Origin of the sequence: Schaalia sp. ORNL0103 (assembly GCF_019429565.1) — a bacterium.
Lineage (GTDB): Bacteria > Actinomycetota > Actinomycetes > Actinomycetales > Actinomycetaceae > Pauljensenia.
This window is the reverse complement of sequence record NZ_JAHXSA010000001.1, coordinates 1,321,364-1,551,446: the sequence shown is the minus strand read 5'-3', so window position 1 is coordinate 1,551,446 and position 230,083 is coordinate 1,321,364. Positions and strand designations below refer to the sequence as shown.

Annotated in this window: 205 protein-coding genes, 2 tRNA genes and 1 riboswitch (2 of these 208 cut by a window edge); of the genes, 153 read left to right on the top strand and 54 right to left on the bottom strand. The window is 65.2% G+C overall.

All coding sequences use genetic code 11. From position 1 onward, the window contains the following. A protein-coding gene (locus tag JJJ16_RS06785) for a molybdopterin-dependent oxidoreductase (protein WP_219751843.1) crosses the window boundary here: on the bottom strand, positions 1–815 show its 5' portion. The gene continues 751 nt to the left of window position 1, outside the view; only the first 815 of its 1,566 coding nucleotides appear in the window; the start codon lies at positions 813–815; the stop codon falls past the left edge of the window. 260 nt (positions 816–1,075) lie between these two features. Next, positions 1,076–2,818, bottom strand: coding sequence for a pyruvate dehydrogenase (locus JJJ16_RS06780; RefSeq protein WP_219751842.1), 1,743 nt, complete (start codon positions 2,816–2,818; stop codon positions 1,076–1,078). A 139-nt stretch (positions 2,819–2,957) separates the two neighbouring features. Between JJJ16_RS06780 and JJJ16_RS06775 the strand changes: the two genes are divergently transcribed. The 44 genes from JJJ16_RS06775 (at position 2,958) to glmM (ending at position 42,842) form a co-directional block, all read left to right on the top strand. Next, positions 2,958–3,034 (top strand) — tRNA-Ile (locus tag JJJ16_RS06775). Positions 3,035–4,523: 1,489 nt separating this feature from the next. Continuing rightward, complete coding sequence (rpoB, locus tag JJJ16_RS06770; RefSeq protein ID WP_219751841.1) at positions 4,524–8,000, top strand: DNA-directed RNA polymerase subunit beta; 3,477 nt, start codon at positions 4,524–4,526, stop codon at positions 7,998–8,000. A gap of 15 nt (positions 8,001–8,015) precedes the next feature. Further along, on the top strand, positions 8,016–11,918 hold the full coding sequence (locus JJJ16_RS06765; RefSeq protein WP_219751840.1) for a DNA-directed RNA polymerase subunit beta': 3,903 nt from the start codon (positions 8,016–8,018) through the stop codon (positions 11,916–11,918). A gap of 230 nt (positions 11,919–12,148) precedes the next feature. Beyond that, positions 12,149–13,576 (top strand): LPXTG cell wall anchor domain-containing protein, encoded by a 1,428-nt coding sequence (locus JJJ16_RS06760; RefSeq protein WP_219751839.1) that lies wholly within the window; start codon positions 12,149–12,151, stop codon positions 13,574–13,576. A 358-nt stretch (positions 13,577–13,934) separates the two neighbouring features. Further along, complete coding sequence (locus tag JJJ16_RS06755) at positions 13,935–16,886, top strand: glycoside hydrolase family 3 C-terminal domain-containing protein (RefSeq protein WP_219751838.1); 2,952 nt, start codon at positions 13,935–13,937, stop codon at positions 16,884–16,886. Positions 16,887–17,392: 506 nt separating this feature from the next. Next, positions 17,393–17,767 (top strand): 30S ribosomal protein S12, encoded by a 375-nt coding sequence (gene rpsL, locus JJJ16_RS06750; protein WP_003790639.1) that lies wholly within the window; start codon positions 17,393–17,395, stop codon positions 17,765–17,767. Next, complete coding sequence (gene rpsG, locus JJJ16_RS06745) at positions 17,767–18,237, top strand: 30S ribosomal protein S7 (protein WP_003790637.1); 471 nt, start codon at positions 17,767–17,769, stop codon at positions 18,235–18,237. The genes rpsL and rpsG overlap by 1 nt, the downstream gene beginning before the upstream one ends. Before the next feature lie 80 nt (positions 18,238–18,317). Next, positions 18,318–20,441, top strand: coding sequence for an elongation factor G (fusA, locus tag JJJ16_RS06740; protein WP_034463433.1), 2,124 nt, complete (start codon positions 18,318–18,320; stop codon positions 20,439–20,441). A 147-nt stretch (positions 20,442–20,588) separates the two neighbouring features. Next, positions 20,589–21,776, top strand: coding sequence for an elongation factor Tu (gene tuf / locus JJJ16_RS06735; protein ID WP_219751837.1), 1,188 nt, complete (start codon positions 20,589–20,591; stop codon positions 21,774–21,776). A gap of 607 nt (positions 21,777–22,383) precedes the next feature. Then, positions 22,384–22,692, top strand: coding sequence for a 30S ribosomal protein S10 (rpsJ, locus tag JJJ16_RS06730; RefSeq protein ID WP_003790631.1), 309 nt, complete (start codon positions 22,384–22,386; stop codon positions 22,690–22,692). An 11-nt stretch (positions 22,693–22,703) separates the two neighbouring features. Then, a complete protein-coding gene (gene rplC / locus JJJ16_RS06725; protein WP_219751836.1) occupies positions 22,704–23,369 on the top strand; it encodes a 50S ribosomal protein L3 in 666 nt (221 codons plus the stop codon). 2 nt (positions 23,370–23,371) lie between these two features. Further along, the gene (gene rplD / locus JJJ16_RS06720; RefSeq protein WP_034463473.1) at positions 23,372–24,016 is read left to right on the top strand and encodes a 50S ribosomal protein L4; all 645 of its coding nucleotides are present in this window, start codon (positions 23,372–23,374) and stop codon (positions 24,014–24,016) included. Next, a complete protein-coding gene (rplW, locus tag JJJ16_RS06715; protein WP_003790626.1) occupies positions 24,013–24,318 on the top strand; it encodes a 50S ribosomal protein L23 in 306 nt (101 codons plus the stop codon). Before rplD ends, rplW begins: the two co-directional genes overlap by 4 nt. A 22-nt stretch (positions 24,319–24,340) precedes the next feature. Beyond that, a complete protein-coding gene (gene rplB / locus JJJ16_RS06710; RefSeq protein ID WP_034463436.1) occupies positions 24,341–25,177 on the top strand; it encodes a 50S ribosomal protein L2 in 837 nt (278 codons plus the stop codon). 16 nt (positions 25,178–25,193) lie between these two features. Continuing rightward, positions 25,194–25,475: a 30S ribosomal protein S19 gene (gene rpsS / locus JJJ16_RS06705; protein ID WP_003790621.1), complete on the top strand. Its 282-nt coding sequence runs from the start codon at positions 25,194–25,196 to the stop codon at positions 25,473–25,475. A 29-nt stretch (positions 25,476–25,504) separates the two neighbouring features. Further along, positions 25,505–25,876: a 50S ribosomal protein L22 gene (gene rplV / locus JJJ16_RS06700; RefSeq protein ID WP_003790620.1), complete on the top strand. Its 372-nt coding sequence runs from the start codon at positions 25,505–25,507 to the stop codon at positions 25,874–25,876. A gap of 1 nt (position 25,877) precedes the next feature. Beyond that, on the top strand, positions 25,878–26,687 hold the full coding sequence (gene rpsC, locus JJJ16_RS06695; protein ID WP_034463439.1) for a 30S ribosomal protein S3: 810 nt from the start codon (positions 25,878–25,880) through the stop codon (positions 26,685–26,687). Positions 26,688–26,692: 5 nt separating this feature from the next. Beyond that, positions 26,693–27,112 carry a 50S ribosomal protein L16 gene (gene rplP, locus JJJ16_RS06690; protein WP_003790615.1) on the top strand — a complete coding sequence of 140 codons (420 nt, stop codon included), beginning with the start codon at positions 26,693–26,695 and terminating at the stop codon, positions 27,110–27,112. Next, positions 27,112–27,345 (top strand): 50S ribosomal protein L29, encoded by a 234-nt coding sequence (gene rpmC / locus JJJ16_RS06685; protein WP_003790613.1) that lies wholly within the window; start codon positions 27,112–27,114, stop codon positions 27,343–27,345. Before rplP ends, rpmC begins: the two co-directional genes overlap by 1 nt. A gap of 5 nt (positions 27,346–27,350) precedes the next feature. Further along, positions 27,351–27,617: a 30S ribosomal protein S17 gene (rpsQ, locus tag JJJ16_RS06680; protein ID WP_003790611.1), complete on the top strand. Its 267-nt coding sequence runs from the start codon at positions 27,351–27,353 to the stop codon at positions 27,615–27,617. 88 nt (positions 27,618–27,705) lie between these two features. Next, positions 27,706–28,074, top strand: a complete 369-nt coding sequence (rplN, locus tag JJJ16_RS06675; protein ID WP_003790609.1) for a 50S ribosomal protein L14 — start codon at positions 27,706–27,708, stop codon at positions 28,072–28,074. A 3-nt stretch (positions 28,075–28,077) separates the two neighbouring features. Further along, on the top strand, positions 28,078–28,509 hold the full coding sequence (gene rplX, locus JJJ16_RS06670) for a 50S ribosomal protein L24 (RefSeq protein WP_003790606.1): 432 nt from the start codon (positions 28,078–28,080) through the stop codon (positions 28,507–28,509). A 2-nt stretch (positions 28,510–28,511) separates the two neighbouring features. Beyond that, on the top strand, positions 28,512–29,057 hold the full coding sequence (rplE, locus tag JJJ16_RS06665) for a 50S ribosomal protein L5 (RefSeq protein WP_009058550.1): 546 nt from the start codon (positions 28,512–28,514) through the stop codon (positions 29,055–29,057). A 3-nt stretch (positions 29,058–29,060) separates the two neighbouring features. Next, positions 29,061–29,246: a type Z 30S ribosomal protein S14 gene (locus tag JJJ16_RS06660; protein WP_003790603.1), complete on the top strand. Its 186-nt coding sequence runs from the start codon at positions 29,061–29,063 to the stop codon at positions 29,244–29,246. A 62-nt stretch (positions 29,247–29,308) separates the two neighbouring features. Further along, positions 29,309–29,707, top strand: a complete 399-nt coding sequence (gene rpsH / locus JJJ16_RS06655) for a 30S ribosomal protein S8 (RefSeq protein ID WP_034463449.1) — start codon at positions 29,309–29,311, stop codon at positions 29,705–29,707. 15 nt (positions 29,708–29,722) lie between these two features. Next, positions 29,723–30,265 (top strand): 50S ribosomal protein L6, encoded by a 543-nt coding sequence (gene rplF, locus JJJ16_RS06650; protein ID WP_070834932.1) that lies wholly within the window; start codon positions 29,723–29,725, stop codon positions 30,263–30,265. Continuing rightward, on the top strand, positions 30,265–30,636 hold the full coding sequence (rplR, locus tag JJJ16_RS06645; RefSeq protein WP_016460323.1) for a 50S ribosomal protein L18: 372 nt from the start codon (positions 30,265–30,267) through the stop codon (positions 30,634–30,636). Before rplF ends, rplR begins: the two co-directional genes overlap by 1 nt. 28 nt (positions 30,637–30,664) lie before the next feature. Continuing rightward, positions 30,665–31,354, top strand: a complete 690-nt coding sequence (gene rpsE / locus JJJ16_RS06640) for a 30S ribosomal protein S5 (RefSeq protein WP_003790589.1) — start codon at positions 30,665–30,667, stop codon at positions 31,352–31,354. Beyond that, positions 31,354–31,539, top strand: a complete 186-nt coding sequence (gene rpmD, locus JJJ16_RS06635) for a 50S ribosomal protein L30 (RefSeq protein ID WP_016460322.1) — start codon at positions 31,354–31,356, stop codon at positions 31,537–31,539. The genes rpsE and rpmD overlap by 1 nt, the downstream gene beginning before the upstream one ends. A 2-nt stretch (positions 31,540–31,541) precedes the next feature. Then, positions 31,542–32,006, top strand: a complete 465-nt coding sequence (rplO, locus tag JJJ16_RS06630) for a 50S ribosomal protein L15 (protein WP_070834933.1) — start codon at positions 31,542–31,544, stop codon at positions 32,004–32,006. Positions 32,007–32,263: 257 nt separating this feature from the next. Then, positions 32,264–33,556: a preprotein translocase subunit SecY gene (gene secY, locus JJJ16_RS06625; protein WP_070834934.1), complete on the top strand. Its 1,293-nt coding sequence runs from the start codon at positions 32,264–32,266 to the stop codon at positions 33,554–33,556. Next, positions 33,553–34,131: an adenylate kinase gene (locus JJJ16_RS06620; protein ID WP_219751835.1), complete on the top strand. Its 579-nt coding sequence runs from the start codon at positions 33,553–33,555 to the stop codon at positions 34,129–34,131. Before secY ends, JJJ16_RS06620 begins: the two co-directional genes overlap by 4 nt. Positions 34,132–34,134: 3 nt before the next feature. Beyond that, positions 34,135–35,043, top strand: a complete 909-nt coding sequence (locus tag JJJ16_RS06615) for a type I methionyl aminopeptidase (protein WP_070834936.1) — start codon at positions 34,135–34,137, stop codon at positions 35,041–35,043. Positions 35,044–35,287: 244 nt separating this feature from the next. Beyond that, on the top strand, positions 35,288–35,509 hold the full coding sequence (gene infA, locus JJJ16_RS06610) for a translation initiation factor IF-1 (protein WP_003790580.1): 222 nt from the start codon (positions 35,288–35,290) through the stop codon (positions 35,507–35,509). A 40-nt stretch (positions 35,510–35,549) separates the two neighbouring features. Beyond that, positions 35,550–35,663: a 50S ribosomal protein L36 gene (rpmJ, locus tag JJJ16_RS06605; protein ID WP_003790577.1), complete on the top strand. Its 114-nt coding sequence runs from the start codon at positions 35,550–35,552 to the stop codon at positions 35,661–35,663. A gap of 148 nt (positions 35,664–35,811) precedes the next feature. Then, on the top strand, positions 35,812–36,186 hold the full coding sequence (rpsM, locus tag JJJ16_RS06600) for a 30S ribosomal protein S13 (protein WP_005872704.1): 375 nt from the start codon (positions 35,812–35,814) through the stop codon (positions 36,184–36,186). 61 nt (positions 36,187–36,247) lie between these two features. Next, positions 36,248–36,658 (top strand): 30S ribosomal protein S11, encoded by a 411-nt coding sequence (gene rpsK / locus JJJ16_RS06595; RefSeq protein WP_003790556.1) that lies wholly within the window; start codon positions 36,248–36,250, stop codon positions 36,656–36,658. Positions 36,659–36,782: 124 nt separating this feature from the next. Beyond that, positions 36,783–37,778, top strand: coding sequence for a DNA-directed RNA polymerase subunit alpha (locus JJJ16_RS06590; RefSeq protein WP_219751834.1), 996 nt, complete (start codon positions 36,783–36,785; stop codon positions 37,776–37,778). Between the two features lie 43 nt (positions 37,779–37,821). Next, positions 37,822–38,391, top strand: coding sequence for a 50S ribosomal protein L17 (gene rplQ, locus JJJ16_RS06585; protein WP_034466554.1), 570 nt, complete (start codon positions 37,822–37,824; stop codon positions 38,389–38,391). 85 nt (positions 38,392–38,476) lie between these two features. Next, positions 38,477–39,226: an ROK family protein gene (locus tag JJJ16_RS06580; RefSeq protein ID WP_219751833.1), complete on the top strand. Its 750-nt coding sequence runs from the start codon at positions 38,477–38,479 to the stop codon at positions 39,224–39,226. After that, positions 39,223–40,131, top strand: a complete 909-nt coding sequence (locus JJJ16_RS06575) for a tRNA pseudouridine synthase A (protein WP_219751832.1) — start codon at positions 39,223–39,225, stop codon at positions 40,129–40,131. The genes JJJ16_RS06580 and JJJ16_RS06575 overlap by 4 nt, the downstream gene beginning before the upstream one ends. Before the next feature lie 203 nt (positions 40,132–40,334). After that, complete coding sequence (gene rplM / locus JJJ16_RS06570; protein WP_009054754.1) at positions 40,335–40,778, top strand: 50S ribosomal protein L13; 444 nt, start codon at positions 40,335–40,337, stop codon at positions 40,776–40,778. Positions 40,779–40,816: 38 nt separating this feature from the next. Next, positions 40,817–41,308, top strand: a complete 492-nt coding sequence (gene rpsI / locus JJJ16_RS06565; RefSeq protein ID WP_016460311.1) for a 30S ribosomal protein S9 — start codon at positions 40,817–40,819, stop codon at positions 41,306–41,308. Positions 41,309–41,489: 181 nt separating this feature from the next. Beyond that, complete coding sequence (gene glmM, locus JJJ16_RS06560) at positions 41,490–42,842, top strand: phosphoglucosamine mutase (protein ID WP_048775966.1); 1,353 nt, start codon at positions 41,490–41,492, stop codon at positions 42,840–42,842. A 162-nt stretch (positions 42,843–43,004) separates the two neighbouring features. Here glmM and JJJ16_RS06555 read toward each other — a convergent pair whose 3' ends face one another. Then, complete coding sequence (locus tag JJJ16_RS06555) at positions 43,005–43,433, bottom strand: hypothetical protein (protein WP_219751831.1); 429 nt, start codon at positions 43,431–43,433, stop codon at positions 43,005–43,007. A gap of 156 nt (positions 43,434–43,589) precedes the next feature. Here JJJ16_RS06555 and JJJ16_RS06550 point away from each other — a divergent pair, with 156 nt between their 5' ends. Continuing rightward, positions 43,590–44,492: a DUF4862 family protein gene (locus JJJ16_RS06550; protein ID WP_219751830.1), complete on the top strand. Its 903-nt coding sequence runs from the start codon at positions 43,590–43,592 to the stop codon at positions 44,490–44,492. Positions 44,493–44,648: 156 nt separating this feature from the next. Here the strand turns inward: JJJ16_RS06550 and JJJ16_RS06545 are convergent, their stop codons facing one another. Together JJJ16_RS06545 and JJJ16_RS06540 are read right to left on the bottom strand one after the other, a co-directional pair. After that, positions 44,649–45,581, bottom strand: a complete 933-nt coding sequence (locus JJJ16_RS06545) for a hypothetical protein (RefSeq protein ID WP_219751829.1) — start codon at positions 45,579–45,581, stop codon at positions 44,649–44,651. A 131-nt stretch (positions 45,582–45,712) separates the two neighbouring features. Then, on the bottom strand, positions 45,713–46,795 hold the full coding sequence (locus JJJ16_RS06540; RefSeq protein ID WP_219751828.1) for a LacI family DNA-binding transcriptional regulator: 1,083 nt from the start codon (positions 46,793–46,795) through the stop codon (positions 45,713–45,715). 210 nt (positions 46,796–47,005) lie between these two features. Here JJJ16_RS06540 and JJJ16_RS06535 point away from each other — a divergent pair, with 210 nt between their 5' ends. The 5 genes from JJJ16_RS06535 (at position 47,006) to JJJ16_RS06515 (ending at position 57,159) form a co-directional block, all read left to right on the top strand. After that, the gene (locus JJJ16_RS06535; protein ID WP_225905015.1) at positions 47,006–49,732 is read left to right on the top strand and encodes a glycoside hydrolase family 2 TIM barrel-domain containing protein; all 2,727 of its coding nucleotides are present in this window, start codon (positions 47,006–47,008) and stop codon (positions 49,730–49,732) included. Positions 49,733–49,896: 164 nt separating this feature from the next. Beyond that, positions 49,897–51,309, top strand: coding sequence for an extracellular solute-binding protein (locus tag JJJ16_RS06530; RefSeq protein ID WP_048775956.1), 1,413 nt, complete (start codon positions 49,897–49,899; stop codon positions 51,307–51,309). Positions 51,310–51,415: 106 nt separating this feature from the next. Then, positions 51,416–52,327 carry a carbohydrate ABC transporter permease gene (locus JJJ16_RS06525; RefSeq protein WP_219751826.1) on the top strand — a complete coding sequence of 304 codons (912 nt, stop codon included), beginning with the start codon at positions 51,416–51,418 and terminating at the stop codon, positions 52,325–52,327. After that, complete coding sequence (locus JJJ16_RS06520) at positions 52,324–53,253, top strand: carbohydrate ABC transporter permease (RefSeq protein ID WP_219751825.1); 930 nt, start codon at positions 52,324–52,326, stop codon at positions 53,251–53,253. The genes JJJ16_RS06525 and JJJ16_RS06520 overlap by 4 nt, the downstream gene beginning before the upstream one ends. Before the next feature lie 159 nt (positions 53,254–53,412). Beyond that, positions 53,413–57,159: a cadherin-like beta sandwich domain-containing protein gene (locus tag JJJ16_RS06515; RefSeq protein ID WP_219751824.1), complete on the top strand. Its 3,747-nt coding sequence runs from the start codon at positions 53,413–53,415 to the stop codon at positions 57,157–57,159. Positions 57,160–57,240: 81 nt separating this feature from the next. Here the strand turns inward: JJJ16_RS06515 and coaA are convergent, their stop codons facing one another. Next, positions 57,241–58,281, bottom strand: a complete 1,041-nt coding sequence (gene coaA / locus JJJ16_RS06510; RefSeq protein WP_219751823.1) for a type I pantothenate kinase — start codon at positions 58,279–58,281, stop codon at positions 57,241–57,243. An 89-nt stretch (positions 58,282–58,370) separates the two neighbouring features. On the opposite strand from coaA, the gene glmS reads away from it, so the two are divergent. From glmS to tsaD, 12 genes are all read left to right on the top strand, one after another. Beyond that, positions 58,371–60,284 (top strand): glutamine--fructose-6-phosphate transaminase (isomerizing), encoded by a 1,914-nt coding sequence (glmS, locus tag JJJ16_RS06505; RefSeq protein ID WP_219751822.1) that lies wholly within the window; start codon positions 58,371–58,373, stop codon positions 60,282–60,284. A 317-nt stretch (positions 60,285–60,601) separates the two neighbouring features. Beyond that, the gene (locus tag JJJ16_RS06500; RefSeq protein ID WP_219751821.1) at positions 60,602–61,501 is read left to right on the top strand and encodes a GRP family sugar transporter; all 900 of its coding nucleotides are present in this window, start codon (positions 60,602–60,604) and stop codon (positions 61,499–61,501) included. Between the two features lie 69 nt (positions 61,502–61,570). Further along, a complete protein-coding gene (locus JJJ16_RS06495; protein WP_219751820.1) occupies positions 61,571–63,352 on the top strand; it encodes a bifunctional ADP-dependent NAD(P)H-hydrate dehydratase/NAD(P)H-hydrate epimerase in 1,782 nt (593 codons plus the stop codon). Between the two features lie 71 nt (positions 63,353–63,423). Then, complete coding sequence (gene alr / locus JJJ16_RS06490; RefSeq protein WP_219751819.1) at positions 63,424–64,692, top strand: alanine racemase; 1,269 nt, start codon at positions 63,424–63,426, stop codon at positions 64,690–64,692. Continuing rightward, complete coding sequence (gene tsaE, locus JJJ16_RS06485) at positions 64,689–65,261, top strand: tRNA (adenosine(37)-N6)-threonylcarbamoyltransferase complex ATPase subunit type 1 TsaE (protein WP_219751818.1); 573 nt, start codon at positions 64,689–64,691, stop codon at positions 65,259–65,261. Before alr ends, tsaE begins: the two co-directional genes overlap by 4 nt. 9 nt (positions 65,262–65,270) lie before the next feature. Continuing rightward, positions 65,271–65,966 carry a tRNA (adenosine(37)-N6)-threonylcarbamoyltransferase complex dimerization subunit type 1 TsaB gene (gene tsaB / locus JJJ16_RS06480; protein ID WP_219751817.1) on the top strand — a complete coding sequence of 232 codons (696 nt, stop codon included), beginning with the start codon at positions 65,271–65,273 and terminating at the stop codon, positions 65,964–65,966. Further along, positions 65,963–66,412 (top strand): ribosomal protein S18-alanine N-acetyltransferase, encoded by a 450-nt coding sequence (gene rimI, locus JJJ16_RS06475; RefSeq protein ID WP_219751816.1) that lies wholly within the window; start codon positions 65,963–65,965, stop codon positions 66,410–66,412. The genes tsaB and rimI overlap by 4 nt, the downstream gene beginning before the upstream one ends. Before the next feature lie 231 nt (positions 66,413–66,643). Then, complete coding sequence (locus JJJ16_RS06470; RefSeq protein ID WP_034466371.1) at positions 66,644–67,357, top strand: succinate dehydrogenase cytochrome b subunit; 714 nt, start codon at positions 66,644–66,646, stop codon at positions 67,355–67,357. A 16-nt stretch (positions 67,358–67,373) separates the two neighbouring features. Next, positions 67,374–69,353 (top strand): fumarate reductase/succinate dehydrogenase flavoprotein subunit, encoded by a 1,980-nt coding sequence (locus JJJ16_RS06465; RefSeq protein ID WP_219751815.1) that lies wholly within the window; start codon positions 67,374–67,376, stop codon positions 69,351–69,353. Continuing rightward, positions 69,350–70,093, top strand: coding sequence for a succinate dehydrogenase/fumarate reductase iron-sulfur subunit (locus JJJ16_RS06460; protein ID WP_009648120.1), 744 nt, complete (start codon positions 69,350–69,352; stop codon positions 70,091–70,093). The genes JJJ16_RS06465 and JJJ16_RS06460 overlap by 4 nt, the downstream gene beginning before the upstream one ends. 203 nt (positions 70,094–70,296) lie before the next feature. After that, on the top strand, positions 70,297–70,533 hold the full coding sequence (locus JJJ16_RS06455; protein WP_219751814.1) for a hypothetical protein: 237 nt from the start codon (positions 70,297–70,299) through the stop codon (positions 70,531–70,533). Positions 70,534–70,614: 81 nt separating this feature from the next. Next, complete coding sequence (tsaD, locus tag JJJ16_RS06450; RefSeq protein ID WP_219751813.1) at positions 70,615–71,670, top strand: tRNA (adenosine(37)-N6)-threonylcarbamoyltransferase complex transferase subunit TsaD; 1,056 nt, start codon at positions 70,615–70,617, stop codon at positions 71,668–71,670. Between the two features lie 15 nt (positions 71,671–71,685). On the opposite strand, the gene JJJ16_RS06445 is transcribed toward tsaD, so the two are convergent. From JJJ16_RS06445 to JJJ16_RS06430, 4 genes are all read right to left on the bottom strand, one after another. Further along, positions 71,686–73,260, bottom strand: coding sequence for an alpha/beta hydrolase (locus tag JJJ16_RS06445; protein ID WP_219751812.1), 1,575 nt, complete (start codon positions 73,258–73,260; stop codon positions 71,686–71,688). Further along, positions 73,257–75,920 (bottom strand): bifunctional lysylphosphatidylglycerol flippase/synthetase MprF, encoded by a 2,664-nt coding sequence (locus JJJ16_RS06440; RefSeq protein ID WP_219751811.1) that lies wholly within the window; start codon positions 75,918–75,920, stop codon positions 73,257–73,259. Before JJJ16_RS06440 ends, JJJ16_RS06445 begins: the two co-directional genes overlap by 4 nt. Before the next feature lie 145 nt (positions 75,921–76,065). Next, positions 76,066–77,235 (bottom strand): glutamate--cysteine ligase, encoded by a 1,170-nt coding sequence (locus tag JJJ16_RS06435; RefSeq protein WP_009053857.1) that lies wholly within the window; start codon positions 77,233–77,235, stop codon positions 76,066–76,068. Positions 77,236–77,300: 65 nt separating this feature from the next. Continuing rightward, positions 77,301–78,542 carry a THUMP-like domain-containing protein gene (locus JJJ16_RS06430; protein WP_219751810.1) on the bottom strand — a complete coding sequence of 414 codons (1,242 nt, stop codon included), beginning with the start codon at positions 78,540–78,542 and terminating at the stop codon, positions 77,301–77,303. A gap of 232 nt (positions 78,543–78,774) precedes the next feature. Here JJJ16_RS06430 and groES point away from each other — a divergent pair, with 232 nt between their 5' ends. Further along, on the top strand, positions 78,775–79,071 hold the full coding sequence (groES, locus tag JJJ16_RS06425) for a co-chaperone GroES (RefSeq protein ID WP_003790486.1): 297 nt from the start codon (positions 78,775–78,777) through the stop codon (positions 79,069–79,071). A gap of 109 nt (positions 79,072–79,180) precedes the next feature. Here the strand turns inward: groES and JJJ16_RS06420 are convergent, their stop codons facing one another. Both JJJ16_RS06420 and JJJ16_RS06415 read right to left on the bottom strand, forming a co-directional pair. After that, positions 79,181–79,993: a DsbA family protein gene (locus JJJ16_RS06420; RefSeq protein ID WP_219751809.1), complete on the bottom strand. Its 813-nt coding sequence runs from the start codon at positions 79,991–79,993 to the stop codon at positions 79,181–79,183. A gap of 90 nt (positions 79,994–80,083) precedes the next feature. Next, a complete protein-coding gene (locus JJJ16_RS06415; RefSeq protein ID WP_003790481.1) occupies positions 80,084–80,380 on the bottom strand; it encodes a WhiB family transcriptional regulator in 297 nt (98 codons plus the stop codon). A 292-nt stretch (positions 80,381–80,672) separates the two neighbouring features. On the opposite strand from JJJ16_RS06415, the gene JJJ16_RS06410 reads away from it, so the two are divergent. The 4 genes from JJJ16_RS06410 (at position 80,673) to JJJ16_RS06395 (ending at position 85,404) form a co-directional block, all read left to right on the top strand. Then, positions 80,673–81,593: a MerR family transcriptional regulator gene (locus JJJ16_RS06410; RefSeq protein WP_034466360.1), complete on the top strand. Its 921-nt coding sequence runs from the start codon at positions 80,673–80,675 to the stop codon at positions 81,591–81,593. 117 nt (positions 81,594–81,710) lie between these two features. Then, on the top strand, positions 81,711–82,985 hold the full coding sequence (locus JJJ16_RS06405; RefSeq protein WP_219751808.1) for an AGE family epimerase/isomerase: 1,275 nt from the start codon (positions 81,711–81,713) through the stop codon (positions 82,983–82,985). A 100-nt stretch (positions 82,986–83,085) separates the two neighbouring features. Further along, positions 83,086–84,609, top strand: a complete 1,524-nt coding sequence (gene guaB, locus JJJ16_RS06400; RefSeq protein ID WP_007587911.1) for an IMP dehydrogenase — start codon at positions 83,086–83,088, stop codon at positions 84,607–84,609. Between the two features lie 105 nt (positions 84,610–84,714). Next, complete coding sequence (locus JJJ16_RS06395) at positions 84,715–85,404, top strand: transaldolase family protein (RefSeq protein ID WP_003790462.1); 690 nt, start codon at positions 84,715–84,717, stop codon at positions 85,402–85,404. Between the two features lie 1,311 nt (positions 85,405–86,715). Here JJJ16_RS06395 and JJJ16_RS06390 read toward each other — a convergent pair. After that, positions 86,716–87,468, bottom strand: a complete 753-nt coding sequence (locus JJJ16_RS06390; protein WP_219751807.1) for an exonuclease domain-containing protein — start codon at positions 87,466–87,468, stop codon at positions 86,716–86,718. 80 nt (positions 87,469–87,548) lie between these two features. Between JJJ16_RS06390 and JJJ16_RS06385 the strand changes: the two genes are divergently transcribed. The 15 genes from JJJ16_RS06385 to JJJ16_RS06315 all read left to right on the top strand — a co-directional run bounded on the left by JJJ16_RS06385 (position 87,549) and on the right by JJJ16_RS06315 (position 106,011). Further along, positions 87,549–88,673 carry a GuaB3 family IMP dehydrogenase-related protein gene (locus JJJ16_RS06385; RefSeq protein WP_034465977.1) on the top strand — a complete coding sequence of 375 codons (1,125 nt, stop codon included), beginning with the start codon at positions 87,549–87,551 and terminating at the stop codon, positions 88,671–88,673. A gap of 256 nt (positions 88,674–88,929) precedes the next feature. Then, positions 88,930–91,134 carry an ExeM/NucH family extracellular endonuclease gene (locus JJJ16_RS06380; protein ID WP_219751806.1) on the top strand — a complete coding sequence of 735 codons (2,205 nt, stop codon included), beginning with the start codon at positions 88,930–88,932 and terminating at the stop codon, positions 91,132–91,134. 68 nt (positions 91,135–91,202) lie between these two features. Continuing rightward, a complete protein-coding gene (locus JJJ16_RS06375) occupies positions 91,203–93,506 on the top strand; it encodes a bifunctional metallophosphatase/5'-nucleotidase (RefSeq protein ID WP_219751805.1) in 2,304 nt (767 codons plus the stop codon). Between the two features lie 151 nt (positions 93,507–93,657). Then, positions 93,658–94,752: a BMP family lipoprotein gene (locus JJJ16_RS06370; protein WP_060565741.1), complete on the top strand. Its 1,095-nt coding sequence runs from the start codon at positions 93,658–93,660 to the stop codon at positions 94,750–94,752. Between the two features lie 92 nt (positions 94,753–94,844). Next, complete coding sequence (locus tag JJJ16_RS06365) at positions 94,845–96,410, top strand: ABC transporter ATP-binding protein (protein WP_219751804.1); 1,566 nt, start codon at positions 94,845–94,847, stop codon at positions 96,408–96,410. After that, a complete protein-coding gene (locus JJJ16_RS06360; protein ID WP_219751803.1) occupies positions 96,407–97,546 on the top strand; it encodes an ABC transporter permease in 1,140 nt (379 codons plus the stop codon). The genes JJJ16_RS06365 and JJJ16_RS06360 overlap by 4 nt, the downstream gene beginning before the upstream one ends. Next, the gene (locus JJJ16_RS06355) at positions 97,533–98,813 is read left to right on the top strand and encodes an ABC transporter permease (RefSeq protein WP_219751802.1); all 1,281 of its coding nucleotides are present in this window, start codon (positions 97,533–97,535) and stop codon (positions 98,811–98,813) included. Before JJJ16_RS06360 ends, JJJ16_RS06355 begins: the two co-directional genes overlap by 14 nt. An 8-nt stretch (positions 98,814–98,821) precedes the next feature. Next, entirely contained in the window at positions 98,822–99,277 is a 456-nt protein-coding gene (locus JJJ16_RS06350) for a cytidine deaminase (protein WP_219751801.1), read from the top strand. Then, positions 99,264–100,550 (top strand): thymidine phosphorylase, encoded by a 1,287-nt coding sequence (locus JJJ16_RS06345; RefSeq protein ID WP_219751800.1) that lies wholly within the window; start codon positions 99,264–99,266, stop codon positions 100,548–100,550. The genes JJJ16_RS06350 and JJJ16_RS06345 overlap by 14 nt, the downstream gene beginning before the upstream one ends. A gap of 36 nt (positions 100,551–100,586) precedes the next feature. Then, positions 100,587–101,570 (top strand): sugar-binding transcriptional regulator, encoded by a 984-nt coding sequence (locus JJJ16_RS06340; RefSeq protein ID WP_219751799.1) that lies wholly within the window; start codon positions 100,587–100,589, stop codon positions 101,568–101,570. Between the two features lie 111 nt (positions 101,571–101,681). Next, complete coding sequence (deoD, locus tag JJJ16_RS06335) at positions 101,682–102,389, top strand: purine-nucleoside phosphorylase (protein WP_007590289.1); 708 nt, start codon at positions 101,682–101,684, stop codon at positions 102,387–102,389. A gap of 20 nt (positions 102,390–102,409) precedes the next feature. After that, the gene (deoC, locus tag JJJ16_RS06330) at positions 102,410–103,063 is read left to right on the top strand and encodes a deoxyribose-phosphate aldolase (RefSeq protein WP_219751798.1); all 654 of its coding nucleotides are present in this window, start codon (positions 102,410–102,412) and stop codon (positions 103,061–103,063) included. A 4-nt stretch (positions 103,064–103,067) separates the two neighbouring features. Then, complete coding sequence (locus JJJ16_RS06325; RefSeq protein ID WP_219751797.1) at positions 103,068–104,741, top strand: phospho-sugar mutase; 1,674 nt, start codon at positions 103,068–103,070, stop codon at positions 104,739–104,741. A gap of 80 nt (positions 104,742–104,821) precedes the next feature. Next, positions 104,822–105,643 carry a class I SAM-dependent methyltransferase gene (locus tag JJJ16_RS06320; RefSeq protein ID WP_219751796.1) on the top strand — a complete coding sequence of 274 codons (822 nt, stop codon included), beginning with the start codon at positions 104,822–104,824 and terminating at the stop codon, positions 105,641–105,643. After that, positions 105,640–106,011 carry a cupin domain-containing protein gene (locus tag JJJ16_RS06315; protein WP_003790431.1) on the top strand — a complete coding sequence of 124 codons (372 nt, stop codon included), beginning with the start codon at positions 105,640–105,642 and terminating at the stop codon, positions 106,009–106,011. The genes JJJ16_RS06320 and JJJ16_RS06315 overlap by 4 nt, the downstream gene beginning before the upstream one ends. A gap of 109 nt (positions 106,012–106,120) precedes the next feature. Here the strand turns inward: JJJ16_RS06315 and JJJ16_RS06310 are convergent, their stop codons facing one another. From JJJ16_RS06310 to JJJ16_RS06300, 3 genes are all read right to left on the bottom strand, one after another. Next, entirely contained in the window at positions 106,121–106,477 is a 357-nt protein-coding gene (locus tag JJJ16_RS06310) for a permease (protein WP_219751795.1), read from the bottom strand. A 248-nt stretch (positions 106,478–106,725) separates the two neighbouring features. Beyond that, positions 106,726–108,807: an NAD(+) synthase gene (locus tag JJJ16_RS06305; RefSeq protein ID WP_219751794.1), complete on the bottom strand. Its 2,082-nt coding sequence runs from the start codon at positions 108,805–108,807 to the stop codon at positions 106,726–106,728. 20 nt (positions 108,808–108,827) lie between these two features. Then, positions 108,828–109,583, bottom strand: a complete 756-nt coding sequence (locus JJJ16_RS06300) for an NUDIX hydrolase (protein WP_219751793.1) — start codon at positions 109,581–109,583, stop codon at positions 108,828–108,830. A 104-nt stretch (positions 109,584–109,687) separates the two neighbouring features. On the opposite strand from JJJ16_RS06300, the gene JJJ16_RS06295 reads away from it, so the two are divergent. Further along, on the top strand, positions 109,688–110,698 hold the full coding sequence (locus tag JJJ16_RS06295; protein WP_219751792.1) for an SPFH domain-containing protein: 1,011 nt from the start codon (positions 109,688–109,690) through the stop codon (positions 110,696–110,698). 2 nt (positions 110,699–110,700) lie between these two features. After that, positions 110,701–111,606 (top strand): hypothetical protein, encoded by a 906-nt coding sequence (locus JJJ16_RS06290; protein ID WP_219751791.1) that lies wholly within the window; start codon positions 110,701–110,703, stop codon positions 111,604–111,606. 505 nt (positions 111,607–112,111) lie between these two features. Here the strand turns inward: JJJ16_RS06290 and JJJ16_RS06285 are convergent. The 3 genes from JJJ16_RS06285 to pta all read right to left on the bottom strand — a co-directional run bounded on the left by JJJ16_RS06285 (position 112,112) and on the right by pta (position 115,729). Continuing rightward, the gene (locus JJJ16_RS06285) at positions 112,112–112,867 is read right to left on the bottom strand and encodes an NAD-dependent protein deacylase (protein ID WP_219751790.1); all 756 of its coding nucleotides are present in this window, start codon (positions 112,865–112,867) and stop codon (positions 112,112–112,114) included. Between the two features lie 88 nt (positions 112,868–112,955). Then, a complete protein-coding gene (locus JJJ16_RS06280) occupies positions 112,956–114,155 on the bottom strand; it encodes an acetate/propionate family kinase (RefSeq protein ID WP_219751789.1) in 1,200 nt (399 codons plus the stop codon). A gap of 95 nt (positions 114,156–114,250) precedes the next feature. Further along, positions 114,251–115,729, bottom strand: coding sequence for a phosphate acetyltransferase (pta, locus tag JJJ16_RS06275; RefSeq protein WP_219751788.1), 1,479 nt, complete (start codon positions 115,727–115,729; stop codon positions 114,251–114,253). Positions 115,730–115,904: 175 nt separating this feature from the next. On the opposite strand from pta, the gene JJJ16_RS06270 reads away from it, so the two are divergent. The 4 genes from JJJ16_RS06270 (at position 115,905) to pgi (ending at position 121,953) form a co-directional block, all read left to right on the top strand. Beyond that, the gene (locus JJJ16_RS06270) at positions 115,905–116,195 is read left to right on the top strand and encodes a DUF3017 domain-containing protein (RefSeq protein ID WP_219751787.1); all 291 of its coding nucleotides are present in this window, start codon (positions 115,905–115,907) and stop codon (positions 116,193–116,195) included. A 168-nt stretch (positions 116,196–116,363) separates the two neighbouring features. Continuing rightward, positions 116,364–117,695: a dicarboxylate/amino acid:cation symporter gene (locus JJJ16_RS06265; protein WP_219751786.1), complete on the top strand. Its 1,332-nt coding sequence runs from the start codon at positions 116,364–116,366 to the stop codon at positions 117,693–117,695. A gap of 172 nt (positions 117,696–117,867) precedes the next feature. Beyond that, positions 117,868–120,123 (top strand): 6-phosphofructokinase, encoded by a 2,256-nt coding sequence (locus JJJ16_RS06260; protein ID WP_219751785.1) that lies wholly within the window; start codon positions 117,868–117,870, stop codon positions 120,121–120,123. 150 nt (positions 120,124–120,273) lie between these two features. Continuing rightward, positions 120,274–121,953: a glucose-6-phosphate isomerase gene (gene pgi, locus JJJ16_RS06255; protein WP_219751784.1), complete on the top strand. Its 1,680-nt coding sequence runs from the start codon at positions 120,274–120,276 to the stop codon at positions 121,951–121,953. 122 nt (positions 121,954–122,075) lie between these two features. On the opposite strand, the gene JJJ16_RS06250 is transcribed toward pgi, so the two are convergent. Then, positions 122,076–123,107 carry a cation diffusion facilitator family transporter gene (locus tag JJJ16_RS06250; RefSeq protein WP_219751783.1) on the bottom strand — a complete coding sequence of 344 codons (1,032 nt, stop codon included), beginning with the start codon at positions 123,105–123,107 and terminating at the stop codon, positions 122,076–122,078. A gap of 202 nt (positions 123,108–123,309) precedes the next feature. Here JJJ16_RS06250 and JJJ16_RS06245 point away from each other — a divergent pair, with 202 nt between their 5' ends. Then, the gene (locus JJJ16_RS06245) at positions 123,310–124,299 is read left to right on the top strand and encodes a malate dehydrogenase (protein WP_003795464.1); all 990 of its coding nucleotides are present in this window, start codon (positions 123,310–123,312) and stop codon (positions 124,297–124,299) included. 852 nt (positions 124,300–125,151) lie between these two features. Here the strand turns inward: JJJ16_RS06245 and JJJ16_RS06240 are convergent. Both JJJ16_RS06240 and JJJ16_RS06235 read right to left on the bottom strand, forming a co-directional pair. Next, complete coding sequence (locus JJJ16_RS06240; RefSeq protein WP_413243684.1) at positions 125,152–125,496, bottom strand: GNAT family N-acetyltransferase; 345 nt, start codon at positions 125,494–125,496, stop codon at positions 125,152–125,154. Positions 125,497–125,759: 263 nt separating this feature from the next. Beyond that, complete coding sequence (locus JJJ16_RS06235) at positions 125,760–127,301, bottom strand: hypothetical protein (protein ID WP_219751782.1); 1,542 nt, start codon at positions 127,299–127,301, stop codon at positions 125,760–125,762. Between the two features lie 497 nt (positions 127,302–127,798). Here JJJ16_RS06235 and purU point away from each other — a divergent pair, with 497 nt between their 5' ends. From purU to JJJ16_RS06200, 7 genes are all read left to right on the top strand, one after another. Then, the gene (gene purU / locus JJJ16_RS06230) at positions 127,799–128,653 is read left to right on the top strand and encodes a formyltetrahydrofolate deformylase (RefSeq protein WP_219751781.1); all 855 of its coding nucleotides are present in this window, start codon (positions 127,799–127,801) and stop codon (positions 128,651–128,653) included. A gap of 270 nt (positions 128,654–128,923) precedes the next feature. Continuing rightward, positions 128,924–129,418 carry an adenylyltransferase/cytidyltransferase family protein gene (locus JJJ16_RS06225; RefSeq protein ID WP_034463946.1) on the top strand — a complete coding sequence of 165 codons (495 nt, stop codon included), beginning with the start codon at positions 128,924–128,926 and terminating at the stop codon, positions 129,416–129,418. Further along, on the top strand, positions 129,415–130,209 hold the full coding sequence (locus JJJ16_RS06220) for a CDP-alcohol phosphatidyltransferase family protein (protein WP_219751780.1): 795 nt from the start codon (positions 129,415–129,417) through the stop codon (positions 130,207–130,209). Before JJJ16_RS06225 ends, JJJ16_RS06220 begins: the two co-directional genes overlap by 4 nt. Continuing rightward, on the top strand, positions 130,202–131,110 hold the full coding sequence (locus JJJ16_RS06215; protein ID WP_219751779.1) for a glycosyltransferase family 2 protein: 909 nt from the start codon (positions 130,202–130,204) through the stop codon (positions 131,108–131,110). Before JJJ16_RS06220 ends, JJJ16_RS06215 begins: the two co-directional genes overlap by 8 nt. Next, positions 131,107–132,486, top strand: a complete 1,380-nt coding sequence (locus tag JJJ16_RS06210; RefSeq protein WP_219751778.1) for a hypothetical protein — start codon at positions 131,107–131,109, stop codon at positions 132,484–132,486. The genes JJJ16_RS06215 and JJJ16_RS06210 overlap by 4 nt, the downstream gene beginning before the upstream one ends. After that, positions 132,483–133,826, top strand: coding sequence for a glycosyltransferase family 2 protein (locus JJJ16_RS06205; protein WP_219751777.1), 1,344 nt, complete (start codon positions 132,483–132,485; stop codon positions 133,824–133,826). Before JJJ16_RS06210 ends, JJJ16_RS06205 begins: the two co-directional genes overlap by 4 nt. Beyond that, positions 133,823–135,340, top strand: a complete 1,518-nt coding sequence (locus JJJ16_RS06200; RefSeq protein ID WP_219751776.1) for an O-antigen ligase family protein — start codon at positions 133,823–133,825, stop codon at positions 135,338–135,340. The genes JJJ16_RS06205 and JJJ16_RS06200 overlap by 4 nt, the downstream gene beginning before the upstream one ends. Here JJJ16_RS06200 and JJJ16_RS06195 read toward each other — a convergent pair. Further along, a complete protein-coding gene (locus JJJ16_RS06195; protein ID WP_219751775.1) occupies positions 135,261–135,914 on the bottom strand; it encodes a hypothetical protein in 654 nt (217 codons plus the stop codon). The two genes, JJJ16_RS06200 and JJJ16_RS06195, sit on opposite strands and share 80 nt — an antisense overlap. A gap of 59 nt (positions 135,915–135,973) precedes the next feature. On the opposite strand from JJJ16_RS06195, the gene JJJ16_RS06190 reads away from it, so the two are divergent. The 4 genes from JJJ16_RS06190 (at position 135,974) to JJJ16_RS06175 (ending at position 145,509) form a co-directional block, all read left to right on the top strand. Next, positions 135,974–137,461, top strand: coding sequence for a flippase (locus JJJ16_RS06190; RefSeq protein WP_219751774.1), 1,488 nt, complete (start codon positions 135,974–135,976; stop codon positions 137,459–137,461). Between the two features lie 116 nt (positions 137,462–137,577). Next, positions 137,578–141,033 (top strand): fibrinogen-like YCDxxxxGGGW domain-containing protein, encoded by a 3,456-nt coding sequence (locus JJJ16_RS06185; RefSeq protein WP_219751773.1) that lies wholly within the window; start codon positions 137,578–137,580, stop codon positions 141,031–141,033. Between the two features lie 226 nt (positions 141,034–141,259). Beyond that, complete coding sequence (locus JJJ16_RS06180; RefSeq protein ID WP_219751772.1) at positions 141,260–144,724, top strand: fibrinogen-like YCDxxxxGGGW domain-containing protein; 3,465 nt, start codon at positions 141,260–141,262, stop codon at positions 144,722–144,724. A 5-nt stretch (positions 144,725–144,729) separates the two neighbouring features. Further along, complete coding sequence (locus tag JJJ16_RS06175; protein ID WP_225905012.1) at positions 144,730–145,509, top strand: WecB/TagA/CpsF family glycosyltransferase; 780 nt, start codon at positions 144,730–144,732, stop codon at positions 145,507–145,509. Between the two features lie 618 nt (positions 145,510–146,127). Here JJJ16_RS06175 and JJJ16_RS06170 read toward each other — a convergent pair. After that, entirely contained in the window at positions 146,128–146,823 is a 696-nt protein-coding gene (locus tag JJJ16_RS06170; protein ID WP_219751770.1) for a sugar transferase, read from the bottom strand. A gap of 309 nt (positions 146,824–147,132) precedes the next feature. Beyond that, positions 147,133–147,217, top strand: a riboswitch (ZMP/ZTP riboswitch). Positions 147,218–147,256: 39 nt separating this feature from the next. On the opposite strand from JJJ16_RS06170, the gene glyA reads away from it, so the two are divergent. The 3 genes from glyA (at position 147,257) to JJJ16_RS06155 (ending at position 150,408) form a co-directional block, all read left to right on the top strand. Beyond that, a complete protein-coding gene (gene glyA / locus JJJ16_RS06165; RefSeq protein ID WP_007589995.1) occupies positions 147,257–148,540 on the top strand; it encodes a serine hydroxymethyltransferase in 1,284 nt (427 codons plus the stop codon). Positions 148,541–148,542: 2 nt separating this feature from the next. Further along, positions 148,543–149,451: a bifunctional methylenetetrahydrofolate dehydrogenase/methenyltetrahydrofolate cyclohydrolase gene (locus JJJ16_RS06160; RefSeq protein WP_219751769.1), complete on the top strand. Its 909-nt coding sequence runs from the start codon at positions 148,543–148,545 to the stop codon at positions 149,449–149,451. Between the two features lie 129 nt (positions 149,452–149,580). Further along, the gene (locus JJJ16_RS06155; protein WP_219751768.1) at positions 149,581–150,408 is read left to right on the top strand and encodes an exodeoxyribonuclease III; all 828 of its coding nucleotides are present in this window, start codon (positions 149,581–149,583) and stop codon (positions 150,406–150,408) included. A 733-nt stretch (positions 150,409–151,141) separates the two neighbouring features. On the opposite strand, the gene JJJ16_RS06150 is transcribed toward JJJ16_RS06155, so the two are convergent. Further along, entirely contained in the window at positions 151,142–151,690 is a 549-nt protein-coding gene (locus tag JJJ16_RS06150; RefSeq protein ID WP_219751767.1) for a 2'-5' RNA ligase family protein, read from the bottom strand. Positions 151,691–151,822: 132 nt separating this feature from the next. Here JJJ16_RS06150 and galK point away from each other — a divergent pair, with 132 nt between their 5' ends. The 12 genes from galK (at position 151,823) to JJJ16_RS06090 (ending at position 164,484) form a co-directional block, all read left to right on the top strand. Next, a complete protein-coding gene (gene galK, locus JJJ16_RS06145) occupies positions 151,823–153,070 on the top strand; it encodes a galactokinase (RefSeq protein ID WP_219751766.1) in 1,248 nt (415 codons plus the stop codon). A gap of 101 nt (positions 153,071–153,171) precedes the next feature. Beyond that, the gene (locus JJJ16_RS06140; RefSeq protein ID WP_219751765.1) at positions 153,172–154,035 is read left to right on the top strand and encodes an SGNH/GDSL hydrolase family protein; all 864 of its coding nucleotides are present in this window, start codon (positions 153,172–153,174) and stop codon (positions 154,033–154,035) included. Beyond that, positions 154,025–154,627 carry an aminoacyl-tRNA hydrolase gene (gene pth / locus JJJ16_RS06135; RefSeq protein ID WP_034497462.1) on the top strand — a complete coding sequence of 201 codons (603 nt, stop codon included), beginning with the start codon at positions 154,025–154,027 and terminating at the stop codon, positions 154,625–154,627. Before JJJ16_RS06140 ends, pth begins: the two co-directional genes overlap by 11 nt. A 53-nt stretch (positions 154,628–154,680) precedes the next feature. Beyond that, complete coding sequence (mfd, locus tag JJJ16_RS06130) at positions 154,681–158,265, top strand: transcription-repair coupling factor (RefSeq protein WP_219751764.1); 3,585 nt, start codon at positions 154,681–154,683, stop codon at positions 158,263–158,265. A 54-nt stretch (positions 158,266–158,319) separates the two neighbouring features. Further along, positions 158,320–158,922, top strand: coding sequence for a hypothetical protein (locus JJJ16_RS06125; RefSeq protein WP_219752010.1), 603 nt, complete (start codon positions 158,320–158,322; stop codon positions 158,920–158,922). A gap of 182 nt (positions 158,923–159,104) precedes the next feature. Further along, a complete protein-coding gene (eno, locus tag JJJ16_RS06120) occupies positions 159,105–160,382 on the top strand; it encodes a phosphopyruvate hydratase (protein WP_034463897.1) in 1,278 nt (425 codons plus the stop codon). 107 nt (positions 160,383–160,489) lie between these two features. After that, positions 160,490–161,251: an FtsB family cell division protein gene (locus tag JJJ16_RS06115; RefSeq protein WP_219751763.1), complete on the top strand. Its 762-nt coding sequence runs from the start codon at positions 160,490–160,492 to the stop codon at positions 161,249–161,251. After that, entirely contained in the window at positions 161,248–161,757 is a 510-nt protein-coding gene (locus tag JJJ16_RS06110; protein WP_060565693.1) for a DUF501 domain-containing protein, read from the top strand. Before JJJ16_RS06115 ends, JJJ16_RS06110 begins: the two co-directional genes overlap by 4 nt. A 61-nt stretch (positions 161,758–161,818) precedes the next feature. Further along, entirely contained in the window at positions 161,819–162,787 is a 969-nt protein-coding gene (locus JJJ16_RS06105) for a Ppx/GppA phosphatase family protein (RefSeq protein ID WP_219751762.1), read from the top strand. Positions 162,788–162,839: 52 nt separating this feature from the next. Continuing rightward, positions 162,840–162,913 (top strand) — tRNA-Leu (locus JJJ16_RS06100). Between the two features lie 155 nt (positions 162,914–163,068). Beyond that, on the top strand, positions 163,069–164,049 hold the full coding sequence (locus JJJ16_RS06095) for a Bax inhibitor-1/YccA family membrane protein (RefSeq protein ID WP_219751761.1): 981 nt from the start codon (positions 163,069–163,071) through the stop codon (positions 164,047–164,049). A 36-nt stretch (positions 164,050–164,085) separates the two neighbouring features. Further along, positions 164,086–164,484, top strand: a complete 399-nt coding sequence (locus tag JJJ16_RS06090; RefSeq protein ID WP_219751760.1) for an FKBP-type peptidyl-prolyl cis-trans isomerase — start codon at positions 164,086–164,088, stop codon at positions 164,482–164,484. 66 nt (positions 164,485–164,550) lie between these two features. Here the strand turns inward: JJJ16_RS06090 and msrA are convergent, their stop codons facing one another. Beyond that, complete coding sequence (msrA, locus tag JJJ16_RS06085) at positions 164,551–165,177, bottom strand: peptide-methionine (S)-S-oxide reductase MsrA (RefSeq protein WP_219751759.1); 627 nt, start codon at positions 165,175–165,177, stop codon at positions 164,551–164,553. Positions 165,178–165,276: 99 nt separating this feature from the next. Here msrA and JJJ16_RS06080 point away from each other — a divergent pair, with 99 nt between their 5' ends. Then, complete coding sequence (locus JJJ16_RS06080; protein WP_219751758.1) at positions 165,277–166,761, top strand: AI-2E family transporter; 1,485 nt, start codon at positions 165,277–165,279, stop codon at positions 166,759–166,761. Between the two features lie 54 nt (positions 166,762–166,815). Here JJJ16_RS06080 and JJJ16_RS06075 read toward each other — a convergent pair whose 3' ends face one another. From JJJ16_RS06075 to trhA, 3 genes are all read right to left on the bottom strand, one after another. Further along, a complete protein-coding gene (locus JJJ16_RS06075; RefSeq protein ID WP_219750917.1) occupies positions 166,816–167,928 on the bottom strand; it encodes an IS1249 family transposase in 1,113 nt (370 codons plus the stop codon). A gap of 272 nt (positions 167,929–168,200) precedes the next feature. Then, positions 168,201–168,680 carry a transcription elongation factor GreA gene (gene greA / locus JJJ16_RS06070; protein ID WP_009054526.1) on the bottom strand — a complete coding sequence of 160 codons (480 nt, stop codon included), beginning with the start codon at positions 168,678–168,680 and terminating at the stop codon, positions 168,201–168,203. A gap of 115 nt (positions 168,681–168,795) precedes the next feature. After that, positions 168,796–169,479, bottom strand: coding sequence for a PAQR family membrane homeostasis protein TrhA (gene trhA / locus JJJ16_RS06065; RefSeq protein WP_009054548.1), 684 nt, complete (start codon positions 169,477–169,479; stop codon positions 168,796–168,798). A 187-nt stretch (positions 169,480–169,666) separates the two neighbouring features. Between trhA and JJJ16_RS06060 the strand changes: the two genes are divergently transcribed. Beyond that, the gene (locus JJJ16_RS06060) at positions 169,667–170,428 is read left to right on the top strand and encodes an isoprenyl transferase (RefSeq protein ID WP_003790290.1); all 762 of its coding nucleotides are present in this window, start codon (positions 169,667–169,669) and stop codon (positions 170,426–170,428) included. Between the two features lie 79 nt (positions 170,429–170,507). Here JJJ16_RS06060 and JJJ16_RS06055 read toward each other — a convergent pair whose 3' ends face one another. Genes JJJ16_RS06055 through xseA form a run of 3 tightly spaced genes read right to left on the bottom strand, consistent with a single transcriptional unit; the run spans position 170,508 to position 173,105 of the window. After that, a complete protein-coding gene (locus JJJ16_RS06055; protein ID WP_219751757.1) occupies positions 170,508–171,443 on the bottom strand; it encodes a carbohydrate kinase family protein in 936 nt (311 codons plus the stop codon). Positions 171,444–171,488: 45 nt separating this feature from the next. After that, positions 171,489–171,719, bottom strand: a complete 231-nt coding sequence (locus tag JJJ16_RS06050; protein ID WP_034465426.1) for an exodeoxyribonuclease VII small subunit — start codon at positions 171,717–171,719, stop codon at positions 171,489–171,491. Positions 171,720–171,776: 57 nt separating this feature from the next. Further along, positions 171,777–173,105, bottom strand: a complete 1,329-nt coding sequence (gene xseA / locus JJJ16_RS06045) for an exodeoxyribonuclease VII large subunit (protein ID WP_219751756.1) — start codon at positions 173,103–173,105, stop codon at positions 171,777–171,779. A gap of 129 nt (positions 173,106–173,234) precedes the next feature. On the opposite strand from xseA, the gene JJJ16_RS06040 reads away from it, so the two are divergent. From JJJ16_RS06040 to JJJ16_RS06020, 5 genes are all read left to right on the top strand, one after another. Beyond that, on the top strand, positions 173,235–174,302 hold the full coding sequence (locus JJJ16_RS06040; protein ID WP_219751755.1) for a 4-hydroxy-3-methylbut-2-enyl diphosphate reductase: 1,068 nt from the start codon (positions 173,235–173,237) through the stop codon (positions 174,300–174,302). A gap of 37 nt (positions 174,303–174,339) precedes the next feature. Next, complete coding sequence (ychF, locus tag JJJ16_RS06035) at positions 174,340–175,422, top strand: redox-regulated ATPase YchF (RefSeq protein WP_219751754.1); 1,083 nt, start codon at positions 174,340–174,342, stop codon at positions 175,420–175,422. Between the two features lie 174 nt (positions 175,423–175,596). Beyond that, complete coding sequence (locus tag JJJ16_RS06030) at positions 175,597–176,271, top strand: hypothetical protein (protein ID WP_219751753.1); 675 nt, start codon at positions 175,597–175,599, stop codon at positions 176,269–176,271. Positions 176,272–176,382: 111 nt separating this feature from the next. Further along, positions 176,383–177,105 carry a hypothetical protein gene (locus JJJ16_RS06025; RefSeq protein ID WP_219751752.1) on the top strand — a complete coding sequence of 241 codons (723 nt, stop codon included), beginning with the start codon at positions 176,383–176,385 and terminating at the stop codon, positions 177,103–177,105. A gap of 137 nt (positions 177,106–177,242) precedes the next feature. Further along, on the top strand, positions 177,243–178,571 hold the full coding sequence (locus JJJ16_RS06020; RefSeq protein ID WP_219751751.1) for a HEPN domain-containing protein: 1,329 nt from the start codon (positions 177,243–177,245) through the stop codon (positions 178,569–178,571). On the opposite strand, the gene JJJ16_RS06015 is transcribed toward JJJ16_RS06020, so the two are convergent. Then, entirely contained in the window at positions 178,484–179,719 is a 1,236-nt protein-coding gene (locus JJJ16_RS06015) for an IS256 family transposase (protein ID WP_219751750.1), read from the bottom strand. The genes JJJ16_RS06020 and JJJ16_RS06015 overlap by 88 nt on opposite strands. 340 nt (positions 179,720–180,059) lie before the next feature. On the opposite strand from JJJ16_RS06015, the gene erm reads away from it, so the two are divergent. Next, positions 180,060–180,914, top strand: a complete 855-nt coding sequence (erm, locus tag JJJ16_RS06010; protein ID WP_016456425.1) for a 23S ribosomal RNA methyltransferase Erm — start codon at positions 180,060–180,062, stop codon at positions 180,912–180,914. Positions 180,915–180,984: 70 nt separating this feature from the next. On the opposite strand, the gene JJJ16_RS10260 is transcribed toward erm, so the two are convergent. From JJJ16_RS10260 to JJJ16_RS05985, 6 genes are all read right to left on the bottom strand, one after another. After that, positions 180,985–181,338, bottom strand: a complete 354-nt coding sequence (locus tag JJJ16_RS10260; RefSeq protein ID WP_016423158.1) for a type IIL restriction-modification enzyme MmeI — start codon at positions 181,336–181,338, stop codon at positions 180,985–180,987. Between the two features lie 534 nt (positions 181,339–181,872). Further along, positions 181,873–182,520 carry a hypothetical protein gene (locus JJJ16_RS06005; RefSeq protein WP_219751749.1) on the bottom strand — a complete coding sequence of 216 codons (648 nt, stop codon included), beginning with the start codon at positions 182,518–182,520 and terminating at the stop codon, positions 181,873–181,875. Between the two features lie 13 nt (positions 182,521–182,533). After that, positions 182,534–183,082 (bottom strand): DUF6286 domain-containing protein, encoded by a 549-nt coding sequence (locus tag JJJ16_RS06000; protein WP_219751748.1) that lies wholly within the window; start codon positions 183,080–183,082, stop codon positions 182,534–182,536. Next, positions 183,079–183,492, bottom strand: coding sequence for a hypothetical protein (locus JJJ16_RS05995; RefSeq protein ID WP_219751747.1), 414 nt, complete (start codon positions 183,490–183,492; stop codon positions 183,079–183,081). The genes JJJ16_RS06000 and JJJ16_RS05995 overlap by 4 nt, the downstream gene beginning before the upstream one ends. Before the next feature lie 5 nt (positions 183,493–183,497). Further along, positions 183,498–183,674, bottom strand: a complete 177-nt coding sequence (locus JJJ16_RS05990) for a hypothetical protein (protein WP_009057414.1) — start codon at positions 183,672–183,674, stop codon at positions 183,498–183,500. 32 nt (positions 183,675–183,706) lie between these two features. Next, positions 183,707–184,150 (bottom strand): Asp23/Gls24 family envelope stress response protein, encoded by a 444-nt coding sequence (locus tag JJJ16_RS05985; protein ID WP_219751746.1) that lies wholly within the window; start codon positions 184,148–184,150, stop codon positions 183,707–183,709. Positions 184,151–184,545: 395 nt separating this feature from the next. On the opposite strand from JJJ16_RS05985, the gene JJJ16_RS05980 reads away from it, so the two are divergent. The 8 genes from JJJ16_RS05980 to JJJ16_RS05945 all read left to right on the top strand — a co-directional run bounded on the left by JJJ16_RS05980 (position 184,546) and on the right by JJJ16_RS05945 (position 191,101). After that, positions 184,546–184,827 carry a type II toxin-antitoxin system RelE/ParE family toxin gene (locus JJJ16_RS05980; protein WP_219751745.1) on the top strand — a complete coding sequence of 94 codons (282 nt, stop codon included), beginning with the start codon at positions 184,546–184,548 and terminating at the stop codon, positions 184,825–184,827. Beyond that, positions 184,814–185,122, top strand: coding sequence for a HigA family addiction module antitoxin (locus JJJ16_RS05975; RefSeq protein WP_225905011.1), 309 nt, complete (start codon positions 184,814–184,816; stop codon positions 185,120–185,122). The genes JJJ16_RS05980 and JJJ16_RS05975 overlap by 14 nt, the downstream gene beginning before the upstream one ends. A 146-nt stretch (positions 185,123–185,268) precedes the next feature. Then, positions 185,269–185,463, top strand: coding sequence for a type II toxin-antitoxin system VapB family antitoxin (locus JJJ16_RS05970; RefSeq protein WP_219751744.1), 195 nt, complete (start codon positions 185,269–185,271; stop codon positions 185,461–185,463). Then, entirely contained in the window at positions 185,460–185,831 is a 372-nt protein-coding gene (locus JJJ16_RS05965) for a type II toxin-antitoxin system VapC family toxin (protein WP_219751743.1), read from the top strand. The genes JJJ16_RS05970 and JJJ16_RS05965 overlap by 4 nt, the downstream gene beginning before the upstream one ends. Positions 185,832–185,949: 118 nt before the next feature. Next, a complete protein-coding gene (locus JJJ16_RS05960) occupies positions 185,950–188,121 on the top strand; it encodes an AAA family ATPase (protein WP_219751742.1) in 2,172 nt (723 codons plus the stop codon). Continuing rightward, a complete protein-coding gene (gene mcrC, locus JJJ16_RS05955) occupies positions 188,118–189,161 on the top strand; it encodes a 5-methylcytosine-specific restriction endonuclease system specificity protein McrC (RefSeq protein WP_219751741.1) in 1,044 nt (347 codons plus the stop codon). Before JJJ16_RS05960 ends, mcrC begins: the two co-directional genes overlap by 4 nt. A 202-nt stretch (positions 189,162–189,363) precedes the next feature. Further along, on the top strand, positions 189,364–190,161 hold the full coding sequence (locus JJJ16_RS05950; protein WP_219751740.1) for a DUF6318 family protein: 798 nt from the start codon (positions 189,364–189,366) through the stop codon (positions 190,159–190,161). A 562-nt stretch (positions 190,162–190,723) separates the two neighbouring features. Further along, positions 190,724–191,101, top strand: a complete 378-nt coding sequence (locus tag JJJ16_RS05945) for a hypothetical protein (protein ID WP_225905010.1) — start codon at positions 190,724–190,726, stop codon at positions 191,099–191,101. A 66-nt stretch (positions 191,102–191,167) separates the two neighbouring features. Here the strand turns inward: JJJ16_RS05945 and JJJ16_RS05940 are convergent, their stop codons facing one another. Further along, a complete protein-coding gene (locus JJJ16_RS05940; RefSeq protein WP_225905009.1) occupies positions 191,168–192,133 on the bottom strand; it encodes an Abi family protein in 966 nt (321 codons plus the stop codon). 323 nt (positions 192,134–192,456) lie between these two features. On the opposite strand from JJJ16_RS05940, the gene JJJ16_RS05935 reads away from it, so the two are divergent. Together JJJ16_RS05935 and JJJ16_RS05930 are read left to right on the top strand one after the other, a co-directional pair. Further along, a complete protein-coding gene (locus tag JJJ16_RS05935) occupies positions 192,457–193,254 on the top strand; it encodes a DUF6318 family protein (protein WP_219751739.1) in 798 nt (265 codons plus the stop codon). Beyond that, entirely contained in the window at positions 193,247–194,170 is a 924-nt protein-coding gene (locus tag JJJ16_RS05930; RefSeq protein ID WP_318836529.1) for a hypothetical protein, read from the top strand. The genes JJJ16_RS05935 and JJJ16_RS05930 overlap by 8 nt, the downstream gene beginning before the upstream one ends. Before the next feature lie 20 nt (positions 194,171–194,190). Here the strand turns inward: JJJ16_RS05930 and JJJ16_RS05925 are convergent, their stop codons facing one another. Further along, positions 194,191–195,063: an EamA family transporter gene (locus JJJ16_RS05925; RefSeq protein WP_219751738.1), complete on the bottom strand. Its 873-nt coding sequence runs from the start codon at positions 195,061–195,063 to the stop codon at positions 194,191–194,193. A 146-nt stretch (positions 195,064–195,209) separates the two neighbouring features. Here JJJ16_RS05925 and JJJ16_RS05920 point away from each other — a divergent pair, with 146 nt between their 5' ends. From JJJ16_RS05920 to JJJ16_RS05910, 3 genes are all read left to right on the top strand, one after another. After that, positions 195,210–196,298, top strand: coding sequence for an EcsC family protein (locus tag JJJ16_RS05920; RefSeq protein ID WP_219751737.1), 1,089 nt, complete (start codon positions 195,210–195,212; stop codon positions 196,296–196,298). Positions 196,299–196,442: 144 nt separating this feature from the next. Beyond that, on the top strand, positions 196,443–197,435 hold the full coding sequence (locus tag JJJ16_RS05915) for a hypothetical protein (protein ID WP_219751736.1): 993 nt from the start codon (positions 196,443–196,445) through the stop codon (positions 197,433–197,435). A gap of 130 nt (positions 197,436–197,565) precedes the next feature. Next, entirely contained in the window at positions 197,566–199,059 is a 1,494-nt protein-coding gene (locus JJJ16_RS05910) for an alpha-amylase (protein ID WP_219751735.1), read from the top strand. A 90-nt stretch (positions 199,060–199,149) separates the two neighbouring features. Here the strand turns inward: JJJ16_RS05910 and JJJ16_RS05905 are convergent, their stop codons facing one another. Next, positions 199,150–199,968, bottom strand: coding sequence for a YbjN domain-containing protein (locus JJJ16_RS05905; protein WP_219751734.1), 819 nt, complete (start codon positions 199,966–199,968; stop codon positions 199,150–199,152). Between the two features lie 163 nt (positions 199,969–200,131). Here JJJ16_RS05905 and JJJ16_RS05900 point away from each other — a divergent pair, with 163 nt between their 5' ends. After that, complete coding sequence (locus tag JJJ16_RS05900) at positions 200,132–201,166, top strand: EcsC family protein (protein WP_219752005.1); 1,035 nt, start codon at positions 200,132–200,134, stop codon at positions 201,164–201,166. Between the two features lie 65 nt (positions 201,167–201,231). Then, on the top strand, positions 201,232–202,320 hold the full coding sequence (locus JJJ16_RS05895) for an EcsC family protein (protein ID WP_219751733.1): 1,089 nt from the start codon (positions 201,232–201,234) through the stop codon (positions 202,318–202,320). A gap of 18 nt (positions 202,321–202,338) precedes the next feature. Here JJJ16_RS05895 and JJJ16_RS05890 read toward each other — a convergent pair whose 3' ends face one another. Further along, entirely contained in the window at positions 202,339–205,245 is a 2,907-nt protein-coding gene (locus tag JJJ16_RS05890) for a hypothetical protein (protein WP_225905008.1), read from the bottom strand. A 280-nt stretch (positions 205,246–205,525) separates the two neighbouring features. Between JJJ16_RS05890 and JJJ16_RS05885 the strand changes: the two genes are divergently transcribed. Next, positions 205,526–206,113 (top strand): GNAT family N-acetyltransferase, encoded by a 588-nt coding sequence (locus JJJ16_RS05885; protein ID WP_219751732.1) that lies wholly within the window; start codon positions 205,526–205,528, stop codon positions 206,111–206,113. 147 nt (positions 206,114–206,260) lie between these two features. Then, on the top strand, positions 206,261–206,716 hold the full coding sequence (locus JJJ16_RS05880) for a MerR family transcriptional regulator (protein WP_219751731.1): 456 nt from the start codon (positions 206,261–206,263) through the stop codon (positions 206,714–206,716). Between the two features lie 100 nt (positions 206,717–206,816). Here the strand turns inward: JJJ16_RS05880 and JJJ16_RS05875 are convergent, their stop codons facing one another. Beyond that, positions 206,817–207,980, bottom strand: a complete 1,164-nt coding sequence (locus JJJ16_RS05875; protein WP_219751730.1) for a family 20 glycosylhydrolase — start codon at positions 207,978–207,980, stop codon at positions 206,817–206,819. A gap of 184 nt (positions 207,981–208,164) precedes the next feature. Here JJJ16_RS05875 and JJJ16_RS05870 point away from each other — a divergent pair, with 184 nt between their 5' ends. After that, positions 208,165–209,658, top strand: coding sequence for a glutamine synthetase family protein (locus JJJ16_RS05870; protein WP_219751729.1), 1,494 nt, complete (start codon positions 208,165–208,167; stop codon positions 209,656–209,658). Between the two features lie 60 nt (positions 209,659–209,718). Here JJJ16_RS05870 and JJJ16_RS05865 read toward each other — a convergent pair whose 3' ends face one another. Genes JJJ16_RS05865 through JJJ16_RS05855 form a run of 3 tightly spaced genes read right to left on the bottom strand, consistent with a single transcriptional unit; the run spans position 209,719 to position 212,086 of the window. Beyond that, positions 209,719–210,609, bottom strand: a complete 891-nt coding sequence (locus JJJ16_RS05865; protein ID WP_219751728.1) for a hypothetical protein — start codon at positions 210,607–210,609, stop codon at positions 209,719–209,721. Beyond that, positions 210,606–211,184, bottom strand: coding sequence for a 1-acyl-sn-glycerol-3-phosphate acyltransferase (locus JJJ16_RS05860; protein ID WP_219751727.1), 579 nt, complete (start codon positions 211,182–211,184; stop codon positions 210,606–210,608). Before JJJ16_RS05860 ends, JJJ16_RS05865 begins: the two co-directional genes overlap by 4 nt. Positions 211,185–211,231: 47 nt before the next feature. Beyond that, on the bottom strand, positions 211,232–212,086 hold the full coding sequence (locus JJJ16_RS05855; protein ID WP_219751726.1) for a D-hexose-6-phosphate mutarotase: 855 nt from the start codon (positions 212,084–212,086) through the stop codon (positions 211,232–211,234). Positions 212,087–212,323: 237 nt separating this feature from the next. Between JJJ16_RS05855 and typA the strand changes: the two genes are divergently transcribed. Continuing rightward, complete coding sequence (gene typA / locus JJJ16_RS05850; RefSeq protein ID WP_034465389.1) at positions 212,324–214,243, top strand: translational GTPase TypA; 1,920 nt, start codon at positions 212,324–212,326, stop codon at positions 214,241–214,243. 23 nt (positions 214,244–214,266) lie between these two features. Here the strand turns inward: typA and JJJ16_RS05845 are convergent, their stop codons facing one another. Next, a complete protein-coding gene (locus JJJ16_RS05845) occupies positions 214,267–214,593 on the bottom strand; it encodes a 2-hydroxymuconic semialdehyde dehydrogenase (protein ID WP_219751725.1) in 327 nt (108 codons plus the stop codon). A 52-nt stretch (positions 214,594–214,645) separates the two neighbouring features. Between JJJ16_RS05845 and fdxA the strand changes: the two genes are divergently transcribed. After that, positions 214,646–214,987, top strand: a complete 342-nt coding sequence (gene fdxA, locus JJJ16_RS05840; RefSeq protein ID WP_003790208.1) for a ferredoxin — start codon at positions 214,646–214,648, stop codon at positions 214,985–214,987. Positions 214,988–215,006: 19 nt separating this feature from the next. Beyond that, positions 215,007–216,152 (top strand): succinyldiaminopimelate transaminase, encoded by a 1,146-nt coding sequence (gene dapC, locus JJJ16_RS05835; protein ID WP_219751724.1) that lies wholly within the window; start codon positions 215,007–215,009, stop codon positions 216,150–216,152. 79 nt (positions 216,153–216,231) lie between these two features. Here dapC and dapD read toward each other — a convergent pair whose 3' ends face one another. Further along, entirely contained in the window at positions 216,232–217,188 is a 957-nt protein-coding gene (gene dapD / locus JJJ16_RS05830) for a 2,3,4,5-tetrahydropyridine-2,6-dicarboxylate N-succinyltransferase (protein WP_219751723.1), read from the bottom strand. Positions 217,189–217,232: 44 nt separating this feature from the next. Beyond that, positions 217,233–217,940 carry a Maf family protein gene (locus JJJ16_RS05825; protein ID WP_219751722.1) on the bottom strand — a complete coding sequence of 236 codons (708 nt, stop codon included), beginning with the start codon at positions 217,938–217,940 and terminating at the stop codon, positions 217,233–217,235. Between the two features lie 226 nt (positions 217,941–218,166). On the opposite strand from JJJ16_RS05825, the gene JJJ16_RS05820 reads away from it, so the two are divergent. From JJJ16_RS05820 to galE, 6 genes are all read left to right on the top strand, one after another. Then, positions 218,167–219,201 carry an adenylate/guanylate cyclase domain-containing protein gene (locus JJJ16_RS05820; RefSeq protein WP_219751721.1) on the top strand — a complete coding sequence of 345 codons (1,035 nt, stop codon included), beginning with the start codon at positions 218,167–218,169 and terminating at the stop codon, positions 219,199–219,201. A 93-nt stretch (positions 219,202–219,294) separates the two neighbouring features. Then, positions 219,295–219,972, top strand: coding sequence for a response regulator transcription factor (locus JJJ16_RS05815; protein WP_003794418.1), 678 nt, complete (start codon positions 219,295–219,297; stop codon positions 219,970–219,972). Positions 219,973–219,996: 24 nt separating this feature from the next. Continuing rightward, positions 219,997–221,325 (top strand): sensor histidine kinase, encoded by a 1,329-nt coding sequence (locus JJJ16_RS05810; RefSeq protein WP_219751720.1) that lies wholly within the window; start codon positions 219,997–219,999, stop codon positions 221,323–221,325. Positions 221,326–221,358: 33 nt separating this feature from the next. Then, positions 221,359–222,513 (top strand): 5-(carboxyamino)imidazole ribonucleotide synthase, encoded by a 1,155-nt coding sequence (locus tag JJJ16_RS05805; RefSeq protein WP_219752004.1) that lies wholly within the window; start codon positions 221,359–221,361, stop codon positions 222,511–222,513. 67 nt (positions 222,514–222,580) lie between these two features. Continuing rightward, positions 222,581–223,135: a 5-(carboxyamino)imidazole ribonucleotide mutase gene (purE, locus tag JJJ16_RS05800; RefSeq protein ID WP_034465368.1), complete on the top strand. Its 555-nt coding sequence runs from the start codon at positions 222,581–222,583 to the stop codon at positions 223,133–223,135. Between the two features lie 63 nt (positions 223,136–223,198). Next, a complete protein-coding gene (gene galE, locus JJJ16_RS05795; protein ID WP_070836394.1) occupies positions 223,199–224,194 on the top strand; it encodes a UDP-glucose 4-epimerase GalE in 996 nt (331 codons plus the stop codon). Between the two features lie 101 nt (positions 224,195–224,295). On the opposite strand, the gene JJJ16_RS05790 is transcribed toward galE, so the two are convergent. Genes JJJ16_RS05790 through JJJ16_RS05775 form a run of 4 tightly spaced genes read right to left on the bottom strand, consistent with a single transcriptional unit; the run spans position 224,296 to position 228,143 of the window. After that, positions 224,296–225,687, bottom strand: a complete 1,392-nt coding sequence (locus tag JJJ16_RS05790; RefSeq protein WP_219751719.1) for an LCP family protein — start codon at positions 225,685–225,687, stop codon at positions 224,296–224,298. Beyond that, entirely contained in the window at positions 225,684–227,006 is a 1,323-nt protein-coding gene (locus JJJ16_RS05785) for an LCP family protein (protein ID WP_219751718.1), read from the bottom strand. Before JJJ16_RS05785 ends, JJJ16_RS05790 begins: the two co-directional genes overlap by 4 nt. Beyond that, entirely contained in the window at positions 226,996–227,466 is a 471-nt protein-coding gene (locus JJJ16_RS05780) for a DUF2304 domain-containing protein (RefSeq protein WP_219751717.1), read from the bottom strand. Before JJJ16_RS05780 ends, JJJ16_RS05785 begins: the two co-directional genes overlap by 11 nt. After that, positions 227,463–228,143 (bottom strand): glycosyltransferase family 2 protein, encoded by a 681-nt coding sequence (locus tag JJJ16_RS05775; RefSeq protein WP_225905007.1) that lies wholly within the window; start codon positions 228,141–228,143, stop codon positions 227,463–227,465. The genes JJJ16_RS05780 and JJJ16_RS05775 overlap by 4 nt, the downstream gene beginning before the upstream one ends. Positions 228,144–228,255: 112 nt before the next feature. On the opposite strand from JJJ16_RS05775, the gene JJJ16_RS05770 reads away from it, so the two are divergent. The 3 genes in view from JJJ16_RS05770 to JJJ16_RS05760 are tightly spaced (at most 1 nt apart) and all read left to right on the top strand, a layout consistent with a single transcriptional unit that may run on beyond the window. Then, positions 228,256–228,921 carry an acyltransferase gene (locus JJJ16_RS05770; protein ID WP_219751715.1) on the top strand — a complete coding sequence of 222 codons (666 nt, stop codon included), beginning with the start codon at positions 228,256–228,258 and terminating at the stop codon, positions 228,919–228,921. Continuing rightward, positions 228,918–230,018, top strand: a complete 1,101-nt coding sequence (locus JJJ16_RS05765) for a DegT/DnrJ/EryC1/StrS family aminotransferase (RefSeq protein ID WP_219751714.1) — start codon at positions 228,918–228,920, stop codon at positions 230,016–230,018. Before JJJ16_RS05770 ends, JJJ16_RS05765 begins: the two co-directional genes overlap by 4 nt. Position 230,019: 1 nt before the next feature. Further along, positions 230,020–230,083: the start of a Gfo/Idh/MocA family protein gene (locus tag JJJ16_RS05760; RefSeq protein WP_219751713.1), read on the top strand. 920 nt of this gene lie beyond the right edge of the window; 64 of the gene's 984 nt are visible here — the first part of the coding sequence; the start codon lies at positions 230,020–230,022; its stop codon lies beyond the right edge, outside the window.

Below are 230,083 nucleotides of genomic sequence, written 5' to 3'. Positions count from 1 at the left end.
ACGATGCCGATGATCAGCATGGTGACGGCCTGAGCGAATTGTGCCGCCGTGATGTCGTTGTAGTTTTCGCCCAGCATCATGTGCGCGATGTTGTACCTCGGGTGGACGATGAAGACGAGCGCGACGTGCATGACAACGAAGAAGCAGTAGAAGGCCATGCCCAGGAAGTGAATGGAGCGAGCAGTCTGACGGTTGCGGAAGAGCTTGACATACCCGGGGAAGCGTCCCGCGAAGGTGGGGGACATGATGGGGCCGGTCGCGATCATGAGGGGCGCGACGATGAAGACGACCGTGAAGTACATGAGCTTCTGGAGGGCGTCATAGGGCTGGAAGTGCTCGATGGAGGGGATCTGGAGACCCATGTAGATCTTGGCGCTCTCCCAGGCCTCGGGGAAGATGGACCACGAGGTGGGGACGATGCGTCGCCACTGGCCTGTCCCGAAGAGGAGGGCGACGTACACGAAGCCGTTAATGAGCCAGATGGCTGTGACGAGCGCGTGCCACGCGCGGCCCAGGCCGATCTGTCCGCGTCCGGGCAGGGAGATCAGCGGGTGGAGGTTGCGCTGGTCGTCGCGCGCCGTGAACTCGCCGGGAACGGTCGACACCTTGTCCTTCGTGAACTTCAGCCACTCGGATCCGGGTGTGCAGTGATTGTTCCAGTACAGACGTGGGTGTGATGCGAGGACCTCCCAGCCGGAACGGATGAGGAAGCCCATCATGATGAAGTTGATGAAGTGGGTGATCCTCAGCCAAGCGGGAAAAGTGTCGAGGTCGACGGCACCGGCTGCGCTGGCCATTGCTGCGAGCGCGTGCATTGCGGTTCCTCCTGTGTGGCGTGAACGATAGAACGCCTCGCATATTAGAGGGGAAATGCGCGCATAAATAGCTGTCAAATCATATTTGAGCGCAGCGAGCCTCAAGTTGTCTACTTATCAAGCGATATTTGAGTTGGAAAAAGCCAGTCTTTTAGAAAAATGAATGTTGATAAAATACGGATTGAAGCCATGAAAAACGAGGCCGAGGCCAGGTCGTGCGTTGACCCAGCCCCGGCCTCGTCCCCGGAGATGTGAATGGCCTACAGGCGCGGGATGTTGCGCATGTTGGAGGTGGCCATCGAGAAAGCCTCGGCGATGCCGCGGTTGAGAACGATCTTGCTCATCGCGGTCGCGAAGCCGACGACCTGGCCGCCCGTGATGGCCGGCGGAAGCGACAGCGCGTTCGGATCCGTGATGACCTCAACGAGGGCGGGGCCGGGCGCGGCGAACGCCTCGCGGTACGCGTCCTCCAGGCGAGAAGCGTCCTCGACGCGCTCCGCGTGGAAGCCAATTGCGCGGGCGATCTCCGCGTAATTCGTGTCCGGGACATCTGTCTGGAAGTCAGGCAGGCCGTTGACCAGCATCTCCAGCTTCACCATGCCCAGCGTCGAATTGTTGAAGACGACCACCTTGACCGGCAGGTCGTACATCTTTGCGGTGATGAGCTCGCCGAGAAGCATCGAGAGCCCGCCGTCGCCCGACACTGACACGACCTGGCGATCCGGGTAGGCGACCTGAGCGCCCAGGGCCATCGGCAGGGCGTTCGCCATCGACCCGTGCAGCAGGGAGCCGATGAGGCGGCGGGTGCCGAGCGGATCAATGTAGCGGGCGGTCCACACGTTGCACATGCCCGTGTCCGCGGTGAAAATCGCGTCCTTCGCGGCCGTCTCGTTGAGGAGGTGGGCGGCGTACTCGGGGTGGATCGGGCGCATCTTCTCCACGTTGCGCGTGTAGGCGCCCACGGGGGCGTGCATGATCTCCGAGTGCTTCTTGATCTTGGACTTCAGGAAGGAATCGGAGCGGTTCGCGCGCAGGTGGGGGAGGAGTGCTTCGATGAAGGGCTTCACCTGCGCGTGGATCGCGAGGCCGACGTCCGTGCGGCGGCCCAGCTTCTCCGCGTGCGTGTCCACCTGGATGGTCGGTGTGGACGGCAGGAACTGGTCGTAGGGGAAATCGGTGCCCAGCAGGATCAGCACGTCGGCGTCGTTCATGCCCTCAGCTGCTGCGCCGTAGCCCAGCAGGCCCGTCATACCCACGTCGAAGGGGTTGTCGTACTGGATGAAGTGCTTGCCGCGCAGCGAGTGGCCGATCGGTGCCTTGAGAGCATCCGCCAGGGCGATGACCTCGTCATGGGCGCCCTCGACGCCGGCGCCGGCGAAAATGGCGACCTTGTCGGCCTTGTTGAGGAGGGCTGCGGCCTCTTCAATGTCGGCGGCATTGGGAGCCAGTGTCGCGGGGCGCGCGGGCGCGTAGGTGGGAACGTGCTCAACGGCCTTGAGGTCGGAGACGTCGCCGGGCAGGGTGATGACCGAGACGCCGCCCAAGCCGACCGCGTGGCGGATCGCCGAGTTCACGGTGCGCGGCGACTGTGCTGCGGAGGAGATGAGCTCGTTGTAGACCGAGCACTCCTCGAAAATTCGGTCCGGGTGGGTCTCCTGGAAGTACGTCGTGCCGATCTGCACGCTCGGGATGTGCGAGGCGATGGCGAGGACGGGCGCACCCGTGCGGTTCGCGTCGTACAGGCCGTTGATGAGGTGCAGGTTGCCCGGGCCGCACGAGCCCGCACACACGGCGAGCTTGCCTGTCAGCTGAGCTTCGGCCGACGCTGCGAACGCCGCCGCTTCCTCGTGGCGCACGTGGATCCAGTCGATACCACCCTTCTTTGAGCCACCGGTCTTGCGCACGGCGTCAACGATGGGGTTGAGCGAGTCACCGACAATGCCGTAGATCCGGTGGACACCAGCGTCAACGAGCTGAGCCACGATCTGTTCTGCGACGTTCATGCCATCTCCTTATTTTTCGGCTGTGAACTGGTACAACAACCATACGAATGACTAATGTCCCATGTCGCTGCAGCGTGATTGACGGATCACAGTGAGGTGTCAGTGGAAGAGGTCCGCGTTCCTCCGATAGGATGGCACCGCCCCAATAGCTCAGTCGGTCAGAGCAGCGGACTCATAATCCGTGGGTCGTCGGTTCAAGCCCGACTTGGGGCACCACCACTACGCGGGCTCGATGCGCGTGGCTGGGCTAAGTTGTCGAAGCCTGATGCTGATGTTCTCTGGAGGTATAGAGAAAGCCCATCGAACGGACGGAGGTATCTCTTATCCGTAGTCTTTCCCGTGATCGTTCCGCAAGCTATGAGTGCCCACTTGCTTGGCTCAATTTTTGCTAGATGGACACGCGGCCGCAGTGACGCGTAGTGCTCAGCTCCAATCATGATTGAGACTTTTGTGGGGCCGCCGTTTGGTCGGCATAGTCGAACGAAATATGTGTTTGGTGCTGTTCCTTGGCTGATGCTGTGCAGCTGGCCGAAAGCTATGATCGCATGGCTGTTATAAGGTGCGTAGAGCAGTCGCTCAGCTGGGTAAATGAACTGCCGTGCTGGCCCCTTTTTGCCTTCCAGCGACACAGTATCTGTGTCGCTGATGATGTCTCGAGCGTAGTCCAACGCCGCCTTGCGAATTCCGCACTGAAGTGTCATGGGACGCACGTACTCTCTCGGTGCGGAGGCGCGGTGGTGGCCGATGCGGCTCGTGAGCATGTGGGGTGCGTTGTTTGTGGCCCGTGCAGCGGAAGCCTCCGGATGTCGGAGTTCAATCTGAACGCGCCGTTCGGGTCCACGTGGTGCTTCTTTCCCCTTGATGCCTCTCCTGTCTGTGGTTTTATCTGCTGGATTAACGCGAGTGGAACTCTCCGTGCAACCGGCGATGTGGTCCTTCACTCGCCCTACGCGGAAATATGGATGTTTGTGGTCAGAGTCCAACGCTGCCGGTGTGACCGCCGCTAAACATGGTGATCCATCAGGGCTCAGCCCTGGGCACAACAACTTGTTGGGTTGCGCTTGGGGAGGCATATGTTTGACATCGAATGCGCTGACATAGGTGTTATCAAGCGGGTTTCTCGCGATTAACATGCTCCTACTCTCCAATCGGGAACCTCTAGGTGGGTGTCTCTGGGGTATGTAGTCCCAGAAGGATCGTTACAGTCCCCATGCTCATTTGCGTCCGTCGTGTGCTAAGTGCCGTGTGTGATTGTGAAAGTGAGTGCCGCTGTACCTTGCGATCAGTGCCTATCGCTGCTGCGCTTGTCGAGTGCGTGATGGTGGAAGTTATGGCCTTGATATCGATGTTGGGACTGTGAGGAGTAAAATCGGATTGTGCGCGTGTGAGTACATGAGTGGGTGTTCAGTGAATACATGCCTGTGTAAAAGAACTGGTTACAAGTGGTGTCGCCACCCAAGCCTGGGTATTGCCAGCGTCGCGCCTGACGAACAAGCTGGCCACGGCCTCGTTCCCGTGAAACCCTGCACATATCACACGCTGCCTTGACTCGCGATGCGACTCACGGTAGCCTGGGTATTTGCGCCTTATCATGCCCGAGGTGACCCGTATCCAGCCGTCGTAACAGGCGCTTGACGGACCAGGACGCGTCAGATAATGGGTGATAAGGCAGCGTGCGCACCGTTAATGCAGGGAAGGATCCCCTTTGGCTGCCAACAGCACCGCCAAACAGCCCAAGCACCGCATCTCGTTCGCCAAGCTTCGTGAACCCCTCCAGGCCCCCAATCTGCTGGGCCTGCAGGTCGAAAGCTTCGACTGGCTGCTGGGCAACGACGCGTGGAAGGCCCGCGTCGAAGCCGCTCAGGCATCTGGCCAAGGCGACGTCCCCGACGTCTCCGGCCTCGAAGAAATCTTCCATGAGATTTCCCCCATTGAGGACGTTGCAGGCACCATGAGCCTGTCGTTCCACGACCACCGCCTCGAATCCCCCAAGTACTCCATGGAGGAAGCCAAGGCGAAGGACTACACGTACTCCGCACCGATGTACGTGACCGCCGAGTTCATGAACTATGAGACCGGCGAAATCAAGTCCCAGACCGTGTTCATGGGCGACTTCCCGCTCATGACCCCCCGCGGTACCTTCATCATCAACGGCACCGAGCGTGTCGTCGTCTCCCAGCTCGTGCGTTCCCCCGGCGTGTACTTCGAGAAGCTCTCGGACCGCTCGTCGGACAAGGAGACCTTCGGCGCGAAGGTCATCCCCTCCCGTGGCGCATGGCTCGAGTTCGAGATCGACAAGCGCGACGCCGTCGGCGTGCGCATCGACCGCAAGCGTAAGCAGTCGGTGACCCACTTCCTCAAGGCCGTCGGCATGACCGAATCCGAGATTCGCGAAACCTTCGCCGCCTACCCCGTCCTCCTCGAGACCCTCGAGAAGGACACGGTCGCCACGCAGGAAGAGGCCCTGCTCGACATCTACCGCAAGCTGCGCCCCGGCGAGCCCGCGAACGTCGACGCCGCCCAGACGCTGCTCAACAACTTCTACTTCGACTCTCGTCGCTACGACCTCGCCAAGGTCGGCCGCTACAAGATCAACAAGAAGCTGGCCATCGAAGCCGACCCCAAGGCCTCGACCCTGTCCCTCGAGGACATCGTCGCGACCGTCAAGTACCTCCTCGCCCTGCACCAGGGCGACAAGACCTTCGCCGGCACCCGCAATGGCGAGGCCGTCGAGGTCCGCGTTGAGGTCGACGACATCGACAACTTCGCCAACCGTCGCATCCGCGCCGTCGGCGAGCTCATCCAGGGCCAGGTCCGCACCGGCCTCGCCCGCATGGAGCGCACCGTGCGCGAGCGCATGACCACCCAGGAGACGGACTCGATCACGCCCCAGACGCTGATCAACATCCGCCCCGTCGTGGCCGCGATCAAGGAGTTCTTCGGAACCTCCCAGCTCTCGCAGTTCATGGACCAGAACAACCCCCTCGCCGGCCTGACCCACAAGCGCCGTCTGTCGGCCCTGGGCCCCGGCGGTCTGTCGCGTGACCGCGCGGGCATGGAAGTTCGAGACGTCCACCCCTCGCACTACGGTCGTATGTGCCCGATCGAGTCCCCTGAAGGTCCGAACATCGGCCTCATCGGCTCGCTCGCGACCTTCGCGCGCATCAACCCCTTCGGCTTCATTGAGACGCCCTACCGCGTCGTCAAGGACGGCAAGGTCACCGACGAAATCCGCTACCTCACCGCGGACGACGAGAAGGGCCACTACATCGCCCAGGCCTCGTCGCCCCTCGAGGCCGACGGTTCCTTCGCCGAGCACGACGTCCTGTGCCGTGTTGCCGGCGACGACCCGACCCTGATCGCCCGCGATCGCGTGGACTACATGGACGTCTCCGCACGTCAGATGGTGTCCGTCGCCGCGGCGTTCATTCCCTTCCTCGAGCACGACGACGCTAACCGAGCCCTCATGGGCGCGAACATGCAGCGTCAGGCCGTGCCGCTGCTCACCACGGAAGCCCCGCTGGTCGGCACCGGCATGGAGATGCGCGCCGCGCACGACTCCGGCGAAATGATCCTCGCCGCGCACTCCGGCGTCGTCTCCGAGGTCTCCGCGGACCTGATCGTCGTCTCCACGGACGAGGGCGGCCGCGACTCCTACCGCCTCGAGAAGTTCGAGCGCTCCAACCCCGGTAACTGCACCAACCAGCGCGTTATCGTGGACGAGGGCGACCGCGTCGAGGTCGGCGACGTCCTGGCTGACGGCCCCGCCACCTCCAACGGTGAGGTCGCGCTCGGCAAGAACCTTCTCGTCGCCTACATGTCCTGGGAAGGCCTCAACTACGAGGACGCCATCATCCTGAGCCGTCGCGTCGTGGAAGAAGACATCCTCACCTCGATCCACATCGAGGAGTACGAGGTCGACGCCCGCGAGACCAAGCTCGGTGAAGAAGAGATCACCCGCGATATCCCCAACGTCTCCGAGGAATCCCTCGCTGACCTGGACGAGCGCGGCATCATCCGCATCGGCGCCGAGGTCACCGCCGGCGACATCCTCGTCGGTAAGGTCACCCCGAAGGGCGAGACCGAGCTGACCTCCGAGGAGCGCCTGCTGCGCGCCATCTTCGGTGAGAAGGCCCGCGAGGTGCGCGACACCTCCCTGCGCGTCCCCCACGGCGAAGAGGGCATCGTCATCGGCGTCCGCGAATTCAACGACGACGAAGACGACCTCAACCCCGGCGTCCGCCAGACCGTGCGCGTCTACGTCGCCCAGCGACGCAAGATCACGATCGGCGACAAGATGGCCGGCCGCCACGGTAACAAGGGCGTCGTGTCCAAGATCCTCCCGGTCGAGGACATGCCCTTCCTCGCCGACGGCACGCCCGTCGACATCATCCTCAACCCGCTGGGTGTCCCTGGCCGAATGAACGTCGGTCAGGTTCTCGAGTACCACCTCGGTTGGCTCGCCCACCAGGGCTGGGATGCCTCGGCCGCTGTCGAGGCCGGCGAAGAGTGGGCGGCACACCTGCCCACCGACGGCATCAAGACCGAGCCCGGCACGCCCGTTGCTACCCCCGTGTTCGACGGCCTCGAGGCCGACGAGCTCGCGGGTCTGCTGCGCAACGTGAACCCGAACCGCGACGGCGACGTCCTCACCAACTATGAGGGCAAGGCACGCCTGTTCGACGGCCGCTCCGGCGAGCCGTTCCCGTACCCGATCTCGGTGGGCTACACCTACATGCTCAAGCTCCACCACCTGGTCGACGACAAGATCCACGCCCGCTCCACGGGCCCGTACTCGATGATCACGCAGCAGCCGTTGGGCGGTAAGGCCCAGTTCGGCGGCCAGCGCTTCGGCGAGATGGAGGTGTGGGCCCTGGAAGCTTACGGCGCCGCCTACGCCCTCCAGGAGCTGCTGACCATCAAGTCGGACGACACCACCGGCCGCGTCAAGGTGTACGAGGCCATCGTTAAGGGCGAGGATATCCCCGAGCCCGGCATCCCCGAGTCCTTCCGAGTCCTCATCCAGGAAATGCGCTCGCTGTGCCTGAACGTCGAAGCTCTCGACGCGGCCGGCAACGTCATTGACCTGCGTGAGCAGGACGAAGACTTCAATGCGCGTGAGGATCTGGGCATCACTCTTGAAGCCCGTCCGAACGCTGCGGCGACCATCGATGCGATCTGATAGGGAGAGATAACTTTGCTGGACGCCAAAACGTTCGACAGCCTGAAGATCACCCTGGCCACCGGCGACGACATCGCCGTCTGGAGCCACGGTGAGGTTAAGAAGCCGGAGACCATCAACTACCGTACGCTCAAGCCCGAGCGCGACGGCCTGTTCGGTGAGCAGATCTTCGGCCCCACCCGCGACTGGGAGTGCGCGTGTGGCAAGTACAAGCGCGTGCGCTACAAGGGCATCGTGTGCGAAAAGTGCGGTGTCGAGGTCACTCGCTCGCGCGTTCGTCGTGAGCGCATGGGTCACATCGACCTGGCTGCCCCCGTCACGCACATCTGGTACTTCAAGGGTGTTCCCTCGCGCCTGGGCTACGTGCTCAACCTCGCGCCCAAGGACCTCGAGAAGGTCATCTACTTCGCTGCCTACATGATCACCGAGGTCGACGAAAAGGGTCGCCACGAGGATCTGGCTGAACTGCGCGCCGAACTTGAGGTGCAGAAGAAGCAGATGGAGAACAACCGCGACGCGACGATCAACGACTTCGCGGAGCAGCTCGAGTCCGACATGGCCGCCCTGGAGAAGGACGGCGCCTCGCAGGCCGAGCGCGAGCGCGCTCGCAAGCAGGGCGAACGCGAGATGGCCAAGATTCGCCGCCGCTTCGACGGCGACATCGAAGGCCTCGAGGCCGTGTGGGAGCGCTTCAAGGACCTCAAGGTCGGCGACCTTGAGGGCGACGAGCGCCTCTACCGTGCGATGGTGGCCCGCTATGGCACCTACTTCAAGGGTGACATGGGCGCTGCCGCCATCCAGAAGCGCCTGGAGACCTTCGACCTGGAGGCCGAGGTCGCCGCGCTGCGTCAGACCATCGCCTCTGACTCCGGCCCGCGCAAGGCTCGCGCCATCAAGCGCCTGAAGGTCATCAACGCATTCGTCGCGACCGGTAACTCGCCGGCCTCGATGGTCCTCACCAAGATCCCCGTGATCCCGCCGGACCTGCGCCCGATGGTTCAGCTGGACGGTGGCCGCTTCGCGACCTCCGACCTCAACGACCTGTACCGTCGCGTCATCAACCGCAACACCCGACTCAAGCGTCTGCTCGAGCTGGGCGCCCCCGAGATCATCGTCAACAACGAGAAGCGCATGCTTCAGGAGTCCGTTGACGCCCTCTTCGACAACGGCCGCCGTGGCCGCCCCGTCGCGGGCCCGGGCAACCGTCCGCTGAAGTCGATCTCGGACATGCTCAAGGGTAAGCAGGGTCGTTTCCGTCAGAACCTGCTCGGTAAGCGCGTCGACTACTCGGGTCGTTCCGTTATCGTCGTCGGCCCGCAGCTGCAGCTCCACCAGTGTGGTCTGCCCAAGCAGATGGCCCTGGAGCTGTTCAAGCCCTTCGTCATGAAGCGCCTGGTTGAGAAGAACTACGCGCAGAACGTCAAGGCCGCTAAGCGCAAGGTTGAGCGTCAGCGCCCCGAGGTTTGGGACGTCCTCGACGACGTCATCCGCGAGCACCCCGTGCTGCTGAACCGTGCACCTACGCTGCACCGCCTCGGCATCCAGGCGTTCGAGCCCCAGCTGATTGAGGGTAAGGCTATCCAGCTGCACCCCCTCGCCTGTGGCGCCTTCAACGCCGACTTCGACGGCGACCAGATGGCTGTCCACCTGCCGCTGGGCGCTGAGGCGCAGGCCGAGGCCCGCATCCTCATGCTGTCGACGAACAACATCCTCAAGCCCTCCGACGGCCGCCCCGTGGCCATGCCGTCGCAGGACATGATCATCGGTCTGTTCCACCTGACCTCGACGCCCGACCCGTCGGTGCCCGTCGAAAAGGACGAAGACGGAAACCCCGTGATTCCGTACTTCTCCAGCCAGGCGGAAGCCCAGATGGCGTACGACGCCGGCAACCTGCACCTGAACGCGACCGCGCGCATCCGCTTCGCCGACGGCACCGTGCCGCCCGAGGGCTGGGAAGCCCCCGAGGGCTGGGAGCCCGGCGACGAGCTGATCCTCGAGACCAGCCTCGGCCGCGCGATCTTCAACGAGCAGCTGCCCACCGACTACCCGTTCGTCAACGAGGTCGTCGGCAAGAAGCAGCTCGGCAACATCGTGAACACGCTGACCCAGCGTTACCCGAACGTGCTCGTGGCGGACTGCCTCGACGCGCTCAAGTCGGCCGGCTTCCACTGGTCGACCTGGTCGGGCATCACGATCGCGTTCTCCGACATTCAGGCCTCGCCGCGTAAGCGCGAGATCCTGGCCCGCTACGAGGCCAAGGCCGCCGAGATCGTCGAGCAGTTCGAGACGGGTATCATCCTCGAGGAGACCCGTTACGAGGAGCTCGTGAAGCTGTGGTTGCAGTGCACCGAAGAGGTCGCCGACGACATGCGCGCGAACTTCGACGAGCGCAACACCGTGTACCGCATGGTGAACTCCGGCGCCCGTGGTAACTGGTCGCAGGTTCAGCAGATCGCCGGTATGCGTGGCCTCGTGTCCGACCCGAAGCAGAAGCTGATCGAGCAGCCCATTAAGGCGAACTACCGCGAGGGCCTGACGGTTCTCGAGTACTTCATCGCCACGCACGGCGCCCGTAAGGGCCTGGTCGATACGGCTCTGCGTACCGCCGAGTCGGGCTACCTGACCCGTCGTCTGGTCGACGTCTCGCAGGACGTTATCGTCCGCGAGGCCGACTGTGGCACCCGCGCCGGCCTGAAGATCGACATCGCTCACAAGAACGAGTTCGGTGAGTGGGAGGCGTCCGAGACCATCGAGACGACCGCCTACGCCCGTAACCTCGCCCGTGACGCGGTGAACGAGGCCGGAGAGGTCGTCATGCCGGCGGGCACCGACCTGGGTGACGACCAGCTCGCCGAGCTCGTCGCAGCCGGCGTCGAGCAGATCGTCTGCCGTTCCGTCCTCACCTGTGAGTCGCAGGTCGGCACCTGTGCGGCCTGCTACGGTCGCTCGCTGGCCACCGGCAAGCAGGTCGACATCGGCGAGGCCGTTGGCATTATCGCCGCCCAGTCGATTGGCGAGCCCGGCACGCAGCTGACGATGCGTACGTTCCACACCGGTGGCGCCGCCTCCGCTGCGGATATTACGCAGGGTCTGCCCCGTGTCCAGGAACTCTTCGAGGCCCGCAGCCCGAAGGTCGAGGCGAAGATGAATGAGGCCGCCGGCCGCGTCCACATCGACGACGAAGACCCGAGCGCTCGTAAGGTCGTCATCACCCGTGACGACGGCAAGGAAGACCTGGTCATCGAGGTCTCGCGTCGCCAGAAGCTCCTCGTCTCCGAGGGCCAGCACGTCGAGGCCGGCACCCCGCTGACCGAGGGCCAGCTGGATCCCAAGGAAATCCTGCGCATCATGGGCCGCAACGTGTCCCAGAAGATGCTCGTGGACGAGGTCCAGAAGGTGTACCGCGACCAGGGCGTGGGCATTCACGCCAAGCACATCGAGGTCATCGTCCGTCAGATGCTGCGCCGCGTCACCATCCTGGAGCCCGGCGACACGACGTTCATGCCCGGCGAGCTCGTCGACCGCATGGCGTACCTGACGCAGAACCGTCGCGTCGCAGCCGAGGGCGGCCAGCCCGCCTCCGGTCGCCAGATGCTGATGGGCATCACGAAGGCGTCGCTGGCCACGGATTCGTGGCTGAGCGCCGCGTCCTTCCAGGAGACCACCAAGGTCCTGACCGAGGCCGCCATGAACGGCAAGTCGGACTCCCTGGTGGGCCTCAAGGAGAACGTCATCCTCGGTAAGCTCATCCCGGCTGGTACCGGCCTGTCGCGCTACAACGACGTCATCGTCGAGCCGACGGCTGAGGCCATGGCGAACTCGAACTACTCCGAGGCCGACTTCGGTGACGGCTCCGTGTCCGAGGACTTCCTCGACGCGCTGGGCGCCATCGACTTTGGCATGAACTTCCGCGAGTAATCCGGTTCGTGACTGCTTGGGGCCCCGGCCTCGTCCGTAAGAACGTGACGAGGCCGGGGCCCCTTGTCGTGTCTGCTCGCTTGCCCTGAGCGTGCCGGGGATGTCTCACGGCGACGCGGATTGAGTGCCAGCTGCGACGGTCAAACATGAAAGTTCAACCAGTTGGAAAGCTGTCGTACGGATGCTAGATTGGTTGCACAATATCCATCAACGCTTAAGGATGTCTCCTCATGCGCCTGTCCAAGAAACTGGCCATTGCTGCGCTTGGCTCCGCGACCCTCGTTCTCAACCCGTTGGCGGCCCTTGCGGCTGGTCCCACGATTGAGGATACGGACGGACCGCTCGTTCGGATTGCTATCTCCGACACGCTCAACTGCTCGATCAACTATCAGGGCGATAGGCACAACGAGTTCTACAATGATCGATCCGCTCAGAATCCAGCCGACTGTGGAACCTTCCTCGCTGTGGGATCCGAGCTCTTCGGTCCGGGGGAGCTGAATTCGCGAGCTGCGACGAAGATGGGGACGATCGCCTGGACGCCGGTCTCGCAATCCAAGTCAGGAACGGGCACTCAAGCCGATCCGTGGGTCCTCACGACTGTTGTTCGCGGCGGTGGATTCGAGATCACGCAGACGGATACCTACACAACGGGCAATGAGTTCTACGCGACGACCTCGTCGGTGAAGAACATCTCTGATGCTGCTCGGGACTTTACTCTTTACCACGCGGCAGATTGCTACCTCCAGGACGACGATTACGGCTTCGGCGAGTACGACGCGAACACGGGGACGGTCATCTGCCGAGCGAAGGATTCGGAAACCGGCACGCATACGGATCGTGGTCGAGTCGAGCAGTTCGTCCCGACGACCGCCGGTTCGAGCTACTACTACGGTGCCTTCTACGAGGTCTGGGGTAAGCTCAAGGATCGTGCACCGCTGCCCAACATGCTTGAGGGAGCAGATTCCAACCGGGATAACGGCATGGCGCTGAGCTGGACTCGTACCCTCGAGCCGAATACGACCGCCGACTACTCTCTCATCACCTCCTTCTCGCCGAAGGGCCAGGTCGCGCTGTCCTCCGCGACATGCGCCGTCGCCCAGCCGGGCGCCGACTCCACCGCCACGCGCACCATCGGAGTGACGATCACGAACCCGAACCGTGATGTCAAGTCGGTTCAGACGGTCATCGCGACCCTGTCGGACGACGCCACCTACGTTCCCCAGTCGGCCAGCGGCGCCCCTGAGCCGACGGTCGAGGGCAAGGTGCTTACCTTCAAGGATCTCGAGCTTCCCGCCAACGGTTCGGTGAAGTTCTCGTTCCTTATCACCGGCAGCGCTGAGGTTACTCCGCTCGTGAAGATCTCGGGGACGACGACGAGTGGCGCAGCCATCGCCGAGTCCGATACCTCGGCGTCTTCGACGTGCGATTTCCCCGAGCTTCCGACTCCCGAGCAGCCCCAGCCGACTGTCGAGCAGCCGCAGCCCACCGCTGAGCAGCCGCAGCCGACTGTCGAGCAGTCCCAGCCTGCGGGCGGTACGAGCACTGAAGGCAACAAGCTGGCCAGTACCGGCGCGAACACCGGCGTTGCCATCGCGCTCGTTGGCCTGCTCGGCGTCGCCGGCGTCGGCCTCGTGGTGGCGAGGCGCCGCGCACGCTGATCGGAGATCCGGTCGACAACGTCATTGGGCCCGGTCCCCGCGAGGGGGCCGGGCCCTCGTGCATCCCCTGTGTTCGCCTTCGTCGGTGGTGGGGCAGGCGGGCAGAGTCCCTTCCCGCGTAGGCGGTGATGTCCGCGGGGCGCCAGCGAGCCCATCCTGACAGATTGTGCGCGCAATCCGACAGAACACACGAGGTCCCACATAAGGCGACTGACCGTGCAGTTGAATAGGTGGTAGCGGCTCCCAACCGCCCTCTGGTCTGCGGCGACCTGCGTCGATGGAGACATACACAGGGAAGGCAAGGGAGCTGGTCTGGCTCTGGGATGCAGGGTTTCGGAACTGAAAGAGGACATTAACAATGCTTTCCATCAACTGGTCTGATGTGTGGAAGATGGTTGAGTCGATCAAGGTTCCCTTGATCGTCATTGGCGTGGCGCTGGCGCTCGCCATCATCGTCTCCCTCGCTGTTTTTAAGATGGGCAAGCCTGCCCGCAAGCTGACGCGCTCGACGGCCTGGGTCGCGGCGTTCGTCGTCGTCGTCGTGGCGGTCGTGTCGATGATGTACGGCGGCTTGAAGACGGTGCTCGACCTGGCGGCCGGCACCGGTGCCCTCACGGACGCGTCGAAGGCCCAGGTGGAGGATCTGGGCAACGACATTTCTGATGAGGGCATGGTCCTCCTGAAGAACCAGGGCGGTGCCCTGCCTCTCGCAAAGGGCTCCGCGATCAACGTGTGGGGTTGGGGCTCGACGAACCCGATCTACGGCGGCACCGGCTCCGGCTCGCTGTCGAAGGACAACCCGACGACGACCCTGCTTGATGGCCTGCACAACGCTGGCTTCATGACGAATGATGAGCTGACGAACCTGTACACCGCCTACCGCGCTGAGCGCCCCGAGGTCGGCATGTTCAAGGCCGACTGGTCGCTGCCCGAGCCCACGCAGGACAAGTACTCTGACGACCTGCTCTCCAACGCCACCGCCTTCGGTGACACCGCGGTCGTGACGATCGCCCGCTCGGGCGGCGAGGGCTTCGACCTGCCCCGCGACGTTAACAAGGAGATGGCTGACAACCCGTACTTCAGCTACACGAACAACTCCGAGGACTACACGGACTTCGAGGATGGCCAGGGCTACCTCGAGCTGACGCGTCCCGAAAAGGACATGATCGAGCTGGCGAAGAAGACCTCGACGAAGACGATCGTCGTTGTCAACGCCGCCAACGTCTTCCAGCTCGGTGACCTTCAGGACGACCCGGAGATCGACGCGATCGTGTGGGCGATCCCCGGAGGCCAGGTTGGCTTCAACGCGCTGGGACGCATCCTGGATGGCGAGGTCAACCCCTCGGCGAAGACCCCCGACACCTTCCCGCGTGACATCAAGGAGGGCCCCGCTGCGAACAACTTCGGCGACTTCCAGTACACGAACATGACGGAGTTCGCCCAGGACGACCCCTTCAACAAGGGCACCCAGACACAGCCGTCCTTCGTCAACTACAACGACTCGATCTACGTTGGCTACCGCTGGTACGAGACGGCTGCCGCTGAGGGTGTCATCGACTACAGCAACGAGGTCGTCTACCCGTTCGGATTCGGCCTGTCCTACACGACGTTCTCCCAGTCGATGAGCGACATCTCGGTCGACGAGGCCACGGGAACCATGTCCGCGGACGTGACCGTCACGAACACCGGCCAGGTCGCCGGTAAGGACATCGTCCAGATCTATGACAACCCGCCCTACACGGACGGTGGCATCGAAAAGGCTTCCGCGAACCTGCTGTCGTTCGAGAAGACGAAGCTGCTGGAGCCCGGTGAGTCCCAGACGCTGACGGTCAGCTGGAACCGCGATTCGCTCGCCTCCTACGACTCGGTGAATGCGAAGGCCTACGTGCTTGAGGCCGGCGACTACAAGATCTCCGCGCGCTCCAATTCGCACGACCTCATCGACGAGAAGACGTACACGGTCGATGCGACGCAGACCTTCAACACCGCCGACAACACGCACGACGGTGACAAGGTTGTGGCCACCAACCAGTTCGACGACGCGAAGGGTGACGTCACCTACCTGTCGCGCGCGGGCCGCTTCGCCAACCTCGCGGAGGCAACCGCGGCTCCCACGAACTTCGAGATGAGCGAGGCCAACAAGGCGAAGTTCCTCGCGACGTCGAACTACGACGCAGCAACCGCCGACGCTGACAGCAGCGCGACGATGCCGACCACGGGTGCGAAGAACGGCCTCGTCCTGGGTGACCTCGCGGGCCTCGATTACGACGACCCGAAGTGGGATCAGCTCCTCGACCAGCTCACCGTCAAGGAAATGAACACCCTCATCTCCAAGGGTGGCTACGGCTCCCCGGCGATCTCCTCGATCGGCAAGCTGCGCGTCTCCGACGTGGACGGCCCCGCCTCGCTGAACAACAACTTCACGGGTGTCGGCTCGATCGGCCTGCCCTCCGCGGTGTCCGTGGCGGCCACCTTCAACAAGGAGCTCGCGCGTTCCTTCGGTGATGCGATTGGCACGATGGCGCACGACATGCAGGTCTCGGGCTGGTACGCGCCGGCAACGAACACGCACCGCTACGCCTACGCGGGACGTAACTTCGAGTACTTCTCGGAGGACCCGGTCCTGGCCGGCTCGCAGGTTGCCGAGGAGATCAAGGGCGCCCAGGCAAAGGGCGTGTACGCCTTCCTCAAGCACTTCGCCCTCAACGACCAGGAAACCAACCGCACGCACATGCTGGCGACCTGGACGAACGAGCAGGCGATGCGTGAAATCTACCTGCGTTCCTTCGAGATCGGCGTCAAGGACGGCGGCGCACACGCGATCATGAGCGCGTTCAACTACATCGGCCCCGAGTACGCGGGTGCCAACTCGGCACTGCTCAATAACGTCCTGCGCGACGAGTGGGGCTTCCGCGGCATGGTCCTCACCGACTACTTCGCGGGCTACGGATACCAGAACGCCGACCAGATCACGCGTAACGGCGGTGATCTGATGCTCGCGACACTCGATATGCCGATCGCGACGGTGAACGTGCAGGACGCGGCGGGCGTCAGCTCTCTGCGTCGCGCCTCGCACAACATCCTCTACACGGTCGCAAACTCGTGGATGTACGAGAACGGCCAGCCCGAGGTGACCCGGAACGCGTGGGAGTACATCACCTGGGTGGCGGCAGCGGCAGCGATCCTCGCCCTGCTCGGCCTTGAGGTGGTGGCGATCCGCCGCTATCGCACTCGCAAGGCCGAGGCCGTGATCACCGTCGAGCCCAACGCTTCGATCGACGAGGCCGGGGCTGACAAGGCGGAGGAGTGACCGATCCGGGAACAACCGGACGGAGCATAATCCCCGGGTGACATTGAGTGCCGTTCACCCGTGGGGGAGGGGCCCGCAGGCAAGCGCCTGCGGGCCCCTCTGCGTGCCTATTCGTGGGCGCGATGTGGCCACAGTGAGCACTCCGGCATAGCTCGCAAGAGTGCCTGCGCCTTCCCGCAAACGTCAGGTGATCCCCGTTGTCTGCCCCGGCCTCGTCGATGAGGGGGGAACCACAATGCACCCCCTTTGACGAACGGCGACGTTTCCCACTATCCTTGAGGGTGGTTCCCGCTTCTGTGGAACCTCTGTGCCCGGGAAACCGGGAGCGGGCTCCGTCCGTCGGAGCTCCGGGCGTCATTCTCTGACCCACGTGGTTATCATGGCGCGCCGGCCCCCAGGCGGACACGTGTGCCCACACGGGGGTGACAGCAGTCGCGGAAGACTGACAATCAGGGCCGCCCCTTAGAACAAGGGGAGGCCGCCGACGGAAAGAAACTGGAGACCCAGTGCCTACCATTCAGCAGCTCGTCCGCAAGGGACGTGTCTCGAAGCGCGCGAAGGTGAAGACCCCCGCGCTGAAGGGCTCCCCCCAGCGTCGCGGCGTGTGCACCCGTGTGTACACCACCACGCCGAAGAAGCCGAACTCGGCTCTGCGAAAGGTCGCTCGTGTGCGCCTTTCGTCCGGCATCGAAGTCACCGCCTACATTCCCGGTGAGGGCCACAACCTGCAGGAGCACTCGATCGTGCTCGTGCGCGGTGGTCGTGTGAAGGACCTGCCCGGCGTGCGTTACCGCATCGTCCGCGGCTCGCTCGACACCCAGGGTGTCCGCGGCCGTCAGCAGGCTCGTTCCCGTTACGGCGCGAAGAAGGAGAAGAAGTAATGCCTCGTAAGGGCCCCGCTCCCCGTCGCCCCCTCGTCGATGACCCGGTTTACGGCTCCAAGGTCGTGACCCAGCTGGTCAACCGCGTTCTCCTCGACGGCAAGAAGACCGTCGCCGAGCGCATCGTCTACGGCGCACTTGAAACCGTTCGCGAGCGCACCGAGCAGGAGCCCGTCTCCGTGCTCAAGCGCGCTCTCGAGAACATTCGTCCGGCCCTCGAGGTCCGCTCCCGCCGTGTCGGTGGCGCGACCTACCAGGTCCCCGTCGAGGTTCGCCCCGCGCGCGCCACGACGCTGGCCCTGCGCTGGCTGGTTGACTTCTCGCGTCAGCGTCGCGAGAAGACCATGACCGAGCGTCTCGCCAACGAGATCCTCGACGCCTCCAACGGCCTCGGCGCCGCTGTGAAGCGCCGTGAGGACATGCACAAGATGGCTGAGTCCAACCGCGCCTTCGCGCACTACCGCTGGTGATTTAAAGACGAGGCCTGGGCAACCGGGCCTCGTCTCACGCAGCAAGAACACCCATTACTTCGAACGAAGGAACCACACTCGTGGCACTAGAGGTGCTGACGGACCTCAACAAGGTCCGCAACATTGGCATCATGGCTCACATCGATGCCGGCAAGACGACCGTGACCGAACGAATCCTGTTCTACACGGGCATCAACTACAAGATCGGCGAGACGCACGACGGCGCCTCGACGACCGACTGGATGGAACAGGAAAAGGAACGCGGCATCACGATTACGTCCGCCGCCGTTACCTCTTTCTGGAACGGTAACCAGATCAACATCATTGACACCCCCGGTCACGTTGACTTCACCGTTGAGGTTGAGCGCTCGCTGCGCGTCCTCGACGGCGCTGTTGCCGTGTTCGACGGCAAGGAGGGCGTTGAGCCCCAGTCCGAGACCGTGTGGCGTCAGGCCGACAAGTACGACGTCCCCCGTATCTGCTTCATCAACAAGATGGACAAGATGGGCGCCGACTTCTACTTCTCGGTTGGTACCATCCGCGACCGCCTGCACGCGACCCCGATCGTCATGCAGCTCCCGATGGGCGCCGAGAACGACTTCGTCGGCAACATCGACCTGCTGACCATGGAGGCCCTGACCTACCCGGCCAAGGACGACAAGGGCAACGACACGCTCGGCTCCGTCGTCGAGCGCGGCCCGATCCCCGCCGAGTACCAGGAAAAGGCTGAAGAGTACCGCGAGGCGCTCGTTGAGGCCGCCGCCGAGGGCTCTGACGAGCTGACCGAGGCCTACCTGGAGAACGGCGAGCTGACGCTTGAGCAGATCAAGGAAGGCATCCGCCTTCTGACCATCTCCTCGCGCGCGTTCCCCGTGTACTGCGGTACCGCTCTGCGCAACATGGGCGTGCAGCCCGTCCTCGACGCCGTCGTGGACTTCCTGCCCTCCCCGCTCGACATCGGCGACGTTCGCGGCTTCCTCCCCGGCTCTGAGACCGAGGAAGAGACCGAGGTTCGTAAGCCCGACGAGAACGAGCCCTTCTCCGCTCTGGCGTTCAAGATCGCCGCTCACCCCTTCTACGGCAAGCTCACCTTCATCCGCGTGTACTCCGGTAAGGTCGAGTCCGGCGCCCAGGTCCTCAACTCGACCAAGGGCAAGAAGGAGCGCATCGGCAAGATCTTCCAGATGCACTCGAACAAGGAGAACCCCGTCGACGTGGCGCACGCTGGCCACATCTACGCGGTGATCGGCCTCAAGGACACCACGACCGGCGACACCCTGTCCGCGATGGACAAGCCGATCGTCCTCGAGTCGATGACGTTCCCCGCCCCCGTTATCCAGGTCGCCGTCGAGCCCAAGTCGAAGGCCGACCAGGAGAAGATGGGCGTCGCCATCCAGAAGCTGGCGGAAGAGGACCCGACGTTCACCGTCGAGCTCGACGCTGAGACCGGCCAGACCATCATCGGTGGTATGGGTGAGCTCCACCTCGACATCATCGTCGACCGTATGCGTCGCGAGTTCAAGGTCGAGGCCAACGTGGGTAACCCGATGGTTGCCTACCGTGAGACCATCCGCAAGACGGTCGAGAAGTACGAATACACGCACAAGAAGCAGACCGGTGGTTCCGGTCAGTTCGCGCGTGTCATCATCGCCCTGGAGCCCCTCCCGGCCGACTCCGAGGAAGAGTACATGTTCGAGGACAAGGTCACCGGTGGCCGCGTTCCTCGCGAGTACATCCCGTCGGTCGACGCGGGCATCAAGGACGCCATGCAGTCCGGCGTTCTCGCCGGCTACCCGATGGTCGACATCAAGGCCACGCTGCTCGACGGCGCCTACCACGAGGTTGACTCCTCCGAAATGGCGTTCAAGGTTGCTGGCTCGATGGCGCTGAAGGAAGCTGCCAAGAAGGCTAACCCCGTCCTCCTCGAGCCGATCATGGCCGTTGAGGTTCGTACTCCCGAGGAGTACATGGGCGATGTCATCGGCGACCTCAACTCTCGCCGTGGCCAGATCTCGTCGATGGACGAGCAGCACGGCGTGCGCGTCGTCAAGGCTCAGGTCCCGCTGTCCGAGATGTTCGGATACGTTGGCGACCTGCGCTCCAAGACGCAGGGCCGCGCTGTCTACTCCATGGAGTTCGACAGCTACGCCGAGGTTCCGCGCGCCGTCGCGGACGAGATCGTCGGCAAGTCTCGGGGCAACTGAGTCCCACCGGGGGCTCGTGGGGCAGGGTGACCTGCCCTGCGAGCCGCCTCACACACAAGTAAACCCAGTAGGTCTCAAGCCCCAGGGGTGTTAAAGTGGCACCTAGCCGTAGGCTGAGAATATCTACCCGAGTCCAGGAGGACACAAGTGGCGAAGGCCAAGTTTGAGCGCACCAAGCCGCACGTCAACATCGGCACGATTGGTCACGTTGACCACGGCAAGACGACGCTGACGGCAGCTATCACCAAGGTGCTGCACGACAAGTACCCCGAACTCAACGAGTTCACCCCCTTCGATCAGGTCGACAACGCTCCCGAGGAGCGCGATCGTGGTATTACGATCAACGTCTCCCACGTCGAGTACCAGACCGAGGCGCGTCACTACGCGCACGTTGACGCCCCCGGCCACGCCGACTACGTCAAGAACATGATCACCGGCGCGGCCCAGATGGACGGCGCGATCCTCGTGGTCGCAGCCACCGACGGCCCCATGGCCCAGACCCGTGAGCACGTTCTGCTCGCCCGTCAGGTCGGCGTCCCCACCATCCTCATCGCCCTCAACAAGGCCGACATGGTCGACGACGAGGAGATGCTGGAGCTGGTTGAGGAAGAGTGCCGCGACCTGCTCGAGTCCCAGGACTTCGATCGCGACGCCCCGATCATCCAGGTTTCCGCTCTGAAGGCCCTCGAGGGCGACCCGGAGTGGGTTGCCAAGGTCGAGGAGCTCATGGACGCGGTGGATTCCTACATCCCCACCCCCGAGCGCGACATGGACAAGCCCTTCCTCATGCCGATCGAGGACGTCTTCACGATCACCGGTCGTGGCACGGTCGTCACCGGTCGTGTTGAGCGTGGCAAGCTGCCCATCAACTCCGAGGTCGAGATCCTCGGTATCCGTGAGCCCCAGAAGACCACGGTTACCGGCATCGAGATGTTCCACAAGTCGATGGACGAGGCCTGGGCAGGCGAGAACTGTGGTCTGCTCCTCCGCGGCACCAAGCGCGACGAGGTCGAGCGTGGCCAGGTTGTGGCCGTTCCCGGCTCCATCACGCCTCACACCGACTTCGAGGGCCAGGTCTACATCCTCAAGAAGGAAGAGGGCGGCCGTCACAACCCGTTCTTCTCGAACTACCGTCCGCAGTTCTACTTCCGTACCACGGACGTGACCGGTGTCATCACCCTCCCCGAGGGCACCGACATGGTCATGCCTGGCGACACCACCGAGATCTCCGTCCAGCTGATCCAGCCGATCGCTATGGAGCCCGGCCTCGGCTTCGCCATCCGTGAGGGTGGCCGCACCGTTGGTTCCGGTCGTGTCACCAAGATCATCAAGTGAATCGACCTCTGAGACTTTCTCAGATTTGATTCGCTGCTGATCCAGCGGCATTGAAGGCCCCGCCTCTTCCGAGAGGCGGGGCCTTTCGCTATTCGGCTCGTCAGTGAATGGTTGTGCTCGTGGAGGCGCTGTGTGCATGTGAATGCTCTGTGCTGCGTATTTTGTGACATCGGTGGCTTAAGGGGTGTATGGGCATAATGTGCTTCGGCGCTACGTGGTGTATTCGTGTGGCTGCCCCGCCCTCGTTCGTGGAAATGTGACCGATCCCCGGTTGCGACACGCCCGAGTGCGGGGTACGGTAGTTTCTTGGTGACGGTCCGGGCTGTTATGCGCAGCTTGGGCCGCTATCCACGCCAATCTGTCGGTGGTTTCACATGCGAGAACCCCCTTCCGGGTTTGTGCTCGCGGGTGGAACTCTGACAGAATGGCACGGTTGCCTCAGCATCTCTGGGGTGGTCCATGCGTGCCATCACGTATGGATCGGGCAATATGCCCAAGATCTTTGGACAAGACGTCGGTCCAGCGCGAGCAATCGCGCGCACAACGGCTGCGACACGCCCGAGTGCGGGGACCGGCGGCGAATCTGTACGAGAAGAGGTAAGACGGCATGGCGGGACAGAAGATCCGCATCCGGCTCAAGTCGTATGACCACGAGGTCATCGACAGCTCCGCGCGCAAGATCGTGGACACCGTACAGCGTGCTGGCGCCACGGTCGTGGGCCCGGTGCCGCTGCCGACCGAGAAGAACGTTTTCGTCGTTATTCGGTCGCCCCACAAGTACAAGGACAGCCGCGAGCACTTTGAAATGCGCACGCACAAGCGGCTCATCGACATCATCGATCCGACCCCCAAGGCCGTCGACTCGCTCATGCGCCTCGACCTGCCTGCGGACGTCAACATCGAGATCAAGCTCTGAGGACATCTGCAATGACTAACAAGAAGCAGCACGCTGGCGCGCCCATCAAGGCGCTGCTCGGCCGCAAGCTCGGCATGACCCAGGTGTGGGATGCCGACGGCCACCTCGTGCCCCTGACTGTCGTGCAGGTCGGCACCAACGTCGTGACCCAGGTTCGTACCGAAGAGGTCGACGGCTACTCCGCTATTCAGCTTGGCTTCGGTGAGATTGACTCCCGTAAGGTCACCAAGCCCCTCCAGGGCCACTTCGAGAAGGCCGGGGTTGCCCCCCGTCGCCACCTCGTTGAGGTTCGCACGTCCGAGCACGACTCTTACGAGGTCGGCAAGGAACTCGACGCCACCACCTTCGAGGCTGGCGAAGGCGTCGACGTCTCCGGCACCACCAAGGGCAAGGGTTTTGCCGGCGTTATGAAGCGTCACGGCTTCGCTGGCGTTTCCGCCTCCCACGGTGCGCACCGCAACCACCGCAAGCCCGGCTCGATCGGCGCCTGCGCAACCCCCGGTCGCATCTTCAAGGGCCTGCGCATGGCCGGCCGCATGGGTGGCAACCGTCGTACTGTCCAGAACCTGACGATCCAGGCCGTGGACGCCGAGAAGGGCCTGCTGCTCATCAGCGGCGCCATCCCGGGTCCGAAGAACGGCGTGGTCCTGGTTCGCTCCTCCGTGAAGGGTGCGTGATCATGGCTGACGATCGTAACGTTGACGTCATCGACATCAAGGGCAAGAAGGCGGGCTCCGTCGTTCTCCCCGGTTCGATTTTTGACGTCCCCACCAACATTCCGCTGATGCACCAGGTTGTCGTCGCTCAGCTTGCGGCCGCTCGTCAGGGCACGCACGCGACGAAGACCCGCGGTGAGGTCGCTGGCGGCGGCAAGAAGCCGTTCCGTCAGAAGGGCACCGGTAACGCCCGTCAGGGCTCCATCCGTGCGCCTCACTTCACCGGCGGTGGCATCGTCCACGGCCCTCAGCCGCGTGACTACGACCAGCGCACCCCCAAGAAGATGAAGCAGGGCGCTCTGCGTTCCGCTCTCTCCGACCGTGCGCGCGCCGACCGCATCCACGTTGTCACCGCCCTGTTCGAAGGCGACAAGCCCTCGACCAAGGCTGCTCTCGCCGCTCTGAGCGCGATCGTCGAGGACCGTCAGGCTCTCGTCGTCCTCGAGCGTGGCAACGAACTGACCGCGCTGTCCCTGCGCAACGTTCCCGAGGTTCACGTCCTGTGGGCCGACCAGCTGAACACGTACGACGTCCTGGACGCCGATGACATCGTCTTCACGCAGGCCGCCCTTGAGTCCTTCCTCGGTACCAAGGAGGAGACCAAGTGAGCACGATTGAAGCGGGTAAGAACCCCCGCGACATCATCCTGAAGCCGGTCACCACCGAGAAGTCGCTCGCCCTCATGGACCTGGGCAAGTACACCTTCGAGGTTGACCCCCGCGCGAACAAGACCGAGATCAAGATTGCCCTCGAGCGTATCTTCGGCGTCAAGATCGGTTCCATCGCCACCCAGAACCGCAAGGGCAAGACCTACCGCACCCGCAACGGGATCGGTAAGCGCAAGGACGTCAAGCGTGCCATCGTCACCGTGCGTGAGGGCACCATCGACATCTTCGGCGATCAGGCCTGAGGACCGAAGGGACATTTGAACAATGGGAATTCGCAAGTACAAGCCCACGACTCCGGGCCGTCGCTTCTCGTCCGTCTCTGACTTTGTCGAGATCACCCGCGACACCCCCGAGAAGTCGCTGCTGCGCCCGCTGCACAAGACCGGTGGCCGTAACAACAACGGCCGCGTGACCTCCCGCCACCGCGGCGGCGGCCACAAGCGTCAGTACCGCGTGATCGACTTCCGTCGTCACGACAAGGACGGCGTCCCGGCGACGGTCGCTCACATCGAGTACGACCCCAACCGCACCGCTCGCATCGCTCTCCTGCACTACGCGGATGGCGAGAAGCGCTACATCCTCGCTCCGACCGGCCTCAAGCAGGGCGATCACATCGAGGCTGGCGTTGGCGCTGACATCAAGCCCGGCAACTCGCTGCAGCTGCGCAACATCCCCCTGGGTACCGTTGTGCACGCCGTTGAGCTCTACCCGGGTGGCGGCGCCAAGATCGCCCGCTCCGCTGGCACCTCCGTGCAGCTCGTCGCTAAGGAAGGCCGCTTCGCCCAGCTGCGTATGCCCTCCGGCGAGATCCGCAACGTCGAGGCCACCTGCCGCGCCACCATCGGCGAGGTCGGCAACGCTGAGCAGTCGAACATCAACTGGGGCAAGGCCGGCCGTATGCGCTGGAAGGGCAAGCGCCCGCACGTCCGTGGTGTCGTTATGAACCCGGTTGATCACCCGCACGGCGGTGGTGAAGGCCGCACGTCCGGTGGTCGTCACCCCGTGTCGCCTTGGGGCAAGCCCGAGGGCCGTACGCGTCGTCCGAAGAAGGCGTCCGATCGCATGATCGTCCGCCGTCGCAAGACCGGCAAGAACCGCTGAGTAGGAGTCGATTGAAATGCCGCGTAGTTTGAAGAAGGGCCCGTTCGTCGACGACCACCTGCTCAAGAAGGTCGACGCCGCGAACGAATCCGGCTCTAAGAACGTCATCAAGACCTGGTCGCGTCGCTCGGTCATCACCCCGGACTTCCTGGGTCTGACCATTGCCGTCCACGACGGCCGTAAGCATGTGCCCGTTTTCGTCACCGAGTCGATGGTGGGCCACAAGCTCGGCGAGTTCGCTCCCACGCGTACTTTCCGCAGCCACGACAAGGACGATCGTAAGGGACGTCGGCGCTGAGCCGGCCCCACGGAAGAAGAGGCAGATACATGGAAGCCAAGGCGCAGGCGCGATTCATCCGCGTCACGCCCCAGAAGTCCCGCCGTGTTGTGAACGAGGTTCGCGGCAAGCGTGTTCTGGAGGCCGCCGACATTCTGCGGTTCGCCCCGCAGGCCGTCGCCACCGATGTCCGCAAGGTGCTCCTGAGCGCCGTCGCCAACTCGAAGGTCAAGGCTGAGAACGCCGGAGAGACCTTCAACGAGGCCGACCTGCTCGTCCTGGAGGCATACGTGGACGAGGGTCCGACCATGAAGCGCATTCGTCCCCGTGCACAGGGGCGCGCCGGTCGTATCCTGAAGCGCACCTCCCACATCACCATCGTGGTGGGTACCAAGGAAGACAAGAAGAAGGGAGACCGCTGATATGGGTCAGAAGGTCAACCCCCGCGGGTTCCGTCTGGGAATCACCACTGACCACCGGTCTCGCTGGTTCTCCGACTCCACCACCAAGGGACAGCGCTACGCGGATTACGTGGCCGAAGACGTCGCGATCCGCAAGTTCCTGACCGACAACCTCGAGCGCGCCGGCATCGCCGAGGTGAGCATCGAGCGCACGCGTGACCGCGTTCGCGTCGACCTGCACACCGCTCGCCCGGGCATCGTCATCGGTCGCCGTGGTGCAGAGGCCGACCGCCTGCGCGTTCAGCTCGAGAAGCTGACGGGCAAGCAGGTCCAGCTGAACATCCTTGAGGTCAAGAACCCCGACCTCGAAGCGCAGCTCGTTGCGCAGGGCATTGCCGAGCAGCTCGCTGCTCGCGTGTCCTTCCGTCGTGCGATGCGTAAGGGCATCCAGTCCGCGCAGCGCGCTGGCGCCAAGGGCATTCGTGTCCAGGTGTCCGGCCGTCTGGGTGGCGCTGAAATGTCCCGCTCCGAGTTCTACCGTGAGGGCCGCGTGCCGCTGCACACCCTCCGCGCGAACATCGACTACGGATTCCACGAGGCCCGTACGACCTTCGGTCGCATCGGTGTCAAGGTGTGGATCTACAAGGGCGACATCACCGAGCGCGAGTTCGCTCGCCAGCAGGCCGAGCAGGCCCAGCGTGGCGGCCGTCGCGATGGCCGCCGTGGCCCCCGCCGCGGTGGACGCCCCAACCAGGAGACCGCTGCGCAGCAGGCTCCCCGTGAGGCTTCGGCCTCCGAGGCCGCTGCGCCCACGACCGGATCGGAGGCCTGAGCCCAATGCTCATTCCCCGTCGGACTAAGTACCGCAAGCAGCACCGTCCTCACCGCACTGGCTTTGCCTCCGGTGGCACCGAACTGGCCTTCGGCGACTACGGCATCCAGGCTCTCGAGGCTGCGTACATCACCAACCGTCAGATTGAGGCGGCACGTATTGCCGTGACGCGTCACATCAAGCGTGGCGGTAAGGTCTGGATCAACATCTTCCCGGACCGTCCCCTGACGAAGAAGCCCGCCGAAACCCGAATGGGTTCCGGTAAGGGTGCTCCGGAATGGTGGGTTGCCCCCGTCAAGCCCGGACGTGTCATGTTCGAGCTGGCAGGCGTCCCGGAGGAGCTCGCTCGCGAGGCCCTCAGCCGTGCCCAGCACAAGCTTCCTATCAAGACCCGTTTCGTGGTCCGAGAGGGTGGTGACATCTGATGGCAGATAAGGGTCTGACCACCGAGCAGCTCGACGCAATGGACAACTCCCAGCTGTCCAAGGAGCTGGAGAAGGCTAAGGCTGAGCTGTTCAACCTGCGTTTTGCGCAGGCCGTTGGCAACCTCGAGGATCACGGTCGCATGAAGACCGTGCGCCGCGACATTGCCCGGATCTACACCATCGCGCGTGAGCGGGAGCTTGGCTACCGCACCGCCCCGAGCACTGAGGAGTGAGCCTGATGGCAGAAACCACCGCTCGTAACGAGCGTAAGGTCCGTCGCGGCTACGTCGTCAGCGACAAGATGGACAAGACCGTTGTCGTCCAGATCGAGGACCGCGTCAAGCACGCCCTCTACGGCAAGGTCATGCGCAAGAACAAGAAGGTCAAGGTTCACGACGAGCACAACGAGTGCGGCGTCGGCGATCTCGTCCTCATCATGGAGACCCGCCCGCTGTCGGCCACCAAGCGCTGGCGCGTTGTGGAGATCCTCGAAAAGGCGAAGTGACCTTCGCTCACAGACCGAAATCCGTTCGGCAAGGCTCGACCGGTACAATCCGGAAGAGAACCGGCACGACGACAGGAGTCAATAGAAAATGATTCAGCAGGAGTCGCGACTGAAGGTCGCCGACAACACAGGGGCCAAGGAGATCCTGACCATCCGTGTTCTCGGTGGCTCGGGTCGGCGCTACGCGGGTATCGGCGACACGATTGTCGCCACCGTGAAGGACGCCATTCCCGGCGGCAACGTCAAGAAGGGCGAAGTCGTCAAGGCAGTGATCGTTCGCACGCGTAAGGAAACCCGCCGCCCCGACGGTTCCTACATTCGTTTCGACGAGAATGCGGCCGTCATCATCAACAACAATGGCGAGCCGCGTGGCACGCGTATCTTCGGCCCCGTGGGCCGCGAGCTGCGTGACAAGAAGTTCATGCGCATCGTCTCCCTCGCTCCGGAGGTGATCTGATCCATGGCAGCCAAGATTCGTAAGAATGACCTCGTCGAGGTCGTTCGCGGACGCACGTCCGACGAGAAGGCGCTGGCTGAGCGCAACGCCCGCCGTGCGGAAGAGGGCCTCGAGCCCCTGACCCCCGGCGACAAGGGCAAGCAGGGCCGCGTCATCCAGGTGTTCCCGGCTGAGGGCAAGGTCCTCGTCGAGGGCATCAACCTGAAGACGCGCCACGTGCGCCAGGGCCAGCAGGGCAGCGCCGGCGGCATCGAGACCATCGAGGCCCCCATCTCGCTGTCCAAGGTCGCACTGGTCGACCCCGAGACCAAGAAGCGCGTTCGCGCCGGTTTCCGCGAGGACACCGTCGAGCGCGGCGGCCGCACCCGCACCGTCCGAGTCCGCGTGGCTCGTGGTGGCGCGAAGCGCGGCGTTGAGCAGGGCAAGGAGATCTGAGCATGGCCCCGCGTCTGAAGGAAAAGTACGTCTCCGAGATCCGTGAAGCGCTCCGTGCTGAGTTCAAGCACGAGAACGTCATGCAGGTCGGCGGACTGACGAAGATCGTTGTCAACATGGGTGTCGGCGAGGCCGCTCGCGACTCGAAGGCACTCGAGGGCGCGATCCGCGACCTCACCGCGATCACCGGCCAGAAGCCCGTGACCACCCGCGCCAAGAAGTCCATCGCGCAGTTCAAGCTGCGTGAGGGCCAGGCGATCGGTGCGCACGTCACGCTTCGCGGCGACCGCATGTGGGAGTTCCTGGACCGCCTCCTCTCGACGGCGCTTCCCCGTATCCGTGACTTCCGCGGACTGTCTTCCAAGCAGTTCGACGGTCACGGCAACTACACCTTCGGTCTCACGGAACAGTCGATGTTCCACGAGATCGATCAGGACTCGATCGACCGAGTGCGCGGCATGGACATCACGGTTGTCACCTCGGCCACCACCGACGAAGAGGGTCGCGCCCTTCTCCGTCACCTCGGCTTCCCGTTCAAGGAGGACTGACCCATGGCCAAGACATCCCTGAAGGTCAAGGCTGCCCGCAAGCCGAAGTTCGGCGTGCGTGCCTACACCCGGTGCAACCGTTGCGGTCGTCCGCACTCGGTGTACCGCAAGTTCGGACTGTGCCGCGTGTGCCTGCGCGAGCTCGCCCACCGTGGCGAACTCCCCGGTGTCACCAAGAGCAGCTGGTAAAACGAACGTCGCAGGTCCCGGGTAACCGGAGAAACCGCGACGAGGAAGGGGAATAAACCCCCATGACAATGACAGACCCGATTGCAGATATGCTGACGCGTCTGCGCAACGCGACTCGTGCGCACCACGATGCGGTCTCCATGCCGTACTCGAAGCTCAAGAACGCGATTGCGAACATCCTGGTCGAGGAAGGCTACATTGCCTCGACCTCCGTCGAGGATGCCCGCGTGGGCAAGACCCTGACGATCAACCTGAAGTACGGCTCGCACCGCGAGGCCGCGATCCAGGGGCTCAAGCGCGTGTCCAAGCCCGGTCTGCGCGTGTACGCCAAGTCCACCAACCTGCCCAAGGTCCGCGGCGGCCTCGGCGTGGCGATCCTGTCCACGTCCTCTGGCCTGCTCACCGACCGTCAGGCAGCCGAGAAGGGTGTGGGTGGGGAAGTCCTCGCCTACATCTGGTGATGAGGAGGCTGAACAATGTCGCGAATTGGTAAGAACCCCATCGCAATCCCCGCTGGTGTTGACGTCACGATCGACGGCCAGAACGTGTCGGTGAAGGGCCCCAAGGGCACCCTCTCCCACGTCGTTGCCGAGCCGATCACCGCCAAGATCGAAGACGGCCAGGTTATCGTCGAGCGTCCGAACGACGAGCGCACCTCGCGTTCGCTCCACGGACTGTCCCGCACCCTGATCGCTAACATGATCGTCGGCGTGACCGAGGGCTACAAGAAGGATCTCGAAATCACGGGTACCGGTTACCGCGTGGTCGCCAAGGGCAAGGACCTTGAGTTCTCTCTGGGCTTCTCCCACACGATCACCGTCACCCCGCCCGAGGGCATCGAGTTCACGATTGCGCCGAAGTCCCAGACGCTGTTCACGGTGTCCGGAATCGACAAGCAGCTCGTCGGTGAGACCGCTGCTCGCATCCGCAAGCTGAAGAAGCCGGAGCCCTACAAGGGCAAGGGCATCCACTACGTGGGCGAGACCATCCGTCGCAAGGTCGGAAAGGCTGGTAAGTGATGGCTTACTCGATCAAGGGCAAGGGCAAGTTCGTCGCTCGCAAGCGCCGTCACCTCCGCCTCCGCAAGAAGATCAACGGCACGCCCGAGCGTCCCCGTCTGGTCGTCACCCGTTCGAACCGCCACATGGTGGCTCAGGTCATCGACGATACGGTTGGTCACACCCTGGTGTCGGCCTCCGACATCGAGACCGAGCTCGCTGGTTCCGAGGGCACGAAGACCGACAAGGCTCGCAAGGTCGGCGCACTGATCGCCGAGCGTGCGAAGGCTGCCGGTATCTCCGCTGTCGTCTTCGACCGCGGTGGTAACAAGTACGCAGGTCGCGTTGCGGCCGTTGCCGAGGCCGCCCGTGAGGGCGGACTCGAGCTGTGAACGAGCCGAAAGAAAGAGAGATCATCTGATGGCTGCACAGCAGCGAGACAGGAACGGTTCGGGCGCGGGCGAGAACAACGATCGCCGTGAGCGCCGCTCCGGCCGCGGCAACGATCGCGATAACCGCCGGAACAACGAAAACAAGAACGAGTACATCGAGCGCGTCGTGACGATCAACCGCGTCTCCAAGGTTGTGAAGGGTGGACGTCGTTTCTCCTTCACCGCCCTGGTTGTCGTGGGTGACGGCGAAGGCACGGTGGGCGTCGGCTACGGAAAGGCCAAGGAAGTTCCTCAGGCCATTTCCAAGGGCGTCGAGGAGGCGAAGAAGAACTTCTTCCGCGTCCCGATGATCCGCCGTACGATTACGCACGTGGTGCAGGGCCGCGACACCGCCGGTGTCGTCCTCCTGCGTCCGGCTGCCCCCGGTACCGGTGTTATCGCCGGCGGCCCGGTGCGCGCCGTCCTGGAGGCCGCAGGCGTCCACGACGTGCTCACCAAGTCGCTGGGCTCGTCCAACGCGATCAACATCGTCCACGCGACGGTTGACGCACTCAAGCAGCTCGAGCAGCCCGAGGCTGTTGCCGCACGTCGCGGCCTGCCCCTCGAGCGCGTTGCTCCCGCGTCCATGCTGCGCGCTCGCGCAGAGGGCGAGGCGGAGAAACGCGCGGCTGCCGAGGCCGCCGAGGCCGACAAGGCCGCTGCAGGGGAGGCTAAGTGATGGCGAAGAACATCAAGATCACGCAGGTCAAGTCCTCTGCTCACGCGAAGCAGAACATGAAGGACACGCTGCGCACCCTCGGGCTGCGCAAGATCGGCCAGAGTGTCGTGCGTGAGCAGACGGATGCCGTTCTGGGCGCCGTTCGCACCGTGCGTCACCTGGTGACCGCTGAGGAGGTCGACTGACAATGGCGGACTCCACGAACAAGACGCAGATCGTTAAGCTGCACCACCTGCGTCCTGCCCCGGGAGCCAAGACCGCGAAGACCCGCGTGGGCCGCGGTGAAGGTTCGAAGGGTAAGACCGCTGGCCGTGGCACCAAGGGCACCAAGGCCCGTTACCAGGTTGCTGCCGGCTTCGAGGGTGGCCAGATGCCGATCCACATGCGTCTGCCGAAGCTTCGCGGCTTCAAGAACCCCTTCCGCGTTGAGTACCAGGTCGTGAACGTTGGCAAGCTCGGGGAGCTCTTCCCCGAGGGCGGCAAGGTCACGGTCGAGGATCTCGTCGCCAAGCACGCCGTTCGCGATTCCGCGCCCGTTAAGGTGCTCGGTACCGGCGAACTGAGTGTCAAGCTCGAGGTTGAGGTCGACTCCTGGTCGTCCTCGGCCGAGGCGAAGATCACGGCTGCCGGCGGGTCCATTTCGGCTCGCTGACGCTGAACGGGGGTGGTCCCGCTTGGGACCACCCCCGTTACGTGTCTGTGTTTTCGCGGGTGGGAAGCTGTCAAAGTGTTTTTCGCCTCCGAAAGCGACCAGCCCCAGCGCATGGGGCTCTCGCGCGCCGCGTCTCGTTAAATACGCGGCAATGCGCTTTTTTAATGATTGGATATCGCCAACCACTACCCGTGTCGGGTAAGCTGGATCAGTCTAGGGGCTTTGCCCCGCATGCCCATCACCCGTAGGAGGAAGCCTTGCTCGGTGCATTCGCCCAGGCGTTCCGTACCCCCGACTTGCGTCGGAAGCTGCTGTTTACCCTGTTCATCATGGCCGCGTTCCGGCTGGGCTCGTTCATTCCGACGCCCGGTGTGGACTCTCAGGCCGTGCATCGCTGTATGGCGCAGGAGTCGCAGGCGTCGCTGCTCGACCTCGTCAACCTGTTCTCGGGTGGAGCGCTTCTGCAGCTGTCGATCTTCGCCCTGGGCATCATGCCCTACATCACCGCGTCGATCATCATTCAGCTGTTGAGGGTCGTTATTCCTCGCTTCGATGACCTCCATAAGGAAGGCCAGACTGGCCAGGCGAAGCTGACGCAGTACACGCGTTACCTCACGATCTTCCTGGGCATCCTCCAGGCGACCACGACGATCTCGCTGGCCCGTAGCGGTCAGCTGTTCCAGTCGTGCAACCAGGACATCATTAAGGATCGTTCTGTTCTGACGTTCATCATGATGATCGTCGTCATGATGGCCGGCACCGGCGTCATCATGTGGCTCGGCGAGCTCATCACTGAGCGCGGCATCGGTAACGGCATGTCGCTGCTGATCTTCACGTCTATCGCCGCCCGTCTGCCCGAGCAGCTCCTGGCGATCGGCCAGGCTGGCAAGTGGGGTTCGGTCGCCGCTATCGTCGCCCTGCTTCTCCTCGTCGCGATCGCTGTCGTTTACGTCGAGCAGGCCCAGCGCCGCATTCCCGTCCAGTACGCCAAGCGCATGATCGGCCGTCGTCAGTACGGCGGCACCACGACGTACATCCCACTGAAGATCAACATGTCGGGCGTTATCCCTGTCATCTTCGCTTCCTCGATCCTTGCTCTGCCTCCGATGGCGGCGCAGTTCGGCAAGCCCGATGCTCAGTGGGTCCAGTGGATCTCCGCGCACTTCACGCAGGGCAGCTCGTTCTACCTGACGATCTACGCCCTCATGACTCTGTTCTTCACCTTCTTCTACACCGCTATCACGTTCAACCCAGATGAGGTCGCGGACAACATGAAGAAGTACGGAGGCTTCATCCCGGGTTACCGTGCGGGTCGTCCCACGGCTGAGTACCTGCGCTACGTGATCAACCGAATCACGTCGGCTGGCGCCCTCTACCTGGTGATCATTGCCCTCCTGCCGTCTCTTGCCATCATCCCGCTGAAGCTGTCGAGCTCGCAGATGCCCTTCGGTGGTACCACGCTGCTCATCATCATCGGCGTCGGCCTGCAGACGGTGAAGGAAATCAACACGCAGCTGCAGCAGCATCACTATGAAGGATTCCTGAAATGACAGTCGTCATCCTCCTCGGCCCTCCCGGAGCCGGCAAGGGCACCCAGGCCTCGCGCATCGCTGAGCGCCTCGGCATCCCTGCTATTTCGACGGGCGACATCTTCCGCGCCAACATGGCGGAAGGCACGGAGATTGGCAAGCAGGCACAGGCATACATGGACCGTGGCGAGTTCGTTCCGGACTCGGTCACGAACACCATGGTGAAGGCGCGCCTCGCGGCCCCCGACGCTGCCAACGGCTTCCTCCTTGACGGCTACCCGCGTTCCGTCGAGCAGGCTCACGTCCTGCGTGACATGCTCCTCGACCTGGGCAAGTCCATCGATGTCGTCCTGGAGATCCAGGTGGACGAGGACGAGGTCGTGGATCGCATGCTCAAGCGCGCTCAGGAACAGCATCGTACGGATGACACCGAGCCCGTCATGCGTCACCGGCTGGAGGTCTATCGCCAGCAGACGCTGCCCGTCGCCACCTACTACGTCGACCAGGACCTCCTTGAGGTCGTCGATGGCAGTGGCACGATCGACGAGGTCACGGCTCGCATCTTCGCGATCCTTGACTCGGTGGCAAAGAACTAAGCGATGCCACGCATTGAACTGAAGTCCGCGCAGGAGCTTCGATGGATGCGCGAGGCCGGTCTGGTCGTAGCGTCCATCCACGAGGCCCTGCGCGGTGCCATTCGCCCCGGTGTGACGACGCGTGAGCTGGACGAAGTCAGTGCCCAGGCGATCGCCGACGGGGGAGCGACCTCCAACTTCAAGGGCTACTACGGCTATCCGGCGACGGTGTGTATTTCGGTGAACGACGTGATCGTTCACGGTATCCCCGGCGACTATGAGCTGGCTCCCGGCGACCTCGTGTCTTTTGACTGCGGCGCGTACGTGGAGCGCGGAGGGCGCCAGTGGCACGGAGATGCCGCTTTCAGCGTCATTGTCGGCGAGAACTTCGTGTCGGACGCTGACTTCGCGGCGGGGGAGCGGGCTACCGGTGGAATCGCCGGAGTGGACGAGAACCTGCTGCGTGAGCGTCGCCAGCTCGACGCGGTCACGCGCGAGTCTCTGTGGGCCGCCCTTGCGGGATTGGCGACGGGGAAGCGTATTAGCGCGGTCGGCAACGCGGTCGAGACAGTCGTCGCGGAGAACGCTCTCATCAACGGCTGGGAAGCCGGCATTATCGAAGAGTTCGTTGGCCACGGTATCGGCACGAAGATGCACATGCCTCCGGACGTCCTCAACTACAACGTCCGCGGTATTCAGGCTCGGCTTAAGCCGGGCATGGTTCTGGCGGTCGAGCCGATGCTCACCCGCGGCGACATCGCCTCGCAGACGGATGATGACGAGTGGACGGTGCGCACGGTCGATGGTCGCGATGCCGCTCACTGGGAGCACTCGATCGCGATCACCGAGGATGGCGTCTCCGTCCTGACGGCGCGCGATGGGGGAGAGGCCGGACTGGTGCCCTATGGCGTCACCCCGGTGTCGCTCGACTGACACGACGTTTGGCTGCGGGCCCGGTACCTCACGCAGGTGCCGGGCCTGAGTCGTTCGTCGACGATTCGATGAAATGTGACGCATTAAACGTGAGCGAACCGACAGGGACCCTGACTACCGCCGATGGGTGTGAATGCCGTAAAGTAGTTCCTTGGGCGTATCTGCATCCGGCATTCGTCGGTGCACTATGCCTAGCGGCATCCGCCGCAACCTATCCGAGACATGTAGAGGATAAACGGAGGATATGGCGAAGAAAGACGGCGTCATTGAGATGGAAGGCACGGTCGTTGAGGCCCTGCCTAACGCGATGTTCCGTGTGGAACTGAAGAATGGCCACGTGGTTCTCGGCCACATTGCGGGAAAGATGCGTCAGCACTACATCCGCATCCTGCCCGAGGATCGAGTTGTCGTCGAGCTGAGCCCCTACGACCTCTCCCGAGGCCGTATCGTCTACCGCTACAAGTGACCCGACACAAACTGCCCAACGGGCAGTGGAGGTAACAACCATGAAGGTCAAGCCGAGTGTCAAGAAGATCTGTGACAAGTGCAAGGTGATTCGTCGCCACGGCAACGTCATGGTCATCTGCGACAACCCCAGGCACAAGCAGCGCCAGGGCTGAGACCCGCTGCGACCCGCGGGGCACCAAGCCCCACAGCATCACTCTAAGCATCCACTCGTGGGTGACCCTCGGTTCGGAGGCCGAGGCCGGGCTGCTCGCCCGGACTGAGCGATGACGACCTCCGATGAACAACTGGAGCAACATCACCATGGCACGTATTGCCGGCGTCGACCTCCCCCGCGAGAAGCGGCTCGAGATCGCGCTCACATACATCTACGGAGTCGGCCGCACCCGCGCGGCAGAGACCCTCGCCGCCACCGGCGTCAGCCCGGACACTCGCGTGAAGGACGCGACGGAAGAGGAACTCGTCAAGCTTCGTGACTACATTGAGGCAAACTTCAAGGTTGAGGGTGACCTCCGCCGTGAGGTTCAGGCCGACATTCGTCGCAAGATCGAAATCGGTTCGTACCAGGGCCTTCGCCACCGTCGTGGCCTGCCGGTCCACGGTCAGCGCACCAAGACCAACGCGCGTACCCGCAAGGGCCCCAAGCGCACCGTTGCAGGCAAGAAGAAGGCCAAGTAAGGCCTAGGAGAGCGCATCCCCTCGGGATAGCTTTCCGCGACAAGAAGGAACTGAACCAGAAATGGCAGCAGCAAAGACCTCGCGCTCGGGCGGTGCCCGTAAGCCGCGTCGCAAGATTTCGAAGAACGTCACCAACGGCCACGCCTACATCAAGTCGACGTTCAACAACACCATCGTTTCCCTCACGGACCCCACGGGCGCGGTTGTCGCCTGGGCGTCCTCCGGCCAGGTTGGCTTCAAGGGTTCGCGTAAGTCCACCCCCTTCGCCGCGCAGCTCGCGGCCGAGGCTGCGGCTCGTCGCGCCCAGGAGCACGGCATGAAGAAGGTTGACGTTTTCGTGAAGGGTCCCGGCTCCGGCCGTGAGACCGCGATCCGTTCCCTCCAGGCCGCCGGCCTCGAGATCGGTTCGATCCAGGACGTCACGCCTCAGGCCTTCAACGGCACCCGCCCGCCGAAGCGCCGCCGCGGCTGACTTGTGGACGGGAGGGCTTTGCCCTCCCCACGTCTGAACCTTCGGGTTCTTACTCCCTTAGCCTGCTTCAGCAGGTTCCCATATCCGGTGTCATATAGCGGGCACCGGCCAGAAAGGAATAGACGTGCTCATTGCAGAGCGACCCATCCTGACCGAAGAAAAGGTCAGCGACCTGCGCTCCCGTTTCACCCTGGAGCCCCTCGAGCCCGGGTTCGGCTACACGCTGGGTAACTCCCTGCGTCGTACCCTCCTGTCCTCGATCCCGGGTGCAGCGGTGACGTCCATCCGTATTGATGGCGTCCCCCACGAGTTCCGCACGATCGAAGGTGTGAAGGAAGATGTCGCTGAGATCATCCTGAACATCAAGCAGATCGTCCTGTCCAGCGAGAACGACGAGCCTGTCGTCATGTACCTGCGGAAGGCTGGCCCCGGCGAGGTTCTCGCCGGCGACATCACGCCTCCCGCCGGCGTGGAGATCCACAACCCCGAACTGCACCTTGCCACCCTCAACGAGAAGGGCAAGCTGGAGATCGAGCTGACCGTCGAGCGTGGCCGCGGCTACGTGTCGGCTGCTCAGAACAAGGATCCGCAGGCCGAGATCTCTCGCATTCCGATTGATTCGATCTACTCGCCCGTCGTCAAGGTGACCTACAAGGTCGAGGCGACGCGTGTTGAGCAGCGCACCGACTTCGATCGCCTCGTCATCGACGTGGAGACCAAGCCGGCGATCACCCCGCGCGATGCCCTGGCCTCGGCCGGCAAGACGCTGGTGGAGCTGTTCGGCCTCATGCGTGAACTGAACGAGGAAGCGGAAGGCATCGAGGTGGGTCCGTCCACCACCGACGCCACCCTCGCAGCCGATCTGGCTCTCCCGATCGAGAACCTGAACCTGCAGTCGCGTTCCTACAACGCGCTGCGTCGCCGCGGCATCCTGACCGTCGGCGAGCTGGTTGCTCACTCGGAGGCCGACCTGCTCGACATCCGCAACTTCGGCACCAAGTCGATCGAAGAGATCAAGGAGTCCCTGGCGGCCCTTGGTATGACGCTGAAGGACTCGGTCATGCCGAGCTTCGGTGACTCGGAGTCCGCCGCGATCTTTTCGGACGACCAGTCCATCTGACCCCGTGCGTCCGATGGACGCATTGAATCCGTAGGAGAAACTCATGCCCACCCCCAAGAAGGGTGCTCGTCTGGGCGGTAGCCCGGCACACCAGAAGCTGATCCTGTCGAACCTGGCAGCTCAGCTCATCGAACACCGTGCGATCACGACGACCGAGGCCAAGGCTAAGGCCCTGCGCCCCTACGTCGAGAAGCTCATCACCAAGGCCAAGCGTGGCGACCAGCACGCCCGCCGCACGGTCATGAAGAAGATCCCCAACAAGGGCATCGTCGCGATCCTCTTCGAGGAGCTCGTTCCCGCGATGGATTCCGAGCGCGCTGGCGGCTACACCCGCCTCATCCGCGTCGGCAACCGCAAGGGTGACAACGCTCCCCTGATGCGCATTGAGCTCGTCATGGAGAAGGTCGAGAAGAAGGCCGTCGTGAAGGCTGCCGAGAAGACCGCCGCCAAGGCCGTCGCCGAAGAGGCCGAGAAGGCCGCCGAGGCCGCCGCCGAGCGCGCCGAAGAGGCTCGCGAGGAAGGCGATCTCGCCATGGCCAACGAGGCCGAGGAAGTTGCCGCCGAGGCCGGCAAGGCTGCTGACGCCGCCGAGCAGGTCGCCGACGAGAAGTGACCGTGAGTCGCTGATCAACTCGAGCATTGGGCCGGACATTCCGCAAGGAGTGTCCGGCCCTTGCCGTATCCGGTAGCCTGAAGCCATGACTCGTGAGATGACGTTGGCGATTGACTGCGGCGGCGGTGGCATTAAGGGTTCCGTCGTGGATGAGCGCGGCACGATGATGGCCCCGCCGCGCAGGGTGCCCACTCCTTACCCGCTGCCTCCCGAGCTTCTCGTGGAAACCGTTATTGGCCTCGCGCGTGAGCTTCCCGCTGCGACGCGAGTGACGATGGGTATGCCGGGCATGATCCGCCACGGAGTTGTCATCGCGACCCCTCACTACATCACCCGCGATGGGCCGCGCTCGCGCGTGCTGCCCGAGCTGGTCGAGCGGTGGGACCACTTTGATATGGGCCGCGCGATCGAAGGGGCCCTCGGCCTGCCCACCAAGGTCCTGAACGACGCCGAGGTCGCTGGCGCTGGCGCGATCACGGGACGCGGCCTCGAAATGATCATCACCCTGGGAACGGGCCTCGGTAACGCGGTGTTTGACGGCGGCCAGCTTGCGCCCCACGTCGAGGTCTCTCAGGGGCCGGTTCGCTGGGGCCTGACCTATGACGACTACATCGGCGAGCACGAGCGCCTGCGCCTGGGTGACGTGCACTGGTCGCGCCGTGTCCGTCGCGTGGTGGATGGCCTGCGCCCCATGTACATGTGGGACCGCCTCTACTTGGGCGGCGGCAACTCCAAGCGCATCACGGCCTCGAACCTGCGCCTCATGGGCGATGACGTCATCGTCGTGCCCAACGACGCGGGCATCATCGGTGGCGTTCGGGCGTGGGAGCTGTGAGCGCGCGGCGCTTGCGCCTCGACCTGGGCTACGACGGCACCGACTTTCGTGGCTGGGCCGCTCAGCCCGGACTGCGTACCGTCCAGGGTGAGGTCGAGGCGGCGCTGGCCATGGCCTCGCGCGAAGACGTCGTGACGACGGTCGCCGGCCGTACCGACGCGGGGGTTCATGCGCGTCACCAGGTCTGTCACGCGGACATTTCCGAGGCCGCCTGGGCACGGCTGTCGCCCAGGGGAGGGGAGTCCGACGAGCAGGCCGTGGCCTCGGCGATTGTCCGCCGACTCAACAAGATCCTCTCTGGCCGCTACGGCGAGCGTGCTCGTGGCCGCGACCTTGCTGCCGCGCGCGGCACCTGCGACGTGCGCATCTACTCGGCCGCAGTGGTCGACCCTAGTTTCGACGCGCGATTTTCCGCCCTCGGCCGCTCCTACGCCTACCGGGTATCCGACCGTCCTGAGCCTCTCGGGCGCTGGGATCGCCTCTGGGTCGAAGAACCCCTCGATGAGGCTGCCATGAACGAGGCCGGGGCCGCCCTCCTTGGGGAACACGACTTCCTCGCGTTCTGCCGGCCGCGCGAGGGAGCCACGACGATCCGGACCCTGCGTATTCTGCGCGCCGAGCGTGACGCTGAGGGGGCCCTCGTCTTCCGAGTCGAGGCGGATGCGTTCTGCCACTCGATGGTCCGCTCCCTGGTGGGGGCGCTGCTCCTGGTGGGCTCGGGCGCGCGCGACGTCGACTACCCGGCACAGATCCTGCGGGCCCGGTCCCGCTCCGAGGCTGCGCCGATCGCCCCCGCACACGGGCTTACCCTGGAGGGCGTGGAGTATCCCGATCCCTCGCAGTGGGGCGCGCGGGCCGAGCAGGCCCGGGCCAGGCGCGACACGTGCTGCGGCGACGACGGCTGAGGAATGTGACACAGTATTCGCCGCGCTTTGACCACCGGGCTGAGCACAGATAATATGGCTAGTGCTGTGCGTCAGCAGAGTACCTAGTGTCTCCCACTCGCTAGGAGCGCTCGCCGACGCCTCGCGCGAACCGTTTCATCGCGGATGCCCCCGGAAAAACCGGCGCGGCGTCCCATGACCAACAAGAATTGAAGGTTACGCCCGTGCGCACCTATTCACCCAAGCCTGGGGACGCGGACAAGAAGTGGTACGTCATTGACGCCACCGACGTCGTCCTCGGTCGCCTGGCAGCCCAGACCGCTGCCCTCCTCCGTGGGAAGCACAAGCCGACGTTCGCCCCTCACATGGACATGGGCGACTACGTCATCATCATCAACGCGGACAAGGTCGCTCTGACCGGCAAGAAGCTCGACCAGAAGATGGCCTACCGTCACTCCGGTCGTCCCGGTGGCCTGACCGCGACCGCTTACCGCGACCTTCTCGCTGCGACGCCTGAGCGCGCCGTCGAGAAGGCCGTTAAGGGCATGCTTCCTCACAACTCCCTCGGCCGCGCGCAGTTCAAGAAGCTGCACGTTTACGCTGGCCCGGAGCACCCCCACGCCGGCCAGTCGCCGGTTCCCTACGAACTGACCCAGGTGGCTCAGTGACCTTTGGTCGCTGAACGCCTTTGACCCTGAGGAGAACCGTGGCTGAGACCATCGTTTCCGCTGAGCTGGACGAGGAAGTCGTCCCCAGCTCCTACACGTCCGAGACCGAGTCGGCTCCCGCCGGCGCCGGTCAGTCCATCACCGCGCCCGGCGCGGGCCTGGGCCGCCGCAAGGAGGCCGTCGCCCGCGTTCGCCTGGTCCCCGGCTCCGGCAAGTGGACCATCAACGGTCGCACCCTTGAGGACTACTTCCCCAACAAGCTGCACCAGCAGCTGGTGAAGTCCCCCTTCGTGCTGCTCGACATTGACGGCCGCTTCGACGTCATCGCCCGCATCAACGGCGGCGGCATTTCCGGCCAGGCCGGCGCCCTGCGCCTCGGCGTGTCGCGTGCCCTCAACGAGATCGACCGCGACGCGAACCGTCCGGCCCTCAAGAAGGCTGGCTTCCTGACCCGCGATGCCCGCGCCACCGAGCGTAAGAAGGCAGGCCTCAAGAAGGCCCGCAAGGCTTCGCAGTTCTCGAAGCGCTGATTTCATTCAGCACATTTTCTGTTGGCCGCGCCCCGCATCTGCGGGGCGCGGCCTTTTTGTTCCTGTCAACACCGCCCGCGATGTGAGCGCCGACACTGTCCGGGCCACGGCCTCGTGAAAATGAGTGGGCGCGAACGCGGTACCCTTAGACCAGTCGTATGACCCACTGAACGGAGACAATATGCCTAGGATGTTCGGCACCGATGGCGTGCGAGGACTGGCGAACGTTGACATCACCGCGGATCTCGCGCTCCAGCTCGGCGAGGCGGCCGCCCGCCAGTTCGGCGGTTCCCGACGTGCGGACGGTTCGAAGCCCCGCGCGATCATCGGACGCGATACGCGTATTTCGGGCGAGTTCCTCGATCACGCCCTCGCAGCGGGCCTTGCCAGCGCCGGCATGGACGTGACCCGCATCGGCGTCGTCACCACGCCCACTGTCGCGCATCTGACGGCTACCGAGGACACCGTTGACCTCGGCGTCATGATTTCCGCCTCCCACAATCCGATGCCCGATAACGGCATTAAGTTCTTCGCGCACGGCGGCTACAAGCTTGCCGATGCCGTGGAGGACCAGATCGAGGCCCTCTTGAACACCGAGTGGGATCGCCCCACCGGCGAGGCAGTCGGCGAGATCAACGCTGATCACGCGTGGGCGAAGGACTCCTACATTGCGCACCTCGTCGAGGCGATCGGCACCGATCTGCGCGGCATGAAGATCGCGATCGACTGCGCGAACGGCGCGGCCTCGGAGCTTGGCCCGGCCGTCTTCCGCGAGCTCGGCGCCGACATCACCGTCATCAACGCGTCTCCCGACGGCCGCAACATCAACCTGCACGCGGGTTCCACGCACCCCGAGTCCCTGCAGGCCGCCGTTGTCGAGGCCGGCTGCGACTTCGGCGTCGCCTACGACGGAGACGCGGACCGCTGCCTCGCCGTCGACCACGAGGGCAACCTCATCGACGGTGACAAGATCATGGGTGCGCTGGCCGTCAACGCCAAGGCGCGCGGCGCCCTCGCCAAGGACACGCTCGTCGTCACTGTCATGAGCAACCTGGGCCTGCTGATCGCCATGCGCGAGGCCGGCATCAACACCGTGCAGACCGGCGTGGGCGACCGCTACGTGCTCGAGGAGATGCTGGCATCCGGCTACTGCCTCGGCGGCGAGCAGTCCGGCCACATCATCGCCCGCGATCACGCGACCACCGGTGACGGCATTCTGTCCTCGCTCCTGGTCTCGCGCATGGTGAAGGAATCCGGCCGTTCGCTGGCCGATCTGACCTCCTTCATCCAGCGCCTGCCGCAGACCCTCATCAACGTGGGCGGCGTGGACCGCGCTGCCGCATCGACGAATGAGGTCGTCGCCGAGGCCGTGGCTGCCGCCGAGGCCCGCCTGGGTGATACCGGCCGCGTGCTCCTGCGTCCCTCGGGCACCGAGCCGCTCGTGCGCGTCATGGTCGAGGCCGCCACGCAGGAAGAAGCCGACTCAGTCGCTGCTTCCCTGGCGGACGTCGTCAAGGAGAACCTGGCGCTGTGAGCATCTGAGAGACATACGCAGAGGGCGGGCACCGGCTGGTGCCCGCCCTCTGCGTATGCGTGGTCAACGGACGAGGCCGCCTGCCGGGGCCTAGTGGTGGGAGGATGAGCCTTTTCTGTCTGGTGTTCTGGTGACTAATGCTAGGGGAGTAGGCTGCAAGAACTACTTGTCTCCGAGCCAGCTGCTTCGTTTGAGTAGGCCAGCGGAGTCAATGTCGCAGGTGTAGGCGCGTGTTTTCATTTCTCCGTCTTGCTGCCAGTAAATGTTTCCCTGGAGATTGCGTCCGCCATCATCATTTTGAGTGTCGAAGGTTTCCTCACCCCACCAGAGGAACTCGCCTCCGTGCTCGAGGGCGAGACGCGCAATCTTCACAGCGCATTCACCGTTTTTTGGCGCATGCTTGCGTGTTGCGATGTCCGTTGGAACGGTTCCTGGAGCTGCCTGTTGTGCGGATTTGTCGTTGGTGGGGCTCGAGGAACGTAGAGAATGTGTTGAGCAGCTATAAATGCCAAAAGCGGTTGCAATGATGATGATGCAGCCAAGGAGAGCGGAGCCGTGCTGGCTACTTTTTTGGTGTGTTTCTTCGGACATGATTCACCTGCGATCTGCGCCATCGGTTTTTCGACAATCACATTATGCATCGATTACTGAGCTGTGTGTCTCGGCTTCGCTGCGCACATGCACGAAATAGGAGTATGTTCGTTCTGGTGATCCGTGCGACAATTTCATCGTAGAAGGGCAACTATTATGGCACTCCCATTCATCCTTGGCGCGTACGCGTCGCATCCGGCACCGGAGCTGGAAGCTGACTACTACCGACTCCTCGCGGATCAGCCGTGGGTGAGCGGCGTTGAGATCCCCTACCCGGGGCAGCTCGCCACCCAGGGTGAGGTCCTGGCCAGCCACCTGGCCGCCCACTGGGACTTCAACACGATCACAGCGATCCCCGGCACCATGCAGAACGTATGGAAGAACGAGAACTTCGGCCTGGCCTCGCCCGACGAGGCCGGACGCGCCGCCGCTCTCGACTTCACCCGCGCGCTGCGCGACGACCTCGCCGCCCTGTGTGAGCGAGCTGGGCGCCAGCTGGTCGCCCGCGTGCAGCTGCACTCGGCTCCCACGCGCCTGGCGCAGGTGGACGCCTTCAAGCGTTCGCTCGCCGAGGTGGCCGCCTGGGACTGGTGCGGGGCGACGCTCGTCATCGAGCACTGCGACAAGTACATCCCCGAGCAGAACCCCGAAAAGGGCTTCCTCTCCCTCGAATCCGAGATCGACATCGTCTCCGAGGCCGGCATCGGTATTCACCTCAACTGGGGCCGCTCCGCCGTGGAAGGCCGCAGCGCGGACACCGCCTACGAGCACGTGCTCGAGGCCGGCAAGCGCGGCGTCCTGGACGGCATCATCTTCTCGGGCGCAGGCCCGGAGGAAACCCAGTACGGCTACTCCTGGATCGACGGTCACCTGCCCGCGCAGGCGGACGAGCCGACCTCGCTCATGAACGAGGCTGAGATCGCTCGCTGTGCCAAGGCTGCTATCGCCGGCGGTGCCAACTACCTCGGTGCCAAGGTGTGCGTGCCCAAGGACGCGTCCCTCGAGCAGCGCCTGGCCATGCTGACCAACATCTACCGGGCCTGCGACCTTGGCGAGTAATAGCGCCGCCGGGCGTCGCTCCCGCATTTTGTGAGCGCGTGGGAGGCACCCGGCGCGAGGCGCAAGTGTGAGGGAGGGGCGGATGCCAGCTGGCATCCGCCCCTCCCTGCGTCGTGTCGAGGATCCTCCGATGTGTCCCTCGTGTCGGTCGGGCGACTAGGGCAACGCGAATCGCGCCCGGAAAGCGGGGGAGGGGGAGAGGTACTGCTCGATGCAGGTACGGCGTGTTTCTGCGTCGATGTGTGGATTCGTGAAGAACTCCTCGAGGGCCGGATCGTCGTCCTGTGTGATCGTCTCGTATGTTCCTTCCGGCGAATAGTAGAAGATGTTGCGGCTCAGAACGGCGTCCGGGTCCTGCATGATCGTAGCGATGACGGGGAGTCGGCTAAAGTCTGCGAGGGTTGCGAGCTGTTCCGAGATGTTCGCGGGGTCGGCGGGGGCGTAACAGATCATGTGGTTCGCCGGGACCATAAAGAACAGGCCGTGCGGCGCATCAATGAGGAAACGCGACATGAGCTCGCGCATGTTCGCGACCTTCGCCGTGACGAACGCGGACTGAGCCGACAGGCAGGTGAACGGCCCGTACTGCCCGATGTGCTCGATGGGGACGTTGTCGGTATTCATTTGCGCGTAGTCGAAGAGCTCGTCGACGCTCATCGAGCACTGAGCCAGCTGCTCATCGATCAGCCTGAACTGGGGGGTCTCGCAGTCGAGACTGAGTGTCAGCGCGAGTCCGTCGGGGAATTTGCGAGCGTAAGAAAGGTGAGGGTGTGCGGCAGCGTCCCCAGCGCAGAACAGGGTGCGTATGAGTCGACGCAGCTCGTCGGGATTGTTCAGGATGGTTTCCCCGATGCGTGTCCGCTCGATAAGGTAGGGGACCCACGGATCCATCAGATCGCGGTGCGCATCCGGTTCCGCAGATATCAGGTTGGTCATGAGTGCGTGAATGCTGCACTTCACGGAATCATTCAGTAAGAGGAATATCGTGCCCTCGGTTCGGTTGAAGCCAATCTGAACCGTGAGGCCGGCATCTTCCAGCTTGCCCGTTAGATAGGGCAGGGACTTATTGAAGACATATTCGGGATCCATGGGGCCACTGTAGCGGCAGTCCCGGTGTCCGCGTGTGGGGAATCCGGTGCAAGAGACACGCAGTTCCCGGAGCGAAGTCTGGGCGGGGGAATAAGCTCGCGACTGCCGACGCGGCGGGGAAGTACGCCGCCCTAAGCGCGCCTGGCGACCGACGAGCGCCACACCGGGCGCGTCGGGATCGTCGCGATCGGGGTACCGTCCGGGGCCTCCTTGTCGATGGATGCGCTGGGGTGAACATCGGTCATGGGGGATCGGCCCTCGATCACGTTGATGATCGAGGAGACGGCGGCCTCGGTCATTTCCTTGAGGGGCCATTCGACCGTCGTGAGGCCGAGCGAGGAGGCGCTGCGGTGGTCCTGATTGCCGAAGCCGAGGATCGACAGGTCGCGGGGTACTGACAGATCCAGGTCTGCGGCGGCCTGGAAGACGCCGGGGGCCTGCGAGTCGTCGGCCAGGGCGATCAGCGAGATTGACGGGTCTTCGTCGAGGAGGCGCAGTGCGGCCTGGTAGGCCGTGGTGGGCTCCCAGTCGGGCAGTGAGTAGAGGGTGAACTTCGTGCCGAACGCGCTCGCGATTGGGTTCTGGCGCGCGTGGTTCGTGTTCGGGCCAGCCAGGAATACGGCGCGCCCCTGACCCGTGCCGGTCGACGGATCCACGAGCGCGCAGTCTGAGAGAACGTCGCGTACGCCGGCACCCTCGTCGATGCGGATCAGGGAGGATTCTGATCCGGTGGGGTTGGCCTCGATCATCGACATGGCGACGACGGGGATGCCGAGATTGGCGAGCAGGCGCGAGGTGAAGGCCTCGGCCGACGTGGTCTCGCGGATGATGCCGGCCAGCTGCGTGTCGCCCAGGACCCCGCGGATGACCTCGGCGTCTGAGGCTCCGTCGCCGGACTGGAAGAGTGGGAGGAGCAGGTAGCCGTGGCGCTGAATGTCGATCATCGCGGTCGTGAGGACCGTGTGGACGACGGGCACGAAGGGGTCGTCCGGCAGTTCGGCCATGAGGAGAGCAATGAGGTGGGACTTGCCGCGGCGCAGCGACCGGGCAGCCGCGTTGGGGATGTAGTTGAGTTCGCGTGCGGCCTGCTTGACGCGATCGATGGTGGCGGGCGCGATCTTCACGTCCCGGCCTCGTCCGTTGAGGACGAGCGAGACAGTTGACGGTGCGACGCCTGCCGCGCGGGCGACGTCGGCCCGGGTTGCGCGCTCCATGCAAGGCTCCCAATCCTCGGTTGCGTTTCGTTGAAACACAACAACTATAACGTGTTAGTCTTATCTCTGACGATCGGAGTTTCGATGACGACATCCGAAAGGCACAGAGACGTGATATCGATACTACCTTCCTATGCTCCCGGCGCGGGCGCGCTTGTGCCTCCGCGCGCGCACCTCGCTGACGACTGTGGGGTTCTCAGCCTCGATGGCATGTGGAGCTTCGCCTATCACGGCACCGACCCCGCGCCCTTCGTCAACGTTGAGCAGCCCTGGGATGAACCCGCTCCCGCCGGCGACGCGTCCGAGATCGACGTGCCCAGCCACTGGGTCCTGCGCGGCGATGGCGCCTGGGGTCGCCCCGCCTACACCAACGTCGACTTCCCCTTCCCGGTCGACCCGCCGTTCCCGCCCGACGACAACCCCGTCGGCGACTACCGCCGCACCTTCGAACTCCCCGCCGACTGGCAGGGTGGCCACATTCGCCTGCGTTTTGACGGCGTTGAAAGTCAAGCCACCGTGTGGGTGAACGGCGCGTGGATCGGCATGGCTCGCGGTTCGCGCCTCGCCCACGAGTTCGACGTGACCGAGGCCGTGCACCCCGGCGTCAATACGATCACCGTGCGCGTGCACCAGTTCAGCCCCGGCTCCTACCTCGAGGATCAAGATCAGTGGTGGCTGCCCGGCATCTTCCGCTCGGTGAGCCTGCGTCGCCTCGCTCCCGGAGCCATCGAAGACCTGTGGATCGACACCGACTACGAGGCCGGGGTGGGTTATGTGACCATCGAAGCCCGGGTGCTCGGCGCCCAGGAGGCGCATCTGTCCGGGCACCTCAGCATCGACGGCCTCTGGTCGTTCGCCTGCTCGCTCGAACGCGGCCAGGACGGCCGCTACCGCAGCGGGCGCATCGAAGTGGGCAGCGTGCGCCCGTGGAGCGCGCAGGACCCAGCCCTCTATGAAGCGCGCGTCAGCGTCCAGGGCTCGGAAGGCCTCGACGCGGGGGAGCGGTGCCTGCGCATCGGCTTCCGTCGCGTGTCCATCGAGGACGGCGTCCTCATGGCCAACGGCGAGCCCCTGACCCTCAACGGGGTTAACCGTCACGAGGTGCGCGCCGCCGAGGGGCGCGTGTTTGACGAGGCCTGGGCGCGCGAGGACCTCGCCCTCATGAAGTCCATGGGAATCAACGCGATCCGTACCTCCCACTACCCGCCCCACCCCCGCCTGCTCGACCTGGCCGACGAGATCGGCCTGTGGGTCATGCTCGAAGGCGACATCGAAACGCATGGGTTCGAGGGCGCGGGGGAGTGGATCAACAATCCCTCCGACGACCCGCGCTGGGCCGATGCCTACATGGATCGCACGGTCCGCGCCTTCGAGCGCGACAAGAACCATCCCTCGATCATGAGCTGGAGCCTTGGCAACGAGTCCGGCACCGGCGCGAACCTGGTCGACTGTGCGCGCTGGGTCCACGAGCGCACGGGTTCCCGGGCGATCGTTCACTACGAGGGCGACCACGGCCTCGAATACACGGACATCTACTCGCGCATGTACCCGACCCTGGAGGAGGTTGCCGCCGTCCTCGACGAGAGCGATCCTCACGCCGAGGTCGCCGTCCCCACGCACGTCGCCGCGCGGGTTGACGACGCCGCGCGCGAGCGCATTCGCCGCGCCCCCTACATCATGTGCGAATACCTGCACGCGATGGGAACAGGCCCCGGAAACGCCGCCGCCTACGCCGCGCAGATGGGCCACCCCCGCCATGCCGGCGGCTTCGTGTGGGAATGGCGCGACCACGCCCTGTGGCGCACACTCCCGGACGGGCGTCGCGCGCTGTCCTACGGCGGTGACTTCGGCGAGGAAGTCCACGATGGTAGCTTCGTGTGTGACGGCCTGATCGATGCCCTCTCGCGCCCCTACGCCGGCACCTGGTCGTGGGTTCAGGCGATGGCCCCGGATGCTCCGGCCCTCGCGAAGGCTATCGAGTCCTCGCGCGGACATGGCCCAGATGAGGCCCGACTGCGCGCGCTCCTCGGCGCCCCCGTCTCGGCCGTCCGCTCGGACGATGACGTGGTAGCCCCGTACGCGCTTGATGCGCGCGGGCGCCTCGCGCGGATCGGCACCATGCCCGTGAGCGTCGACCTCAGCGTCTTCAGAGCCCCCACCGACAACGACCGCGGGCGCGGCCCCGTCGACTACTGGGGGATTGACGAGGCCGACCTCGGGCCCCTCGGGGTCGGGCGCGGCGAGCATGGAACTTCGCACGCAGCCCGCTGGGAGCAGGCTCGCCTGCACCTGCTGCGCCGACGCCTCGTATCCATCGAGGAGGAAGGCGCCTGCCAGCGCGTCGTCGAGCGCTGGGCCCCGCCTGTCGTACAGTTTGGCGTCACCCTCACCTGGGAATATCGTCCCGTGCTGCTGGGGGAGACCCCGGCACTGTCGGTGTCTGCCCGCGTCGCGCCCTACGGAGCCTGGCCCGAGCGCGTCCCGCGCCTCGGCGTGCGCATCGAGATGCCCGGATCGAACTGGGAAGCCTCGTGGCTCGGCGACACCCTCATCGGATACTCCGACATGCGGGTGAGCGGCGCTCGCGGATATGGGTACGCCCCCGTGCGCGAGCTCTGGGATGTCAGCGTGCGCCCCCAGGAAGGCGGGCAGCGCCTCGACCTCGAAGCCCTCCGTCTGCACGGCGAGGCGGGCGACCTCCTCGTCGTGCCGACCTCGTCCCTGGGCTGGAGCGCCTCGCCGTGGAGTGAGCGTGAATTGGCCGCGGCCTCACACTGGGAGGACCTGCCTGACAGTGAGCGTACGTTCCTGTGGCTGGACGCATTCCAGGACGGCATCGGGACGCGTTCGTGCGGGCCTGACTCTCGGCCCGAGTTCGCCGGTTGTATGCGCGATACGGACCTGACATTCGTAATTGCCCAGGTTGGGGGTGATTAAGCTCCAACCTGTTATGTTGCGGCTTGATAACGATGCGCAAAGTTGTTGGCAAATGATGCGCGAAGCGTCACAGGCCGCTATGATTCAGACATCAACTAACACGAGATAGTTAGTGACTCGATCCCATCGATCGACCAACAAGAACGGACCAATGGAGGTTTCGCATGTTGAAGAAGAAGATGGCTGCAGGCGTTGTCGCCCTCGCCATGTTCAGCACCCTCGGCCTGGCTGCCTGCAACCCTGGTGGCTCTAGCTCCGACAGCTCGAGCGGCGGTTCGACCGCGGCCGGTTCCATCCCCGAGCCCGATGTCGCGTGCGACATCCCTGCGGGCAACCTTGACGACTCGAAGATCGACACCTCGAAGGTCGAAGGCGAGATCACGTTCCAGACCCAGGGTCTGCAGAACGACTTCGGCGACTTCTTCAAGGCCAAGATCAAGGAATTCGAGGATGCCAACCCCGGCGTCAAGATCAACTGGACCGACCAGGGCGGCGGCGCCGAGTTCGACCAGACCGTGACCGCTCAGGCCTCGAACTGCAAGATGGCGGACGTTATCAACGTTCCCTCTTCCACCATCCTCGCCCTGTCCAAGTCCAACCTCCTCATGGACTACGACGTCAAGGCCCCCGGCATCGGTGACAAGTTCGTGAAGTCCATCTGGGACTCCACCGCCCTCGGCGCGAACGACCACCACACGGCTCTGCCCTGGTACTTCGGCCCCTACATCACCACCTACAACAAGGAGGTCTTCAAGCGCGCTGGTCTCGACGAGAACATGCCGCCCAAGACCATGGATGAGCTGTTCGAGGATGCCGCCAAGGTCGGTGCCGACGGACAGGGAGACTACGGCATCTACGGCTCGCCCGAGTGGTACATGATCGCTCAGCTGCACGGCATGGGCGTCAACCTGCTCAACGCCGACAAGACCGCCTTCGACTTCGCCGACAACGAGGCTGCGATCAACTACGTCACCAAGCTCTCCGAGCTCTACGCCTCCGGCGCCATCCCGAAGGACTCCCTGACCGGCGAGCCCGACCCGGGCAAGGCCTACACCGACGGCAACCTCGCCTTCGGTACGCCCAACGCCTCGTTCCTCAAGTCCGTCAAGAAGAACAACGAGACGGTCTACCAGAACACCGGCGTCGGCCCGTTCCCGACCAACCCCGGCATCAAGCCCGTCTTCGAAGGCCAGTACATCGGCGTCTCGGTCACCACGCAGAACGCCCCCCTGGCCATGAAGTTCGCCGAGTGGATCACCAACGCTGAGAACGAGTACGCCTGGACGCACGACGGCGGCGCCATCATCTTCCCGGCTGCCACCGACGCCCTCGACAAGCTCGTCGCCAACCCGCCGGAGATCGCCGACGACCCGGTCTTCAAGGCCGCCTACGAGGAGGCCGCTAAGGCCGCCAAGGACGCCGAGGCCTACACCGACGTCTTCTACGCGACCGGCGCCGTGAAGGACGCCCTCATTGAGAACGTCAACAAGGCCATCCGCGGTGAGGTCGATCCCAAGACCGCCCTCAAGACCGCTCAGGATCAGATGAACGAGAAGCTCAAGGCTCTCGGAGACTGATTGACCGCTCGGGGGCCGAGGCCTGGCCTCGGCCCCCGACGCATTCCTCGCCCAGCGTCGGGCCGCCGGCTCACGACCCCGCGCACCCCTGAAAAAGGACTTTGGTATGCCGATACGTAAGAGCGCACAGGCGCGCTCCCTCAATGGCGCCGCCCGATTCCGCCCGGGCTGGGTTCCCTGGCTGTGGGTGACCCTCCCGGTCCTCGCGGTCATCTCCTTCTACATCTACCCCTTCATCACGACCGTCTATGTGTCGTTCACGAAGACCAAGCCGATGGGACGCATCGGTCGCTTCGTTGGCATCGACAACTACACCGCGGTGCTGTCGGATCCCGAGTTCTGGCAGTCGCTGACGAACTCCCTCATCTACGCGGTCTGCGTCGTCCCGCTCATGGTGCTCCTGCCGCTGCTGCTGGCCCTCCTCGTCAAGTCGCACGTGCCCGGCATTGGCTTCTTCCGCGCCCTCTACTACCTGCCGGCCATCTCCTCGCTGGTCGTCATCTCGCTCGCGTGGCGCTACCTTCTCGACCAGCGCGGACCCATCAACAACATGCTGGCGTCCTGGGGCCTGGACCCCGTGCCGTTCCTGTCGAATCAGTGGCTAATCCTCTTCTGCGCCATGATCATCACCCTGTGGCAGGGCCTGCCCTACTACATGATCCTGTACTTGTCGGCCCTCGCGAACGTCGACAAGTCGCTGTACGAGGCCGCCGAACTAGACGGCGCCGGACCGATCCGTCGCTTCCTGACCGTCACCGTTCCGGGCGTCAAGGTCATGATGTTCCTCGTCGCCACCCTGACGACGATTGGCTGCCTCAAGATCTTCACCGAGGTCTACCTGCTGGGTGGCTCCGCCTCGCCCACGAAGACCCTCACGATGTACATCCGAGACCGAATCGTCGACCCGACCTTCGGATCTCTGGGACAGGGCGATGCCGCCTCGGTCTGCCTGTTCCTCATCACCTTCGGCTTCATCATTGCTTCGCAGAGCCTGCAGAGGAAGGCTGAAGACTCATGAGTACCGCAACTTCGAGCGCCGCGACCTTTGGTGAGCGCTTCGCCCAGTGGCGCAAGGAGCGCCGACTCGAGCGCCAGGGGCGCAACGTTGCCTCGCGTCAGATGCGCGGCGGCGCCCTCATCGCCCGCTACGCTCTCCTCGTCGTCGTCGCCCTCATCCTGGTCGGCCCCCTCGTGCTGCCCCTTATGGCGGCCTTCAAGGCCCCCGGTGAATCCGTCTTCGGTCAGGGCGCGACCATGCTGCCACAGCAGTGGTCGCTGGACTCCTTCTACGTCCTCTTCGAGCGGACCAACATCCTGCTGTCCATCAAGAACTCCGCGATTCTTGCGGCCCTGACTGTCACCTCGAACGTCGTCCTGTCGTGCATCGGCGGGTACATGCTGTCGAGGCGCGGGTGGACCGGGCGCAACATCATGTACTTCGTGGTCCTGTCCGCCATGATCTTCCCCTTCGAGTCGATCATGCTCTCGCTGTTCAAGATGATGGTGCAGCTGGACCTGTACAACACGCTCCCCGGCGTGTGGATGGTGGCCATGATCGGCCCGTTCCAGATCCTCATGATGCGCGCCGCGTTCATGGGCATCCCCGACGAGATCGAGGACGCTGCCCTGATCGACGGCGCGGGCGAACTGCGTCGCTTCTGGTCGATCTTCCTGCCCCAGGTGCGCGGTACCCTGACGGTCGTCGGCCTCACGTCCTTTATCGGGGCCTGGTCCGACTTCATCTTCCCGCTGCTCATGCTGCCGGACCCGAATAAGCAGACGCTGATGCTGACGCTGACGGCCATCCAGAACTCGCCCCAGGGCGTCACCTACCAGCTCGTGCTGGCCGGCGCCGTCGTGGCGATGATCCCCGTCGTGCTGGTCTTCGCCTTCAGCCAGAAGTTCTTCTTCCGCGGCATCGAAGACGGCGGTCTGAAGTTCTGATCCTCATCCCCGCGGGTGCCCCTCGCGCCCGCGGGGATCTTCTCTACCTAAAAGGAGGTTTTTTCACAAATAACTAACACGTGTTAGGTATTGTGGATTTGTGGCCGTCTAACGGCCGATCCCAGCCACCACCCCCATACTGACGAAGGAGTTAAACTCATGGGGACTAGACCCATCATCGGTGCACTCGGAGCCCCGATTCTTGCGGCCACCATGCTTGGCCTCGCACCCGCCGCGGCCGTCGCCGCCGCCGAAACCCCGTATCACCCGACCGTCCTGTGGGCGACCTCCGAAGAGAAGGTCGGTGAAAGCGCCCCCAACGGCACGATCGCAGCCCTCGTCGACGACGACACGACCCGTACCGACGCGACCAAGACCTTCTGGACCACCAAGTGGAAGGGCGGCCTCGACGAATACCCGCACGCCCTCGCCGTCGAGAACCCTACGCCCGGCACCAAGGTCTGCGGCCTCGGCCTGACCCCGCGCCCCACCTACGATTCGACCCTGGGCAACGACCAGTTCCCCGGCGAATACCGCGTGTTTGCCTTCGACGAGGATCCCGGTAACCCCGCCGCCGAAGCCTCCTTCGCCGACTGGAAGACCAACGTCGCCGCGGGAAAGTGGGAAGGCGGCACCGAGGTCAAGCACGGAAGCGACCTTCAGTTCGGAAACAAGGAACAGTACGTCACCTTCCCGGCGACCACGAAGCGCGTCTTCGCTCTGACCGGCCTGCGCTCCCTCGCCCCCGGCAAGAAGGACATGGCGCTGTCCGACATCAAGCTCCTGCCCTGCGATGCCGACGGTAACGCCATCACCTCCTACGGCAATGAGGACACCGGCGGCAACCACGAAGCAACCCGCCCCGTCGTGCCCCACCCCGATGCCCCCGAGCAGGGATCGGGCGCGTCCGACCTCGTCGTTGACTTCGTCATCGACCAGCTGCCCTACGGCGAGCCCGGCAAGCCCGTTGACTTTGCCCCCGGCACGCACACCTACACGGCCACCGGCTACTACCACGCGAAGACCGTCTCGGCCCGTATCCGCGCGGTCGACGGTGCCACCGTCACCATCAACGGCGCGACCCCGGATGCCGATGGGCGCGTGTCCAACCTCGACCTCACCACCGGCCTGAACGTCATCACCGCCACCGTGACCAAGGACGGCAAGGAGGCGACCTACGTCGTCAACATCACCAAGGTGGACACCGACTTCCGCGGCAACGTGATGATCCCCGCGACCGCTCAGGCGAACGGCGGCACCGAGGCCGACAACGCGGCCCTGACCGACCTCGACCCGACAACGACGTGGACCTCCGATCCGCTCGTTCGTGCGAATGAATGGTCGAGCAGCGTCACCGGCATCGAGCTGCACCTGGGCGAGGCTCGCTACGTGCACCGCGTCAACGGCTGGGGCACCCCGACCCTGCCCGCCGGCGTCCAGGGATGGCACGGTGGTAACTCCGTGGCCATCGCCGTTCAGGAGGCCGACGGCGGCGAATGGAAGACCATCGTCACCCACGGCTCGCTCACGCGCGACGCGCGCGGCCTGTGGTACTGGGACTTCAACGCCTATCACCTCGCCAAGAACATCCGCATCTGGATGAACGACGAGACCGAGCCCCAGACCCCGCAGAACATCGCCACCGCGGTGACCTTCAACGACGTCGAGGTGTGGGGCCTGCCCGCCGGCAAGACCCCCGTCGCTCCCGCTGTCGACAACTCCATGTACGAGCGCTACTCCGGCTTCAACCCCGGTGACGGCAAGTGGGGCGTCAACCGCGCCCAGGCCCTCGCGCTGCAGTACGGCGTCATGATGCCCGCGTGGGTTCCCTCTGAGGGCTACGGCCGCGGCGGCTTCGACGCCAACGAGCGCGACCTCACGGGCGGCGCATTCCCCATGTTCTACGACCTGCCCATGTTCAACACCCCCATGATGGAGTCCCTGGGCAAGGGCGCGCCGTGGGCTCTCGCCAAGGCCCCCAACGGCAAGAACAGCATGTGCAACGCGGGTGATCCGCATGACTTCATGAATGAGTACATGAAGCCCTACGCGTCCACGCTGGTCGACATTCAGTACGGCGATGAGGGCGGATTCAACCGCGTCGAGTCGGAGTGCTTCAAGAACTGGTTCTCCTGGTCCAAGCAGAACATCCCCGGCGCCGTCGTCCACGCCAACTCCTGGGACGACCCCTCCTGGTACCGCGACACCAACCTGAGCTACTACGTCGAGAACGCCAAGCCCGACCTGCTCAGCTGGGACAAGTACTACTGGGGCGCCAACGGTGGCCCGGCTCCGAGCCGAGTCGTCATGGACCTGCTCAACACCAACACCTGGAAGAAGCAGCGCGAATACGGCCTCAAGGGCCTCACCGGTGACGGCTCCAGCCCGATCCTGTACGGCCAGTACCTGGACTACAACTGGGACGCCAACGTGTCCGCCTCCGAAAAGTCGATCGTGCCCTCCCTGGGCCTGGCGACCGGCCAGAAGTGGTTCGGCCTGTTCCGCATGGAGTACAACGGCTACGACCGCTCCTCGATCATCGACCACGACGGTGCGCCCACGCGTTCGTTCTACGAGTTCTCCAACATCTTCGGCAACGTCACCTACATCGGTAACTACACGAAGGCCATGAACTCCACGTTCGTCGCCTACAAGCCCGGCCAGTACGCGGCTCGCGGCGAGGCTCCCTCGCTGAGTGGCTACAAGTACGGTGACTTCGCCTCCGGCGACGAGGCCAAGGCCGCCAACGAGGCCGTCGGCCTGGTTGACATGTCCGTGACCAACGTCGGCTCCGTCAACGACGGCCTGCCCGGCGACGTCGTCGTCGGCTACTTCGAGCAGCTGAAGGGCTTGGAGACCGCCAAGTCCGCCGAGATCTTCGGCGACTCCACGACGGCCCCCAAGGGCTTCATGGTCGTCAACGCGCTGACCGGCCAGACGCACTACCCGTCCTACCTCCTCGACCCGCGTACCGACAACGGCTCGCTGGCCGAGACCGCTCAGGACATCACCCTGACCGTCAAGAAGCCGAGCGCGAACGCGCACCTGATGCTCGTCAACCCGGCCGACAAGACGACGCAGGAAGTCGAACTCGGCGAGGGCGAGACCTCGCAGGTCGTGCTCCACGCTGTTGGTGGCGGCGATTCGCGCTTCCTGTACTGGGTGACGATCGAGGATCCGACCCCCACCCCGGATCCGCAGCCGACGCCCGATCCGCAGCCCACCCCGGACCCGCAGCCCACCGTGGACCCGACCCCGGCTCCCGAGCCGACCGTCGATCCCACCCCGGCTCCCGAGCCGACCGTGGACCCGACCCCGGCTCCGACCCCGGATCCCGCGCCCCAGCCTCGTACCGGCCAGTGGAAGTCCGGCTACTTCGGCTGGTGGTACAGCTACTCTGACGGCACCTACGCGGCCAACGAGACCCTCGTCATCGACGGGCAGACCTACCGCTTCGACGCGAGCGGCTACCTGAAGATGGGCTGGGTCTACGACGGTGGACACTGGTACTTCCACGGTTCCAGCGGCGCCCAGCAGTACGGCTGGATCATGGACCGTGGCTCCTGGTACTACCTCGATCCCACGACCGGGCAGATGGCGACCGGCTGGGCCCAGATCGATGGAACCTGGTTCTACCTGTCCTCCTCCGGCGTCATGCGCACCGGTTGGGTCAAGGATGGCGGCGCCTGGTACTACCTGTCGCCCTCCGGCTCCATGGTCACCGGCTGGCAGCTCCTCGGCGGCACGTGGTACCACCTGGGCGCCAACGGTGCGATGACCACCGGCTGGTACCAGGAAGGACCCGTCTGGTTCTACCTGCGCTCTAACGGCTCCATGGCCACCGGTTGGGAACTCATCGGTTGGTCCTGGTACCACTTCGCGCCCTCGGGCGCGTGGATCGGCTAACCGTTAGCTCCACGTGAGACGAGGCCGTGGCCGGATTTTCCGGCTGCGGCCTCGTTCGCGTGCGCTACGAGCGGGGCGGGGTTAGTCCTTGCGGATTGACAGGGACTCGACGCGGTGGTCGGGGCCCTTCGTGAAGATGAGGGTCGCGCGCTTGCGGGTGGGTCGGATGTTCTCGCGCAGGTTCGGCAGGTTGATCGCGTTCCAGACGACGTGGGCGGTCGATGCGGCCTCGTCGTCGGTGAGGGATGCGTAGGTCTTGAAGTAGGAGTCTTCGCGGGAGAACGCGGTCGCGCGCAGCTTGAGGAAGCGGTCGACGTACCACTGCTCGATGAGCTTTTCGTCGGCGTCGACGTAGATGGAAAAGTCGAAGTAGTCCGAGACGGCCACCGAGATGGAACCGGGTGCCGAGCGCGGTGGCTGGAGCACGTTGAGGCCCTCGACGATGAGGATGTCGGGGCGATCCACGTCGATGTAGGCGTCGGGCACGATGTCGTAGGTGACGTGCGAGTACACGGGGGCCTTCGCGTGGGGGTTGCCGGCCTTCACCGAGGCCAGGAACGAGATGAGGGCCGAGCGGTCGTAGGACTCCGGGAATCCCTTGCGGGCGATGAGGGAGCGTTCGTGCAGGATCCGGTTCGGGTAGAGGAAGCCGTCGGTCGTCACCAGGTCCACGCGCGGGGTGGAATCCCAACGGGAGAGCAGCAGCTGGAGGAGGCGCGCGACCGTCGACTTGCCGACGGCGACCGAGCCGGCGATGCCGATGACGAAGGGAGTCGAGTGTCCTTCGGGCTCTCCGAGGAAGGCGTGCCGTTCGGCGGCGGTGCGGCGGCGCCCGTCGATGTAGAGCTGCAGCAGCGCGCTCAGAGGGCGGTAAATCGCGTCGACCTCGGTCATGTCGATGGGGTCGCCCAAAGAGGCGATGCGGTCGATGTCCTCCTGCGTGAGGGGCAGGGGAGTGCGATCGGCGAGGCGGTCCCACTCGCGGCGGTCGAAGCGCACGTAGGGGTTGGGGGCGTTGCGCACGGCGGCCTCGTTCTGCTCGTCAGACGAGGCACTCGACGAGGCCGGGGATGGGATGGGCGAGGGGCTCTCGGTGATGCTCACGCTCCCATTGTGCACCACTTGTTTGTGGTCATGCGCACTTAGTTCACCACGTGAAGCGACACACGTTATTGACCGCAAGAGGGGTTTGGTGTGTTGGAATGGGGGACATGTGCGGAATTGTTGGACATATTGCATGCAAGGCGTCCCAGCGTAGTCGCGAGGTTGTCCTCGGCGGCCTGGCGCGCCTCGAATATCGCGGGTACGACTCGGCGGGTATTGCCCTGGCGTCCCCGGATCGCCTCGACGTGCGTCGCGCGCTCGGCAAGCTTGTCAACCTCTCCGAAGAGCTCGACGCGCAGCCTCCGGCCGACGCGTTTGCGGGCATCGGACACACCCGCTGGGCGACCCACGGTCGCCCGACGGTCGCGAACGCCCACCCCCATACCAGCCCGGACGGGCGCTTCGCCCTCGTCCACAACGGCATCATCGAAAACGCGGACGCCCTGCGCGCCGCCCTCATCGCCGACGGCGAGACCTTCGCCTCCGAGACCGACACCGAGGTGGTCGTCCACCTGCTGGCACGCGCCTACGACCAGGCCGAGGCGGCCTCGTACCAGGGGGCGGTCGCCGGACTGACCGGCGCCGACGAGGAGGTGGCGCGCCGACTGGTCGTCGCCATGCGCGCCGTCACCGCCCAGCTCCACGGCACCTTCACCCTGCTGGTGCTGAGCACCCAGTCCCCGAACGTCATCGTCGCGGCCCGCCGCTCCTCCCCGCTGGTCATCGGCCTGGGGGATGGGGAGAACTTCCTGGGCTCCGACGTCCTGGCCTTCGTCGAGCACACCAACCGCGCCGTCGAGGTCGACCAGGATGAGGTCGTGGTCGTCTCGGCGACCGGCGTGACCGTCATTGACCCCGCGGGTAACCCCGTCGAGCGCGAGGCGTACGAGGTCGACTTCTCCTCCGACCGCGCCACGAAGAACGGCTGGCCGACCTTCATGGAGAAGGAGATCCACGAGCAGCCGGACGCCGTGGGCGCCACCCTGGCCGACCGCATCGACTCCCACGGCCGCCTGGCCCTGGACGAGGTGCGCATCCCCGAACACGTCCTGCGCTCCGTCGACAAGGTCATCATGATCGGCTGCGGCACCGCCTCCTATGCCGGACAGGTCGCCCGCTACGCGATCGAGCACTGGTGCCGCATCCCCGTCGAGGTCGAGCTCTCCAGCGAGTTCCGCTACCGCGACCCGGTTGTCGGCGAGAAGACCCTGGTCGTCGCCATCTCCCAGAGCGGCGAGACCATGGACACGATCCAGGCGATCCGTCACGCCCGCGAGCAGGGCGCGAAGGTCGTCGCTATCGTCAACACGCCGGGCTCGACGATCTCGCGCGAGTCCGACGCGGTGATCCTCACGCACGCCGGCCCTGAGATTGCGGTCGCCTCCACGAAGGCGTTCACCGCGCAGGTCACCGCCTGCTACATCCTGGGCCTGTACCTGGCGCAGGTGCGCGGCAACAAGTACGCCGACGAGATCGCCGACTACATGGACAAGCTCGCGACCATCCCTGCCGCGATCTCCCGCGTCCTGGAAAACGGCGAGAGCGTGCGCCAGTTCGCCCGCACGATGCAGGATGCGACCTCGGTCATCTACCTGGGCCGCCACGTCGGCTTCCCCGTCGCCCTCGAGGGTGCGCTCAAGCTCAAGGAAATCTGCTACATCCACGCCGAGGGCTTCGCCGCCGGCGAGCTCAAGCACGGCCCGATCGCGCTCGTGGACGAGGGCCAGCCGGTCATCGTCATCGTGCCGACCCCGCGCCGCCCCGAGCTGCACGGCAAGGTGCTGGCCAACATCGCCGAGGTCCGCGCCCGCGGTGCCCGCACGATCATCATCGCCGAGGAGGGGGACTCCTCCGTGGACGAGTTCGCCGAGGTCGTCTTCCGCGTGCCCGCCGTGCCGACCCTGTACGCGCCGCTCCTGACCGTCGTGCCGCTGCAGATCTTCGCCTGCGAGCTCGCCGCCGTGAAGGGCCTCGACGTCGACCAGCCGCGTAACCTCGCCAAGTCCGTGACGGTGGAGTGATCCACCGGCGCGGGGCTGGTGCCCCGTGAGCGTTAACGGGCCTCGTTCCTCATTCGGGACGAGGCCCGTGCCGCGTTCGTGACGCTCTGTCAGATGGAAACCTGTCCAGGTGTGCTGCGCCATTGAATGGTCCGCGCAGCGTGAATGCGTTCATGAAAACGCTGTGAAACACTAGCCAAAACGGTGATCGAGCGTGCGAGGGTGGGGGAGGGGGCTAGTAGCGTGGAAGAGGTGGCGCCGAGCGCGCCGCACCCAACAACGCAAGTAAGCATCGGCCTCGTGACACGACGGCCGCGACCACCCCAGGAGGTGCGCACATGACCCTGTCCATGATCCTTATCGGAATCCTGCCCTCTGTCTTCTTCGGCGTCGCCACGACGCTGATGGGAAAGACCGGCGGATCAGACCGCCAGCGAGTCATGGGTGCCGTCCTCGGCGGCCTGCTCATGGCCGCCGTCGCCACACCTTTCATGCACCCCGCGTGGACGCCGCTGAACCTGGGCGTCTCCTTCCTGACCGGCCTGCTCCTCGGCGTCGGCGTGTGCGATCAGCTGCGCTCCTACTCGGTCCTGGGCATGAGCCGCACGATGCCCCTGTCCACCGGCGGCCAGCTGGTCCTCATGTCTCTGGCGGGCATCGCGATCTTCGGCGAGTGGCTCCACGGCGGCGCGCTGCCCTACGGCCTCGCCGCCATCGCCGTCCTCATCGTCGGCATCTGGTTCCTGTCGCGCTCCGAGTCCGGCTCCGACGCTGCTTCCCTCGACTGGAAGCGCGGCGCCTTCCTGCTGACGACCTCGACGCTGGGCCTCGTCGCCTTCCCGCTCATCATCAAGTTCTTTGAGATTCAGCCCGCCGAGTTCCTCCTGCCCCAGGCGGTCGGCTACACCGTCTACTGCGCGATCTTCTTCGCGATCCAGGGCCGTGGCGGTGTGGCCCCCGAGGACTCGCTGCGTCACCGCCGCATGTTCCCCTCGATTTTCAATGGCGTCCTGTGGGGGACCGCCATCCTGCTGCTCCAGCTCAACTCCAACAAGCTGGGTGCGGGCACGGGTTTCACCCTCTCGCAGCTGGGAATTCTGATTTCCACGCCGCTGGGCATTCTGTGGCTTCACGAGACGCGCTCGCGCAAGGAGCTGCGCTGGACCATCATTGGCGTCGCCCTCGTCATCGTGGGCGCGGTCCTGGCGGGCGTCGCCAAGACCCTCGATGTTGCCTAAGTGACGTGACGGCATCGTCCTCGCCCAAGCGGCCACCCCGGGCGTGCGCGGTGTGAAAGAATATGGCCCATGTTCACGATTGATGGAGCTGCCCTGTCCTTCGCCGACGCGCGGGAACTGGAGAAAAAGTGCGTTGACCAGGCGGTTTCCGAGGGTGATCCGGACCGCTACATGCTCGACGTCGCGGGCGAGGTCGCGGCCGCGGTCGTGCGCTGCGCGGACCTACCCGTGAGCTGGAACGCCGAGGACAGTGAACCGGGCGTGGATGCTGAGGAATGCGGCGCTGATGAAGGGGTCGACTGGATCGCCAGCCGTGTCACCGCCTTCGTTGGAGGCGGAGACAACGGCGGGGACGCCCTCTACGCCTGCGCGATCCTCGCGCGCGGAGGAATCGGAGCGACCGCCTACCTCCTGAAGAAGCGCTGCCACCGCCGCGCCCTCGCCGCTGCCCAGGAAGCGGGCGTGCGCATCATCGACCTCGACGGCCAGTCGCTGCACTCCATCGAAAACACGCCCGCGTGGTCCGAAGTGTTCCTCGCGCACGCCTGGATCGATGGCATCGTGGGAACCGGTGCCCACGGCCCGCTCACGGGCGCGCTCGCGGAATCCGTGGAGCTCCTCAATGGGCTCTCCGCCATCAAGCCGCGCCCCGTCATCGCGATCGACGTCCCCTCTGGCCTGACCGACGACGACGGCGCGATCACGGGCCCGATCCTGCGCGCCACCCACACGCTCGCGGTCGGCACCTACAAGCGTGCGCAGGTCCTGCCTCCCGCCGTCGAGTTCACCGGGGACATCAGCCTCGTGACGATGGACTGGGACAGCGCTGGCGTCGGCAGGAGAGAGGGTGCTAACGGCGCGATCGGCGCGGATGATCTCTACGTCGTCGACGAGGCCTTCTCCGCCCGCGAGGTCGTCCCCGTCCCCGCTTTCTCCGACGACAAGTACGCGCGCGGCGTCGTCGGCCTCGTCGCCGGATCCGATACCTACCCGGGAGCTGGCCTCCTCGCCGCGCGCGGCGCACTGGCCGCGGGCGTGGGCATGGTTCGCCTGAACTCCACCAGGCGCGTCCAGGACCTTGTGCTCGCCGACCAGCCCGGCATCGTCACCGTCGGCGGGCGCATCCAGTCCGCCCTCATCGGCCCCGGCCTCGACGAGGATCGGCGCGAGGATGCGCTCGAACTCGCGCAATTCTGCGGGCAATCGGGCATGCCCCTCGTCATCGACGCGTGGGCCCTCGACCTCGTCCCCGAACTGGCGAGTTCCATCAAGCCCGACGCCACCGTCCTCACCCCGCACTACGGCGAGGCCGCGCGCCTCCTGGGACGCCTCGGCACTCCGGTGACGCGGGCCGAGGTTGCTGCCTCTCCTCTGCGCTACGCCCGCGCGCTCCACGAGGCGACCGGCTGTCACGTGATTCTCAAAGGGCCCGTCACGATCGTGTACTCCTTCGAATACGTGGACACGGAGGTGCAGGAAGCTTTCCAGCGCGCCCTCAACGCCGCGGAGGCGTGGCCCGACGTGGATGCGCTGCCGCAGGGCCGTCTCGTGCGCTCCTACACCCCGACTGTCGGCCAGGTGACGACCTCCTGGGCGGGCGTCGCCGGCAACGGGGATGTGCTCGCCGGATTCCTCGCAGGCGTCCTCGCGCGCCCGGTAGAGGCCGGAGACGCCGTGGCGGGCCCCGATGGGCAGCCCCAGCGTGTCACCCCGGGACGCCTGGCAGCGGCGGTGTGCGTTCACGGGCGCGCTGCTCAGGTCGCCGCCGAGGCCGCCGGTGGATTCGCGCCCATCCAGGCCTCCGACATTGCGGCCGCGATCGGTAAGGTCCTGTCTCAACCCACGGCGTGACGTTTGCCTGCCTCTCCCGTGCCGCCGACGAACGCAGGGGCGGGCGGCGCGCACCGTGAGATACTAGAGGCGTGATTTCCACAGACGAACGAGTCGAAGGACGGGATTACCCGTCATCCGCGGCCGTCGACCTTGCCGCGATCCGTCACAACCTGGGCGTCCTGCGCGCAGCCGCCCCCGGCGCGCTCCAGCTCGCGACCGTCAAGGCGAACGCCTACGGGCACGGCCTCCTCCCGGTCGCCCGTGCTGCTCTGGACGGTGGCGCCGACTGGCTGGGTGTCGCCCAGCTGGCCGAGGCCTTCACGCTGCGCCGCGGCCTCGACGAGGCCGGGGTCGCCCGAGCCGACGCGCCCATTCTTGCGTGGATCTCCACCTCCTCCTCCGACTTCGCGGCCGCGATCGAGGCCGACATCGACCTGTCCGTGTCGTGGACGTGGGTGCTCGCCGACATCTGCGCCGCCGCCCGAGAGGCCGGCCGGCCCGCGCGCGTCCACGTCAAGATCGACACCGGCATGTCCCGCGCGGGCTCCACGCTCGCCGACCTGCCCGCCCTGGCCTCGGCCCTGCGCATGGCCGCCGACGACGGCCTCGTCGATGTCGTGGGTGCCTGGAGCCACATGTCCCGCGCCGACGACCTCAGCGAGGCGGGAAACGCCTCGACCGCGAGCCACGTGCGTATTTTCGAGGAGGGCCTGGCGATCCTCGCCGACGCGGGCGTCACGCCGCGTATCCGACACCTGTCCGCCACGTCGGGCATCCTGTGGCACCCCGAGGCTCACTACGACATGGTGCGCGCCGGCATCGGCCTGTACGGGCTGAGCCCCGACCCCGCGGTGGCCGCGTCCGAGGAGCTTGGCCTCATCCCGGCCCTCGAGCTGCGCGCGCCCCTCACCTCCGTCAAGGTCATCGAAGAGGGGACCCCGGCCTCGTACGGTGGAACCTGGGTCGCGCCCACGCGCCGCTGGATCGGCCTCGTCCCCCTCGGCTACGGCGACGGCATCCTGCGCGCTGTTTCGAACAAGGCGCGCGTCGTCGTCCACACCGCCTCCGGCCCCTTCAACGCGCCCATCGTCGGACGCGTGTGCATGGACCAGTTTATGGTCGACCTCGGGCCAGCCGAGGGAAGCCCCGGAACGCCGACGGCGCGCAGCGGGCAAGCCCCCGCCGCCCCCGGCGACATCGCCACCCTCTTCGGCTCAGGCGCCGGCGGCGAGGCCTTGGCCGACGACTGGGCTCAGGCAGCCGGTACCATCAACTACGAAATCGTCACCCACCTCGGCGCACACATCCCCCGCATCTACCGGGATGGCGTCGCCGCGACCTTCGGGAGCAACTCATGACCCAGCCCATCGCCTCCTACGAGGTGTCGACGCGTGACGCCGACCAGACGCGCGCGTTCGGTGAAGACCTTGGCCGCATCCTCGCGGCCGGAGACCTCCTCATGCTCTCCGGGGGCCTCGGCGCGGGCAAGACCACCCTCACCCAGGGCATCGGCGTCGGCATGGGCGTGCGCGGACGCGTCGCATCCCCGACGTTCATCGTTGCCCGCGTGCACCCCTCTCTGAGCGGCGGCCCCGACCTCATCCACGCGGACGCCTACCGCATCACCGACCTGAACGACCTCGAGACCCTCGACCTCGACTCCTCCCTCGATGAGGCCGTCACCGTCGTCGAATGGGGCGAAGGCAAGACCGAGGCCATGAGCGACGAACGTCTCTCCATCGAGGTGCGCCGAGCCTCGGGCGGCGAGGCAGCCCACGACGGGGACATCATCGACCTGGAGAACATGGACGATGGCACGCGCGTCATTGTCCTGCACGCCCACGGGCACCGCTGGGATGGGGTCCTTGACGGCGTCGTCGCCGCCCACGGCGGGACCCGCATCGACGAGGCTGACACCGACGAGTAGGATCACACCGTGCGAGAGATAGCCCTAGACACCCAAGCGGCCACCACCGTCGCCATCATCGATGACGGCCGCGTCATCGGCCGCGCCCAGAACGATTCTGGACGTCACCACGCCGAATCCATCACCCCGCTCGTGCGCGAGGCGCTCGCGGCAGCAGGTCTGCCCGCGCAGCTCGCCGACGCCGGCATTGATCGAGTCCTCGTGGGCACCGGCCCCGCCCCCTTCACCGGGCTGCGCGCAGGCCTCGTCTCCGCCCGCGTCCTCGCCTCGGTCGCCGGCGTGCCCGCCTACGGCGTGTCAGCCCTCGACGTCATCGCCCGTCAGGGCCTCGACCGTCTGCCTCCCGACACCCGCGTCTACGCGATCGCCGACGCGCGTCGCCGCGAACTCTACTGGGGTTCGTACGTGTCCGCCGGGCCCGACGACGTCACCCTCGAGGGGCGCCTCGAGGTGGGGGATGTTTCTACACTGCTGGGTGCCATGCGGACCGCCCCCGGCCTCGTCGTCGCGGGAGCGCCGATCCCCGCGCACAGTGCCGACGCGCTCGCGCACGTTGACCTCGGACCCCAGGTGAGCCTCGATCCCGCCGTCATGAGCCGCATCGTCGCCACGCGCCTGTCGCGCGGCGAAGACGATCGCCTCCGCACCGATCCCCTGTACCTGCGCCGCCCCGACATTCAGGGCCAGCCCACCGCGCGCCTGTGAACGCCACGCTGCGCGTCGCGGACCCGGGAGACCTCGAACTCTTCGCCGCCCTCGAGGCCGAGGTGTTCGCCGAGGACCCCTGGACCCCCTACATGATCGCTGAGGAGCTTTCCTCCCCGGCCTCGCGCTATTGGATCGCCACGGATGAGTCCGGCGATGTCGTCGGATACGGCGGAGTCAAGGTCGGTGGAGACCAGGCCGACGTCATGACCATCGGCGTGCGCGCTCACGCGCGGGGGCGAGGCATCGGCGCGGCCATCCTGGAGGCCCTCCTGGACTGGTCACGCGAGGCCGGAGCGCGCGAGATCTTCCTTGACGTGCGCCCCTCCAACAAGGGAGCGATTGGCCTGTACGAGTCCCGAGGTTTCGTTGAAATCGGGCGCCGTCCGCGCTACTTCCGCAACCCCGTCGAAGAGGCCGTCGAGATGAGGGCGCCCCTGATCTGAGACGATGCGACGACCGCCACCAAATAGGTATGGTCGGTGTATCAAAATTCGTGTCTTTTTACCCCCGTCTGCGGGGTCAATGGTCCTACGTGTTTTCCTTGCGATAGCGGCTCAAGCTGCCCGAGATAACCGCGGAAAATGGCCGAAAATGACACCGTGTCGAGATCCTTCGCGGGCGGCCTCGTGCCATGGTCCTACGAAGCGGACGAAAAGCGTCGATATGCTCATGTCATGGCCACTCAAAATGTCGCAACGAAGAAGCGCCGCGCGTGGACCACCAGCGTCTTTATTAAGCAGCTGATGGCCGTCTCGGGCTTCGTTTTCGTTTTCTTCTTGCTGTTCCACTCCTACGGCAACCTCAAGATGTTCCTGGGCGCGGAGGTCTACAACGACTACGCGCACTGGCTGCATGAAGAGGCTTTCGTGCCGATCTTCCCGCACGGCGGATTCATCTGGGTCTTCCGCGCCGCCATGGTGCTGATGCTCATCATCCACCTGTGGGCCGCCGCCTACACCTGGAAGCGTTCGCGTCGCGCTCGCTCCACCCGCTACGTCGTCAAGAAGTCCGTCTCGGACTCCTACGCGGCTCGCACCATGCGTATGAGCGGTGTTCTCATCCTGCTGATCCTGATCTTCCACATCGCTCACTTCACCACCGTGAGCCTGCCCGCGAAGGTCGCGAACTTCGGCGCTGACGTCACCACGCCCTACGCCCGTATGGTTGCTTCCTTCCAGTCGCCGGTCCTGGTGATCCTCTACGCCGTGTTCGTCGGCTGCGCCTGCATCCACGTCTCCCACGGCTTCTGGTCCATGTTCCAGTCGCTCGGTTGGGTGCGTAACGCGACCCGCAAGCCGCTGGTTCTCCTCTCGGGCCTGGTCGGTCTGGTCATCTTCGTGATGTTCATGGCCCCGCCCGTCGCCATCGTCACCGGCTTGATCCACTGAGGAAGGGCACGCAATCATGACCGATACACTCATCCACGGCCTCTACCGTGAAGGCGAGAAGATCGCCGACACGAAGGCCCCCCACGACGTCCCGATCGCGCAGCGCTGGGAGCAGCGTAAGTTCAGCGCCGCGCTGGTCAACCCCGCCAACCGCCGTAAGCTGCGCGTCATCATCGTCGGCTCCGGCCTCGCGGGCGGCGCTGCCGCCGCCTCGCTCGGCGAAATGGGCTACAACGTCGACTGCTTCTTCTACCAGGACTCCGCCCGCCGCGCGCACTCCATCGCCGCGCAGGGTGGTATCAACGCCGCGAAGAACTACCGCAACGACAACGACTCCGTCTACCGTCTCTTCTACGACACGGTCAAGGGCGGCGACTACCGCGCTCGCGAGGACAACGTCTACCGCCTCGCCGAGGTCAGCGCCAACATCATCGACCAGTGCGTCGCGCAGGGCGTCCCCTTCGCCCGCGAGTACGGCGGCCTCCTCGACAACCGCTCCTTCGGTGGCGTGCAGGTGTCCCGTACGTTCTACGCGCGTGGCCAGACGGGTCAGCAGCTGCTGATCGGCGCCTACCAGGCGCTCGAGCGTCAGGTCGCGGCTGGCACCGTCAAGGAATACGCCCGCCACGAGATGGTCGAGCTCATCGTCGACGAGGGCAAGGCCCGCGGAATCGTCGCCCGCGACATGTCCACCGGCAAGCTCGAGACCTTCATCGCCGACGCGGTCGTCCTCGCCACCGGCGGCTACGGCAACGTGTTCTTCCTGTCCACCAACGCGATGGGCTGCAACGCGACCGCCATCTGGCGTGCGTACCGCAAGGGCGCCTACTTCGGCAACCCCTGCTTCACGCAGATCCACCCCACGTGCATCCCCCAGCACGGCGACCAGCAGTCGAAGCTGACCCTCATGTCGGAGTCGCTGCGTAACGACGGCCGCATCTGGGTTCCCAAGCGCGCTGAGGACTGCGAGAAGGACCCGCGCGAGATCCCCGAAGAGGATCGCGACTACTACCTGGAGCGCATCTACCCCTCGTTCGGTAACCTCGTGCCCCGCGACATCGCGTCGCGCCAGGCCAAGAACATGTGCGACGAGGGCCGCGGCGTCGGCCCGAAGATCGATGGTGTCGCCCGCGGCGTGTACCTCGACTTCTCCGAAGCGATCAACCGTATGGGCCTGGCCGCTGTGTCCGCCAAGTACGGCAACCTCTTCGACATGTACGAGCGCATCACGGGCGATAACCCCTACGAGGTGCCGATGCGCATCTACCCGGCCGTCCACTACACCATGGGTGGCCTGTGGGTTGACTACGACCTTGAGTCGAACCTGCCCGGTCTGTACGTGGCCGGCGAGGCGAACTTCTCCGATCACGGCGCTAACCGCCTGGGTGCCTCGGCGCTCATGCAGGGCCTGTCGGACGGCTACTTCGTCCTGCCCAACACGATCAACGACTACCTGGCGCACTGCTTCCACCTGCCCAAGCTGGACGAGAACTCGCCTTCGGTGAAGGAAGCTCTCGAGTCGGCTCAGGGCCGTATCGACACCCTCATGTCGATCAACGGCACCCGCTCCGTGGACTCGTTCCACAAGGAGCTGGGCAAGATCATGTGGGAGTACTGCGGCATGGAGCGTACCGAGGAAGGCCTCAAGAAGGCCATCGGTATGATCCGCGAGCTGCGCGCCGACTACTGGAAGAACGTTCGCGTTCCCGGCAAGTCGATCGGTGAACTCAACCAGTCCCTCGAGAAGGCCGGCCGCGTCGCCGACTTCATGGAGCTGGGCGAGCTCATGTGCATCGACGCGCTGCACCGCGAAGAGTCGTGTGGCGGCCACTTCCGCGCGGAGTCCCAGACTCCCGAGGGCGAGGCCCTGCGTCACGACGACAAGTTCCTGTACGTGGCGGCTTGGGAATACGCTGGCGAAGGCGAGCCCCCGATCCTCCACAAGGAAGACCTGATTTACAACGACATCGAGCTGAAGCAGCGGAGCTACAAGTGAACCTGACACTGAGGATCTGGCGCCAAAACGGTCCCGAAGACAAGGGCGCAATTCATGAATACCAGGTGAAGGGAATCTCGGAAGAGTCCTCGTTCCTGGAGATGCTCGACGTCCTGAACGAAGAGCTCTTCGCACGCGGCGAGGAACCCATCGCCTTCGACTCCGACTGCCGCGAGGGCATCTGCGGTCAGTGTGGCATCGTCATCAACGGTATCGCTCACGGCCCGGAGGTCACCACGACCTGCCAGCTGCACATGCGTTCCTTCAACGATGGTGACGTCATCACGATCGAGCCGTGGCGCGCATCGGGCTTCCCGATCATCAAGGACCTCGTGGTCAACCGCAGCGCCCTGGATCGCATCATCCAGGCCGGTGGCTACATTTCCGTGAACACGGGTGCAGCCCCCGACGCGCACGCGACCCCGGTCCCGAAGCAGGACGCGGATCGCGCGTTCGAGGCCGCCGCGTGCATCGGCTGTGGTGCGTGCGTGGCTGCCTGCCCGAACGCCTCCGCGATGCTCTTCACTTCGGCGAAGGTCACGCACCTCGGCCTGCTCCCGCAGGGCAAGCCCGAGAACTACAAGCGTGTCGTTAACATGCTCAACCAGATGGACGAGGAGGGCTTCGGCTCCTGCTCGAACATTGGCGAGTGTGCTGCGGTCTGCCCCAAGCAGATCCCGCTCGACGTGATCGCAAACCTCAACCGCCAGCTCGGCAAGGCTGCCTTCAAGGGCGTCTGATTCGGCTGGAATGGCCTCGCGGAGGGCCCGGCGCGCACGCGCCGGGCCCTCCCGTGTTTGTGAGGAGCAGAAGCGGCGGCACAGTGACTTGACGCAGTGTGATGACGAGGCTCGACCGCTGCCATAGCCGCACGCAAAATGCTTATGACGCCGCGGTAGTCGGCGTATCATGGAGACATCATCGGCTCAGAGAGGAGCACGCCATGCAATTTGATGAAACCGGCCCGAACACGCATACGCGCCGCTACTGGGTCAGCGCGACCGTCGGCATCACGGCGATGATCGCCTTCGCGATTCTGTCGATCCTCTTGCTCCTGGGCATGCTCTTTGGCTCACCCCAGATCAAGCCGATCGCCGACTCGCTGTTCCCCTGGAGCCTGCTGGTCTTCGCGGTTGCGGGCGTCTCGATGTTCATCGCGAACGCCCGTTCTCACGATTAGATCGACGCTGACTCCGCACGCGCCGGACCCGCTCGCTTCGTGCGTGCGGCGGTGCCCGCATGCGCGGATTAAACTGGGGGCGTGAGTGAACCCCTGGTCCTTGGAATTGAGTCAACGTGTGACGAGACCGGCGTCGGCCTCGTGCGCGGTACGCAGCTGCTGGTCGACCGCACGGCCACGTCAATGGATGAGTACGCCCGCTACGGCGGCATCATCCCCGAGATCGCGTCGCGCGCGCACCTCGAGTCCTTCCTGCCCACGCTGGATGCTGCGCTCGACGAGGCAGGAGTGACCCTGGCGGATGTGGACGCGATCGCGGTAGCGGCCGGACCGGGTCTCGTCGGTTCGCTGACCGTCGGTATCTGCGCGGCGAAGGCGCTGGCCTCGTCGCTGGGCAAGCCCCTGTACGGCGTCAACCACGTCATCGGCCACCTGGCCGTCGATAAGCTCGCTGAGGGGCCGCTGCCCGAGCACTTCATCGGACTCGTCGTCTCCGGTGGCCACTCCAACATCCTCGAGATCCGCAATATCGCGACGGACGTCGTCGAGCTGGGCGGAACCCTGGACGACGCTGCGGGCGAGGCCTTCGACAAGGTCGGGCGCCTCCTCGATCTGCCGTACCCGGGCGGCCCGCACGTGGACCGCCTGTCCCAGCAGGGGGACCGCGAGGCGATCCGTTTCCCGCGCGGCCTGGCTGCCGGCAAGGACAAGGAGCGCCATAAGTACGACTTCTCCTTCTCGGGTCTGAAGACCGCCGTCGCCCGATACATCGAGGGCGCGACCGCGCGCGGCGAGGTCGTTAGCAAGGAAAAGGTGTGCGCGGCTTTCTCCGAGGCCGTCAACGATTCCCTGACCGCGAAGGCCGTGCGCGCCGCGCTGGACACCGGCTGCGACACGATTGTCGTGGGCGGTGGTTTCTCCGCGAACTCCCGACTGCGAGCTCTGCTGACGGAGCGGGCCGAGGCGGCCGGCGTTCAGGTTCGCATGCCCCCTCTGCGCTTCTGTACGGATAACGGCGCGCAGATCGCGGCGATTGGCTCCGAGCTGGTCGCGGCGGGTCTGCCGCCGTCGGATTGGGACTTCTCCCCGGATTCGGGCATGGAGCTGACGACGACGTACCTGGCGCCGCGCGCCTGAGAGCGGCCCGCGGGCCTAGCGCAGGCCGTCCATGAAGCTCTGCGCGATTGAGCTCCACGAGGTGTAGAAGCCGCCCACCATGTTGGCGGCGATGCCGATGAGGAGCGCGGCGGCTACCGTGGCCGCTCCGAGCGACGTCAGCCGTGCCAGGTAGCCGAGTGCCCGGAGCGCGGGGCGCGGCACAGAGGAGAACAGGCCCGAGCGCTGCGCGCGGTGACGCGCCCGGTGTTGATGATCGGCATGGTCGTCGGTGTCGCCCTCGTGACGGCGCAGCTGCCAGCGCGGCGCGATAGTCCACGCGACCACGAGTGAGACGAGCGTGCCGGCGATCAGGAGGCCCAGCGTCAGGTACCCGTTCGGGGCGGTCGGTCGGACCTCGTGCGTCACGGTCGTCACGGGGACGATGGACGCGCTGGCCTCGGAGGACTGTGCGGTCGCCGCCGTCGAAGCGGAGCCGACGGCCCGGGAGACCCGGTCGGAGGACCCCCACCACGCCAGCATCGTCGGAATGTGGTCGCGCCACAGCGGGCCCGCGTGCCCGCCCGTCGGAGGAACGTCCGTGGTGACGCTGTCGGGTTCCTTGACGGCTGACGCCATCTTGAGCGCCGTGTACGCGCCGCCTACCGCGTCGTCGCCGGCGGCCATCGCGTAGATGCGCATCCCGTCGGGGGTGCGATTCGCGAGCATGATCGACAGCGTGTTGTCGGCCAGGTACTGGTCGCCCTGGTTGGTCATCTGTCCCTCGATCTGCGTGTCATAGCCGGACAGAGAGGCGGCGGCGCCGTAGGTCTCGGGCGTGCGCAGGGCCGTCCAGATCGCGCAGTAGGCGCCGGCGGAGAATCCGCCGATCATCCAGGCGTCGCGATTGGACGTCGTATTGGGGAAGTTGTGTCGGATCATCTCGGGGACGTCGTGGGACACCCACGTGTAGACGGCGGGGCGCCCCTCGATATCGGCACAGTCGTGGGCCTCCTCGTCGACGTTGAGGGAGGGGCCGACGATGATCGTCGGCGGGATGATCCCCGCGTCGATGGCGTTGTTCAGGGCTTCCTGTACCTGCGCGCCCTGCATGGTGCCGTCGGGGCCGCCAGGGTAGCCGTGGAGCAGCTCGATGACCGCGTAGGTCTTGCCGTCGGTGGGGGAGTAGTCGCGCGGGGTGATAACGAAGACGGGCTGTGTGATCCCGCTTGACGGGCCGGTCCAGGTGGTCTGGAGCATGCCGTCCTCGGTCTTCGTGAAGGTCGCGTCGAGTTCGGAAGTAGCAGCGGACTGCGCGTTGACGTCGGCCTCGCCGCCAGATTGCGCGGTTGTTCCAACGGCGGTCGACAGGGCGAGTTTCGCTAGACCCCCGCTGGTTTCCACGAGGCCTAGCGAGCGATTGAAGACGAGCGCACCCGCGGACGCGATAAGGATCGTGGGCACGAGGAGGATGACCGCGCGTCCCAGCCACCGCCTCGTGCGTCCCGGGCAGCGCGGGGGAGCCGAACGCGCGAGCAGAGACGCCCCTGCCAGCAGAGAGAGGATCGCCAGGACGGCGACCACCACGAGGGTCTTGAGCGAGGTGAGGGGGATGCTTCCCAGGGCGCTCATCGGCGCTCCTTTCCGCCGCCATCGGATGAGGCTGTGGCAGCGAGCGCATCCGCGTCGGGGCCGCTCTCCCGGGAAGCCGCTCGCGTCGAGCGCAGGTCGCCGACGCCCTTCGCGGCGAGCTTGGCGAGGCCCCCGGCGACCGAGGCGACGAGCGTGAGGGTCTGCGCGGGGGATACGTGGGGCACGTACGCGTGCGAGATGGCCAGCCCGACTGTTGCGAGGGATGACGGATCCGGCACCGCCAGGTACAGGGACTGCGTGCGGGGCTTGAACTTGCGCTTGAACGCGTGCAGCGAGGTGAAGCCGTAGAGCGGCTCCATGATGGCGGCCAGCGCGTCGGTGAGGGGGCCAAAGGCCGAGGTGTCATCGGCCGAGCGAGACAGGGGAGCGCCCGACAGTGACAGGATCTCTAGCCCCTCTTCCTGCGCCGCCAGGGCGGCCTTGCCGATGAGGAACTCGATCGCGGGACGCCACCCGGTCGTACGCCGACGCATGACGTCCAAGGTCAGGCCGACGACTGTTCCGTCGCGGTAGATCGGCAACCACGAGGTCACGGCGTGGATCGTCGACTCCTCATCGATGGCGACTAGGATGCGCGTCTCAGGGACTGCAAGCTCTCGAACACTGCCGAGCGTAAAGCTCATCTCGGGCAGGGCCTTGTCGGCGCTCCAGGAATCGGAGATGACGGTGATCTGATCGCGCCAGCCCGCCGGGCACTCCTCCCAGGTAGTCCACACGGCCTCAACCCCCTCGCGGGACGCGTGGTTCATGGCGGTGCGCACGTCCTGGTAGGCCTTGCCCTTGAAAGCGAGGCCGGGCAGGTCCAGCAGCGACTCCTCGGCGACCTGCATGATCGTCCAGCCCTCCTCCCGCGCGGCCTGCGCGAGTTCCTCGTGGACCGAGTAAAGCGCGGGGGTCAGGCCCGAGTCGGACGCGAAGGCTGAGAACAGCGCGATCGCCTCGGAGGCCTTGCCCGGCTCGTACGCCAGGTCGGTGACCGTCAGCGCGACGCCGCCCGATCCGCGGTAGGCGACCCCAGCCTCGCCGGAAGGAGACACCCACACCTGGTTGCCCTCCCAGGTCTGCATCCATCCGAGGGTGCTTGCTCCGTGTGCGCGCAGGAGCGGCGTGAGGCTTTCGAGCGGCGAGGACAGCGGGATACGAGGCCGAGCGAGCAGCGCGCTCAGGATGATGGCGAGGGTGCCGCCCCAGGCGACGAGGGGCACCCACAGGACGGGCGCCTCGGCAAAGAGAGTCATCGGAACCAGGGACGGTTCGAAGATCGAAGCCGTCGCCGTGGGGAGCAACGCGAGGGTGTAGTCGTGGAGGATCTGTAGGGGGCTCGCATAGTCGGTGACGGTCAGGTCCTCGCCGGAGTTGAGGGCCTCGAGGGGGACGAAGGAGTCGCTCGTGAGGAACCCAAGGACGAGGACCGCGCCCGCGCAGCCGACCATGAGGAGCAGCCAGCGCCGCACCAGGGTCGAGGTCGTGGAGGGCTCCGCGTGAATCGTGAAGGAGCGGCGCACCCACCACGTGATGACGCACAGGGCGGCGTTGAGGATCACCGGAACGAGGAGGAGCGAGGCCGTGGTGACGAGCTCGGGCCTGGCCATCCCGTTCTCGTCGGTGCCCTGGGTGAGAGCAACACCCGTCGCCGCGACCGTCGACAGGCCGAGGACCAGCTGGAGGATGAGGGTGCCGAAGTAGGCGGCGCGCCTGCCCTTGCGCAACCCGTAGGCGAAGATCAGCTGGAGCGTGATGGGGGCCAGGCACAGGAGCGTCGTGATGACACCAGTGCGCCCCTCGAGCCACCACGCGGGGCCCAGTGACCAGCGCATCTGAGCGAGCGGTCCCTCGGGGGCCGAAGAAACAACGGTCAGCGCTGCAGCGCAGGCCCAGCACAGGGCGGCGACGGAGGCGAGCTGACGTCCGATCGTGATGTCGTTTCCGGAATCGCCGCGTGCCCCGCGAACACCAGCCAGGCGCGCGGCGACCATGCCCGCGAGGAGTGCCCACACGCGCGCATACGAGATCGCGGATCCCAGGATCGCGGCCGACAGGATGAGGATCCCGATGAGCAGGAAACGAGCGCGCCAGCGCCAGTGAGAGGCCAGCGACTGCGCTGCGGCGCCCACGATGGCGACGAGGATAAGGCTCGTGCCCCACAGGCTCCCCGCATCGATCGTCTGCCCCCACGTGGAGAACACCCTGGTGAGCAGGGGGAGCGTCAGCCACGTGGCAGCGACGCCGACGACCTGGCCAGCAGCAGCTGCGGCCACCCATGCGCGTGTGCCCAGGTGTCGCTCCGCAGCACCGCCCGCAATGATCATCGTGACGATGCCGAGCACGGCGGTGGCGATGAAGTTACCGGGCACCGCGCCGACGGAGGAGAGAACCGACCACCAATGGGGGCTGGACGGGTCGGCCTCGAGGGCCGTGAATTGATCGCGCCACACCCAGTAGGTCGCCGACACGATCGTCAGGGCGACCGTAAGGACGGCGGTGGCCGGGCAGCGTGACAGCCAGCGGACGGTGAGGCGGGCCAGCGAGGAAAGCAACAGCCACACAGTCTGCAGGGTTGCGCCGACGGGGGAAGCGATCTTGATCAACGCGGATGGCGCGCCCTCGGGTTCCGGTGTCTGTGTTGCTTCCTGCATCACGGGCGAGTGTCCTCTCAGCGTCAGTTTCGAACCACAACAAGGATACGGCGGTGTCCTGAGAGCCACCTGAATGCTGTCTGTGAGTGTGTGGTGGTGACGACAGTACCCCGCGCCGGTGAAGACGCGGGGCACTGCTGTGACGGAGTCAGACGTTCAGGGTCGCGAATTCGGCGAGAGCCAAGGGGCGCCCCGCGCTCATCTCCGCGCGCATGAGGTCCACGACCGCGTCGAGGCCCTGGCCGGGTCGCGCGGCTGCCGCGACGGCCCGCTGGCGCTCGTAGGAGGCGCCGATCGTCAGGATCGTCTCCAGGCCTGCGAACTCGCGCGCGCAGTTCAGGTCGGCAGCCACGGGGGCCAGCTCTTCCTTCAGTCGCGCGATGCCGTCGCGCGCGCTCTCGGTGGCGCCGTCACGCGACACGATCAGCGTCGCGTCCATGCCGTAGCGCGCCGAGCGCCACTTGTTTTCGGCGACGAACCAATCCGGCAGGGAGGGAAGGGGCTCGCCCGCGTCGTACAGGCGCGAGAAGTGCTCGACGAGGACGTGGGTGAAGGCCGCGAAGGTGGCGACCTCGGTCGCGTTCGTCGCAGCGTCGTACACGCGGTTCTCGATCGTGCCGAAGGCCGGCGAGGGGCGGATGTCCCAGCGGACCTCGTCGAAGCCCTCGATGACGCCCGTGCGGATCATGTCGTCCGTGTAGGCCTCGAGATCCTCCCACGTTGCGAACTGACGCGGGATGCCGGCGGTGGGCAGCTGCTGGAACACCATCGCGCGGTTGGACGCGTAGCCAGTGTCCTCGCCCGCCCAGAAGGGGGACGACGCGGAGATGGCCTGCAGGTGTCCCAGGTGGGCGGTGAGGGCAGCCTGGATCGGGAGGATCTTCGCGCGATCCTCGACGCCGACGTGCACGTGGACGCCGTACAGGAGCATCTGGTGTCCCCAGTAGGCGGTGCGCTCCACCAGCTGCGCGTAGCGCTCCGAGTCGGTGACGCGCTGGCGGCCCGGGCGTGCGAAGGGGTGTGTGCCGGCGGTGGCCAGGTCGATGCGCAGGTCCGAGGCCAGGGGGGTCAGGTAGTCGACGCAGTCCATCAGGTCGGCCATGCACTCGGCGACGGTTGAACGCGGCTTGGAGACGACCTCGATCGTGTTGAGCAGCATCTCGCGGTGGACGCCCGGGTAGAGCTTGCCGTCAGTCGTCGCGCGGTCGATGATCGCGTCCGCGCTCTGACGCAGGTCGTGGGAGTCGCGGTCGACGAGCTGGAGCTCCCACTCGACACCGATCGTGGAACGCTGGGAGGAACCGAAGGGCAAAGACATGTCAATCCTTTCGCTTGCTTCCTCCATTGTGGCAGGGCAGCGAGCGGTGTCGGCGGAGAGCTTTCTTACAGGTTTTTAGCCAACCGTCGGCAGATGATCGCGCGGTGGCGCCCGTCCACGCGCGTCGCGATGACGGTCAGCTGCTCGTCGCCTCCGCCCAGTTTCAATGATTTACGCAGGTCGTCGGGGTTGATGTCGGCGCCGCGCTTCTTGATTTCGACGCTGCCCGCGCCGCGCGTGCGCAGCTCGGCGGAAATCGCCTTTGCCCGCAGGTTGGTCACTGCGAGGACCTCGAAGCGGTCGTAGAAGGGGGAATCGGGCAGGTCGTCCCCGGTCAGGTAGGCGATCTTGTCGGACACGATGCCCGCGCCGACCTCGTCCGCGAGGCGCGCCAGGAGGCCCGAGCGTATGACCGCGCTGTCGGGCTCGGCGACCATCGTGCCCAGGGGCGCGACCTCCACGCGGGCTGCGGGGGCGTTGGGTGCATACCCCTCGGGTGTGGAGAGCGAATGGGCGGCCCCGGCCTCGTCCAAGAGGAGGCAGGAGCGCCCACGGCCCTCGGGGGACAGTGCGGGGGACCAGAGCGAGGCCTCGACGAGGTCGCCGCCCACGCTCACCCACTGCGCGTGCCAGGAGGAGGGGATGTGTTCGTACGCGATGCCCGGCGCCACCTTGATGCCGACTCGTTCGATCGTGGAGGCCCAGCCGAGGGCGAGCGAGAGGGGAGGGGACCACTGCTCCGGGTCTGTGATGCGTGCCGACCCGCGCGAGGCGCCCGTGCGGCGGGCCGGGTCGGCGAAGATCGCGTCGACGCCCTCGGCGGCCAGCTCGTCCATGTCGAGGTCGGTGACGTCCCCCAGGCGCACCTCGGCCCCTTCGAAGGCTCGCAGGTTCGCGGCCACGGCCCCGGCGGTGTCGGGGTCGATGTCAACAGCCAGCACGTTCATGCCCAGGCCGGCGATCGCCATGGCATCCGACCCGATGCCACAGCCAAGATCCGCAACGCGCGTCGCGCCGCAATCCCTGAATCGCTGAGCGTGGCGGGCTGCCACGACGAGGCGCGTCGCCTGCTCAAGGCCGTCGCGGGTGAACACCATGTGGGAGGCAAACGGACCAAATTTTGAGCGCGCAGCCTGGCGCAGGGCCAGCTGGGTGAGGACTGCAACCACGAGGTCCGCGTCGAGGCCGGAGGCGCGCAGGGCGGATCCGAGCTCGGGCAGCGGGATGGGGGTGGTGGCCTGCTTCGCTTGCAGGGACTCCAGCAGCTCCCAGCCGGGGGAGGACAGAATGGGGGTCAGGGCGCTCACCCGCTCATTGTCCCATCTCTTCAGGGGCGAGGCCGTGCGGGGCCTGCGGTTGGGGCGGGGGCGGCGTCTCGCCCAGGGTGAACGCGCCTGGCACTCAGCTTGCCCGAGTGCCAGGACCGCGCCTACACTCGTGGAGGAAGCGCGGGAACAGCCGCGACCGGTCCTGCACCTGACCCCCGCGACGGCAGGGAAAGGACGAGCACCTTCGTGACAAAGAAGAAAGGGAGCGACAATGTCGATCTCCATCAAGCCCCTCGAGGACCGCATCGTCATCCGCCAGGTTGAGGCCGAACAGACCACCGCCTCCGGCCTGGTCATTCCGGACACCGCCAAGGAGAAGCCGCAGGAAGGCGAAGTTATCGCCGTGGGCCCCGGCCGCGTGGACGACAACGGTAACCGTATCCCCGTCGACGTCAAGGTCGGCGACGTTGTCATCTACTCGCGCTACGGCGGCACCGAGGTCAAGTACGACGGCCAGGAGTTCCAGATCCTGTCCTCGCGTGACGTGCTGGCGGTTGTGGAGCGCTGAGCGCTTCGCACACTGAACGCTACAGGGGCGGCCCGGAAGGAATCCTTCCGGGCCGCCCCTTTTGTTCATCTCTCCCGCGCCGAGCATCCTTGCGGCGCGGGTTCTCGCGTCAGGACGCGGACTGCGCTGCCTGGTCGAGGATGGTGTTGCGGATGTAGGCGGCGTCGCGGTAGCCGCTGACGAACGCCTTGTTGATGAACATGGCGGGCGTGCCGGTGATGCCGGACTGGTGAGCCCGCTCCTTGGCCGCCTTGACCGTGGTAGCGGTGTGGTCGGAGAGCATCGTCTCGCGGAACTTGTCCAGGTCGGGCACACCCGCCTTGGCCGCAAAGTCAACGAGTGCCTGCTCGGAGTACTGGGGGTGACCGGTCGGGTCGGCCGCCGCGTACACCACGTCGTGGAACTCCCAGAACTTACCCTGCTCGCCCGCAGCGATGCCCGCCTGGGCTGCCAGGGGAGAGGTCTCGGTGATCTGGGCCAGGTCGTACCACTCCACGCGCAGGGTGCCATCCTCGATGAGGTCGGCCAGCGCGGGGTCGACGTCCTGGGCGTACTTCGTGCAGTAGGGGCACGCAAAGTCAGAGAAAAGAACCATCGTCACGGGAGCGTTCACGTCGCCCTTCGCCTGCGGGTCGTCAGCCTGGTGGCGCATGAAAGACTCCATGATCTCCAGGTTCTTCGGATTCGTCTGGCTGGGGGCTGCCGTCTCCGTGTTCTGCGGCATTTGTTCGGCTGCGGTCGGCGTGGCCGCCGGGGTTGCCTGGCTCGCCGGAGAGGTGGAGGAGAGCTGAACACCCATCCACACGCACGCGCCCGCGAGGATCGCGGTGATCGGTGCGGTGACGAAGAACAGGGTCTTGTACAGGTTGGTGGAGGTGTCCTCGGCCTTTTTCTGCGAGGCCTTGGTGTCGTTGCTGGTCATGCGAGCTCCCGGAGAGGATGGGCGTTGTGGCGGGCAGTAAAAAGGTGCGGCATCGCGGTGGCGATGCCGCACCGGAAAAATGGATGCGCGTTAGGAGACGCGGCGACCGCGTCCAGAGGAGCGGATCTCTTCGCGTCGTTCTTCTTCAGTCATTCCACCCCAGATGCCGTAAGGCTCCTGAGCGGCCAGAGCGTAAGACCGGCACTGCTCGATAACCGGGCAGGTCGCGCAGATCGCCTTAGCGTTTGCTGCACGGCGTCGGCGCGTGGAGCCGCGCTCACCCTCGGGGTGGAAGAACAGCTCGGTGTCCAGGTCTCGGCACGCCGCTTCGTACTGCCATTCCCACGCGTCGATCATGGGTCCGGGCAGACGGGAGACGTCAGTCATTGGGTGCCTCCTTCATGTCTGTCGTGCCGACATTTTCGGCACACGATGTCGGCAAGAATAGACACTTGTGCGGTAGTTATTCAAGGATCTTTCTCGAATTATGAGCCAGTTCTCAGATCGAGCGTGCCCGTACTGTGAAAACGTGGAGAAACGTATGGTGTGCAGAGTGAACAGATTGTGAATAACTTTTTGAACAACTTGGGTGTGGGGGTCATGTCCCTTCCTGTGGCGTGTGCGCTGCGAACACGCAAGAATCAGAGCAGGGCACGGACAAGGACCGGAGGAAGCGGATATGCCACGAGCCATACTGGCGCAGTCGGCGCACGCCGACCGCTCCCGCACCATGTCCTCGGTGTCCGATGAGCTGGGAGTATCCCCCTCCACCCTGCGCACCTGGGAACGACGCTACGGCCTCGGCCCCGCGCAGCGCGAAGCCGGTGAACGACGTCGCTACCAGCCCGAGGACGTTGACCGTCTGCGCGCCATGATCCACCACGTGCGCGCCGGTATGTCCGCCGCCGAGGCCGCCAAGCGGGCCCTCGCAGAAAGCACGCTCCTGCCCCGTCGAGGCCCGGCGAACGCCGCCCAGCTGCGCTCCGTCGCCCTCTCCGACGACTACCAACGCCTCGAAGAAGTGATCGAGGCGGCCGTCACTAGCCACGGCCTCGTCCATACGTGGTCGCGATTCGTCGAACCGACCCTCAAATCCCTGCGCTCCGCTCCGGGCGGTGAGCCCATCGGCAGCGCGCCCGCCCTCATGCTGGTCAACGCCTTCCAGCGCGTGTGCCGCTCCGTCTATCAGTCCCGCCCCGCCCGCTCCCTCGTCGGAGGGGACCGCGTCGCACTCATCTCCGACTCGCTCCACGAGACCGCCGCCCAGGTCATCGGCGTTGCCCTGGCCTGGTACGGCTGCGACGTGCGCATGCTCTCCAGCGAAAACTACGGCGGCGTCAGCACCACCGAACGCTTCCGCGAGTACGTGCGCGCCGGCGTGCCCGCCCTCACCGTCGTCCTCGGATGCGGTCACGAGTGCGCGCAGACCGTCGAAGCCCTCGTCGCCCGCTACGGGGTTCCCACGATCATGGTGGGCACCGACGCCCCCGAGATCCTCTCTCCCCAGGTGCAGCGAGTGCGCACCATCAGCGCCTGCGTCGAGGAGGCCCTCGCCCTCCTCGCGCCCCAGGCCGACCTGGAGCTCGTCGGCCGCTCCTGACGCCTTCGACGGCTCGCGCGCAATTGCGCCCTCAACTGCGCGCACGCGGCCCCCACCTCCGCCCGCGGTGCCTGGACAGGTGATACCGTGAAGGCACGTACCGGCAGGAGAACAGTCATGAACGCCCCCTGGAACAACGAAGATCTGCGCCGCGCTTTTGACGCTGATTTTGACGCGCTCGTCGCCTTCGCTTCCCGGTCGAAGGCGCGGGTCGGTTTCGCCTTCCTGCGCGCCGACGGTCAGGTCGACCTCGGGCGTCCCCTCGACGCGCGCATCAGCGCGCGCATGACCCACGTCTTTGCTCTCGCGCAGATGCGAGGCATTGAGGGTGCCGCGCACCTCGTCAACCACGGCCTGGCCGCCCTCGCAGGCCCCCTGCGTGCGCCGAACGGCTCCTGGTACGCCGAGGTCGTGCCCACGTCAGAGAACAGCGCCACTCCCGTTCCCCGTGCGGTTTTGTCCCAGCGCGCACAGTCCGCGATGATCGGTGCGGCTGCCGCTGCCGCCATGGCCGGGCACGAGGAGGCACGTGACCTGCTCGCCGACCTCGACGCGGACCAGGATCAGCGCTGGTGGGACCCGTGCGCCGGAGCCGTGCGCGAAGAGATTGATGCCGCGACGGGCCGTCGGTCGCCCCTGCGTCGCCTCTCCACCAACCTTGATACCGCGCAGGCCTACCTGGCCGCCTGGGAAGCGACGGGGGAGCGCGTCTGGTTCGACCGTGCCCGCTCGATCCTGCGTCTCGTCGGAGAGATCGCCGCGCGCTGCGCCTTCGCCCTGCCCGACCTCTACGACGAGGAATGGCGCCCCCTGCCCGCCTCCTCCGATCAGGCTCCCGTCGAGCTCATCCGACCCGGAGATACGCTCCCCGGCCTCGGCTTCAAGGCCGCCCGCCTCATCGGGCAGACCTACGCGATTCTCACCCACATGGGTGAAAAACCCGGCCCCTGGATGATCGACACTGCGACCGCGCTCTACGACCGCGCCCTCGCCGACGGTTGGACGGACGAGGGCGTGGGCGGCATCGTCTACACCCTCGACCCCGCCGGTGTCGTCGCCGCCCCCCAACGCATGCACTGGGTCGTGTGCGAGGCCGCCAGCGCCGCCCGCGTCCTCGCCGAGGTCGTGGACCCCTCGCGCGCCGAGGACCTCGCCGTCGATTACGCCCGCGCCATCGCCTGGGCCGACTCCCATGCGCGCGCCGGCATGGGCCGCTGGATCCACGAGGTCGCCCCTGACGGCTCCGTCTCCATGCTCGTGTGGGAGGGACGCCCCGACGCCCTCACCGCCGCCCGCATGCTGGCACGAGGCACCGCCCCGATCCATCTCACAGTCACCGGCGCGACCGCAGCCCGCTACGCCTCCCAGGCCAGCCAGAGCGCGTCCTCCTGACGGCCCTTGAGGGACCCCGGCCTCGTCCCCCGATGCCCGGCTTCGGGGCATGCGTGGAAGCGACTACGCGAAAGCGCCACCGACCGCCTACAATTGGCCCATGGGAGAACTCGCTACACATGATCCTTTCGGCCTGACCGGCCTCACCTACGACGACGTCCTGCTCCTACCCGAGCTCACGGACGTCGTTCCTTCATCCGTTGACACGAGCAGTCGCCTGACGAAGAACATTTCGCTGCGCATCCCGCTCCTGTCCGCCGCCATGGACACCGTCACCGAGGCGCGCATGGCCATCGCCATGGCCCGCCAGGGCGGTATCGGCATCCTTCACCGCAACCTCTCCATCGAGGAACAGGCCGCGCAGGTCCGTCAGGTTAAGCGCTCCGAATCCGGCATGGTCGAGGACCCGGTGACCGTCGGCCCCGACGCCACCATCGACGAACTCGACAGCCTGTGCGGCCACTACCGTGTCTCCGGCCTGCCCGTCGTGAACGAGGACGGCACCCTCCTGGGCATCATCACGAACCGCGACCTGCGCTTCGTCCCCCAGGACGAGTGGGCCACCCTGCGCGTGCGCGACTGCATGACCCCGCGCGACCAGCTGGTCGTCGGCCAGGTCGGCATCTCCCGCGAACACGCCAAGCACCTGCTGGCCGAGCATCGCGTCGAAAAGCTGCCCATCGTCGACGACAACGACCACCTGACCGGCCTCATCACCGTCAAGGACTTCGTCAAGACCGAGCAGTACCCCAACGCCACCAAGGACTCGCGCGGCCGCCTCGTCGTCGGCGCGGCCGTCGGCTACTGGGGCGACACCTGGGAGCGCGCCACCGCCCTGGCCGAGGCCGGTGTGGACGTCCTCGTCGTCGATACCGCGAACGGTGGCGCCCAGCTCGCCCTCGACATGATCCGCCGCATCAAGGCCGACCCGACGTTTGAGGGCATTGACATCATCGGCGGTAACGTCGCCACGACCGAGGGCGCGCAGGCGCTCATCGACGCGGGCGTCGACGCCGTCAAGGTCGGCGTGGGCCCCGGCTCGATCTGCACGACCCGCGTCGTCGCCGGCGTCGGCGTCCCCCAGATCACCGCGATCCACCTGGCCGCCAAGGCCTGCGGCCCCGCTGGAGTCCCGCTCATCGCGGACGGCGGCCTGCAGTACTCGGGCGACATCGGCAAGGCCCTCGTGGCCGGCGCCGACACCGTCATGCTCGGCTCCCTGCTGGCCGGCTGCGAGGAGTCCCCGGGCGAGGTCGTCTTCACCAACGGTAAGCAGTTCAAGCGCTACCGCGGCATGGGCTCGCTCGGCGCGATGAGCTCGCGCGGGCGCAAGTCCTACTCCAAGGACCGCTACTTCCAGGCCGACGTCACCTCCGACGACAAGATCGTCCCCGAGGGCATCGAGGGCCAGGTGCCCTACACCGGCTCCCTCGCTCAGGTCATCTACCAGCTCGTCGGCGGCCTGCACCAGACCATGTTCTACCTGGGTGCCTCCACGATCTCCCAGGTCAAGGCCAACGGTCGCTTCGTGCGCATCACCAGCGCGGGCCTGCGTGAGTCGCACCCGCACGACGTCCAGATGACGACGGAAGCGCCGAACTACCACTCCTCTTCGGCGAGGTAATCGCAGACAGAGCGTTCGTTGTGGGCGGGAGCAGTCGGTGGGCTGCTCCCGCCCGCGCTATCCTAGGGGTGCGAAAACTCACAACAGCGCAAAGGAGCTGCTCACATGCTCATCCTCATCGATCACGCGAACGTCGATTCCATCGCCAAGACCCTGGAATACTTGCCCATCGACGGCGTGACGACCAACCCGACGATCTTGTACCGCGAGGGCAAGGAGCCTCTCGAGGTTCTCCATGCCATCAAGCAGCTCCTGCCTGACGGCGCTCAGCTGCACGTCCAGATCGTCTCCCAGCGCGCCGACGATATGGTCGCCGAGGCCCGCGCCCTGCGCGGCGAAATCGGTGGCAACCTCTTCATCAAGCTTCCCGTCACACGCGAGGGCTTCGCAGCCATCCCGCGCATCGTGCGTGAAGGCATGCAGGTGACCGCGACCGGTATTCACTCCTCCATGCAGGGCTTCATGGCCGCCAAGGCCGGTGCCCGCTACGTCGCCCCCTACGTCAACCGCATGGACAACTACGGTATCGACGGCGTTCGCGTCGCCTCGGAAATCCACCGCACCCTGCGCTCCTACGACCTGAAGGCCGACGTCCTAGCCGCGTCCTTCAAGAACTCCGAGCAGGTCCTCGAGCTGGTCCGCCAGGGCGTGGGCGCCATTACCGCGGCCCCTGACGTGCTGGCCGCGCTCATCAAGAACCCCGCGACCGACGCCGCCATCGCTGACCAGAACCGCGACTTCGGCTTCCTCGTGGGCGAGCGCCGCACGTGGCTGGACCTCATCAAGGAAAAGTGAGGCTTGTGTAGAGGCCCGGAGGCGGTGACTCGCCTCCGGGCCTCTCGCATACCCGCGTTGCTGCTGGGCCACCGGTGTTCCTGGTGGCTGCGCCACCGGTGTTCCGGGCGCCGTCGGGCCCGCCCGCCCGCTCGCCGTCCGCGCCGCGAGCTTCGCTCGGTGCGTTGGCTCGAAGCCCGGCCAGGCCCTGCGGCCCCGCCGGCGCCCTCCACACTGGTGGCGCGTGGTGCGTGTGGTGTGTGTTGCCCGGCCAGGCCCCGCGGCCCCGCCGGCGCCCTCCACACTGGTGGCGCGTGGTGCGTGTGGTGTGTGTTGCCCGGCCAGGCCCCGCGGCCCCGCCGGCGCCCTCCACACTGGTGGCGCGTAGCGAGTGTGCCCGGCCAGGCCCCGCGGCCGCTGGCGTGCCCTCTGCCTGGGCTTATCCGGATAGGTTGTGCGCACGCGGATAGGTTATGCGCATCCGGATAGGTTATTAAGCTATCCGGATGCTCGTTACCTATCCGGATGTTGCTTACCTATCCGTATGTGAGCTGGCGTCCGACGACCTTGGCCTATCCATTCGAGCGAGCCCGCATTTAGGCTTGTTGCTAAGTGGTGTTACACCACTTAGGTGGGTATTACACCAGTTCGGAGGTGGTGCATTGCTCCCTAACTGGTGTAATGCTCCCCAACTGGTGCATGACATCCAGGTTTGAGGCACAACCAATCGCGACAACGCTCGTCGCTAAGGGTGTAGCTGTGTTGTCGCTCCCGTCTTCTTCGGTTGCTCGGAGAGCACCGCTCGAGCCGTTCGAGAGCTGCCGGAACTGGATAGGAAACAACCTTCTGGATAGGTTATTGCGTTCTGGATAGGTTAATAACCTATCCAGAACTGTTTTTCCTATCCAAAACAGCGTTTCCTATCCAGAATTCCAACGCGTGCGCGAAGGCCGTCTGGATGAGCAGGTTCCCGCTAGCTATGCCGTCGGCGCCCTCCACGCCTCCTCACCAATTTCGCACGTAATTCCCCTACGGCTACCTCAAACCTTGAAATGGCATCGTTGGAATTGCAACGTTTTGAGCGGTGCTCGAAAAATGACCGTGGGAAATTATGTGCGACTTTTATCCGGCAGGGCGCGGCGATTCCGCTGTGGCCACGTTCTGGTCCTGCCGTGGCCCGTCGCCCGGGGCGGCGCCCCAGGAATCCACCGGAATCCCGACACTGCCTCGTTCAGGTGTCTCCACACAGCTCATTCGGGCCCGCTGTGCGCGGAAAGTACCTAGGGCACAACGGAAACGGGGGCCGGCCGCCGACCCCCGCCCGAAGCGTTCTTACTCCTGGTCGTCGCCGCGGCCTCGCGGCGTGATCTGGGGCCACTCGCGATCGATGTTCGCGTCCTTGCCCTGCTTGCGCAGGTACTTCTCGAAGTCCTCAGCCCAATCCTGGTGAGCCTGGAGCTGGTAGTCCATGAGCTCCAGGGCACTCATGGACGCCAGCTGCGGGTACTTGTCTACTATGCCGGCGAGCACGTCGAGCGTCATGGCCACGTCGACCTCGGCCGTGTGAGCGTCGGGGGAAGCGACCGCCCCGTACACGGGCGCCATCTCCGTCAGCGTCTTCTTGCCCTTGCGGAAGCGGTCGAGCTTACGATCCAAGACCAGCGGGTCGACGACCAGCATGGGCGCGCCCTCCAGGCGCTCTTCGAAGGAGCCCAGGCGGTGGCGGCGCAGCTCCTGGTTGACCAGCGTGATGTCGTAGGTGGCATTGAAGGCGACGACCGGGTAGCCGCGCAGCCAGTGCTCGACGATGGAGCCGGCTAGCTCGTGCAGAACCTCCTCGATGGGGCGGCCGTCGCGTCGCGCCTGCTCGGTCGTGATGCCGTGGACGGCCGTGGCCTGCTCGGGGATCTCGACGCCCGGGTCGGTCAGCCACGTGGCCACCTGGTCGGGGGCGCTGACACCGCTGCGGTAGGACGCGCCGTCGATGCGCAGCACCAGCGCGGCGGTGACGAGGCGGTCCTTGAGCGCGCGCACGCCCGTCGTCTCGGTGTCAAAACCCATCCACGGGTCGTCGATCCAGCTCATGATTGCTCCTAGCCTTGCCGGTGACTCCAGTGTGGCAGAGGGTGGGCACATCTGCGTCCCGTAGGCAGTAGAATCGGGTCATGAGCGACGAAGTGGAAATCGGTCGTGGCAAGCGCGGACGCCGCGCCTACACGCTGGACGATATCGCCCTTGTGCCCTCGCGGCGCACCCGTGACCCCGAGGATGTCAACGTCGGCTGGCAGATCGACGCCTACCACGTCGATATCCCCCTGATGGCGGCCCCGATGGACTCGGTGATGAGCCCGGAGACCGCGATCGCTTTCGGTCGCCTCGGTGGCATCGGCGTGCTCGACCTGGACGGCCTGTGGACCCGCTACGAGGACCCCACCCCGATCCTCGACCACATCGCTCACCTGGGTGAGGAGGAGTCGATCGCGACCCTCCAGCGCGTCTACTCCGAACCGATCAAGCCCTCGCTGATCACCGCGCGCCTCAAGCAGCTGCGCGAGGCCGGCGTGGTTGTCGCCGGCAAGCTCTCGCCCCAGCGCGTGCAGAAGTACTGGCGCGCGGTCGTGGACGCGGGCGTCGACCTGTTCATCATTCGCGGCTCGACGGTGTCCGCCGAGCACGTGTCTTCGCGTCGCGAGCCCCTCAACCTCAAGCGCTTCATCTACGAGCTGGACGTCCCCGTCATCGTGGGCGGCGTCTGCACGGACACGGCGGCCCTGCACCTGATGCGCACGGGCGCGGCGGGCGTCCTCGTCGGCTTCGGTGGGGGAGCGGCCCACTCGACGCGCCAGTCCCTGGGCGTGCATGCGCCGATGGCGACCGCGATTGCGGATGTGGCCGCGGCCCGACGCGACTACATGGATGAGTCCGGCGGCCGCTACGTGCACGTCATCGCCGACGGCGGTATTGGCCGCAGCGGCGACCTGTCGCGCGCGATCGCGTGCGGCGCGGACGCTGTCATGCTCGGCGCCGCGATCGCCCGCGCGGAGGAGGCTCCGGGACGCGGCTGGCACTGGGGGTCGGAGGCGACCCACCCGGACATGCCCCGCGGCCAGCGCGTCCACGTGGGCACGACGGGCACGCTCGAGCAGATCCTCTACGGCCCCTCGACGCGCGCGGACGGCTCCCTGAACTTCGTGGGTGCCCTCAAACGGACCATGGCCTCGACGGGATACTCGGAGGTCAAGGACCTGCAGCGCGCCCAGGTGGTCGTCTCCCCGTACTCGGCGTCCTGAGCTTCGCTCACCCAGTTTGACGAGGCTGGGGAACGCAGCGGGGTCGGGCTGAGTTTGACGAGGCCGGGGTGCCCGCGCGCTCGCGGGTGCACGCCCGCCCGCTTGCGCCTTGTTTTTTCGGGAATATTCTCAATAGCTTCCGCACGTTTGTGCGTGAGGTTACACTTGTCATAACTCGTGTTGCCGTTGGTAAAGATGCCTGCGGCGCGGGGCTCACCGGCCCCTCACGGTGAGGTGAGGTTGAGAGGACATCCCGATGAAGTGCGGGACACGATCACTAGCTGTACTCGGCGCGCTCGCGCTGTCCGCGATGGGGCTTGTGCCTGCCGCTTGGGCAGCCGATGCGGGCCAATCGGGTGAGGCCAGCCCCGGCCTCGTCGATACTCCGATCCCCGACATCCAGGCCGTGGGAGAGGGGGATGATTCCATGATGGTGGGGACCACCGTGACGACTCTCGGGGTCGTGACGGCCGCGTACCCGGCCGCCGAGTCCGGGCTGGGCGCTACCCTGGACGGCTACACGATCCAGACCCCCGGATCGGGCGGCGCGTGGGAGCCGGGGCGCACACGCTCCGACGGCCTCTTCGTCTACGCGGGCAAGAAAGGCGAGATCCCGGCCCCGGGTACCTGCGTGCGCGTGACCGGCACGGTCGGTGAGTTCCCCGCGACGAGCGCGAAGGACAACCCCCAGAGCCTCACCCAGCTGGCCGCAACCTCCGTGACCACAGTCGAGGGGTGTCAGGCGCCGATGCCCATCCCGGCAACCCGCGTCCCCACGCCGGCCGAGGCCGAGGCCCTCGAGTCCATGCTCCTCGCCCCCCAGGGCACGTGGACCATCACCGACAACTACCAGACAAACCAGTACGGCACCCTGACCCTCACCCCGGGTGAGAGCCCGCTGCGCTCGGCCACGGACGTGGTGGCTCCCGGGCAGGCCGCCCGCGAGTACGAGGCTGCCAACGCGGCCCGCGCGATCGCCCTCGATGACGGTACCAATACGAACCTGCAAAAGGGGACCGCCACCGAGGCCGCCTACGCCTACCTGGCGAACGGCTCGCCCGCGCGCGTCGGCTACCACGTGGCCTTCACTAAGCCCGTGATCCTCGAGCCCCGGCACGGGTCCTTCGTCTTCCAGCCGACCTCCATGGTCGCCGGGCACCCCGACCGCTCTCCCGTGACCATCACCGGGGAGCGCCCGAGCGCGCCCACGGTCGGTGGTGACACCCGCGTGGCGACGTTCAACGTCCTCAACTACTTCTCCGACCTGGGCGTCGACGAGGCCGGATGCACGGGCTACCCGGACCGTACGGGCGCATTCGTGACCGCGAAGAAGTGCAAGGTGCGCGGTGCATTCTCGCGCGAGGCCTTCGCCAATCAGGAGGCCAAGATCGTCTCCGCGATCAACGCCCTCGGGGCCGATGTGGTTGCCCTCGAGGAGATCGAAAATCCCGTTGCCGTGGGGGTTGGGACAGACCGCGACGCGTCCCTCGCGCGCCTCGTCGAGGCCCTCAACAAGGACGCGGGAGCGGGAACGTGGGCGTACGTGCCATCACCCGTTGCCGTGCCCGAGGCCGAGGACGTCATCCGCGTCGCCTTCATCTACAAGCCCGCGACCATCGCCCCGGTCGGCCCCTCGCTGATCCACGACGACCCGGCGTTCACGGGCCTGGCGCGCCAGCCCCTCGCTCAAGAGTTCGCACGGGTCACGGGGGAGAGGTCCGCGCCCGCCTCCTTCGTCGTCATCGCCAATCACTTCAAGTCGAAGGGATCCGTGCCCGAGGGCGCTCCTGCCGGCAATGTTGATAGCGGGGACGGTCAGGGCAATGCGAACGCGATCCGAGTCGCCCAGGCGGGCGCCCTGGCCTCCTTCGCCGCCCGCTTTGCGGACAAGCCGACCCTGCTCGTGGGCGACTTCAACTCCTACTCGCAGGAGGACCCGATCAAGGCCCTCGAGGCCGCGGGCTGGGAGCGTGTCTCCGGCGCGGGCGAGGCCTCCTACGTCTACGCGGGACGTTCCGGATCCCTCGATCACGTCTTCGCCAACGCGGCCGCGAAGCCGCTGCTCGCAGGCGTCACCAGCTGGGCCGTCAACGCTCAGGAGTCCATCGCCTTCGAATACTCGAGGGCCGGTATGAACGCCCACCTGGCCGTCGAGGCCGACAACCCCTACCGCTCCTCGGACCACAATCCGGAGCTGATTGGACTCACCCTGATCGGTGGGGACGCCCCGGCCCCGACGCCGTCCGCCGAGCCGTCTTCCGCCCCCAGCGCGGCCCCCGCGCCGGCTCCCTCGAGGGCGGCCACGGCCTCGTCCCGAAAGACGCCCACGCGCGCTGCCACGGTGACCGGCCTGGCGCGCACCGGTGCGGACGCCGGCCCAGCAATCGGCATCGGCATCCTCCTCGCCGCAGCGGGCGGCGGGCTCATCCTCCTCTCGCGCCGACTTCGCCGCCGCGGCTGACACCACGAACTCCACACTCACCACGCAGGAAGCGGCACCGAAGCCGCCCCGATGAAAGGAACACACCCATGCGCAGACCATGGACTCGACTCGCGCTCGCCTCGGCGGCCGCACTCTCCCTGGCCTCCCTGCCCGCCGCCGCGCTCGCGGCCCCACAGGATGAAGCCTCACAGAACGAGGCTTCGCCGATCACCCTGGATCTCTACACCCTCACGGACGTGCACGGACACATCCAGCAGGTCGCCAAGAAGGGCGTCGTGCGCGAGGCCGGGTTGCCCGCGATGAACTGCTACCTGAAGAAGGCGCGCGCGACGAACCCCAACTCCTCGTTCACCCTGCTGGGAGACAACATCGGCGCGTCCCCCTACATTTCTGGGGCGCTCAAGGACAACCCGACCATCGCGGCCCTTAACACGATGGATCCGCTGGCCTCCACGATCGGCAACCACGAGCTGGACATGGGGCAGGCCGTCTTCAAGCAGCGCGTCGACGGATCCAACCCGAGCGAGTTCGTGCAGGCGACCTTCCCCTATCTGGGCGCCAACATCGAGGGCATGGGCACCTACGGGGACGGCACCCCCTACCTGGGGGACTACAAGGTGTGGACGTCGCCCTCGGGCATGAAGGTCGCCTTCATCGGCGCCATCGCGCAGGACGTGCCCTACAAGCTCAGCCCCGGAACGACGGCGGGCCTGACCTTCACGGACCCGATCGCGCGCATCAACTCCCTGGCCGCCGAGCTGAAGACTAGCGGCACGGCCGACGTCGTCATCGCCATGCTGGACGACGACGTGAAGAACAACTACACGAAGGTCGGCAAGGACGTCGACGGCCTCATGGGCGGGGACACGCACGTCCCCTACGAGTTCGACCACGTCAACTCGGTGGAGTCCTTTGAGTCCGCGAACCCGCGCCTGGCGGGTATCGCGTCGGGTTCCTACACGGACAACCTGGGCCTCATCCGACTGACGATCGACCCCGCGACGCGTCAGGTGACCAGCGCCGACTCAATCCTCATCCCGGCCGCCGAGGTCGCCCAGTGCGGCGCGGATCCCGACACCCAGGCGATTGTCGATAAGGCCGAGGCCGACTCGAAGGAAGCCGGCAAGCGCGTCGTTGCGACCGGGTACACGGAGCCTTTCAGGCGCGGCGTTTTCACGACCCCCGAGGGGGCGACGGATCCGGGCTCGAACCGAGGTATCGAGTCCTCCCTGGGTGACCTGGTGGCCGACTCGCTGCGCGAAACCATCCTCACCCCGAATGGGAAGAGCGTCGATATCGGCATGATTAACGCGGGCGGCCTGCGCGCCGACCTGGTGCCGAACGAGGACGGCACGATCACCTACGCGCAGACCTACGAGGTCGAGCCCTTCTCCAACGAGCTGGGGTACGTGACCCTCAAGGGATCGGATGTCAAGGATGCGCTCGAGCAGCAGTGGAAGACGGACCTGAACTCGCAGAACTCTCGGCCCATGCTCAAGCTCGGCCTTTCCTCGAACGTGCGCTACACCTACGATCCTGCGAAGCCCTACGGGGAGCGCATCACGTCGGTGACGATCAACGGTGAGCCGCTGAAGGCCGACGCGACGTACACGGTCGGATCCGTGACCTTCCTGCTCGCAGGTGGTGACTCCTTCGAGGCCCTGACCCGCGGCGGAGCGGCCACGACGAACGGCAACCTGGACCGCGATTCCTTCAACGCCTACCTGGGCGCGCACTCGGGTGCGGCCGCCCGCTCGATCCAGGCCACGGGCGGCCTGGCGCCGCGCGAGGCCAAGTCCTCCATCGGCCTGACCCTGCCCACCGAGGCGGTGGCTGACGGCTCGACGGTGACGATCCCGCTGCGTGGCCTGTCCTTCTCCGAGGGGCCCTCCATCACCTCGAAGGTGCGCGTGAGCGCCGGGGGAGCGCAGGCCGTGGCCGAGGTCGACAACTCCCTCGTGGATGCGCACGCCTCTGACGCTGCCTCGGTGATCACGACGGATGGCGCGGGTCAGGCGAGCGTGGACGTGACGGTAGTTGGTGCCTGTGAAGGCAAGGCAGCCGGCGAGGTCGTGAACGTTCCCGTCACGGTTGCCACCGACTTCGCGACGGTCGTCGAGGCCGGGGATGGCCTGACGATCCCCGTGACCTGCGCGGGAACGGCGGCGCCCGACCCGAGTCCGTCGGCTGACGCTGCGGGTGACACACAATCCGGCAACCAGGCGGCAGCTCAGACTCCCCGTAAGAACACGAAGGCACCCAAGGGTTCCCTGGCTCGTACGGGCGTGGACTTCGGTGGCCTGGCCGGGGCGATGTTTGTCGGAGCGATCGGCGTTGCCGGGGTATTCGCTCGGCGCCGCTTCAATCGTTACCAAAGCGAAAACAAGTAGCCCTTGACAGGGTGAGGGCGGCGCGGGAGACTCGGATCAGACGTAAAAGTCGATCATGACAAATGTTCGCGCAGCGGCTGCGTGGACATGATCCGCGGCCCGCGCCGCCACCGGTTCAGGGAAGAATCCACATCAACGGAGGAAAACACTCATGAAGCACCTCACGAAGCTCCTCGCCGCGGCGGGAGTTGCAACGCTCGCCTTGGCCGGCTGTGGCGGCGGCGGAGGAACCGCCACCAGCCAGTCCGGTGGGGCGAAGGACGCCACCTCGTTCAAGGCCTGCGCGGTCTCTGACGCCGGCGGCTGGGACGACAAGTCCTTTAACGAGTCCGCGTACGACGGCCTCAAGGCCTCCCAGACGAGCCTTGGAATCCAGATCAACACGGCCGAGTCCAACTCGGACGCGGACTTCAACCCCAACGTTGAGTCCATGGTCTCCGACGGCTGCAACCTGATCATCGGCGTCGGCTTCAACCTGGAGAAGGCCGTCCACACCTCCGCCGATGAGAACAAGGACGTGCACTACGCCCTCATCGACTCCAGCTTCAACGACGGCAACAACAACACGGTGACGTTGGACAACGCGCGTCCGCTGCTGTTCAACACCGCTGAGGCCGCCTACCTGGCCGGCTACGTGGCCGCGGGCATGACCAAGACCGGCAAGGTCGCAACCTTCGGCGGTATCCAGATCCCTTCGGTGACGGTGTTCATGGATGGCTTCGCTGACGGCGTCGCGGCCTACAACAAGGCCAAGGGCACGAACGTGCAGCTGCTCGGTTGGGACAAGGCTTCGCAGAACGGCTCCTTCACGCAGTCCTTCGACGATCAGACGCTCGGCAAGGAGCAGGCCCAGCAGTTCATCTCGCAGGGCGCGGACATCATCATGCCCGTCGCTGGCCCGGTCGGCCTGGGCGCTGCGGCGGCCGCCAAGGCGGATGGCAACACCTGGATCATCGGCGTTGACTCCGACTGGTACGAGGCCAACCCCGACTACTCCTCGATCGTGCTGACCTCGGTCATGAAGGAGATCGGCGCCTCTGTCGAGCAGGCGATCCAGGACTCGGTGAACGGCAAGTTCAGCTCGACCCCGTACGTGGGCACGCTGGCCAACGGCGGCGTCTCGATCGCCCCGTTCCACGATTTCGACGACAAGGTGTCCGCCGAGCTCAAGGCGGACCTGACCAAGCTCACGGACGACATCAAGTCCGGCAAGCTCGTCATCGAATCGCAGAACGCCCCGAAGTGATGAGATACGTGTGGGGCTGGTGGCGGTGACGCTGCCAGCCCCACACGGGCATCGGGGCGGGGTGCGCCCACCTGCTGGGGAAGGTCGAAGGTATGAAATTAGAGTTGCGGGGGATCACGAAGAGGTTTGGTCCCCTCATCGCCAACGACTCGATTGACTTAACGATCGAGGAAGGGCACATTCACGCCCTGCTGGGAGAGAATGGCGCGGGCAAGTCCACGCTCATGAACGTCCTGTACGGGATGCATGCGCCTGACGAGGGGCAGATCCTCATTGACGGCGCGCCCGTGACGTTCAAGGGCCCCGGCGACGCGGTCGCGGCGGGCATCGGCATGGTGCACCAGCACTTCATGCTCATCCCCGTCTTCACGGTCGCCGAGTCGATCGCGCTGGGCTTCGAGCCGACCGGTCCTGCCGGAATCATCAGTCGTGAGCGTGCCCGCCAGACGGTGCGTGAGGTCTCGGCGCGTTTCGGCTTCGACCTGGACCCCGACGCCCTCATTGAGGATCTGCCGGTGGGTGCCCAACAGCGCGTGGAGATCGTCAAGGCCCTGTCGCGCCAGGCGAAGGTCCTCATTCTCGATGAGCCGACCGCGGTGCTCACCCCGCAGGAAACGGATGAGCTGATGACGATCATGCGTCAGCTCGCCGATGCCGGGACCTCGATCGTGTTTATCACCCACAAGCTGCGCGAGGTGCGTGCGGTGGCCGACGAGATCACGGTCATTCGCCGCGGTCGGGTCGTGGGGCACGCATCTCCGAGCGATTCCGAGGCCTCGTTGGCCACGCAGATGGTCGGGCGCGAGGTGCTGATGCGTGTGGAGAAGGAGCCCGCGCGCCCCGCGGGCGGTGGACTGTCCTTCGAGGACGTGTCCCTGCTGGGTGCGGGCGGAGTGCCGCTGCTCGACCACGTGTCTTTCGAAGTGCCCCGAGGCGAGATCCTCGCGGTCGCAGGCGTGCAGGGCAACGGGCAGACGGAACTGGCCGAAGTGATCCTGGGTCTGCTTACTCCCGACAGTGGTGTGATCCGACTTGAGGACGCGGACATTACCCGCGCGAAGCCTCGCGAATCCCTGGACGCGGGAGTCGGTTTTATCCCCGAGGACCGTTCGACTGACGGCATCATCGCCTCGTTTTCGATCGCGGACAACCTGGTGCTCGACCAGTTCCGCTCCTCCTCCTTCTCAGCCGCGGGCTCCCTCAAGCACGGTGCGATCGCGCGCAACGCCCGTGAGAAGGAAAAGGAATACGACATTCGCCTGACGTCGATCGAGGACCCGGTCTCCTCCCTGTCGGGCGGCAATCAGCAGAAGGTGGTCGTCGCCCGCGAGATGTCGCGCGACCTGACGCTGCTGGTCGCCAATCAGCCAACGCGTGGCGTCGACGTCGGCTCGATCGAGTTCATTCACCGCAGGATCGTGGACGTGCGGGACCAGGGCTGCGCGGTCCTGCTCATCTCCTCGGAGCTCGACGAGGTCGTGTCACTGGCCGACCGCATCGCCGTGATGTACCGCGGCCGCATCGTTGGCATCGTCCCGGCGGACACGGGCCGCGACGTCCTCGGCCTCATGATGGCTGGCGTCCCCCTGGACGAGGCCATGGCGGCTTCCTCGGGAACCTCTAGGGACGCCGAGGCATCTCGAAAGGAGGAGCAATGAGCACGCGTACGAGTAACGGGCCGGGGATCGTGACCCGGGTCTTTGGCTCCCAGTGGTTTGTGTCGGTGCTGGCGGTCCTCATCGCCTTCGCGATCGGCGCGATCCTCATCGCGCTGTCGGGTGCATCCGTTCTGGATGCCTACTATGCGATGTTCCGCGGCTCCATCGTGGACCCGAACGCGGCGAACGCTGTTCGCACGTTCAAGCCGCTGACGGACTCTCTCTTCTATTCGATCCCGCTGATTATTTCGGGCCTGGGCCTGGCGCTCGGCTTCCGCGCCGGCCTGTTCAACATTGGTGGCAAGGGGCAGATCATCGTCGGAGCGCTCGCGGCCGTGTGGGTGGGCTTCGCGGTGAGCCTGCCGCCGGTTGTGCACACGCTGGTGGCCCTGCTCGTCGCGGTGATTGCGGGCGGCCTCTACGGCGGCATCGCGGGCGTGCTGAAGGCGAAGACGGGCGCGAACGAGGTGATCGTGACGATCATGCTCAACTCGATTGCGACGCTGGGCTTGGGATACGTCTTGGCACAGAAGGCATGGCAGGTGCCTGGAACGAATCAGCCGGTGACTCCCAAGGTCGCGGACAGTGCGGCGTTCGCGCGGCTGCTTCCCGCCCCCTTCAAGCTGCACGTCGGTTTCCTGGTTGCCCTGGTCGCCCTCGTCGCCTTCTGGTGGCTGATCGAGCGATCCACGCTGGGATTCCAGATCCGCGCGGTCGGTGCCAACGCGGCCGCCGCCCGCACGGCCGGCATCTCGGTCGAGCGCATCACGGCGATCACGATGGTTCTCTCGGGCGCGTTCCTCGGCCTGGCCGGGGCGAACGAGGCGTTGGGGACCATCGGGTACGTCTCGCGTGACGTGGCCGGTTCGATCGGCTTCGACGCGATCACGGTGGCCCTTCTGGGCCGTAACAAGACGTGGGGAACGTTTGGCGCTGGGCTTCTTTTTGGAGCCTTCAAGGCGGGCGGTTACACGATGCAGGCCAAGGGCGTGCCGATCGACATGATCCTCATCCTGCAGTCGGTCATCGTTCTGCTGATCGCAGCGCCTGCGCTTGTGCGCTGGCTGTTCCGTCTGCCCGATGTCCGCGCGCTCGCGGCTAACACGCGAAAGGGGAACGCCGATGAGCACAAGTGAGTCCGGCGTGGTCGCTCAGGTCGAGGCCAAGCGCTCCTGGAAACTCCCCGGCATCTACGCGGCTGCCTGCGTGCTGCTCGTGGTCTTCGCGGCCGCCGCGCGCGGGGACATGACGCTGCGCCTGAACGACAAGTCGCAGTCCTACTCGATTCCCGACATCGTCACCGCGGGCGCGCCCGTCGTGTGGGTGCTCGCCGCGGTATCGATCGCGATTACCGCGTGGACGGTCGCGGCGACCCTGCGGCGCATCACCCAGCCCGCGTGGGCGCGCGTCGGTGGGATGGCCGTCGTCGGGCTGTCCACGATCCTGGGCTTCCTGTTCTACGCGGGCTCCGGGTCGTCGGGCGTCGTTACCCTGACCTCGACCCTGGTGTCCACCGTGGCGATTTCGACGCCGCTGATTTTCGGCTCCCTCTCGGGTGTTATCTCGGAGCGCGTGGGCGTCGTCAACATCGCGATCGAGGGCGATCTCCTGGTCGGTGCGTTCGCGGGCGTCATGGCAGCCTCGTACTTCCAGACGCCTTACGCGGGCCTCGTTGCGGCTCCCCTCGCGGGTGCCCTCCTGGGGTCCCTCCTGGCCCTCTTCTCCGTGAAGTACGGGGTGGATCAGATCATCGTCGGCGTCGTCCTGAACGTCCTGGCCCTGGGCCTGACGACGTTCTTCTACGGCACGATCATGAAGGATGCTCCCGGAAGTCTGAACACCAACCAGTTCTCGCTGTCCGATATCAAGATTCCCGTCCTGTCGGAGATCCCGGTCGTCGGTCCGGTTCTGTTCAACCAGTCGATCCTCGTGTACTTGATGTACGCGGCCGTCATCGCCCTGGCCTTCTTCCTGTTCCGCTCCCGGTGGGGCCTGCGGCTGAGGGCCTGCGGTGAACACCCGCGCGCCGCCGACACGGTGGGCATCAACGTGGGACGCACGCGCACCCTCAACACGATCCTGGGGTCGTCCTTCGCTGGCCTGGGCGGCGCGTTCTTCACGATTGGTTCCGGCCTGGCCTTCACGGACAATATTTCCGCGGGCAACGGCTACATCGCCCTGGCCGCCATGATCCTGGGCAAGTGGAACCCTCTGGGAGCTATGGGCGCGGCCGTCATGTTCGGCTTCGCGCAGGCCCTGGCGCGCATGCTGCCCAACATTGAGCCCGCGATCCCCGCCGACCTCGTCTCGATGATCCCCTACGTGGTCACGATCGTGGCCGTCGCTGGATTCGTCGGCAAGTCGCGCGCACCGGCTGCTGAAAACATCCCTTACGTGAAGTGAGAACCCGCATGGATCCAACAGAAATTGACTGGGACGCCCTGCTGGCCGAGGCCATCGACGCGATGAAGCACGCGTACTGCCCCTACTCGAACTTCCCCGTGGGGGCCGCGGGACTGACGGCAGACGGCTGGCTCGTCAGCGGCTGCAACGTCGAAAACGCCGGATACGGCGTCACTCTGTGCGCCGAGTGCGGCATGGTCTCCGAACTCATCCGTTCCGGCGGAGGCACCCTCGTCGCGGTCGTCGCCGTCAACGGTAACGAGGAGCCGGTGGCCCCGTGCGGGCGCTGCCGCCAGCTTATCTACGAGCACGGTGGCCCCTCCTGCCTGGTCCTCATGCCTGACGGCGTCGCGCCCATGACCGAGGTGCTGCCCGGCGCGTTCGGACCCCACGACCTGTCGAGCGTCGCCCAGGCGGCCCCGGCCTCGTCGGAAGAGAAAGAAGGACACGATGGCTCTCTTTGATGCCGTTGACATCATCCGCGTTAAGCGCGATGGGGGAGTGCTGACCCCCGACCAGATCGACTGGACGATCGACGCCTACACGAAGGGCGTCATCAAGGATGAGCAGATGGCCGCCCTGGCCATGGCGATTTTCCTGCGCGGCATGGACCGGGGCGAGATCGCCCGCTGGATGGACGCGATGATCCGCTCGGGCGCGCGCATGGACTTCTCCGGCATCGGCAAGCCGACCGCCGACAAGCACTCCACGGGCGGTGTGGGAGACAAGATCACGCTGCCCCTGGCCCCGCTGGTCGCGTGCTTCGGTGTCGCGGTCCCGCAGCTGTCGGGCCGAGGCCTGGGGCACACGGGCGGCACCCTCGACAAGCTCGAGGCGATCCCCGGGTGGCGCGCGCAGCTGAGCAACGACGAGATCATGGCCCAGCTGGGGCAGGGTTGCGGCGCGGTCATCTGCGCGGCGGGCTCGGGCCTGGCACCCGCGGACAAGAAGCTCTACGCCCTGCGCGACATCACCTCGACCGTCGAGTCGATCGCGCTGATCGCCAGCTCCATCATGAGCAAGAAGATCGCCGAGGGCACGGGAGCCCTCGTCCTGGACGTCAAGGTCGGGTCGGGTGCCTTCATGAAAGACCTGGATGCTGCGCGCGAGCTCGCCCGCACGATGGTCGACCTTGGACGCGACGCGGGGGTCGCCACGCGCGCCCTCCTCACAGACATGTCCGTGCCGCTGGGGCGCAAGATCGGCAACGCCCTCGAGGTGGAGGAATCCGTCGAGGTCCTCGCGGGCGGAGGCCCCTCCGACGTTGTTGAGCTGACGTGCGAGCTCGCGCGCAACATGCTCGACCTCGCCGGGGTGCGCGATGCCGACGTGGAGGCCGCCCTGGCGGACGGGCGCGCGATGGACCGCTGGCGCGCGATGATCCGCGAGCAGGGCGGAGACCCGGATGCGTCGCTGCCGCGCGCCGCGCACACCCACCAGGTCCTTGCCGAGGCTGGGGGAACCGTCGTGGGCATGGACGCCCTGTCCGTGGGCGTGGCCTCGTGGAGGCTGGGCGCTGGCCGCGCCGTCAAGGAGGATCCCGTGCAGGCGGGCGCCGGCATCGAGATCCACGCCAAGCCGGGCGAGCGCGTTGCGGCGGGCCAACCCCTGCTCACGCTCCACACCGACGACGAGTGGCGCATCGAGCGAGCCCTGGAGTCCCTCTCCGGCGCCATCGAGATCGCCGACGGGGTCACCCCCGAGCCGCGCAGCGTCGTCCTGGAGACGGTGTCCTAACGGCGGAGCGGTGCGAGCGAACGGGGAGGAGGAATCGTGGAAAGGCGCGACGAACAGTCGATCGAGGCGGTCAAGCTCTACTACCAGCAGGGCCTCAGCCAGGCCGAGGTCGCCACCCGCATGGGCCTGTCGCGCCCCACGGTCGCCAAGCTCCTCGCGCACGGCCGCGAGCGCGGCTTCGTGACCATCGAGATCCACGATCCGCGCGAGGATGCTTCGGAGATCGCCCTGCGGCTGGAGAGGCGCTTCGGCCTGGCCTGTGCGCGCGTCGCCCACGGCCCCGATATGACCGAGGGCGAGGCCATCGAGCAGGTCGGCCGCGTCGGTGCCGATGTCGTCACCCAGCTCGTGCGCGACGGCATGAGCGTGGGGATTTCTTGGGGGCGCACGATGAGTGCGCTCGCGGCTCACCTGCCCCGTGCACCTCGCGTGGGTGTGCGCGTCGTCCAGCTCAAGGGTGGGGCGTCCTTTTCCGAGAGGGCGACGCATGATTTTGAGATCATGCGTTCCTTCTGCGAGGCCTTCGGTGCGGAGCCGCGCTACCTGCCGCTACCCGTCATTTTCCAGGACACGGCGATGCTCTCGATCGTGCGTCGCGACCGGGCGATCGAGCGGATCTTGGAGGAGGGGCGCGGCGTGGACGTGGCGGTGTTCACCGTTGGTTCCCTGGGGCGCGAGGCCCTCTCGCTCAACCTCGGCCAGCTCGAGGACGACGAGGTGGAGGCGCTCCTGCGCGACGCGGTCGGGGACGCATGCTCGCGATTTTTCACGCGCGAGGGCGGCGTCGCCCTGGCGTCGGTCGACCGCAGGACGGTTGGCATCACGCTCGACGAGCTGCGCTCTCGCCCCGTGCGGGTGCTCGTTGCTGGCGGGCGTGTGAAAGCGGAGGCGCTGGACACGGCGCTTCACATGGGGTTGGCCACGCACCTGGTGGTCGACCAGGACCTGGCTCTCGCGCTGCTTGAACGGCCACGTGGGGCAACCCCGCGCGGGGTGCGTGATCGCGCCCCAAGTGGATGAGAACATTTGTCAAACCATTCGTTGACACATTTCAATTGCACGGCATAGCCTTGCGACAAGGGTAAAGAAGCCTCGACGGAGCCCCGGCTCCTCGACACCACAGGAGGACACATGCGCTCGACACCGCACATCAACCCCACCGCTCCCATCGCGCCGACGATCCTCCTGCCCGGAGACCCGCTGCGCGCGAAGTTCATCGCCGAGACCTACCTGGAGGACGCGCAGCAGTTCAACGCCGTGCGCAACATGCTGGGCTACACCGGCACCTACCGTGGCACACCGGTCTCCGTCATGGGCTCGGGCATGGGCATCCCCTCGATCTCGCTGTACGCCCACGAGCTGATCCACGAGTTCGGCTGCACGCGCCTCGTGCGCGTGGGAACGTGCGGTGCCCTGCAGCCGGGCGTCAACCTGTACGACGTCGTGGTCGCTCAGGCTGCGTGCTCGAACTCGGCGTTCCTCGATCAGTATCAGATCCCCGGCTCCTACGCCCCGATCGGCTCCTTCCGACTCATCGACGACGTGGTGCGCCGCGCCCGTGAGGCCGATGTGCCGATCCACGTGGGCAACATCCTCTCCTCCGACACGTTCTACAACGCGAATCCGACCTTCAACGAGGCCTGGCAGCGCATGGGCGTGCTCGCGGTCGAGATGGAGTCCGCCGGCCTGTACGCCACCGCCGCCCACGCGGGCGTCGAGGCCGTGGGTATCTTCACCGTCTCGGACTCCCTGGTGACGGGCGAGGCCACCGACGCCCAGGCGCGTCAGACGTCCTTTACCACCATGATGGAGCTGGCCCTGCCCCTGGCCCAGCTGTGATGCGACAAGAAAGTAGTTCCATGAACAAGCGTGACGTGGCCGCGATGATCGACCACACGATCCTCAAGCCCGAGGCCACCCAGGCGGACGTTGCCCGCATCGTCGAGGAGGGCGCCGCCGCCGGCACCTTCTCGGTGTGCGTGTCCCCCTCGATGCTGCCCCTGGACGTTCCCGAGGGATTGAAGGTCGCCTGCGTGGTTGGCTTCCCCTCGGGCGCGGTCAAGCCCCAGGTCAAGGCCTTCGAGGCCGCCCAAGCCGTCGCCGACGGCGCGGACGAGATCGACATGGTCATCAACATCGAGCTGGTGAAGGACGCGCGCCTCCGCGAGCTCGAGGAGGAGATCGCGGCCGTGCGCCGCGCCGTCCCCGCCCCGCGCATCCTCAAAGTCATCATCGAGTCCGCCGCGCTGACGGACGACGAGATCGTCGCCGCCTGCACGGCCTCAATGGCGGCGGGTGCGGACTTTGTCAAGACCTCGACGGGCTTCCACCCCGCGGGTGGCGCCTCGACCCACGCGGTTGCGCTCATGCGCGCCACGGTCGGTGACGCCCTGGGAGTCAAGGCCTCGGGCGGCATCCGCGACGCCGAGACCGCCCTGGCCATGATCGAGGCCGGAGCCTCCCGCCTGGGAGTGTCCGCAACGAATGCCATCCTGGCAGGACTGGAGGACTGAGACGATGGAGCTGCTCGAGCGCGCCCGCCAGTGGGCGAGCCACGACCCGGATCCCGCCACGGCCTCGGCTCTGAGCGCCGACATCGAGGCCGCAGAGCGCGGCGACGAGGAGGCAGCGGCCCGCGTGGGTGCGGCCATGAACGGCCCCCTCCAGTTCGGTACCGCCGGCCTGCGAGGCGTCGTCGGTCCGGGCGAGTCCCGCATGAACCTCGCGGTCGTCATCCGCGCGACCGCGGGCCTGTGCGAGGTCGTCAAGCGCCACGCAACCGGCACCCCCACGCTGGTGGTCGGCTGCGACGCCCGCTACGGGTCCTCCGAATTCGCCACGGCCGCCTGCCGCGTGGCCTCCGCCGCCGGCGTGCGCGTCCTCGCGCTGCCCCAGGCCAACCCGACCCCGCTCACCTCCTTCTCGATGCTGCACTTCGACGCGGACGCGGGCGTCATGGTGACCGCCTCCCACAACCCCGCCCCGGACAACGGCTACAAGGTCTACCTGGGTGGCACCGTCGCGCAGGGCGACGGGCGCGGTGTCCAGATCGTCCCGCCCTTCGACGCGGAGATCGCGGCGGCCATCGAGGCCGCGCCGCCCGCGGACGAGGTCCCGATGAACGACGACCTTATCGAGGCCGTGGATCCGCGCGAGGAGTACGTGGCCTGCGCGTCCGCCCTGGCCTCGGGCGAGGCACCGGCGCGCGAGGACCTGCGCATCGTCTTGACCGCCATGCATGGCGTGGGCGCCGCGATCACCTCGCGCGTCCTGGCCGAGGCCGGTTTCTCCAACGTTTCCCTCGTGGCGGCGCAGGCAGATCCCGATCCGGACTTCCCGACCGTGCCCTTCCCCAACCCCGAAGAGGCCGGCGCCCTCGACATGGCGATGGAGCAGGCGCGCGAGGAGGGGGCCGACCTCATCATCGCGGTCGACCCCGACGCGGACCGCTGCGCGCTCGCGGTGCCCGACCCCACCTCGGAGACCGGTTGGAGTCCACTGAGCGGCGACCAGATCGGCTCCCTGCTGGGTGAGTTCCTGGCCTCGCGCGGCATGAAGGGCTCGCTCGCGAACTCGATCGTGTCTTCGCGTCTGCTCTCGCGTATTGCCAGTGCCCACGGCCTGGAGCACCACACGACGCTCACCGGTTTCAAGTGGATCGCCCGGGCACCGGGCCTCGGCTTTGGCTACGAGGAGGCCATCGGCTTTTGCCCCGATCCGGGCAACGTGCGCGACAAAGATGGCATCGCGACCTCGGTTGTCGCCGCCTCCCTGGTGGCCGCCCTCAAGGCGCAGGGGCGCAGCGTGTGGGACGAGCTGGAGCGTCTGGCGCGACTGCACGGCCTGCACGTGAGCTCGCCGCTGACCTTCCGCGTCGAGCAGATCGAGCAGATCGCCAGCGGCATGGCGCGCCTGCGTGCCCAGCCGCCGAGCGTCCTGGCCGGCTCTCCCGTCGTCGAGGTCTCGGACCTGTCGCAGGGGTACCGTGGCCTGCCACCCACGGATGGCGTCCTCGTGCTCACCGAGGCGGGGGATCGCGTTATCGCGCGCCCCTCGGGCACCGAGCCAAAGCTCAAGTGCTACCTCGAGGTGATCCTGCCGGTCGCCGAGGGGGAGCCGCTGCCCTGGGAGCAGGCGCGTGAGCGTCTCGACGCAATTAAGGGAGCTTTCGCCGAGATTATCGGCCTGTAGAGGCGAATCGGGACCCCGTCGGCGTATTTTCTGTGGGTATATCCCTGCGTGAAGAAATAGATAACGCTATACTTGCGTATATGGCAACTCACAGTGAATCGCTGGCGGAGGCCCTTCCCTTCGCTGACCGGCCCGTCGAGAAGGCACCCGGCCACTGGGTCCTCGCACGCGCCGGAAAGACGGTGCTGCGCCCCGGCGGCCTCGCCCTCAGTACGTGGGCGCTCAAGCGCGGCGTGTTGCCCGGCTCGGACGTCGTCGAGTTCGCGCCCGGCCTGGGCGTCACGGCCTCGGCGATTATTGAGGTTGGCCCCGCCTCCTACGTCGGCGTGGAGCGCGATCCAAACGCCTCTGCGCGCGTGGACGCCATCGCCTCGGGCGTGGGGCGCTGCGTGAACGCCGACGCGGCCGAAACCGGCCTGCCGGATGAGAGCGCAGACGTTGTCATCGGCGAGGCCATGCTCTCCATGCAGGGCAAAAAAGCCAAGCGCGCCATCATGAGCGAGGCCGCGCGCATCCTGCGCCCCGGCGGCCGCTACGTCATCCACGAGCTGGCGATGCGCCCCGACACGATCGCGGAAGAGCCTGCCACCGAGATTCGCCGTGCCCTCGCACGCGCCATCAACGTCAATGCTCGTCCCCTCACGGTCGCCGACTGGAGGCGAGCTCTCGAGGAGGTCGGCCTCGTCGTGGAAGAAACCCGCACGGCCCCCATGGCCCTCCTCAAGCCCGGGAGAATGATCGCCGACGAGGGCGTGCGCGGCGCACTGCGCATCATGCGCAACGTCGCGCGAGACAAAGACCTGCGTGAACGCGTCACCACCATGGCGCGCACGTTTAAGAAATATGATCGACACCTGTGCGGCGTCGCCATCGTCGCGCGCAAACCCAAGGAGAGCCAATGAGCCTGTCGCCCGAATCGAACACTGAGGTCCCCACGCCCATCATGACGGACCTGCAGGACATCGCCTCGATGATCCAGATCAACGAGGAAGCCACGGTCTCGCGCACCGTCATGCACGCAGAGGGCGTGCGCCTGGTCCTCTTCAGCTTCGACAAGGACGAGATCCTCAGCGAGCACACCGCCGCGATGCCCGTCATCCTCCACACCCTTGAGGGTGCCCTCGAAATCGAGGCCGACGGTCGCACCGTCGTCCTGAAGCCCGGCGACGTCATCCACTTCGGCACGCGCCTGCCGCACGCCGTGCGTGCGCTCGAGCCCTCGAAGCTGGCCCTGTACATGCTGGATCGCCGCGAGCGCCCCAAGGCCTGAGGCTCCGACACTGTGCGGCGGGCCCCGTCCTCGTGAGGTGATGCACGAGGCCGGGGCCCGTTTGTCGTATCCGCGCGGGGTGGGCGGGGTGGCGGCGCCCCGCGGAGGGTTACTTCAGTGACGCCTTGCCGGCGCCCTTCGCGACCAGCCAGAGGCCGGCCTCGACAATGAGCCCTGAGACGATGAAGACGATGGGTACGGAGATGCGTGCGTCCATGAGGGTCGTGGCAGCCAGGGCGATGCCGTGGGCGGTGCCCAGGACGCCGCCGCCGAAGAGGATGGGCCAGGCGGCGCGGTGCGCGCGCTCCCATTCCTGCGAGCCGGGCTCGACGCCCTGAAGGCGCAGCCCCAGGGGAGGACGGCACACGCCGGCGCGCGCGGTCAGGCCCGACGCGAACAGATAAAGGCCACCCGCGATGAGAGCGACGGCGAGAATCAGGAAGGCGGCGATCAGTCCGACGTGCACGGGAACCCCTCGAAAAATAAGCGTTTCACGGCCGTTTCACGAAGGGCCGCGCGCCCATTCTACCCGGCCCCGGCCTCGTCGCCGCGAAGGCAGAGGCGGTGTGAAAACCTGCATAGTTCCGAGGGCGAGGTGCGGGGTGTATGGCCTGATGAGGCCCGGAAGTGAGTATGGTGAGTAAGCCGAGGGGCGGTGCTCGCGTGAGCACCGCCCCTCAGAGGACAGCTCGGTTTCCCGAGCGAAATGTCAGGTCAGTCGACCAGGCCCTTCACGGCCTCGTCGAGTTCGGCGACCCAATCCGCGCCCGACACGTCCGAGGGCATGCGCCAGTCCCCGCGCGGGGACAGGGAGCCGCCGGCCATGACCTTGGGGCCGTTGGGCAGGGCGCTGCGCTTGAACTGCTGGCTGAAGAAACGCCACAGGAACAGGCGCTCCCACTTGACGATCTCCTCGAGCGAGTACGCGACCTTGTCCTCCTCGGGGAAGCCGACCGGCCAGGAGCCGACCGAGGCATCCGACCAGGCCTTCTCCGCCAGGAACGCGATCTTCGAGGGGCGCGCGCCGCGACGCAGCACGTGATACAGCGTGAAATCCTGCAGGTTGTAGGGGCCGATCTTGTCCTGCGTGGACTGCATCTTCTCGCCAGGCTTGGCGGGAACCAACTCGGGAGAGATCTCCGTGTGGAGGATCGACAGGAGCACCTCGCCGACGCGGTCGTCGAACTGCTTGGAGGCCACGACCCAGCGGATCAGGTGCTGCATGAGGGTCTTCGGCACGCCCGTGTTGACCGCGTAGTGGCTCATCTGGTCGCCCACGCCGTACGTGCACCAGCCCAGCGCCAGCTCGGACAGGTCGCCCGTGCCCAGCACGATGCCTCCCAGGTGGTTGGCCAGACGGAACAGGTAGTCGGTGCGCAGGCCCGCCTGGACGTTCTCGAAGGTCACGTCGTAGGTGGCCTCGCCGTCGCCATAGGGGTGGCCGATGTCCTCCAACATCTGCGTGGCCGCGGGGCGGATGTCGATCTCCTGGAAGGACGTGCCCAGGTACTGGCACAGCAGGGTCGCGTTCTTCTTCGTGCGCTCGGAGGTGGCAAAGCCAGGCAGCGTGTAGCACAGGATGTCCGTGCGCGGACGGCCCAGCAGGTCCATCGCGTGCGCGGCGACGACCAGAGCGTGCGTCGAATCCAGGCCGCCCGAGACGCCGATGACGATCTTCGGGTTGCCGATCGCGCGCAGGCGCTGGACTAGGCCCGCGACCTGAATGTTGTAGGCCTCGTAGCAGTCCTGCTCCAGGCGTGTTGGATCGTTGGGGACGAAGGGGAAGCGGTTGACTGCTCGCTCCAGGCCCAGGTCGGTGCGCGGCGGATCGAGCGTGAACTCGACCTCCTGCGGGGCCATGCGCTCGTCGCCCGCGAAGTAACGCTGGGCGTTGTCCGTGAATGAGTTCTGGCGCTTGCGCTCGGTGCGCAGGCGCTCCAGGTCCACGTCGGCGATCGTGATGTGCGCGCCCTCCTGGAAGCGCTCGCCGATGGCCAGGCGGTCCCCGGCCTCGTAAATCATGGCCTCGCCGTCCCAGGCGAGGTCCGTGCTGGACTCGCCCATGCCGGCCGCCGTGTACACGTAGGCGGCCGAGCAGCGTGAGGAGATCGAGCGCACCATGAGCTCGCGATCCGCGCCGCGGCCGACGGTAATCGGGGAGGCGGACAGGTTCGCCAGGACGGTCGCGCCCGCGAGCGCCAGCTCCGTGGACGGGGTGACGGGCACCCACATGTCTTCGCAGATCTCGATGCCGATCGTCAGGCCGGGCACGTCGTCGGCGGACAGGAGGACCTGGCCGAAGGGAACCCACACGGGGCCGCCGCTGAATTCCTCGACGCCGCCCCACGGCACCTCGATGCGCTCGCAGGCGCGCGGGGGCATGGTGACGAAGTGGCGCTTCTCGTAGAACTCGCGGTAGTTGGGCAGGTGGGACTTGGGGACGATCGCCAGCACGCGGCCGCGGTGGATGGCGACGGCGCAGTTGTACAGGGCGTTGTCCTTGCGCAGGGGCGCACCCACGACGAGGAGGGGCAGCAGGTCGGCGCTGGCCTCGACGATCTGGGCGAGGGCCTTCTCGACGTTATCGAGCAGCACGTCCTGCAGGAAAAGGTCGTCGATGGCGTAGCCGGAGACGCACAGTTCGGGGAATACGCCCATCGCGACGCCGCGCGTATCGAGCTCGCGGGCTGCGTCGATGATCTCGTGCGCGTTCTCGAATGGGCGGGCGGGGTGCACGGGCAGGGTCACGGCGGCAACGCGCGCAAAACCCTGATCGTAGAGGGAATGGAAGTTCATGGTTCTCCTTCGGTACTGGGCTATTCTTGCGCACTCGGCGCGCTCGCGCTCTTCATTGACGAGGCTGGGGCTGGGGCGGGTGGGCGGCGCAGGGGTGGGTCGAGGACGAAGGCCGTGTCGTCGACGCCTGGAACAAGGCGGTAGAGGGCGGCTGGGCGCCCAGCGCCCTCGCGCACCGTGCCGCCGGTTGGTTCGATGAATGACGCGGTTTTTGTTGCTTTGCGATGAAAATTGCGCGGGTCGAGTGCTGATCCCCAGATGGCTTCGTACGTGGTGCGCAGCTGTGTGATCGTGAACTCGGGGCCGCAGAAGGATGTGGCCAGGGGTGAGTATTCGATCTTGGAGCGGGCGCGCTCCACGCCGTCCGCGAGGATTCTCGCGTGGTCGAATGCGAGGGGTGAGGAGGGCGCGAGGAGGGCGTCGACGGGGTGCCACAGGGCTCCCGCGGCGTCGCCTCCTGCTTGGGTCGGTGAGAACGAGGGTGCGAGGAGGAGGTAGGCGACGGAGAGGATGGGGCCGCGAGGGTCGCGGCCCTCCGGCCCGTAGGAGAAGAGCTGTTCGAGGTGTCCTGGCGGAGTGATGCCGGTTTCCTCCTCGAGTTCGCGCGCTGCGGCCTCCTCAGTCTGTTCGCCCTCGCGCAGGAAGCCGCCGGGGAGTGCCAGGTGGTCCTTGAAAGGCTCGATGCCGCGCCGCACGACGAGGGCGTGGAGCGTGTGGTCGATGACCGTCAGGGCGACGATGTCGACCGCGACGGGAATGGTCAGGGGTGAGGTCATGGTGCAAGCCTAGCCTATTTGTGTCGAGTTGACATTAAATGCGATATGGGGTTATCGTCAGTCTGACACAAACAAGTGGTTCGCCACCCAACCAAGGAGTCATCATGGGAACTCTCCACCACCACCCCTTCCTCATCCGCTACCAGGGCGGCGCCGGCGATCACGTCGTCCAGATCCGCGCCGGGCGCACGATCCGATCCGGCGTCGGCCAGTCCTTCTGGCTGCGAGCCGGCCGCTGCGCGCTCGCGGAGGTGCCCACCGCCAACCGTGCCCACAGCTTCCTCGTGCAGGCGACCACCGCCGACCAGCAGAACATCAACGCGCAGGTTGCCATCACCTACCACATCGAAGACGCAGAAGCCGCCGCCGCGCACTACGACTTCGGCCTGTACCCGCGCGAAGCGGGAGCCGACGCCCAGGGGCTGTGGCAGATCGACGAGACCGTCACCCGCATCGCCTTCTCCGCCCTGGCCTCGGCAATTGGCGAGATGACCCTCTCCGACGCCATTTCCGGATCCCTCGAACGGGTCGGACACGTGCTGACCCAGGCCTTCGCGGACGATCATCAGCTGCGCGCCACCGGCGTTGCCGTCGTCGACGCGCGCCTGCTGAGCCTGCGCCCGGACGAAGGGGTCGAATCCTCCCTGCGCGCCCCTCTCCTCGAGCAACTCCAGGCTGAGGCCGACCGCGCCCTCTACGAGCGCCGGGCGCTCGCGGTCGAACGCGAGTCCCAGATCTCCGCAAACGAGATGCAATCCAAGCTTGACCTGGCCCGCAAGCGTGCCGACCTCGTCGACCAGGAAGGCCATAACGCCAGGCGTGAAGCCGAAGAGAAGGCCGCCGCCGACGCGATTGAAGTTGAGGCGGAAGCGCGTCGTATCACTGAGAAAGCTAAGGCGTACGAGGTCGACTGGAACACCGCTGGCCGCGCCCGCATCGCCAACGACGCCGCCTACATCCAGGCACTCGCGCAGGCCGGGCCCGAGGTGGCGCGGGCCCTCGCGCTGAAGGAGATGGCGAAGAATATGCCGTCCTTCGGGAACATCACCATCACCGCCGACGTGCTCAGCGATCTTGTCGCGGCCTTCACCGGCTCCGCAAAGGCGGGACAGTAGTCATGCGCCGCCGCGCCGTCATCGTCCGACGCCCCACCGAGTTCGACGAGCTCATGGACCGCTACTCCACGCGTGGACAGGTCGAATTCGTCCTGCGCAGCCGCGGGCGCACCCTCGAGTCTGTCGAGCGTGCGCACGAGTCTCACGTGGCTGCCCTGGCTCGCGTGCGTGCGGGCATCCCGGACGGGTGGGCGAGCGCCGACGTCGAGCGCGATTCCCTGTCGCGCTTCCTCTTCGCCCCCGAGGACGTCATCGTCGTCGTGGGCCCAGACGGACTGGTCGCCAACGTCGCCAAGTACGCGGGCGACCAGGCCGTGGTCGGCGTCAACTCCGTCCCTCAGTCGAACGCCGGCGTGCTCGTCCGATGCACTCCCGACCAGGGGATCGCGGCCCTCGGGCGCATCGAGGCGGGCGGCGACCTGCGGGTGGACCAGCTGACGATGGTGCGAGCGACCGCCGACGACTCGCGCACGCTCACCGCCCTCAACGAGGTATTCGTTGGGCACCCGAGCCATCAGAGCGCCCGCTACGAGCTGGCCCTCGGAACCCGTGTGGAGCGACAGTCCTCCTCGGGCGTCGTTGTCTCCACCGGGACCGGGGCGACCGGGTGGGGAGCATCCCTCAAGCGCGGCCGGCACATGGGGGACCTGCCCGCGCCGACCTCGCGCTCGCTTGCGTGGTTCGTGCGCGAGGCATGGCCCTCACCCTTCACCGGTGTCGAATACACCGAGGGGATCCTGGACGAGGACGAAGACCTCGGTCTCGTCGTCGCCTCCGAATCCCTCGTGCTGTTCGGCGATGGCATGGAATCCGACCGCCTGACCCTCACGTGGGGCCAAAGCGTGCGGATTTCGCGCGCCCCGCGCGCTCTGTCCCTCGTCGACCCCGCTGGGCTGGGGGAGGGCTGAGGCCCTGAGTGTGCGTGCGGCGTTCTGGATAGGTTACGGAGTTCTGGATAGGTTACGGAGTTCTGGATAGGTTACGGAGTTCTGGATAGGTTACTAAGCTATCCAGAAGAGTTTTTCCTATCCAGAACAACGTTTCCTATCCAGTTCCGTACGTGTGTGCTGCAGTGGCGCAGGGGAACGCCCACAGTGCTCTCTGTTTCTTGTCGAAACAGTTGGGGTGCGCCCGATTGCTCTACGGCTACGTGCTACTCGTGCACACACCTCGTTCACTCTGTTGGGGGATGTTCGAGAGCATGTTGAGGGGCCTCTGATGACATCGTGCAGGGCAGTGGTGCAGTGCAAGGCGCGCATACGCGGATAGGTTACGAACATGCGGATAGGTTAAGAACATGCGGATAGGAAAATAAGCTATCCGTACGCGCACAACCTATCCGCATGTGGGCAGGGGAGGGGCGCCTGTGCGTTGGGGCCGTGGCCTGTGAGTGAATCTCGTGCGCCGCAAGCCCTACGCGGGAATGATGCCCCGCGCGCGCAGCTCGTCCATGACGCGGTCGAGGGTCGCGCCCACCGGCTCGCGAACGATCAGGTCGGCGTGCCCGTCAGCCGAGGTTGGGGTGGCGTTCATGAGCACCAGGTGGTCCCCGGAGAAGTAGTTGATGAGGCCCGCCGCCGGGTAGACCACGAGGGACGTGCCCGCCACGATCAGCACGGACGCTCGCGCGATGGCGGACACGGCGGCCTCGATGACGCCCTGGTCGAGGGCCTCGCCGTACATGACGATGTCTGGGCGCATCTGCCCTCCGCACGACGGGCACGCGGGCACGGGATCCCTGTCAACCGTGACGGCATCCCCTAATGACGCGACTGCCCCGCAGCTCGTGCACACGAGCCGCTCCCAGTTCCCGTGCAGCTCCCACACGGTGCGCGACCCGGCCCGCTGGTGCAGGCCGTCGATGTTCTGCGTGATAACCGCGTCCAGGCGACCCTCGGCCTCAAGAGACGCCAGTGCCCTGTGCGCGCCGTTGGGCTCCACCGGACGGTAGATCTCGTGGAACCACTCCCAGTAGGCCTGCGGATGCCTCTCAAAGAAGTCGATGCTCAGCACCGTCTCCAGGGGAATCTCGCGCTCTTGAAAGTAGAAGCCGTTGGCCCCGCGAAAGTCCGGAATGCCAGACTCGGTGGACACGCCCGCGCCGCCGAAAAACACGGTGGATGGTGATGCGGCGATCCAATCCGCCAGGGTAGAAACATCGCTGTTCATGAGGCCCTCCTCGAGGTGGCTACATTCCCAGGATACGCCCGAGGCCGGGGCCCCACGCGGGAACCCCGGCCTCGAACAAACCTGAGAATCAGGCGAAGGTCAGCGCCTGGCGGGCGATCGCCAGCTCCTCATTGGTCGGGTAGACGACGAGGGTCACGGCCGAGTCGGGAGTGGAGACGACGCGCGGCTCCTTGATGCGGCCCTTGTTGGCCTCGACGTCGATCTTGACGCCGAAGGGGGCGAGGGCCTCGGCCAGCTCGCGGCGCACGTCGTCGTCGTTCTCGCCGATGCCGGCGGTGAAGGTGATGACGTCCAGGCCGCCCAGCTCAGCGGCGTAGGAACCCACGTACTTCAGCAGGCGGTTGATGTACACGTCCATGGCGGTACGGGCGCGCTTGGAGGCCTCGGGGTCGGAGGTGTTGTTGATGACCTCCCACACGGAGCGCATGTCGGACTCACCCGTCATGCCCTTCATGCCGGACTTCTTGTTGAAGAGAGTGTCGACCTCGTCGACGGTCATGCCGGCGACGCGCTGCAGGTGGAACACGACGGCCGGGTCGATGTCGCCGGTGCGGGTGCCCATCATGAGGCCCTCGAGGGGGGTCAGGCCCATGGAGGTGTCGATCGGCTTGCCGTTCTTGACGGCGGAGGCGGACGCGCCGTTGCCCAGGTGCAGGACGATCTGCTTGAGGTCGTCGCGGCCCAGCATCTTGGAGATTTCCTGGGAGACGAATTGGTGGGAGGTGCCGTGGGCGCCGTAGCGGCGCACCGAGTACTTCTCGGCGGTTTCGGTTTCGAGGGCGTACAGGGCGGCCTTGTCGGGCAGCTGCTGGAAGAACGCGGTGTCGAAGACGGCGACGTGGGGGACGTCGGGCATGAGCTCGCGCGCCACGTCGATGCCCTTGAGGTGGGCGGGGTTGTGCAGCGGAGCCAGCGGGCACAGCTCTTCGATCAGGTTGCGGACCTCGTCGGTGATGAGGGCCGGGCCGTCGAAGTAGCGGCCGCCCTGAACGACGCGGTGGCCGACGGCGAGGATGTGGGCCTCGGCCAGGGACGGGCCCTCCGTGTCGAAGAGGCGCAGGACCTCACGCATGCCGACGGTGTGGTCGGGAACCGGGAGCTCTTCCTGGGTGACGGCGTCGCCATGCTCATGCTTGATGAGACCGGTGGTGTCGCCGATGCGCTCGACGATGCCCTTGGCGATGGCGTCGCCGGTTTCGGGGTCGACGAGCTGGTACTTGATGGAGGAGGAGCCGGAGTTAATGACGAGGACGGAGGACGAGGACACGCGTTCGCCTTTCGTGTTGTGGGGTTGGGGTAAAAGAACGAGGCCGGGGCCCGTTTACGTTCAATGGTAACCGGACCCCGGGACCTCGGTCCCGTTCAGCCCTGGGCCTGGACGGCGGTCAGGGCGACGGTGTTGACGATGTCTTCGACGAGGGCGCCGCGCGACAGGTCGTTGACGGGCTTGTTGAGGCCCTGCAGGATGGGGCCGACGGCGAGCGCGCCGGAGGAGCGCTGGACCGCCTTGTAGCCGATGTTTCCGGCTTCCAGCTCGGGGAAGATGAAGACGGTGGCCTTGCCGGCGACCTCGGATCCGGGCAGCTTGGTGGCGGCGACGGCCTCATCGACGGCTGCGTCGAACTGAATGGGGCCTTCGATGGCCAGCTCGGGGGCCTTCTCGCGGGCGAGGCGGGTGGCCTCGACGACGACGTCAACGTCCGGGCCGGACCCGGAGGTGCCGGTGGAGTAGGAGAGCATGGCGACGCGCGGGGTGACGCCGAACTGGGCGGCGGTGCGCGCGGAGGTCACGGCGATGTCAGCCAGCTGCTCGGCGGTGGGGTTGGGGTTGACGGCGCAGTCGCCGAACGCCCACACGCGGTCCTTCATCGCCATGAGGAAGATGGAGGAGACAACGGAGACGCCGGGGGCGGTCTTGATGATCTGGAAGGAAGGAACGATCGTGTGCGCGGTCGTGTGGGCAGCGCCCGAGACCATGCCGTCGGCGTCGCCCATGTGGACCATCATGGTGCCGAAGTAGGACACGTCGGTGACCTTCTCGCGGGCCTGCTCGAGGGTGACGCCCTTCTTGGCGCGCAGGCGCGCGAACTCCTCGGCGTAGCGCTCGAGGTAAGCGGGATCGTTCACGGAGACGACCTGGGCGGCGCTCAGGTCGAGGCCGAGCTCACCGGCGCGCTTGGCGACGTAGTCGGCGTCGCCCACGAAGGTGATGTCGGCGATGCCGGCGGCGAGGACCTGGGCGGCGGCCTGCAGGACGCGGTCGTCGTCGGGCTCGGGCAGGACGATGCGCTTGCGCTGGGCGCGGGCGCGCTCGATGAGGTCGGCCTGGAAGGCGAGCGGGGTGACGGCGGTGGGGGCCTCGGTGCCGCGCAGGGTGGCGGCGGCCTCCTCGCCCAGCGGCAGCGTGAGGACGGGCACGTCGGCCTCGAGCGCGGGGGCACCACCGGTCAGGACGACGGCGACGACGGAGGCGGCAGCGGCCTCGGCGCGCAGGCGGGCGGCGGCGATTTCCTCGGACAGGAGCTCGGCGCTGGCGCCCTCGGCGTCGAAGGCGAGCACGACGCCGGCGCGGGTGGAGGCGGCAAGATTCAGGTTCCAGGCCACGTGGTCGAAGGCGCGGTTCGAGGCCTCACGGGCGGGGGCGATGAGCGCGTCGTCACCGGCGGCGCGGACGGCTTCGACCGCGGCAGGCAGAGCGGAGGCGGGACGGAGGGCGGCGTCGGTAGCCGTCGTGCCGGCCAGGGCGTCGACGGTGGCGACGCCGAGAACGCGGGCCAGCTCGTCAGTAGCGAGGGCGGCAGCCTCCGACGAACCGGGGGCGACGACAATAAAGCGGGACACTCGAATGCTCCTTTGATGCGAGAAATATGTTGCGGGTCTCAGGGACCTTTGGACCAATACTAAACCCGCGTGACCCTTATTCCTATTCTTTTGAAAAGACGAGGCCGTGGTTGGCTTGGTGGGACGCAGGTGAGCGCGCGCATGATCACGAGCGCTCGTGCGATAGGGTAGGGGCGTGAATAACGAGGAAAAGAACGCGCGCGCACGAGTGGGTGCGTGGCTTGGCGCTGCCCTGAGTGCGCTCGGCGTTCTTGGCGTCATCGCGCTGGCCGTGAGCGATCATCGCCATCGCGCGGTCCTGCTCATGGTCGCTGTCCTCGTTGGCATGGGTGCTCTGCGTCTGTGGACGCCGGGACGGCCCTGGTTCGCGTCGCGAGCCCGTCTGATGGATGTCGCGGTGTACGTGATTCTCGCCGCGATTATTTGGTGGTTTGCCCCGTACGTGTCCACCCTGGCGGTGCGCTAAAAACACTGGGAACAGTGGTGTTACGAGCGGTGGTCGGCTCGGGTGAGCGCGACATTTCTTCCGTGATTTTTGCCGCATCTATCCCGAATCCTGGTTACCGCTTCAAGAATTCGTAAAGCTCGGGCATTCTATGAGCGACCCATCATCCCTAGTTTCAAGGTGAAAGACATGCGCGCGTTCCTGCGTAAATCCGGAATCCTCGTGTGGGTGATCGCTGCGATCATCCTCGCGACCGTCCTCGGATCCGTCCGTATTGGCGGCGACCACCTGGTTCCTGTTGAGATCGGCCGTATTTTCGCGACCTTCTCGGCGATCTTCAGCCAGTTCCTGTCCTTCTCTATCCCGCTGATTATCATCGGCCTCGTGACCCCCGCTATCGCGGACCTGGGCCGAGGCGCGGGCAAGTGGCTGGGCATCACGACGGCGATCGCCTACGCGTCGACGCTGTTCTCGGGCTTCCTCACCTACCTGGTGTGCGCCACGCTCTTCCCGCGCATCCTCGCCTCGACCCAGCTGGCGGATGTGGCCGAGCCGGGCAGCGCCCTGGAGTCCTACTTCACGATCGAGATGCCCGCGCCGCTGCAGGTGATGACGGCGCTGCTCCTGTCCTTCGTGGTGGGCCTGGGCCTGTCGATGGTCCCGCGCGGCGTGCTGCGTAAGGGCTTCATCGAGTTCCGCGCCATCATTACCCGCCTCATCGAGACGATCATCATTCCGCTGCTGCCGCTGCACATCTTCGGCATCTTCCTGAACCTGACCTACACGGGCGAGGCTGCGTCGGTCATCCGCACGCTGGTGCGCGTGGTCGTCGTGGTTCTGGTCCTCGAGGTCATCATCCTGCTGACCCAGTTCTGCTTCGCGGGCATCGTTGCGCGTCGTAACCCCTTCAAGGCCCTCCTCACGATGATGCCGGCCTACCTGACGGCTCTGGGCACCTCCTCGTCCGCGGCCACCATCCCGGTGACCCTGCGTCAGACGAAGAAGAATGGCGTGTCCGACGCGGTCGCATCCTTCACGATTCCGCTGTGCGCGACGATCCACCTGGCTGGCTCGACCTCAAAGATCTTCTCTTTCGCGTTCGCCATCGTCCTGACCCAGGGTCTGACGGTGAGCTCCCTGCAGTGGGTCGGCTTCATCTTCATGCTGGGCATCACCATGGTCGCCGCCCCCGGCGTCCCCGGCGGCGCCATCATGGCGGCCACCGGCCTGCTGAGCTCCATGCTGGGCTTCAACGACGCCCAGGTCGCGCTCATGATCGCCACCTACATCGCCCTGGACTCCTTCGGCACCGCCACCAACGTGACGGGCGACGGCGCGATCGCACTCATCGTGGACCGCATGGCCCACGGCTCGATCGGCAACGAGGGCGACCCGGAGAACGCTCGCGAGCTGGCGTTTGACGGCATGGCCTACCTGGACCGCGTCTCCGTCGAGGGCGTTGTCAGCCCTGAGGAGCTGGCCGACTCCGCCGCCCGCAATGGTAGCGAAACTGTCGCCTAGTCTCCAGTGACTGCGTGAGCGCGCGCCCGCCGTTGTCGGCGGGCGCGCGCTTGTCGTTTCCTCGGTAAATGGGAGTTAGGCCCTAGTAGCGGAGGCGCAGGTCACGTAGAATAGGGAACGATAGGCACACTGGGCCTCGTGGCCCGCTCCGTCAACGAAAGATGGCAGAAAAATGAGCACAGTTCGTATCGGTGTCCTCACGTCGGGCGGTGACGCCCAGGGAATGAACGCGGCTGTTCGAGCCGTCGTGCGTACGGCGCTGGCGCGCGGCGCGCAGCCCTACGCGATCTACGAAGGCTGGCAGGGTGCCTGCGCGGGTGGCGATTCCATTAAGAAGATGGAGTGGTCGGACGTGTCCTCGATCCTGGCCGAAGGCGGCACGGTGATCGGCACGGCTCGCAGCGCCGACTTCCGCACGTACGAGGGCCGCCACCGCGCGGCCGCGAACCTGCTCGAGCACGGCATCGATCATCTCGTCGTGATCGGTGGCGACGGCTCCCTGTCGGGTACGAACGAGTTCCGCGGCGAGTGGGCTCAGCACGTCGCCGAGCTGGCCGCCGAGGGCGTGATTTCGCCCGAGACCGCCGCCGAGCACCCGGCTCTCATCATCGTCGGCCTCGTCGGCTCGATCGACAACGACTTGGTGGGCACGGACATGACGATCGGCGCCGATACTGCGCTGCATCGCATCCTGGATGCCATCGACCAGCTGACCAGTACGGCGGCCTCGCACCAGCGCACGTTCGTCGTCGAGGTCATGGGCCGCCACTGCGGTTACCTGCCCCTCATGGCGGCTGTCGCGGGCGGTGCCGACTACGTGTTCACGCCCGAGGACCCGGCGGGCCCGGGCTGGCAGGACGAGCTGGCTGAGCACCTGCGCCTCGGCCGCGAGGCTGGTCGCCGCGAGTCCATCGTCCTGGTGGCTGAGGGTGCCCACGACCGCGACGGCAACGAGCTGTCGACCCAGCTGATTGCCGACACGATCCAGGAGCGCACGGGCGAGGATGCGCGCGTGACGATCCTCGGTCACGTGCAGCGCGGCGGCACTCCGTCGGCCTACGACCGTTGGATGTCCACGCTGCTGGGCTACGCGGCCGTCCAGGAGATCTTGGCGTCCTCGGCCGAGGATGAGCCCGTCATTCTGGGCGTGCGTCGCAACCGCATCACCCGCATCCCCCTCATGAAGGCCGTGCATGACACGCGCGCGGTCAAGGACCTCATCGCGGCCGGCGACTACGCGGCGGCCCAGGCCTCGCGCGGCTCGTCCTTCTCGTCGATGGTGGGCATCAACCAGATTCTCTCCACGCCCCCGCAGCTCACCCCCGAGCCGACCGGCGAGATCAAGCGCGTTGCGATCCTGCACGCGGGCGGTCTGGCCCCCGGCATGAACACGGCGGCCCGCGTGGCCGTGCGCCTGGGTATCGCGCGCGGCTGGACGATGCTCGGCGTCGACGGCTCGTGGAGCGGCCTGGCAGATGACCGCGTGCGTGAACTGAGCTGGTCCGACGTGGAAGGCTGGGCCTTCAAGGGTGGCGCAGAACTCGGGACGAAGCGCGACATTCCGCCGGTCGAGCAGTTCTACGCGCTGGGTCGCGCCATCGAGCGCAACGAGATCGACGCCCTCCTCATTATCGGCGGCATGAACGCCTACCTGGGCGTCCACGCGATCACCTCGGAGAAGGACCGCTACCCGGCGTTCCAGATCCCGATGCTGCTCATCCCCGCCTCGATCGACAACAACCTGCCGGGCTGCGAGCTCGCGATCGGCACGGACACGGCGATCAACAACGCGACGTGGGCGATCGACCGCATCAAGGAGAGCGCGGCGGCCTCCAAGCGCTGCTTCATTGCCGAGACGATGGGTCGCCGCTGCGGCTACCTGACTCTCATGAGCGCCCTGTCGAGCGGCGCGGAGTACATGTACATCAACGAGGAGTCCCCCTCGCTCGAGCAGATCGCCGCGGACGCCGATCGGATGGTCGCCTCCTTCAAGTCCGGCCGACGCCTGTTCCTCACGCTGCTCAACGAGTCGGCGTCCCAGTACTACGACCGCGAGTTCCTGGCCGACGTGTTCAACGCCGAGTCCGAGGGGATCTACGACGTGCGGCACCAGGCCCTCGGCCACATGCAGCAGGGCGGCTCGCCCTCGCCGTATGACCGCCTGCTCGCCACGCGCCTCGTGGCGCGCGCCTTCGAGCAGCTCCTCGACCAGTTCGATCGCGGCGACCGCGGCGCCTACTACATCGGCCAGGTCGGCAACGCCGTCGAGGCGCGCCCGGTCAAGAACATGTTCGACGACCTCGACATCGAGAATCGTCGTCCCTTCGTCCAGTGGTGGCGTGACCTCGTTCCCGTCCAGCGCATCGTGTCGCTGCAGAACCCGGGCATCGAGGCGACTCCGATCCCCATCGACGATCCGGTCGCCTGACCGGGGTCTCCCGACGCCGTACGAGGCCGTGGTTCCGTGAGCGCTTGCGGGCCACGGCCTCGTCGTTTCAGAAGCGAGAAACGAGGGTGACCGGGGGAGCAGACCCCGCTAAACTAAAGTGCGAACCAATCTCTACTGTCAGGAGACCCCATGAGTGATATCCCCGTGATCGACCCGACGATGACCCCCGCGTGGGACACGCTCGACCAGCTGGCCGACAACTTCGATCCCGACCTGCGCAAGCTGTTCGCGGACGACCCCAACCGCACCCAGACTTTCACCTTCGATGCTGCCGACCTGCACGTCGACCTGTCGAAGAACCTCGTGTGCCCCACGCTGGTGGGCCACCTCCTCGCCCTCGCTGAGCAGACCGGTGTCCTGGAGCTGCGTGACCGCATGTACGCGGGCGAGCACATCAACGTCACCGAGGACCGCGCCGTCCTGCACACCGCGCTGCGCCGTCCCGCGACCGACACTCTGACGGTCGACGGCCAGGACGCGATCGCCGACGTGCACGAGGTCCTCGAGAAGGTCTACGCCTTCGCCCGCCGCGTCCGCTCCGGCGAGTGGGTCGGCATCACCGGCAAGCCCGTCAAGACCGTCGTCAACGTCGGCATCGGCGGCTCCGACCTGGGCCCCGTCATGGCGTACGAGGCCCTCAAGCCCTACGTGCAGGAGGGCCTGGAGTGCCGCTTCATCTCCAACATCGACCCGACCGACGCGGGCGAGACCACGAAGGACCTGGACCCCGAGACGACCCTCGTGATCGTCGCCTCCAAGACCTTCACGACGCTCGAGACCATCACGAACGCCAAGGTCGTGCGCGCCTGGCTGCTCGACGGCCTGCGTGAGCGCGGCATCGTCACCGACGAGGCCTCCGAGAAGGAAGCAATCGCCAAGCACTTCGTCGCCGTGTCCACCGCCCTGGACAAGGTCGCCGAGTTCGGCATCGACCCGGCCAACGCCTTCGGCTTCTGGAGCTGGGTGGGCGGCCGCTACTCCGTGGATTCCGCCGTGGGTACCTCCCTGGCCGTCGCGATTGGCCCCGAGGGCTTCGCCGACTTCCTCGCCGGCTTCCACGCGATGGACCGCCACTTCGCCGAGGCCGCGCCCGAGAAGAACGTGCCCCTGCTGATGGGCCTGCTCAACGTGTGGTACTCGAACTTCCTGGGCGCCGACACGCACGCCGTCCTGCCCTACTCCCAGTACCTGCACCGCTTCCCCGCGTACCTGCAGCAGCTGACCATGGAGTCCAACGGCAAGTCCGTGCGCCGCGACGGCAGCCCCGTCACCTACGAGACCGGCGAGGTCTTCTGGGGCGAGCCCGGCACCAACGGCCAGCACGCCTTCTACCAGCTGATCCACCAGGGCACCCGCATGGTCCCCGCCGACTTCATTGCCTTCGCGAACCCGACGTGGGCGCTGGGCGATGGCGACGCCGACATGCACGAGCTGTTCCTGTCGAACTTCTTCGCCCAGACGAAGGCCCTCGCCTTCGGCAAGACCAGCGAGGAGGTACGCGCCGAGGGCACGCCCGAGGCCATCGTCTCCGCCCGCGTGTTCACCGGCAACCGTCCCACGACCTCGATCATGGCGCCGTCCCTGACCCCCTCGGTCCTGGGCCAGCTGATCGCCCTGTACGAGCACATCACCTTCGTCGAGGGTGCCGTGTGGGGTATTGACTCCTTCGATCAATGGGGCGTCGAGCTGGGTAAGGTCCTGGCCAAGCAGATCCTCCCCGCCATCGAGGGCTCGTCCGAGGCCCTGGAGGCGCAGGATCAGTCCACCCGCGCTCTCATCGAGTACTACCGTGCGAATCGCACGAAGTAATCGCTTCTGAGCTCGTTGGGGGTCGCGCCGTCAGGCGTGGCCCCCGACGTGTATATGGGGGAGGCGGTGGGAGCGTGAAGCTCCCGCCGCCTCGCTGTTTGTGTACGAGGACGAGGCGTCGCTTAGTGCTCGATGTGCTCGTGGCTCGCGTGCTCGGGGCATTCGAGCTGGAACGTGGAGTGCGCGATGGGGAAGTGGTGGCACGCGCATTCGCCCAGCTCGTGGATGATGCGGTCGCGCGAAGGCCCGTCGGCCTCGTGCGTGACGGTGACGTGCGCGGTGACGGTCACGAGGTGCGAGGACACGGCGGCCACGTGCAGGTCGTGCACGTCGAGCACACCGTCGATGCCCATCATGTGCGCGCGCAGCTCGCTCACGTCCACGCTGGCGGGTGCCTCCTCCATGAGGATCGCGACAGAGCGGCGCAGGAGGGTGAGCGCTCGCGGCGCCATGAGGACGGCGATCAGGAGTGAGGCGATCGCGTCGGCGCGGGTCCACCCGAAGGCCCACTCGGCGCCGGCGGCGACAATGACCGCGAGAGAGCCGAGCGCGTCGTTCGCGACCTCCAGGAACGCGGCACGCATGTTGAGGTTCGCCTCGCGCCCGCCTGCGAGGATTACCAACGAGACGACGTTTGCTACCAGGCCGATGATGCCGACGAGGAGCATGGGGCCGGCCTCGACCTCGGGCGGGGAGGCCAGGCGCCACGCGCCCTCCCACGCGACCATGACGCAGATGACGAGGAGCATGCCGGCCTGCAGGGCGGCGGCCAAGACCTCGGAGCGTGCCCACCCCCACGTGCGCTTCTCGTCGCGGGGGCGGCGCATGAGGCGCGTGGCGATCAGCGCGATAACGAGGCCGGAGGCATCCACGACCATGTGCCCCGCGTCCGCCGCAAGCGACAGGGAACCGGACCAGAAGGCGCCGAGCAGCTCGGCCACGACGACCGCACCCGTGACTGCGAGCGCCCACCCCAGGCGCTTGGTTGAGGCCCCCGCGTGGGAGTGATCGTGCGAGTGCACGCCGTGCCCGCCGCCAGGGGTGTGCGCGTGGTCGTGGGAGTGAGCCACGGCCTCGTCGACGTGGGACGAGGCGGGGGCCGATTCTCGCGCGGAACCGGCGCTGGGGGAGGGGCTGGGACGGTTGTCGGACATGCCCCTACTGTACCTGCTGAAGGGGCCTGCGGTGGAGACCTCCGACCGGTCGATATGTCGCAGATCACTGCTTGGGTGGGTTCTCTTGGGACTGGGTGCCCGGGTCTGAGTGTGACGGACGACGTATCCTAGAAGACAGAGCGCGGGGAACACCGCGACTGAAGGGCACACGCCCACAGGAACTGTAAAGGAGCGCCACATCATGGCAGAACCTCGTATCGTCACCGTCACTGGCGCAGCCGGCAACATCGGCTACGCCCTCCTGTTCCGCATTGCTTCCGGCCAGCTGTTCGGCCCGGACGTGCCCGTCAAGCTGCACCTGCTGGAGATCCCGCAGGCCGTGAAGGCTGCCGAGGGCACCGCGATGGAACTCGACGACTGTGCGTTCCCGACCCTGGCCGGCGTTGAGATCTTCGACGACGTGAACCGTGCGTTCCAGGGCACCAACGTTGCGTACCTGGTGGGCGCCATGCCGCGCCGCGCCGGCATGGAGCGCGCCGACCTGCTCGAGGCCAACGCGGGCATCTTCGGCCCCCAGGGCAAGGCCATCAACGACGGCGCCGCTGACGACGTGCGCGTCCTCGTCGTGGGCAACCCCGCGAACACCAACGCCACCATCGCCCAGAACGCTGCGCCGGACGTCCCGGCGTCGCGCTTCACCGCGATGATGCGCCTCGACCACAACCGTGCGGTCGCTCAGCTCGCCCACAAGACTGGCGCCGCGAACGCCGACATCAAGGACGTCGTCGTGTGGGGTAACCACTCGGCCGACCAGTACCCGGACGTCTCCTTCGCGAAGGTTGCCGGCAAGCCCGCGACCGAGCTCGTGGACGAAGAGTGGCTGTCCAGCTACTACCGTCCGACCGTCGCCAAGCGTGGCGCCGCCATCATCGAGGCGCGTGGCGCCTCCTCGGCCGCCTCCGCTGCGAACGCCGCGATCGACCACATGTACTCGTGGATCCACGGCACCCCCGAGGGTGAGTGGGTCACCGCCGGTGTCATGTCCGACGGCACGCACTACGGCGTCCCCGCCGGCCTGAACTTTGGCTTCCCCGTCACCTCCGATGGTGGCGAGTGGCAGGTCGTCGACGGCCTCGAGATCTCCGACGCGACCCGCGCCGGAATCGACCACAACATCAAGGCCCTCCAGGAAGAGTACGACGCCGTCAAGGCGCTCGGCTTCATCAAGTGAGGCTACCGCCCTCGTGGCGGTTGGTGGGAAGGGCGCGCGCCCGGCTGATTGGCCGGGCGCGCGCCCGCATGTGTGCGGGGTTGTGGCGGTGGGTGTTGTGCGCGTGTTGTGGGGTCGGGCAGTGTTGTTGCGGGTTTTGTCTGTGAATGTGGCGCGTCGTGGTGCTTTGGTGATGCGCGGCAGACCCACATCATTGAGCAATTCACTAGGTGCGGCAGCAATGCACTAGATAGCGAGGCATTGCACTAGATAGCGTGGCAATGCACTGCTTACTACCCAGTGCAATGCTGCGCTAAGTGGTGCAACGCTACTGAGCAACAAGCCTATGCGCGGGAAGATCTGCTCCATAGCTGCTCCAACAAGATGTCAGCCGAGCCGTGCCGGACAGCCCTGCACTAGTTAGGGGGCATTACACCATCTCCGAGCTGGTGTAATGCCCCCTAAGTGGTGTAACACCACTTAGAAACAAGCGTCATTGCGGCCTGTTGCCTACTACGCGTCGGTGAGGACCATGTGAGCGGCCACAGGTCAGTGAAATGGGGCGTCGTGCCGGATCTGTTGGTGGGGGCCGAGCTGCCCCTGACGTGTATCCGCGCTGTCGCTTGTTGTCGATGGGGGCGTGCACCCGATCAGTGGGCATTGCACCCGTTCTGATCGGGTGCAATGCCCACTGATCGGGTGTAGTGCTCCATAACGGGTGTAGCTCCACAAAAGTCGCATGCAATTCCCACGACAGCATTTCAGAATTTGAAACCTAGCCGTTGGAATCATACGGTTTTTGAGGTGTCGTCAATCTGTGTCGGCGGGGAATTGCATGCGAAAGTGTGGGACTCATCTGCGGCTGGCTGGGCGTTACGACCGTGAGGTGCTGTCGTCTAGTGGCTCTTTGATCCAGTCATAGGCGATGCGCTCCGTGCCGTTGGCAACCGTGATGGTGCCGCACTCGTGGAATCCGAAGGACTCAAGCGCGTGCCGCATAGGGCCGTTGTCTTCGTGAGTGTCGCAGCGCAGGTAGTCCACGTGCTCGGCCGCGAACGTGAAGATCGCCCGAGCAACGCCGTGCCCGCGCACCGCCGCCACACGGTGAATCACGTAGTAGTCGGCATTGGAATGCCAAGCACCGTCGATCTCTGCGTAGGTTTCGTCCGGGCCCGGAGCAACGGAAAAGACTGCGAGTGGCCCGGCTTCAGTGGTCACGAGAAAGCAGTGTCCGTGCGCGATGTCTTCCTCAGCATCAATCCGGCCCGGGTACCCTTCAGGCCACTGTGTAGCATTCCCATTCGTCTGCATGAACGCGCGGGCGTGCTCACACGCCCTGGTGATGCACTCGCGGTCTTCAAAGGAGGTGATTTGAATCTGCGTATTAATTGGCTGCAATGAGTAGTGCCGGGTGGTGAATTCTTGTGAAGCGGATGTGTGGTCTGTTAGTGCTGCGTATTGTGGCTTGTTATGTAATTTGGTTATTCGTATTTGATGGATAGTTCAACACGCTCTCCATTGTCCGTAGTGTTGTCTTCGAATGTGATAAGGGGGTTGTCGAAGCAATGGTACATTTCGTGAAAGGCTTGGATGTCATGAGCGAGGATCATGTTGTTGGGTTCGACGGTGCTGAAATTGCAGGAGTAGAAGCTGATCCCTGCTGTTTGATCATAGGGATAAGCTGGAAAGGCGTCTTCCCAGTCAACTACTGTAGAGCGGCCTTCGGATATCTTGGAGAGGTATACGCCAACTTCTTTTTGGTTTATACTGAAAGCGGATCCGAGTTGATAGTCAATGTCGTGAATATGAGTTGTCTCAAAAAATTTACAATGTGAAAAATGAATGATTGCGTTGAAGTTGCGTCCGCAGATGCTAATGCTCTGGAAGGAGGAGTTTGTAAATTCGATATCTTCTGATGACTGATGACCAAAACTTCCATTTGTTTGAATGTGGAGTCCCTTTGGGAATTTGCAGTTGTCTGTAAATCGCATTATATTCGTAGCGTTGAAATCATCCTTCGGTGTGGTGAGGGTGAGTAGGATTGGATTTGTTTGGTGTGTATTCAGTACTGTTGTTTCAAATTTTCCATCTCTTATTTCCAATGGGAATTGATCAATGTATAGCTCGCTACCTGTTATCTGTACTGAACTTTCAAATGTGGAGTGTGGCCACTTCAGGTTAAATAGCCTTGATTCTCTAATGGTGAATGATTCGAGGAATCTTGAGTGTGATATGTCGAAGTTTTGCTTAACTTCAAGATTGGTAAGCGTGATTGGGAAGTGAAAGATGGTGTGCGATAGGTCGATATCATATGCTCGCCAGTCAGCTTGCGGGGAGTGTAGTTCACGGTTATAAATGCGTTTGACTAGCTGATTAAATATATTCTCTTGTATGGAAGCGTGTTCCTCAAGGCTGCCCTCGGTTTCGTGTGCGAGTCCCTCGTGGCGGACTTGGAGGCATAGCGTGTCGATGATGTGGCGCTGTAGCTGTTGTTTTTCAGTCTCGTTTAGTAGGGTGCTATGGGCTGCTGAATCTGCCAGTTCTGCTAGCAGTGCAACTGCGCTGAGCCGTAGGCCAGGATTCTCCGATCCGAGGAGCTGGTAAATATGTTCGCGGCGCTTCCAGTAGTCTTCGCGTTCTGCTGTTGCTTGTGCTTGCTTTGCTGTTGCTTGTGCTTGCTTTGCGTTGACCACGTTGTCGTGGCTTCGCTGCTGCCAAGCTGAGAATGCGAAGCCTGCCCCCGCGATTGTTGCGCAGAGCTTCATTGCTTCGGCCGTGGGCCAGTGAGATTCTCCGCGCCAATTTACTGCGAACGCTAGAGCGATCAAGAAGCCTGCCGCTGCGATCCATACCGGGGTCGTCCAATGCATGAGGCATTTCGGTAAGGTTTTGAGGCGTGCGGGTTCGTGTTCGTCCTCGTCGCGGCGCTTCCAGAACTTCAGTTTCTCGACGAAGTTCCTTTGCGTCGAGGTGTTCTTCTCTGCCTCGTTAGCGCTCTTGTGCTCATCGTCGGCGGGGACCATGCTGGCTCCTTTGCTCCGGGTTCACTGCCTCGCATCGTAGCAGCCTGTCCAGATTATTGATCCCGCGATGAATGCTAAGGCAACGTGGCTGTCAAACGAACGCGCACGCGGGTTCCTGGCGTCGCAGTTCAACACCGTGGAGTGTGGCCGCAGGGTCCGATGGGTGGCGCCGTGGGCCCGCTAGGTGGAGCGTTAACCCGCTTGGTGGCAATGCTGGCGGCGCGCCCAGGCTGCCACCTATGGGGTTAACGTGCGCATTATGGGGTTAATGCCGCCATCCATCGGGCCGAGATACCCATACGAGCCGATGCGCGTGGGCTGCGAGCGTGAAACGCGTGTGAAACCGTGGCGGTGCCTGTCCAGGCGACAACCCCGACCGCAACAACGCAACAACGCAACCCCGCCCAGCAACGACCCCACCCCGCAACCCCGTGGCATCTCCCGCAAACCCTGCCCCTGCCTCGTTCGTGGGTATGAACCTCGTTAGACTGGAACGCATGACTGAAAACGCGCAGCTTGTTGTGACCCTGTCCTGCCCGGACCGCCCCGGGATCGTGCACGCCGTGACCGGCGTGATCGGCGAGTCCGGCGGCAACGTCATCCAGTCTCAGCAGTTCGGCGACTCCGATACGGGTACCTTCTTCATGCGCGTCGAGGTCGACTCCCCGAAGGGCCGCGCCCCGATCGACGAGGGCCTGGCTCGCGTCGCCGAAGAATTCGGCGCCACCTACCGCGTCGATGACTTGGGCCGCAAGCTGCGCACCATCATCATGGTCTCCCGTGAAGGCCACTGCCTCACCGATCTCCTGTACCGCCAGCAGACGCAGGGTCTGCCCATCGACGTGATCGCAGTCGTCGGCAACCACCCGGACCTGGCGCCCGTCGCCCAGTTCTACGGCGTCCCCTTCCTCAACATCCCCGTCACGAAGGACACGAAGGCCCAGGCGGAACGCCAGCTCCTTGACCTCATCGCCTCCGAAAACGTCGAGCTCGTCGTCCTGGCGCGCTACATGCAGATCCTCTCCGACGAGGTCTGCCGCGCCATGCAGGGCCGCGTCATCAACATCCACCACTCCTTCCTGCCCTCCTTCAAGGGTGCGCGCCCCTACGCGCAGGCCCACGATCGCGGCGTCAAGCTGATCGGCGCGACCGCCCACTACGTGACCGCCGACCTCGACGAGGGCCCGATCATCGAGCAGGATGTCACCCGCGTTTCCCACGCCGACTCCACGCCCGACATGGTGGCGCTCGGCCAGGACGTGGAGCGCCGCGTCCTCGCACAGGCCGTCCGCTTCCACGCGGAGCGCCGCGTCCTCATGAATGGCAACCGAACGGTCGTCTTCTCGCGCTGAGGTCCCCTCGCGGAGGCAGTTACGAGGCCGGGGCGCGGCCTGCGCGCGCGCCGAGCCTGACCGCCCGAACGGCGCGAAGGCCGCGTGACACTCGGCTGGCGTGTCGCCCCCTGTAACAAGGTGACGTGCGGCCATCTGGTCATATTTGCGCGATATGACGCCCCTGTGTGGGGTGTCTTGTCACTTGGTGGGGAACGCTAAGACGTGATCTTTCGGTCATTTAGTGGGTAAGTGTCGCATTGACCGCCTGATAAATGGCACACTTGTTACGTGGACGAAACGACTCAGCAACGCACCCCCATCACCGGCTACGTGCCCGGGGGTTTTGACATGTTCCACCAGGGACACCTCAACATCCTGCGCGCCGCGCGTGAGCGCTGCGATCGCCTCGTCGTCGGCGTGACCTCGGACGAGGCCCTCATCCGTATGAAGGGCCGCGCCCCGGTTATCCCCCTCAAGGAGCGCTGTGACCTCGTGTCGTCGCTGCGTTTCGTGGATGCGGTTGTCGTCGACCTGGACCAGGACAAGCGCCTCGCGTGGCGTCTCCAGCCTTTCGACGTCCTCTTCAAGGGTGACGACTGGAAGGACACTCCGAAGGGCGCCGCGCTCGAGGCCGAGATGGCCGAGGTTGGCGCGCGCGTCGTTTACCTGCCGTACACGCCGTCGACGTCGTCGACGAAGCTGCGCCGTTTCATTGCGCCCGAGGACTTCTCTGACGAGGCCCCGGCGCAGGACGCGGAAAAGGCGGAAGGGGAGGCGCAGTGAGCCTGCCCGTCGTGCTCGAGCCGGGTTCCTCGTGGGGGACGCGTTTTAGCGCTTACCGCTCCGCGCTCGCTGCCGCGCAGAAGCCGGGCGCGGGCGTTCCCGCGTACATGCGCTGGGTGAACCGCGGCGCTGCGCGCATCGTCGCGGCCGCCTGTGCGGCCTTTGGCTGGACCCCGAACTTCGTCAGTTTCATCTCCGTGTGCTTCTCGACGCTGGGCCTCATCGTCCTCGTCGCGCTTGAACCGGCCTGGTGGACGGGCCTCATCGTGGGCACGGCTCTCGCGGTTGGCTTCATGTTCGACTCCGCGGACGGCCAGGTTTCGCGCGTTACGGGTGCGTCCTCGAAGACGGGCGAGTGGGTGGATCATGTCGCCGATGCGTTCCGTTCCCCCGCGATCCACTTCTGCACCGCCGCCGCGGTTATGGTCTACCGTCCCGAGTCGTGGTGGCTGGCTATCGTCGCGCTTGTCTACGGATGGGTGACGTCGGGCCAGTTTATGAGCCAGATCCTCGCCGAGCAGTTCGTGCGCGCGGCGGGCCGCAAGCAGACGCGCGGCGGGAACCTGCGTTCCTTCGTGCTGCTGCCCACCGACCCGGGCGTGCTGTGCTGGTCCTTCGCGGCGTGGGGCTTCGGCGTTCCTTTCATGGTGCTCTACACGTTCCTCGCCGTTATTGCGGTTGCGCATTCCTCGATTTCGCTGCGTCGCCGCTTCCGCGACCTGCGCGCCCTGGACGCGGCCGCCAAGCAGGCCGCCAAGGAGGCAGCCACGCAGGGGGAGTCCCGTGCCTGAGCTGTCCGTCCTGCTGCCCGCGCGTAACGCGGCGGGCACGATCACGCGTGCCGTGGCCTCGACGCTGGCGGCCATGCCGAGTGACGCCGAGCTGGTCGTCGGCAACGACTCGTCGTCTGATTCGACGGTCGGCGAGGCGATCCGCGGCGCGTCGCGTGGGGGAGTGGTCGATCCTCGCCTGCGCATCGAGGACATCACCCCGGGCGAGGGCGGCGTCTCCCGCGTCCTCACCCAGCTCATGGAGCGCACCGACTCGCGCCTCGTGGGGCGCATGGACGCTGACGATGTGTCCCTCAAAGGCCGCTTCAAGCGCACGATGCGCGCAATCGAGCGCGGCGACGACATGGTCTTCACGCAGATGATCGAGCTGCGCGGCTCCCGCCCGGTGCCCCGCATGCCCTACGAGATCACGCCCGAGGACATGGGCTGGCACCTGCTGCTCACCAACCCCGTGTGCCACCCGACCATGCTCGCCACCCGCGAGATCATGGATCGCGTCGGCGGCTACCGCAGCGTTCCCGCCGAGGACTACGACCTGTGGATGCGCGTGGCGTCCGCGGGCGGTCGCATCCGCCGCATCGCGCCCTGGGGTCTGCTGTACCGCATCCACCCGGGCCAGGTCACCGGAAACGCCTCGTGGCGCTCGGATTCGTGGAAGAATCCCGAGCAGGCCCAGGCCTTCGCTGAGCTTTCGATGTCTCTGACGGGCCAGGAGCTGCCGCGCCTGGTCTCGCTCGTTTCGCTTCCTCGCGACGAGGCCGAGCGTGAGCTCGACCGCTTCGTGCAGGTCTACACTCAGGGGGTCGCTTCTCGACCCGCATCGTCTCGCCGCGCTCTTGAGCGCCGGCTCAATGCGCGCGCCGCGTGGGTGCGCTCTCACCTCCAAGGAGAACAGTCATGATCCTGACCCCTCCGCCCATGGGCGGCCAGCAGATCCTTCGTCACGCGCTGGCACGGCGCTGGACCTCGATCGTTGCGGGGACCGTGGCCGGCCTGGTCGTAGGTGTTGCAGTCGCCGTTGGTATCCCCGTGTCGCACTCGGCGGCTGTGTCGATGACCGTGACGTCTCCGTCGATTACCCCGGCTCCCGCCGTGCGTGCCTCCCTGTCGAATACGACGGATATGGTGACCGAGCAGGGCATTGCGAAGTCTGCCGCCGTCCTCGATGTCGCGGCTGCCCGCCTTGGCAATGGTGTCACCGCCGAGGAGCTTCGCTCCAACGTGGAGGTTTCCGGCGACACGAACGGCACGATCGTCAAGATCGAGTACGTGGCGCCCACTCGCCAGCAGGCCGTTGATGCCGCCGACGCGATCGCCAACGCCTACCTGACCGAACGCACCGCTCTCGTCGAGCAGCGCGCCGACGAGATGGCAGCCGGCATCAACGAGCAGATCCAGGCCCTCGAGACCGAACTTGCCTCCCTCCAGCCTCTGACCGACGAGGACGGCAACACGAAGGAAAACCCGCGCGCCTCCGAGATCCGCACGGAGCTGACCAAGCTCGCGAAGGATGCCGAGCAGCTCGCCCCTTACCACGCCACCGCCGGCCGCGTCATCACCCCGGCCGCGGCCTCGAGCGACGAGGTCTCGCCCTCGAAGGCGCGCCTGATCCTGATCTCGACCGTTGTCGGCGTCTTCGCCGGCCTGGTCCTGGTCCTCATCCGTGAGACCCGCTCGCGCTCCCTGATCTCGCCCACGCAGCTCGCCGACCTGACGGCGCTGCCCGTGTGGAGCGCCGAGGAGGGCTCCCCCGAGCCGTGGCTCGCCCCCACCCGCATGCTTGCGATGGCGATCGATCGCGACCACTGGGTTGACCTGATCGTCGACGCGTCCGATCCGCAGGCCCGCGATCTGCACCGCGTCCTGTCCGCCTCGCTGGCTGAGACCCGCGTGCCCGCGCCGCGCCTCATCGACATCAACCAGCCCCTCGCCTCGCTCCTTGACGAGGTCCGCCCCTCCCGTCACGTCCTCGTCGCCGTGCGTAAGGGCCACGATCTGAAGAAGCTGCACCACCTGCTCGATGAGCTGGCGATCATCAACCGCGAGGTGAACGGCATGATCTACCTGGGCGACCAGGTGGCCGCGCCCGCCTCCGCTCCGACCGCTCCCGCTCAGTCGGCCGAGGTTATCGTCCCCACGGACGAGGCGCAGGCCCAGTCCGCTGATGCGGCGCAGGCTGAGCAGGACGAGAAGGCCGAAGAGAAGAAGGCCGACTCCAAGAAGGCTGACTCCAAGAAGGCGGAGGCCAAGACTTCCTCGAAGAAGGGCAAGAAGTGAGCGCCGAGGAAACCATCGTGGCCGACGACAAGGCCGCCTCCATCTGGCACGTTGACCGCACCGCGCGCGTCTCCCAGCTGATTTCGGGTGACCCCTCGGATCCGCGAGCGCTCGTGCTCGTACGCGACAACGGCCGTAACTCGGCGTTCGTCGAGATCGAGGGCACGGACCATCCGGAGACCGATCCTCGCGTGCTCGAGGTCGAACCGGCCCCCGCGCGCGGCTGGGAAGAGGGCGCTGGCGCTGATGTGGACGCGACCGTCGTCATGTGCACGGTCGGCTCGTGCGACATGCTCGAGGATGCTGTGCGCGCCATCCTGGCTCAGGATCACCAGCGTTTCACGCTCGTCGTGGTGGATAACGCTCCGCACACGGGCCTGACTCGGGAGAAGCTCGCGGGTATCGACGATACGCGCCTGAGTATCGTCTCTGCGTCCCGTCCGGGTCTGTCTCGCGCCCGCAACCGCGGCGTGCTGGCTGCTCGCGGCGAGGTCATTGTCTTCACGGACGATGACGCGATTGTCGACCCGCACTGGCTGACCGCCATGATCGACCCGTTCACGGCCTCGCCGTACGTTGCCGCGACGACGGGCATCGCGCTGCCCCTCGAGCAGCGCTACGCGCCCCAGCGGTGGTTTGAGTCGCGCGGCGGCTTCCCCAAGGACATGTCCCCGCGCGTGTGGTGCGTCGGCGATATCCCCGAGGGCCTGGAGGTCCTGGGCGAGAAGGGTGACGGTGGCCCGCTGTTCCCGATCACGACGGCCCGCGTGGGTGCAGGCGTGTGCATGGCCATGCGTCGCGACGTCCTCATGGAGGTCGGTCCCTTCGATCCGGCGCTGGGCGCCGGCACTTCGACGCGCGGCGGCGAGGACCTCGACATGTTCTCGCGCATCCTGGCCACGGGCGATGTCATCATCCACACGCCCGACGCCCTCGTGCATCACCGTCACCGCGTCGACGAGGCCGGCCTGGACAAGCAGATCCGCGGCAACGGCTCCGGCATGGCGGCCCTTTTGACGAAGGCGATTATCGCCAAGCCCTCCGTGCTCGGTACGCTCGCGACCCGTGTGCCCGGAGTCCTCAATCGTGTCAAGCCCGGTGGCGCTCGCGTTGCCGGCACCGACGAGGACGTGCCCGGCTCGCTCACTAAGTCCGAGATCAAGGGGTTCCTCGAGGGTCCCTTCCTCTACCTGTCGTCGCGCAAGCGCAACAAGCTTCGTACCCCGCGACAGGCGGAGTCGGCCCCCGTGCAGGATAGCGTGACCGCACCGAGCAGTGCTGAGGAGGCCCAGGCCTCGTCCGCGACGGAGACGACCGGCGAAGGGAACGGTAACGCGTGAGCCCACGCCGAGGAATCTGGGCCAAACCCGCCCCCGCCCAAATCGGGCCGCTACGAGAGGACGCGCAGGATCTGCCTGCGTGGCCCTTCGTCGTGGCCTATTCGGCGTACTTCCTGTGGTGGGTTCTCGGCTCCGGTGACCTGATGTGGCCGCTGTTCGCGTCGATCATGCTCGTGTTCATGATCGGCCGACACGGCCTGCGCTTCCCGCCCGGATCCATCCTGTGGGTGTTCTTCCTGGCGTGGGTGCTGGCCTCGATGACGATGCTCGACACGGGCGGGCGCGTCATTGGCGCGTTCTACCGCTTCCTGCTGGAGATCTCGCCTGGTATCTTCGCGGTCTATGCCTTCAATGCGCGCAAGTCACTGAGTGTGCGCACGATTACCGGCACGATGTGGGGCTTCCTGGCGTCGACCACCATCGGTGGCTTTATCGCCATGGCGGCGCCGACGCTGCGCTTCAAGACGCTCATGTACTACCTGGTGCCGCGAGCCCTGCACTCCAACGACTTCGTCAAGGAGTTCACGAAGCGCGCGACCACCCAGTGGAACCCCTCGTCGTGGATCCTCTCCGACCCGCGCCCGTCGGCCCCCTTCATCTACTCCAACACCTACGGCAACGTCTACTCGCTGATCTTCCCGCTCGCGCTCGTCTTCGCCTACGTGCTGTGGCGCGAGCGCTCCAAGTGGCGTTTCATCGTGGCCGCCGTGTGCGCGCTGTCGGTTATCCCGGCAGCCGCGACGCTCAACCGCGGCATGTATATCGGCCTCATCGTCATCGTCGTGTGGGTGGGTTTCCAGCGCCTGCGCGCGGGAGCCTGGCGTACCGTCCTGGGTATTGTCGCGGCCATCGTCGTGGGTGTGATCGCGTGGCTGGCCACCCCGGCCTCGCAGTCGCTCCTTGAACGCGTCGCGGCCTCTTCCTCGACGGAAGACCGTGCCTCCAACTACCTCGAGACGCTCTACGAGCTCCAGCAGTCCCCGCTCCTGGGCTTCGGCGCCCCGCGTCCCTCGGCCTCGCCGTGGCTGCCCTCTCTGGGCACGCAGGGCCAGTTCTGGACGGTCATCTTCTCCTACGGCCTGGTCGGCCTGGCGCTGTTCCTCGCTTTGTTCCTGCGCATGTTCCCGCGCATCTGGCGAGCCACGGACGTGTACGGCTCGATCTTGGGCGGCATCATCCTGGCGACCCTGGTGGAGCAGTTCTACTACGGCATGAACACCGGCCTCATGATCTCCGTCGTCGCGGTGGCGCTCCTGTCGCGTCACCTCGAGGAGGAGAGCGATCCGATCAAGCGCGCCGAGGTCGAGCGCGATGGTCGCGCGAACGCTGGTAGCGTCGCCGGGACCGTTCGTGCCAAGCGCGCGGTGCGCATGGGGCAATGGACAAGCCCCGCCGCGAACGACGGGGCTTTTGCCACTGACATGCTTGCTCGACTCAACAAGTCGGGTCGTCGGGGAACGAGAAGCCGGACAGCTTCCACGCGCCGCCGTCCTTCACAAACAGAAAATAGGTGAGGGCGCGGGTCATGGTCGTGTCGTCCGTCAGCGCAGTTCCCGCGTCGTTGAGGACGCGAACGTTAGAAGAGTCGACGCACGCCGAGACCGTGACGTTTCCGGCACCGTCATCGCTGAGGATGTGCACGTCCTCGAGGGTGGGTGAGCCGGTGGTGTGGGTGCCGTCCCTCGTCCACTCGAGAGCCTGCGCGTCGAACTCCTCCAGCGCCGAGGCAGTGAGCACGGAAGACAGGTCGGTCGCACGAGCCTGCTCGGGGTCCGTGTACGCGTCCCACAGGGTGTTCATGACGAAGGTGGCCTGCCCGGCGGCCTCGGCGTCCGTGGCCAGTGAACCGGATTCGTTTGCGGGTCCGCCCGACTGCGGGGCGATGGTCTTCGCGACGGACTGCGGGATGTCGGACTGCGGGTCCTCCTCGGTGCTCTGCGCGCCGGACGCCGCGGAGGCGGCCGCATCCGTCTCAGAGGAGCCCGTCAGGCGCAGGAAGCCGGCGATGACGAGCGCAATGATGAGGAGAATCGCGGCTGCCAGCAGGCTCTTCTTGCGGGTAGGGGAGAGCGAGTTGATGAAGTCCATGTGTATCCCATCGGTAGGTTATAGAGAAAGGCTACCGCGCGGTAGCGGGAAGGTTAATCATGAGTGAGGCAAATCAAGCCAGGCGTTCCCTCGCGCGCGGCGGCATCGTTGGCTTCATCGGAGCGGCTGCCTCCGCGGTCCTGGGCTTCGCGTTCACGATCATCCTGTCGCGCATGCTGGGTGCCGAGGGTGCGGGTATCGTCACCCAGGCAACCGGTGTCTTCGCGATCGTCATGGCCCTGGCCAAGGTAGGCCTCGACTCGACCGCCATCTACCTGATGCCTCGCCTGTCCCTGGATGCTCCCGAGGAGATCCGCGCGACCCTGTCCTTCATGGCCTCCATGACGGTGGGCGTCTCCACTGTGTGCGTCCTCATTCTCGAGGCCGTGGCTCCCTTGATCTGGAACGCGCAGGTTGCGGCCTCCACGCGGGCGGTGCTGTGGTTCGTGCCGATCGGCGCCCTCACCCTCGTCGCATCCGCCGCTCTGCGGGCGCTCGGCAACATGCGCGAGTACGTCCTCGTTCAGAACCTGCTGCTGCCCGGCCTGCGCCCGCTCCTCGTTGCCCTCGCGGCCGCTTTCACCGGGTCGCTGGCCTTCGTGTCAGTCGCGTGGGCGCTGCCCTTCGTCGTCGTCCTCGTTGCCGCGTGGTGGCTGCTGCTCAGGCATATGCCCTCGGCGGCCGACTCGGTGGGCCGTTGGCCGAGTGCCCAGCGGCGTCGTCAAGTCGTGTCCTTCGCTCTGCCCCGCACCCTCACCGCCGGCCTCGAGCAGGCGCTGCAGTGGCTCGACGTGCTCCTCGTCGGTCTCCTGGCGGGCGATGCGGCTTCGGGCATCTACGGTGGTGCCATTCGCTTCATCCAGGCGGGCATGGTCGTCGACACGGCTCTGCGGGTGGTCGTTTCCCCGCAGTTCTCCAAACTCCTGCACCAGGGTAAGACGAAGGAGCTGCGCGACCTCTACAGCACGGCCTCGATCTGGCTCGTTCTGTTCGCTGCCCCTATCTACGCCCTCATGGCGATCTACGCGCCCGCGCTCATGCGCATCCTTGGTGACGGCTTTGCCCCCGGCGCGAACGTCCTCGTCGTCCTGTGCGTCGGCTCCATCGTGACTTTCATGGCGGGAAACATTCACTCGTTGCTCATCATGAGTGGACGCTCCGGGTGGGCAGCGGTCAACAAGATCGTGGTCCTTACCCTCAACGTTGTGGGTAACGTCATCTTTATTCCTCGCGGAGGAATGGTCGCTGCGGCGATCGTCTGGGCCGTGTGCATGGTGCTTGACGCAGCCATGGCAACCGTTCAGGTCTCGCGGTTTATTGGTGTGACACCGAAATTGTCAGAAGTGGTCAAGCCGATCCTGGTTGTGTGCGTATCTGCGGTGATTCCGGGCGAGTGTATAGCGTGGTGGCTGGGGCGTGATTCTTTCGTTGCGACCATTGGCGGATCGGTGCTCTCGGTCCTGGTTTTCGCTTGTGTTTGCTGGATGTTTAGGGATCGTCTGCACCTGTCGGGACTTGGGTCCCTGGCGAGGCGTCGTCGGGGGTAGGGATGGGGCGCGTGATGCACCTGTGAAAGTTTGACTTGACCATTCGGTTGATCTGATGGGGATTGTTGTGTAATTATTTATGCAACAAGTTTCCATTCCCTCCGAAAGGTCGTGTCATGGCTTCTGTGATTTCGCGCCTTGCAATCCTTGCAACTGCGCCGATTGTCGCCTGCGCTTCCCTCGCGCTCGCTCCGATGGCTCACGCTGTTGGTGCAGGTCAGGGAGATTCGGCATCCGGTCAGGCTGCTGTTCGCGATGGTTCGAGCGCCGCGACGGCCGCCGCGTCGTGCTGGGACATTAAGCAGCGGAATCCCGAGGCAGCGGACGGCGCATACTGGCTCCAGACGCCTGCGATGGATCACCCCGCCCAGTTCTTTTGTGACCAGACGACAGATGGTGGCGGCTGGGTCCTGATCGGCCGCGGCCGTGAAGGATGGGAATCCTGGAGCGGCGGCAAGGGCGATCCCGCGAAGCTGACCTCTCGCTCGCGGACCTCCGATGACTTCGAGGTTGTTCAGCTCTCCAACAAGGCCGTCACCGAGCTCCTCAACAATGAGCCGGTCAAGGACCAGGTCGACGGCGTGCGCGTCATGCGCTCGTGGAGCGCGTCGGGCCGCTCCTACCAGACCATGGATCTTCAGTTCCCGAAGATGACGGACTTCGTGTGGCCCTTCAAGATGGCCCACCCGGTCAATGTCCAGCTCGATAAGGGCGGCTGGCGCTCGGGCCTCATGTGGGGCCTGACCGGATATGACAATGAGTGGAACGGTCTGCAGACCTACCCCTCGGCCCGTACAACGGGCTGGAAGACGGGCTGGGGTTACGGCGCTCTCGCCTCCAACTGGACCGGTGACGTCACCTCGGCGTCCTCCTTCTTCCGCAAGTCGGGCCTGACGGTCTTCCCCTACGCCGAGGCCTACGTGCGTCCGCGCATCTCCTCGGATTCGGCTGCCTTCACCCGCATTCCCGACGAGGGCCTGGCTGGCTCGACGGTCTCAGCTACCGTTTCCCCGTATGCGGCCAAGACCTCGTGGGGCGTGAGCGGCAACCTCAACGGTTCCGTGAAGGAAGGCAACATCCAGGTCCAGGCTTTCGCCCAGGTCGGCTCCACCATGTACGTGGGCGGCAACTTCACCGGCGTCAAGCAGGGTGAGAAGGGCGCCGAGATCTCCTCTCGAGGCCTGGCCGCATTTGACGTGGCCACCGGCGACTTCACCGGCCAGACCTTCGACTTCAACGCGCAGGTCAAGGCCCTCCTCGCCCTGCCTGACGGCCGCCTCCTCGTCGGCGGTGACTTCACCCGCGTCAACGGCGAGGCCCACTCCGGTACCGTTGTCATCAATCCCTCGACCGGTCAGATCGACCCCTCGTGGGACCTACAGATCACCAACGCGCTGCGCGGCGGCGCCGTGAGCGTTCGTGCCCTGACCTACTACGACGGCAACGTCTACATGGGTGGTGCCTTCACCCACCTCTCCGGCGGTGGCAGCTCCCGGGTCTACGCGCGTAATGCTGGACGCGTCTCCCTGAGCGGGCGCCCGGACCGTTCGTGGAACCCCGAGATCAGCGGTGCCGTTCAGGCCGTTGGCGTTTCCGAGGCGAACAGCGCTTTCTACGCGGGCGGCCACTTCACCACGGCGCACGGCAACCAGCGCGCCTGGTACGCGGCCAAGTTCTCCACGCAGCCGGGCGCGGCCGTGGACACGGACTTCGACTTCGTGCCGTCCAGCGCCACTGCCGGTAAGTACCAGCAGACCATCGCCACGGCCGGAAACCGCGTCTACATCGGCGGCTCCGAGCACAACCTGTTCGGCTACGACGCTGCCACCAACCAGCGCGTCTCCGGTGCTATGACCTTCAGCATGGGAGGTGACCTGCAGGCCACCACCGTGTCCTCCAAGGGCGTCATCTACGGCTCCTGCCACTGCTCCGACGCTGCCTACCAGGACATGTACGTCTGGTCGATGAACGGCTCCTGGTCGCGCGTCGACGAGATCAAGTGGGTTGGCGCGTGGAACGCCGCCACGGGTGAGAGCCTCAAGTGGACCCCCTTCGAGCTCTCCTCGCTCCGTAAGACCGGCGCCTGGGCGCTTGAGACCGATAACTACGGCAACCTGTGGGTGGGCGGCGACTTCACCCTCTCCCACACCGACGCCACGCACACTCAGTGGAACGGCGGCTTTGCCCGATACGACAACCGTGACAACGTCGCGCCCGAGGCGCCCTCCCTCCTGCGCTCCACTGCGTCGAACGATTCCACCGTGACCCTCGCCTGGGAAGGCGTCTCCGACGCAGTCTCCTACGAGATCCTGCGCGACGATCGCCCGATCGCCACCTCCGAGACCACGAGCGTCGAGGTGCCGCGCGGCGGTGAGAACCGCTACTTCGTGCGCGCCGTTGACGCTGAGGGCAACCGTTCCGCGACCACCGCGGTCTACACCGCTCCGGCCCCCGGCCAGGTGGACGCCTCCAACCCGGTGCTCCTTGAAGCGGGTGCCACGTGGAACTACCGCGCTGATGCCAGCGCCGCCCCCGATAACTGGGCCCAGGCCTCGTTCGACGACTCTGCCTGGCTGACCGGCGCCGCGCCTCTGGGCTACGGCGACTCCGCGATCGCGACCCAGATCGCCACCAAGGGCTCGCGCCCCGTGACGACCTACTACCGCACGCACTTCCAGGTGGCCGACGCGAAGGCCCTCAAGGGCATCAACGTCAAGTACCTGGCCGACGATGGTGCCGTCGTCTACATCAACGGCGTCGAGGTGGACCGTACCCGCATGGGTGCCGGCACGGTCAGCTACACGACCCGCGCCGACTCCGCTCCCAACTTCGCTGCGGCCTCTGCATCCCCCTCCGAGGTCTTCGTCCCCGCATCGGCGCTGAAGACCGGTGACAACGTGATCGCCGTGGAAACCCACGTCAACTACATGCGCACCGCGACCGTCTCGATGCAGGCTTCCATCTTCCGCGTGGAGGGTACACCGGACGACAACAGCTCTGTTCCCGACGAGCGCAGCACCGATCCGACCGACGCGACGCAGCCGATCAACGCGGCCTCCGTCAAGTTCGGCACGGTCATCCAGACCGGCGATGAGTGGAACTACTGGACCTCGACGGAAGCCCCCGCCTCCGACTGGGCCACGACCGGCTCCCTCCAGAGCTGGAACCGCGGTTCCGGTCCGATCGGCTGGGGAGACTCCGCCGCGGTGACCACCCTCGATATTGCCAAGAAGGACCGCGCGGTGACGTACTACTTCGCGCGCGACATCGACCTGGGGGCGGTCACCCCGAACACCACGCTGACCGTGAAGGTGCGCGCGGATGACGGCGTCGTCCTGCGAGTCAATGACAAGATCATCGACACGAAACGTATGTCCGATGGCAACATTACTCACACGACCTACGCGAATTCGGCCGTGAGCGCCGCCAAGGCAGCCTCCGATCTGCTCGAGGTCACCATCCCTGCGAGCCTCTTGACGAGCGGCGTCAACCGCATCGGCGTCGAGGAGCACCTCAACTACAAGGGCTCGCCCTCGATGACCTTCGACCTGAACGCAACTCTTGCAAAATAAGGAAAGAATCGTCTTTCTTCGCACGAGTTTGCACGAGGTGTGAGCCAGTGAAAATGGTTCGATCCAGCTCGTGAATCGTGCTGACAGGTCCAACCCCTGCCGTTTCGGCAGGGGTTGACTTGTATGTGGTAAACGACTCCCGCCCGGTCCTAACCAAGTGGTTGAACGGTGGCAATTATCGTGACACTATAGAAGTAACTATTTACGCAATACCTGTGAGGACCCCATGAGTTTTATGCGCCGTTGCTTGGCGCTCGGACTGGCATCAGTGACCGGCCTGAGCGTGCTTGCATTCTCCCCGGCTGCCCACGCGGCCGCCGATCCGCTTCATGATGGCCTGAGCGAGGCTACGGCTGCGGCCTCGTGCTGGGAAATCAAGCAGAATGACCCGCGTTCCCAGAATGGAACGTACTGGCTGCAGACCTCCACCATGGAGGCCCCCGGCCAGTTCTTCTGCGACCAGACCACGGACGGCGGCGGCTGGGTCCTCATCGGACGAGGCCGTGAAGGCTGGGAGACGTGGAGCCAGGGGCAGGGCGACCAGGAGAAGCTCAAGACCCGCCCGCGCACCGCCGGTGACTTTGAGGTCGTGCAGGCCTCGCACCAGACGGTCAACGGTCTGCTCGGCGGCACCCCCGTGTCCGACCTCGAGGACGGCCTCATGGTCCAGCGCGCCTGGAACCACAAGGGCTCCGCCTACCAGACCGTGCGCATGCGCTTCCCGAAGATGCGCGACTTCATCTGGCCGTTCAAGAGCGCTCATCCGGTGGACGTGAAGTTCAACCGTGAATCGTGGGTCAACGGCGGCATCGTGTGGGCCGGCTTTGGCACCAACACCGGGTGGGGTTACGTCAACCTCATTGCCTCCGCGCAGAACAAGTACACGCTCGGTTGGGGCTACGGCCCCCTCGCCACGTCGTGGGCCGACACGTCCTCCTCGACGTCGTACTTCCACTACAACGGCTCGATCATCAACCCCTACGCCGAGGCCTACGTGCGTCCGCAGCTGCGTTCCACGGACGCCAGCTTCCGCGCCATCGGTGACGGTGGCACGCCCGCCAAGAAGCAGAAGGCCACCGCTTCCGAGTTCGCCTCCCCGATGTCTTGGGGCGTGACTGGTAACCTCAACGGTTCCTACAAGGAAGGCAATATCCAGGTCCAGGCCTTCGAGCAGATCGGCTCGACCATGTACGTGGGCGGTAACTTCACCGGCGTGCAGAAGGGCAAGAACGGCAAGGAAATCGCTTCCAGCGGCCTCGCCGGCTTCGACGCGACGACGGGGGAGTGGAACGGTCAGACCTTCTCCTTCAACAATCAGGTCAAGGACCTCGCAGAGCTACCGGGCGGTAAGCTGCTCGTCGCCGGTGACTTTACGAAGGTCAACGGTGAGACCCATGTCGGCACGGTTCTGATCGACCCGGCGACCGGTCAGATCGACCCGTCGTGGACCCTGCAGGCCCGCACCGGCACCAACGGTGGCCGCGTCTCGGTGAAGTCCATCAAGATCATCAACGACCACATCTACCTGGGCGGTATCTTTACCCACTTCCAGGGCAATGGCGCGTCGTGGACCTACGCTCGTAACGGCGCCCGCCTCGACATCAACGGCAAGCCCGACCGCTCGTGGAACCCCGAGTTCAACGGCACCGTCATTGATATCGACGTTGACGAAAACGAGACCTACTACTACGCGGCCGGCTACTTCACGCGCGCGCACAACCGTGTCGTCGAAAATGCGGGTCGACTGTCCACCGCCGCCGGTGCCGAGCTCGACCAGTCCTGGACCTTCCGTCACTCCTACCTGATCGGTAAGTACCAGCAGACCGTCACCGCGCGCAACGGCCGCGTCTACTTCGGCGGTTCGCAACACTCGCTCTTCGGCTACAACTCCGACACGATGACGCGCACCTCGGGCTCCATCACCATGAACAACGGTGGCGACCTACAGGCGTCCACCCGCTCCGCCACGGGCGTCGTCTACGCCTCGTGCCACTGCTCCGACTTCACCTTCCAGGACGCCTACCAGTACCTGACGCTCGGCACCACGTGGACACGAGCCGACGAGATCCAGTGGGTCGGCGGCTGGGACGAGGCCACGGGCCGCCAGCTCGGCTGGACCCCCTACCGCCTCGGCTCCCAGCGCTTCACTGGCGCGTGGGCCCTCGAAATGGCTGACGACGGCGCCCTGTGGGCCGGCGGCGACTTCAACTACTCCTACACGTCCCTGACGGCAGGCCAGTGGTCCGGCGGCTTCGTGCGCATGCCCGCGCGCGACGCCACCGCCCCCGCAGTCCCCGCGAACCTGCGCGCCTCAGGCGGCAACTCCAAGGAAGTCACCCTCAAGTGGTCCTCCGTGCCCGGTGCCGTCTCCTACGACATCCTGCGTGACGATCGTCCGATCGCCACCACGACCTCGAACTCCGTGACCGTGCCCCTGGGAGGCAAGAACCGCTTCTTCGTGCGCGCGGTGGCCTCCGACGGCCTGCGCGGTGCCTCGACCCACGTCTACACGGTCGGCTCCAACGGCAAGCCCACCCAGCCCGACGACGCCACGCTGCTCGTGGATGAGGACGACACCTGGGCGTACCACTGGTCGACCGATCCGGTCGCCGAGAACTGGGCCCAGACCTCGTTCGACGACTCCGCATGGAGCCGCGGCGCCTCCCCGATCGGCTACGGTGGCCCCGGACTCAACACGACGCTGACCCCGGGCGCGGCCAAGAACCGCCCCGTCACCACCTACGCACGCGTGAACTTCACGGTCGCTGACCCGAGCGCTATCGGCGGCGTGAACGTCGCCGTGACGGCGGATGACGGTGCCGTGGTGTACGTCAACGGCAACGAGGTGGCTCGCCAGCGTATGGCCGACGGAGCGGTTGATGCCTCGACCTTCGCGAACGCGTCCGTCTCGACGCCCGCCGCGCGCGCCGACCGACAGCTGGTCTTCGTCCCCGCGGACAAGCTGGTCGCCGGCACGAACACGCTGGCCGTCGAAACGCACCTGAACTACCGCTCCAGCTCGTCGATGACCATCGACGGCATGGTCAAGGTCGTCACCAAGGGCGACGAGCCTGCTCCCGAACCCGCGCCCGATCCGGAGCCGGCACCCCAGCCGCAGCCGGAAGTTCCGCTCACGCCCGACCCGGACAAGCCCCTCGAGGTCCTCGACGTGTCCGCATTCAACTTCGGTAACTTCCTGTACCCCGGCATGTACTGGAACTACTGGAACTCCAAGGAAGCACCGGATCCGGCGTGGAACTCCACCGCCGACCTGTCCTCCTGGAAGCACGGCGCCAGCCCGCTCGGCTGGGGCGACCGTGACGCCGGAACACCCTTCACGATGCCGGCGGCGGACCGAGCCATCACGAACTACTTCGTGCGTGACGTCAATTTCGGTACCCTCAGCGCTGACTTCGAGGTCATTCTCAACGTCCGCGTTGATGATGGCGCAGTCATCTACGTGAACGGCACCGAAATCAAGCGCGTGAACATGCCCGAGGGCACGATCGACGCCAATACGCGAGCCTCCTCCAACGTGGGCCTCGCTGCGGCGAAGAACAACCTCGTGCGTATCACGGTGCCCCGCAAGGTGCTCAAGGATGGCATCAACCGTATCGCCGTTGAGTCTCACGCCAACTACGCAAAAGCATCGTCCGTGACCTTCGATCTTACGGCAAGCCTGGTGAGGTGATCTCCATGTCCGTGACGTCCACCCCCGCCAGCGGCTCGGAAGAGGCCGAGGCCGCCGGCGCGGTCGGCACCCTCGCGACCGACCCCGCGTTCGACGCGATGGCACAGCGCGTGCTCACTCGAGGGCACGCGACCACGTGGCTGAACCACTGGTCCCTCCTGCACGCCGACTTCCGTGCGCTTGCTCGCATGCACACCGTCGGCTTCGACGGGACCCTCCTGCAGATGCGCCTGCGCGCAGCAGGCCACGAGGTCGCCCGCACCTCCGCAGACCTCGTCCTGCCGCACGTCTTCGAACGCCTCGAGGACGGCACCCGCATCACCCTCATCGGGGCTGTTCCCGAGGCCGGCGAGGCTGCCGCCGCGCGCCTGTCGCGTTTCGACGTCCAGGTTATCGACGGCTACGAGGGCTTGCGTCGATTGAAGGCGGATCCGTCTGTGCTCACCGCCTTCGACCCGCGACTCGTCATCGTCGGCTTGGGGGCTGGCCTCCAGGAGGTTGTCGCGTCCTTCGTGCTCGACCTCCTGCCCGAGGCATCCGTGTGCACCGCGGGAGGTTGGATCGACCAGTACGCGCGCGCTGCCGACGACTATTTCCCGAACTGGGTGCATGCCGCCCGCCTCGGGTGGGCCTGGCGCATCGCGCACGAGCCCAAGCGCCTCACGAAGCGCTACACCGTCGAAGCCCTCGATTTCGTCGCTCACGCGCCCGAGCTCATCTCGAGGCTCGAGGCGATGGGGAGCTTCGACGATCTCGGACTGGTCGGAGGCGCGACGCTTCGCTGACCGAGGTTGACGCTTGTCGTTGCAATGGAGGCCGGACCCTGCGAGGTCCGGCCTCCTCTGCGTCTCCAGATCGGCTGGTGATGGCTGTCGGCGTCTATGGATGCTGCGGCTGGTCTTGCATATGGCGACGTGCGCTGCATCAAGGTGGAAAGTGGCAGGTCAGGCCCTCTTTCGCGCATGAGCAGCGGTCGGCTTTCGGGAGCGTTCAAGGGACGCACGCGGGGGAGGGAGCGTGGGGCTGAACGTGCCTCAAAACGCTTCCGGATAGATGCTTAAAAAGGGTTATGCAGTGAATGGTATAGCCCACACAAAATATTATGAGGGTGTGACGCCTCCCTGTGATGCGGGTGCCAAAGGGCGCTCCTGTGTGCCGGTGTCAAACTCTTGTGACACCTATGGGCTGCTCAGTGTGTGTGCACTGCCGTGCGGCGTGAATCGATCGCTTGCGTGCGGTGGTTGTTTGTCGATGCGGTCTCACAATTGGCGAGGTGTGCGTGTTTGCGCCGTTGTTTGCGTTCTGGTGAGCCGCTGAGGGCACGCGATGGGGTGTTGAGAATAAAGGTGTGGCCCGAGCCAATCGGCTCGGGCCACACCCAATCACACACAGAGAGGAAAGGCTTAGTAGGCGCCCTCGTGACGCAGGAGCGCGGGGATGGTCTGAAGCATGATCCACGTGTCGAGGGTGAGGGAGCGGTGCTGGGCGTAGGAGAGGTCCAGGTGGACGGTCTCATCCCAGGAGAGGTTCGAGCGGCCGGAGATCTGCCAGAGGCCGGTGATGCCGGGGCGGACGGCGAACTTACCCATCACGCGGGGTTCGTACTGCGCGACCTCGCTGGGGAGCGGGGGGCGCGGGCCCACGAGGGACATGTCGCCACGCAGGACGTTGAAGAGCTGGGGCAGCTCGTCGATCGACGTCTTGCGCAGGAAGGCTCCGATGCGCGTAATGCGCGGATCATTGGCCATTTTGAACATGATCGAATTTCCGGCGGAGGAGTCGGCCTCGTTGGCCTCCATGAGGGAGGCCTTGAGCTCTTCGGCGTCCACGCGCATGGTGCGGAACTTAAACATGGTAAAAGTCTTGCCGTCGAGGCCGACGCGCTCCTGAGTGAAGAAAGCGGGGCCGCCGTCGTTCAGGCGCACCATCGCGGCGACAATGATCCACAGCGGGGTCAGCAGGATAATGCCGAAAAGAGCTGCGAAAATGTCGCACATGCGCTTGATGGCGTTGTCGGCGGAGGCGGCAAGATCCGACGCGTGCTCGAATGCGAGAGCCGTGGATGCGGCTCGTGCGGTGGGCTTCGTCAAAGTTGTCATCTGTGCGTCTTCCTTCTACTTCATCAAACTCAAATGCTGCATGTCGGTTAGAGGCGGAAAATCCGCTCTGGACTGGGGTGTTTACTAGGTAAACGTCCCTGGCGCAACTCAGTCACCGTTAGGTGTTAACCCTAGTCTATCCATATGGTTAGCTTGGTTGCTAACCAAAGGGTTAAGTACAAGCGAAAAAAGGCTGTGATTTCGTACACCTGACGAGTTGTGCAAGTCAGATCTGAGCGCCCTGTGACCAGCTGGTAGCTTGCTGACACCTTGGCAGAATGCGTAGAAAACCGCCGAGCGATAGACTGGTCAGCGTGTCGTGACTGGCGAATAGGTGGGCCACCACCGGGGAGCGACGCGTCGGCATCGATAGCCGCCCGCCTGGGCTAGAGGCCACTGCCAACCATCATCGGATGATCAATAGGAGAACCCCATGGATTCCCTCAATGACATGACACTTGCGCAGCTGGATCCTGAGATTCAGGCCGTTCTGGACGCCGAGCTTGGTCGCCAGCGTGACACTCTCGAGATGATCGCCTCGGAGAACTTTGTCCCGCGCGCGGTCCTGGAGGCGCAGGGCTCGGTCCTGACTAATAAGTACGCCGAGGGCTACCCGGGCCGCCGCTACTACGGTGGCTGCGAGTTCGTGGATGTTGCAGAGTCCCTCGCCATCGAACGTGCGAAGCAGGTTTTCGGCGGCGACTACGTCAACGTTCAGCCCCACGCCGGTGCGCAGGCCAACGCCGCCGCACTCATGGCTATGGCGAACGTCGGCGACCCGATCCTCGGCCTGTCGCTGGCCCACGGCGGTCACCTGACCCACGGCATGCGCCTGAACTTCTCGGGTAAGAACTACAAGGCCGTCGCCTACGAGGTTGACCGCGAGACCATGCGCATCGAGCCTGAGAAGGTTCGTGAGGCTGCCCTCGCGGAGCGTCCGCGCGTCATCATCGCCGGCTGGTCCGCCTACCCGCGTCACCTTGACTTCCAGGCCTTCCGCGACATCGCGGACGAGGTCGGCGCCGCCCTCTGGGTGGACATGGCTCACTTCGCGGGCCTCGTGGCCGCGGGACTGCACCCGAACCCCGTCCCCTTCGCTGACGTGGTGACGACGACGGTCCATAAGACCCTGGGTGGTCCTCGTTCCGGCATGATCCTGTCCTCGCGCGGCGAGCAGTGGGGCAAGAAGCTGAACTCTTCGGTGTTCCCCGGACAACAGGGTGGCCCCCTCATGCATGTGATCGCCGCGAAGGCCATCGCCATGAAGGTTGCGCAGACCGACGAATTCAAGGATCGCCAGCGCCGCACCCTCGAGGGCGCGCAGATCATTGCTGAGCGCCTGGGCGCTGACGACGCGAAGAAGGCCGGCATCAAGCTGGTCACGGGCGGTACCGACGTGCACCTCGTCCTCGTCGACCTGGTTGACTCCGAGCTCAACGGTCAGCAGGCCGAGGATCTGCTGCACGAGGTCGGTATTACCGTCAATCGCAACGCCGTTCCCTTCGATCCCCGTCCGCCGGCCGTCACCTCGGGCCTGCGCATCGGCACCCCCGCCCTCGCGACGCGTGGCTTCGACGCCGAGGACTTCGCCGAGGTTGCGGACATCATTGGCACGACCCTGTCTCAGGGTGCGTCCGGCGGCAACGTTGAGGTGGACGCCCTGCGCGCCCGCGTCAAGAAGCTGACGGACAAGCACCCGCTGTACGCCGGGCTCTGATCGTGAGGGCTCCCTGGGAGGGCCCCGCCGGGGTCCTGGATGGCAAGGCGACCGCTGCCGCCATTAAGGCGGAGCTGAAGGAGCGCGTCGATCGTCTGCGCGAGGCCGGGGTCGTCCCGGGCCTCGGCACGATCCTCGTGGGCGAGGACCCCGGGTCCGTCGCCTACGTCGCCGGCAAGCATCGTGATTGCGCGCAGATCGGCGCCGAGTCGATCCGCGTGGACCTGCCCGCTGATGCGACGCAGGGACAGGTGGAGGCTGCGATTGATCAGCTCAACGCGGATCCTGCCTGCACGGGCTACATCGTGCAGCTGCCGCTGCCGCGCGGCATCGATACGAACGCCGTTCTGGAGCGTATCGACCCTGCGAAGGACGCGGACGGCCTGCATCCGATGAACCTCGGACGCCTTGTGCTGCGAGGCTCGGGTCCCATCGACTCGCCCCTGCCGTGCACGCCGCGCGCGGTCATCGAGCTCATGGAACGCCATGGGATCGACCTGGCCGGCAAGAACGTGTGCGTCATCGGTCGAGGCGTGACCGTGGGCCGTTCGATCGGCCTGCTGCTCATGCGCAAGGAAGTGAACGCGACGGTCGACGTGTGCCACACGGGCACGACCGACCTGGCTGATCACGTGCGTCGTGCGGACGTCATCGTGGCCGCGGCGGGCTCCGCTGGGATCATCACCCGCGACATGGTGGCCCCCGGCGCCATCGTCCTCGACGTCGGCGTGAGCCGCGTGCAGGGCGAGGATGGCAAGGCTCGACTGATGGGTGACGTCGCGGATGGCGTCGATGAGGTGGCCAGCTGGCTCAGCCCCAACCCCGGCGGCGTTGGCCCGATGACGCGGGCCCTCCTCGTGACGAACGTCGTCGAGGCGGCCGAACGCCAGGCGGGAATCAGCGCGAACTGACAGGCGCGCGTGGCCTCGGCAAACGCGGAGGTCGCGCGCGAACGAAGAGGAGGCGCGGTGAGGATGTCCATTCCTCGCCGCGCCTCCTCGTTCCTCTAAACTGAAGAAAACTCGCGTAAGGAGAAAACGATGACTCTGACGGTGACCACCGTGAATCTGAACGGTATCCGCGCCGCCCACAAGCGCGGCTTCCTCGACTGGCTGGAGGCAAGCGATACGGACGTGCTGCTTATGCAGGAGGTGCGCGCGCCTGAGGAGATCTCCCGCGAGATCATGGGCGAGGCATGGGAGAGCGTGTGGGTTCCCTGCCGTATCAAGGGTCGCGCGGGTGTGGCTGTGGCGGTGCGCCGTGGGCGCGCGGTCCTGGAAGGTGAGCCTCGCCTGATTCTCGACGACGCCGAGACGGACGTGGATTCGGGTCGCTGGCTCGAGGCCGTCGTGCGTCCCGAGGGCGGTGACACCCCCGTGCGAGTCGTCTCTGCGTACTTCCATTCAGGCGAGAAGGACACTCCCAAGCAGGAGGCCAAGATGGCACACCTGCCCCGCATCGGCGCGCGTATGGCTGAGCTGATCGCCGAAGAGGCCGCCGGAGGCATCTCCTCGCTCGTGTGCGGCGACTTCAACGTCGTGCGCTCGGAGGCTGATATTAAGAACTGGAAGCCGAACCACAACAAGCGCGCTGGCGTCCTCGACGAGGAGATCGCCTTCCTCAACCAGTGGGTGGAGGAGGGGTGGCGCGATACCGTGCGCGACCTGGCTGGCGACGTGCAGGGCCCCTACTCGTGGTGGTCGTGGCGCGGTCAGGCCTTCGTCAACAACGCGGGCTGGCGCATCGACTATCAGTACGCGACGCCCGCCCTGGGCGAGCGCGCGCGTTCCTTCGAGATCGGCCGCGCCGATGAGTACGCGGAGCGCTTCTCGGATCACGCGCCGGTCTCGGTGACCTACGAGATCTGACATTTTAACGACGAGGCCGTGGCCTGGGAATGCTTCCTGGCCGCGGCCTTTCGTCTATGCGGTGTGTTCGTCGTCTGTGGCGTACCTGTAGCCGCCACCGTCACTTGCTCCCAACATTTCGCACGTAATTCGATTGGGTGAAGTTTTAATAATCCGTGAAAACGTTGCAATTCCAACGGTCTGAATTCAATATTTGAATAAGATGTGCGGGAATTACGTGCGAAATTGCTGGGGCGGTCCCGGGGGTCAATACACATCTGGATAGGTAACGAACATCCGGATAGCTTAATAACCTATCCGGATGTGGATAACCTATCCGCGTGCGCGCAACCTATCCGGATAATGCCCCGAAGATGGGGCTGTGGGTCCTGGCGGTGCTTGCAGATGGTGGTGTGGCTTGGGCTGGCTACTCGCAGTAAGGAGAGCGCCGGTATGGAGGGCGCCGGAGGGACAGGAAGGCCTGGCTGCGGTGCCCGTGGGCGGTGGCGGGGCCTGGCCGGGCTTCGAGACGACGCGCCGAGCGAAGCTCGCGGCGCGGACGTCTCGCGGGCGGGCCGCCGCCCACGGCCACACGAAGCAGCCCGGCCCCACGGCCGGGCCATTCGGCGCCCGGAACACCAGCGCGTGATGAGTGCGTGATGAGTGCGTGATGAGCGCGTGATGAGCGGGCGGACAGGGATCCTGCCGCGCGGAAAGTAGCAGCGAAAAGAGCGGGCGACAGCCTGGTAGGAAGTCAGTGCCCAGACGCGTCGAAGTCGAACAGTGCCATTGAGGAGTAGATGCCCGAGGGGTCGATGCGGTCCAGGCGGAATCCGGGAACGATCCAGGAGGCCTCGACGGTCGCGCCGATGTCGAGTGCCATGTCCAGGGCGACGTCGTCAACGTCCTGGGCCAGCGTTACGTGAGGGTGATACGGAAAGCGCGTCTCGTGGTCGAGAGGGCCGGAGCGGATCTCCTCGGCGAGGTCCGTGCAGTCGGAGGCGCCTTCGGCCAGCGTCATGAAAGCGACGTTGGAGAGGGGGCGGAAGGAATCGGTGCCCGACAGGGTGACGCGGAAAGGGGAGTGCCTCGATGCGATGGAGCGCAGGTGGTCGATGACCTCGGCGCGCGCTTCTCGTGCGACGGGCGTGGGCGGCATCAGCGTGATGTGCGCGGGGATGCGTGATCCTGCCAGGTCTCCCAGGCGCAGACGCAGGTCGGTGAGCTGTGTGACCCACGGTTCGGGGATCGCGACGACGACGCCGAGCCAGTCCTGGCCGGGGAGTCGTTGGGGGAGGAACATGGGGCCTGCCTGTGTCGCGGTTGTGGTGGCTCCACTGTACCGGGTGTCGGCGCGCCAGCGATGAGGCCGTAGCGCTTGAAGGGTGTGAGGGCGTTCACGTAGCCTTGAGGAAGTGAGACCAAGGAGGATCTTGTGACTGATCTCGTGTGGGCCGACGCCGCTACTCCCGATGAAGGGGCCGCGCAGGCCACAGACCTGTTCCGTGACGCGTTTGGCTATGAGCCTCGGGGCGTGTGGAGCGCGCCCGGGCGCGTCAATATCATCGGCGAGCACGTGGACTACAACGGTGGTCCGTGCGTTCCGATTGCACTGCCGCACCGCGCCTACGTGGCGCTGTCGCCACGCGGGGATCGGACGATTCGCCTGATTTCGCCGCAGACCCGTGAGGCGATCGATGTCCTCGATCTCGACGTGATCGGCCCGAAGGGGACCCCCGGCGAGGTTGCCAACCATTGGACCGCGTATCTCGCGGGCGTCGCGTGGGCGCTCGAGCAGGCGGGATACGGGCCGCTGCCCGGTTTTGACGCGGCTCTGTGGTCGTGCGTGCCCCTGGGTGGCGGCCTGTCATCGAGCGCCGCGCTCGAGTGTGCGACCGCGGTTGCCCTCGACGAGGTGTGCTCGCTGGGTCTTGCGGGCACGATCGAAGCCCCCAACGACGAGGGGCGCAAGGTGCTCGTGGATGCCGCGCGCGCCGCGGAAAACCAGGTGGCGGGTGCGAATACGGGCGGCCTGGACCAGACGGCGTCGCTGCGATGCAGCGAGGGGCACGCGCTGGCCCTTGATTGCCGGGACATGTCGACGCGTCAGGTTCCCTTCGATCTGAGCGCGGTTGGCCTCGAGCTTCTCGTTATCGATACGCGTGCCAAGCATTCGCTGGCGGACGGCCAGTATGGCTCGCGCCGCGCGGACTGCGAGGAGTCGGCGCGCATCCTGGGCGTGGGACAGCTCGTCGACGTGGAGAACCTGGACGAGGCCACGGCCGCGCTGGGTGACGAGCGCCTGGCTGCCCGCACGCGCCACGTCGTCTCCGAAATCGCGCGCACGCGCGCCTTCATTGAGCTTCTCGACGAGGGGCCGCTCGAGGGGACGCGACTGGCGGTCGCGGGCGCTCTCCTGAACGATTCGCACGACTCGCTGCGCGACGACTACGAGGTCTCCTGCGAGGAGCTGGATGTGGCCGTGGAGGCTGCCCGCGCTGCGGGCGCGCACGGCGCGCGCATGACGGGCGGCGGCTTCGGCGGTAGCGCGATCGCGCTTGTCGACGCGCACGCCGTGGAGGGTGTTGCGCGAGTCGTCGCGGCCGCCTACGCGGAGCGAGGCTGGGAGCCTCCCCACTTCATTCGATCCCTCCCGGGAGCTCCCGCCGGACGCCTGGACTGAGCGATCTGAGACAATCCGAGGGGCCGGTGCTTCAGCATTTGAAGCACCGGCCCCGGCCTCGTTACACTGAGGACCAGCAGACACGAGGGAAGGACATTCCGATGGGGATCAGCAAACGAGCATGGCAGGTAGCGGGCGCGGCAGCCGGCGGCGCGAGCCTCTTCGGCGGCGGCCTGGCGATTGGACGCCTCCTGCGGCTGGATTCCCAGCGCGGTGACTACCGCAAGGCATGGGAGAACCACAACCTGGCGACCCTGGACCGCCTGCGTCAGCTCGACGAGCATTCCGAAGGCGAGCGTCCCTACCTCATCGTCTCCCTTGGCGATTCGTCCGTGCAGGGCATGGGCGCCTCTCGCATCACCGAGTCCTACCCGGCACGCCTCGCCTCGGCCATCAATGCCCAGCTGGACCGCGAGGTCCTCCTGCTCAACCTGTCCCTCTCCGGGGCCACGATCGAGTCCGTGGAACTCACCCAGATCCCGCAGATGCGCGGCCTGGGCCTCCTGGATGGGCCCTACAGCCCCGATCTGGTGACGCTGACCATCGGCGGCAACGACGTGATGGCCGAGGACATGGCACCCGGACAGTTCGAGGAGCGCCTGCGCCGCGTTCTCGCCTCTCTGCCTGCTGATGCCCTGGTTTCCACCATCCCGTCTTTCGGCATCATGCCGCAGGAAAGCCGCGCGCAGGACATGTCCGACCGCATCGCGGACGCCGTCGCCGACAGCGACGCGCACGTCGTCGACCTGCGCTCCCTCACGCAGGAATACTCCCTGCCGACCTACACGTTCGCCTACCACGCGGCGGACTTCTTCCACCCCAATTCGGCCGCCTACGCCAAGTGGGCTCAGCTCTTCGCCGACGCGTGGGCCACGTCTCGACGTGAGGCAGCCCCCGTCGTCGAGGATGCCCCCCAGTGGGACATGCTCTCGGCGCGGGTGGCACAATCGGAGTATGACGACTGACGGACCGTGGCTCGTCGTCGGGTTAGGTAACCCCGGCGCGCAGTATGCCTCCACCCGACACAACGTCGGGTACTTGACCCTCGATGTGCTCGCCTCGCGCGGTGGCGCGACCCTGACCTCGCACCGCTCGCGCACGCACACCGCCGACGTTCGCTTAGGTATCGGCCCCGGCGGCGTGCCTGGACCCCGAGTGATTCTCGCGCGCTCCGACAGCTACATGAACACCTCCGGTGGGCCGATCAGCGCGCTCGCTACCTTCCACAAGATCGAGCCCTCGCGCATACTTGTCATCCACGACGACATGGACCTGCCCGCGCACACGCTGCGCCTCAAGGTCGGCGGGGGAGAAGGCGGCCATAACGGCCTGAAGTCCCTCAGCCAGCACCTGGGCACGCGCGACTACGCGCGCCTGCGCATCGGCGTTGGCCGCCCGCCGGGGCGCATGGATCCCGCCGACTACGTGCTCGCCACCCTGCCTTCCAAGGAACGCCCCGACTGGGACGTGACCTTCGAGCAGGCCGCCGACGTCGTCGAAGACATTGTGACCAAGGGATTCGCCCCCACCCAGATGGCCCTGCACACCGGGTCCTGATCGAGGCGGCGCCCCTGGGCGTCGCCGCGCACCCTCACCGCGAAAGGCAGCGCGTGCTACTTACCGGTCTCCTCCCGGACATCACCACCGATCCCGCGATCGAGACGGCCATCGACTCCGTCGAAGCCGGTCGTTCCGGCACGATCGTCGCGCCCGTCGGCATCCGGCCGCCTCTCCTTGCGGCCGTCGCCTCGCGCGCGGCCACGCCCCTTGTCGTCCTCACGGCCACCGGGCGTGACGCCGAATCGCTGACCAACGCCCTGGCCTCGTGGATCCCGGGCGTGGCCATGCTGCCCGCGTGGGAGACCCTGCCCCACGAGCGCCTCTCGCCCCAGGTCGACACGATGGCGCGTCGCATCGCCGTCCTGCGCCGCCTCGTCCACCCGATCAAGGGAGACGACAGCGCCGGTCCGATATCGGTCCTCGTCGTCCCCATCCGCGCCTTCCTCCAGCCGATCATCTCCGGCCTGGCGGACCTCGAACCCGTGCGCGTGCGTACCGGCGACATTCTCGACCTCACCGAGACCACGAATCGCCTGGCTGAGCTCGGCTACGAGCGCGTCGACATGGTCGAAGGCCGCGGCCAGATGAGCGTGCGCGGTGGCATCCTTGACGTCTTCCCGCCCCAGGAACCCCACCCCCTGCGCGTGGAGCTGTGGGGCGACGAGGTCGACGATATCCGCGCCTTCTCCGTCTCCGATCAGCGAACCCTCGGCGAGGCCGCCGACGGCCTGTGGGCCGTCCCCTGCCGCGAGCTTCTCCTCACCCAGGCCGTACGCGCCCGCGCCCGCGAGGCCGCCGACCGCCTGCCCGGCGCCGCCGAGATGCTCAGCCTCGCCGCCGAGGGAATCGCCGCCCCCGGTATCGAATCCCTCGCTCCGATCCTCGTGGGTGGCATGGAATCCCTCCTCGACCTGCTGCCCGCGGGCTCGCCGATCCTCGCATCCGACCCCGAACGCATCCGCGCCCGCGCCGCCGACCTCGTCGCCACGACCGAGGAGTTCCTCGCCGCCGCGTGGAGCGCCGCCGCCGGGGGAGCAGACACCCCGCTCGAGGCCTCCAAGGCCTCGTTCCTCGACCTGGCCGACCTGTGGGGGAGTGGGAAGCGCCCCTGGTGGGAGCTCACCGACCTGCCGCCCGCCGACCTCGCCTCCGCGATCGACGAGGCCGAGGCAGACTCTCCGTCAACGGACGGGCCGACGCCCGTCGTCGTCTCGCCCACCCTCATGCGTGTGGGCGCCCGCGACGTACACCCCTACCGTGGAGACTTCGCGCGAGCCGCCGCCGATCTCACCGACCTGGCCCGCGACGGCTGGCGCATCGTCGTCACCACCGAAGGCCCCGGCCCGGGCCGACGCATCCGCTCCATCCTCACCGATGCCTCGTGCCCGGCCGCGCTCGCGGATAACGTGGAAGCGCGCCCCGACCCCGGCCTCGTAACCATTACCACCGCGCAGGCCGGCGTCGGTTTCGTCGCACCCCACCTCAAGGTCGCGATCCTCACCGAAGGCGACCTCACCGGGCGTGCTGGTGCGTCCACGCGCGACATGCGCCGCATGCCCTCGCGTAGGCGCAAGGGCGTCGACCCGCTGACCCTGCACCCCGGGGACTACATCGTCCACGACCAGCACGGCATCGGACGCTTCATCGAGCTGGTCTCCCGGTCGATCGGTCGCGGGGACGCCGCCTCGACGCGCGACTACCTGGTCATCGAATACGCGCCCTCCAAGCGCGGCCAGCCCGCTGATCGGCTCTTCGTGCCCACTGACGCGCTGGACCAGATCTCCAAGTACACCGGATCCGACGAGCCCTCCCTGACCAAGATGGGCGGCGCCGACTGGGCCAAGACCAAGGCCCGCGCGAAGAAGGCCGTCAACGAGGTCGCCAAGGAACTCATCCGCCTGTACGCCGTGCGCCAGCAGACCAAGGGCCACGCTTTCGGCCCCGACACCCCCTGGCAGCGCGAACTCGAAGACGCCTTCCCCTACGTCGAGACCCCCGACCAGCTCGTCACCATCGACGAGGTCAAGGCCGATATGGAGAAGCCCGTCCCCATGGACCGGCTGCTCACCGGCGACGTCGGCTACGGCAAGACCGAGATCGCCGTGCGTGCAGCCTTCAAGGCCATCCAGGACGGCTATCAGGCCGCTGTCCTCGTGCCCACGACCCTGCTGGTCACCCAGCACGCGGAGACCTTCGCCGAGCGCTACGCCGGCTTCCCCGTGCGCATCGGCACACTCTCGCGCTTCTCGACCCCGAAGGAAACCGAGGAGGTCAAGGCGGGTTTGGCATCGGGCGAGGTCGACCTGGTGATCGGCACGCACTCGCTGTTGACCGGCACCGTTTCGTTCAAGAAGCTCGGCCTCGTCATCATCGACGAGGAGCAGCGCTTTGGCGTCGAGCACAAGGAGACGCTCAAGGCCCTGCGCACCGACGTCGACGTCCTGTCGATGTCGGCCACCCCGATCCCGCGCACGCTTGAGATGGCGATCTCCGGCATCCGCGAGATGTCGATCCTCCAGACCCCACCCGAGGAACGCCAGCCGGTCCTTACTTTCGTCGGCGCCTACACGGACGCCCAGGTCAGCGCCGCGATCCGACGCGAGCTCCTGCGCGACGGCCAGGTCTTCTACGTGCATAACCGCGTCGACTCGATCTCCTCGGTCGCGGCTCACATCACCGAGCTGGTTCCCGAGGCGCGCGTGCGCACGGCCCACGGAAAGATGAACGAGCACCAGCTCGAGGCCGTCATTCAGGACTTCTGGAACCACGAGTTCGACGTCCTCGTGTGTACGACCATCGTCGAGACCGGCTTGGACATTTCCAACGCGAATACGCTCATCGTGGACCGCGCCGACACCTTCGGCCTGTCTCAGCTCCACCAGCTGCGCGGGCGCGTTGGACGAGGCCGCGAACGCGCCTACGCGTACTTCTTCTACCCCGGCGACAAGGCCCTCACCGAGACCGCGCACGAACGTCTCAAGACGATCGCCGCGAACACCGAGCTGGGGGCCGGCTTGGCCGTCGCCCAGCGCGACCTCGAGATCCGAGGCGCCGGAAACCTCCTGGGTGGGGCCCAGTCCGGCCACGTCGAGGGTGTTGGCTTCGACCTCTACGTGCGCATGGTCTCCGACGCGGTCGCCGCCTACCGAGGGGACGCCCCCACCGAGAAGACGGACGTGCGCATGGACCTGCAGGTCGACGCGCACATTCCCGACGGCTACGTGCGCGGCGAACGCCTGCGCCTCGAGGTCTACGCCAAGATTGCGGCCATCTCCACACCCGAACAGGAAGCGGACGTGCGCGAGGAACTCGTCGACCGATACGGTCCGATCCCGCCCCAGGTCGACCTGCTCTTCGCCGTCGCACGGCTGCGCGAGATCGTGCGTCGCGCGGGGATTACCGAGATCGTCACGCAGGGCAAGTACCTGCGCGTCTCGCCCGTCGAACTACGCGATTCCCAGGTCATGCGCCTCAAGCGTTTGCACCCCGGAACGGTCATCAAGGCTGCCGTTCGCCAGGTTCTCGTGCCGCTGCCGCTCACCTCGCGAGTCGGGGGTTCCCCGCTCACGGACGGCCCGCTCCTGGAGTGGGTGGAGACTCTGGTGACCAAGATTCTTGTGCCTTTTGGCGAGTAGTGCCTGTGGTGGAATACACTGGTCCTATTGCGTCGCAACACATCTGAGGAAGGAATGCTCGTGCGCTACACACGCCAGCTCGCCACCGCCGCCCTGATTGTGGCCGCGGGACTGGGAATGGGGGCGTGCTCCGCCCATCCCGGTGCCGCCGTGGTCACCTCGTCGGGCGTTACGTATTCGAACGCGGAAGTTGAGGAAGCTGCCCAGCAGCTCTTTGACATGAAGGCTTCGAAGAGTACGGATATTGGCTACGCGATCCGCAAGGGTCTTGCGAATCATGACCTGCTCGTGGCTGCTGGTGCAGCTGTGGGCGTGAGCGTGACGGACGCGCAGGTTGACGCCTTCGTGCAGCAGATGGTGCAGCGTAGTGGTGGCGTTATGCCCGCCCAGATGGGGCGTGTCACTCGTGTCCTTCTGGAAAACAACGTGCTCGCGGACCTGATCAACATGAAGCTTCAACAGGATCCGACGCTGGAGGGTTCGGTGGATGCTGCTGTTGCCCAATACCAGGAAGCGTCCTCCGTCACTATCAACCCGCGCTTCCCGCAGCCGTCCCTGGGCGGAGGTCAGGCCCCGACTATGCCACTCTTTGGTGACGCCGTATCTGGAGCCAAGGACGATCCTATGGCAGCGCTCCTGGGCGGCAACGCTCACTGAGTGTTGTGAGTATTCGCTCACAGCGCCTCCGGCAGGGACTAATGTCGCTTGTCCGGGCACATAACCGGGGTTGATAGCCCCAAAAACCACAACGTCCCCCTCGCCGGGGGTGACCACATATGGCGGTCCGTATTACCGTTGTACTGACCGCTTCCACGCAACAACATCGATTGGAGAATGACGTGGCAGTTATTGAAGGCATTGGTGCACGCGAGATCCTCGACTCGCGCGGTAACCCGACCGTTGAGGTCGAGGTCGTCCTCGAGGACGGCACCGCTGCGCGCGCGTCCGTTCCCTCCGGCGCGTCCACCGGCGCGTTCGAGGCCGTCGAGCGTCGCGATGGCGACAAGGGCCGCTACCTCGGCAAGGGCGTCCAGGACGCCGTTGACGCCGTCGTCGAGCAGATCGCCCCCGAGCTCATCGGCGAGGAAGCTGACGATCAGCGCTACATTGACCAGGCCATGATCGACCTGGACGGCACCCCCAACAAGGGCAAGCTCGGCGCGAACGCCATCCTCGGCGTCTCCCTCGCCGTCGCCAAGGCCGCCGCGAAGTACGCGGACCTGCCCCTCTACAAGTACCTGGGCGGCCCGAACGCTCACGTCCTGCCCGTCCCCATGATGAACATCCTCAACGGTGGCTCCCACGCGGACTCCAACGTTGACATCCAGGAGTTCATGATCGCCCCCATCGGCGCTCCCTCCTTCCGTGAGGCTCTGCGCTGGGGCGCCGAGGTCTACCACACGCTCAAGGGCGTCGTGAAGGACCGCGGTCTGTCCACCGGTCTGGGCGACGAGGGCGGCTTCGCCCCCAACCTGGACTCCAACGCTGAGGCCCTCGACCTGATCGTCTCCGCGATCGAGAAGGCCGGCTTCAAGCCGGGCGAGGACGTCGCCCTGGCCCTGGACGTTGCTTCCAGCGAGTTCTTCAAGGATGGCCTGTACCAGTTCGAGGGCGAAGGCCGCTCGACCGACTACATGGTGGAGTACTACGAGAAGCTCATCTCGAACTACCCGCTGGTCTCCATCGAGGATCCGCTGTCCGAGGACGAGTGGGACGCCTGGAAGGCCCTGACCTCCGAGATCGGCGGCCGCGTCCAGCTGGTCGGCGACGACCTGTTCGTCACCAACCCCGCTCGCCTGAAGAAGGGCATCGAGCTGGGCGCCGCGAACGCGCTGCTCGTCAAGGTGAACCAGATCGGTTCGCTGACCGAGACCCTCGACGCCGTCGAGGAAGCGCACCGCAACGGCTACCGTTCGATGACCTCGCACCGCTCCGGCGAGACCGAGGACACCACGATCGCCGACCTGGCTGTCGCCACCAACTCCGGCCAGATCAAGACCGGTGCTCCCGCTCGTTCCGAGCGCGTCGCCAAGTACAACCAGCTGCTGCGCATCGAGGAGCAGCTGGGCGAGGCCGCCGTTTACGCCGGCCGCTCTGCCTTCCCTCGCTTCAAGTGAGCCTAGGCAACTAGCCGCATAGCTCCGCGCGGGCCCGAAAGGGTCCGCGCGGAGTTTTTTCGGCGTGGGGCTGAGCCAAAGACGTCAACTTAGGGCACGATAGAAGAATGGCTAGCCGTCGTCCTTCTTCCCGCCCCTCCTCGCGTCGTCGCTCCTCCGCTTCGGAGGCAGCGCGTACGACGCGTGAGATTAACGCGGAAAAGTCGCGCCAGCGAAGGGCAGCCGCGAAGGCTTCGAAGTCCTCCAAGGGGGCCGAGGCCTCGGCGAAGCACCAGAAGTCGGCGCGGGGTGCGCAGAAGAATGAGGGCGCAAAGCGCAGCTTTTTCCGCAGGAATAAGGGCGCTGAGAAGGGCACTTCGCGTTCTTCGTTTGTACGTCCCGCCGCGGAGGGCTCCTCGGTCCTGTCCATCGGTGGCCTCGACGTGTCCACGCGACTTCTCGTCGTCCTGATCGTCGCCGCGATCCTGTCGGTCATGCTGGTGCCCAGCCTCTACCAGTGGTGGCAGCAGGAGCGTGAACTCGCACAGATCAAGACGCAGGTCGCCGAGCAACAGCAGAAGAACGCCGACATGCAGCGTCAGCTCGACCTGTGGAATGACCCCGACTACATCTCCACGCAGGCGCGCGAGCGCCTCGGATTCGTTCGCCCCGGTGAGACCCAATACACGGTGGTGGATCCGGGGCCGCAATACCAGGACTCGGCGCTGGCGGCCGCAGCGGCTTCCACCGGACCGGCGCGCCCCTGGGTGCAGCAGCTCGGTATCCTAGTGGGGAAGGCGGACCAGCCGCCGAGCGCGACGCCTATCCCGTCGGCTGAGACCAGCCAGTCGGGCCAGGCCCCCACAACCAGCCAAGAAAGCGGAGAATGAGCCTCGTTAACACCACCGATGCCACTGAAGAGGACCTGGAGGTCCTGCGTTCCCAGCTGGGCCGCGTGCCCCGAGGGGTCGTTGGTATCGCTGCGCGCTGCGTCTGCGGTCGGCCCACGGTTGTGGCCACCGCGCCGCGCCTGCCTGACGGGACGCCGTTCCCCACGACCTACTACCTGACGCACCCGGCGGCAGTGAAGGGCGCTTCCACGCTTGAGGCCGAGCACGTCATGGAGACCCTCAACGAGGAACTCGCCGCCGATGAGGAGCTGCGCGCCGCCTATGCGCGCGCCCACGAGGCCTACATTCAGGCGCGCCTGACCCTGGGTGACGTTCCGGAGATTTCGGGCGTGAGCGCTGGCGGAATGCCCACGCGCGTCAAGTGCCTGCACGCCCTCGTCGGCCACTCTCTGGCCGCCGGCCCCGGCGTGAACCCGATTGGGGACCGCGCGCTCGCGATGCTCGACGAGCGTGGCCTGTTCTCCACCTCCCGTTGCTCCTGCTGAGCGCTTTTTGCCCGTGCCCGCCCCGGCCTCGTCCGGGACTCACCCCTGTAGAAACGAAGCGATGACCCGCGTAGCTGCCATTGACTGTGGAACCAATTCGATCCGATTGCTCGTCGCCGATGGACATATCGGCGAGGACGGCCGCCCTCACCTGTCTGATCTAACCCGCCAGATGCGCATCGTGCGTCTGGGGCAGGGCGTGGATGCGCGCGGCTACCTGGACCCCGCGGCGATCGAGCGCACGGTGGAGGCCGCGGTCGAGTACCAGCGCATGATCGAGGCCCTGGGTGCGACCCGCACCCGTTTTGTGGCGACCTCTGCGACACGCGACGCGTCCAACAGCGCGGACTTCGTCCGCCAGATCAAGGCCGTCATCGGAGTGGAGCCCGAGGTCGTCGTCGGCACGGAGGAAGCCTCACTGTCCTTCAATGGCGCGGTGAGTGGCTTGGGCGAGTCCGTCACCGCCCCGATGCTGGTCGTCGATATCGGCGGTGGGTCGACCGAGCTGGTGCTGGGTGCGACCCGCGTCGAACAGGCGATTTCGATCGACATGGGTGCCGTGCGCGTCACCGAGAAGTTCTTCTCCCACGTGGATCCGGCAGGCGGAGTGCCCGTCGAGGACCAGGAGCGCGCGATCGCGTGGATCGATGAGCAGCTGGACGGCGCGGAAAAGTCCGTGGACCTGGCGCGCGTGCGCTCCCTCGTGGGCGTCGCGGGCACGGTGACCACCCTGACGGCCCAGGCGCTGGGGCTCACCTCCTACCAGCCCGAGCGCATCCACGGAGCCCGCCTGAGTGCCGCCCAGTTCGAGGAAGCCGTGCGCTTCATGGTCGATCAGCCAACCTCCGTGAAGGCCTCCCTGGGCTTCATGCCCGAGGGACGCGAGGACGTCATCGCGGCGGGCGCGCTCATCTGGAGCCGCATCGTCACGCGCGTGCTGGCGCGCGCCGAGGCCGCCGGGCACCCGATCGAGCAGGTCGTCACCTCCGAGCATGACATCCTCGACGGCATCGCACAGGCGATGATCTGAGCGGAGCTTGAGGCGGACGCCAGCCTCCCGTAGGCTGGACGTGCGCGTGCGCGCCCCCGTGGCCCAATTGGCAGAGGCAACCGACTTAAAATCGGTGTGTTGTGGGTTCGAGTCCCACCGGGGGTACAGACCAGCGGCGTCATCGACGAGGCCGTGGCCAGTTCGTGGAACTCGCTGCGCGTGTGGACGCCGCGTTGCGCTGCGCGCATAATGGTACGTTTCCCACCCGTGGATGCCTCGTGCGACACTAGAGGCACTGCATCACTGAATGAGGAGGAAAAATGGCCAACCCGGTGATGAATTCGATCGTCAAGGACTGGTCGACCCAGTCGACGACTCCCGCCGGCTACCCCGAGATGCCGGGGTACCAGCCTGCTTCGGCGCAGGCGCAGAACCCCTACGCGGGTGCGACCAACCCGTACGGCACCCAGCAGGGTGTCGACTATTCGGGGCAGCCGGTCTACGGCGCTCCGCAGGGTAACCCCAGCGCCTACTCGGCTCCGTCCGGTTACGAGGAGCAGATGGCCTCGTACGAGGCGATGATGAATGCTCCCGCGGCCGACGCGGTGGATCGTGGAACGATGACCTACGACGACGTCGTGGTCAAGTCCCTCATGTGCTTCGGCCTGCTCCTCGTGGGCGCGGTCGCCGGATGGATGACGGGCGTCGTTGCGCTGAGCGCTGCCATGCTCGTGGCCTTCGCTGCTTGTGCCGTGACGCTGGGCCTGGGTCTGTTCATCCAGTTCTCGAAGAAGGTCCGCCCGGGTGCGATCGTCGCCTACTCGCTCATTGAGGGCTTTGTTCTCGGCGCGCTGTCCTGCGCCTTCGAAATGATGTACCCGGGCATCGTGGCGAGCGCAGTTCTGGCGACCCTCGTGGTGATTGGTGTGACCCTGGGTGCCTTCACGATGGGCTTCGTGCGCAACTCGAATACGCTCACCCGAGTTGCGGGCATCGGCTCCTTCGCGTTCTTCATCTACTACATGGCGAGCCTGTTCCTGTCGGGCACTGGCCTCGTGAATATGACGGCCGTTCGTAACACCCCCATCTTCGGTATTCCGCTCGGCATCATCATCGGCGTCCTCGCGGTCTTCTTCGGCGTGCTGTGCCTCGTGCGCGACTTTGATGCCGTCAAGGTCGGCGTCGCCAACAACGTGCCTGAGAAGTACTCGTGGCTGTGCACCTTCGCGATCATGACCGATGTCATCTGGATCTACCTTGAGATCCTCAAGATCCTGTCCTACTTCATGCGCCGCGACTGACGTGCCGCCTCACTGAAACCCTTAAGGAAAGACATTATGGAAAACATCTCTGTGACCGGCGAATTCGGCCGTAAGCCCGTCCTCTCCTTCGACGGAACCCCCTCCGACGAGCTCGTCGTCGAGGTCCTGCACGCCGGTGACGGCCAGGTCGTCGAGGCCGGCGACACCATCACCTGCCACTACTACGGCGCGGTCTTCGGCTCGAAGGCGGACTTCGATAACTCCTTCGACCGCGGCGGCGCCCTGTCTTTCCAGATCGGCGTCGGCATGGTCATCCCCGGCTGGGATGAGGGCCTCGTGGGCAAGCGCGTGGGCGACCGCGTCCTGCTGTCCATCCCCGCTGAACTCGGCTACGGTGAGCGTGGCGTCCCGCAGGCGGGCATCCCCGGCGGCGCGACCCTCGTGTTCGTCACCGACATCCTGGGCGTGAACTGATCTCACGCATGTGGGGCGGGCCGGCACAAACGTGCCGGCCCGCCCCACATCTGTGTCACGCGTGGGCTACTCGTGGGGGAGAGCCGGGCAGGCGATACCCGTGCGGGCGTGGCACTCGTAGCCGCCCGGGTTCTTGAAGAGGTACTGCTGGTGGTAGTCCTCCGCGTACCAGAAGCGCGCGGTGGAGTCCCCGTCGGGTGCGGCAGAAATGTCGGTCTGGATCGGGCCGAATCCCCGTTCGGTGAGCACCTCCTGGTAGGCCGCTCGCAGAGCCGTCGCGTCGTGCAGTTGGCTCTCAGTGGTCGTCCAGATCGCAGAGCGGTACTGGTCGCCGATGTCGTTGCCCTGGCCGCCCACCTGCGTGGGATCGTGGATCTCAAAGAAGAGCCGAACCAGGTCAGCAGCGCTGGTGAGCGCGGTATCGAAGACGACGCGCACGGTCTCCGCGTGACCCGTCGAATGTGAGCACACCTGCTCGTACGTCGGGTTGGGCGAATGCCCGCCCATGTAGCCCGTCGCCGTGGTGACGACGCCGGGCGTATTCCACAGGGCCTTCTCGACGCCCCAGAAACACCCAGCGGCCAGGTAGATGACCTCCTGGCCTGTCCCGGCCTCGGCCCTCATGTTCGAACCAAGGACCGCGTGCGTTGTGGGATGAACATCCGTCTGCGCGAGCGTGAAGATATTTCTCATATCTGACAGCATGCGCTTCGTGTGCGTACATGGCGCGGTGCGCGGACGGAAATGGGGGAGTGGGCGGGTATGCTTAGGGAAGAATGAAAAGGAGGGACCGTGGCCGATACTCAGGAACAGCCGCGCTGGAAACTATCCGACCTCATGGGCAGGCTTTCTGCGGCGCTGCCCACGAAGCACACTGATGAACCGACGCCCGCACCCGTCATGGTGTCGGTACGCGAGGAGCACGAAGACGAGCGCGATGTCGCCGTGGCCGTCCCGCGCACCCTGCGCGTGGCTGCGGCGTTCTCGTGGCGCACTCTGGTCGTCGCTGGCCTGGTCATGGCGGTGCTGTGGGGCATTGCGCGCCTGACGATCGTCATCATGCCGGTTGCGATTGCGCTGACGGTGACGGTCCTCCTCGAACCCCTCGTGTCATGGATGCGCAGGCGCCTGCACTTCCCTTCGTCTCTGGCTGCGACCGTCGGCCTGCTCGTCTTCTTTGCGGCTGTCGCCGGTGCGCTCAGCCAGGCCGCCGCCGAACTCATCCAGCAGGTCCCGCAGTTGGCCACGCAGGCCGCCGAGGGTTTCCGTGCCCTGCTCGATGCGATCCTGCACAATGAGTTCCTGCAGAACGGCCCCCTCAAGATCGACACGACCGTTCTGACCGCCGCGGCCGAGCAGCTGCGTTCCGAGTTGGTCAGCTGGCTCAACACCAACAAGGAGACGCTGGCGACTGGGGCTCTCAGTATCACCTCGTCAGTGGGCACGCTGGCCACGTCCGGCCTGACGATGCTCTTCTGTCTGTTCTTCTTCCTGAAAGAGGGCCGCTCGATCTGGCTGTGGTGCGTGCGTCTGCTTCCCGCGCCCGCTCGTGTCCCCGTTCATGAGAGCGCAATCCGCGGCTGGGCGACCTTCGGCTCCTACGTGCGCACGCAGATCCAGGTGGCGGCCATCGACGCGATCGGTATCGCGCTGGGCGCGTTCTTCCTGGGCGTGCCCCTGGCTATTCCGATCGGTGTCATCACATTCTTCGCCGCGTTCGTGCCCATTCTGGGTGCTCTGACGTCCGGTGTCATCGCGGTGCTGGTGGCGGCCGTGAACGGTGGCCTGACGAAGGCCATCATCATGCTGGTGATCATCCTGGTCGTCCAGCAGGTTGAATCCAACATTCTGCAGCCCTTCATGATGTCGAACGCGGTGTCCCTGCACCCCGTCGCCGTCATGCTCGTCATTACCGCGGGTTCGGCGATCGCTGGTATCGCTGGTGCGGTCTTCTCGGTGCCGATTGCGGCGTTCATCAATGCGACCGTCATGTACCTGCACGGGTATGACCCGATGCCCGAGCTCGCGACCGCGTCGGATCGCCCGGGTGGTCCTCCCGGCGCCCTCGAGGAGGAGATCGCAGCCTCCTACGCCGGTAAGCCCGACACGCGTCCCTACGTGGCTCGCGCGGAGTCGAGCGAGGACGAGGTCGTGGCGTCTGTGGATCTTCACGTCGAGGCCCGCGTTGAGTCGGAGGGGGACGCGACCCGGGAGGAGACTCTGGCTGCTGAAAAGCAGAAGCTGGGGGAGCCTCCGATGCCCCACGTGGAGGCCTAGGGCTTCCTCAGACGCATATGCAGGGTTATAGGACAAAACGTGTTGGTTGAGGGGTTAGTCCCAGGTGTTGTGGTAGGGGGTGGTGTGGTGGAGTTCGTTCCAGCAAATTGCGTCGCCCCAGCCGGGGATGATGGCGGTGGCTTGGTGGTTTTGCGCGGCTTGTTGCCAGGCGTTTTCGAGGTCTGCGTCGGTGGGCATGGTGGCGAGGATGCGGGCTGCTGGCTGTGGGTGCGCAGAGTGGGTGTAGCACCACCAAAACACGGCTTTCATGCGTCGGGTTAGGCGCATGCCACGGTGATCGCGCAGCATCTGGCGTAGGCGCGCGTTCGTGCTTTCGATCTGGTTGGTTGTTGCAGGCATCGGGTGGTCCCAGGTGGGGTCCAGGTACGTGAACAACAGGCCTTGCCTGATGAGCTTGTTGAGACTGTTACGAGCCCGTACAAGCCTGTCGTGGGTGTATTCCCATCCTCCGTCAGGCCTGCGTGTTTTCTCCTCCAAGAAGTCCTTCCAGCGCGTGCACCACCCCTGGTAGGCACCGATCCATTCCTGAGCTTCTTCTCGGCCCTCCACGTGCAAGAGTTGTTGCCCAAGAGCGTATAAACCTTGTGAGGCCGCCAGTTTGGGGCGCGTTGTAGTGGCTTGGCGAATACGGCAATACGCGTGGAAGGTGCAGCGTTGGATGCGCGTGGTCGGCCAGATTCTCTTGCAGGCTTTCGCGAACCCACTGCCCCCGTCAGTGACAACCAGGGCCGGTGGCGCGATCCGGCTCATGAGCGCTTCCCAGGCACGGGAATTCTCGCTCCTAGCCGCGTACCAACCCAGCACATGATCAGGTGTTTGGGCGATGAGAACCACGGCACCTCGGCCCAGGTGGATACCGTCAACGAAGATGACGTCATGAACCTCATCGACGATCGGGCTAAACGGCCATAACTGCCACAATGGCTCACAGCGCCTGCGAAACGAGCGTCCCCCACCAGGTAAATCCGCCTGACGGCGCCGACTGAGCAGCCAGGCCAAGAACTCATCAAGATGCTTCGCCGTGGAATTAATGCGGCTGACCTGGCTGATATTGCACAGGGAGCAGCGCCATCGCTGCGCCCCTGACGCTGAGTGCCCATACCTGGTCATCACGCGCCCGCACGCCGGGCATTTCGGGGTATTCATACCCCCACGATGAAACAACCAACTTCAATGTGGATTTTCCCGCACCAGCAAGCCGAAAAGTCGCTACAAAACCAACACGTTTTGTCCATCCTTCAAGTTGGCTCTCACCAACTTCAATACCGATTTTTCCGCACTAACAAGCCGAAAAGTCACTACAAAACCAACACGTTTTGTCCTATAACCCCATATGCAAGAGCGGGTCCCACCGGTTGGTGGGACCCGCTTCGCGTTGATTGAGGGGCGAGGTCGCGTGGGCCTCGCCGACTCTGGACTCAGCCTTCGAAGGGCTTGGCGTCGAGGATCTCGACCTCGATCATGCGGCCCGTGGGGGCCTCGAAGGAGAGCTTGTCGCCGGCCTTGTGGCCGATGACGGCGGCGCCCAGGGGAGCCTGTGCGGAGAAGACCTGAATGCCCAGGTCGCCGCCGGCGTCGCGCGAACCAAGCAGGAACTTCTGCTCGCGGCCCGCAACCAGGGCGGTGACGACCATGCCGGGCTCGACGATGCCGTCGTCGGCGGGGGTCTCGCCCACCTCGGCGTGCTCCAGCATTTCCTGGAGGGCCTGGATGCGGGTCTCGTTCATGGACTGCTCGTTGCGCGCGGCGTGGTAGCCGCCGTTCTCGCGCAGGTCGCCTTCCTGGCGGGCGGCATCGATGAGGCGCGCGATCTCGACGCGCTTGACCTCGACGCGCTCCTTCAGCTCGTTTGCGAGCAGGTCGTACTGGGCCTGCGTGAGCCACTGTGTGTCAGCCATGGTTCCTCCAATGACGTGTCAGTAATCGAGCGCCGACACACGGGTGCCGACGCGCATGGTGTTGAGTGTAGCAACATTGCGCCTGGCCATGAGTGCAGCCTAGCCGGGCGGCGCGTCAGGAATTCAGGACCGCCAGGTAGACGGCGACGCAGTGGCAGGCCCACGCGGCGACAGTGAAGGCGTGGAAGATCTCGTGGAAGCCGAACCAGGTGGGGGAGGGGTCGGGCTTCTTGGTGCCGTAGACGACCGCGCCGAGCGTGTACAGGACGCCTCCGGCGACGATCAGCCACACGACGATGGGGCCACCGCCCGCCCACAGCTGGGGTAGGTACCAGACCGCGACCCATCCGAGCGCGACGTAGACGAGGGTAGTCAGCCAGCGTGGTGCGGTGGGCCAGAAGAGGTTGAGGAGGATACCGACGACTGCTCCGCCCCAGACGACTGAGAGGAGAACGGTGGCGTCAAAGCGGTCCAGGAGCGCGATTGTGATCGGCGTGTAGGTGCCCGCAATGAGCAGGAAGATGTTGGAGTGGTCGAGGCGCTTCCACATGATTTCCCAGCGCGGGGCCCAGTAGAAGCGGTGGTAGGCGGCCGAGACCCCGAAGAGGATGAGGGAGCACGCCAGGTAGACGGCGGATCCGATCTTCGTCGGAGTCGTGGGTGCCAGGCAGACGAGGACGATGGACGCGGCCAGGGACAGCGGGGCGGCGCCCAGGTGCAGCCAGCCGCGCAGCTTGGGCTTGATCTGCACGAGCTGGCCCGAGAACCATTCCTTGGGCGTGAGCGATGCGATCTTCATCTGTTCCCCCTGTCAACCTGTCAACATTTCTTACGAGTCCGTAGGTTACTACGCCGTAACTTGTTGCGATAGGCGTGTTCTCGCACTCCGAGAGTACTTGTGTTTCCCTGCCGTCCTACGGCGCGATACCCTTAATGTCATAAGAGTACGCCGCGCCGCAGGGTGCGACAGTAGCAGGAGGGACATCATGGCCCAGTGGAACATGCTCTACGACATGTATGAGCGTCGCCTCAAAGCCGAGCTGTCTGATGCCGCCGTGCCCGCACACATTGGCGTGATCCTGGACGGTAACCGCCGCTGGGCGAAGTCCCTGGGCGCGACCGCCTCGCAGGGACACCGCGCTGGCGCCGGAAAAATCAGCGAGTTCCTCCAGTGGTCCGACGACGCGGGTGTGTCGATCGTGACGCTGTGGCTCCTGTCCACCGATAATCTCTCGCGCGATGCCGGCGAGCTGGGCGAGCTGCTGCGCATCATCTGCGAGGCCGTTTCCCTCCTGGCGGACCAGGGACGCTGGAAGCTCGCAGTGGTCGGCGACCTGTCCCTGCTGCCCGAGAAGGTGTCCGAGGACCTGCGTGCGTCCGTCGCGCGTACCGCCGACGTGCAGGGAATGACCGTCAATATCGCGGTCGGCTACGGTGGCCGACACGAGATTACCGAGGCCGTGCGCTCCATGATGCGCGAGGCGTCGGCCCAGGGGCGCACCCTCGACGAGCTCGCCGACTCCTTCACCGACGCGGATATCACCGCGCACCTGTACACGAAGGACCAGCCCGACCCCGACCTCGTCATCCGTACCTCGGGCGAGCAGCGTCTGTCGGGCTTCATGCTGTGGCAGTCCGTGCACTCTGAGTACTACTTTTGCGAGGTCTACTGGCCCGACTTCCGCCGCGTGGACTTCCTGCGCGCCCTGCGCTCCTACGCGCAGCGCGAGCGCCGCATGGGCAAGTAAACGCGCGCCAATCGTGCCGCGCGTTCGATGAACGAGGCCGGCCCCGTCGTGGGGACCGGCCTCGTCTAGTGTGGCCTTCTTAGGAGAGCTCGTGCGCCCAGGGCGGGTTCGCGCCCTTGCGTGAGACGGTCACGTCGGAGACGGCGCTGGCGCGGTCGATGATGGTGCGGACCTGCTCCTCGGGAAGGGTGCGCAGTGCCTCGCGCGCGTCCGCATCTCGCAGGCCCATGCCCCACATGGCGTCGATCATGCCGCCCATGAAAGAGTCACCCGCGCCGACCGTGTCGACAACCTTGACGTCGCTCGGGGTCTTCGTGAAGCGCAGGCCCGAGGCTGTGGCGACGTCGCTGCCGTGCTTGCCGCGCGTGACGACCACGAGGGAGGGGCCCATGCCCAGCCAACGATTCACGACCTTGTCGATCGGCACGCCGCCCGTCAACCACTCGATGTCTTCGTCTGAGACCTTGACGACGTCCGCGAGGGTGATGAAACGCTCGAGTGAGGCGAGTGCGGCCGCGGGTTCGCCCATGATCGAGGGGCGCGCGTTCGGGTCGAAGAAGATGAGCGCGTACTCGCGGCCACGGGCCAGTGCGTCGAGGACGGCGGAGGCGCCGGGCTCGATGATCGCGGAGATCGAACCGGCCTCGATGATCTGCGCGGTCTCTGGGACCTCAATCGGGGCGGTCGGTGCCCACTCAAGGTCGAAGGTGTAGGAGGCCGCGCCGTTTTCATCCAGGCGCGCTAGGGCCGTCGACGTGTGCGAGGCACCGCGCGACGCCGGGGTGATGTACACGCCCGAATCGTTCATATGGAAGTCGATGAGGCGGCCGCGCGTATCCGCGCCGAACCAGGTCGCCAGCGCCACCGGACGGCCGAGGCGCCCCAGCGTCAGGGCGACGTTCGCGGGCGAGCCACCCGGGATCTCGGAGGGACATTCAGGCTGCTCGTGCGTGATGACGACATCGATGAGCGCCTCGCCGATCGCGAGCACGTGGGGCTGAGATTGCACCGTCATGACGTCTCCTCACCTGGGGGCGCGGGTAAATCTGTGAATTTTAGATTAGCGCGCTTCGGGGGAGGGCGTGGTGGCGCGTCCAGAAAGACGTTCCTGGGCTCCATCCAGGATCTGCGAACAACGGGCTGCCAAGGCCTCGCCGCGTTCCCACATCGTGAGAGTGTCCTCGAGGGGTGCCTGTCCGCCCTCGAGGGTCTGGACGATGCGCACGAGCTCGTCGCGCGCCTCCTCGTAGCCGAGGGACTGGGGATCGGGGAGCTGGTCGTTCGTGGTCATGTCTGTGTTCCTTTGAGTCTGGGGTTCGTGGGACGAGGCCGGGGCGGGCCCTGAGCGTCAGGCGCCTGCGTCGGGGGTGTCAGCGGGCGGAGCGGGGTTCGTGGCTCCGACGACCTGGGCGACCATGCGGCCCGACGCGAGGATGCCTTCGATGAGGTCGCCCTTCTTGACCTGGGCCGAGGAGGTGATGAGCGCGCCGGAGGGAGTCTTCAGCAGCGCGTAGCCGCGGTCCAGCGTCGCCTGCGGGGATAGGGCCGTCAGCGTCGCGCGCGAGCGAGTGAGCTGCTGGCGCTCCGAGGCGAGCCGACGCTCGATCGCCGATCGCATCGCCGTGACCCGCTGTGTGAGGGCCACGCGGTGCCCCTCGACGATGGCCTCCGGGCCCTGGAGCACCGGCCGCGACGCGATGAGCGTCAGGTTCGAACGCTCCGTCGCCAGGCGCGCGCCCAGCGCTCCGCGCATGCGGGTCAGCGCCTGAGAGATGCCGTCGCGCTCGCGGGCGCGGTCCGGCACGATGCGGCGAGCCGCATCCGTCGGGGTTGAGGCCCGGTAGTCGGCGACCAGGTCCAGCAGGGGAGAATCCCCCTCGTGGCCGATCGCGGAGACGATGGGCGTGCGGGCATCCGCGACGGCGCGCACGAGGCGCTCGTCGGAGAAGGGGAGGAGGTCTTCGACCGCGCCGCCGCCGCGCGCGATGACGATGACGTCCACGTCGTCCATGGCGTCCAGCTCGAGGAGGGCGCGTCCCACCTCGGGCACGCAGTGATCGCCCTGCACGGCGACCTCGCGGATCTCAAAACGCGCGCTGGGCCAGCGGTCCGATGCGTTGACGACCACGTCGTCCTTCGCCTTCGCGTTGCGACCGCAGATCAGGCCGATCGTGCGGGGCAGGAACGGCAGCGGCTTCTTGCGCGCATCGGCGAACAGGCCCTCGGCGGCCAGGCGGGCACGCAGCGCCTCGATCTGGGCCAGCAGGTCGCCCACGCCCTGCAGGTGAATCTCCGCGGCCTGCAGGTTGAGTCGGCCCGAACGCTCCCAGAACACCGGCTTCACGCGCGTCACCACGCGCGCGCCCTCGGTCAGGGGCGTGGAATCCATGACGCCCGCCCACGCGGTCACCGTCATCGACGTGTCCGTCTCCAAGTCGCGCAGCGTCAAGAAGTGCATTTTCGCGCCCGGGCGCACCTTGTACTCGACGACCTGGCCCTCCACCCACAGGGGGCTCATGCGGTCCACGTACACCTTGATGTTCTCCGTCAGCCTGCGCAGCGGCCACGGATTATCCCGCGTCGTATCAGCCGCCTTCGCGGCGGGCGGACGAGGCTGGGGCGAGCTGCCCGGAGGTGGCGCAGCAGGGGAAAGAGGCAATGTCACGCCACTCAGCATGCCACAGGAAAGTCCCCTCCGCGCTGCCGCACCGTACGCCTGTGGACCGCCAAGGCCTCGTCGATGAGGAGCGTGTGGGATTGCCACGAGCGCGCGCACGCACGCCACCCCGGGCGCTAGGGTGGACGCATGAATGAAAACGTCGACCTGCGCGCCAGCGCCGAATCCCCCCTGCCCTCCTCCCACGGTGAGGGCAGCGGCCGCATCCTCTTGGCGGCTCCCCGCGGATACTGCGCCGGCGTGGACCGAGCCGTCGACGTCGTCGAAAAAGCCCTTGAGCTCTACGGCGCGCCCGTGTACGTGCGCAAGGAGATCGTCCACAACAAGTTCGTCGTCGAGTCGCTGACCAAGCGCGGCGCGATCTTCGTCCAGGAGACCGACGAGGTGCCCGAGGGTGCCCGCGTCGTCTTCTCCGCGCACGGCGTCTCCCCGGCCGTCCACGAGGCTGCCGCCACCCGCCACCTCGCCACGATCGACGCGACCTGCCCGCTCGTGACCAAGGTGCACCGCGAGGCCGTGCGCTTCGCGAAGGAAGACTACGACATCATCCTGGTGGGCCATCAGGGCCACGAGGAGGTCGAGGGCACGTTTGGCGAGGCCCCCGATCACATCCAGGTCGTCGGCACCCCCGACGAGGTCGATAACGTCGTCGTGCGCGACCCCTCGCGCGTCGTGTGGATCTCCCAGACCACGCTCTCCGTCGACGAGACCCGCGAGACCGTCGACCGCCTGCGCCAGCGCTTCCCGCAGCTCATTGACCCGCCGTCGGACGACATCTGCTACGCCACCCAGAACCGCCAAGGCGCCGTTAAGCATATCGCGCCCCAGGTGGACGTCATGGTTGTCGTCGGCTCGGCGAACTCCTCGAACTCCGTGCGTCTCGTTGAGGTCGCGCTCGAGGCCGGGGCCGGCGCCGCCTACCGCGTCGACAAGGCCAACGAGCTCGAGGAATCCTGGTTCGAGGGGGCCCGCACCGTGGGCCTCACCTCCGGCGCGTCCGTGCCCGAGATCCTCGTGCGCGAAGTCATCGAATGGCTGCAGGAGCGCGGATTCCCCACCGTCGAGGTGGCCCGCACCGAAACCGAATCGACGACCTTCGCGCTGCCCCGCGACCTGCGCGCCGACCTGAAGAAGGCCGGCATGGCGCCCGCGCGCCCCCACGCGCCCCGCGTCGCCGGGCCAAACCACACGAAGTAGGGCAACACCACCGGGCCTGCTCCGATAGGATGGGGGCGTGTCTCTTACTATCGGTATCGCTGGACTGCCCAACGTCGGCAAGTCCACCCTGTTCAACGCCCTGACCCGCGCGACCGTGCTCGCCGCGAACTACCCCTTCGCGACCATCGAGCCTAACGTCGGCGTCGTCCCCCTGCCCGACCCGCGCCTGAACAAGCTCGCGGAGATCTTCGGTTCCCAGCGCATCCTGCCCGCCACCGTGTCCTTCGTGGACATCGCCGGCATCGTGCGCGGCGCCTCCGAGGGTGAGGGCCTTGGCAACCAGTTCCTCGCCAACATCCGCGAGGCCGACGCGATCTGCCAGGTCACGCGCGCCTTCTCCGACCCCGACGTCGTGCACGTCGACGGCAAGGTGGACCCGGCCTCGGACATCGAGACCATCAAGACTGAGCTGATCCTCGCCGACATGCAGACCGTCGAGAAGCAGATCCCGCGCCTCGAGAAGGAGGTGCGCGGTAAGAAGACCGAGCCGATCGTCCTCGAGACCGCCCGAGCGGCGTTGGAGCTGCTGGAGCGCGGCGAGCTGCTGTCCGGCCCCGAGGGCGCCAAGCTGGACCAGGACGCGCTGCGCACCTTCCAGCTCATGACCTCCAAGCCCTTCATCTTCGTGTTCAACATGGACGCCGCCGAGATGGACAACGAAGAGATGAAGGACGAACTGCGCGCCCTCGTTGCGCCCGCGGAGGCCATCTTCCTGGACGCCCAGTTCGAGGCCGAGCTGGTCGAACTGGACGACGAGGACGCCCGCGAGATGCTCGCCGAATCCGGCCAGGACGAGTCCGGCCTGGACAAGCTGGCCCGCGTCGGCTTCGACACGCTCGGCCTGCAGACCTACCTCACCGCCGGTGAGAAGGAAGCGCGCGCCTGGACGATCCACAAGGGCGACACCGCCCCCAAGGCTGCCGGCGTCATCCACACGGACTTCGAGAAGGGCTTCATCAAGGCCGAGGTCGTCTCCTACGACGACCTGGTCGAGGCCGGCTCCATGGCCGCCGCGAAGGCCGCCGGCAAGGTCCGCATGGAAGGCAAGGACTACGTGATGGAAGACGGAGACGTTGTGGAGTTCCGCTTCAACGTCTGATCGTTTCTGAACGAGGCAGTGGCCGGGTCGCGCGAGAGTGTGGCCCGGCTTTGCCGTTGTAGTGGACCAAAGCGATGAGCGCAATGTGACCAGAATTTTCCTTGTTCTTAAGCATGCAGATTTAAGTTTGACAGCTTAGGCTGTGTTTAATCATCAGGCCAAAGGGGGTATGAAGTGGAAAGGCCGAGTGTTGAACTTCAGCAAGTACTTGGCGCGGCTCATCAGCATGCGGAATCGCTACGTGAGTTGGCTCTCCTAATAAACCTCCGTCGCGATCTTGAGAAATTGCCTTCCGGCTGGGCTGATAAATCTGGGAAGAAAAAAGCTGCTTTGCGTTGGGGGATCTTCGTAATGATTTATGCAGCGACGGAGGGTTTTTTCAATGAGGTGCTTGAAGATCCTAAGCAAACCAGGGTCCTATCGCTTAACCCCGACAAATTGAGGTCTGCTGGTGAAAGTCACAGAGTGCGCCTGTTCACTCGTGAGTGGGGAGTGCGTACCAGGGTACCTGTGAATCCCTGTCACTCTGGCAATTATTCTCGATGGGTCGTTTTTGAAGGCGAAAGTTTACGGAATTACCTACGTGACATGAAGGACTTGCGCGACCGTCTCGCACATGGCGGTGACCCATTTTCTGCCTCGAATGCCTCTGGTGCGCTATGGGATCTCAAGGAGGGCGTTTCAATGAGGCTCATGGGAGTGGAAGGATTCTTTCAAGCCTCCATTGATCTTGTTGCTCAGACGATTCTCGCTTTTGGTGGAACCAGTGAGGACATTCCGGAGTGGCCGGAGCCTGTGAGGAGCAAGAATTCTGCAAAGAAGCTTCCTGCTCTGAAGCTGCTTCCGTGAGATTGAAGTTGGTAAAGGCTCTGGAACTGCATTGTATTGAGCGGAGATGATGACCAACTCGCTTCGGATTGTTGTGCGAGTTGAGATGGATGTTTCTTAGAAAGGAAGACAATGTCGTCTCTTGTGTGGTGGCTACAGCTTCTCATCCTTATTGCATTTGTGGCATTTTTTTGGTGGAGATGGAAGATGGTCAACCGGGCTTGGCTATCAGAAGAACGATGTGAAGAGTTGTCATGGCTGGTAGTTGAGGATCTGTTTGAAAATGCGCCAGAAGCGGGTGTGTCAGTCCAATTTCGTCCTAGCTATTGGCTGAATTCTGGACTGAATGACTCTGAGTGGATTTACCTCTGTCGTTGGATGGTCATGCGGGGTCTTGTCTCTGTGCCGAACGGCTTGGGAGTGTTCGAGATTATGATGAACTATGCGCCAATGACGTTGGCATTGACTCAGAAATCATGGGAGCTGATCATGAATAGAGAGATTCGACCGAACATATCCATCGGTTCTATTGGTAATGTCAACGGTCCAATTAATGTCGGTGGGGAACAATTCGTCATTTATGGGCAGGAGCTGAGCGGAGATGATCTACAAGCGCTCGTTGGGGCTCTTCGTCAGGATGCGCGGGGTGCGTCTGAACCTCGGGCATCTTCCCTCCGTGAAGCGGCGAATACCTTAGAAGATGCTGTTGAAGGGCGCGAACCTGCATTCTCGCCTGCAGTAACAGGGGCGTTGAAATGGGTGCGTCAGTGTGTGACTGACGCGGTTGGCAATGCAGGTGGACAAGCACTGCTAACCGCGACTGTTGCGGTGGCGAAGGCGCTTGGTTGGGTTTAGCGCCCGCGGCCAATTAGGCGTTACGTACACCAAGAGATGAAGGTGGAAGTGACTCGTTCAACCTCTGCAATCGAGAGGTAGCACGGGATAAAGCGGGCTTTTGGCCCGTCGATTAAGTAGTTGTCGCAGGAAGAATGATGAGCAACGATCCTCTAAAACTTGACGAGCTTGGAGAATGGGCAGGTCTCTGGTGGCTGCCGGAAGCACCTGGCGAGCGACTGCCTGGTGTCTTGCGGTACGACGGACAGGGCGGGCTCGCCCTCTCGCTGATCGGAGCCTTCGAGGAGCGTATCTTCCAGCAGTTGGCGCCTGGGGTTAAGGATGAGCTTGAGGGCCTCAGAGTGTGGGATGTGATTTATGGTGTGGCTCAACAACGCGAGATCACACTCCTCGGCTGCGTTCCCGTCAGAAGTAGACGGAGTATAGGCGCGCGGGTCGAAAGTCCGGATACGCAGGTGGTGAAAGCGACGACAGCGATAATCGGAGCGCATGTTAGCGGACGAGAAGATGCGGCTTTTGAAGCGGCTGAGATATCTGTCGAAGACTTGATGCTCTGGGCTGCATCGTCTGTATTTTCGGGTCAGCACGGTACTCGTAATGGCATGCCGGATGGAACTGGGGCAATCTCGGTGAAACCGGTCGCAGAGCAATCGGTGACGGTCAACGATACTGAGTATCGCCTTGAGCATACTCATACTCTGCCATTCTGGGACTGGAGTAGGGGGAAAACGGTTGGACGAATGCGTGATGTTGTATCCATCCGTGTCCGCTGGGCTGAGCCGTCCGCCCTCAAAACTGCGTTGGAAGCTGCAAGCCTGGTGCAAGATCTGATTGCGCTGGCAACGCACCGTGCTGCTGGCGTCATCTGGCTCCAGTTGGAGCTTGCAGGGACTAAGGCACTCCTTCCAGATGGGCGGATGCTACCACCTCGGCGCGCGGATGTTCTGTACTCCCCTGTAGCAATCGGCAAATCTGATGAGAAGGCTATTGATCCTGGCAGTGTTCTCTTTACCTGCGATATGCTCCCGTTCGAAGAACTCATGCCGCGCTGGTGTGAGGTGCGGGGAAAACTGCAGGCGGCTATCAATATGATCCTGGGCCTGCGCTACGCTCCTGCGCGTTTCGTTGAGAATAATCTTCTAATGGCAGTGGGTGCTGCGGAGGCGCTCCATCGAGGCCTTGCTATTGAGGAGAAACCAATCCCCGAGGCAGAGTTCAAGAAGATTCGTAAAGCTATGCTTGGGCAGGTGCCTGAGGAATATCGCGGCAGGTTCAAAGAATCGATTCGAAATTCGCCGACGCTTCGAGACAGGCTTCTCGCTCTAGCTGGGTCAAGTCCTGTGGAGTGGTGTAATCGTTTTGTGTCCTTCGGGGTGGGTTATGCGCTGAGTTGGAGTGTGGGTTCCTCCTGTTGGGTGGGTTGTGGTGTGAGTCGTGATTTGGTGAGGATGTCGAGGCTGAGGTAGCGTCGGCCTTCTGCCCATTCGTCGTTTTGTTCGGCGAGGACGGCTCCGACCAGGCGGATGATGGCCTGGCGGTTGGGGAAGATCCCCACGGAGTCGGTGCGTCGGCGGATTTCGCGGTTGAGGCGCTCATTGGGGTTGTTGGACCAGATCTGGGTCCATACCCCGGTGGGGAAGGAGGCGAACGCGAGGACGTCTGCCCTGGCTTGATCGAGGTGATCACACACGGCGGGGAGCTTGTCGTGGACGTAGTCCAAGAGCCGGTCGTATTGTGCGTTGACCGATGCGGCGTCGGGTTGGTCGTACACCGAGTGCAGCATCGCTTTGACGGCGGGCCATAGTGCTTTGGGGGTGACCGACATGAGATTAGCGGCGTAGTGGGTGCGGCATCGTTGCCAGGTGGCTCCGGGCAGGTTGGCGGCGATGGCTTCAACCAGGCCCAGATGGGCGTCACTGGTCACCAGGCGCACGCCGGTCAGGCCTCGGGCGACCAGGTCAGAGAAGAACTCCTTCCAGGCTGGAGCGGTCTCACTGGTAGATACGCGTACCCCCAGCACTTCGCGATGTCCGTCATTGTTGACTCCAGTGGCAACCAGGACCGCGCACGAGACGACGCGGCCTCCTTCGCGTACTTTCATGGTGAGCGCGTCAGCGGCGACGAAGGTGAAAGGCCCGGCATCGTGGAGGGGGCGGTTGCGGAACTGATCGACGTGTTCGTCTAGGTCTGTTGCCATCCGTGAGACCTGGGACTTGGACAGTCCTGTGATCCCCAGGGTTTTGACGAGCTTGTCCATGCGCCGTGTCGATACTCCCGCTAAGTAGCAGTCAGCGACCACTGTGATCAAGGCGCTTTCGGAGCGTTTGCGGCGCTGCAACAACCACTCTGGAAAGTAGGTACCTGAGCGCAGCTTGGGGATCGCCACGTCAATGGTGCCGACCCTGGTGTCCAAGGGCCGGTGGCGATACCCATTGCGCTGGGCCTGGCGCTGCGGATCTTGTTGACCCCACTGGGCCCCGCACACCGCATCAGCGTCCGCTGATAACAACGCGTTGATCACGTGCTGGAGCAAGGAACGCATCAAATCCGGGGATGCCTGGGACAACGCCTCGCCAAGCATGCCAGCAGGGTCGATAATATGAGGAGCGGTCATCGTTGTGCCTCCAAATCGTTTCGAGTCAGAAGTAGAGAGCTTTCTCGAAGGATCACACGGTGACCGCACCCATATCAAACGAGCCGACCACCCACGGTTACACCACTATGCGGGACACTACTTGTTGCGGTGCGGTTGTCTTCTTTCTCACCGTATTGGACCCTGCGAAAGTAATTGGATACGATAGGCCCATGTTGATTTCAGGTTCCGTTTTCATGCGGCCGCTCACCAGCCGCTAAGGCGGTTTTCTCCCTCCCGCAGGTTAGAAACCGCTCCGGTCCTTTAGCCGGGCGGCCATTTGCCATGCCCGGCTCCGTTTCAACTCCACGGAGCACACCTGATGTCTACATACGGATACGGCCGTCACGAACATGGCCAAAATTTTCTCACAGACCACAAGATCATCAACTCCATCGTCGATCTTGTAAAACAAACCTCCGGCCCCATCATTGAGATCGGGCCAGGAAGCGGTGCCCTCACTCACCCGATATCCCACTTGGGGAGGGCAATAACGGCAGTTGAGGTAGACGCAAAACTAGCTGCCAAACTCACAAAAAAGACCGCCTCGGCGTCGGTCGAAGTGGTCCATGATGATTTCCTCAACTTCCCGTTACCCGCCACTCCCTGCGTCATTGTGGGAAACATTCCCTTTCACCTCACCACTGCCATTCTTCGAAAGTTGTTGCATGCGCCGGCATGGACTGCCGCTGTACTCCTCATGCAGTGGGAAGTCGCTCGCCGCCGGGCCGGGGTAGGTGCAAGCACGATGATGACAGCTCAGTGGTCCCCATGGTTCACGTTTCACCTTGGTTCCCGAGTACCAAGGTCTGCTTTCCGGCCACAGCCAAACGTTGACGGGGGGATCTTAGTGATCCGCCGGGTGGGTGACCCGAAGATCCCGATAGAGCAACGCAAAGCCTTTCAGGCGATGGTGCACACCGTTTTCACCGCCCGGGGACGCGGGATAGGGGAAATTCTCCGAAGGGCAGGGTTGTTTTCATCACGTTCAGAGACACAATCATGGTTGCGCTCGCGAGGAATCGACCCCGCAACCCTACCTCCCAGATTGCACACCAGCGACTGGATCGATCTCTTCCAGGTGACTGGTTCCTCTTCACCGCGCCATCGGCCCATTTCACAATCGGGAAGTAGTCAACGCCCTCCTCAACGGAAAAATCGAGGCCGGCGGCGGTAATCCCCCCACCACCAAAACCGAAATCCACCAGTAGTAGTGAACGACCCATGTTCGTCTACCGTGAGCCGCGTTATGGCAGTGACGTGTTCTCGTCGGGCACAGTCATAGTTCCCGGCGTTGCCAGCGACAGGGTTCTACACCCAGCAGCGGGACCGATCAAAATCACCCGCACGGGGAACGACCCTGCTGGTGGTTTCGATTTTGATGAAAGCGAGGAGACATAGCCCCTCGCCAACTCCCCGTAGCTGGCGAACAGTAGCTCCTGGCGCTGGCGCTCGTTGGTGAGTTTGCGTGCCACATCGAAAGCCTTATCGACTTCCCGGTCCAAGTTGTTGTGAGCCTTGAGCAGAATTGGGTCCATCGATAACGGGTTGTAGTGCTCCGCGAGTGACCGCTGGGGGTGCCGCTCGCGTGCCCGCAGCACCAACTGTCCAGCGTCGATGATTCGCTGCTGCGCCTTCTCATCTAGTTCACACAGAGCTGGTCCGCAGTTGTAGCTCCCGATGTACTCCGAAAAACGGAAAAAATAAATAGTGGGGATACATCAACCTTCCACTTTCCATTCTTCCGGCTCAGAGTATTGAGGGGTCTGGGACCGGGTCCGTAAACCCTTTATGTTTTTCGCGCACAGCGGTTTTTAGCGACGCACCCTATAGGTTTTCTGCAGAACCTATATGTGTTTCTGTGCACCCCCATATGTTGTCTGTTTCTAGCGGTATTTCGTTGTACTTTGCGCATCGAATAGTTATTTATCGACGACACTCCGTGGAGTTCCGCTTCAACGTCTGAGTTTTCTTCTACGAGGCAGTGGCCGGGTCGCGCGAGGGCGTGGCCCGGCTTTGCTGTTGGGAGCTTTCGGGGCGTTAGCGTTCAGGTTGAACTCAGCCCCGGCCTCGTGAATATGGTCGCATGGTGCACATAAACGTGGGGCAGGGTCTCATTCGCCCTGCCCCACGCCTCATGCGCCTGTTCCCGTTCCAGTGATTGCCGGCGACGGCTGGCCTGTGACGGCCTTCGATGTTGACGTCGAACTCACCGAGCGGGCCAGGCGCACGAGAACGTCGAGCTGCTTGGGAGGCGTTCCCAGAGATGTAGCCACGTCCTCGTTCAATAGTTTCCGGAGCTCGGTCACGGTCCACTCGACCTCGCAGTCTGGTGCGACGCTCGTGTCCGCCTGAACCCAGAGCTTGCTCGGAGAACCGGTAACGAAGACGGTGCAGCGCTCGACACCGGGCAGGTCCTGAGTGCGCTCGGAGAGGGCTTGCGACAGGACATCGGGGGAGAGAGTAGCCAGCAGAGTGCCATCGGAGCCGCTGAGCCTGAGCGGAGAATTCGCAGGCCTGCGCGGCACCTGCATGAGGAGCAGGAAGAGACCGGTGACGAAGGCAAGCGCTGATGCCAGAACGCCGCACGGCACGAGCCAGTGGGCGCGAGGCGAAAGAATCGCTCCGAATTGGTCCTGCGCCGCGGCAAGGTACGCGGAAAGGCCGGGCAGATGGTGGCCAGCATCGAGGCCGGACGCGAGGAACCAGGCGGACGCGCAGATGATAAGCAGCCCGAAGAATGCCAGGAGAACCCTGTTGAGAGCGGCAGAAACTGAACGCATAATCGGTTCTCTTTCACCTCACGCGCTTGGCGCGGACACGGCTGCGGGTGATGCCCTCGGGGTTGAAAACCTCCAGGGCCTCGTCGGCTTTCTTGGACGCTGCTTCGCGCACTGCGTCTAAATCATCCGCGTCGCTGAAGACGACAACGTCGACTCGTGACCTGTGCACGGTGGCGGAAGCAGACCGAATCGTGGCGAGCTGTTCGACGTGCCTCTTCACGAGGATTGCAAGGTCAGAACGGTGAAGTGCTGTCTGCCCGGGGATATCGTCGGGAAGAAAAGCGACGTGCTTGGGGTGGCCAGGCCACAGTGCTGCGACAAGCATCAACAGGCCGCATACGGCTGCGATTCCGGCAGCAATAAGTGCTGCGATGGAGCTGAAGGACACCGTGCCGACCGCGTCGAGCGTGGCGACGGCACGCTGCGGCCAGGCCCCCGTGAGGAAGCGGTACGCCGTCAGCCACGTGCCGAGGCCTCCCACAATGAGGAGCAGCAACGCCAACAGGGTGGCAGGTGCGCTCCGGGTTGGGCGATAAACGATTGCCGGTACGGGTGTTCTCATCTCAGGGGCTTCCTGACGCGATTGCTCGGGTTGAGCCAGGATATGTCGATGGTTATCTTGCCAACGTTCATCCCGCACAGCTTCTCAACGCGACCGCTCACGTGCGCACGCAGGTCCTCGAGAGTGGAGGACAAGGGGGTGGGGAAGACGAGGCCGAGGTCCAGATGGAGGATCGCGCGCTGCCCATAGAGTTGGCACGTAGCCTCGGGACGAGACCCGAAGTTTCGACGGGAGCCAATCCCGAGAACTCCGCCTGCGTTCGAGCCTACGGCGGCAAACTCAAACGCTGCTTGAGCGGCGATTCGGGCGACGACATTGGCCGGGATAGTCGTGGTGCCGCGCTGCGTCAAGGAGGATTCCTTCTCGCGCGACGGCTTCGGCTGCGTGACTGCGGAGTCAGGCGCGGCCATGCTCGTCACCTCTTTCGCCAATCGAGGATACGTTGGACATCGACCCGGCCCTCCAGATAGAGGCCCACTACCCATCCGACGACGCCACACAGGGCAACGAGGACGAAGCTGGCGAAGGAACCGAACGCGAGAACGGCTCCCATGAACAGGCCCACCAGGAGAGCCAGGTGCGTTGTCTTCATGAGAATTCCTCAGATTCAGGCGTTGAGGTCGACTATTTCAGATCGGTTGAGGCGGGGGTGTTTGTTTCCTCCTCGGGCAGGTGGACGTCGGTGACGTCGATGTTGACCTCGACGACCTCCAGGCCGGTGGTTCCTTCGATCTGGTCGATGATGTTGCTGCGAATGTCGTTGCAGACGTTGATGATGGAGTAGCCGTACTCGACGACGACGGTGACATCGATGGCGGCCTGGGTTTCGCCCTTGTGTACGGTGATGCCGCCGGTGACGTTGGTCTGGGTGGTGGGGATGCGGTCAGTTACGGCGCTGAAGGCGCGGCGCACGGCGTTGCCCATGCCGTACACGCCGGGCACCTGGCGGGCGGCCATGCCGGCGATCTTAGCGACGACGTTTTCCTCGATGGTGGTCGTGCCGTGGTCGGTCTGGAGGGGACCCTCGGGGGTCTTGTCCTGGTCAACGTTCTCGTTGTTGTCGCTCATGTGAGCCTCTTTCATTGAATCGAAGGTGGGGGGCCGCTGGGTGATGCGCGGCTCAAGCACCAGGTCAGCGACGTGTCATCGTAGACACCGCGACCGGTCTGTGTGCCCCACCGGTCGCCCTGGTATCGCTCCCTGCAACCATTCTTCCGCGGTTTGTCGGATCCTGTTGGTTGAAAATATGCCGTGACCTCGTTAAGTGAGATGTGTCACCGGCGTGTGCAAATAGTGATGCGAGGTCACGAGAATTCTCTTCACGACGAGGCCGTGGCCGGGTCGTCCGGGGGCGTGGCCCGGCTTTGCTGTTGTCGTCCGTCTGCTAGAGGAAAAGCGAGAGTGTAAGAGTGACGCGGCTTAACGGTTTGCGTTAATAACGGGATTGGATATAGTCTTGTGTCATGATCCAGTCATTCGGGGATCGTCAGACTGAGCACTTGTTTGCGAGGGAGCCTGTTCCTTCCCTCGATGCGCGCATCGTGCGCGTCGCGCTGCGCAAGTTGCGCCAGATTGATGCTGCGTGTCGTCTGGAAGACCTCCGGATTCCTCCGGGCAACCGGCTCGAGCGTCTGCGCGGTAATCGTGCGGGGCAGTACAGTATCCGAATCAACGATCAGTGGCGAATCTGCTTTAGGTGGGGCGACGCTGGTCCAGAAGGGGTTGAGATCGTTGACTACCACTAAAATTGCTCCGATTCACCCGGGCGAAGTCCTCATGGAAGACTTCATCGAGGGCTTCGGAATTACGCAGCACAAGCTCGCCGTCGCTATCGGTGTTCCACCCCGTCGTATCAATGAAATCGTTCATGGGAAGCGGGGGATCACGGCGGACACTGCCATGCGTCTCTCTCGCTACTTCGGTACGACCCCGGGATTCTGGATGAACCTGCAGATGCGTTACGAGCTTGATCGTGCCGAAGACGTGCTGGGCGATACGTTGAGTGGAATCGTTCCCCTCATGACGGTGGAAGTCGCCTGAATCAACTCAGTCTGACGGGGTAGCGGCCGGGTCGTCCGGGGGTGTGGCCCGGCTTTGCTGTTGGCGAGCTGAGTGAGAGAGGTGCTGCATCATGTGTTGCATCAAATGATGATGTATATGGTGCTATCCTGGGATCGGAGGTATACATGAGAACCACTGTGACACTCGATGATGATCTGATTGCGCGCGCTGAGGAGCTGACTGGGGTCAAAGAACGATCCGCGTTGATCAAGGATGCGGTAGAACTCCTCGTTCGAATCGAGAGTGGTCGGCAGCTCGCTGCGCTCGGCGGTAGTGATTCTGCGGCGGAGGCCGCTCCTCGGAGTCGAGAGCGCGCATGAGAGTCCTCGTTGACACGAACATCTGGATCGATCACCTGCGGAAAACTGAACCGCTTCTGGTTGATCTGCTCGAGCGTGACCAGGTGTGCGTGCATCAGAGTGTCATCACTGAACTCGCGTTGGGGAATCTCAAGAATCGATCGATCTTCCTGAAAGCGCTTGAACGCTTGATGATCGTGCGCAGTGTTGATGATCAGGGCGTGCGGCATCTCGTCGAGGAGCGTCGGCTATGGGGGAGGGGCCTCAGTGCTGTCGATGTGGCACTTCTGGCGAGTGCTGTCGTAACCCCCGGTGTGGCTCTGTGGACTCGTGATAAGCGCCTGCGCCAGGCTGCACGCGACCTGGGCGTGTTGGCGGACCTGGACTGAGGGTCCGCGTTTTCCTCGAGGTAGTGGCCGGGTCGCGCGAGGGTGTGGTCCGGCTTTGCTGTTGGACGAGTACGAGTGCGAATCGTGTCGCCGATCACCTGGGTGGTAGGGTGTGGCCATGATGACGGATAGCCAGTACTCATGGCCGCGCTTTTTCATGGAACTAGCGGACAAACTGCTTGCCTTCAAGGATGATCGGCAAGCTCTTATTGCGACGTTGCAGCATGTCTACGCCGAACTCGGTATGGACCTGCCGACGCTTGACTCCGGTGGTATTCCGACGGATATTGATCCTTTTACGGTCTACGGCCTCTTCAATCGAGGCCTCACAGACAATAAGCGCCGGGCGGTTGCCCTCGGAATTGGTGGCGCTCTCGGCGTGCAGACCCCTCTACATGATGATTTTGTCGGTGTCCCCGTCCTGCTCAACATCAACGCGACCTTCTACGACCAGGTGCGTCGGGACGATGGGGATATCGACAGGCTGTGGGACTTGTTTGCGGTTGCGCTGGCCTACGCGGATCAGCCGACTGAACAGACAGAAGCTGTGTTCCGTCACGCCTACGATTCAGTCCTTCAACAGCGCCATGCCAGTTGGAACATCACGATCGGACTCTTCTGGATTCGCCCATATGCCTACGTCAACCTGAGTTCGCGAGACCGATGGTTCCTCGCGCTGCCCGACCGGATGCCTTCATCGGTTCGTTCTGTGCTGGCGTTGTTGAAGAAAGTTCCCGAATCCACTGAATATCTGGGGATTCGCGACAGTATTCTGTCGGTGTTGAAATCCAGAACCTACGAGTACTTCTCCTTCCCCGAGCTTTCGGCATACGCGTGGCGCGTTTCCGAACAGGTCAACCGTGAGAACAAAGAGGCTGACAAGGACAAGGAAGAAGTCGCCCAGGCGGCTGCCCTGGGGGACGCCGACGTGGAGACCGTGCGCTATTGGCTCTACGCCCCCGGCCGGGGCGCCTGCATGTGGGACGAGTTCTACTCGCGCGGAATCATGGGACTGGCATGGGGTGAGATTGGGGACCTGACTGCCTATGCGCATAAGGAAGATCTGAAGGCGCAGATGCTCCAGACCTATCCCGAAAACGGTACCCAGAAGAACGACATTCACGCCCTATGGCAGTTTGCTAACGAGATGAAGCCGGGCGATGTCGTTTTTGTGAAAAAGGGACGTTCAGAGATTCTCGGGCGCGGAATTGTTGCGGGTGACTACGTCTACGATCCGGAGGGCGGCCACTACCCGAATTGTCGGGAGGTCCGCTGGACGTCCGCAGGAAACTGGCCAATCGACGAACGACTGGCCATGAAGACCCTCACCGAGATCACCGACTACCCTGAACTCCTTTCTCGCATTGAGACGTTCTTCGAGGACAGTGATGACGACGTTGAGAGCGAGGAGCCGCTAGTAATCTTCCCGGAGTACTCCGCCCGGCAATTCCTCGACGAGGTCTACATGCCCGAGGAACGCTACGAGGCGATCGTGGGGCTGCTGCGCACGAAGAAGAACATCATCATGCAGGGCGCACCTGGTGTAGGAAAGACCTACGCCGCCAAGCGTCTCGCCTACTCGATGATGGGGGTTAAGGACGCCTCACGCGTCATGCTGATCCAGTTTCATCAGAGCTACTCCTACGAAGACTTCATCGAGGGGTACCGTCCTTCTGGCACGGGATTTGAGCTTGTCAAGGGTGCCTTCTACTCCTTCTGCAAGAAGGCCGCCGACGACGAGGAGAACGCATACTTTTTCATCATCGACGAGATCAACCGCGGCAACCTCTCCAAGATTTTCGGCGAGCTGTTTATGCTCATCGAGAGCGACAAACGGGGACCGAAGAACAAACTTCAGCTCCTCTACTCACGCGAGCTCTTCTACGTGCCCCGCAACGTCCACATTATCGGCATGATGAACACGGCTGACCGCAGCCTCGCCATGCTTGACTACGCGCTGCGTCGCCGCTTCGCCTTCGTGGAGCTGAGCCCCGCTTTCGACTCCGAGGGTTTTCGCGATTACTGCGCCGGCCTCGGCAATCCGAGGTTCGAGGCACTCGTGCGCGAGGTGGAATCCCTCAACCGTGCGATCGCCGAGGATGAGTCTCTCGGCGAGGGCTTCTGCATCGGACACAGCTACTTCTGCAACATGGAAGCCGACTCCTGCACCGACGAGGCCCTTGCCTCGATCGTGGACTACGAGCTCATCCCGATGCTCAAGGAATACTGGTTCGACGAACCCGGCAAGGTCCGCGAATGGAGTGACAGGCTGCGCAGGTCGCTGCGGTGATTCGCGTCCACAACGTCTTCCACATGCTCGCCTACGCCTTCTCGGCGCTGCGCGAGCAGGGCTACCGCGCCGTGGCCACGGAGGACTTCGATAACGCCGCCGAGCTGTGCGCCGCCATCCTTGAGCGTGGCGTGTCCCTCCAACTCAAACGAGGCCTCGGGCAGGAGTACGTGAACCGGACCGAAGCCCGCTCCTCCCTGCGCGGCAAAATCGAGGTCACCGAGTCCGTGAAATCGCAGGCGATTCTGCGCCGCCAGCTGGTGTGCTCCTACGACGAGTTCAGTGTCGACACGACGATGAACCGGGTCATCAAGGCGACGGTCGCGCTGCTCGTGCGCTCGGACATCTCACGGGCGCGCAAGAAGAGCCTGAAGAAGCTCATGGTCTTCTTCGCGGACGTGCGCGACATCGACCTGCACACCGTGGACTGGAACATGCGATACGACCGCAACAACCGCACCTACCGCATGCTGATGGCGGTGTGTTGGCTCGTCGTCAAAGGGCTGCTTCAAACCCAGAGCGACGGCAGCGTGCGCATGATGGATTTCTTCGATGAGCAGCGCATGAGCCGCCTGTATGAGAAGTTCATCCTCGAGTATTACCGCAGGGAACATCCCCGTTTGAACGCCAGTGCGTCCTTCATCGACTGGGCTCTGGATGACGGCGTCGCTGACGGCCTACCCGCCATGCGCAGCGACATCACGCTGAGCGCTCGCGGCCGCGTGCTCATCATCGACGCGAAGTACTACGCGTCCACGATGCAGAGCAACTTCGACAAGAGGACCGTGCATTCAGGGAACCTGTACCAGATCTTCGCTTACGTGAAGAACAAGCAGATCGCCTTCGAGCGCGCGGGGGAGAGCATCGAGGTTTCGGGCATGCTCCTCTACGCCGCCACCGACGAGGACATCCAACCCGACGCCACCTACCGCATGAGCGGCAACCGCATCAGCGCGACGACGCTCGACCTGGACCGCCCCTTCGAAGAGATTCGCGCGCAGCTGGATGGGATCGTCGAGGAGTATTTCCCGGGGAAGTGACCCGTTCCCGGCCGTTCAACGGACGAGGCCGGGGCCGGGTGCACATCCGTGCGGTTCTGGGAATGTGGGTGGGAGGATTTGCGTGATGGTTGCGCAGCATTCTTAGTGTTTCGTGTCGGTTCTGCGCGTACCCTGATGAGAAAAGACCGCCCCCAACGGTGGGGCGCGTCGGAGGACACCTCACAGTGGAGGCACACACACCATGAAGGTCCCACCCCTATCCGAGCGACCCGTCACCGAGGAAGAAGAGCAAGACTTCCTCACCCCGACATCAAGCCGCAAGAAACGCGCTCTGGCTGCCAAGAGAGCAGCACTACGCCCGTGGGCAATGGGTATCGGGCTCACCGTGCTGGTTGCTGTGGCAGCTGTTGGTGCCTACACGCTGGGCGCAAGCATCGGCTCGTGGAACGATCGCCCCAGCACCGCGGCAACACCCACCGTGCACCCCGCACCCATGCCGTCAGCATCGAGCGAGGCCGCCATGTCGGGCGGATACGCGATCGGCCCCGACGGAGTCCTCGTGCGCCCCGCCGAGTTCGCGGCAGACACCTACACCAAGCCCGAACTACCCGAAACAGCCAAAGAAAACACAGAACGAGGTGCAGAACTCGCTGCTGAACACTACGTGGCTAGTCTCAGCTACGCGTGGAACACGGGTGACACACAAACTTTGGCGAGCTTGTCCGCGGAGAATGTCCCGTTCGCCGATGGGTACATTAATGCCATCAATTCGCTTTACTCGAACGGTTGGGCATACGGGAACAGTGCAGCCATTACGAGCATCGTGGAAGTCGAACCCGTTACGGCAGAAATGGGTGCACCACCCAACACTATCGGCGTTCTATTCCATGTAACGACTACCAATGGAACATCTTGTCAAGGACAGCGAATCGTCGTAAGCGATAACGAATACACCGTGAGCTTTGCGCTTTTCATGACATGGCAGGGCGACCGGTGGCTTGTAACCGATGGGAACATTCCTCATGGCAACGATAAGTAGAACACTGCGCTTGATTGGTATGACATTGGGGTCCCTGCTAATGCTTGGACAAGCATCTGCTTCATTCGCCGATAGCGTACCGACATCGTGTGATATTGAATCGGGTGCTCCATCTGGCTTTTGTGCATCTTCTGCACCTGGAGGAATACAGGCCGGAGTCTGGCGTCATGACCATGACCAGGCTTCTTCTCAGCAAGGTGGCGGCACCTCAACCGTGGATACTCAGAGGAACCAGCAGACAGCTGAAGGTGCGGCAGCGCCAGAAGCTGAGCGCTACTGGAACTGGGCAAGGTGTGCGTCGGTATCCATTGGAACCGCTCCGAATGATGGTCACGTCTCAGACGAGGACTGCTCACTGCCATTTGACCCCGTCACAGGGACTGTTACGCGAGACCCCGCACAACTGCCCACAACTCGCGACCTTCTCCTAGCGGCGGCAACAATTATCCATGCCGACGGCGCGGGTCTCCTCAAACAGCCTGAGGGGGTCTCGTACACGAACAAGTACATTCCCACGCTCGTCGCTGCCACGCATCCCACGCAGGCCCACACCGTCACACTGTTGGGTCGCGACATCACCATCACTCTGACGGCCACGTCCTACACGTGGAGCTGGGGAGACGGAACCCCGGACCTCACCACGACCTCGCCGGGGATGCCCTGGCAAGAGGGCATGGACCCCAACACGGATCCCGCTCTGATTCGCCACTATTACAAGGCGCCCGACGGGTGGAAGTCCTTCCTTGACGGCCCATACCCCAGTGCCACCCGCACCATCACACTCACCACAACCTGGGCGGGCACGGCCACCAACCCCTTCACCGGCGACACCCAGACGATCAACGGCCTGGTCACCACCACCGAAACAACCGGCCCGTTCCCCCTCGGTCAACTCATCGTCAACAACACCGACACCTCAGAAGAAAAACAAGGCCACTAGACGGTTGTATGGTTAATCGCCGAAGCGGACTAGATCTGTAGCGACGCGATGGTCGTGTCGTTTGCTTTATAGGTGAATGAAGCTGCTGGCCCAATTGGACGGAAAACCCATCTCGGTGACTGACCGTAGAGCGAGTCGTTCGTAATCGTCGTGCACCAAGTCGCTCAGTTTGGCTGCCCAGCTAGTGCCGGGTGAGATGTTATGCAGCATGAAACCCATGACGAGAAGCGAGCCAAAGACTTTGTCGCTCTGGCCCTCGGGAAGTGACTTCAAGCTGTCGATTGTGCGAAATGCGACGGTCGATGCCGGCAGAAGGTTCCTGTTGAACAGGCGTCCGTGGTGAGCACAAACATTACGTATGAGTGTCAGCTGCTCGCACCATCGAGCTAAAGGATCACGCGTGTAGTAGTTTTTTCGGTGCTTTCCTTTCAATGCCATAGGCTCGACGGCAAATCCGAAGCTACGTGATATCTCGTGTTGTGCGTTGGTGGGGAGTCCAGCGTAGAGCTTCGAAATATCGGCGAAGTCGAGTGTTTCGGCGAGTACCCAAAATGGGTACCCCTCGTACTTGTCTGCATAGTGCCTGATTGCGGCATTATTTCCCTCAGCGCGCTGGATGCGCCTGCGAGCAGTTTTCAGCCACGTCTTGTGGTCGAAGTCTGCGTGGAACAGGTTCTTTTCTTCATATGCCAGTGGTCCGTGGGTGACGATCCACTCGCCGACACGCGTGCGCAATGCGATTTCAATGCGTTCGATACCATCATGGACGAGGGTTCGTAGCTTGCGGTCGAACTCGTACAAGCCGGTTACCTCACTGAAGGTTGACCCCGGAACGAAGGTGTCGGCGCGGACAGGCATTCTGGTGTCCGACTGAAGTTGCTCGCGATAGGGGTACCAGTAGCCGGACAATCGGTAGTAGGAAACACTACGAAGCCACTGGCGCGCGAGATCGATATCCACGTGCATGCCTCGCTCAGACAAGATGCGGATCTGTTCGTCGACAGTAGTCGGATCTTTGACCTGCTCGTCCATACCATCTGACCTTCCAGATAGAAATCCAGCCCGTCCGCTCCGAGGGAGCGGCGGGCTGAACGGTTACCTGAAGTCTACAACGCCGTCCGCTTCGGACTCAAGTCTCCCTGCCTGTTACGCGCGAACTCACACACTGAATGGACGAGGCCGGGGCTGAGTGTGCACGTTTGTGCGGTTGTGGTGGTGTGGGTGGGAGGATTTGCGTGATGGTTGCGCAGCATTCTTAGTATTTCGTGTCGGTTCTGCGCGTACCCTGATGAGAAAGGACGCGCCCCCAACGATGGGGACGTCGGAGGACACCTCACCGTGGAGGCACACACACCATGAAGGTCCCACCCCTATCCGAGCGACCCGACACCGAGGAATGCGAGCAAGACTTCCTCACCCAGCCAGCGCGCCGCAAGAAGCGCTCCCTAGCAGCCACGCGCGCAGCGCTGCGCCCGTGGGCAATCGGCATCGGTCTCACCGTGCTGGTGGCTGTGGCAGCTGTTGGTGCCTACACGCTGGGCGCGAGCATCAGCTCGTGGAACGATCGCCCCAGCACTGCGGCAACACCCACCGTGCACCCCGCCCCCATGCCGTCAGCATCGAGTGAACCTCCGATGTCAGGCGGCTACGTAATCGGCCCCGACGGAGTCCTCGTGCGCCCCGCCGAGTTCGCGGCAGACACCTACACCAAACCGGAACTACCAGAAGAAGCCAAGGAAAACAGTGAACGAGGTGCCGAGGCCGCTGCGGAGCATTATCTCGCCCTCATGGTCTATGCATGGAACACCGGAGACACAGGGCTATTCGAAGAGATGTCCGCTAGTGATTCGCAGTTCGCTCGCGAAGTGACACAGAGGATTAGATCCCTCTATGACGAGGGATGGCTATACAACGATTCGTCGATCGTGGAACATGTTCTCAAGCTCGAACCTGCTGAAGCGTCGGACGGAGATGGAGCCGACAATGCGGTTGCTGTGGTCTTAGCTATTAACTCAGTGGACGGGACGATTTGTCAGAAGAAGAATATATATGTGCACGAGCAGCAGTACCATTCCATCTTCGCATTAGTGCTGACATGGGACGATGGGCACTGGGTCGTGACTCGAGCTGGAATGGAAAAAACTGATGACTAAGAAAATTCTCGGAGTCTGGTCAGCAATAATTCTGGCAATTCTGGCAGTTGTGGTTCTTCCTCAATCAGTGCGCGCGGAAGGATCTGATCCTCCTCCGAATTTTGATACAGATGCGCACGGCGATTCTATCGATGCACTTCTTCAACAAGGGAGAAACCAATACAACAACGGTGCGCAGCCCAGTACAGAATCATCAAATGATGACTCGATCCGTCTGTCGAATTCTGCTGATGCAAGCGCAGAGGCGCACGCCTACGCGGAGGACGATAAGTGCGATGGTCACACAATGCACACAGTGACGTTGCCGGATGGGACTGAATCTGCCCCATTTGTGTGCACGCACATTACACGGAAGGGGGACGGTAATAACGCGGGGCAGGCTCCAACCACGCGGGAGATCCTGTACTACGCGGCCACGACGATCCATGCCGATGGCGCGGGCCTGTATAAGCGGCCTGAGGGAGTGTCGTACACGAACAAGTACATTCCCACGCTTGTTGCCGCCACGCATCCCACGCAGGCCCACACCGTCACGCTGTTGGGCCACGACATCACCATCACTCTGACGGCCACGTCCTACACGTGGAGCTGGGGGGATGGAACCCCGGACCTCACCACGACCTCGCCGGGAATGCCCTGGCAAGAAGGCATGGACCCCAACACCGACCCCGCCCTGATCCGCCACTATTACAAGGCTCCCAACGGGTGGAAGTCCTTCCTCGACGGCCCATACCCCAGTGCCACCCGCACCATCACACTCACCACAACCTGGGCGGGCACGGCCACCAACCCCTTCACCGGCGACACCCAGACCATCAACGGCCTGGTCACCACCACCGAAACAACCGGCCCATTCCCCCTCGGTCAACTCATCGTCAACAACACCGACACCTCAGAAGAAAAACAAGGCCACTAACACGCCGAGCAGGCGCGAATCTACGCCACCACCATGGCCGCCGTCCCCACGCACATGAGGGCGAGGCCGAGCAGGTAGCGCAGCGTGAAACGCTCGTGAAACGCCACGGCTGACACGGCGACGGTCACGAGGATCGACAGCTTATCGATGGGCACCACGACCGAGGCAGGCCCATCCTTCAACGCGTGATAGTACGCCAGCCACGACGCGCACGTCGCAGCACCCGACGCGACGATAAACGCCAGCTCGCGACCCGGAATCGACCGCACCTCGCCCATGCGGCCCTGCGCGCCCACGATCACCCACGCCATCGCCAGCACCACCAGCGTGCGCACCGCCGTCCCCAGCGTCGGATCAACCCCAGAAATGCCGACCTTCCCAAGGATCGACGTCAACGCGGCAAACAGAGCGGACGCGAGCGCGAACGTCAGCCAGCTCCCGCCCCCGCGCAGCGCGCGAGGAAGGCCCGATAGCTCAGCGGGTTCCACCATCAGAAGCGTCCCCGCCGTGATCGCGATAATCCCGGCCGCGCCCCACACACTCACCGGCTCGCCCAGCAGAATGAGTGCGAGGATGATCGCCAGGACCGTCGACAGCTTGTCGATCGGCGCCACGCGGGACACGTCCCCCCGAGACAGCGCCGCGAAATAGCACAGCCACGAGGCCCCCGTCGCCAACCCGGACAACACTAGGAACAGCGCAGATGCCCCGTCGATAGAGGTAACGCCGGAGGCCGTTCCCGTCAGCGCCGCCATACCCCACGCCCCCGCGGCCACGACAACCGTGCGCAGCGCCGTCGCGACCGTCGAACTCGTCGACGCGACGCCCGCCTTCGCCAGGACGGCAGTCAGCCCCGCGAACAGGGCTGACAAGCAGGCAGCGAGGATCCACATGAGACCAGAATATGTTCGTTCCTGACGTTCTCACACCTGAGCACAATGATGGTGTGTCACGAGCGCCAGCATGGAGGAAAACTAGGTTATAGTTGTCGCGTATTCAGACCTCGTGCTGAGGCGACAATGGAGTGTAAAGGAACGAGATGAGCGACAACCTCGACGAGCTCGGCGTCAACGGGGAACTCGAAGAAGACGGTCGAGAATTCGTCTCCGACACGAGTGGTGAATCTGAGCCGACACACGAAACGACAGAAGGCATCGAAGACCTGAAAGAAAAGATTGCAGAACAGAATGTGGAGGCCGAAAAGTACGCGATCGAATTCCTCAAGAAGGTCGTGCGTATCCGCGGCGTGCGGATCACCCGTGACAAGTTTCTGCGTCAGGAGCTCCGCAAACTCCACATGAGCGACGACGCAATCGCGAGCGCGGTCGACTCGAACCCGGTGCTCGCAGGCGTGTCCTTGACTGACCTCGACAAGCTCGCCGACGGTATCATCTCCTTCGAAACGAATAAGTCGGCATCGATGTCCTTTGTGGCGGGGCTTCCCGGTGGCCTATTGATGGCGGGGGCGATTCCAGCCGATTTGATGCAGTACTACGCGCATGCGCTGAGAATCATGCAGAAGCTCGCCTACCTGTACGGCTGGCGTGATTTGCTGAATGACATGGACGAGGTCGACGACGAGACTATCGGTATCCTTGCTGTATTCTTTGGCGTCATGCTTGGTGTGGGCGGCGCGGCCCAGTCGCTGACGACGTTTGCGCGCTCGGTCGCGATGCCTGCATTCCAAAAGCAATTCGCGAAGCAGGCTCTCACGAAGACTTCGTGGTACCCGGTCATGAAACATAGCCTGAAGTACATTGGTGTCCAGGTGACCAAGGATGGGCTTGCTTCGGGTGCGTCCAAAGCCATCCCCGTTGTCGGGGGCTTCCTGTCGGGTGGCATGACCTTCGTGTCGCTTCAGTCCCAGTCCCACCGCCTCAAGAATCACCTGCGTGAGCTGCCGGCTCCAGGAGTGGACGCCGAAGTCTGGAAGCAGGCCGTTAGTGACGCGACCCCCGACGATCAGGAGCCGGGCGTGCTGGACAACGCCCAGCAAGTGCTCGAGAGCACGACCAAGGCCGTCACGAGTGGCGCAAAGACTGCGGCCTCTGGCATCGCCGATGGCGCGATGACCGCGGCCTCCGGCATTGCGGAAGGCGTCAAGGGACTCTTCGGCCGGCGCAAGTAACGGCATCACCGACGAGGCCGGGGCGGGGACGTATGACAGCGCGGCCTAGCCCCGGCCTCGTGACGCCTGCGCTGAGTGAGCGTCGCCCGCTAGAGTGGGACCGGATGCGCGCTGTCCGCGCGTCGCGAGACGAGGAGGAACTCGATGCCCGACACGACGAACGCCGGCGCCCACAGCAGCCAGCCGACAAGAGTCGCCGCGGGGCAGCAACCCGAGGTGGAACAGCGAGCACTCGACTTCCTAGCGAAGGTCGTGCGCGTGCCCGGCGTGCGCATCAACCGCGAGGAGTTCCTGCGTCAGGAGCTGCGCAAGCTCCACCTGAGCGACGACGCAATCGCGCGAGCCCTCGGCTCAAGCCCCATGATGGCGGGCGTGCCCCTGACCGCGATCGACAGGCTCGCAGAGGAGGCAATCTCCTATGAGACGAACAAGTCGGCGGCCATCTCCTTCGTCGCGGGTATCCCCGGCGGCTTCGCGATGCTCGGCACGATCCCCGCGGATCTGATGCAGTATTACGCGCACGCGCTGAGGATCATGCAAAAGCTCGCCTACCTGTACGGCTGGGGCGAGCTCCTCCCGGACGGCCGAGAGACCGACGACGACACACTCGGAGTACTCGCCGTGTTTTTCGGCGCCATGCTGGGGGTCGGGGGCGCCGCCCAGTCCCTGACGGCTTTCGCACGCGTGGCCGCCAAGACCGCCTACCAGAACCACGCGACAAAACGCGCCCTGATGAGCATCACCTGGTATCCGGTCGTCAAGCACAGCCTGCGCCTCATCGGCATCAACATCACGAAGAGCACCGCCGCCAAGGGATTCTCGAAGATTGTCCCCGTCATCGGAGGATTCGTGTCGAGCGGCCTGACTTTCATGGCGCTCCAGTCCCAATCCGCGCTCCTCAAGGAGCACCTGCGCGAGATCCCGCCTCCGGGCGTCAGCGTTGAGGAGTGGGACCAGCATCGTCTGGGTGCGTCCACAAAGGGGCAGACACCCGAGACCGCGACGACTATCAAGAAGGGCCTGCGCGGCAAAGCGAAGGTCGTGATGGTCGGCGCCAAGAGTGCGGCCTCGGGCATCGCCGACGGCGCCTCCAGCCTCTCCGGGGGCCTGAAGGGGCGCCTCGGGCGCCGCAAGTAACGACATCACCGACGAGGCCCGGGCCGGGATCGCGCGCATCAGCGGTACCCAGCCCCGGCCTCGTTACCGTGTATACCCCGCCACTGTTTGCCTTCCTCACGTGCCCGGGGGAGGGGAAACCTGCCACGATATGCGGGTGAATGAGACGACTGAAGCGGCCCTGGCCTCGTCCCTGACGGAGGCGGGCCCCCTGATCCTGCAGGCCTTCGCCTGGGACATGGTCCCGGACGCCAGCCACTGGCGCTACCTCGCCGAGCATGCCCAAGAGATCGCGGACCTGGGTGTCACCATCATCTGGCTGCCGCCCGCCTACAAGGGCCACGAGGGCATTAACGACGTCGGCTACGGCGTCTACGACCTGTACGACCTGGGCGAGTTTGACCAGAGGGGCTCCGTGCCCACGAAGTACGGGACGAAGGACGAGTACCTGGCCGCCATCGAGGCTCTGCACGCGGCGGGCATCGCCGTGTGTGCCGACATCGTCCTCAACCACCGCATGGGCGCCGACGCGTCCGAGACCGTGCGAGCCACCCCGATCAACCCCCAGAATCGCCATGAGGCGATCGGGGAGCCCGAGACGATCGAGGCGTGGACACGCTTCACGTTCCCGGGGCGCGCGGGCGCGTACTCGGACTTCAAGTGGGACTGGACGTGCTTCCACGGCATCGACTGGGATGAAGCGACGAAACGCAACGGCCTGTGGCTCTTTGAAGGCAAGCAGTGGAATGACTCCGTCGACACCGAGTTCGGCAACTTCGACTACCTGATGGGCTGCGATGTGCACGTCACCGAGCCCCGGGTCAGTGAGGAGCTGGACCGCTGGGGTCAGTGGTACGTCGAGACGACCGGCGTGGATGGTCTGCGCCTGGATGCCGTCAAGCACGTGGGATCGGACTTCTACGCCCGCTGGCTGAACGACCTGCGCGCCTCGACGGGCCGCCCCCTGCCCGCCGTCGGCGAGTACTGGAGCGGCGACGTGCGCGAGCTCGAGGGCTACCTTGAGCGGGTCCCCAACGTCATGCTCTTCGACGTTCCCCTGCACTATCACCTGCACGATGCGTCGGTGTCGGACGGCAACGTGGACCTCGCGCGCCTGTGGGAGAACACGCTGACGGCATCCCGCCCCGACAAGTCCGTCACCTTCGTCGAAAATCACGACACGCAGCCCGGCCAGTCTCTGGCCTCCACGGTCGCCCCCTGGTTCAAGGCGGCCGCCTACGCCCTCATCCTCTTCAACGAGGCCGGGGTTCCCTGCGTGTTCTGGGGTGACCTCCTCGGTTCCCCTGATTCCGACGACCTGCCCGCCGTGCGTGAGCTGCCGATCCTCATGTCGATTCGCGCCCGCGCGGCCGTCGGCCCGCAGCACAACGCTTTCGACAACCCTGACGTCGTGGGCTTTGCCCGCGAAGGCAAGGACGAGGTGCCCGGCTCCGGCTGCGCCGTCATCCTCTCCGACCGGATGGCCGCAGAGAAGACCCTCTACGTGGGCCATCGTCAGGCGGGCCAGGAGTGGGAGTGCGTCATCGGAGGCCACCCGTCTGTGCGCGTCGCGGATGACGGGACACTTACGGGCGTTGTCAGCGACGGCGGCCTCAGCGTCTACGTGCCGCGCAGCAATGCGTAGAGCATTGGCGCAGCGCGTCGGGCAGTGATCGCATAACGAACCCCGGCCTCGTCCGAAAAGACGAGGCCGGGGAACGTTTCTGTGCGAGCGTTACTCGCTCGCGCCACCCAGTGCGGGGATGCGCTCGATCTGCTCCTTGAAGAAGGACTCGGACGCGGAAATGAAACGGTCGATGTTGATCGACACCTGCGCGTCAGTCATGCCGTAGCGAGACGAGACGAACTGCTCGGCGCACACGCGCTGCGTGCCGTCGTCCAGCGTCGCCACGTAGACCTTGGGCCACTTGGTGGCCGCGTTCCAGTCGTTGCACGCCTGGATGAGACGCGGGCGCAGCTCCATCGACACATCCTCGCGGATGCCGCCCCACATGCTCAGGTCCGCGCCGTCGTCGATCACGGAGAACACGTAGTAGCCGTTCGTGAAGCCTGTGCGCAGGCGATTGTCCTCGACCTCGTACCTGTAGTCGTTGCGCTCGAAGAAGTCGACAAGCGCACGCATGTCGAGGGGACGCACGACTGTGCGACGCTCGAGGGCGCGCTTGCACTCCTCGATGACCTGCGGAGCGTCCTCGTGGGTCGGATCCATCGCGAGGCACTGCTCCAGGTACGTCATGGCGCTTTCTTCCTCGTCCTGCCAGTAGAGGGCAGTGCCGATGCGGTAGTACCACTGCGGGTCCGCCATGCCCTCGGCCTCAACGCTGCGCAGCAGCTCCACCGCGTGCTTGATGTGTTCCTGGAAGGAATCCATGTAGGGCTGGGCGTAGTTGATGTAGGCGCGTGCCAGAAGGCTGGTCAGCTCGTAGTCCATCGCGGCCGGGGGCTGTCCCTCGATGAGCGCGATGATCTTCTGGTGTTCCTTCTCCTCATGGAGAAGAGCAATCTGGTTGATGAGCGACTCACGAGATTCCACGGAAGCTCCTTCGTATCGAGGCCGAATCTGACTACCAGGTCACAAGCATAACAGGGGACGCGGACGTGCCATAGCGCCGATCTCGGCCCTCACTGTGTAGTGTTGGTGAGTTAGCTCCAGCGAGAGAAACGGGGAGAGCATGTCTGACGATCTGCGCGCACGCATGAGCGAGTCCGACGCCGCCCAGTGGGATGAAATCCAGCGGTGGAAGGACACTCAGATGCGCCCGATGCGCCCCCGCGTCATCTCGCAGCGCGTCCGCTCGGCGGCCCTCGCACCCCTGGGTAAGGCGGTGTCTATCGCGCGCAAGGTGCCCGGCGGTGAGGCACTCACCCGAACCGTGTCCTCCGCTGCCCTCGGCCTCGTCGAGCTGGCAGCCTCCGCATCCGAGGCCTCGGTGCGCCGCAAGCGCATCCTCAAGGCCTACCGTTCCGCGGGCTTTGACGTGCGGTCCCTGCAGGACATCCGCTCGCTGTCGCTCGACGACGTCCTCGCCGTCAAGCCCCGCCTGGGCCTGGCCTATGCGACGACCGCGGCCGCCGAGGGAGCGGTGAGCGGCGTGTTCGCCTCGGGTGGCTCCGTTGCTGCCGTGCTCGGCATGGGCGTGGCCTCCGCCCCGGGAGTGGGGGTCACGGCCTCGGCTATCGCCGTCGATATCACGACCTTCCTGGCCGCTGCGACGCGCCTCGTTGCACACACGGCCGCTTACTACGGCTACGACTCGGAGGACCCCACGGAGCGACTCTTCTCCACGATGGTGCTCTCGCAGGCGATCGACCCGACGGGCAGCGGCCACGATTTCGTCGTCGAAAAGCAGACGACGATGCTGGCCTTCAACAAGGTGATGCGTGACCTTGCCCGGCGCGGTTCGCTCGACGGCCTCGGCGGCAACGTGGTCGTGAGCGCGATGAACTCTCTCTTCAGCGCAATGGGTGTGCGTCTGGCGTCTCGCAAGCTCGCGCAGATCGTCCCTGTCGCGGGAGTCGTCGTGAGCGCCGGGCTCAATGCCGCCCTCATGCGCACCATCGGTGAGACCGCCGATCATCTGTATCGCGAGCGCTTCCTCGCCGAACGCTATGGCCGCGTGGAGACCTCCGATGGTGCCTCGACGGACCTGGCGAGGCCTGCCGATAGCCAGGAGCTGAGCGCAGACATCGCGCGCTACGTGGAGATCGCCGAGGCCGAGAGTCGCCCGTAGGAGAGCCGCAATCCCGCTCGCTCTGTGGCGTGGGCCGCTTTGTCTTGGTCGGGTAGGCTTGGGGTATGACAGATCAGCCGGAGGAAGAGAACAGCACCCGCGACGATATTCGGCAGCGCATGACCGACGGCGATCGTGCTCAGTGGGATGCGATCCAGGAATGGAAGGCCGCTCAGGTCAACCCTCATAGTCCTCGAGTCATCACTCAGCGCATCCGTTCGTACGTGCTCACCCCTTTGAAAAAAGTGGTTGGCCTCGCGCGCAAAATCCCCGGTGTGGCTGCGATTGCGGGCTGGATCTCATCGGCTGTTTTGGGGCTTGTCGAGAAGGCGACATCAGCCGCCGAATCATCGGTCCGACGCGAACGAATTGTGAAGGCGTATCGCAGGGCCGGCAACGACGTGGAGTGTCTCGAGGACATCCGAAACCTGAACCTGACAGAGATCCAATTGGTCAGGCCCCACCTGAAGGTGGGATATGCCGTCGTTACCGCGACGGAAGGAGCGGTGAGCAGCATATTCGCGACGGGAGGGGCGGTTGCGGCTCTCCTTGGCCTGGGCATCGCTTCGGCACCCGGTATCGGCGTGATCATGGGGGCAATCGGCCTCGATATCGCGACGTTCTTGGCCTCCTCTGCGCGCCTCGTGTCGCACACGGCTGCGTACTACGGGTATGACACGAAGGATCCAGCGGAAAAGCTGTTCTCCGCGATGGTTTTATCCCAGGCGATCGCCCCGCGTAGCACGGTTGATGACCATGCCGTCGAGAAGGAGACCTCGATGCGCATGTTTAACAAGGTGGTGCGCAAGATGACCAAGCGCGGATCGATGGGGAGCGTCGGAAACAACGCGCTGACCGCATCCGTGAACTCCTTGTTCGCGGCCCTCGGAGCGCGCCTCGTCGGCATGAAGATGGCGCAGATCCTGCCGATTATCGGCATTGTCGTGGGTATGGTCCTCAACGCGTCCCTCATGCGGAACATCGGCATGACGGCGGACAATCTCTACCGAGAGCGCCTCCTGTTGGAGCGCTACGGGCAGGAGGAATCAGACGCGGAGGCTGAGGCTCCGTCCGACGGGACGGATGATCTGGACGATCTCGACGAGGAGCTCGCGCGCTACGTCGAGCTTGCTGAGGCCGAGAGTCGCCTGTAGGCGCACCCCGGCGCTCGCTTAGCTGCGCGAGTTCCAGTTCTGCCAGTCGTTCCAGTCATCCTCGTCCTGCGCGTCGACCGAAATCATCGGCGCGTGCGAGGACTCAATCGGCTCGTCGATCTCGGGTTCGGGCGAGACGGCGGCCTCGTTGCGCTTCTTGCGGCGCTTGCCCCAGCCCCAGAGCCTGCGGCGCTTCTTGTCGCCTTCCTGCTCGCGCGGGGCTTCCTTCTTCTGCGAGATCTCCGCGTTCCAGTCCTCTTGGAAGGGGGCCGGAGCTGTCGGCGTCTGGAGGGGGGCGGGCATCTGCGGGGACGCGGGTGCCTGCGGCTGCTCGACGACCGAAGGCATGGCGGGCGCACTCTGCTCGAACGGAGCCGGCGTCATCGGGGGCGCGGACACCTGAGGGGCGGGCTCGGGCTGTTGTGCCGGCGTGGCCGGTTCGGGCGTCCCCCAGTCCGCGGGCCTTACTCGACGGACACGACGAATCTGTGCGGTCGGCATCTCCGCGTCATCAATAAACGACGTGGACGAGGCCGGGGCGGGTTCCACGACGGGCTCGGGCTCGGCGATCGGTTCGGGCTCGACTACTGCGACGGGTTCCGGTTCGATGATCGGCTCGGGCTCGACCACAGCGACCGGCTTGGGTTCCAGGATCGGCTCGGGCTCGACCACAGCGACCGGCTCGGGTTCGGCAATCGCTTCGGGCTCGACGACGGGTTCCGGTTCGACGACCGGTTCGGGCTTGACTACTGCGACGGGTTCCGCGACCGGCTCGGGCTCGACCACAGCGACCGGCTCGGGCTCGACCACAGCGACCGGCTCGGGCTCGACCACAGCGATCGGCTCGGGCTCGACGACGGGTTCCGGTTCAACGATCGGCTCGGGCTCGACTACTGCGACGGGTTCCGGTTCGACGACCGGCTCGGGCTCGACCACAGCGACCGGCTCGGGCTCGACGACCGGTTCGGGTTCCGCGACCGGCTCGGGCTCGACCACAGCGACCGGCTCGGGTTCCAGGATCGGCTCGGGTTCGGCGATCGGTTCGGGTTCGGGTTCCGCGACCGGCTCGGGTTCGGCGATTGCTTCGGGCTCGACGACGGGTTCCGGTTCGACGATCGGCTCGGGCTCGACTACTGCGACGGGTTCCGGTTCGACGATCGGCTCGGGCTCGACCACAGCGACCGGCTCGGGTTCGACGACCGGTTCGGGTTCCGCGACCGGCTCGGGCTCGACCACAGCGACCGCCTCGGGTTTGGCAATCGCCTCGGGCTCGACGACCGGTTCGGGCATTGGAATAGCAGCCTGGCGCACCTTCGGGATCAGCATCGTCTCGGAAGCGTCGATGGCGCTCGTGGGAGGCGGCGGCACGGGCGGAACGGGAGGCATGGGCACGGGAATCGGCACCTGCTGTGCCGCAGGTGCTTCTTCGGGGGCCGGAATGGGCTGAGGAACATGCGCGTCGCGGACCGCCTGACGCTGTGAACGTCTGCTCGGGAACGCCGGCTGAACGTCGGCCGCTGGCTGAGCCTCCGCGGCCTGGCGCGAACGACGACGAAGCGAGGATTCAGAGGTGGACTCCGTGTGAGTCTCTTGCCGTGGTGCCGTTGCTGCGGCCTGCGGCGCCGGCACGACGGGCGGCTGGGACGCTTGCGTGGGTGTCGGAGTGGTGGTCGGGGCCGGTGCGACGGTAGGAGCCTGCGGGGAAGCAGGGGGTGCGACCGGGGCCACGCTGCGCTGAGAAACGTCAGTCATCGGGGCCTGGAGGGGGCCGCTGGCCATGTCGGCGGTAGGCATCGGCTGACCGGTCATCGGCTGGGCAGGGCGCTCAGGGAAGACTGCGGGCCTGTGGTCCTTGCGCGAGCGTCGCCTCTTGGGAGCCTCCGGGGTCGCAGCTGCAGGAGCAGCGGCGGGCTTCGGGCGCGACTTGTGCTCCCACGTGAAACCGGTGTCACGCGGTGTCGGCTGCGGAGGATTCATCGAGGCCGAAGGATGCTCGGTGGGAGCCGGAGCAGGAGCGGACGTAGGGGTGGGCGCAATCGGTGTCGCAGGAGCGTAGTGCTCCACGCCCTTGCTCCCACGATCAGGAGAGGGACCGCGTACATGAGAAGCCGGGGCTGTAGCCTGCGTTCCGGATGTGGCTTTCTTGCCGCGCTTGGCGCGCACAACGTAGACGACAACCACGATGCCGATGACAAGAAGGACGAGGCCAACGATGAGACCGATGAGAAGAGCGATCGGAGGATCGGAGGACTCGGGTGCGGCGGCAGCGCCCGCCGTCGGCGCTGCGCTCGGGCTCGCCGAGGCCGAGGCAGGCATCGGGGTCACGCCCCACGGATCCTTCAGTGCATTCGTCGTCGCCGCGGCACTGGGGTCTCCGCCAGGGGTGAGAGAGCCCTTCACGGTGATCATTTGGGGCACGGTGTCGGTCCACGAGGTGACGGAGAACGTGCGGCCCTCGTATGTCGCCGCAGATGTCGAAGCGCCCGCGGTGGAGGACTGCACCTCTCCCTCGACGCTCAGGGACAGAGACTTCAGCGTCAGGTCCGGGTGGAACAACTTTCGAGACTCGGTGAGTGTGCGCTCGGCGTGAGCGGTCATGACGAACTCGCCTGAGTCCTCGATAGAGAACTCAGATTCATTCTGAGCGTTCGTGTACATGAGTTGCATGTGGCACACGGTCGCGTCGTCGCGCGTCACGAACTCAACGTGCTGGTCCGACGACTTGCCGGCGTATGGCTGGCACGCCGACTCGCTCATCGTCCGCGACGGGTCGATGATCGTCAGCGTGTCGACGAGCTGGCCGTCCTTGGTCAGAACGAATGTCTCTGACAGCGTCGGCCCGTCGGCGGCATAGGCCCCCGACGGTAGCGTCGACACGATGAGCAGTGCCCCGAGCGTGGCGCACAGGGCGCGAAAGAGTCGCATGCAGTCCTCCTGATATGAACCACTCGATTATCGTCCGTTCGTGGATACAAAGCAACGAGGGGGAGTGTGCGTGAGAATACCTGACCGATCGTCAAGTGAAAGACCGCTGAGTGACAAAGAAAAATACACCTCGTTGACAAGGCCAGATCGGCGTCTATCCCGTAGGATGACAGGTGTCTACCTGCAGTTAGGTTTTCGATAGTAAATTGCTCATATGTCCATGTCGATGAAGGGGTAGCTCGTGAAGTGTCGACCTGCTACGCGCGATGATATTCCTGAAATGACGCGCATTATCACCGAGGGATTCCTCGACTATCCGCTGCACATCATGCTCAAGCCCTACCTCTACCGGCCGGACCGTTACCCGCAATGCCTGGCCGCGATCAATCGTATGCTCGCGTCCTCCTATCAATGGGTGCGTCACGCGCTTGTCGTGGAGTGTGAGGGGCGTGTTGTCGCAACGGCGCTCATGCACGATCGCAAGGTTGGTGTGGTGCGTAGCTTCGTCAGCGGAGGCTATGAGCTCTTCCGCTATGCTTCCCCGCGCCTCGTGGCTGATTTCCTTGACGCGACCGAGCGATCTGATCAGATCGCCATCGATAATGGCGATTTCGACTGGTATCTCGAGGTTCTCTCCGTTGATGCGAGCATGCGAGGCCGTGGTGTGGGGCGCTGGCTGGTCTCCAAGGTCCTGCCGGATTATGTGGCTAAGCGTGGTGGGCGTGCATACGGATTCGTGACCTCGACGGAAAAGAATGCGCGTTTCTATCTCAATGGCGGTTGTGAACTTCTCGACCGCGTCGACGTTCATATGCGTGAGGAGACCTGTCCTATCTGGGCTTTCCAGAGGCGTGCAGAGCTTCTCTAGCGCAGGTGCGCTGAGGCGTTTTGTGCCGATTCTCAACCCTGTGCGGCGATAGAAGGGTGCTTGTGTCTTTGTGCAGGTCGCAGCGCGTGATGCACGTCCCGCACTTCCGCTTGACTTCAAGGACTTGAGGTCTTTTAGGGTGAAGCTATGGTAGGGACAGGCTCCGGGCGCACGTACTCCATCAAGGAGGTAGCGGCGCTTGTTGGGCTGCCCGCGTCCACCCTGCGTTACTACGAGGATGTGAGCGTCATTCCTGCCATCGCGCGTGACCCTTCGAGCGGTCACCGCATCTATCAGGAAGACGACCTTGAGCTGTTGACGTGGGTGTCGTGCCTGTCGGCGTCCGGCATGTCGATTGCTGATATGCGTGAGTACGTTCGCTCGGGCCTTGGTGGCGAGCGTGATATTTCCGAGTTCATCACCTTGCTGGAGCAGCAGGATGAGCGCTTGCGGGAAGAGGCGCAGATTCTTGAGCTGCGTCGTGAGTTCTTGCGGACGAAAGTTTCCTACTGGCGTGCGGTCAGGGGTGGGGACGCCCAGGAAGCCGAGCGTTTGGATGCTGCAGCACGCGCTCTCGCTGAGCGTCTGAAAGCCTGGTCGTAGCACCTTCATAGTCCTAGTGGGGCGGGTTCATGCCTGCTCCGAATCCTGCCCCGCTAGGGGGCACGGGGCCGCGCATTCGACTCGGGTGCGCGGCCCTTCATCATGGCCGTTGTGGATTCCAGTAGGGGACTGAGCGCCGCAGGTGTGCCATCTCCTGCTCGACGAGCGGCGCCAGCTTGTCCCAAGGCAGGGAGTCCTCCCCGTGCCATGCCGCTTCCGCGACGACGAGGAGCCTGGGGAGGAGATGATAGAAGAGGATGTCCGGGGTGGTGACGGTTGAGGACCACGCCACGGCCTCAACTCCTTTCAGCCGCTCCCCGCGCAACGCGTGGGTGAGGTTGTTGAAGAGAGTGTGGGCGGGCTCGAGGGGGCTGTTGGTTCGCCCAGGGTGGCTGAGGGTGAGAATGTCGGCGTCCGCCAGTACCCACGGAGCTCCAGAAGATTCGGCGGCCCGACGTCCAGCGTTCCCGGGACGGTTGGCAAGGAGAGTGGTTCCCGGTGGGGGTGTTGGATAGGCCTTCGTGAGGCCGTCCCAGGCGGCCGCGCGTCTGCCGTGAAAGTGGAGAGTGCGCAGCGCTCGGTCGATAAAGAGCCGCTCGATCGCTGCGCCGGAGGTGAGTCCTGCGCGTATGAGGGAGGAATCGGATTCCCATGGTGTCCAGTCGGTCGTTGCTCCCCCGATGTGGATGGTTGGTGAGGGGAAGAGGGAGCAGGCGTGATGAAACGCAGCTTCGACGAAGTTGAGAGAGGCGGCGCTGGGCCAGAGCGTTTGGTTGACCCCGTGGGGTGCCTCGTTGACGAGGGCGGGGTTTCCTAGGTGAGGATAGGCGCGGATCGCGGCTCCGGCGCGGGAGGGGATGGAAATTTCCGGAACGATACGGATGTCGCGCGCCGCTGCAAAGTTGACGAGGTGGCGTATGTTGGCGTCCGAGTAGAAACCTTGGGTCGAGTGTGCGGGAGTGAGCCGCCATGAGCCTTTTCGGCCGGGAGCGCACTCGGGGTCGTACCAGTCGCTGGGTTGACGCGGGATGTTTCCGCCGATCGCGGTCAGCATGGGGTATCCGGGCACACGCATACGCCACCCGGTGTTGTCGGTGAGGTGCCAGTGCAAGACGTTGAAGTGGTAGCGGGCCATGACGGTCAGGAGTAATTCCATGGTGGGGACCGGCCAGAATGTGCGCGCCGAATCGACGAGGAGACCGCGCCATGAGCAAGCGGGTGGTCTGGTTGTGTCGTGGGGAAGGCGGGGGTGAGTGGTCGCCATGGCGGCTCCTTGGGCTTGGCTACAAAAAGTGTAACAAGCATCACTAATGGTGTGGAGCGTTTTCGTTCGTCAATCTGCGGAATTGGTGGAAGGTTGCGATTATCTCTCGACTGTCAGGTTTGTTGAACGGGTCTACAATGGTCGTGCTGATGTGAACCCAGTCATACTCAAGGAGGAGTGCTTCATGCTGTCGACCGACACCGTTTCCCTCAGTCCAAATCCCCTCGTTGCTGACCTCGGAAAGCCGGCGAAGGATTTTACGAAAGCTGACATCATCGGCTATATCGAGGACAACGGCATCAGGATGCTCAACCTGCGCTACATCGGAGGCGACGGTCGCCTGAAGACACTGAACTTCGCGATCCAGTCCAAGGCGCATTTGGATCGTGTGCTGACGCTGGGGGAACGCGTTGATGGCTCGTCGCTCTTCACTTTCGTCGAGGCGACCTCCTCCGACCTGTACGTCGTGCCCCGCCTGGCCACGTCCTTCCTCAACCCCTTCTCGCACATTCCGACCCTGGATATCCTGTGCGGCTTCTACGACGTCGACGGTAAGCCCCTGGCCTCGGCACCGCAGGAGATTCTGCGCAAGGCCCAGCGCGCCCTGAAGGAAGAGACGGGTTGCGAACTGCAGGCCCTCGGCGAACTCGAGTACTACCTCTTCTCAGACGAGGAGGACCTGTTCCCCGTCGAACCGCAGCGCGGCTACCACGAATCGGGGCCCTTCTCGAAGTGGGAGAGCGTGCGCACGGAGACCCTCTTGCACCTGGTGTCCATGGGATGCTCGGTCAAGTACGCCCACTCGGAGGTCGGTAACTTCGTGTCCGACGGTCGTCAGATGGTCCAGCAGGAGATCGAATTCCTGCCCGTGGACGCCCTGGATGCCGCCGACCAGATGGTGCTCGCGAAGTGGGTGCTGCGCGAGGTTGCCCACTCGTACGGCATTCACGTCTCTTTCTCGCCGAAGATCGCGGTTGGTCAGGCCGGTTCGGGAATGCACTTCCACACCCGCCTCGTCAAGGATGGTGTCAACCAGTTCTCGACCGGATCGGGCCTGACGGAGACGGCCCTGAAGGTCATCGGCGGTTACCTGTCGCATGCCGCTTCCCTGACCGCCTTCGGCAATACGGTCCCCACCTCCTTCCTGCGCCTCGTGCCGCACCAGGAGGCCCCCACGGCGATTTGCTGGGGCGACCGTAACCGCTCCGTCCTCGTGCGCGTGCCCCTGGGATGGCAGAACATCGATGACTCGATGTTCCGTGACGCGAACCCCGCCGAGCCTCCCATCGACGAGCTGCCGAACGACTCCCAAACGGTCGAGCTACGCAGCCCCGACGGTTCCGCGGCCGTCCACCTGCTGCTGGCCGGTATCGCTGTTGCGGCACGTATCGGCCTGACCGAACCGGGCATGGCCGACTACGCGCGCGAGCGCAAGGTCGACGGCGACGCCTCGCAGACCCCCGACCTCGATCAGCTGCCCGGATCCTGCTTCGAGGCCGCCGGTAGGCTCCTCACCCAGCGCGAGGACTACGAGGCGAAGGGCGTGTTCCCCGCGGGCCTCATTGATTCGTGGGCGTCTCACCTGGTTGCGCTCGGGGACGTGCACCTGCGCGACGACCTGGCCGACTCGCGTATTTCGGTGGAAGACCTCGTCGAACGCTACTTCCACATCGGCTGACGATACGTGCCCCGGCCTCGTGAAGAGGCCGGGGCACGTCGTTGTTACAGACGAATGAGGTCACTCGGGAGGAGCGAAACGCTCCTCGTCCGAGGGGGTCTCGGAACCCTTCGAGGCGGCTGTGCTGCGCGCGTAGGGGAGTGCGGAGGTCTTCCGCGCACCTGCCTGAGCGCGGCGCGCATTCTTCAGCGAGGCATCGCGATCGAACTGAGCGTCTGCTGCTCGCCGCTGCGACGCGGCGCGGCCACGCACGAGCGCTCCGATGACCACCAGAGCCAACACCGACCCAGTCACTGCGAGGACGGGCAGCAGAGAACGCCCGACCGAGCTCCCGCCTCGCTGCTCAGAGGAAGGCGCCGAGGTAGCGCTCGAAGCCGGGGACGTTGATGGCGTTGGCGCGGAGGCCCCCGGCGCAACCGAGCCCGACGCACTCACGTTGTCCGTCACGCCGTGCCACACGACCGTGCTCGCGTCGTTCTTCGTGGACGACGAAGGAACCGAAATCTCCCCGCCGTCAGAGGCCTCAACGACGACTGAATCGTGAGCAATGAGGGTCACCGACTCGATCGAGGCCGATGCCTCGGGCGAGGAAAAGCCCTCCAGCAGTCGGGCCGACGTCGACTCGAAGTGGAAGACCCCGCCGTCGTCAACCGAGACGACCTCGGCGCCCGCGTCCTCGAGATCCCAAGTGAAACGGCATCCCATGACCCCATTGACATCGACCAGCAGCGAGGAAGTCGCCTGCGCGGCCGTGCCCATCGACTGGCACTGCTCACCGATCAAAGCGTGATCCGTCGACAGGGTCACCTCATGGGTCGCGCTCACTCCCGGCGTCATCTCGTACACCTCGGCGAGGCGAATCTGCGTCGGCTCGTCCGCATACGCCGCAGCACCACCCGCCGTCAGGGCGAGAGCCCCAGCGGTACCGAGCAGTGCTCGCGCGAGCCTCATTCGGCCTCGTCCTCAGCACGCAGCCGCGGCACAGACGTCTTCTCGGGGCGAATACCCACCTTGTCGGCGTAAAACGCGCGGATGACCTCCATGTCGGCGCGCACGTCGCCCGTCAGCTGGTACGTCGGGCCCCAGCCGAACGTGCGGGTGTTGCGGTCGATGAAGCCCAGCTGGATCGGCACGCCTGCCTCCATCGCGATGCGGTAGAAGCCGGACTTCCAGAAATCGCGCGGCGATCGCGTGCCCTTCGGCGTGATGCACAGCGTGAAGGTGTCTGCCTCGCGGATGCGCTGGGCAACCTGCTCGACCAGGCCATGCGCGGCGCTGCGCTCGACGGCGACCGCACCAATCTTTTTCACGAACCAGCCGAGCACCGGGGCCTTGACGACAGAATCCTTCACGAGGAACGAGAAGGTGCGCCCGGACTTCCACATGGAAATCGCCATGAAGATGCCGTCCCAATTCGAGGTGTGCGGGGCGCCGATGACGATGACCTTGTCCGGCAGGGGCTGCGTGGACAGCTTCCAGCGGGAAACGGACAGGTACGCGGACGCGATCGCGGAAGTGAGAGCCATGAGGGCCTTTCTGGTCGTAGCTGGAGCCAATCCTACTCGCGGGTTGGTCAGTCCAGCGTTTCCACGGCAAGGGTCTGCGTCATGATGTGGGGGTGCCCCGGCCACAGCGTTAGCGCCCGCTCGCGCACCGCCGCGGTTTCCACGCACACGAATTTCTGCCACTCGCCCTCACCGATGTCGCTCATCGTGGCCGCGCCCTGCGACCAGGGGTTCCAGACGATCGTCGAGCCTGAACCGTTCTTGTCCACGATGATGCGTCGGCCCAGCTTCGGGTCGACGACCTGGACCTGCTGGGTGGACGTGTAGACGCGGTCCGTTGGGCCGATAAAAGTCACGTCGCCGGTCTGGGTGGCGTAGCGCTCGCGGACCTTGTCGTAGTAGCGCTCCCCGTCCAGGCCTTCTACCGTCACGTCCTTGACGTCGCCGACGTGCAGGTAGGTGTGCAGTGCGGCCTCGATAGCGAAGGGGTGGTCGTCCTCGTTGGTGAGGGTCAGGGTCAGGTTCAGCTCAGCCCCGGCGGTGATGTCCAGACGCGCGCAGAAGGAATGCGGATAGAGGGCAGAGGTCTCGCCCGTGTGATGCAGTTCGAAGGAGAACGAGGCCGGCGCGTCGTTCGCGGGCTGGGTGCTTCCCAGCAGCGTCCAGGGGCTCGTGCGGGCGAAACCGTGGGCGCCCGCTCCCTGGCCGGGCCTCGTCGGGGAATCGGTGGGGCTGCCGAACCAGGGCAGGCAAAGGGGGATGCCCCCGCGGATCGCCTTCGTACCGTCGAGCACCGCGCGGGAGGACAACCACAGGACGTCCGGGTGGCCCGTGGGACGCCACGACAGCAGGTGAGCGCCGAAGGGGGTGACAAGGGCCGAGGCCGTGGAAACTTCCGCGCTGAGTGTGGCGATGTCAGTCATACAAGCCAGTTAACGCCATTGCTTGTGAACGAGCAAATAGACCGGCCGATGGGCCCTCAGATCTCCGCCAGGTGTCCGCGACGTGGTGGAATTCGCAACATGGGGATCGCGTTGGCCCTTGTTCAGCCGATATTCTTGGAGACGTATGTGCGTGAAATCGGTTCGAACCGGTCGTGTCTGCGGCGTCTTCGCCCCCTCACACGCATAAATCTGTATCCACATTTGAGGAGTCCACATATGTCCACGCGTCCCGACCTGCGAAATGTCGCCATCGTCGCGCACGTCGATCATGGCAAGACCACGCTGGTTGACGCAATGCTCTGGCAGTCCGGAGCGTTCTCCGAGCGCGACACGGTCGAAAAGACCGGCGAGCGCGTCATGGACTCCGGCGATCTCGAGCGCGAGAAGGGCATCACCATTCTCGCCAAGAACACCGCCGTCCACTACACCGGCCCCGCCGCTCAGGCCCTGGGCCTCGAGGATGGCGTCATCATCAACGTTATCGACACCCCCGGCCACGCGGACTTCGGCGGCGAGGTTGAGCGAGGCCTGTCGATGGTCGACGGTGTCGTCCTCATGGTCGACGCCTCCGAGGGCCCGCTCCCGCAGACCCGCTTCGTGCTGCGCAAGGCCCTCCAGGCCCACCTGCCCGTTATCGTCGTCGTCAACAAGGTCGACCGCCCCGACTCGCGTATCGAGGAGGTCGTCTCCGAGACGACCGACCTGCTCCTGTCGCTGGGCGAGGACCTCATGAACGAAGGCATCGACATCGATGTGGACTCCCTCATGGACGTCCCCGTCGTCTACGCCTCCGCTAAGGCCGGCAAGTGCTCGCTGGAAAACCCCGGTGACGGCCAGCTGCCCACCGAGAACCTCGAGCCCCTGTTCGAGACCATCCTGAACCGTATCCCGGGCCCCACCTACGACGAGGACATGCCGCTGCAGGCCCACGTTACCAACCTGGATGCCTCGCCCTTCCTGGGCCGTCTCGCCCTGCTGCGCATCCACAACGGCACCCTGAAGAAGGGCGCTGACGTGGGCCTGGCGCGCCACGACGGCACCATCCAGCGCGTCCACATTTCCGAGCTGCTGGCCACGGAGGGCCTCGAGCGCGTGTCCACCGACTCGGCCGCCCCCGGCGATATCGTCGCCGTCGCCGGCATCGAAGACATCATGATCGGCGAGTCCCTCGTCGACCTCGAGGACCCGCGTCCCCTCCCGCTCATCACCGTGGACGACCCGGCCATCTCCATGACCATCGGTATCAACACCTCGCCCATGGCCGGCCGCGTCAAGGGTGCCAAGGTCACGGCCCGCCAGGTTAAGGACCGCCTCGACCGCGAGCTCATTGGCAACGTGTCCCTGAAGGTTCTGCCCACCGAGCGCCCCGACGCTTGGGAGGTCCAGGGCCGTGGCGAGCTCGCTCTGGCGATCCTGGTGGAACAGATGCGCCGTGAGGGCTTCGAGCTCACCGTCGGCAAGCCGCAGGTCGTCACCAAGGAGATCGACGGCGTCCTCAGTGAGCCCATGGAACGCATGACGATCGACATCCCCGAGGAGTACCTGGGTGCCGTCACGCAGCTCATGGCCGCCCGCAAGGGCCGCATGGAGACGATGGCGAACCACGGTTCGGGCTGGATCCGCCTCGAGTTCGTGGTCCCCGCCCGAGGCCTCATCGGCTTCCGCACGCGCTTCCTCACCGAAACGCGCGGTACCGGCATCGCCTCGTCCATCTCCGAGGGCTACGCCCCCTGGCAGGGCTCTATCGAGCAGCGCCTCACCGGCTCCCTCGTCGCTGACCGTGCTGGCCAGGCCACCCCGTACGCGATGACGAACCTGCAGGAGCGCGGCTCCTTCATCGTCGAGCCGTCTTCCGAGGTCTACGAGGGCCAGGTCGTGGGTGAAAACCCGCGCGGTGAGGACATGGATGTGAACATCTGCCGCGAGAAGAAGCAGACGAACACGCGTAGCGCGACCGCCGACGTGTACGAGTCGCTGACTCCCTCGCGCAAGCTGACCCTCGAGGAGTCTCTCGAGTTCGCGGCTAACGACGAGTGCGTCGAGGTGACGCCCGAGGCCGTGCGCGTGCGCAAGGTCGTCCTGGACGCCCAGGAGCGCTTCAAGATCGCCGCTCGCGAGCGCCGCGCCAACCGCTGAACAGCGCCTGCTTCCCCCGCTCGCTAGATGACGGGCGGGGGAGGTACACGCTTGCCCGTCACCATCGTGCGGGCATCCACGCGAACCGGCCCACGCCTCGTCGCAACCGTGACGTGCGTGGGGGCCACCTCGAGCGCCTCTCCCAGGGCGTCGTGCAGTCCGTCTGCCAGACGGTAGCGGATGACGATCCTCTCGCCGACCGCGAAGCTCATCCACGGCAGCTGGGGAATTGCGCCAGGCGCGCGTGTGGAAATTTCCTCGCGCGCCCCTTCGGTCTCGGTGTGCTGAATCGGCGTATTCTCGCCGCTCGCAGCGCTGTCGGGGACGCGGGGTGACTCGGGGCTACTCATACGTGAATAATAGAATCAACGAGTCTTTAGAACTGACCAGGAGGAACGTCTCATGACCTACGTCATCGCGCAGCCCTGCGTGGACGTCAAGGATCGCGCATGCGTGGACGAGTGCCCCGTCGACTGCATCTACGAAGGCGCCCGCTCGCTCTACATCCACCCCGAGGAGTGTGTGGACTGCGGTGCGTGTGAGCCCGTGTGCCCGACCGAGGCCATCTTCTACGAGGACGACCTGCCCTCCGAGTGGTCCGACTACCTGCGCGCCAACGTCGACTTCTTCAACGACCTGGGCAGCCCCGGCGGCGCCCAGAAGACCGGCGTCCAGGACTTCGACGATCCGATGATCGCCGCGCTGCCGCCTCAGAATGAGGAATGGAAGGCCGAAAACCTCTGACAGTCGATAGGGTAGGGGTATGACAACGATCCTTCCCCGCCCTCTTGATCTGCCTGAATTCCCCTGGGATCAGCTGGCGCCCGCCAAGGCGCGCGCCACTGAACATCCCGGGGGAATGTGCGATTTGAGCGTCGGAACCCCGGTCGATGACACCCCCGCGTTCATCCGCGAGGCTCTCGCCGAGGCATCCAACGCGCACGGCTACCCGACGGTGATCGGCACCGCTGAGGTGCGCGATGCGATCCTGGCCTGGGGTGCGCGCCGGGGCATGGTCAACGTCGGACACGGCGGCGTGATCCCCACGATCGGCTCGAAGGAGGCCGTCGCCTGGATCCCCGCCCTGCTGGGCGTGCGCCCCGGCGACACGGTCCTCGTGCCCGAGGTCGCCTACCCGACCTACGACATCGGTGCCCGGCTGGCCGGTGCCACCCCCGTCGCCGTGGACCCGACGAAGCCCGACGCCTGGCCCGAGGCCACCCTCGTCTACCTGAACTCGCCGGGCAACCCCGACGGGCACGTCATGAGCAAGGACGAGCTGCGCGCCGTCGTCGCCTGGGCGCGCGCCCACGGCGCCGTCGTTGTCTCCGACGAGTGCTACGCGGCCCTGCCCTGGTCGGAGCCCTACGTCAGCGAGGGAGTGCCCTCCCTGCTCGATACGGACGTGTGTGACGGCGATGCGAGCGGACTCCTCGTCCTGTACTCGCTGTCCAAGCAGTCGAATCTCGCGGGCTACCGCGGCGCCCTCATCTACGGCGATCCTGCGCTGGTCGCCCCTATCGTCAGCGTGCGCAAGCACTCTGGACTCATGGTACCCGCCCCCGTCCAGCACGCGATGGCGGTCGCTCTGCACGACACCGAGCACGTGGAGCGCCAGCGCAGCGTCTACGCCGTGCGTCGTGCACTCCTCCTCGAGGCGCTGACTGACGCCGGCCTCGACATCGACCCCGACACGGCGGCCGGCCTGTACCTGTGGGTCTCGGACCCCGCGAACCCGAGCGACTCGTGGGCCCTCGTGAACCGCCTGGCCGACCTCGGCATCCTCGTGGCCCCCGGCGACTTCTACGGCACGGCAGCCCACGGGCGCGTCCGCGTGGCTCTGACCGCCACCGACGAGCGTATTCAGGCCGCCGCGAGCCGAATCCGCGAGGCCTGGACGGACCGCTGAGGCATCCGCCAATCAACGAGGCCGGGGCCACCTACGCGCACTGCGCGTGGGCGGCCCCGGCCTCGTTCGTAGAGAAAACTCAGTTCGACGCGTGCAGCGCGTCGTTGAGCTCGATGCCCACGACTCCCGCGCGGGCGATGGCCTCGATACGGCCCGTCTGGGAGTTGCGGCGGAACAGGATGTTCGACGCGCCCGACAGCTCGCGCGCGGCAATCGTGCGCGGCTCGGCTTCGCCGGAAGAATCGATGAGCGTTACCTTCGCGCCGGCGGTCACGTACAGGCCCGCCTCGACCACGCAGTCGTCGCCGAGCGCGATTCCCAGGCCCGAGTTTGCGCCCAGCAGGCACCGCTCGCCCAGGCGCACGCGCTGCTTGCCACCGCCCGAGAGGGTGCCCATCGTGGAGGCGCCGCCGCCCACGTCCGAACCGTCGCCGATGACGACGCCCTGAGAGACGCGGCCCTCGACCATCGAGCGGCCCAGCGTACCCGCGTTGAAGTTGACGAAGCCGGCGTGCATGACGGTCGTACCCTCGGAGAGGTAGGCGCCCAGGCGCACGCGCGTGCCGTCGGCGATACGAACGCCGGAGGGCAGCACGTAGTTGACCATCGGCGGGAACTTGTCGACGCCCTGCACGGTGACGGGGTGGCCGTCGCGAGCGCGCAGGCGCAGGCGGGTGGCCTCGAAGTCGGCAACGGCGCACGGGCCGGCATCTGTCCACACGACGTTGGGCAGCACGGCGAAGATGCCGTCCAGGTTGATCGTGTTGGGCTGAACCAGGCGGTGGGAGAGCAGGTGCAGACGCAGGTAGGCGTCCTCCGTCGAAGCGGGGGCTTCCTGCAGGTCAATCGTGGTGGTCACGACGACGGTGCGCACGCGGCGCGCGTCGTCGACGCGCTCCAGCACGGACAGTGAGGTCGCCAGCTCCTCGTCGGTCCCGGGCTCGCCCAGGTGCGGGGCCGGGTACCACGTGTCGAGCGTTGTTCCGTCCAGAGTGATGGTTGCGAGGCCGATGCCCCATGCGGTGCTGTTGTCCATGCCTCTACAGTAAGGGGCGACGGGCGGGTGATTGGCGCTGAAACTCAGGGGCGCGGCGCATCCCACAGGTCCGGCCAGAACACCCCGAGCTCGATGGCCATGGAGCGCAGCAGCGGCAAAGAGATGCCGACGACCGAGTGATAATCGCCAGTCACACCCTCGATGAAGGGGCCGCCCAGTCCGTCTACCGTGAAGGACCCCGCGACGTGCAGAGGCTCTCCGGTAGCGACGTACGCGTCGATCTCGGCATCCGAGATGTCCCCGAAGTGGACCTGGGTCGAGGCAGAGCGGGTGACGGTCGCGGTAATCGTGCGTTCGTGCCTCTGGTCGTCATCCGACGAGGCCGGGGTGAGGATCGCGGCCGAGTGGCCCGTCCACAGGGTGGCGCTCGTGCGGCGCATGGCGCGGATGCGCTCGCGGGCTACGTCGGGGGTGTGGGGCTTGCCGAGCATCTGGCCGTCGATCTCGAGCATGGAGTCGCAGCCAACCACGAGGACGGCCTCGCCCTCGGGCAGTTCGGTGTTGGTGTTGGGTGTACTCAGGGCTTTGCAGACGTCGGCGCACTTGGCTGCGGCGAGCGCCGCGACTTCGTCCGCCGGGGTGGTCGTTCCGCCTGAGAATGCGCGCCCGCCGGGCAGCGCAGCGAGGACGGCGTCCTCATCAACGGTGGACACCTGGACGATCGGTGTGATGCCCGCCGCAATGAGTGTTGCGCGGCGGGCCGGGGATGCAGAGGCGAGAACAAGGCGCATAGGGACATTGTGGACCATCGCGCGAGAAGCGTGGAGACAAACTGCAATTTATTGCAAGATGGCGGGTTTTCGCAGGTAAACGTGCAAAACCCTGGTGAAAAACTCATCAGACTACTACAATTGTCTACGTACGAGGTCACAATCTCGATGTGACTTTGAAAAGTGATCTGATATACCGTTACCCGCTGATGTGGTGTTGAGTCAGCCCAAAGAGGAGGGATTTGCGATGGATGAGCACGCGGCTTCGTCCCCTGCAACTCCTGATGACCTGACCGCAACAAGCTACGTTCCTCAGCTTCTCGGTGGTCATCTGACGTATTCGGCCCGCGATATCGCGGAGATGACGAAAACACCTATCGAACGCGTCTTCCGTTTCTGGATTGCCCTCGGCTTCCAGGCTCCCACCGCAGACGACAAGGTTTTCTCTCAGCGCGACCTGGAAGTTTTCAGTCGCTGGCACGACCTCGTTGAATCTGGTGGCATTGACACGGCAACCTCACGCTCTCTCCTGCGCGCCAACGCTCACCTGGCTGATCGCCTTGCCCTGTGGCAGTTCGAGGCGCTGGTCGAGGATTCAATGCGTCGTCTGATGCTGGATGACACGACGGCCCGCATGTACGTGCTGGACCATATGCGCGAGTACATTGACGTCTTCCAGGAGATGTTCACATACGCCTGGCGGCGTCAGCTCGAGGCAGCCCTGTCCCGTTTTGATCGCGAGGTATCCCAGCGTGGGCACGAGGAGCGGCATAACCGCTTCCCGCTCAACCGCTGCCTCGGCTTCGTTGACATGGTGTCCTACACGTCGTCTTCGACGATCCTCGGTGATGCCCTCGTCGGTCTTATCGAGCGCTTCGAGGAGGAGAGTCGTAACGCCGTCATCGAGGAGGGCGGTCGCGTTGTCAAGATGATCGGTGACGCCGTCCTCTACATCGCCGATGATCTGCCGACCGGTCTGCGCGTGGCCACGGCCCTCATCGAGCGACTGAACGCCGACGATGAAATGCTGCCCGTGCGTGCGTCTTTCGTGCGCGGTGATGTGTTCTCGCGGTCGGGTGATGTCTTCGGGCCCACGGTGAACCTCGCGTCTCGCCTCGTGGACATCGCGCCGGTTGGTAAAATCCTCACCGATCCAACCACGGCTGCCGCCATCGCTGCCGGTGAGGTTGGTGACGGGTACGAGCTTGAAGAGTTCCCGACCGCGGACTTGCGCGGTTTCGGTCCTGTCTCGCCGTACCTGCTCTCAAGCGTTGTTAAATAACGTTCATCTCGCAGTGTGAACGAGCGCCTGACCAGCCCGCATAACGGGTCAAGAAAGGTGCAAGTTTTGGTTCAGAATTGCTAAGATGCAAGCGTGACTACAGTTCTCCTCGTTGAAGACGATCCGGCCATCTCTGAGCCCCTCGCCCGTGCGCTGGGCAGGGAGGGCTACGACGTGCGCGCACACGCGACAGGCGCTGAAGCCCTCGCGGATGTTCGCGGCGTTGATCTGGTCGTCCTGGACCTCGGCCTGCCCGACATGGACGGCCTGGATGTCGCCCGCGAGATCCGTTCCTCCGGTAACCGAGTTCCGATTCTGATTCTTACTGCGCGCACGGACGAGGTCGACATGGTCGTCGGCCTGGATGCGGGCGCTGACGACTACGTGACGAAGCCTTTCCGCCTCGCGGAGCTTCTCGCTCGCGTGCGGGCGCTCCTGCGCCGCCAGGCCGCAGAGCCTGCTGAGGGCGAGCTGCGCGCCCAGGACATCCGCATGGATGTTGCTGCGCACCGCGCGTTCGTCGGTGACGTCGAGCTGAGCCTGACTGCCAAGGAATTCGACCTGCTGCGCGTGCTCCTGCGCGAGGCCGGTTCCGTCGTCGCGCGCGATACCCTCATGCGCGAGGTGTGGGGCTCGGACCCGACCGGCTCCACGAAGACCCTCGACATGCACGTGTCGTGGCTGCGCCGCAAGCTCGGCGACGACGCGACCGACCCGCACTACATCACGACAGTGCGAGGCATGGGCTTCCGCTTCGAGAACGCGCGCTGAGCGCGTCGCTGAGACAGGCCCGCCATGCGCGCCCGCGCGGTGAGGATGATCGTCTCCATCGTCGCCGTCGTGTGCGTGCTGATGGGGCTCCCAGGCGCGTTTTTCGCATCGGTGTCCATCTGGTCGTCCGAACAGCGCAACCTTGATGTTCAGGCGCAGCTGATCCTCCAAAACATCGAGCGTAGGCGTGCCGTGGGGGAGGGGAATGACCCCGCAACCCTGGCCTCGCTCGTGGCGGATCAGGCGAACAGCCGCGGGGACGAACTCGGCTACCGTATTAAGGTTCCCGAGGCTAACCTCGTCACCAACAGCAAGGCGTTCCCAGGGCGGACCATGACCGCCCTGGCCTCGTCTCCGAGCGGCGTTTCCGTGCAGCTCACAGCGTCGGCATCGAATGCTCTGAACCGCATCGCGTGGACGTGCGCGCTGTTCGGCGGGGGCATGGTTGCTTCCATGGTGATCGGCTGGGCGCTCGCGCGTTCCCTGTCGCGTGAGCTGTCGGCCCCGCTCATCTACCTGGCCGCCCAGGCTGAGCAGATCGGCTCGGGCGGCGTGCGCGCCCGCGTGGAGAAGTCCGGCATCGAAGAGATCGACCTGGTCTCAGAAGAACTTGCGCGCACCGGCGAACGCATGGCGGGCCGACTCGCAGCCGAGCGACAGGCTGCCGCTGACGCCTCCCACCAGCTGCGCACGCCGCTGACTGCCCTGTCCATGCGCCTGGAGGAAATCGAACTCATCTCCACAGAGGATGAGGTGCGCGCCGAAGCCCGTACCTGCCTCGAACAGGTGGAGCGCATGACCAACGTGGTCACGGAGCTTCTCGACGTTTCTAAGCGCCAGACCAGCCAGACCGAGGCCATTCACATTCTCGAGGTCTTCAACACGGCCCGCGAGGAGTGGGAGGACCAGTTTGAGGCGGCCGGACGCCCCCTCGTTTTCCTCGACGAGGCCGAGCGTCCGATCCTGGCCGACGCTGGAAAGCTCGGGCAGGTCCTGGCGACCCTCATCGAAAACTCTCTGCGCTACGGCGACGGGACCACGCGCGTGTGGGCGCACGCGGGCACCTCCAAGCGCGGCGTCGTCATTGAGGTCAGCGATGAAGGCGAGGGCATCGACGAGTCCCTGGCCCCCGACATCTTCCAAAAGGGCGTCTCCGGGCATGGTTCCACGGGCATTGGCCTGGCCCTGGCCCACGACCTCGCCCAGGCGATGGGCGGGCGCCTCGAGCTGAAGACGAACAAACCACCGGTGTTTACCGTCTCGGTTGCCGCGATTCCCGCGTCCCTCGACCCTGATCGCGTGATGCCCGAAGGCCCCCTCATGTCCATGGGACGCCGCTCGCGGCGCTTCTAAGAGCGGAGTAGATTGAAAGGCGTGGAATACGAGATGCTGACCCCTCCCACCGTTGCCGTCATCGGCGGCGGACAGCTCGCACGCATGATGCAGGAGAGCGCGGTCGCGCTCGGTATCAATCTTCGGGCCCTCGTCGAGGCCTCGGACGGCTCAACCGGTCAGGTGACCGTCGACAAAGCGGTGGGTGAGCCCGCCGACCTGGACGCGGTCCGTGCGCTGATCGACGGCGCGGACGTCCTCACGTTCGAGCACGAGCACATCCCGGCCCCCACGATGGAGGAGGCTGCCCGCCTCGTCTCCGTTCAGCCCCCGGCCAGCGCCCTCCTGTACGCGCAGGACAAGCTGGCCATGCGCGAGCGCCTCACCGAGATGGGCATCCCCTGCCCCGCGTGGGCCCGCGTCGAGGACGAGGCCCAGCTGGCAGAATTCGGCGCCACGATCGGATGGCCCCTCATCGTCAAGACCCCGCGCGGCGGATACGACGGGCATGGCGTGGCAGTCGCCCACAGCCCCGCGGACGTGTCCTCCTGGTGGGGCAACGGCCCTCTGCTGGCCGAGGCCCTGGTTCCCTTCACGGGCGAGGTGGCGGCCCTCCTCGCGCGCACCCCCTCGGGTGAGATCGCCTCGTGGCCCGTCGCCTCCACCGTGCAGGTGGACGGCGTATGCGCCGAGGTCGTGGCCCCCGCGGTTGGTATCCGGCCCGAGACGGCCGCCGAGGCCCGCCGCATCGGCGAACGCATCGCCGCCGAGCTGGGGGTCACCGGCGTCCTCGCCGTGGAAATGTTCGTCGTCGGAGAGGGCGCGGACGAACGCGTCCTCGTCAATGAGCTCGCCATGCGCCCCCACAACACGGGACACTGGACCATCGACGGGGCCGTCACGAGCCAATTCGAGCAGCACCTGCGTGCCGTCCTCGACCTGCCGCTGGGGTCCACCGACCTGCGCGCCCCGGGGACGCACGCTGTCATGGTCAACCTGCTGGGCTCCTCCCACACCCAGCCCGCGCGCGCCCTCGCGGCAGCCTTCGCAGCCGGGGGAGCGGGAGCGAAGGTACACCTCTACGGCAAGGAGGTGCGTCCCGGACGCAAGCTCGGCCACGTCACCGTCGTCGACGCAGATCCCGCCCTCGCTCTTGAACGAGCACGGGCAGCCGTCAACGCCCTGAAGGGCGAGACCCCCGCCAACTAACCCTCCCACCCGTCCGCGGCCGAGGGATCAGGTGCCCCGGCCTCGTCCTCTCTTGAAAGGACCGCCCATGACCACCGAGCTCGACATCCAGCTGACCGCCACCGGCGACAACCCGCTCGTCGGCGTCGTCATGGGCTCCGACTCCGATTGGCCCACGATGGAAGCGGCCGTCGGCGCCCTCGCCGAATTCGGCATCGCCTGCGAGGTTGGCGTCGTCTCCGCCCACCGTATGCCCGAGGACATGGTGGCCTACGGCCGATCCGCCTCGGAGCGCGGCCTGCGCGTCATCATCGCCGGCGCCGGGGGAGCAGCCCACCTGCCCGGCATGCTCGCCGCGCTCACCGAACTGCCCGTCATCGGCGTGCCCGTCCCCCTCAAGCACCTCGACGGTGTCGACTCCCTGCACTCCATCGTCCAGATGCCCGCGGGTGTGCCCGTTGCGACCGTGTCCATCGCAGGCGCGCGCAACGCGGGTCTGCTCGCCGCCCGAATCCTCGGAGCTGGTGAAGGGGAACGTGCCGAATCCCTGCGCGCCTCAATGCGCGACTTCCAGAAGGACCTACGTGACGTGGCCAGCGCAAAGGGAGCAGCCCTCGCCCAGCGCGTCTCGCAGGCTCGCTGAGGCCGCACAACACAAGCCCCGCGCGGGTAGCAGCGAGGGGGCGACGCGTCGTATCCTGAACCCATGAGCATTCTCGTTTGTGGCGGCGCCGGCTACATCGGCGCACACGTTGTCCGCCTTCTGCGTCAGCGCGGGGATCGCGTCGTCGTCGTCGACGACCTGTCCACCTCCAACGCGGCCAGGATCGGGGACACGCCCCTGGTTCGCCTCGATGTCGCTACCGATGAAGCCCGTTCCGTTCTCTCCAACCTCATGGTGGACGAGGATGTCACGGCCGTCATCCACTTCTCCGCACGCAAGCAGGTCGGGGAGTCCGTCGCACGCCCCGCCTGGTACTACCAGCAGAACATCGGTGGCATGGCCAACGTGCTGGCCGCCATGGAGGACGCGGGCGTCGATCAGATGATCTTCTCCTCCTCGGCCGCCGTCTATGGCATCCCCACCGCCGAAGTCGTCACCGAGGACATGGCCGGACACCCCATCAACCCCTACGGCGAAACCAAGCTGATCGGCGAGTGGATGATGGCCGACTGCGAGCGCGCCTGGGACCTGAAGTGGATCGGCCTGCGCTACTTCAACGTCGCGGGCGCCGGCTGGCCCGACCTGGCCGACCCGGCGATCATGAACCTGATCCCCATGGTCCTCGACCGCATCGAGCGCGGCGAGAGCGCCAAGATCTTCGGCACCGACTACGACACCCCGGACGGCACCTGCGTGCGCGACTACATTCACGTCCTGGACCTGGCCGAGGCCCACATCGCCGCCCTTGATGTGCTCGCCGAGGGCCGCCAGCCCGACCACCACACCTACAACGTGGGCACCGGCCTGGGTACCTCCGTGCGCGAGATCATCGACGGCCTGCGCCGCGTCATTGGCTGGGACTTCCCGGTCGAGGAGCTGGACCGCCGCGCGGGTGACCCGCCCAAGCTGATCGGCGACCCGCTGTCCATCGGCGTGGACCTGGGCTGGAAGGCCAACAACGGCCTCGACGAGATCCTCACCTCCGCCTGGGAGGGCTGGCAGGCGGGTCCGCGCCCGATCACCGTCCCCGGCTCCTGAGCGCCCTCGTAGAACGCAAAGAACCCCGGCCTCGTTCCTTCAGAAGGAAACGAGGCCGGAGCTCTTCGTATGGTCGGTCGCGCGAGGTTGCGGGGTGAGGACTAGCCTCCGTCGACCTGGTTGAGGTCGGCTGTCGTGAGGGTGCCCGCGCGGAGCTTGGCGAAGAAGTCGTCCGCGGTCGTATCGCGCAGGAGGACCGCGGAGGCGCCGGCGTTCGTTGTGAAGTTCAGCGACTCGATCGGGGGGACGCCCATCATCTGATTCGACGAGGCGCCGCGCAGCGCCCACACGAGCGACGCAACCGTCACGACAGAGGAATCCTCGTCAATCGTGAAGGACTTCGAACCGGCTCGCTCCACGCGCAGGGTCTTCGCGGGATTAACGAGGGTCGAGGGCGAGGCTGCTGAGGAAATAACCTTCGAAATCACCTGGCGCTGACGCTTCGTGCGGCCGATGTCGCCCTCAGGGTCCTGGTAGCGCATGCGTGAGAACTGCAGTGCGGTCGTGCCGTCCACCGTGTGGCAGCCGGCGCTCCACTTCAGGCCGGAGTACTGGTCGTCCGCGTCGTTGTCGTAGCACAGCTCGACGCCGCCGACCGCGTCCACCATGTCGGGCACTGCACCCATGCCGATCTGCACGAAGTGATCGACGGTGAGACCCGTCAGCTTCTCCACGGTCTCCACGAGCAGCTGCGGGCCGCCGTATGCGTAGGAGGCGTTGATCTTGTCCCAGCCGACGCCCGGGATCTCCGCGTAGGTGTCACGCGGAATCGACAGGGCGACCTTCTGCCCGTTCGGGGCGACGTTGACGAGCATGATCGAGTCGGCGCGCTCGGATTCGTTGAAGCCGTCCTGGACGGCGCCGTCGGCGCGCGAGTCGGAACCCGCCAGCAGGTAGGTCGTGCCCGGAGTGTCGGCGGCCCCCGAGAGGGCGCTCACGCGTCCCATGTTCGTGTTGGCGTCCCACATGAGGAATCCGCCCCACGCGAGGACGAGGACCAAGAACAGGCACAGGGTCTTGAGAATCGGATGGCGGCGCTTGCGTCGCCTCGGCTTCGCAGCAGGCGCCGTGGGAGCGACCGGCGCGGCCGGCGCGGGGGCCTGCGCGGGTGCACTCTGGGAGCGATTGATCGTCACCTGTCGGGGCCCGTTGCCCGACGGCGCGTACGTGCCCGAGCCGGACGAACGGCCGGAACCCGGCGCGTAGGACGGCGGGTTGGCCGCCGAGGCCGGCTGGAACGACGGCGGCTGCTGGGCCGGGGTGCGGCGAGGGAAAATCGACTGAGAGTCCCTCTGCGGCTGATCCAGCGTGCGGGGCATCAGCGGGCGAGCAGCCGCGGCCTCGTCGTCCGAGATCCTCCACATCTGCGGGGCCAGAGCCTCCGGCGGGGGAGTGGGCGCGCCACCGCGCACCTCCTCACCGACGACGTGAGCATCGTCGGATCCGGGGCGGCGTCGCTTCGGGTCAGGCGTAAATGAAGGAGGATTGCTCATTGGTTCTTCGGCGGGCAGGTGGCGGCGGTCTGCTTGGCGGCTTCCTCGTTCGCCGCGTTATTCGCGACGGAGGCGGACTGCGCGGTGTTATCCGTGGTGGCGCCCTCCGAGCTGGGGTCGGTGGTCGGCGCCTGCGTCGGAGCGGGCGTCGAAGGAGCCGTCGTCGCGGTCGGATCGGGGACCACGAGCTGCGCGCCGTTGCCGTCCGTGTAGGTCGTGCCCACGGGCAGAGCCTGGTCATTCTTCAGGGCGTTCCACACGTTGCGGGCCATCGGCTCAGAGGGGATACGGCGGTTCGGATCCCAGGAGGGCTCCTCGACCGGCATCGTCACGAACTGAATGTTGGAACGGTCGATGTTCTGCAGGACGTTGATGAGCAGGGATGCGTCCGCGCTGGCGTTGCCCAGGTTGGGGGACACGTTCACGGAGGAAATCGCGGCCTGTAGGAAGCTGATGAGCGAGCCGGGATCCGTCACGTAGTTCTTGTCCTGCAGCTCGCGCAGCATCGCGGAAATCAGCTGCTGCTGGCGACCGATACGGGAAATGTCGGAGCCGTCGCCCTGGCCCTTACGCGAGCGCATGTAGGCCAGCGCATGCGTGCCCGACAACTTCCAGCAGCCTTCGTCGATGTAGAGCTGGGCCGAGTCATCGTCGATGCGCTCGGGGATGTTGAACCAGACGCCGCCCAGGGCGTCGATCATGTTAACAAAGCCCGCAAAATCAACGACCATGAAGGCGTCGATCGACATGCCGGAGAGCTTTTCGACGGTCGAACGCACGCACGCGATGCCGGGGCCGATGTCTTCCGGTTCATCGCCACCGTTCGCGCCGTAGACCATCGCGTTGTTGAACATGTCGTCCGTGGTCGGCTCGCTGGTGGTGCCATCGCGGTGCTTACACGCCGGAATGTCCACGAGGGTGTCGCGGGGGATGGAAACGATCTGCACACGGGAGCGGTCCGCGCTGACGTGAATCACCATCGTCGAGTCGTTGCGCAGGCCGGGAACATCGTCAGCATCGCCCGCGCCCAGCTCGCCGCTGGCACCGTTACGCGAGTCGGTGCCGACCACGAGGATATTGACGGCGCGGCCTTCGAAGGAGTCCGGGGTGGCCTTGTTCTGTTCGTCGCTCGCGTAGTCGTCGATCTTGACGACGCGGTTGGCGAACTGGCTGCTCAAACTGGCGTACACGAAACCCGCCGATGACACCACGAAGAGCACGCCGGCCAGGAGCACGGCGAGCGCGCCGCGCAGGAGGCCGAAGCGTCCAAAGTTGACGGCCGAGTGCTGGATCGGTCGCAGATTCACGTTACTCATCATTCGTAACCATATCGTTATCTGACGTGTTTGTCGGTGAAGCAGGGCCGTTAGCGGCGCGTTCCACTCCGCTCGTATCAGCGTGTGAGCTGCTCGTCTCGGTGTTCGCGTCCCCCGGATCGTCGGGCGGAAGGACGTGCGCGAGGGCAAGGGACCGGGCCAGCGCCGCCATGCGCTGCTCGGTGCGGGCCTCGCGCCGATAGCCGGTCACCATCTGCGCGATCAACGCAATAACGAGGCCGTAGACGATCAGGTTGACCCCTCGCTCAACGCCGATTGCACGGGCGGCCGTGTTGGCCAGCGAGGGCACGAGGATGGCCACGATAGCAGCGGCGACGACCGCTCCGATGCCGATGCGGCGCATCGCGAGCGACGAGGCCGAGGACACCGGGCGCAGAAGCCACCACGCGGTGAGCGCGAGGGCGAGGAGCAGGAGGGCGCGGATGGCGAGGTATGCGCTCATCGTCCACCCAACGCGAGATCGACCATGATGTTGACGGAGTTGAGCAGAGGCTGGCCCTTCGCCCGCGAATAGTCGGTGTACGAAATCGTCACTGGATGCTCGGCGCCGGGCAGGCCACAGGCGGCCAGCTGGGAGACGATCTGCGAGGCGTGGGCCATGCGCGCGTGGGTGAGGTGTACGTGGGCAAGGGCGTCGGCGCGGATCACGCGCAGCCCGTTGTGCGTGTCCGTGAGATCCAGGCCCGTGCGCAGCCGGGCCACCAAAGCTCCGAGGCGCAGCATGGCGCGTTTGACCCTACCGGCTGACGACGGGGACCCCGATAGGAAACGAGATCCGAGGACGAACGCGAGGTCCTCCCGGTGTGCCCGCTCGACCATGGCTGCCGCCTCGGCGGGGTCGTGCTGACCGTCGGCATCGAAAGTAACCACGTATCGCGCCCCGCGGGCGAGGGCCGCATCGAAGCCGGTTTGGAGGGCAGCGCCCTGCCCCAGATTGAGCGGGTGTCTCGCGGTGTAGGCCCCCGCGGCGCGGGCGATGGCAGCGGTGTTGTCACTCGAGGCATCGTCGACGACGAGGACACGCGGAAAAAAGGTGCGGACTCCCGCGACGACGCCCCCGATGACGGACGCCTCGTTGAACGCGGGGATCACCACCCACGTGTCGGAGCCGATCTGCATTTGACTAGTGTCGCACATCGAGATGGCCGCGCGCCTATAGTGTTGGGTATCCGAGGCGCCGCGCGCCCCCAATGCGCGCACAAGCGCACGCAGACAACGACAGGGAGACCCCGTGATCGAGCCTAGCGCCGACGTCGCCCCCAGCGCGAACGTCGCCCCCAGCGCGCGCGTCTGGCACCTCGCCCAGGTGCGCGAGGATGCGCGCATCGGGGAGGAGACGATCGTTGGACGTGGCGCCTACATCGGCGAAGGCGTGAGGGTCGGTGCGCGCTGCAAGATCCAGAACTACGCGCTCGTCTACGAGCCCGCCTTCCTGGCTGACGGAGTGTTTGTCGGCCCCGCTGCAGTCTTCACGAACGACCACGCTCCTCGCGCAATCAACGCCGACGGCAGCCTGAAGAGCGCGAGCGACTGGGACCGGGTCGGCGTCACCGTGGAACACGGAGCAGCCATCGGAGCGCGCGCCGTGTGCGTGGCTCCCGTGCGCATTGGGGAGTGGGCGTCGGTCGGTGCGGGTGCGGTCGTCACCCGCGACGTGGCCCCCTACGCCCTCGTCGTCGGCGTCCCCGCGCGCCGCGTCGGGTGGGTTGGCGAGGCCGGGGTGCCGCTCCTGGCCGCCGACGAAGCCTCGAACGAGGCCGGGGAGCGCCTGTGGGTGTGTCCGGCCTCGGGCCGCCGCTACGTCGAGCGAGACGGTGCCCTGTCTCCCGAGGAGGCCCAGGCCTCGTCCCCGAAGAACACCGTGACATCCAATCAAACCCGCGAGGACCAGCAGTGACGCAGCCGTTCATCCCGCCCGCACGCCCGCTCATCGGCGAAGAGGAGATCGACGCGGTCGCAGCCGTCATGCGCACCGGCATGATCGCCCAGGGACCCCAGGTCGCCGCCTTCGAGGAGGAGTTCTGCGCCGCCCTGGTGCCCGGGGCACAGGCGGTCGCGGTCAACTCGGGGACCTCGGCCCTTCATCTGGGCCTGCTCGCCGCCGGGATCGGTCCGGGTGACGAGGTCATCGTCCCCTCCTTCACCTTCGCGGCCACCGCCAACTCGGTTGCCATCACGGGCGCGACTCCCGTGTTCGCCGACATCGACCCGCTCACCTTCACGCTGTCCCCGGCCGCCGTTGAAGCCGCCATCACGCCGCGCACGCGGGCCATCATGCCCGTCCACCTCTACGGCCACCCCGCCCCCATGGACGCGCTGCAGGAGATCGCTGACGCGCATGGCCTCATGGTCTTCGAGGACGCCGCTCAGGCCCACGGCGCGAGCCTGCACGGGCGCGCGGTCGGCTCTTTCGGCGCTTTCGCGGCCTTCTCCTTCTACCCGACGAAAAACATGACCAGCGGTGAGGGCGGCATGGTCACCTCGAGCGACCCCGCGATCATCCGCGGCGTGAAACTTGCGCGCAACCAGGGCATGGAGACGCGCTACGCCAACGAGATCGTGGGCCTCAACAACCGCATGACCGACATCCACGCCGCCATCGGTCGCGTGCAGCTCAGCAAGGTCGGCGCGTGGACCCGCGCACGTCAGGATAATGCCGCCTTCCTGGACGCCCACCTGCGCGGCGTCACCGTCCCGCACGTCGCGCCCGGTGCCGTGCACGTCTACCACCAGTACACGATCCGCGTGGCCGAGGACCGCGACGGCTTTGCCGCCGCCCTGCGCGAGGAATACGGCGTCGGCTCGGGCGTCTACTACCCGATCCCGAACCACGAGCTGCCATCCCTCGCCCGCTTCGCCCCCGGCCTGGAGCTGCCGGCCACGCGCGAGGCCGCCGACCAGGTCCTCTCCCTGCCGATCTACCCATCTCTCACTTCCGGCGAGCTGGAGCGCATCGCCGAGGCCGTGAACGCGCTCGCGGAAGCGGGGGCCTGACATGAGTATTCGCCTCGGAATCCTCGGCATCGGCTCGATGGGCCGACACCACGTGCGCAACGCCC

What these genes read in the sequence shown, in the direction of transcription:
- JJJ16_RS06780 (WP_219751842.1), bottom strand. Translation starts at nt 2,818, where the DNA reads ATGAACGTCGCAGAACAGATCGTGGCTCAGCTCGTTGACGCTGGTGTC.
- JJJ16_RS06760 (WP_219751839.1), top strand. Translation starts at nt 12,149, where the DNA reads ATGCGCCTGTCCAAGAAACTGGCCATTGCTGCGCTTGGCTCCGCGACC.
- JJJ16_RS06755 (WP_219751838.1), top strand. Translation starts at nt 13,935, where the DNA reads ATGCTTTCCATCAACTGGTCTGATGTGTGGAAGATGGTTGAGTCGATC.
- rpsG (WP_003790637.1), top strand. Translation starts at nt 17,767, where the DNA reads ATGCCTCGTAAGGGCCCCGCTCCCCGTCGCCCCCTCGTCGATGACCCG.
- rpsJ (WP_003790631.1), top strand. Translation starts at nt 22,384, where the DNA reads ATGGCGGGACAGAAGATCCGCATCCGGCTCAAGTCGTATGACCACGAG.
- rplC (WP_219751836.1), top strand. Translation starts at nt 22,704, where the DNA reads ATGACTAACAAGAAGCAGCACGCTGGCGCGCCCATCAAGGCGCTGCTC.
- rplD (WP_034463473.1), top strand. Translation starts at nt 23,372, where the DNA reads ATGGCTGACGATCGTAACGTTGACGTCATCGACATCAAGGGCAAGAAG.
- rplB (WP_034463436.1), top strand. Translation starts at nt 24,341, where the DNA reads ATGGGAATTCGCAAGTACAAGCCCACGACTCCGGGCCGTCGCTTCTCG.
- rpsS (WP_003790621.1), top strand. Translation starts at nt 25,194, where the DNA reads ATGCCGCGTAGTTTGAAGAAGGGCCCGTTCGTCGACGACCACCTGCTC.
- rplV (WP_003790620.1), top strand. Translation starts at nt 25,505, where the DNA reads ATGGAAGCCAAGGCGCAGGCGCGATTCATCCGCGTCACGCCCCAGAAG.
- rpsC (WP_034463439.1), top strand. Translation starts at nt 25,878, where the DNA reads ATGGGTCAGAAGGTCAACCCCCGCGGGTTCCGTCTGGGAATCACCACT.
- rplP (WP_003790615.1), top strand. Translation starts at nt 26,693, where the DNA reads ATGCTCATTCCCCGTCGGACTAAGTACCGCAAGCAGCACCGTCCTCAC.
- rpmC (WP_003790613.1), top strand. Translation starts at nt 27,112, where the DNA reads ATGGCAGATAAGGGTCTGACCACCGAGCAGCTCGACGCAATGGACAAC.
- rpsQ (WP_003790611.1), top strand. Translation starts at nt 27,351, where the DNA reads ATGGCAGAAACCACCGCTCGTAACGAGCGTAAGGTCCGTCGCGGCTAC.
- rplN (WP_003790609.1), top strand. Translation starts at nt 27,706, where the DNA reads ATGATTCAGCAGGAGTCGCGACTGAAGGTCGCCGACAACACAGGGGCC.
- rplX (WP_003790606.1), top strand. Translation starts at nt 28,078, where the DNA reads ATGGCAGCCAAGATTCGTAAGAATGACCTCGTCGAGGTCGTTCGCGGA.
- rplE (WP_009058550.1), top strand. Translation starts at nt 28,512, where the DNA reads ATGGCCCCGCGTCTGAAGGAAAAGTACGTCTCCGAGATCCGTGAAGCG.
- JJJ16_RS06660 (WP_003790603.1), top strand. Translation starts at nt 29,061, where the DNA reads ATGGCCAAGACATCCCTGAAGGTCAAGGCTGCCCGCAAGCCGAAGTTC.
- rpsH (WP_034463449.1), top strand. Translation starts at nt 29,309, where the DNA reads ATGACAATGACAGACCCGATTGCAGATATGCTGACGCGTCTGCGCAAC.
- rplF (WP_070834932.1), top strand. Translation starts at nt 29,723, where the DNA reads ATGTCGCGAATTGGTAAGAACCCCATCGCAATCCCCGCTGGTGTTGAC.
- rplR (WP_016460323.1), top strand. Translation starts at nt 30,265, where the DNA reads ATGGCTTACTCGATCAAGGGCAAGGGCAAGTTCGTCGCTCGCAAGCGC.
- rpsE (WP_003790589.1), top strand. Translation starts at nt 30,665, where the DNA reads ATGGCTGCACAGCAGCGAGACAGGAACGGTTCGGGCGCGGGCGAGAAC.
- rpmD (WP_016460322.1), top strand. Translation starts at nt 31,354, where the DNA reads ATGGCGAAGAACATCAAGATCACGCAGGTCAAGTCCTCTGCTCACGCG.
- rplO (WP_070834933.1), top strand. Translation starts at nt 31,542, where the DNA reads ATGGCGGACTCCACGAACAAGACGCAGATCGTTAAGCTGCACCACCTG.
- JJJ16_RS06620 (WP_219751835.1), top strand. Translation starts at nt 33,553, where the DNA reads ATGACAGTCGTCATCCTCCTCGGCCCTCCCGGAGCCGGCAAGGGCACC.
- JJJ16_RS06615 (WP_070834936.1), top strand. Translation starts at nt 34,135, where the DNA reads ATGCCACGCATTGAACTGAAGTCCGCGCAGGAGCTTCGATGGATGCGC.
- infA (WP_003790580.1), top strand. Translation starts at nt 35,288, where the DNA reads ATGGCGAAGAAAGACGGCGTCATTGAGATGGAAGGCACGGTCGTTGAG.
- rpmJ (WP_003790577.1), top strand. Translation starts at nt 35,550, where the DNA reads ATGAAGGTCAAGCCGAGTGTCAAGAAGATCTGTGACAAGTGCAAGGTG.
- rpsM (WP_005872704.1), top strand. Translation starts at nt 35,812, where the DNA reads ATGGCACGTATTGCCGGCGTCGACCTCCCCCGCGAGAAGCGGCTCGAG.
- rpsK (WP_003790556.1), top strand. Translation starts at nt 36,248, where the DNA reads ATGGCAGCAGCAAAGACCTCGCGCTCGGGCGGTGCCCGTAAGCCGCGT.
- rplQ (WP_034466554.1), top strand. Translation starts at nt 37,822, where the DNA reads ATGCCCACCCCCAAGAAGGGTGCTCGTCTGGGCGGTAGCCCGGCACAC.
- JJJ16_RS06580 (WP_219751833.1), top strand. Translation starts at nt 38,477, where the DNA reads ATGACTCGTGAGATGACGTTGGCGATTGACTGCGGCGGCGGTGGCATT.
- glmM (WP_048775966.1), top strand. Translation starts at nt 41,490, where the DNA reads ATGCCTAGGATGTTCGGCACCGATGGCGTGCGAGGACTGGCGAACGTT.
- JJJ16_RS06555 (WP_219751831.1), bottom strand. Translation starts at nt 43,433, where the DNA reads ATGTCCGAAGAAACACACCAAAAAAGTAGCCAGCACGGCTCCGCTCTC.
- JJJ16_RS06550 (WP_219751830.1), top strand. Translation starts at nt 43,590, where the DNA reads ATGGCACTCCCATTCATCCTTGGCGCGTACGCGTCGCATCCGGCACCG.
- JJJ16_RS06545 (WP_219751829.1), bottom strand. Translation starts at nt 45,581, where the DNA reads ATGGATCCCGAATATGTCTTCAATAAGTCCCTGCCCTATCTAACGGGC.
- JJJ16_RS06540 (WP_219751828.1), bottom strand. Translation starts at nt 46,795, where the DNA reads ATGGAGCGCGCAACCCGGGCCGACGTCGCCCGCGCGGCAGGCGTCGCA.
- JJJ16_RS06535 (WP_225905015.1), top strand. Translation starts at nt 47,006, where the DNA reads ATGTGGAGCTTCGCCTATCACGGCACCGACCCCGCGCCCTTCGTCAAC.
- JJJ16_RS06530 (WP_048775956.1), top strand. Translation starts at nt 49,897, where the DNA reads ATGTTGAAGAAGAAGATGGCTGCAGGCGTTGTCGCCCTCGCCATGTTC.
- JJJ16_RS06525 (WP_219751826.1), top strand. Translation starts at nt 51,416, where the DNA reads ATGCCGATACGTAAGAGCGCACAGGCGCGCTCCCTCAATGGCGCCGCC.
- JJJ16_RS06520 (WP_219751825.1), top strand. Translation starts at nt 52,324, where the DNA reads ATGAGTACCGCAACTTCGAGCGCCGCGACCTTTGGTGAGCGCTTCGCC.
- JJJ16_RS06515 (WP_219751824.1), top strand. Translation starts at nt 53,413, where the DNA reads ATGGGGACTAGACCCATCATCGGTGCACTCGGAGCCCCGATTCTTGCG.
- glmS (WP_219751822.1), top strand. Translation starts at nt 58,371, where the DNA reads ATGTGCGGAATTGTTGGACATATTGCATGCAAGGCGTCCCAGCGTAGT.
- JJJ16_RS06500 (WP_219751821.1), top strand. Translation starts at nt 60,602, where the DNA reads ATGACCCTGTCCATGATCCTTATCGGAATCCTGCCCTCTGTCTTCTTC.
- JJJ16_RS06495 (WP_219751820.1), top strand. Translation starts at nt 61,571, where the DNA reads ATGTTCACGATTGATGGAGCTGCCCTGTCCTTCGCCGACGCGCGGGAA.
- tsaE (WP_219751818.1), top strand. Translation starts at nt 64,689, where the DNA reads ATGACCCAGCCCATCGCCTCCTACGAGGTGTCGACGCGTGACGCCGAC.
- JJJ16_RS06470 (WP_034466371.1), top strand. Translation starts at nt 66,644, where the DNA reads ATGGCCACTCAAAATGTCGCAACGAAGAAGCGCCGCGCGTGGACCACC.
- JJJ16_RS06465 (WP_219751815.1), top strand. Translation starts at nt 67,374, where the DNA reads ATGACCGATACACTCATCCACGGCCTCTACCGTGAAGGCGAGAAGATC.
- JJJ16_RS06455 (WP_219751814.1), top strand. Translation starts at nt 70,297, where the DNA reads ATGCAATTTGATGAAACCGGCCCGAACACGCATACGCGCCGCTACTGG.
- JJJ16_RS06445 (WP_219751812.1), bottom strand. Translation starts at nt 73,260, where the DNA reads ATGAGCGCCCTGGGAAGCATCCCCCTCACCTCGCTCAAGACCCTCGTG.
- JJJ16_RS06435 (WP_009053857.1), bottom strand. Translation starts at nt 77,235, where the DNA reads ATGTCTTTGCCCTTCGGTTCCTCCCAGCGTTCCACGATCGGTGTCGAG.
- groES (WP_003790486.1), top strand. Translation starts at nt 78,775, where the DNA reads ATGTCGATCTCCATCAAGCCCCTCGAGGACCGCATCGTCATCCGCCAG.
- JJJ16_RS06420 (WP_219751809.1), bottom strand. Translation starts at nt 79,993, where the DNA reads ATGACCAGCAACGACACCAAGGCCTCGCAGAAAAAGGCCGAGGACACC.
- JJJ16_RS06415 (WP_003790481.1), bottom strand. Translation starts at nt 80,380, where the DNA reads ATGACTGACGTCTCCCGTCTGCCCGGACCCATGATCGACGCGTGGGAA.
- JJJ16_RS06410 (WP_034466360.1), top strand. Translation starts at nt 80,673, where the DNA reads ATGCCACGAGCCATACTGGCGCAGTCGGCGCACGCCGACCGCTCCCGC.
- JJJ16_RS06405 (WP_219751808.1), top strand. Translation starts at nt 81,711, where the DNA reads ATGAACGCCCCCTGGAACAACGAAGATCTGCGCCGCGCTTTTGACGCT.
- guaB (WP_007587911.1), top strand. Translation starts at nt 83,086, where the DNA reads ATGGGAGAACTCGCTACACATGATCCTTTCGGCCTGACCGGCCTCACC.
- JJJ16_RS06395 (WP_003790462.1), top strand. Translation starts at nt 84,715, where the DNA reads ATGCTCATCCTCATCGATCACGCGAACGTCGATTCCATCGCCAAGACC.
- JJJ16_RS06390 (WP_219751807.1), bottom strand. Translation starts at nt 87,468, where the DNA reads ATGAGCTGGATCGACGACCCGTGGATGGGTTTTGACACCGAGACGACG.
- JJJ16_RS06385 (WP_034465977.1), top strand. Translation starts at nt 87,549, where the DNA reads ATGAGCGACGAAGTGGAAATCGGTCGTGGCAAGCGCGGACGCCGCGCC.
- JJJ16_RS06380 (WP_219751806.1), top strand. Translation starts at nt 88,930, where the DNA reads ATGAAGTGCGGGACACGATCACTAGCTGTACTCGGCGCGCTCGCGCTG.
- JJJ16_RS06375 (WP_219751805.1), top strand. Translation starts at nt 91,203, where the DNA reads ATGCGCAGACCATGGACTCGACTCGCGCTCGCCTCGGCGGCCGCACTC.
- JJJ16_RS06370 (WP_060565741.1), top strand. Translation starts at nt 93,658, where the DNA reads ATGAAGCACCTCACGAAGCTCCTCGCCGCGGCGGGAGTTGCAACGCTC.
- JJJ16_RS06365 (WP_219751804.1), top strand. Translation starts at nt 94,845, where the DNA reads ATGAAATTAGAGTTGCGGGGGATCACGAAGAGGTTTGGTCCCCTCATC.
- JJJ16_RS06360 (WP_219751803.1), top strand. Translation starts at nt 96,407, where the DNA reads ATGAGCACGCGTACGAGTAACGGGCCGGGGATCGTGACCCGGGTCTTT.
- JJJ16_RS06355 (WP_219751802.1), top strand. Translation starts at nt 97,533, where the DNA reads ATGAGCACAAGTGAGTCCGGCGTGGTCGCTCAGGTCGAGGCCAAGCGC.
- JJJ16_RS06350 (WP_219751801.1), top strand. Translation starts at nt 98,822, where the DNA reads ATGGATCCAACAGAAATTGACTGGGACGCCCTGCTGGCCGAGGCCATC.
- JJJ16_RS06345 (WP_219751800.1), top strand. Translation starts at nt 99,264, where the DNA reads ATGGCTCTCTTTGATGCCGTTGACATCATCCGCGTTAAGCGCGATGGG.
- deoD (WP_007590289.1), top strand. Translation starts at nt 101,682, where the DNA reads ATGCGCTCGACACCGCACATCAACCCCACCGCTCCCATCGCGCCGACG.
- deoC (WP_219751798.1), top strand. Translation starts at nt 102,410, where the DNA reads ATGAACAAGCGTGACGTGGCCGCGATGATCGACCACACGATCCTCAAG.
- JJJ16_RS06325 (WP_219751797.1), top strand. Translation starts at nt 103,068, where the DNA reads ATGGAGCTGCTCGAGCGCGCCCGCCAGTGGGCGAGCCACGACCCGGAT.
- JJJ16_RS06320 (WP_219751796.1), top strand. Translation starts at nt 104,822, where the DNA reads ATGGCAACTCACAGTGAATCGCTGGCGGAGGCCCTTCCCTTCGCTGAC.
- JJJ16_RS06315 (WP_003790431.1), top strand. Translation starts at nt 105,640, where the DNA reads ATGAGCCTGTCGCCCGAATCGAACACTGAGGTCCCCACGCCCATCATG.
- JJJ16_RS06305 (WP_219751794.1), bottom strand. Translation starts at nt 108,807, where the DNA reads ATGAACTTCCATTCCCTCTACGATCAGGGTTTTGCGCGCGTTGCCGCC.
- JJJ16_RS06300 (WP_219751793.1), bottom strand. Translation starts at nt 109,583, where the DNA reads ATGACCTCACCCCTGACCATTCCCGTCGCGGTCGACATCGTCGCCCTG.
- JJJ16_RS06295 (WP_219751792.1), top strand. Translation starts at nt 109,688, where the DNA reads ATGGGAACTCTCCACCACCACCCCTTCCTCATCCGCTACCAGGGCGGC.
- JJJ16_RS06290 (WP_219751791.1), top strand. Translation starts at nt 110,701, where the DNA reads ATGCGCCGCCGCGCCGTCATCGTCCGACGCCCCACCGAGTTCGACGAG.
- JJJ16_RS06285 (WP_219751790.1), bottom strand. Translation starts at nt 112,867, where the DNA reads ATGAACAGCGATGTTTCTACCCTGGCGGATTGGATCGCCGCATCACCA.
- JJJ16_RS06265 (WP_219751786.1), top strand. Translation starts at nt 116,364, where the DNA reads ATGCGCGCGTTCCTGCGTAAATCCGGAATCCTCGTGTGGGTGATCGCT.
- JJJ16_RS06260 (WP_219751785.1), top strand. Translation starts at nt 117,868, where the DNA reads ATGAGCACAGTTCGTATCGGTGTCCTCACGTCGGGCGGTGACGCCCAG.
- pgi (WP_219751784.1), top strand. Translation starts at nt 120,274, where the DNA reads ATGAGTGATATCCCCGTGATCGACCCGACGATGACCCCCGCGTGGGAC.
- JJJ16_RS06250 (WP_219751783.1), bottom strand. Translation starts at nt 123,107, where the DNA reads ATGTCCGACAACCGTCCCAGCCCCTCCCCCAGCGCCGGTTCCGCGCGA.
- JJJ16_RS06245 (WP_003795464.1), top strand. Translation starts at nt 123,310, where the DNA reads ATGGCAGAACCTCGTATCGTCACCGTCACTGGCGCAGCCGGCAACATC.
- JJJ16_RS06235 (WP_219751782.1), bottom strand. Translation starts at nt 127,301, where the DNA reads ATGGTCCCCGCCGACGATGAGCACAAGAGCGCTAACGAGGCAGAGAAG.
- purU (WP_219751781.1), top strand. Translation starts at nt 127,799, where the DNA reads ATGACTGAAAACGCGCAGCTTGTTGTGACCCTGTCCTGCCCGGACCGC.
- JJJ16_RS06210 (WP_219751778.1), top strand. Translation starts at nt 131,107, where the DNA reads ATGATCCTGACCCCTCCGCCCATGGGCGGCCAGCAGATCCTTCGTCAC.
- JJJ16_RS06195 (WP_219751775.1), bottom strand. Translation starts at nt 135,914, where the DNA reads ATGGACTTCATCAACTCGCTCTCCCCTACCCGCAAGAAGAGCCTGCTG.
- JJJ16_RS06190 (WP_219751774.1), top strand. Translation starts at nt 135,974, where the DNA reads ATGAGTGAGGCAAATCAAGCCAGGCGTTCCCTCGCGCGCGGCGGCATC.
- JJJ16_RS06185 (WP_219751773.1), top strand. Translation starts at nt 137,578, where the DNA reads ATGGCTTCTGTGATTTCGCGCCTTGCAATCCTTGCAACTGCGCCGATT.
- JJJ16_RS06180 (WP_219751772.1), top strand. Translation starts at nt 141,260, where the DNA reads ATGAGTTTTATGCGCCGTTGCTTGGCGCTCGGACTGGCATCAGTGACC.
- JJJ16_RS06175 (WP_225905012.1), top strand. Translation starts at nt 144,730, where the DNA reads ATGTCCGTGACGTCCACCCCCGCCAGCGGCTCGGAAGAGGCCGAGGCC.
- JJJ16_RS06170 (WP_219751770.1), bottom strand. Translation starts at nt 146,823, where the DNA reads ATGACAACTTTGACGAAGCCCACCGCACGAGCCGCATCCACGGCTCTC.
- glyA (WP_007589995.1), top strand. Translation starts at nt 147,257, where the DNA reads ATGGATTCCCTCAATGACATGACACTTGCGCAGCTGGATCCTGAGATT.
- JJJ16_RS06155 (WP_219751768.1), top strand. Translation starts at nt 149,581, where the DNA reads ATGACTCTGACGGTGACCACCGTGAATCTGAACGGTATCCGCGCCGCC.
- JJJ16_RS06150 (WP_219751767.1), bottom strand. Translation starts at nt 151,690, where the DNA reads ATGTTCCTCCCCCAACGACTCCCCGGCCAGGACTGGCTCGGCGTCGTC.
- JJJ16_RS06140 (WP_219751765.1), top strand. Translation starts at nt 153,172, where the DNA reads ATGGGGATCAGCAAACGAGCATGGCAGGTAGCGGGCGCGGCAGCCGGC.
- pth (WP_034497462.1), top strand. Translation starts at nt 154,025, where the DNA reads ATGACGACTGACGGACCGTGGCTCGTCGTCGGGTTAGGTAACCCCGGC.
- JJJ16_RS06125 (WP_219752010.1), top strand. Translation starts at nt 158,320, where the DNA reads ATGCTCGTGCGCTACACACGCCAGCTCGCCACCGCCGCCCTGATTGTG.
- JJJ16_RS06115 (WP_219751763.1), top strand. Translation starts at nt 160,490, where the DNA reads ATGGCTAGCCGTCGTCCTTCTTCCCGCCCCTCCTCGCGTCGTCGCTCC.
- JJJ16_RS06110 (WP_060565693.1), top strand. Translation starts at nt 161,248, where the DNA reads ATGAGCCTCGTTAACACCACCGATGCCACTGAAGAGGACCTGGAGGTC.
- JJJ16_RS06105 (WP_219751762.1), top strand. Translation starts at nt 161,819, where the DNA reads ATGACCCGCGTAGCTGCCATTGACTGTGGAACCAATTCGATCCGATTG.
- JJJ16_RS06095 (WP_219751761.1), top strand. Translation starts at nt 163,069, where the DNA reads ATGGCCAACCCGGTGATGAATTCGATCGTCAAGGACTGGTCGACCCAG.
- JJJ16_RS06090 (WP_219751760.1), top strand. Translation starts at nt 164,086, where the DNA reads ATGGAAAACATCTCTGTGACCGGCGAATTCGGCCGTAAGCCCGTCCTC.
- msrA (WP_219751759.1), bottom strand. Translation starts at nt 165,177, where the DNA reads ATGAGAAATATCTTCACGCTCGCGCAGACGGATGTTCATCCCACAACG.
- JJJ16_RS06075 (WP_219750917.1), bottom strand. Translation starts at nt 167,928, where the DNA reads ATGAATACCCCGAAATGCCCGGCGTGCGGGCGCGTGATGACCAGGTAT.
- greA (WP_009054526.1), bottom strand. Translation starts at nt 168,680, where the DNA reads ATGGCTGACACACAGTGGCTCACGCAGGCCCAGTACGACCTGCTCGCA.
- trhA (WP_009054548.1), bottom strand. Translation starts at nt 169,479, where the DNA reads ATGAAGATCGCATCGCTCACGCCCAAGGAATGGTTCTCGGGCCAGCTC.
- JJJ16_RS06060 (WP_003790290.1), top strand. Translation starts at nt 169,667, where the DNA reads ATGGCCCAGTGGAACATGCTCTACGACATGTATGAGCGTCGCCTCAAA.
- JJJ16_RS06055 (WP_219751757.1), bottom strand. Translation starts at nt 171,443, where the DNA reads ATGACGGTGCAATCTCAGCCCCACGTGCTCGCGATCGGCGAGGCGCTC.
- JJJ16_RS06050 (WP_034465426.1), bottom strand. Translation starts at nt 171,719, where the DNA reads ATGACCACGAACGACCAGCTCCCCGATCCCCAGTCCCTCGGCTACGAG.
- xseA (WP_219751756.1), bottom strand. Translation starts at nt 173,105, where the DNA reads ATGCTGAGTGGCGTGACATTGCCTCTTTCCCCTGCTGCGCCACCTCCG.
- JJJ16_RS06040 (WP_219751755.1), top strand. Translation starts at nt 173,235, where the DNA reads ATGAATGAAAACGTCGACCTGCGCGCCAGCGCCGAATCCCCCCTGCCC.
- JJJ16_RS06025 (WP_219751752.1), top strand. Translation starts at nt 176,383, where the DNA reads ATGTCGTCTCTTGTGTGGTGGCTACAGCTTCTCATCCTTATTGCATTT.
- JJJ16_RS06020 (WP_219751751.1), top strand. Translation starts at nt 177,243, where the DNA reads ATGAGCAACGATCCTCTAAAACTTGACGAGCTTGGAGAATGGGCAGGT.
- JJJ16_RS06015 (WP_219751750.1), bottom strand. Translation starts at nt 179,719, where the DNA reads ATGACCGCTCCTCATATTATCGACCCTGCTGGCATGCTTGGCGAGGCG.
- erm (WP_016456425.1), top strand. Translation starts at nt 180,060, where the DNA reads ATGTCTACATACGGATACGGCCGTCACGAACATGGCCAAAATTTTCTC.
- JJJ16_RS06005 (WP_219751749.1), bottom strand. Translation starts at nt 182,520, where the DNA reads ATGCGTTCAGTTTCTGCCGCTCTCAACAGGGTTCTCCTGGCATTCTTC.
- JJJ16_RS06000 (WP_219751748.1), bottom strand. Translation starts at nt 183,082, where the DNA reads ATGAGAACACCCGTACCGGCAATCGTTTATCGCCCAACCCGGAGCGCA.
- JJJ16_RS05995 (WP_219751747.1), bottom strand. Translation starts at nt 183,492, where the DNA reads ATGGCCGCGCCTGACTCCGCAGTCACGCAGCCGAAGCCGTCGCGCGAG.
- JJJ16_RS05990 (WP_009057414.1), bottom strand. Translation starts at nt 183,674, where the DNA reads ATGAAGACAACGCACCTGGCTCTCCTGGTGGGCCTGTTCATGGGAGCC.
- JJJ16_RS05985 (WP_219751746.1), bottom strand. Translation starts at nt 184,150, where the DNA reads ATGAGCGACAACAACGAGAACGTTGACCAGGACAAGACCCCCGAGGGT.
- JJJ16_RS05980 (WP_219751745.1), top strand. Translation starts at nt 184,546, where the DNA reads ATGATCCAGTCATTCGGGGATCGTCAGACTGAGCACTTGTTTGCGAGG.
- JJJ16_RS05970 (WP_219751744.1), top strand. Translation starts at nt 185,269, where the DNA reads ATGAGAACCACTGTGACACTCGATGATGATCTGATTGCGCGCGCTGAG.
- JJJ16_RS05965 (WP_219751743.1), top strand. Translation starts at nt 185,460, where the DNA reads ATGAGAGTCCTCGTTGACACGAACATCTGGATCGATCACCTGCGGAAA.
- JJJ16_RS05960 (WP_219751742.1), top strand. Translation starts at nt 185,950, where the DNA reads ATGATGACGGATAGCCAGTACTCATGGCCGCGCTTTTTCATGGAACTA.
- JJJ16_RS05950 (WP_219751740.1), top strand. Translation starts at nt 189,364, where the DNA reads ATGAAGGTCCCACCCCTATCCGAGCGACCCGTCACCGAGGAAGAAGAG.
- JJJ16_RS05940 (WP_225905009.1), bottom strand. Translation starts at nt 192,133, where the DNA reads ATGGACGAGCAGGTCAAAGATCCGACTACTGTCGACGAACAGATCCGC.
- JJJ16_RS05935 (WP_219751739.1), top strand. Translation starts at nt 192,457, where the DNA reads ATGAAGGTCCCACCCCTATCCGAGCGACCCGACACCGAGGAATGCGAG.
- JJJ16_RS05930 (WP_318836529.1), top strand. Translation starts at nt 193,247, where the DNA reads ATGACTAAGAAAATTCTCGGAGTCTGGTCAGCAATAATTCTGGCAATT.
- JJJ16_RS05925 (WP_219751738.1), bottom strand. Translation starts at nt 195,063, where the DNA reads ATGTGGATCCTCGCTGCCTGCTTGTCAGCCCTGTTCGCGGGGCTGACT.
- JJJ16_RS05920 (WP_219751737.1), top strand. Translation starts at nt 195,210, where the DNA reads ATGAGCGACAACCTCGACGAGCTCGGCGTCAACGGGGAACTCGAAGAA.
- JJJ16_RS05915 (WP_219751736.1), top strand. Translation starts at nt 196,443, where the DNA reads ATGCCCGACACGACGAACGCCGGCGCCCACAGCAGCCAGCCGACAAGA.
- JJJ16_RS05910 (WP_219751735.1), top strand. Translation starts at nt 197,566, where the DNA reads ATGCGGGTGAATGAGACGACTGAAGCGGCCCTGGCCTCGTCCCTGACG.
- JJJ16_RS05900 (WP_219752005.1), top strand. Translation starts at nt 200,132, where the DNA reads ATGAGCGAGTCCGACGCCGCCCAGTGGGATGAAATCCAGCGGTGGAAG.
- JJJ16_RS05895 (WP_219751733.1), top strand. Translation starts at nt 201,232, where the DNA reads ATGACAGATCAGCCGGAGGAAGAGAACAGCACCCGCGACGATATTCGG.
- JJJ16_RS05890 (WP_225905008.1), bottom strand. Translation starts at nt 205,245, where the DNA reads ATGCGACTCTTTCGCGCCCTGTGCGCCACGCTCGGGGCACTGCTCATC.
- JJJ16_RS05885 (WP_219751732.1), top strand. Translation starts at nt 205,526, where the DNA reads ATGACGCGCATTATCACCGAGGGATTCCTCGACTATCCGCTGCACATC.
- JJJ16_RS05880 (WP_219751731.1), top strand. Translation starts at nt 206,261, where the DNA reads ATGGTAGGGACAGGCTCCGGGCGCACGTACTCCATCAAGGAGGTAGCG.
- JJJ16_RS05875 (WP_219751730.1), bottom strand. Translation starts at nt 207,980, where the DNA reads ATGGCGACCACTCACCCCCGCCTTCCCCACGACACAACCAGACCACCC.
- JJJ16_RS05870 (WP_219751729.1), top strand. Translation starts at nt 208,165, where the DNA reads ATGCTGTCGACCGACACCGTTTCCCTCAGTCCAAATCCCCTCGTTGCT.
- JJJ16_RS05865 (WP_219751728.1), bottom strand. Translation starts at nt 210,609, where the DNA reads ATGAGGCTCGCGCGAGCACTGCTCGGTACCGCTGGGGCTCTCGCCCTG.
- JJJ16_RS05860 (WP_219751727.1), bottom strand. Translation starts at nt 211,184, where the DNA reads ATGGCTCTCACTTCCGCGATCGCGTCCGCGTACCTGTCCGTTTCCCGC.
- JJJ16_RS05855 (WP_219751726.1), bottom strand. Translation starts at nt 212,086, where the DNA reads ATGACTGACATCGCCACACTCAGCGCGGAAGTTTCCACGGCCTCGGCC.
- typA (WP_034465389.1), top strand. Translation starts at nt 212,324, where the DNA reads ATGTCCACGCGTCCCGACCTGCGAAATGTCGCCATCGTCGCGCACGTC.
- JJJ16_RS05845 (WP_219751725.1), bottom strand. Translation starts at nt 214,593, where the DNA reads ATGAGTAGCCCCGAGTCACCCCGCGTCCCCGACAGCGCTGCGAGCGGC.
- fdxA (WP_003790208.1), top strand. Translation starts at nt 214,646, where the DNA reads ATGACCTACGTCATCGCGCAGCCCTGCGTGGACGTCAAGGATCGCGCA.
- dapC (WP_219751724.1), top strand. Translation starts at nt 215,007, where the DNA reads ATGACAACGATCCTTCCCCGCCCTCTTGATCTGCCTGAATTCCCCTGG.
- dapD (WP_219751723.1), bottom strand. Translation starts at nt 217,188, where the DNA reads ATGGACAACAGCACCGCATGGGGCATCGGCCTCGCAACCATCACTCTG.
- JJJ16_RS05825 (WP_219751722.1), bottom strand. Translation starts at nt 217,940, where the DNA reads ATGCGCCTTGTTCTCGCCTCTGCATCCCCGGCCCGCCGCGCAACACTC.
- JJJ16_RS05820 (WP_219751721.1), top strand. Translation starts at nt 218,167, where the DNA reads ATGGATGAGCACGCGGCTTCGTCCCCTGCAACTCCTGATGACCTGACC.
- JJJ16_RS05810 (WP_219751720.1), top strand. Translation starts at nt 219,997, where the DNA reads ATGCGCGCCCGCGCGGTGAGGATGATCGTCTCCATCGTCGCCGTCGTG.
- JJJ16_RS05805 (WP_219752004.1), top strand. Translation starts at nt 221,359, where the DNA reads ATGCTGACCCCTCCCACCGTTGCCGTCATCGGCGGCGGACAGCTCGCA.
- purE (WP_034465368.1), top strand. Translation starts at nt 222,581, where the DNA reads ATGACCACCGAGCTCGACATCCAGCTGACCGCCACCGGCGACAACCCG.
- galE (WP_070836394.1), top strand. Translation starts at nt 223,199, where the DNA reads ATGAGCATTCTCGTTTGTGGCGGCGCCGGCTACATCGGCGCACACGTT.
- JJJ16_RS05790 (WP_219751719.1), bottom strand. Translation starts at nt 225,687, where the DNA reads ATGAGCAATCCTCCTTCATTTACGCCTGACCCGAAGCGACGCCGCCCC.
- JJJ16_RS05785 (WP_219751718.1), bottom strand. Translation starts at nt 227,006, where the DNA reads ATGATGAGTAACGTGAATCTGCGACCGATCCAGCACTCGGCCGTCAAC.
- JJJ16_RS05780 (WP_219751717.1), bottom strand. Translation starts at nt 227,466, where the DNA reads ATGAGCGCATACCTCGCCATCCGCGCCCTCCTGCTCCTCGCCCTCGCG.
- JJJ16_RS05775 (WP_225905007.1), bottom strand. Translation starts at nt 228,143, where the DNA reads ATGCAGATCGGCTCCGACACGTGGGTGGTGATCCCCGCGTTCAACGAG.